The organism is Kitasatospora sp. NPDC053057, assembly GCF_044546945.1.
GTDB lineage: Bacteria > Actinomycetota > Actinomycetes > Streptomycetales > Streptomycetaceae > Kitasatospora.
Map to the genome: position 1 here is coordinate 1 of NZ_JBITZP010000002.1, position 227,426 is coordinate 227,426.

The following is a 227,426-nucleotide window of genomic DNA, read 5'->3' on the forward strand; positions in this document are numbered from 1 at the left end:
TCTCCACCCCCCCCCCCCCCCCCCCCCCCCCCCCCCACCCCCCCCCCCCCCCCCCCCCCCCCCCCCCCCCCCCCCCCCCCCCCCCCCCCCCCCCCCCCCCGGCCACCCACCCTCCCGAGAGCCCACCCCCCGAACAACACCCCCCGCTAGGGTTCCCCAGGTGGATCTGGATCTGGGACAGGTACGTGCATTCGTAGCCACCGCCGAGGCCCTGCACTTCGGCCGAGCCGCCGCCCGCCTGGGTATCAGCCAGCAGGGCCTGTCCAAGCGCGTGGCCCGCCTGGAGGCGGCACTGGGAGTGCGCCTGCTGGAGCGGGACGCCCGCGGGGTGGGCCTGACCGGGGCGGGGGTGCGGTTCCTGGAGCCGGCCCGGCGGGTGCTGGTGCAGGGGGAACTGGCGGTGGCGGCCGTGCAGGAGACCGGGCGGCCGTTGCGGATCGATGTGTGGGGCCACCTGTACGCGCCGATGCGCACGCTCGCGCAGGCGGTGGACGCCGCGCCCGGGCTGGAGGTGGAGCCGGTGCCGGGGCGGGACCTGCCGTCGGTGGCGGCGGCGCTGCTGCGCGGGGAGTCGGATGCCGGGTTCGGCCGGGTGCACGCCCTGCCGGACGGCGCCGACGCCGGCCTGACGCACCGGCTGGTCCGGCTGGAGCCGGTGGACGCACTGCTGAGCGTGGACCATCCGCTGGCCGGCCGGGACACCCTGAGCCCGGCCGAGCTGCGAAGCAGTGTGCTGCGCTATCCGGCGGCGGTGGACCGGCTGGACTTCCTGACCCGCTTCGCCGCCCGGTTCGACATCACCGGGCGGGTCGGCTCGACCAATCTGGGCCTGGAGCACTTCCTCGACCAGGTCGCCGCCGATCCGAGCTGCTTCTCCCTCGTCCCCGCCGACGGCCCGCTGCCGGACCGCCCGGGCGTGCGGACCGTTCCGCTGGCCGGTCCGACCCCGCTGTACGCCTGGTCGCTGCTCTGGCGGACCGACCGGGACTCCGACCTGAACGGCCAACTGGACTGCCTGCTGCGGGCGTTCACCGCCGAGGCGGCCCGCAGCCGGTGGCTGGAGTACGACCCGTCCCGGGACTGGCTCCCGGACGCCGACCAGGCCGCGCTCCAGCCGTGAACAGGCGGGCCCCCTGGTCACCCCGCCACAACCTGGTACGCCAGCACCTCTAAGTCCTGCACGACGGCCGGCGGCGTGCAACCAGCGACGGGAAACGGCGGCGCCGGATCACCACCAGGTGGTCTGGGCCCGCAGCACCGACCCGTCCGCGGCGTAGGAGGTGGCGGTGTTGTCGGTGGAACCCAGGCTGCGGACGACGGCGTACCAGTGGACCGGGGAGTCCCCGACCGCGACCGGCACCGCCTCGACGGAACCGCCGGTCTTCCAGCTGACCACGACCTTCGCGACCTCGGGTCCGACCGGGACGACCACCATGTCCGGGCGGCTCGCCTCCCCGGTCAAGCGGTTGAGCATCACGCCCTTGATGACGCCGTCCGAGTCGGCCTTCGCCGTCCCGCCCGGGGCGGTGGCCGCCTCCACGAAGTCCCCGGGCTGTCGCTTGCCGTCCGCGATCAGATAGACGTCGACCCGGTCCGTGTGCGGATCCCAGGCCGGGTTGCCGCCCTCCTCGGGGCTCGGCGGCAGGTGCGCGTCGGCGGCGCGCCGCTCGGCCCAGATCAGCCGGCTCTGCTTGAGGCCGTCCTCCGCGGTGGGGGCCGCCGGCCACAGGGCGACCCAGGCCTCCAGGGCGTGGCCGTTGACGGTGCCCTCGCGGACCTTGACCCGGATCGGCGTGAACGGGTCCCGCGCCGTCCCGGACGCAGCGGCCGAAGCCGTCGGGGTGAGCGTCGGCGTGGCGACCGCCGCCGGGGCGGCCACGGCCGTCGGCGAACCCGAGGCCGACGGCGTGCCAGACGCCGACGGCGGGCCCGGGGCCGACGATCTGCCCGAGGCGATCGCGGCCGCGGAGGAGACGGCTGCCACCGAGGCGCCGCCGGCCTCCCGCCCGTACCCACCGATCGCCGTCCCCGCCCCGGCCACGGCCACGACCAGCACCGCGGCCGCGCCACCGGTCAGCAGCCGGCGGCGCCGCAGCCGGCGCCGGCCCCCGGCCAGCAGCCGGTCGTACGGGACGGCGCCGACCTCAAGGCTCTCGGCCACGTCGCTCAGCCCGTACGACGCCGCGGCCTCGGCCCCGGCCATGTCCTCGTTGCTCATCTTCCACCTCCGATGGTCGTCAGCTCGCCGAGTGAGGAGATCTCCCGGAGCTTGGCCAGTGCCCTGGCCGCCTGGCTCTTCACCGTGCCGACCGAGCAGCCCATGGCCGCCGCGGTCTGGGACTCGCTGAGGTCCTCCCAGTACCGCAGCACCACGGCCTCGCGCTGGCGGGGCGGCAGGGCGGCGAGCGCGGCGAGCAGCACGGCCCGGTCGTCCGGGTCGGGCCCGGTCGGGGCGGGCCGGTCGGGGAAGACCTCGACCAGGTACTCGGCCGGTCTGCGCCGGAACCGCCGGGCGTGCTCGTTGATCAGGATCCGGCGCACGTAGGCGTTCGGGTCGTCCGCGGCGCGGACCTTGGTCCAGTGGACGTAGGCCCGTTCCAGTGCCTGCTGGACCAGGTCCTCGGCGCCGTGGCGGTCCCCCGCCAGCAGGTACGCCGTCCGCAGCAGCCGTGACCACGCGCTGCCTGCGAACGCCCGGAACTCCTCGTCCCGGGCGGCCTTCTGGGCTCCCATGAGCACCTCCTCGAACCCCCAGAGCCCGGAACCGCGGCGAACCGTTGCCCGGCGTTCGCGATTCGCCGCCGGCGGCTGTGACACTGGAGGGGCTCGAAAACCGAGGTGCGCTCCGCCGTGCCTCCTTGCGAACCTAGAGGGATGCCCGCAGTGAGTTCTCCCGCAGTCCAGTCCGCCCCCGTCCCCGCCGAGGGTCCCGGAATTGGTGAGCTGGCCGCCCGCCTGCCCGAGCTGACCCTGCGCGACGAGGTGCGGATCGGGCGCCGACTGGAGGGGGCCCGCAGGGTCCGCAAGCCCGAGGCCTGGCAGAAGGTCGCCGCCGAGATCGCGGCCGACATCGACCGCGCCGAGCTGCTGGTCGAGCGGCGCCGGGGTGCGGTGCCGAAGATCACGTACCCGGCCGAGCTTCCGGTCAGCCAGAAGAAGGACGACATCCTGGCGGCGATCCGGGACCACCAGGTGGTGATCGTCGCAGGTGAGACCGGCTCCGGCAAGACCACCCAGATCCCGAAGATCTGCCTGGAGCTGGGCCGCGGCGTGCGCGGTCTGGTCGGCCACACCCAGCCGCGCCGGATCGCCGCCCGTACGGTGGCCGAGCGCGTCGCGGAGGAGCTGGACACCCCGCTCGGCGAGGCGGTCGGCTGGAAGGTCCGGTTCACCGACCAGGTCGGCCAGGACACCCTGGTCAAGCTGATGACGGACGGCATCCTGCTCGCGGAGATCCAGACCGACCGCGATCTGCGCCAGTACGACACCCTGATCATCGACGAGGCGCACGAGCGCAGCCTCAACATCGACTTCCTGCTCGGCTACCTCAAGCAGCTGCTCCCCCGCCGCCCCGACCTCAAGGTCGTGATCACCTCCGCGACCATCGACCCGGAGCGCTTCTCCCGGCACTTCGGCGACGCCCCGATCATCGAGGTCTCCGGCCGGACGTATCCCGTCGAGGTCCGCTACCGCCCGGTGATCGACGACAGCGACGACGAGGCCGACGAGGCGGACCGCGACCGGGACCAGATCCAGGCGATCTGCGACGCCGCCCAGGAGCTGCAGGACGAGGGCCCGGGCGACATCCTGGTCTTCCTCTCCGGCGAGCGCGAGATCCGCGACACCGCCGACGCCCTCACCAGGCTGAAGCTCAGGAACACCGAGGTCCTCCCGCTCTACGCCCGGCTCAGCTCGGCCGAGCAGCACCGGGTGTTCCAGCGCTCCAACCTGCGCCGGATCGTGCTGGCCACCAATGTGGCCGAGACCTCGCTGACCGTCCCCGGCATCAAGTACGTGATCGACCCGGGCACCGCCCGGATCTCCCGCTACAGCCACCGCACCAAGGTGCAGCGGCTGCCGATCGAGGCGATCAGCCAGGCCAGCGCCAACCAGCGCAAGGGCCGCTGCGGCCGCACCTCGGACGGCATCTGCATCCGGCTGTACTCGGAGGAGGACTTCCTCTCCCGCCCCGAGTTCACCGACGCCGAGATCCTGCGCACCAATCTGGCCTCGGTGATCCTGCAGATGACCGCGGCCGGCCTGGGTGACATCTCCGCCTTCCCGTTCCTGGACCCGCCGGACTCGCGCAACATCAAGGACGGCGTCCACCTGCTGCACGAGCTGGGCGCGCTGGACCCGGACGAGAAGGACCCGCGCAAGCGCCTGACCGCGCTCGGCCGCAAGCTCGCCCAGCTCCCGGTGGACCCGCGGATGGCCCGCATGGTGCTGGAGGCGGACCGCAACGGCTGCGTGCGCGACGTCATGGTGATCGCCGCCGCGCTGTCCATCCAGGACCCGCGCGAGCGCCCCGCCGAGAAGCGCCAGGCCGCCGACGAGCGGCACCGCCGGTTCTCCTCGGAGACCTCCGACTTCCTCTCCTACCTGGCGATGTGGCGCTACGTCCGGGAGCAGCAGAAGGAGCTCTCCTCCTCGGCCTTCCGCCGGATGTGCAAGTCCGAGTTCCTCAACTACCTGCGGATACGGGAGTGGCAGGACGTCTACACCCAGCTGCGCACCGTCGCCAAGCAGTTGGGCGTGACCATCGAGGAACCGCACCCCGATGCCGAGCCGGACGCCGACCGGATCCACCAGTCGCTGCTGGCCGGGCTGCTCTCCCACATCGGCCTGTTCGACGTCGAGAAGCGCGAGTACGGCGGCGCCCGCGGCGCCCGCTTCGCGGTCTTCCCGGGCTCCGGCCTGTTCAAGAAGCCCCCGCGCTGGGTGATGTCGGCCGAGCTGGTGGAGACCTCCCGGCTGTGGGCCCGGATCAACGCCAGGATCGAGCCCGAGTGGGTCGAGCCGCTGGCCGGGCACCTGATCAAGCGCAGCTACAGCGAGCCGCACTGGGAGAAGAAGGCCGGCGCCGTGCTGGCGTACGAGAAGGTGACCCTCTACGGGATGCCGATCGTCGCCCAGCGCAAGGTCAACTACGGGAAGATCGACGCCGAGCTCTGCCGCGAGCTGTTCATCCGCAACGCGCTGGTCGAGGGCGACTGGGAGACCCACCACCGGTTCTTCGCCGAGAACCGCAAGCTGCTCGGCGAGGTCGAGGAGCTGGAGAACCGGGCCCGGCGCCGGGACATCCTGGTGGACGACCAGACCCTGTTCGACTTCTACGACGCCCGGCTGCCCGACGAGATCGTCTCCACCCGGCACTTCGACTCCTGGTGGAAGAAGGCCCGGCACGAGCAGCCGGACCTGCTGAACTTCGAGAAGTCGATGCTGATCAACGACGCCGCGGACGGCGTCACCGAGGCCGACTACCCGGACCACTGGCAGCAGGGCAAGCTGCGCTTCAAGCTGACCTACCAGTTCGAGCCGGGCAGCGACGCGGACGGCGTGACCGTCCACATCCCGCTGCCGGTGCTCAACCAGGTCACCGCGGACGGCTTCGACTGGCAGATCCCCGGTCTGCGGGAGGAGCTGGTCACCGCGTACATCAAGTCGCTGCCCAAGGCGATCCGGCGCAACTTCGTGCCGGCCCCGGACTTCGCCAAGGCGGCGCTGCGCCAGGTGAAGGACCGCCAGGAGCCGTTGCTGCCGTCCCTGGAGCACGCCCTGAAGCGCCTGACGGCCGTCACGGTACCGCCGGAGGCCTGGGACGACGAGCGGGTGCCCGAGCACCTCAAGGTGACCTTCCGGGTGGTGGACGGGCGGCGCAGGCTCGCCGAGTCCAAGGACCTGGAGGAGCTGCGGCTGAAGCTCAAGCCCAAGCTCAAGGAGACGCTCTCCTCGGCGGCCTCCGGCCAGGGCATCGAGCAGGGCGGGCTGACCGCCTGGCCGGCCGGGCTGCCGGTGCTCCAGCGCACCTTCGAGCAGCGCTCCCGCGGCCACTCGCTGCGCGCCTACCCGGCGCTGGTGGACGAGGGCGGGTCGGTCGGCGTGAAGCTGTTCGACACTCCGGAGGCGCAGGCCCAGGCGATGTGGGAGGGCACGCGCCGGCTGCTGATGCTGACCACCACCTCCCCGGCCAAGTCGATCCAGGGCCGGCTGGGCAACCAGGCGAAGCTGGCGCTCTCGCACAGCCCGCACGGCTCGATCAACGCCCTGTTCGAGGACGTCGTCTCGGCCGCGACGGACCGGCTGATGGCCCTGGCCGGCGGCCCGGCCTGGGACGAGGCGGCCTTCGGCAAGCTGCACGACAAGGTGCGCGCGGACCTGTACGACCTGTCCGCGGACACCACGCTGAAGACGGCCACCGCACTGATCGCCTTCCACAAGGCCTCGACCCGGCTGAAGTCGGTGAGCAGCCCGGTGCTGCTGAACGCGGTGAACGACGTCCGGCTGCACCTGGCCTCGCTGGTGCACCCCGGCTTCGTGACGGCCACCGGCTGGCGGCGGCTGCCCGACCTCAAGCGCTACCTGCTGGCGGTGGACCGCCGGCTGGAGGCGCTGCCCAACCACCCGCAGCGGGACGCCCAGCAGCTGCTGAAGGTCCAGCAGGTGCAGCAGGCGTACGGGGAGCTGCTGGCGGCGGTGCCGGCCGGGCGACAGCCCTCCGAGGAGGTGCGGGCGGTCCGCTGGATGATCGAGGAGCTGCGGGTCAGCTTCTTCGCCCAGTCGCTGGGCACGCCGAGCCCGGTCTCGGAGAAGCGGATCATGAAGGCGATGGAGGCGGCCCGGGCGTCCCTGTGAGGCCCGCCCCGGGCGCCCCGCGGACCCGCGCGGCGCCCTGAGCTGCGGGTGCGCGGTGGGCCTTCAGGAGCCAGTTCGACCTGGGGGCCCACCATGGGCTACAGTCTGTCTTGTTCGCAGCGCGGCAAGCGAGTGAACGAGATCAGAAAACTCTGGTCCCGTGGAGCAGTTGGTTAGCTCGCCACCCTGTCAAGGTGGAGGTCGCGGGTTCAAGTCCCGTCGGGATCGCCGCAGCGCGAGAGGCCCGGAACCGTCAGGTTCCGGGCCTCTCGCTTTTCGCCGTCCGGCTTGTAGCGCGACTAGGTCTAGACCACAAGCGACAGGCCGTGTGACCGTCGCCACTCACCCCCTCGGGGAACCACCCCCGGAACGGCCCGTTCTAGACCCCACTAATTTAATATGTAAAATTGCACTTCTATTCACTGTAAATCCCCCCCGCATCATGTGCACCAAATCGTTATCCGGAGTTCAGCATTCCGACCGCGGGAAGCGCGGTGCCGGGTACGACAAAGGGGCCGCTAACCGGACCCGGCGGAGTCCGGTTAGCGGCCCCTTTAAAGAGCCTTTGGCCTATCAGGCCTCAGTACGCTGAGCGGGAATCCCGGCCAGCAGGGCGCGCACCTCCGCCTCACGGTAACGACGGTGACCGCCGAGCGTGCGGATCGACGTCAGCTTGCCCGCCTTGGCCCAGCGGGTGACCGTCTTCGGGTCAACGCGGAACATGGTGGCAACTTCCGCCGGCGTCAGCAGCGGCTCAGCATCAGGGGTACGAGCGGTCATGAGCGGCCTCCTCGGGAGAACCGAACCAGGGCGGTTCTATCCTTCAAATTCTGCACCTTGGCCCGCGATGCCCGAAATGGCATAGACGGGCCGAGTCGGTTATAGGACGAACGGCTTGTCCTGGTGTCTACAACTACACCATCCGTCCAGCCCTATCGACCAAACCGCCAAAATTGACCCCTCACGGGTTCAAGGCCGACGGATGGCGATGGACCACCCCATAACGGACAGTCACATGATAGTGACGTCCGGTTACGAGGGGACCAGACCCTCCATTTCCCCGCAAAGGACGCATCGACTCCAGAACCACCCAAAAGTGGGCACGCTCACGTGAAGTTGGGCTGGTTGTCCCATTTTTGCACATAGGGGTAAGTTCGCGTCAACGGTGAGTAGTGTCACGTTCGGCAGCTATTGACCCGAACCAGGACCTTGGTCAGCGCCGTTGTGGACCAAAGACCCCTCACAGTCATACACGGGCGGTCGGACGTCAGTTCGCCTGCCGCAGCGCCAGCACCCGCCGCCAGCGCACCGTCAGCTCCCCGTACGCGCGCAGCGCCTCGACGGTGTCCCCCGCCCGCAGCGCCCGCAGCCCGTCCTCCAGCTCCCCCGCCGAACGGTCCGCCAACAGCCGCTCCGGACCCAGCAGATGCACCAGCCCCCCGTAGTCCAGCTCCACCAGCGAGCGCGGGTGGAACTCCTCCAGCCACCGCCCGACCTGCTCCGCCCCGCGCACCAGCTCCCCCTCCGGCACCGCCTCGCGCAGCGCCCGGTAGGCCCGCGCCACCCGGCGCCGCGCCTGGGCCATCGGCACCAGGTAGAACAGCGCCGCCGGCCTCCCCCGCTCCCCCTCCGCTCCTTCTCCGTCCGTGCCCCCCGGCACGAAGCACCGGTCCTCGTCCCCGAACGGGAGGAACCAGCGCACCGGCACCTCCCACCGGCTGGTGAGGATCCACGGCCGGGCGTCCGGGTGCCTGGCCGTCCAGCGCTCCCGGTCCGCCTCGGCGGCCGCCCGGGTCACCGGCGGCACCGCGGTGTCCAGCAGCGCCACCGGAACCCCCGCCCGCAGCTCCTCCAGCGCCTGCCAACTGCGCAGCCTGGTCGCCCACGGGCACACGTACAGTACGCCGTCGACGATCCGCAGGTACGCCCGCATGCTCTCCTTCTCCGGCAGCGCCCTGGGCGTGCGGGCGGCCAGCTCGGCGAGCGCCTCCCGCTGCTCCTCCAGCACCGCCGCCGCCACCGACTGCTCGGCCGCCGCCGCGTCCGGACCGTGCTCCGCCGCGTAGGCCTGCCAGCCGGCCCGCTCGGGCTCCGGATAGGCCGCCAGCGGCTCGTAGACCCGCAGGTGGGCGGCGTAGGGCGGCAGTACGGAAGTGCGTACGACGGTCACGTCCTGCATGGTCGCACGCGCCGCGCGGCCCGGGGAGGGCGCGCCCCCGAACCGTTCGCGCCCGCACCGCCGGACCTCTTCCGTCTCACCCTTCGGACAACCGGCACAAGCTCGGACAAGACGGCGGATCGGCGGCCCCTGCCCGACTAGTCTTCGCCATAGGCGCCCGCACCACAGCAGCGGGCCTTCGATACTGGAGTCACCACAGTGACCGACGTACAGACCCCGGCCACGCACCCCGCACCCGGCGTGCTCAGCAGGATCTTCCGTACCGAGCAGGACGGCGCCCCCGGCGACGGCCACGAGCAGGTCGTCCTCTGCCACGACCGCAGCTCCGGGCTCAAGGCGATCATCGCCATCCACTCCACCGCCCTCGGCCCGGCCCTCGGCGGCACCCGCTTCTTCCCGTACGCCTCCGAGGAGGCGGCCCTGGAGGACGCGCTGAACCTGTCCCGCGGGATGTCCTACAAGAACGCGCTCGCCGGCCTCGACCTCGGCGGCGGCAAGGCCGTCATCATCGGCGACCCGAACAAGGACAAGAACGAGGCGATGCTCCGGGCCTACGGCCGCTTCGTCGAGTCCCTGCGCGGCCGCTACATCACCGCCTGTGACGTGGGGACCTACGTCCAGGACATGGACGTCATCGCGCGCGAGACCGAGTTCGTGACCGGCCGCTCGCCCGAGCACGGCGGCGCCGGCGACTCGTCCATCCTGACCGCCTTCGGCGTCTTCCAGGGCATGCGCGCCACCGCCCAGGCCCGTTGGGGCCAGCCCACCCTGCGCGGCAAGCGGGTCGGCGTCGCGGGCGTCGGCAAGGTCGGCCACTACCTGGTCGGCCACCTGGTCGCGGACGGCGCCACCGTCGTCGTCACCGACCCCTTCGAGGCCGCCGTCAACCGCGTGCGCGCCGCTCACCCGGAGGTGGAGGTGGTCGCCGACACCGCCGCCCTGCTCCAGGCCAAGCTGGACGTCTACGCCCCCTGCGCCCTCGGCGGCGCGCTGACCGACTCCGTGGTCGCGGCGCTCGGCGAGTCCGGCACCTCGATCGTCTGCGGCGCGGCCAACAACCAGCTGGCCCACCCGGGCGTCGAGAAGGACCTGGCCGACCGCGGCATCCTCTACGCCCCCGACTACCTGGTGAACTCCGGCGGCGTGATCCAGGTCGCCGACGAGATCGACGGCTTCAACTTCGAGCGGGCCAAGAACAAGGCCACCAAGATCTTCGACACCACCCTGGAGATCTTCACCCGGGCCGCCGCCGACGGCGTCCCGCCGGCGGTCGCCGCCGACCGCCTGGCCGAGAAGCGGATGCGCGAGATCAGCGCGCTGCGCACGGTCCTGCTGCCGGCCGCCCGCCGCGGCTGACCGGAGTCACTCCGGTGACCCGATGCGCGGGGGGCCGTCACCATCGGCCCCCCGCGCATCACGATGTGGAACCGGATTCTCACTTCTCCGCCCGAACGGGTGATCCGAGGTCCCCCTAGGGGGGATAATCGGTCCTGGAACGACGGACCCCGAACACCTCCGGACAGCGTGCAAAACGCCGCAAAACCTCCCCTGACCTGGGAAGACCTGGTCGCGGGTGCAGTCGGTGCGCGCCACGTCACACCGACGACGTACCGTCCAGCGGCGGAAACAGGTACCGTTAATGCTCCAAGGGACGGTCCTCCCATTCGGGCAGGCCGGTCCTGATCATGAACACGTGTCAGACTCGGGGCCGTGAGCCCCATCGTTGAGGGGGTCGACCCATGGGGCGCGGCCGGGCCAAGGCCAAGCAGACGAAGGTCGCCCGCGAGCTGAAGTACAACAGCGGCGGGTTCGACGCTAACCGTCTGTCCAACGAGCTGGGCGTATCGCCGTCCACCGCTTCGATCGACCCGGAGCCGATCGAGGAGGAGGAGGACGACGACCCGTACGCGGAGTACGCCGCCCGCTACGCCGACCTCGACGACGAGGACGACAACGGGCCGGGCAACGGGCCGTCGCGGGCTTCCCGCCGCTCGTAACCCACAGCTTCGCCGGACCGGTCCGAGCGCCCCTGGGCGCCGGACCGGTCTTCGGCGTTCCCGTGGGCGGATCCGGTGCCGTTCCGGACAGCCGCCCTGGACACCCGCGCTCGGTCCCGACCCCGGGTGATCGCCGCGGACGCGCGAGAGGGCCCCTCCGGTGCACCGGAGGGGCCCTCTGCCGTCGACGGGCGGTCCAGGCCGGTCAGCCCGCCGTGAAGCCCTCGTAGGCGTTGTAGAGGGCCGCGCCCTCCGCGTGCTCGTCGATGCGCTCGACGATGTCACCGAGCAGCCAGGCCTCGACGCCGCGGTCCTCCAGGATCGACAGCACCACGTCCACCGAGTGCGGCGGGACGACCGCCACCATGCCGACGCCCATGTTGAGCGTCTTCTCCAGCTCCAGCGTGGCCACCTTGCCGACCTCGGCGACGGTCCGGAAGACCGGCAGCGGGGTCCAGGTGCCGCGGTCCAGGCGGGCGTGCAGGCCGTCCGGGATGACCCGGGCCAGGTTGGCCGCCAGGCCGCCGCCGGTCACGTGCGAGAAGGCGTGCACCTCGGTCGCGCGGGTGAGCGCCAGACAGTCCAGCGAGTAGATCCGGGTCGGCTCCAGCAGCTCCTCGCCCAGGGTGCGGCCGAACTCCTCGACCTTGCGGTCCAGCTTCCAGCCGGCCTGGTTCAGCAGCACGTGGCGGACCAGCGAGTAGCCGTTGGAGTGCAGGCCGGAGGCGGCCATCGCGATCACCACGTCGCCGGCCCGGACCCGCTCGGAGCCCAGCAGGGCGTCGGCCTCGACCACGCCGGTGCCGGCGCCCGCGACGTCGTACTCGTCCGGGCCGAGCAGGCCCGGGTGCTCGGCGGTCTCGCCGCCGACCAGGGCGCAGCCGGCCAGCGCGCAGCCCTCGGCGATGCCCTTGACGATCGAGGCGACCCGCTCCGGGACGACCTTGCCGACGCAGATGTAGTCGGTCATGAACAGCGGCTCGGCGCCGCACACCACGATGTCGTCCACGACCATGCCGACCAGGTCGTGGCCGATGGTGTCGTGCTTGTCCATGGCGGCCGCGATGGCCACCTTGGTCCCCACGCCGTCGGTGGCCGAGGCCAGCAGCGGCCGCTCGTAGTCCTTGAAGGCGGACACGTCGAAGAGGCCGGCGAAGCCGCCGAGACCGCCGACCACCTCGGGGCGGTTGGCCTTCTTCACCCACTGCTTCATGAGCTCGACGGCGCGGTCGCCCGCCTCGATGTCGACACCGGCGGCGGCGTAGGTGGCGCCGTTCTGGTTGCTGGTCACTGCGTGCGGCCCTTTCGGGTCAGGTGGGGGTGGTTCGGAAACAGCGGTGGGGCCCCGGTTCGCGGGACCCCACCGTGCACTTCGTTACGGGCGGCGCAGCGCGTCGGCCGCGCCCGCTCCGCCGAGCAGCGACTGGACGCCGTCCAGGTCGCTGCCGCTGGTCGGCTTGCCGCGGACGGCCGGCTGCTGCTGGCCGCCCTTGATCTCGGCCTCCAGCAGGAGCTTGCCGAGCAGTGCCGGGTCCGGCAGCTCCATCGGGTACTCGCCGTCGAAACAGGCCCGGCAGAGCTTGTCCTTGGGCTGCTTGGTGGCCTCGATCATGCCGTCGATCGAGATGTACGCGAGCGAGTCGGCGCCGAGCGTGCGGCCGATCTCCTCGATGGTCATGCCGTTGGCGATCAGCTCCGCGCGGGTGGCGAAGTCGATGCCGAAGAAGCAGGGCCACTTCACCGGCGGCGAGGAGATCCGGATGTGCACCTCGGCGGCGCCCGCCTCGCGCAGCATCTTCACCAGCGCGCGCTGGGTGTTGCCGCGCACGATCGAGTCGTCCACGACCACCAGGCGCTTGCCGGCGATGACCTCGCGCAGCGGGTTGAGCTTGAGCCGGATGCCGAGCTGGCGGATGGTCTGGCTGGGCTGGATGAAGGTGCGGCCCACGTAGGCGTTCTTCACCAGGCCGGAGCCGTACGGGATGCCGCTGGCCTCGGCGTAGCCGATCGCGGCGGGGGTGCCGGACTCGGGCGTGGCTATCACCAGGTCGGCCTCGACGGGCGCCTCCTTCGCCAGGCGGCGGCCCATCTCCACGCGGGAGAGGTGCACGTTGCGGCCGGCGATGGAGGTGTCGGGGCGGGCCAGGTAGACGTACTCGAACACGCAGCCCTTGGGCTTCGCCTCGGCGAACCGGGAGGTGCGCATGCCGTTCTCGTCGATGGCGATGAGCTCGCCCGGCTCGACCTCGCGGATGAAGGAGGCGCCGCAGATGTCCAGCGCCGCCGTCTCGGAGGCGACCACCCAGCCGCGCTCCAGCCGGCCGAGCACCAGCGGGCGGATGCCCTGCGGGTCGCGGGCGGCGTAGAGGGTGTGCTCGTCCATGAAGACGAGCGAGAAGGCGCCCTTGACCTTGGGCAGCACGACCTTGGCCGTCTCCTCGATGGAGAGGTCCGGGTGGCCGGCCAGCAGGGCGGTCACCAGGTCGGTGTCGTTGGTCGCGGCGGTCCGGCCGGAGCGCGAGACGTGCTCCTCGCCGGGCAGTTCGGCGACCATGGCCGCCAGTTCGGCGGTGTTCACCAGGTTTCCGTTGTGCCCGAGGGCCAGCGAACCGTGCACGGTCGCCCGGAAGGTCGGCTGGGCGTTCTCCCAGACCGAGGAACCGGTGGTCGAGTAGCGGGCGTGTCCGACGGCGATATGCCCGTGCAACGACCCCAGCGAGGCCTCGTCGAAGACCTGGGAGACGAGTCCCATGTCCTTGAAGACGAGAATCTGGGAGCCGTTGCTCACTGCGATGCCCGCGGATTCCTGACCGCGGTGCTGCAGGGCGTAAAGGCCGAAGAACGTGAGCTTGGCGACCTCCTCGCCGGGAGCCCAGACACCGAAGACGCCACACGCGTCCTGGGGGCCTTTCTCGCCGGGAAGAAGATCGTGGTTGAGTCTTCCGTCACCACGTGGCACGCCTTCGAGTCTAGGGCAGTTGACCAGGGCTTCCGGAACCCGGGACGTCCGGTTCGATCGGCGAGCGCGGAGTAACGCGCGTAGACAAAACCCCTTACGGGGCCGGGAATTCGGGTGGGGGAATTCCGGCGGACGACGGTTGGCCTTGCGGTTCGCGCCTGTTGGGGCTTTCCGTGTGCGGAACGGTGGTTGCCGGGCGGGCGCCAACGTGAGCCTGCTCACCCGGGGTTCAGCGGGCGTTCACGGGGCAGCGGTGATGCCGCGGGCATGCGGTCACGCCGCGGGCATGCGGTCACGCCGCGGGCAGCAGCAGGCCCCAGGCGCCCGGGTGGACCGTCCAGGTCCGGGCGCGGACCGGGCCGACCGGGTGGCCGTCCGCCTCGTAGCCGAAGCCGCGCCCGACCACCGAGACGCTTGCCGCCCGCGCCCGCACCAGCGCGCCGGGCGCGCTGACCACCACCTCCAGCACCCCGGCGCCGTCCGCGTCGGCCTCTCCGGCGCCCGTGAGGGTCAGCTGCACCAGCCGGACCGGGCGGTGCACGTCGGCGAGCAGCCGGCCGTCCGCCTCGACCCGGACCCGGGGGCTGTGGTCCGCCGCCTCCGGGGTGAGTGCGTTCGCCTGCTCGGCCGCAGCCAATTTCGCCCATAGCGAACGCCAGCCACCCGTACGGCCCACCAGTCGCCGCCCACCGCCGCCGGTGATCCGCACCCCGCCCAGCGCCACCCCGCCGCCGTCGTCCACCAGCAGGTCGAAGGTGCGCGGCGCACCCGACAGCACCGCCCGCGCCGCCCGTACCGGCTCCTCCGGCACACCGAGCGCGCGGGCCGTCGCCAACTCCTCCGCCCGGCCGACCGGAATCATGCCCACCGGATCGGCGCCCAGCTCACGCTGCCGGTGCAGCGCCTGCAGCACCCGCTGCAGGGCGAGATCGGAACCGATCACCACCGGTCGCCGCCGACCCCGGTGCGAAAGCATCCGGTCGAGTTCCGACGGGCTCTCCGGATAGGCCACCTTGACGTCCGCGCCCCCGCACAGCACGTCCTTCGCGATCCGCACGGACTCCCCGTCGGTCTGCCGGGCCACCGGGTCGAGCAGCAGTAGAAGGGGCTCGGGACCGCCGGTAGCAGGCGTGGACAGGGACGACACGACCGGTCCTTCCTCAGGTAATCTCTCGGTGCAAGAGCCCCTTGCGCCATTGCGCCAGGGGCTTCGTCTATCTCGGGGCAGACTGCGGCCTACGCAGGATGCCCCAACCGGAAGGGGTGTACGCCTGTGCCGGCACTCGTGCTCGTTGGCGCTCAGTGGGGGGACGAGGGCAAGGGGAAGGCCACCGACCTCCTCGGCGGCTCCGTCGACTACGTCGTCCGCTACCAGGGCGGCAACAACGCCGGTCACACGGTGGTCATCGGCGACCAGAAGTATGCCCTGCACCTGCTCCCCTCCGGCATCCTCAGCCCGAACGTGACGCCGGTGATCGGCAACGGCGTCGTCATCGACCCGGGCGTGCTGCTCTCTGAGCTCAGCGGCCTGAACGAGCGCGGCATCGACACCTCCAAGCTGCTGGTCTCGGGCAACGCCCACCTGATCACCCCGTACCACCGCACCATCGACAAGGTCGCCGAGCGCTTCCTCGGCAAGCGCCGGATCGGCACCACCGGCCGCGGCATCGGCCCGACCTACGCGGACAAGATCAACCGTGTGGGCATCCGGGTCCAGGACCTGTTCGACGAGTCGATCCTGCGCCAGAAGATCGAGGCGGCGCTGCACGACAAGAACCAGATCCTGGTCAAGCTCTACAACCGCCGCGCCATCCCGGCCGATCTGGTGGTCGAGGAGTACCTGGGCTACGCGGAGAAGATCAAGCCCTTCCTCGCCGACACCACCCTCGTCCTGGACGAGGCGCTCAAGGCGAACAAGGTCGTCCTCCTGGAGGGCGGCCAGGGCACCCTGCTCGACGTCGACCACGGCACGTACCCCTTCGTGACCTCGTCGAACCCGACCGCGGGCGGCGCCTGCACCGGCGCCGGCATCGGCCCCACCAAGATCGACCGGGTCATCGGCATCCTCAAGGCCTACACCACCCGCGTCGGCTCCGGCCCGTTCCCGACCGAGCTGCTCGACGAGGACGGCGAGGCGCTGCGCCGGATCGGCGGCGAGCGCGGTGTCACCACCGGCCGCGACCGCCGCTGCGGCTGGTTCGACGCCGTCATCGCGCGCTACGCGACCCGGGTCAACGGCCTCACCGACTTCTTCCTCACCAAGCTCGACGTGCTGACCGGCTGGGAGCAGATCCCGGTCTGCGTCGCCTACGAGATCGACGGCCGCCGGGTCGAGGAACTCCCCTACAACCAGTCGGACTTCCACCACGCCAAGCCGATCTACGAGACGCTGCCGGGCTGGACCGAGGACATCAGCAAGGCGAAGACCTTCGCCGAGCTGCCGAAGAACGCCCAGGCGTACGTGAAGGCGCTGGAGGAGATGTCCGGCGCGCCGATCTCCGCCATCGGCGTCGGCCCGGGCCGCGACGAGACGATCCAGATCAACTCGTTCATCTGAGCCAGAGCGCTTTCCAGGGCCCCGCGGACGGTTTCGTCCCCGCGGGGCCCTTCGCATTGGCTCCCGGATTTGCACTAGTTCATACATCCATTGCCTCTAGTGCAGAAGCGCGCTACGTTCGGATCATGACCGCGAAGCTGCCCACGCCCGTCACCCTCACCGGCCGCCACATCCGCCTGGAGCCGCTGGACCGCCGCCACCTCGCCGACCTCTGGGCCACCATCGGCTCCGAGCCCGAGGTCTGGCGCTGGACCATGAACCTCCCGCCCGCCACGGAGGAGGAGCTCGGCGCGATCCTCGACGCCCGCATCGCCGAGGCCGCCGCTGGCGAATCGGTGCAGTTCGCTGCCGTCGACCTGGCGAGCGGCACCGCCGTCGGCGTCACGGGCTACTACGACCTCAACACCAGGGACGAGTTCCTGGAGATCGGCGGCACCATGTACGCCCGCTCGGTCTGGCGCACCGCGGTCAACACCGAGGCCAAGCTGCTGCTGCTCACCCACGCCTTCGAGGACCTCGGCATGGGCCGCGTCCTCTGGAAGACCGACGCCCTCAACGAACGCTCCCGCAACGCCATCCAGCGCCTCGGCGCCCAGTACGAGGGCACCTTCCGCCGCCACCGCCTCCGCCCCACCGGCACCTGGCGCGACAGCGCCTACTTCTCGATGCTCGCCGACGAGTGGCCGGCCGCCAAGTCCCGCCTGGCGGAGCGCCTTTCGCGGGGGTGACGTCGGCTCAGACCGCGGGGAGGGCGGTGATCTTGTTCCGCAGCCAGCCGAAAACACAACTGCCGTCGGTGCTCAGGAAGAAGGCCTCCCTTTCGTTGCGCGCGTTGACCGTGTAGTCGGGATCCTTGTAGGTCCACTTGAGTCTTCCGGTCGTGGCGTCGATGGCATGGATGCCGTAATCGCCGTACCGGCCGGGAACGAAGAGCGTGCCCTTGGCGAGCACGGGGGCTGCGGCGGCGGCCGGGGCGCCGGGAAGCGGACAGGTCCAACGGGCCTTCCCGGTGACCGGGTCGAACGCGGAGACCGAGTCGGTACCGTCACCGGCGTACAGAACGTCCTTGGTGGCAAGGACGGCGCCATAGCTGGAGCCCTGGCGGGTGATGCGCCACTGGGGCTTCCCGTCGGCCAACCCGATCGCCTGGATGTCGCGGCCATTGACGGGGCAGTACGCCCGCTCCTCGTCGGCGGCAACTGTCCACGGGTCCGTGCTCCCGGTTTCCACCCGCCAGAGGCGGCTGCCGTCGGCAAGGCGCCGGGCGACGACCCGGTTCGCGTTGTCGAGGTACAGGAGGGTGCCACCGCCGATCACGCCGCGTTTCACTCCGAGACCGGCGAGATCCGGATCCTCCTGGAACCACAGCTGCTTGGCGAGCCCGTGCTGGAAAGCCATGATCCCGATGGGACCGGAGCGAGAGCCGGAGCCCAACGGAGGCTGGATCTGGACCGTGGCGAAGACGGCATCCGTGGTGGCGGCAAGCCCTTGATCCACGGCAACCGTCCTGCCGCCGCCGTAGTCGGTGAAGGACTGGATTCTCGGATTGACCTCGTTCAAGTCGTCCAGGTCGGGCTTCATGATGGTTCCGCCCATCCAGGCGTAGAACTCGTTCCCGGTCGTCAGGTAGCCATTGCTCTCGTAGTAGTGATCAGCCTGCGCCCGCACTGAACCGTCGATCCGGCTCAGTGCGGTCAGGACGTGGTTCTCGTTGACGAAGACGAACTCCCCGGCCACGTAGGGCGCGTGACCCCCCTGGGTGCCTTCGCTGACTTTGTAGGTCCAGACCGGGGCTGGTGCGGGCCCCGCACTGGAGGTGCCGGAAGGCTGTCCGCCCGGCTTGCCGGGGCGGGTGAGGGCCCAGGTGGTTCCGCCGACGGCGGCGGTGGCGGCGAGGGCGCCGCCGGCCAGGAGGAAGCCGCGGTGGGTGGGGCGGGGCGTGGTCGGCCTCGGGGTGCCGAGCTGGGTGGGGACGTACGGGGACGGGGGGCCGTAGGCGACGTGCGGGACGGGCTGGGGCACCGGAGTGCGGAGCGGGGCGTCGAGGTTCATCACGGCCGCGGCGTGGCGGGCCAGCGCGGCGGCGACCGGGGTGGGGAGCCACTCGGTGGTGGGGGTGCCGGTGGCGAGCCAGGCGCGCAGGTGGGCCGGGAGCGGGCGCAGGGCCGGATCCTTGCGCAGGCAGTGTTCGAGGATGGCGCGCAGGGCGGGCGGGACGTCGGTGAGGTCGGGCTCCTCGTGCACCACCTTGTACAGCTGGGCGGCGACGCCGGAGGCGCTGTCGAAGGGGCCGTGGCCGGTGGCGGCGAAGACCAGGACGGAGGCAAGCGAGAAGACGTCGCCGGGGGCGCCGGTCGGGCGGCCGGAGGCCTGTTCGGGGGACATGAAGCCGGGTGAGCCGACCACGGTGCCGGTCTGGGTCATGCTGTCGCCGTCCATCGCGCGGGCGATGCCGAAGTCGATCACCCGGGGGCCGTCGGCGGCGAGCAGCACGTTGGAGGGCTTGAGGTCACGGTGGACCAGCGCGGCGCCGTGGATCGCCTCCAGGGCCTCGGCCAGCCGGGCACCCAGCGCCCGTACCGAGGGCTCGGGCAGCGGCCCGTGCTCGTGCACGGCTTCAGTGAGGGAGGGGCCGAGCACGTACGCGGTGGCGAGCCAGGGGGTGGGCCCGTCCGGGTCGGCGTCGGTGACGGGTGCGGTGTAGGCCCCGTCCACGGCCCGGGCGGCGGCCACCTCGCGGCGGAAGCGGACCCGGAACTCCTGGTCCTGGGCCAGTTCGGGCCGGACCACCTTGACCGCCACGGTGCGCCCGCCGGTCGAGCGGGCCAGGTAGACCTGTCCCATGCCGCCCGCGCCGAGTCGGGCGATGAGGCGGTACGGGCCGACCGTCTCCGGGTCGGTGCTGTTCAGCGGCTCCATCTGATCCCCCCGGCGACGCGCCTTTCGGCATTGCGGGTGATCGTACGACAGCGGAGCGTCCGCCCGGACGGCCCGGGGCTTCGGCGGGGGCGGGGCGTCATGCGCACTCGCCCCGGGTGGAATGGCCAGCCGCCCACCCAACGAACAACGAGGCACCGCACAGGCCAACCGGCTCGATCACATACCTCTCAGCGCGGCGTCCAGCAGGGAGTACAGGACGGGCAGCAGCAGCATCTGCGGCGCGGGAAACAACTGTGCCGAGGTCGCGATCACAGCCGATTCGGTCCTCATCCGCAGCAGTCTCGCCCGCGATGTGCCGCCGGCCGCCTCACTCACCAGGAGTGGAGGGACCTCCTCGATGGCATAGCCAAGGGAGAGTTCACCGTCTGACCGCTACCGGAGGGGTGGGTTCGTTCCGGCGGCCCCTTGCGCCTCGCAAGGGGCCGCCGGCCGAAGCCGCACGCTTGAAGCCTGGGCCGGGACTGCGCGGGGAGCGCAGGCCCGGCCCTCCGGGTGGGAGGCGGGGGCAGGCTAGTCACGTTCGGCGGGGGTGGAGCGGTGGGGGGTGAACTCGCGTTTCAGCGGGCGGAGTTCCCGGGGTTGGACGTTGACCAGCCAGACCAGCCAGCCGACGAAAAGGACGGCGAGGAGGAGGGCGGACAATCCGGCGACGAGAAGGGCGTTCACCAGGATTGGAAAATGCGGGGAGGAGGACGGAGGGGCGACGGAAGGGGCACGGCTGTCTCCGGTCGGTGATGTCGAACGCCCTGGCCATGCATCTGGTGTGTGTTTACGGCTGATTGGCGACTTGGCGACTGTTTACGGGGCAACAAGTCAGCGAGTGACACGGACGACCATAGAGTCAGGGTGCCAGAGTTGCTACCGAGGGACTGGACGTTCACTCCATCGTGGGGTATCCCCCATTTCGCTAGCTAGTGCCCGGTGTCCACGGCACACTTCACCGGAAGCATCGACCGAAGCCGCGATCCGGAGAAGAGAGTCATGCCACCCCGCTTGTCGCCGACCGTGCGCCAGCAGCGCCTGGGGATCGAGCTGCGCAAGATGCGCGAGCGCGTGGGCGTGACGCCCAAAAGCCTGGCCGCCACGATCGGCACCGACCTGCCCAAGATCTCCCAGATGGAGAACGGGAAGTCGGGCATCAGCGCCGAGCGGCTCCGGATCTGGGCGCGCACCTGCGGCTGCCCCGAGGGCCCGTACCTCGACGCGCTGCTCGCTATGACGCAGGACCGCCGGAAGTACTGGTGGGACGGCTACCGCGGCCGGATGCCCAGCGGGATCATCGACATCGCGGAGATGGAGCACCACGCGGAGTCGCTGTCGATCCTCAACAGCACCTTCATCCCCGGGCTGCTGCAGATCCCCGCCTACGCCGCCGCGGTGTTCGAGCGGCTCCCCGCGCAGCACCGGCAGGAGGCCGAGGTCCGGATGGCATTCCGGATTCGGCGCCAGCGGATCTTCGTCGACCGCCCGAAGCCGTACAGCGCGATCCTGCACGAATCCGCGCTGCGGATGCAGTTCGGCGGCCCAGAAGTGCTGCGCGACCAGTTGCGGAGCCTGCTGGAGAATTCCGAGCGGCCGGGGGTGGAGATCCGGGTGATCCCGTTCAGCGTGCCCACCTACACCGGGTCCGGGGAGAGCCTGTATCTCGCCCGCGGGCCGGTCCCGGAGCTCGACACCGTCCAGATCGACCTCTCGCACGGGCCGAAGTTCGTGCACTCCGAGGCGGAATTGGCCTCCTACCGCCGGATCAAGGAGAAGACCGCGGCGATCGCGCTCGGGACGGCCGAGTCCCGGGACTTCATCCGGGCCTTACTGAAAGACTTCGCATGAGTACGTGGCGCAAGGCGTCAGCCAGCGGCGAGAGCACCGACTGCGTGGAGGTCAGAGCGGCGGGCGGCCTGGTGGAGATCCGGGAGTCGGACCTGCCCGAGGTGGTGGTGCGGACGACGCCGCGCAAGTGGGCGGCGTTCGTCCGCGGGGTGAAGGCCGGGGAGTTCGACCGGTACGCCGATTTCACCCGACTGTGAACCCGCCGCGCGCCCGGCCGTGAACCCGCCGGTGAACCCGGCGGCGGTAGGCTTGGCAGCCCACAGTGGACCCCTGCGCCTGGCACAGCACTCCGGGACGGGGTGCGCGTGCGGGAGAAATCGGAGCATCCGAGGATGGCTCGGCACCTGATCACCAGCGCCCTTCCGTACATCAACGGGATCAAGCACCTGGGCAACATGGTCGGGTCGATGCTCCCGGCGGACGTCTACTCCCGCTACCTGCGCCAGACCGGCCACGAGGTGCTGTACATCTGCGCCACCGACGAGCACGGCACTCCCGCCGAACTGGCCGCGCAGGAGGCCGGACTGCCGGTCGCGGAGTTCTGCGCGCAGGCGCACGACGCGCAGAAGGCGGTGTACGACGGCTTCGGGCTGTCCTTCGACCACTTCGGCCGCAGCTCCTCGCCGCAGAACCGGGAGATCACCCAGGAGATCGCCCGCGAGCTGCAGCGCAACGGCTTCATCGAGGAGCGCCCGGTCCGCCAGGTGTACTCCAACGCCGACGGCCGCTTCCTGCCGGACCGCTACATCGTCGGCACCTGCCCGCACTGCGGCTACGACAGGGCGCGCGGCGACCAGTGCGAGAACTGCACCCGGGTGCTGGACCCGACCGACCTGCTGGAGCCGCGCTCGGCGATCAGCGGCAGCGCCGACCTGGAGGTCCGGGAGACCCGGCACCTGTTCCTGCTCCAGTCGAAGCTGACCGAGGAGGTCGAGCGGTGGATCGCCGCCCACGGCGACGACTGGCCGGTGCTGGCCTCCTCGATCGCCCGCAAGTGGCTGACCGAGGGCCTGCAGGACCGTTCGATCACCCGTGACCTGGAGTGGGGCGTCCCGGTGCCGGCCGACGTGTGGCCCGAACTGGCCGCCGAGGGCAAGGTGTTCTACGTCTGGTTCGACGCCCCGATCGAGTACATCGGCGCCACCAAGGAGTGGGCGGACGCGGCCCCGGCGGAGCAGTCGCGGGACTGGAAGTCCTGGTGGTACGAGGCCGACGAGACCGTCCGCTACACCGAGTTCATGGCCAAGGACAACGTCCCGTTCCACACCGTGATGTTCCCGGCGACCATCCTCGGCTCGCGCCGCCCGTGGAAGAAGGTCGACTACGTCAAGGCCTTCAACTGGCTGACGTACTACGGCGGGAAGTTCTCCACCAGCCAGAAGCGCGGCATCTTCACCGACGTCGCGCTGGAGCTGCTGCCGGCCGACTACTGGCGCTACTTCCTGATGGCGCACGCCCCCGAGTCGGACGACTCCAGCTTCACCTGGGACCTCTTCGCCTCGGTGGTCAACAAGGACCTCGCCGACACCCTCGGCAACTTCGTCAACCGGGTGCTCTCCTTCAGCCGCAAGCGCTTCGGCGACGACGTCCCCGGCGGAGCCCCGGCCGGGGAGGCCGAGGCCCGGCTCGGCGAGCAGATCGCCGGCCTGCTGGCCGAGTACGAGGCCCAGCTGGACACACTCAACTTCCGCAAGGCGGCGCAGGCGCTGCGCGCGCTGTGGAGCGCGGGCAACGCGTACCTGGACGAGAAGGCGCCCTGGCTGCAGGTGAAGACCGACCCGGAGGCGGCGGCGCTGACGCTGCGGACGGCGATGAACCTGATCCACCTGTACGCGGTGGTGTCCGAGCCGTTCATCCCGACCGCGGCGGCGGCGATGCGCGGCGCCTTCGCGCTGCCCTCGGACGAGCGCACCTGGATCACCGGGGCGCAGGCGCGGGCGCTGAGCCTGGTCCCGGCCGGGACGCCGTTCACCGTGCCGCCGGTGCTGTTCGCGAAGATCACGGACGAGGATCTGACGGCCTGGACGGCCCGCTTCGGCGGCACCGAGGGCTGAGCCCGGCCGACGGACACCACGAGGGCTCCGACCGTGGCGAACGGTCGGGGCCCTCGTCGGTGGTGACGGGCCCGTGGGGGCGGGCCCTCAGATGGCCCGGTGGGGCGGGCCCGTGGTGGGGGACTACCAGCGGGTGGTCTCCGCGAAGAAGCCGGGGATCTCGGTCGCCTTGCCGGCGGCCACCGCCTCGTCGTGCACCAGCGCGCCGACCGCCAGGTCGAGCACGCCGAGGCCGAAGGGCGAGAAGACCACCGGGCGGTCGGTACCGACGGCGACCTCGCCCTCGATCACCTGGGCGAGCGTGCCGGTGACGAACTCCCGGTTGCCGTAGAGCTGTTCGGCCAGGTGCGGGGAGGTGTTCGCCTTCATGCAGTGCTCCACGTCGTCGAGCACGTTGTACGCGCCGCCGATGATCTCCGGGGCGAGGTCGCGCAGCGAGATGTTGAGCACCAGCTGGCCGGGGGCGAAGGTCTCCGGGTCGAGGATGTACGGCTCGCCCGCGGTGGTGGCCAGCACCACCACGTCGGCGGCCTTGAGCGCCTCGCCCAGGTCCTCCACCACCCGGGCCGGGTAGCCGAGCCGGGTGTCGGCGTGGTCGACCAGCGCCTGGGCGTACTTCGCCTCGCGGTCGTGCACCACCAGCTCGTCGATCTCCCACTCCTGGGCGCCGAAGAACTCCAGGATGTTGCGGGCGATGATGCCGGCGCCGACCACCACGAGCCGGCCCGCCGTACGGCCGCCGCTGAGCACCTCGGCGGCGAGCACCGCGGAGGCCGCGGTACGGGCCGCGCTGATCTGCGAGGCCTCCAGGACGGCGAACGGGTAGCCGGTCTCGTAGTCGTTCAGCAGCAGGGCGGCCGAGGCGCGCGGGAAGCCCCGCGCGATGTTGGCCGGGAAGCTGCTGATCCACTTGATGCCGGCCAGGCCGACGCCGCCGCCGAGGTAGGCCGGCAGGGCGATGATCCGGGCGTCCGGCTTGGCCGGGAACCGCAGGAAGTAGCTGTCGGGGTTGACCGACTCGCCCGCGCCGTGGGTCAGGTAGGTCTCCCGGACCTCCTGGACGATCCGCCGGCGGGCTCCCGCGATGACCTCGCGGGCGGTGGTGCCGTCGATGACTCTGAACTCGAACACGGTGGTGGCTCCAGTCGCGGCCGCCCTGTGCGGGCGGGGATGGGTTTTCCGGGCGGGGCGGGGTCAGCCGACGTAGGCGGTGCCGGCGGGCTCGTGGTGCCCGCCCGCCGCGTGCGCCCCACCGGCGTGGGCGCGGGCGGTGCGACCGCCGCCCAGCCAGCGCGGCAGGTACCAGTTGCGGTCGCCGAGCAGGGCCATCACCGCGGGCAGCAGCACCGCGCGGACCAGGGTGGCGTCCAGCAGGACCGCGACCGCCAGGCCGATGCCGAGCTGCTTGAAGTCCTGCATGCCCAGGGTGCCGAAGACCGCGAACACCGCGACCATGATCAGACCGGCGCTGGTGACCACCCCGGCGGTGTTGCGGATGCCGAGACCGACCGCCTCCCGGCTGGGCTTGCCCGACAGGTAGGCCTCGCGGATCCGGGAGACCACGAAGACGTGGTAGTCCATCGAGAGGCCGAAGAGCACCACGAAGACGAACAGCGGCATCCAGGACTCGATCGCGCCCGGCGCCTTGGTGCCGACGATCGAGGCGCCCCAGCCGTGCTGGAACACCGCGGTCATCACGCCGTACGCGGCCGCCACCGAGAGCAGGTTGAGCAGGATCGAGGTGATCGAGATGGTCAGCGAGCGGAAGGAGAACAGCATCAGCAGGAAGGTGACGCCCATGACGAAGGCGAACACCGGGACGATGCTGCGGTGCAGCTGGTCGTTGTAGTCGACCGAGAAGGCAAGGTCGCCGGCGACCAGCGCGGTGGTGCCCGGGACGGTCTTCAGCGTCTGCGGCACCAGCTGCCCGCGCAGCGCCGTCAGAGCCGCCTTGGAGGTGGAGTCGGTACCGTTGCCGGCCAGCGGAACGCTGATCTCGGCGATGTTCTTGTCCTTCCAGTACCGCACGTCGATCTGGCTGCCGGTCTTGCCGGACGCCACGGCGGCCTGCTTGAAGTCCTCGATGCTCTTGGCGATCTGCGGCGAGTCGATGTTGTCGGCCTTGACCACCACGGTGGCGGGCGAGGGCGAGCCGGGGAACTCGCGGTCGATCTGCTGCGAGACCGAGACCAGCGGGCTGTCCGAGGGCAGCAGCTTGTCCATGCCGAGCTTCTCGGTCTTCATGCCGAGCGCCGGCAGGGCCAGCGCCACGAGCACCGCGGCGGACAGCACGGCGAAGATGCCGGGGCGGGCGAGCACGCCGCGCAGCAGCGCGTTGGCGGGCTTGGTGTTGGCCGTGGCGGCCTGGCGGCGCTTGCTGATCCACGGGATCCGGCCGGACGCGACCTTGTCGCCGAGCATCGACATCAGGGCCGGCAGCACGGTCATCGAGCCGACCACCGCGACCGCGACGACCTCGATGGTGGCCATCGCGAAGCCCTCGAAGACGGTCAGCCCGGAGAGGAACATGCCGGCCATCGCGACCATCACGGTGAGGCCGGAGACCATCACCGAGTGGCCCGAGGTGTGGGCGGCGATCCGCAGCGCGGTCGCCTTGTCCCGGCCGGCCGCCCGCTCCTCGCGCTCACGGCGCAGGTAGAACAGGCAGTAGTCGACACCGACGGCCAGACCCATCAGGAACATCACCGAGTTGGTCATGCCGTCCACCGGCACCGCCTGGCTGCTCAGCGCGAGCAGCCCGAGCGCGCCGACGCAGGCGGTGACCGCCAGGGCGACCGGCAGCACGGCCGCCACGAAGGCGCCGAAGACCACCAGCAGGATGCCCAACGCGACCGGCAGGGCGGTCAGTTCGGCGCGGGTGAAGTCGTCGCCGAGGCTGTCGTTGATGCCCTTGAGGGCGGTCGCGCCGCCGAACTCGCCGAGGGTGACCTGCGGGTGGGCCTTGGCGGTGTCCTGCACCGCGGTGATCACCGGTTCGATCCGGTCGGCCGCGGTGTCCGGGTCGCCGGTGACGGCGAACATGATCAGCGCCGAGTGCTTGTCGGCCGAGAAGGCCTGGGTGGTGTACGGGTCGCGCAGGTTCTCCGCGAGACCGGTCTTGTCGACCGCGTCGGAGGTCGCCTGGACGGCGCTGCGGAACTCTGCGGAGTCCGCGGTCAGGCCGTCGCTGTGGACCAGGATCAGTTCGTTGACCGGGTCGTTGATCCCGGCGTCCTTGAGCACCTGGGCAGCGCGGCCGGAATCCCCGGTCCCGTAGTCGGCCTGGGTCAGGCTCTTCTGGCCGACCATGCCACCGAGCACGGTGACGAGGACGACCAGGACGACCCAGCCGATGACGGCGGTCTTGCGGTGGTGGGCACTCCACTCGCCCAGCCTGGCCGCGAAGTTGCTTTGACGTGCCATTACCTCTCCTGCGATAGGCGGCATGATCAAGCCGCAGTGGCGACAGTCGGGTTCGGATGTGTCCTCACCGGCATGAGGGGGACCGGAGGAATACCCATGACCGTAGGCCCTCGCGAACGGGTGCGGGGCTCCTGGGAGTTGCAGCATCCTGCGGTGGCAAGCTGCTGCCAGCCGAGCCCGGCCGAAGCCCCTTACCGGGCCCGTTTCCCCGGTGCTACGGTCGGTTCCCGTTGAGGGACAGCCATTCGAGCGGGCCACATCCGAGTGAAGCCGGGCCGAAGTCGCGGGAGCGCCGACCGGCCGCCGAACGATTCCCGTGAATTCCGTGATTCCGCGCCGGAATGCGCTCCGGCGTCTTTTTCCGAACGATCCACCGACCCCCGTGAAAGGGGGAATGCATGATGGACACCGCCATTCGGGCGACCGGTCTCGGCAAGAGATACGGCGAGCACCACGCGCTGAGAGGCGTGGACCTGGAGGTGGAGGCCGGCACCGTGCTCGGCCTGCTCGGGCCCAACGGGGCCGGCAAGACCACCACCGTCCGGCTGCTGGCGACTCTGCTGGAGCCGGACCAGGGGCAGGCCGAGGTGGCCGGTTTCGACGTGGTCCGCCAGCAGCGCCAGGTGCGCCGCCGGATCGGCCTGGCCGGCCAGTACGCCGCCGTGGACGGGCTGCTCACCGGCCGCGAGAACCTCGAACTCCTCGGCCGGCTCCTGCACCTGGGCCGCAAGGGCGCCCGCGAGCGGGCGGCCGAGCTGCTCGCCCGGTTCGAGCTGGAGGACGCCGCCGAGAAGCCGGCCCAGACCTACTCCGGCGGCATGCGCCGCCGGCTGGACCTGGCCGCCGCGCTGATCGGGCGGCCCGAGGTGCTGTTCCTGGACGAGCCGACCACCGGGCTGGACCCGGCGAGCCGGCTGGTGCTCTGGGAGATGGTCCGCGAGCAGGTCGCCCAGGGGGTGACCGTGCTGCTCACCACCCAGTACCTGGAGGAGGCCGACTTCCTGGCCGACCGGATCCTGGTGATCGACACCGGCCAGGTGATCGCCGAGGGCACCCCCGACGAGCTCAAGCGCAAGGTCGGCGAGGAGTGGCTGGAAGTGGGTGTCGCCACCGACACGGCCCTGCCGCAGGCCCTCGCCGTGCTCGCCCCGGTGGCCGCCGCCAAGCCCGAGGTGGACCGCACCGGGCGCCGGATCACCGTCCAACTGGCCGACGGCATCGGCACGATCGCGGCCGCCGCGGTCGCGCTGGAGACGGCCGGCGTGCCGGTCACCGACTTCGCGCTGCGCCGCCCGTCGCTGGACGACGTGTTCTTCCACCTGACCGGGCGCGGCACCCAGGTGGGCCGGGCACCCGAGGAGGGCGCCCAGCAGCTCGAACAGGGCTCGGAGGGTGACGAGAACGGCGCGCAGGCCGAGAAGGCCGAGAAGGCCGAGCGGGAGCCGGTGGCCGCCGCCACCGCACGGACGGGAGACGAGCAGTGAGTGACATCGGCGCCTCGGCCGGCCTCGGCACGGCACTCGGCGACACCGCCGCGCTGATCGGCCGCCACCTGCGGCACCTGCGGCGCACCCCCGAGAAGCTCATCGCGATCACCCTGACCCCGGTGACCATGGTGGTCGTGCTCGGCTACCTGTTCGCCAGCGTGGTGACCGTGGCCGGCTCCGGCGAGTACCACGACTACGTGATGGCCGGGGTGTTCGCCCAGGTCGGCCTGACCTGCGTCGGCGTGGCCGCGCTGGGCGTGGCCACCGACCTGCGCACCGGCCTGATCGACCGCTTCCGCTCGCTGCCGATGGGCCGCTCCGCCGTGCTGGTCAGCCACACCGCGGCCGACCTGCTGACCACCGCCGCCGCCACCTTCGCGGTCACCCTGGCCGGCCTCGGCGTCGGCTGGCGGATCCACAAGGACGCCGGCTCGGCGGTGCTGGGCTTCGTGCTGGTGCTGGCCTTCGCCTACTCGATGCTCTGGCTGGGCGCGCTGGTCGGCATGCTGATGCGCAACGCCGAGGCGATCAACGGCATTTCGGCGCTGTTCCTGGTCGTGCTGTCGTTCCTGTCCAACTCGTTCATGCCGCTGTCCGGGCTGCCGGCCTGGCTGCGCGCGGTGGCCGAGTGGAACCCGGTGAGCCTGGTGGCCGCAGCCTGCCGCGAGCTGTGGGGCAACGCCCCGACGGTGGTCGGCTCCAGCCTGCCGGACCGGCACCCGGTGCTGCTCGCCGCGATCGTGGTGGCGGCCCTGCTCGCGGTGCTGATCCCGGTGAACCTGCGGGTCTACCGCACCGCGGTGACGCGTTGATGGAGCACGGGGCAGGCCGGTCCGGGCGAGGCGGTAGTTGTCCCGCCCGGACCGGCCGTTCGCGTGGGCGCGTGGGCTCAGGGCAGGCCCTAGCCCTCGCGCACCGACGCGCCGCCCTGCAGCAGACCGCGCTCGCCGGCGATCACCCCGGCCTGGAAACGGCTCCGGCCGCCGAGCCAGGCCATCAGCTCCGCGGTGATCCGGCGCGAGGTGCGCACCGAGACGCCCAGCTTGCGGGCCACCACCTCGTCGGTGTGGCCCTGCGCGAGCAGGCTGAGCACCGCCATCGTCTGCGGGTTGAGGCCCTCGGCCCCCCTGGCCGGGGCCTTCCCGTACGGGACGGCGATCTCCCAGACGTACTCGAACAGCGCGCAGAGCGCGGAGACCAGTCCGGGACCGGACAGCACCAGAGCCCCCACGCTGGTGTCGTCCGGATCGGTCGGGACGACCGCCACCTTGCGGTCGAAGATCACCAGGCGCATCGGGAGCGCGGGCGCGACCCGAACCCGGGCTCCCTTCTCCGTGAGCCAGTCCAGGTGGGCGATGGTGCCGCCGTCGTTGGCCGCGCTCTCCAGGTAGATGCTGCGCATCTGCACGCCGCGGTCGAAGACCGCCTGGTCGGCGGCCTGGCTCGCCTTACGGGCGGCCTGGGACTGCCCGCCGCCGGTGGCGAAGCCCATGATCTCGCCGGCGCAGGAGTGCGAGAGCTCCTCCAGCCGCAGCCGGATCTGGTCGACGCCCTCCAACTGTTCGACACCCAGGCCCCGTTCACCCTTGCGGCTCTCGGCGTACTGGGCGACGAGCTTGGCGGCCTCCAGCCGGCTCTGCGCGATCTGGTGCTGCCGCTCGGCGAGTTCGGCCTCCTGCCGGCCGATCAGCATCGCCAGGCTGACCTCCGGGTTGACCAGGAGGAGGTGACCGGGCTCCAGTTCGGAGTGCCTGATCAGGGTGAGCCGGGCCAGCCCGTCCAGGGCGTCCCGGACCCGTTGTTCGGGCCAGTCGAGATCCTGCGCGACCCCCGCGATTCCGAGCTCCGGCCGGGCCAGCACCGTCCGGTACACGGCCTCGGCATCGGGATCCAGTCCTAACACTGACAGCACCGCCTGCCCCCCCGATATTTCGAACCTGATAAAAGCGTCCCATCATCACCGGATCTCGGGGGCATGCTACGACACCTGGCTCAGAGCCACCCGAGGTTTCGGGTCAGGCCCTTTCCTACCGGCTTCGAGCGGGTCTACCCACGAGAGGATTTGACATGTATATCACTGTCGGACGTCTGGTTCGGGGTATGGTCGGGCCGGAACAGGTCACGCCCGACAAACTCGTCGAACTGCTCCGGAAGGCCGCCCTCCCGGGCGAGGGACTTGAGCACGTGTACGTCGAGATCGACCCCCTCGGCGCCGATCTCGTCTTCTTTCTCGGGCCACCGAAATCCGGAGAGCCGGATTCCGCCGCACGCCGAATCACCAGCCGTTGCCTACGGGACACGCCTGAACTGCGCGGATGGCGACTGGCGGCCCAATTCAGCGACGACCGGCTGCCGTTGTTGGAGGAGTGACACCGGGGGGCGGGGGCCCTGCAGGGTGTTGCCATAGCAGGACCCTGACAGTGGCGAACCATGGCACGGAACGTGTGTGCGAGACAGACTTGGTCACGCCGAAGGGGGCCGGAACCCCCTTCTCGCAGGATTAGAGAACCGGGCTCGCCTAGCCATTCAGCGCAGGATTCGAACCCGGTAGCGCACTCATCCGTTTCGCTGTTTCGCCGCCGCCTATTCCACGGCCCGCGACGTCTTTGCCACCGGGGGTTCACCATGAGCAGCATCACCGTTTTCGCCGGCCGCGCCGCCGCCCTCCTCGGCCTGCTGGCCGCCGGCATCACCCTCACCGCGCCGGCTGCCTGCGCCGCCACCACCGCCACCGCCCCGGCCGACGCGGTCACCGCCACCGTGCACGGCGACGACATCATCTGGGACTGACGTCCCGTCACTCGACGCGAAGGGGGACGGGCCGATGCCCATCATCAGAACACCGCAGGAGTTCAACGAGGATGAGCTCTTCGTCGACCTGCGGGCGATGTTCGACTACCCGCTGTACCTCAAGTGCGAGGGCTTCAACTTCGCCGGATCCGTCAAGCTCAAAGCCGCCCTCAGCATGGTCGACGCCGCCGAACGCGACGGGCGGCTGAACCGCGACTCCATCCTGGTGGAGTCCTCCTCGGGCAACCTCGGGATGGCGCTCAGCATGATCGCCTCCGTCCGGGGCTACCAGTTCATCTGCGTTGTCGACCCACGTACCAATCTGTCCACCCGCCAGCTCATCGAAACGCTCGGCGGCCATGTTCACATGATCACCGAGCCGTCGCCGGAAACCGGGTTCCTGGGCGCCCGGCTGGATTACGTCCGTGAGCTGTGCGCCTCCTCGCCCCGGTACGTGTGGCTCAACCAGCACGCCAACCCGGACAACTGGCGGGCCCACCACCGCACCACCGCTCCGTCGATCCACCGCCAGTTCCCCGACCTGGACGTGCTGTTCATCGGCGCCGGGACCACCGGGACGCTGATGGGCTGCGCCCGCTACTTCAAGGAGCACCGGCCGGCCACCCGGATCGTCGCGGTGGACAGCGTCGGTTCCGTCACCTTCGGCGGCGAACCCGGACCGCGGATGATCCCCGGCCTCGGCGCCGGCGTCCGACCGGCCCTGCTGGACGAGGACTTCGTCGACGACGTGGTGCACGTGCCCGAACTCGACACCGTCCGCACCTGTCACCGGCTCGCCCGCGGCGGCTTCCTGTTCGGCGGCTCCACCGGCACGGTGGTCAGCGGTGCCGCGGCCTGGCTGGCGGAGCACCGCGGCGGCAAGGACGTCGTCGCCGTCGCCGTCTCGCCCGACCTGGGCGACCGCTACCTCGACACCATCTATCAGAGCGCCTGGGTGCGCGACATCTACGGAGCCGACGCACTGGATGCGGTCGAGCGCCTCACGCCGCCCAACGCCATTGTCACGGGGGTAAGATGACGATGCGTCATGTCGCGCGTCTTTTTGAAACAGTGCATTCCGAAGAGCTCCCGCTGTCCGCCGCCCAGCGCGAGATGTGGTTCGCCCAGCAGCTCGACCCGGGCAACCCGGTGTTCACCATGGCGGACTGCCTGGAGCTGACCGGCCCGCTGGACCACGAGCGGCTGCGGGCCGCCTGGCAGCGCGTGCAGAACCGCACCGAGGCCCTGCGGGTGCGCTTCGTCGAGCGCGACGGACAGCCGGTGCAGCTCGTCGAGCCGCCCCACGAGCGCCCCCTCCCGGTGCTCGACCTGACCGGCGCGCCGGACCCGCTCGCCGCCGCCGAGGCGTTCCTGGAGACCGGCCGGCAGCTTCCGTCCACGCTCGGCCCCGACGCCTTCGCCGCCACCCTGCTGCTGATCGGCCCCGAACTGGCCTGGCTGTACGTGAAGGCCAACCACATCCTGGTGGACGGCTTCAGCCGCGCCCTGGTCTACGCCCGGCTCGCCGCCGAGTACGACCTGCCCGACGCCGAGCCGGCCGCCGACCCGACCCTCGCCGAGCTGCTCGCCGAGGAGAGCGACTACCTCGCCTCCCCCGCCCACCAGCGCGACCGCGCCTACTGGGCCGAGCAGTTGGCCGACGGCATCGAGCCCACCGTGCTCTCCGGCCACCTCGGCGCGCCCGCCCGCACCACCCTGCGCAGCACCGGTCTGATCCCGGCCGACACCGTCACCAGGCTGCAGGACGCCGCCTGGGCCGAGCGGGTCACCTGGCAGACCCTGCTGATCGGCGCCACCGCCGGCTGCCTGGCCCAGCTCGCCGGCACCGACCGGGTCGTGCTGACCCTGCCGGTCGCCGCCCGGACCACGCCGCTGGCGCAGTCCGTCCCCGGCATGCGCGCCAACTTCCTGCCGCTGCCGATCGCCGCCCACCCCGCGCTCGGTCGCGACGGCCTGCTCACCCAGGTCGCGGCCACCCTGCGCGGTACGCTGCGCCACCAGCGCCACCGGCACGACGCCATCCGCCGCGACCTCGGTCTGACCGGCGACGCCGGCCGCACCTTCGGCCCGACCGTCAACGTGCTGCAGACCGGCGGCGAGTTCGCCCTCGGCGAGTGCCGCGCGCTGGTCCGCAACCTGTCCACCGGCCCCGTCCCGGATCTGCAGATCCTGTTCCTGGACAGCGGCGAGGAGGGCTGCGAGCTGCGGATCGACGGCGACGCCGACCGCTACCCGCAGGAGCGCCTGGACCTCTTCCGCGACGCCCTGCTCGGCTACCTGGCCGAGTTCGCCACCGTCTCCACCGAACTGCCGATCGGCCGGATCGCCGCCCTGCCGAAGGCCGAGCGCGAACGCGTCCTGGCCGAGGGGAACGGCTACCGGCAGCAGCCCGAGGTCTTCACCGACGTGCTGCCCCGGATCCGCGAACTCGCCCTGGCCCGGCCCGGCGCGACCGCCGTCCAGGACGACGCCGGCCGGCTCGACTACGCCGAGCTGGTCGCCCGGGCCAGCGCCCTGTCCCGCCGGCTGGTCGCCGCGGGCGCCGGGCCGGACCGGCTGGTGGCCGTCGCCGCCGCCCCCGGCACCGGCTTCGTGACCGCCGTCCTCGGCGTGCTCGGCGCCGGCGCCGCCTGGCTGCCGCTGGACGTCCAGGCCCCGGCCGCCCGCGGCGCGGCGCTGGTCGAGGCCGCGGGCGCCACCGTCCTGCTGCACGGCGAGGACCAGCAGCCGTACGTCGACACCCTGCTCGGCGCGCTGCCCGGGGACCGCCCGGCCGTCCTGGTCCTCGACGACACCCGCGACGAGGAACTGCTGCCGACCGCCGGGGGCCCCGCCGAGCTGGCGTACGTCATCTACACCTCGGGCTCCACCGGCCGCCCCAAGGGCGCCATGGTGCACCGCGACGGCATGGTCAACCACCTGCTCGCCAAGCACGCCGACCTGGAGCTGTCCGAGGCCGACACCGTGGTGCACAACGCCCCGGTCACCTTCGACATCTCGGTCTGGCAGATGCTGAGCCCGCTGGTCGCGGGCGGGCGGCTGCGGGTGGTCTCCCGCGAGCTCGCCGCCGACCCGGGCGCGCTGTTCGCGCTCGCCGACGCCGAGGGCGTCACCGTGCTGGAGGTCGTCCCCTCGCTGCTGCGCGCCGCCCTGGACTCCTGGGAGGCCGGCGCGCCGATGCCCCCGCTGTCCGTGCTGCGCAAGCTGGTGGTCACCGGCGAGGCGATGCCCGCCGACCTGGCCCGCCGCTGGTTCGCGCTGCGCCCCGGCATCCCGCTGGTCAACGCCTTCGGGCCGACCGAGTGCTCGGACGACGTCACCCACGCCCTGATCGGCTCCCCGGAGGAGCTGGACTCGGTGCGCGCCCCGATCGGCCGCCCGGTCCGCGACACCCGGCTCTACGTCCTCGGCGACTCGCTGCAGCCCGTCCCGGCCGGCCAGCCCGGCGAGCTGTACGTCGGCGGGCGCGGCGTCGGCCGCGGCTACCTGAACGACCCGCGGCGCACCGCCGGGGCCTTCGTCGCCGACCCGTACACGGACGAGCCCGGCGCCCGGATGTACCGCACCGGCGACCGGGTGGTGCACCGGGCGGACGGGCAGCTGGAGTTCCTGGAGCGGGTCGACCACCAGGTCAAGATCCGCGGCCACCGGATCGAGCCCGGCGAGGTCGAGGCCGCGCTGCGCGCCGTCCCCGGCGTGGCCGACGCGGTGGTCACCGTCGCCCGGGACCCGTCCGGCGGCACCCGGCTGGTCGCCCACCTCGCCGGTGACGCCGACCCGGCCGCCGTCCGCGCCGAACTGGCCCGGACACTGCCCGACTACATGGTCCCGGCCGTGCTGGTGCCGATGGCGGCGCTGCCGCTGACCCCCAACGGCAAGGTGGACCGCAAGGCCCTGCCGGTACCGGACTTCAGCGCGCTGCGCCGCGAGCGGCGGGCCCCGGCCACCGAGCGCGAGGCGCTGCTGTGCGCGCTGTTCGCCGAGGTGCTGGAGCTGGACGAGGTCGGCGCCGACGAGGACTTCTTCGCGCTCGGCGGGCACTCGCTGCTGGCCGGCCGGGTGGTCACCGGGCTGCGCGCCCGGCTCGGCATCGAGCTGCCGATCCGCACCCTGTTCGAGGCACCGACCCCGTTCGCCCTGGCGCTCGCCCTGGACGGCGCCGAGCCGGCCCGGGAGGAGCTGGTGGCCGGCCCCCGGCCGGAGCGGATCCCGCTCTCCCCCGGGCAGCAACGGCTCTGGTTCCTCTCCCAGTTGGACGCCGCGGGCGCCACCTACCACCTCTCGCACGCGGTCCGGCTGACCGGCGCCCTGGAGCGGGCGGCGCTCGCCGAGGCGCTGGCCGACGTGGTGGCCCGGCACGAGAGTCTGCGCACCGTCTTCCCCGCCGAGGACGGGCGCCCGCACCAGCGGGTGCTGCCGGTCGGCGAGGCCGGGCCCGAGCTGCCCGTCGTCCCGTTCACCGGCCGCTCGGCCGAGGAGCTGGACGCCGAGCTCGCCGCCCGGGCCGGCACGCCCTTCGACCTGGCCGCCGAGCCGCCGCTGCGCGCGGTGCTGTTCGAGACCGGCGTCGAGGAGCACGTGCTGCTGCTGGTGCAGCACCACATCGCGGCCGACGGCTGGTCGGTGCGTCCGCTGGTCGACGACCTGCAGGCCGCCTACCGCGCCCGGCTGGCCGGCGGTGCCCCGGAGTGGGACGAACTGCCCGTCCAGTACGCCGACTACACCCTCTGGCAGCGCCGACTGCTCGGCGAGCAGGACGATCCATCGTCTCTGATGTCCCGTCAGCTCGATTACTGGGAAGCACAGTTGGCCGAGCTGCCGGAGGAGCTGGCACTGCCCGTCGACTTCCCGCGCCCGGCGGTGCCCAGCTACCGGGGCGCCACCGTGCCGCTGCGGCTGGACGCGCAGACGCACCGCGCGCTGGCCGCACTGGCCCGGGAGTCCGGCGCCAGCCCGTTCATGGTCGTGCAGGCGGCGCTGGCCGTGCTGCTCGGCAAGCTCGGCGCCGGTACGGACATCCCGCTCGGCACCCCGGTGGCCGGGCGCACCGCCCAGGCCCTGGACAGCCTGGTCGGCTTCTTCGTCAACACCCTGGTGCTGCGCACCGACCTGGACGGCGACCCGACCTTCCGCACCCTGGTCGGCCGGGCCCGGGAGACCGTGCTGGCCGCCCTGGCCCACCAGGACGTGCCGTTCGAGAAGCTGGTCGACCGGCTCGGCGCCGGCCGCTCGCTGGCCCGCCAGCCGCTCTTCCAGGTGATGCTCGCCTTCCAGAACAACGCCGCGGCCCGCCCCGAGCTGCCCGGCCTGACCGCCGAGGTCAGCCCGGTCGGCACCGGGACGGCCAAGTTCGACCTGGCCTTCGAACTCGTCGAGCGGTACGACGGATCGGGCGAGCCGGACGGCCTCACCGGCACCCTGGAGTACAGCACCGACCTGTTCACCGAGCGGACCGCCCGCGGCCTGGCGGACCGGCTGGCCCACCTGATCGGCCTGCTGACCGGCGATCCCGACCGGCCGCTCAGCGGACTGGACGCCCTGCTGCCCGAGGAGCGCGAGCTGCTGCTCGGCTCCTGGAGCGGGGCCGCGACCCCGACCACCGTCGGTGCGGTCCAGCTGCCCGCGCTGTTCCAGGCGCAGGCGCACCGCGCGCCCGAGCGGCCCGCGCTGCGCTGGTTCGAGGGCGGCGTCGTGCGCGCCGAGGTCGGCTACGGCGAGCTGAACGAGCGCGCCAACCGGCTCGCCCACCACCTGATCGCCCTGGGCGCGGGCCCCGGACGGATCGTCGCCCTGGCGCTGCCGCGCACGGTCGACGCGGTCGTCGCGGTGCTCGCGGTCCTCAAGACGGGCGCGGCCTACCTGCCCGTCGACCCGGCGTACCCGCGCGAGCGGATCGCCTACCTGCTGGAGGACTCCGCTCCGCTGGCGGTGCTCAGCCACAGCTCGGTGGCCGGACGGCTGCCGGAGCAGGTGGCCTCACCGGTGCTGCTATTGGACGACCCGGCGACCGCCGCCGCGATCGCCGGTGCCCCCGCGCACGACCCGGAGGACGCCGAGCGGGTCGCCCCGCTGGGGCCGGACCACCCGGCGTACGTGATCTACACCTCCGGCTCCACCGGCCGCCCCAAGGGCGTGCTGGTGCCGCACCGGGCGGTGGCCGCGCTGGCGGCCGAGCACGACCGCTTCGGCGTCGGCGAGGGCACCCGGCTGCTGCAGTTCGCCTCGTTCAGCTTCGACGCCGCCGCCTGGGAGCTGCTCACCGCGCTGCTGGGCGGCGCCGTCCTGGTGCTGGCCGCGGAGGCCGACCGGGCGCCCGGCGAGCCGCTGGCCGAGCTGGTCGCGAAGGCCGGCATCGAGGTGGTCTGCCTGCCGCCGACGGTGCTCGCCGCCTGGCCGGTCGGGATGCCGATGCCCGAGGGCCTGACCCTCATCACGGCCGGCGAGGCCTGCCCGCCCGAGCTGGTGGAGCGCTGGTCCGCGGGCCGGCGGATGCTCAACGCGTACGGCCCGACCGAGACCACGGTCTGCGCCACCGTCAGCGAGCCACTGGCCGGAGCGGTCAAGCCGCCGATCGGCCGACCGCTGGCCGGCGCCCGGGTGTACGTGCTCGACGAGGCGCTGCGGCCCACCCCGCCCGGCGTGATCGGCGAACTGTACGTGTCCGGCGCCGGGGTGGCCCTCGGCTACCTGCACCGGCCGGAGCTCACCGCCCAGCGCTTCACCGCCGACCCGTACGGCGGCCGGGACGACCGGATGTACCGCACCGGTGACCTGGTGCGCTGGACGGCCGACGGCCAGCTGGACTACGTGGGCCGGGTCGACGAACAGGTCAAGCTGCGCGGCTTCCGGATCGAGCTCGGCGAGATCGAGACCGCGCTGCTCGCCCGGCCGGGCGTGGAGCAGGCCGCCGCGGTGGTCCGCGAGGACCGCCCCGGCGACAAGCGGCTGGTCGCCTACGTCACCCCGGCCGACCTGCCGGTCGGCGAGCTGCGGGCGGCGCTCGCGGCGGAGCTGCCCGACTACCTGGTGCCGTCCGCGTTCGTCCCGCTGGAGACCCTGCCGCTGACCGGCAACGGCAAGCTGGACCGCCGGGCGCTGCCCGCGCCCGACTACGCCGCCGCCTCCACCGGCCGGGCCCCGGCCGACGCCCGGGAGGCCGCGTTCTGCGCGGTCTTCGCCGAGGTGCTCGGACTGCCCGAGGTCGGCGCCGACGACGGGTTCTTCGACCTGGGCGGCGACAGCATCGTCTCCATCCAGCTGGTCAGCCGGGCCCGCGCGGCCGGGCTGGTGGTCACCGCGCAGGACGTCTTCACCCACCGGACCCCGGCGGCGCTGGCCGTGGTGGCCCGTGACGGCGAGGACGAGGGTGCGGTCGCCACGGTCGGCACCGAGGACGGCGTCGGCCCGCTGGGCCAGCTGCCGATCGGGCACTGGCTGCGCGAACTCGGCGGACCGGTGGACGGCTTCCACCAGGCCGTCCTGGTCCGCACCCCGGCCGACGCCACCCGGGAGTCGCTGACCGCGGCCCTGCAGGCGCTGCTGGACCACCACGACGGGCTGCGGATGCGGCTGCTGCCGGACTGGTCGCTGCTGATCACCGAGCCCGGCACGGTCGACGCCGGCGCGCTGCTGCGGATCCTCGACGGCCCGGCCGCCGACTGGCCCGCCGAGGCGGTCGCCGCCCGGCAGCGGCTGGCGCCCGGCGAGGGCGTGATGGTCCAGGCGCTGTGGCACCCCGTCGGCGGCGAGCTGCTGCTCACCCTGCACCACCTGGTGGTGGACGGGGTGTCCTGGCGGGTGCTGCTGCCCGATCTGGCCCGGGCGCACGCGGCCGTCCTGGCGGGCGAGCCGGTGCGACCGCAGCCGGTCGGCACCTCCCTGCGGCACTGGTCCGGACTGCTGGAGCGGACCGCGGGCACGCCCGAGCTGCGCGCCCAACTCGACTGGTGGCGCGCCGAGTCGGCCGGTGAGGAGGCCCCGCTGGGCCACCGGCCCGCCGACCCGGCGGTGGACACCGTCGCCACCGCCCGTACGCTGCACCGCACCCTGGACGGCGACACCACGGCGGCGCTGCTCACCGAGGTCACCGGGGCGTTCCACGCCGAGGTGAACGACGTGCTGCTGACCGCCCTGGCGCTCGCCGTCGCGGACTGGCGGCGGCGCACCGGGCGGCCGCAGGGGCCGGTGCCGGTCGAGCTGGAGGGCCACGGGCGCGAGGAGTTCGCCCCCGGCGTGGACCTGTCCCGCACGGTCGGCTGGTTCACCACCGCCTACCCGCTGCGGCTGCACCCGGGCCCGGTGGACCTGGCCGAGGCGCTCGCCGGCGGCCCGGCCGCCGGACACAGCCTCAAGCTGGTCAAGGAGCACCTGCGGATGGTGCCCGGGCACGGGCTCGGCTGGGGCCAACTGCGGTACCTGGACGAGGAGAGCTCGCAGGAGCTGTCCGGCGCCGCCCGGCCGCAGCTCGGCTTCAACTACCTGGGCCGGATGCCCGCGCCCACCGGCGAGGACTGGTCGCTGACCGAGCAGTCCGCCGCCCTGGCCGCCGGGGCCGACCCGGAGATGCCGCTGCCGCACGTCCTGGACGTCAACGCGGTGACCGAGGACGGCCCGGACGGACCGCGGCTCAGCGCCCGCTGGACCTGGGCCGGCCAGGCCCTGTCGCAGTCCGACGCCGAGGACCTGGCCGAGGGCTGGTTCCAGGCCCTGCGGGCCCTGGTGCGGCACACCCGGGAGCCCGGCGCCGGCGGCTGGACGCCGTCCGACCTCGACCTGGTGGCACTCAGCCAGGACGAGATCGACGAATTCGAGGACGACATGGACGACTGGGGGGACGAGCTGTGACCACGGCCTCGGCCGAGCCCCGCACCGGGCGACGAACCGGGCGGAGCTCCAATCTGAGCGACATCCTGCCGGTGGCACCGCTGCAGGAAGGGCTGATGTTCCACGCGCAGTACCACCGCGAGGAACTCGACGTCTACACCGTGCAGTTGGTGATGGACCTGGCGGGCGAGCTGGACCCGGCGCGGCTGCGCGCCGCGGTCACCGCCCTGCTGGAGCGCCACCCCAACCTGCGGGCGGCCTTCCGCTACCGCAAGAACGGCGACCCGGTGCAGGTCGTGCCGCGCGAGGTCGCGCTCGACTGGCGGGAGGTCGACCTTCAGACCGCCCCCGACGCGGCCCAGGAGAGTGAGGAGCTCGCCGAGCGCGACCGGCTGCGCCCCTTCGACCTGGCCCGCCCGCCGCTGCTGCGCTTCAGCCTGCTGCGGCTCGGCGAGCGGGAGCACCGCCTGGTGCTGACCGCCCACCAGATCCTGTTCGACGGCTGGTCGATGCCGATCGTGGTGCGCGAGCTGTTCGCCTGCTACGCCGACGGCGGCGTCTCGCTGCCGCGCCCCGCCCCGTACAGGTCCTACCTGGCCCACCTGGCCCGGCAGGACCGCACGGCGGCCGAGGCGGCCTGGACGGCCGCGCTGGACGGCTTCACCGAGCCCACCCGGCTGTCCGGCGCGGCCGCGGGCACCGAGCCCGCCCAGCGGGGCATGCCCGGCGAGCACGCGGTCGAGCTGGACGAGCGGGAGTTCGCCGCGCTCACCGGATGGGCCCGGGGCCGCGGCCTGACCGTCAACACCGTGGTGCAGGGCGCCTGGGCGACCGTGCTGGGCACCCTGACCGGGCTGCGCGACATCGTCTTCGGCGGCACCGTCTCGGGCCGCCCCCCGGAGCTGCCCGGGGTCGAGGGCATGGTCGGGCTGTTCATCAACACCCTGCCGGTGCGGGTCGACCTGGACCCGGCGCAGAGCTTCACCGAGCTGCTGTCCGCCCTGCAGGACCGCCAGTCCGTCCTGCTGCCGCACCAGCACCTCGGCCTCAACACCATCCAGCGCCTGGCCGGGGTCGGCGACCTCTTCGACAGCGTGCTGGTCTTCGAGAACTACCCGCTCGACCCCAAGGCGCTGGCCGGCGAGGTCGCCGGGCTGCGGCTGACCGGCCTGCGGGCCGGCGACGCCAACCACTACCCGCTCAGCCTGATGGCCCTGCCCGGCGAGCGGCTGCGGCTCCAGATCGGCTACGACACCGCCCGGTTCACCCCGGCCGAGGCCGCCGTCGTCGCCGAGCGGCTGCTGCACGTGCTGCGCACCGCCCAGACCGAGCCGGACCGCCCGCTCGGGCAGCTGGACCTGCTGCTGCCCGGCGAGCGCACCCGGCTGGCCGTCACCGCCCCGGAACCGGCCGAGACCGACCCGTGGACGGACGTGGTGGCGCGGGTCCAGGAGTTCGCCCGCACCACCCCGGCCGCCGTCGCCGTCTCCGACGGCGCCGAGCAGCTGACCTACCGCGAGCTGGCCGGCCGGGCCGGCGCCCTCTCCCGGGCGCTGCTCGACGCGGGCGCCGCGACCGGACCGGTCGGCGTGCTCGCCCAGCCCGGCTGCGGCTTCGTCACCGCCGTCCTGGGCGTGCTCGGCGCGGGCGCGGCCTGGCTGCCGCTGGACGTCGCCGCGCCGGTCAAGCGCGCCGCCGTGCTGGCCGCCGAGGCACACGTGAGCGCCCTGCTGGTCGGCCCGGGCGAGCGCGCCATGGCCGCCGAGCTGCTGGCCGAGGCCGGGCTGGACGTCCCGGTGCTGGAGCTGGGCAAGGCCGTCGCCAAGAAGCCGCAGGCCCCACGCGGCACCGGCGACGACCTGGCGTACGTCATCTTCACCTCGGGCTCCACCGGCCGCCCCAAGGGCGCCATGGTGCACCGGGCGGGCATGGTGAACCACCTGTTCGCCAAGATCGACGACCTGGAGCTGGACGGGCACACCGTGCTGGTCCACAACGCCCCGGTCACCTTCGACATCTCGGTCTGGCAGATGCTCGCCGCGCTGGTCGTCGGCGGGCGGCTGCGGGTCACCGGCCGCGAACTCGCCGCCGACCCGCAGGCGCTGTTCGGCCTGGTCGCCCCCGAAGGCGTCACCGTGCTGGAGGTCGTCCCCTCGCTGCTGCGGACCGCCCTGGACAGCTGGGACGACGGCGCCGAGCCGCCCGTCCTGGACGGCCTGCGCAAGCTGGTGGTCACCGGCGAGGCGCTGCCCGCCGACCTGGCCCACCGCTGGTTCGCCCGCTACCCGGCGGTCCCGCTGGTCAACGCGTACGGCCCGACCGAGTGCTCGGACGACGTGACGCACGCCGTGATCGGCTCCCCGGCAGAGCTGGACTCGGTGCGCGCCCCGATCGGCCGGGCGGTGCGCGGCACCGGACTGTACGTCCTGGACGACGCGCTGCGCCCGGTCCCGGACGGCGTCCCCGGCGAGCTGTACGTGGGCGGGCGCGGCGTCGGCCGCGGCTACCTGGACCAGCCCGGCCGCACCGCCTCGGTGTTCGTCGCCGACCCGTTCAGCCCGCTGCCGGGCGCGCGGATGTACCGCACCGGCGACCGGGTGATCCGCCGGCCGGACGGCCAGCTGGAGTTCCTGGAGCGGGTCGACCACCAGGTCAAGATCCGCGGCCACCGGATCGAGCCCGGCGAGGTCGAGGCCGCGCTGCGCTCGATCGAGCAGATCGGCGACGCCGTGGTGGTGGTCCGCCGCGGCGGGGCCGGCGACGCCCGGCTGGTCGGCTACGTGACCGGCCCGGTCGACCCGGCCTGGGGCCGGGCGGCGGCCGCCGCGATCCTGCCCGAGTACATGGTGCCCTCCGCCCTGGTGGTGCTGGACGCCCTGCCGCTGACCCCCAACGGAAAGGTGGACCGCAAGGCGCTGCCCGAGGTCGACCTCGCCTCGGCGACCGGCCGCGGCCCGCGCACCCCGCAGGAGGAGGTGCTGTGCGCCGCCTTCGCCGAGGTGCTGGACCTGCCCAGGGTCGGCATCGACGAGGACTTCTTCCAGCTCGGCGGCCACTCGCTGCTCGCCACCCGGCTGGTCAGCCGGGTGCGCACCCTGCTCGGCGCCGAACTGCCGATCCGCACCCTGTTCGACGCGCCCACGGTGGCCGCGCTGGCCGGGCGGCTCACCCAGGACGCCGTCCGCCCCGCGCTGACCGCCGGGAAGCGCCCGGCGCTGCTGCCGCTGTCCTACGCTCAGCAGCGGCTCTGGTTCCTGGACCGGCTGGAGGGTCCCTCCGCCACCTACAACCTGCCCTGGACGCTGCGGCTGCGCGGACCGCTGGACCGCGCGGCGCTGACCGCCGCGCTGACCGACGTGGTCGAGCGGCACGAGAGCCTGCGCACCGTCTTCCCGGACCGCGACGGGCTGCCGTACCAGCAGGTCCTGTCCGTCGGGCAGGCCGCCGTCGCACTGCCGGTCCGCGAGCTCGACGAGAGCGAACTCGCCTCGGCCGCCGAGGAGTTCGCCACCGCGAGCTTCGACCTGGCGAACCGGCCGCCGATCCGGGCCACGCTGCTCGCGGCCGGCCCCGAGGACCACCTGCTGGTCGTGGTGATCCACCACATCGCCGGTGACGGCTGGTCCAACGGCCCGCTCGCCCGCGACCTCTCCACCGCCTACGCCGCCCGGCTGGCCGGCCGCGCGCCCGCCTGGACGCCGCTGCCGGTGCACTACGCCGACTACGCGCTCTGGCAGCGCGAACTGCTCGGCGAGGAGGGCGACCAGGAGTCCGTCATCGCACGCCAGATCGCCTACTGGAAGGAGCAGTTGGCCGGCCTGCCGGAGGAGCTGCAGCTGCCGGTGGAGACCGCCCGACGGGCCACCGTCGGCTACCGCGGCGACAGCGTCCGCTTCGCCGTCCCGGCCGAGCTGCACCACCGGGCGGTCGCGCTGGCCCGGCAGAGCGGGGCCAGCCTGTTCATGGTGCTCCAGGCCGCGCTGGCCACCCTGCACGGCAAGCTCGGCGCGGGCGAGGACATCCCGCTCGGCACCCCGATCGCCGGTCGCACCGACGACGCGCTGGACGACCTGGTCGGCATGTTCGTCAACACCCTGGTGCTGCGCACCGACCTGTCCGGGGCGCCGACCTTCCGCGAGCTGCTGGAGCGGGTCAAGGCCACCGACCTGGCCGCCTACGCCCACCAGGACCTGCCGTTCGAGAAGCTGGTCGACGCCCTCGGCCCCGAGCGCGCCCCGGCCCGCAACCCGCTGTTCCAGACCCTGCTGGCCCTGCACAACAACGCCGCCGCCCGGCTGGAGCTGCCCGGCATCACCGCCGAGGCGGGCGCGGCCGAGCTCGGCGTGGCCCGGCTCGACCTCTGCTTCGAACTCGCCGAAGTCTCCGGCCAGGACGGCCCCGGCGGGCTGGCGGGCCGGCTGGAGTACAGCACCGACCTGTTCAGCGCGGCCGGCGCCCAGCGACTGGCCGACCGGCTGGTGCACCTGCTGGGCGTCCTGGTCGACCAGCCGGACCGGCCGATCAGCGCCGCCCCGGTGCTGCTGCCCGGCGAGCGGGAGGAGCTGCTGGCCCTCGGGGCCGGGGCCGACGCCCGGGGTGACGGGCAGCCGCTCGCCGCCCTGCTGGAGGCCACCGCGGACGCCCACCCGGACGCGATCGCGCTCGAGTACGCCGACCAGCGGGTCGACTTCGCCGAGCTGCACCGCCGGGCCAACCGGCTCGCCCGCACCCTGGTCGCCCAGGGCGCGGCGCCGGACCGGCTGGTGGCGATCGCGCTGCCGCGCTCCGTCGACCTGGTGGTGGCGGCGCTCGCGGCGGTCAAGACCGGAGCCGGCTACCTGCCGATCGACCCGTCCTACCCGGCCGACCGGATCGCCGGGATGGCCAAGGACGCCCGGCCGGTGCTGACCGTGACCGTGACCGAGGTGGCCGCGGCCGTCCCCGGCCTGGACAACGGCCGGCTCCTGCTGCTGGACGACCCGGCCACCCCCGCGCTGGTCGACGGCCAGGACGCGGACCACCTGCGCCCGGCCGAACTGGCCGGACCGGTACGGCCCGAGCACACCGGGTACGTCATCTACACCTCGGGCTCCACCGGCCGCCCCAAGGGCGTCCTGGTGCCGCGCGGGGCACTGGTCAACCACCTGCTGGACCTCACCGAGCGGGTCGGCCTGGCCCCCGGGCGCACCCTGCTGGCCGTCACCACCTTCGGTTTCGACATCGCCAACCTGGAGCTGTTCGGCCCGCTGCTCAGCGGCGCCCGGCTGGTGCTCGCCCCGCACGACACGGTCCGCGACCCGGAGCTGCTGGCCGAGCTGACCCTCGCCACCGGGGCGCACGTCATGCAGGCCACCCCGACGCTGTGGCACGCGCTGGTCACCGCGCGGCCCGACTCGCTGGCCGGGGTGCACGTGATGACCGGCGGCGAGGCCCTCAGCCCGGCCCTGGCGGCGGCGCTGACCGGCGCCGCGGCGAAGGTCAGCAACCTGTACGGCCCGACCGAGACCACCATCTACTCGGTCGGCGTCGACCTGGCGCCCGACCACACCGGCACCCCGCCGATCGGCCGCCCGCTGGCCGGCAACCAGGCTCGGCTGCTGGACGCCGCGCTGCGCCCGGTGCCGCCGGGCGTGGTCGGCGAGCTCTACCTGGCCGGCACCGGCCTCGCCCGGGGCTACCTGGACCGCCCGGGCCTGACCGCCGAGCGCTTCACCGCCGACCCGTACGGGCCGCCCGGCTCCCGGATGTACCGCACCGGGGACCTCGCCCGCTGGCGGCCGGACGGCTCGATCGACTACCTCGGCCGGATCGACCACCAGGTGAAGATCCGCGGCTTCCGGATCGAACTCGGCGAGATAGAGGCCGTGCTGACGGACCATCCGCTGGTCGAGCGGGCCTCGGTGACCGACCGGGAGGACTCCCCCGGCGAACGCCGGCTGGTCGCCTACCTGGTGCCCGCCGGCCCCGACCGGCCCGAACCCGCCGCGCTGCGCGCCCACTTGGCGGCCGTACTGCCGGAGTACATGCTCCCGGCCGCGTACGTCCCACTGGAGGCGCTGCCGCTCACCCCGAACGGCAAGGTGGACCGCAAGGCGCTGCCCGCGCCCGGGGCCGACGACCGGGCGGTAGCCCGCTCGGACGGCCGCGCGCCCAGCGGACCGGTGGAGCTCGCGCTCAGCCGGGTGTTCGCCGAGGTGCTCGGCCTGGACCGGGTCGGTGCCGAGGACGGATTCTTCGAGCTGGGCGGCGACAGCCTGAAGTCCATCCAGCTGGTCAGCCGGGCCCGCGCGGCCGGGCTGGAGCTCACCCCGGCCGACGTCTTCGCGCACCGCACCGTGGCCGGGCTGGCCCTGGTGGCCGGCGCCGTCGACGGCACCGGTGCGCCCGAGGACCCGTTCGCGCGCGTCCTGGCGATCCGGCCGACCGGCACCCGCCGTCCGGTGTTCTGCGTGCACGGCGCGGTCGGACTCGGCTGGCCTTTCCTGACCCTCGCCGCGGAAATTGACGCGGACATTCCCGTGTACGCTTTCCAGGCAGGTGGGGTGCGCTCCCCGGAAAAGTCCCCGGAGTCCGTCCGGGAAATCGCCGAAAAATATCTCGGCGAAATGCTGGAAATCCAGCCGCAGGGGCCTTATCGTATTCTCGGCTGGTCGTTCGGGGGGCTCGTCGCCCACGAGATCGCGGTCCAGCTGCAGGCCCGCGGCGAACAGGTCGAACTGCTCGCCGACCTGGACGGCTACCCCGGCAGCGGCTCGCCCGCCGAGGACGTGCCGGACGATCGGGCCGTCCTGGCCGAACTGCTCGAACGGGCCGGCCTCCCCGGCGAGAGCCCGGTCGACCCGGGCACCGCACGCAAGCGCCTCGCCGAGGCCGGCAACGCGCTCGCGGAGCTGGACGAGACCGAGCTGATCAGGCTGCTCGGGGTGATCCGCACCCACAGCCTGCTGGGCGACGCCCACCGCCCCGGCCGCTACCAGGGCGACCTGCTCCTGTTCGCGGCCACCCGCGGCGTCGCCCCCGGCGACCCGGACGCGGAGTCCTGGCGGGAGCACGTGACCGGCCGGATCCTGCGGCACCCGGTCGACAGCGACCACGACTCGATGCTCGAACCGACGCCGGCCGCATTCATCGGAAAGACCCTGTCGGCCTCCCTGCGAAAGTCGGACTGAAAACAGTCGGCGACCGCTCCGGACAATTCCGCCCCGGGGCCGCTGCGCCCGGAAAGCGGACGATTTCCGGGAATTCCGAAAGGATCAGAATCATGAGCAACCCGTTCGACGACGAGCAGGGCACATTCCTCGTGCTCGCGAACCACGAGAACCAGCACAGCCTGTGGCCCGCCTTCGCCGAGGTCCCGGCCGGCTGGCGGACCGTCAAGGGCGCCGGCACCCGGCAGGAGGCGCTCGACCACATCGAGCGCACCTGGACCGACCTGCGCCCGCAGAGCCTGATCGACGCAACTGCCTGATCGACGCAACTGCCTGAGCACCACCCACCCAACACCCCTGAGGAGCACACCATGAGCGCTGTCGCCATCGACGAGACGAAGGTCCGCGAGATCGTCGCCGACTGCCTCGACCTCGAGATCGAGGAGCTGACCCTGACCGACCACTTCATCGACCACTACGGCGCCGACTCGCTGAACGCCATCGAGGTCCTCGCCCGCCTGGAGAAGGAGTTCAACGTCACCATCCCGCAGGAGGAACTGGCCAACATGGTCAACCTGTCCGCCGTGCTGGAGGTCCTGTCCCGGGCGACCGCGCGATGAGTGAGCCCCAGCGCGTGGTGGTGACCGGCATCGGCGTCCTGTCGAGCATCGGCAACGGGGTCGCGGAGTTCACCTCGGCCCTGCGCGAGGGCCGCTGCGGCGCCGGTCCGATCACCAGCTTCGACACCACCGGCTTCCTCCGCACCTTCGGCCACGAGGTGGACGGCTTCGAACCGGAGCAGTGGATCCACCGCCTCCCGGTCGAACAGCTCGGCCGCGCCACCCAGTTCGCCGTCGCGGCGGCCCGGATGGCCGTCCAGGACGCCGGCCTCGACGAGCAGGAGCTCGCCGGGCTGCGCGCCCAGGTCACCGTCGGCACCACCGACGGCGAGGCCGCCGAACTCGACAAGATGATGGCCGAGTCGGTGGCCAAGGGCCCGGAGCACCCGTCGGACCAGCTGGTGGCCGGCCGGCTGCCGTCCCACCAGCTGGCCCTGGCCATCGCCCGGGAGCTGCGGCTCCCCCGGGCGGTCCCGACCGTCCTCGGCACCGCCTGCGCGGCCGGCAACTACGCGATCGGTGACGGCTTCGACGCCGTCCGCGGTGGCGAGGCGGACATCGCCGTCGTCGGCGGCGCGGACGCGATCTGCCGCCGCACCTTCGCCGGGTTCAGCCGACTCGGTCTGGTCTCCTCGGACTTCTGCCGTCCGTTCGACGCCGACCGGGAGGGGCTGCTCACGGCCGAGGGCGCGGGGGTCCTCGTCCTGGAGACGCTCGACTCGGCCAAGCGCCGCGGCGCCCGGATCTACGCCGAGCTGCTCGGCTACGGGCTCAACTGCGACGCCCACCACCCGACCGCACCCGACCAGTCGAGCGTCGCCCGCTGCATGGAGCTGGCGCTCGCCGATGCCGGGGTCAAGGCGACCGAGGTGGACCTGGTCTCCGCCCACGGCACCGGCACCCCCACCAACGACATCACCGAGACCCGCGCGATCCGCGAGGTCTTCGGCGACACCCCGCCGCGCACCGTCGCCCTCAAGGCGATGCTCGGCCACTCGATGGGCGCGGCGAGCGCGCTCGGCGCGGCCGCCTCGGCGCTCGCGCTGGCCCACGGGTTCGTCCCGCCCACCGTCAACCACCGCACCACCGACCCCCAGTGCCAGATCGACTGCGTGCCCAACCACTCCGTCCCCGCGGACCTCCGGGTGGTGGTCAACAACGGCCTGGCCTTCGGCGGCAACAACGCCTGCGTCGTCCTGGGGCGCCATGACGAGGAGCCCAGCCGATGAGCGAGCGCAGCGAGCGAACCATCAAGAGGAGCGCGTGGGCGAATGCCCCCGCCGAGCACAGCGAGGCGGGCGCATGAGCGAGCGAGCCATCAAGAGGAGCCCCAGCACCATCCACCGGGACCGGCCGCTGATCACCGCGTGGTCCGCCGTCTCCCCGTTCGGCCTCGGCCGCGACGCGTTCGCGGCCGGGGTCGGCCGGGGGGAACCGGCCCACGAGGTACCGGACTTCGACACCCGCAAGGTGCTCGGCAAGGCCGGCACCCGCACCTTCGACCGGGCCACCGGCCTGGCCGTCACCGCCGTCCGCGAACTGCTCGACGAGGCCGAGGCCGCGCAGAGCCCGATCGCCACCGGCGGCCGCACCGCCCTCGTCCTCGGCACCACCCTCGGCAGCGCCCACAGCGCCGCCGGGTTCAGCCGGGCCTCCTTCGAAGGCGAGAAGCCCTACGACGTGCCGGCCCAGCTGATGCCGAACGTGCTGATGAACGGACCGGCCGCGGCCACCGCCATCCGCTTCGACCTCAAGGGCCCCAACACCACCCTGGCCGGCGGCGCCGCGGGCGGCCTGCTCGCCCTCGGCTACGCCCGCCGCCTGCTGGCGGCCGACCGCGCCGAACGCGCCGTGGTCGGTGCCGTGGAGGAGCAGTCGGCCACCCGCGAGTGGCTGGCCGGCGACATCGACCAGCCCCTCGGCGAGGGCAGCGCCGTCCTGCTGATGGAGACCGCCAGGACGCTGCCGCCCGGCCGCCGGGTACTGGCCGAACTGCTCGCCCTGGACGTCCGGCTGGACGTCGACGACGACCCGGCACAGGCCCTCGCCGACACCGTCCGCGAGGCCCTCGACCAGGCCGGCGCGACCCCCGACGAGGTCTGGGCCGCGGCCGTCACCGGGCAGCCGGCCGGGGAGCAACTCGCCGCGCTGGTCGGCGCCGAGGCCGTCGACCGGGTTCCCGCCCTGCTCGGCGACACCGGCTCCGCCGGGACGGTCTTCGCCCTCACCACCGTGCTGTCCCTGGCCGAGAACGACCCCGCGGCCGCCGGCCGCCTCGCCGTGATCGCCTCGCTGGACCACCAGGGCCTGGCCGCCTGCGCCGTCCTGCGGCTCACCGGCGGTGACCGATGAGCGCCCCGGGCATCGCCCTGATCAGCGGCGGCTCCCGCGGCATCGGCAAGGCAGCCGCCCTGCGCCTGGCCGCTGAGGGCTACGCGATCAGCTTCTGCTACCAGTCCGACCAGCAGGCCGCCGACCTCCTCGGCAAGGAGCTCGACGCCCTCGGCGTGGGCGTCCTGGCCGAACGGGTGAACGTCACCGACGCCGCCGCCGTCCGCGCCTGGGTCACCCGCACCGAACAGGAACTCGGCCCGATCACCGTCGCCATCGCCAGCGCCGGGATCACCCGCGACAAGCCGCTCCTCCTGATGGCCGACGAGGACTGGCAGGCGGTCACCGACACCAACCTCACCGGCACCGCCAACCTCTGCCGGGCGGTGGCCTTCCCGATGGTCAAGCGCCGCGGCGGCTCGATCATCACGCTCTCCTCGGTCTCCGGCGTCTACGGGAACCCCGGCCAGAGCAACTACGCGGCCTCCAAGGCCGGCATCATCGCGCTCACCCGCGCCCTGGCCAAGGAGGTCGGCCGCTACGGCGTCCGGGTCAACGCGGTGGCCCCCGGCATGATCGAGACCGACATGACCTCGGTGCTCACCGACGCCCAGCGCACCGAGGCCCTCAAGCACATCCCGCTCGGCCGCTTCGGCACGGCGGACGAGGTGGCCGACTCGGTCGCCTTCCTGGCGGGCCCGCAGTCCGCCTACCTCACCGGCTCGGTCCTGCAGATCGACGGCGGAATCGTCCTGTGATCAGACGCACCAGACGCACCGTCAACTTAGACTAGGAGAAACGATCATGACCATTCCCGCCGTGCGCACCTTCGACAACCACACCCCGCTGGTCGACACCGAGCTGCTCCCCGGCCGCGGCAGCGGCGTCAACGCCGCCCACCGGATGTACGAGCACCTGATCGGCATCTGGGCCACCGGCGTCATCGAGGCCGCCCACGACCTCGGCGCCTTCACCGCCCTGATCAGCGGCCCGGCCACCGCCGGCGAGCTGTCCAGCAAGCTCGGCACCGACCTGCGCGCCACCCGCGTCCTGCTCGACGGCCTGGCCGCGTACGACGTGGTCGAGCGCAGCCGCGCGGCGGACGGCCAGGCCGTCTACACCCTGCCACCGGAGATGCACGACATCTTCGCCCCCGAGGGCCTGTACAGCCTGGTCGGCAAGATCCGGCACGACCGCAACGTCGCCTGGAACGCCTGGCGCAACCTCGCCACCAACGTCCGCACCGGCGCCCGCAACTCCGAGGGCTCCCAGCAGCTCAACCAGATCTCCGAGGAGGACTACACCTCCCTCGTCCGCGGCATCAACTTCTGGGCCCCGCCGATCGCCTCCACCCTCGCCACCGCGCTGCGCGAGCAGGGCTGGACCGACGGCACCGGCCGCACCCTGCTCGACGTCGGCTGCGGCACCGGCATCTACAGCCAGCTGCTCCTCCAGGAGTTCAGCGGCCTCAACGCCCGTGCCCTGGACGCCGAGCGGATCATCCCGATCGCCAACGCCCAGGCCCACCGCCTCGGCGTGGCCGAGCGCTTCAACCCCGAGGTCGTCGACTTCTGGGCCGACGACTGGGGCACCGGCGTGGACGTCGCCCTCTTCGTCAACATCTTCCACCTGCAGACCCCGGAGTCCGCCCGCGAGCTCCTGCTCCGCTCCGCCAAGGCCCTCACCGAGGACGGCGTGATCGCCATCGCCGACCACATCGTCGACGAGGACAGCACCGACGGCAACACCCAGAACCGCTTCTTCCGCCTCTTCGCCGCCTCCATGCTCGCCACCGGCGGCGGCGACGCCTTCACCGTCCACGACTACGACCAGTGGCTCGCCGACGCCGGCCTGCGCCGCGTCGCCCTGCTCGACACCCCCATGCACCGCCTCCTGCTGGTCAAGCACGCCTGATCCACCCCCTCCCCACCCCCCTCGACGGCCCCGACGCCCCGCGTCGGGGCCGTCGGGGTTCCCGCACCCGGAGGCCCGAAATGACCGAGCGAACCCCCCTCTTCCGCACCGACCGCACCGACCTCACTCCCGAGGAGATCGCCACCCTCACCGTCCTCCTCCTCCAACGCCACAGAGCCCAGGCGGCAACCAGAGCCCAACCCGCCCCCCGCAGAGTCCGCTGGCACGACGTCTCCCTGAGACCGCCGATCCCCACCACCTCCTGGCAAATCGTCGCCTGACCCAGACCCCTTCGACGGCCCCGACAGCCCCGACGGCCCCGACGCCTCCGCGCCGGGGCCGTCAGCGTGGGCGCGCGGGCCCCGCCCCACGCGCCCACCCCCGCACCCCCACCCCCGCACCCCCACCCCCACACCCCCGCACCCCCGGAAAACGCCAAAAGGCCCGGAGCCTCCCCGGCCCCGGGCCCCACCCACCCCCGTCATCCGATCAGATCCAACGACCCCGCCAAGTTCCCCGTCCCGATCAGGTCATAACCCCCGGCCAGCACCAGGAACAGCAGCGCCGCCACCGTCACCCCCGTGTAGTGCAGCCGCCCGAACACCCCCCACCAACCCCGCCGCCAGGCGACCACCGCGCAGATCACCATCAGCAGGGTCAGCACCGCCGCCCCCAGGAACATCGCCGGCACCACCTTCAGCAGCGGCGAGTCCCCCAGGAACAGCGTCTGGTTCAGCGCGTTGGAGTCCGAGGTCAGCAGCGCGAAGCCCGCCGTGGCCACCACCAGCACGGCCCCGGTCAGCCACCCCAGCAGCCGCGCCACCGGCTGCTCGGCCCGCCCCTTGCCCCGCGCCGCCCGCACCACCGCCGCCACGCCCCACCCGATCACGGTCAGCGCCAGCACCGCCAGGCTGCCGAGCGCGATCCGCTGGTGCAGCTCCGGCGCCTGGTACCACGCCAACGGCTCGTACGCGATGGTCGGGTCACTGTCCGTCAGCATCGACGTGACGTCCCCGTCCCCGTTCAGCTCGAAGGCGATCCGGGCGCTGCCGCCCACCTGCTGGAAGAGCCCCGGCTGCACCTGCTCCCACTGGGTCTCCCCCACCGAGGGATCCCGGCTGACCGGCCCGGTCACGACCAGTCGCCCGTCGCGGGCCGCGATGTGCACCGACCCCATCAGCGCCGCCGCCTTGGTCAGGTTCGACTGGCTGACCCGGGTCGACCGGTAGTCCCCGGTGAACTTCGCCAGGTCCCCGCCCGCCGCCGCCGGAGCACCGGCCGCGGCAGCCGGGTAGAAGTGATCGACGAAGGCGTTCAGCACCTGCTGGGTCATCCACCCGCCGGTAGAGCCCTCACCGTCCCCGTTGACGGTCACGTACAGCCCGACGCCCCGCGCCGGCAGCAGCGCCAGGTTGCTGTGGAACCCGGGCACGTCCCCGTCCTTGACCAGGAGCTGCTGCCCGTTCCGGTCGCGCTGTTCGAGCAGGTACGCCATGCCGGGCATCCGCTGGTCCGGCCCGAAGTGCCGGGCGAGCAGCAGGGCGTCGCCCTCCTGGTCCAGGATCGACCGGCCGTCGAAGGCTCCGCCGTGCAGCTGGGCGAGCATCAGCCGCCCCATGTCACTCACCGTGGTGACGGCGGCGGCCCCGGTCGGGGTCAGCGGCCCGTACAGCCCCTTGGTCTCGGTCTGGCCGCCGCCCTCCGGCCGGTAGCCGTGCGCGAGGTCGGCGTCGATGGGGGCGGGGTGCGGCTGGGTGAAGGTGGTGTGGTCCATGCCGAGCGGCTGCAGGACGTGCTGCGCGACGTACCGGTCGAACGGCTGGCCGGAAACCACCTCGACCAGGTAACCGGCGAGCGCGACACCGTAGTTGTCGTACGCGGCGGTCACCCCGGGCGCGCGGACCCGGTCCGGCTGGTGGGCGGCCAGCGCGGCTCCCAGCCCGCCGCTGTGCTGGGGCTCGGCCTCCGCCAGCCCCATGAAGGTGTCGTCGAAGCCGCCGGTGTGGGTCAGCAGGTTCTCCACGGTGACCGGGCGGCCCGGGTAGCTGTCCCTGATCTTGAAGGTGGTCAGGTAGGTGTTGACGTCCGCGTGCAGGTCCAACTTGCCCGCGCGGACCTGCTGGAGGACGGCGACGGCGGTGAACACCTTGGCGTCGGAGCCCATGAAGAAGGCCGTCCGGGCCGGGTCGACGGCCTTGCGGTTCGGCACGTCGGAGACCCCGTACCCGCCGGCGAAGACCTGTTGCCCGCCGGCCACCACGCTCACCGCCGCGCCGGGGATCTTGTGCTCGGCGAGCAGTTTCGGCACGATCTCGTCGAACAGCCGCTTCACCGACCCGGGGTCGGGTGGTGCCGTCGAGCCGCCCGCCGCCGAACTCCCGCTGCCCGCCTTCGTGGTGGCCGCGTGGGCACGGTCCGGCGTGAGCCCGTACAGGAACAGACCGATGGCCGCCAGCACCAGTACGAGTCGGACCCAACCCCGCCTGACCAGCGGCCGGTTCGCCTTTGCGCGTCGCTCGCTCATGGTGAACTCCCGTTCGATGCACGTGGATTGTGGAAGCTCCGGCGCGCTGTGGCGGGTCGCCTCCCGACACCGACAACACTAGGAGGGATGCCCTCCCCCGGGACATGGCCTCTGGGCGTCAATCGGGGGGTGTACCCAGGTACCACCAAGAGGGGTCCAGGGCCCAGTGATCGGAATCGCGGCGGACGGCAATCTGGATGTCGTCAGCAAGCAACGGGTAGGGATACCGGCCGCGAGGCCGTCACGGGAAGGGCCGAGCGGTCATGACCAGCAGCATCACCACGGGAGTTGTGAACAACGTGCAGAACACCGACACCACGACCGGCCGCTCCGGGCGGAACCCGCTCCGGGCGCTGGGCAACGCCATCCGGTCCTGCCTGCGCGGCCCGGTCCTGGCAGCCCTCGCGGTGCCGCAGCTGCTGCTGCTCACCGCGGCCACGGTCGCCGCCTCCCTCCTGGGCCTCGGCGTCGGCGCGCTGCTCGTGCCGCCCACGATCCTGGCGATCCGCGGCCTGGCCGGCCTGCGGCGCCGGCTCGCCGCCAACTGGTCCGGGGTCGAGATCCGTGACCCCTACCAGCCGCTGCCGGACGCCGAGGCGGGCTTCAAGGGGGCCTGGAAGCGCTGCCAGGCGATGCTGTCCGACCAGGCGACCTGGCGCGACCTGCTCTGGCTGCTGGTCGACCCGGTGATCGGCTTCACGGTGGCGATCTTCCCGCTCTCGGTGTTCGCCTACGGCGTCTTCGGCCTGCTGCTGCCGCAGCTCTGGCAGTCGATCGCCGACAGCGGCGGCAACACCTGGTACCTGTGGATCCACGTCACCGACTCGGGTGCGGCCGGGACCGCCGCCCTGTTCGGCGTCCCGGTGATGCTGGCCGGCCTGGCCATCGCCCCCGGCGCGATGCGGGCCCACACCGCGCTCGCCAAGTCGCTGCTCGGCCCGACCGCCCGTGCCGAGGCACTGGCCGCCGAGCGCAAGGTCGCGCACCTCACCGAGACCCGGCGCGACGCGCTGACCACCCAGGCCGCCGAACTGCGCCGCATCGAGCGGGACCTGCACGACGGGGCGCAGGCCCGGCTGGTGGCCATGGGCATGAACCTGGGCGTGGCCGAGCGCCTGGTCGAGCGGGACCCGGAGGCCGCGAAGCAGCTGCTCGCCGAGACCCGTCAGGCCTCCGCCTCCGCCCTCAACGAGCTGCGCGACCTGGTCCGCGGCATCCACCCGCCGGTGCTGGCCGACCGCGGACTCGCCGACGCCGTCCGGGCCCTGTGCATGGACAGCCCGCTGAACGTGACCGTCTCCGCCGAGCTGCCCGGCCGCCCCGAGGCCCCGGTCGAGTCCGCCCTCTACTTCGCCGTCTCCGAGGCCCTCACCAACGCCGCCAAGCACTCCGGCGCCGGCCACGTCGACGTCCAACTGTGGTACGAGAACGGCACGCTGAAGACCCAGATCACGGACGACGGCAACGGCGGCGCCGACCCCTCCCGCGGCACCGGCCTGCGCGGGCTGGAGCGCCGGCTTGCTACCTTCGACGGAGTCCTGGCCGTCCGCAGCCCGCTCGGCGGCCCCACGACCCTGACGATGGAGCTGCCGTGCGAGTTGTACTCGCGGAGGACCTCTTCCTCCTGAGGGACGGTCTGATCCGGATGCTGCAGGCCTACGACTTCGAGGTCGTGGCCGCGGTGGACACCGGACCGGATCTCCTGCAGGCCCTCCTCACCGAACGTCCGGACGTGGCAGTCGTCGACGTACGACTGCCACCGACGTTCACCGACGAGGGCCTGCAGGCGGCTCTGGAAGCGCGCCGGCAGATCCCGGGTCTGCCGGTGCTCGTGCTTTCCCAGTACGTGGAGCAGCTCTACGCCAAGGAGTTGCTCGCCGACGGCAGCGGCGCGATCGGCTACCTGCTGAAGGATCGGGTCTTCGACCCCGACCAGTTCGTGGAGACGGTCCACCGGGTGGCGGCGGGCGGCACCGCGCTGGACCCGCAGGTGATCGCGATGCTGGTCAACAACACCGGCCGCAGCAAGCCGCTGGAGCGTCTGACGCCCCGTGAGCGCGAGGTGCTGGAGCTGATGGCGGAGGGTCGCTCGAACGGGGCGATCGCCGAGCGGATGGTGATCACCGAACGGGCGGTGAAGAAGCACACCGCCAACATCTTCCTCAAGCTCGACCTGCCGCCCTCCGAGGAGGACCACCGCCGGGTGCTGGCGGTGCTGGCCTTCCTCCAGGTCGCGCCCTGATCCGTTACGGCGCGGTCTCCCCGGCCACCCAGCGCAGGTAGCCGGGGCTGCCGGCCACCACCGGCACGGCAATCACCTCGGGGGTCTCGTACGGGTGCCGCCCGGCGACGAACCCGGCCAGCCGATCGGCGAGTTCGGCCCGGGTCTTGAGGTCGATCCGCCACTCCTCGGCGTCCTGCACCTCGCCCTCCCACCAGTACACCGAGCGGACGGGGTACACCTGCGCACAGGCCGCCAGCCGCTCCCGCACCACGGCGGCCGCCAGGTCCCGGGCCTGCTCCTCGGTCTCGTGGGTGGTGGTCACCACGACGAAGCCCTGCTCGTTCGCTGTCACCCCTCGACCATAAGACCCCCGCCCGTCGTGGCCTCGGAAGCGACGGGCGGGGGCGGCGCTCAGCCCCTGCGGGCGGTGTGGACGGTCATCGCCGAGAGGTAGAAGGCGTCCGGGCGGTGCAGGACGCCGGTCGGGGCGTCCTCCTCGATCAGCGCCTCCAGGGTCGCCCGGTCCTCCGGGTCGAGCACCTCGGCGAGCTGGTCGTGGCGCCGGACGAGCTGGGTGCGCAGGTACTCGCGGACCGGCCGGGCCAGCGGGGCCGGGTGGTCGACCAGGAAGGTACGGGTGCCGCTGGGGACCAGTCCGGCCCGCCGCAGCATGGCTGGCCAGTCCTCGATCTCCTCGGTGGTGTCGGGCAGTTCGGCCCGCATCGCGGCGAAGCCGTCCTCGTGCACCGCGTCCAGCCGGGCCTGGAAGCCGGGCCGGCCCAGGCCGAAGTCACGGGGCAGGTAGCGCGCCGGCAGGCCGCTCTCGGCGACGGCGAGCAGACCGCCGGGCCGCAGCCGTCCGGCCAGGGCGGTGAGTGCGGCCTGCTGGTCGCCGAGGTGGTGGATCGCGTTGCCGGACCAGATCAGGTCGGCCTCGCCGAGCTTGTCGAACTCGGCGGGCAGGTCGGCCTGTTGAGTGCCGAGGCGGCCGCCCGAGCGGCCCCGGGCGCGTTCCAGCAGGGCGGCCGACTGGTCGACGGCGACCACCTCGGCCGCCGGGAAGACCTCGGCGAGCAGCCCGGCGATCACCCCGGGCCCGGCGCCGACGTCGAGCACCCGGCGCACCGCGCCGTCCCCGGCGAGGCCGGCCAGCCAGCGCCCGGCCCCGGTGACGGCCTCGGCGCGCAGGTCGGCCTCCAGCTCCAGGTGCGCCGCGAGGGCGTCCCAGTCGAGGTCGGCGGCGGGCACGTGTCCGTGTCCGTGTCCGTGGGGCTGGTGCCCGTGCTGGTGCTGGTGCTGGTGTGCGGACATGGTGTCCCCTCTCCGGTGGTGGGTTCGGTGGTGGGCTCGGTGGTGGGCGCGGTGGTAGCTTCGCCACTCAGGCGGCCACGGCCGGGCCGGACGCGCGGGTCGGCGACGTTGCCGACCGCCCAGAGGCGCTCACCTCCACCGCCAGGCTGCGACCGACCATCCCGTATCGGCAAGATTTGTTGCCACCTCAGCAAACCCCTCAGGAGACCCGGGCGCCCCCGCGCCGCCCCGCCCCGGCCTCCGCCCGCGTGCTGATCCAACTTCCCCACCAAGGGGGATCCGCGCCGCCCTTGCCTTGGAGCGCACTCCAAGTCCTAGCCTCTGAGCCACCACCGCAGCACCGACCCACCAACCTGGGGAGTACGACCATGCGTTACCGCGTTCTCGGCGGCACCGGCATCGAGGTGAGCGCCTACTGCCTCGGCACGATGATGTTCGGCGCCATCGGCAACCCCGACCACGACGACTGCGCCCGGATCATCAACACCGCACTCGACCGGGGCGTCAACTTCGTCGACACCGCCGACATCTACTCGGCCGGCGAGTCCGAGGAGATCGTCGGCAAGACGCTGGCCGCCCGCGGCGACCGGGACGAGATCGTGCTCGCCACCAAGGCGCACTTCCCGATGGGCGAGGGCCGGGCCCGCGGCGGCAACTCGCGGCGCTGGATCGTCCGCGAGGTGGAGGAGAGCCTGCGCCGGCTGCGCACCGACCGGATCGACCTCTACCAGATCCACCGGCCTGACCACACCACGGACATCGAGGAGACCCTCGCCGTCCTGGGCGACCTGGTCCGGGCCGGCAAGATCCTCGCCTTCGGCTGCTCGACCTTCCCCGCCGAGCAGATCGTGGACGCCCACCACGTCGCCGAGCGCCGCGCCCTGCCGCGCTTCCGCACCGAGCAGCCGCCGTACTCACTGCTCGCCCGCGGCATCGAGCGGGACGTGCTGCCGGTGGTGCAGCGGCTCGGCATGGGCGCGCTGACCTGGGGACCGCTGGCCGGCGGCTTCCTCACCGGCCGCTACCGCAAGGGCAAACCGATCGACCTCAGCCAGGGCCGCGCCGCCATCAACCCGGGCCGCTTCGACCCGACGCTGCCCACCACGGCCGCCAAGCTGGACGCGGTCGAGGCCTTCACCGAGCTCGCCGACGGCCTCGGCCGCACCCTGCCCGAGCTGGCCACCGCCTTCCCGCTGGCCCACCCCGCCGTCACCTCGGTGATCATCGGCCCGCGCACCATGGAGCAGCTCGAATCCGCCCTCAAGGCCGCCGACCTGGTCCTGGACGACGCCACCCTGGACCGGATCGACGCCATCGTCCCGCCCGGCACCGACCTCTACCAGGCCGACGGCGCCTGGCAGCCCCCGTCCCTCACCACCCCGGCCCTCCGCCGCCGCCCGACGGCCGACCGCTCGGCGGGCTGACCGAGGCGGCCTCGAAACGACGCTACACAGTGCATTACGGCGCGATACAATGGCCGCATGAAGACCATCACGCAGCGCGAACTCGCGGCGCGGTCCAAGGCCGTACTCGACGATGTCGAAGCCGGCGAGATCTACCACATCACCCGCAACGGCACCGAGATCGCCGAGGTCCGTCCGATCAGCAGTCGCCGTCGATTCGTCCCCGTCGAAGAGCTCCAGCGGAAGTGGCAGAACGCGCCCGCCGTCGACGCGGCGCAGCTGCGTGCCGAAGCCGACGCCTTCTACGGTGACGAGGACCGGGTCGGCGGCGACGACCCGTGGGAGCAGGCGTGACCGAGCGACGCCAACGCGGGCTGCTCGACACCTGCGTCGTCATCGACCTTCCACAGATCGACCCGCAGCTCCTGCCTGTCGACGCGGCGGTGTCGTCCATCGTGCTGGCCGAACTCGCCCAGGGTGTGGCCATGGCGAAGGAGCCGGTGCAGATGCTGGCCCGGGCCCAGCGTCTCGCCGACGTCGAGGCCGAGTTCGCCGCCCTGCCGTTCGACCGTGAGGCGGCACGGCGATTCGGCACACTGGTCGCCCTCACGGTCCAGGCCAAGCGGGACCCCCGCCCGCGTCGCATGGACCTGATGATCGCGGCCACGGCTGCCGCTCACGGCCTGCCGTTGTACACCCGGAACGGAGCTGACTTCGCCGGCCTCGAACAGGGCGTCGAAGTCATCCTGGTCTAGAGCGGCCGCCCGACGGTGCGGCCGGGCGGCCGCGGCACGTCCGACTCACCCCCTCGGCGCGGCGAAGCAGTGGACGAGGACCGTACGGCCGGAGGCCCAGCGCTGTTCGCCGCTGCCGAGCGGGGTCCAGCCGAGGCGGCGGTAGAGGGCCAGGGCGGCGGTGTCGGTGGCGAGCACATCGAGCACGGGGTGCAGCCCGAGCACCCGCGCGTGCGCCACGGCGCGCGCCAGCAGCAGCGCGCCGACGGCCCGCCCGCGCGCCGTCGGGGCGACGTACAATCGGCCGATCACGGCGGTGAGCTCCGGGCGTCCGCCGGTCCGCAGGCTCCACAGACCGGGGCCCATGTCCCCCGGGGCGCTGCGGACGAGACCGATGTGACCGGCGATCCGCCCGTCCGCCTCGGCCACCCAGGCCGCCAGCAGGCCATCCGGGGTGAGCCAGGCGGCGGGCCGCTCGGGCCACTCGGCGGGGTAGCCGTCGGTGGCGTGGACGTCGGCCAGGGCCCGGACGCAGTCGGCGAGGTCGGCGGCGCGGCGCCGGCGGACGCCCGCCCCCACCCCGGTCTGCCGTGGGCCGGACGCGACGACGTTGGCGCGTTCTTCAAGGTCAGCCATGCCGGTACGTTACCGGCCGGCCCTCACCGCCGCAGCAGGTCGACCACCCCGGTCAGGTCCTCGGCGCCGCCGCCGAGCGCCAGCCGGTGCTCCATCAACCGGAAGTACGGGGACAACAGTTCGACGCTCACCCCCTGCTCCTCGGCGGTGCGCAGCAGCGTCTCCTTGCCCGCCACCTGCATCGCCAGGTTGGAGACCACGCCCGTGGTGTAGTCGCCGCTCTCCAGCTGCGCCGCCGTCCGCTCGACCGACCCGGCCATCGCGGTGAGCCAACTCCCCAGCAGCGGTGCCAGATCGCCCGGCTTCACCTCCTCGCCCCGCACCAGCGCAAAGGCGTGCGCGACCCCGGCGAACATCCCGTACATCGCGCTGAGCAGCGCCACGTCGTGCAGCGCCGCGTGCCCGGCGTCCGCGCCGACGTACCGGACCCCGGCCGGGGCGGCCAGCGTCTCCCGGTGCTCCTCCAACAGCTGCGCCGAGCCGCTGTAGAACACGTACGCCCCGGCCGCCGGGACGCCGATCATCGGCGGGACGGCCATGATCCCGCCGTCCAGGTAGCGGGCGCCGCGGGCCTCGGCCCAGGCGGCCCGGTCGCGGGCCTGGCCGGGGGTGCTGGTGACCAGGTTGACCAGGTCCCGGCCGGCCAGGTCGGCCCCGGTCAGCGCCTGCTCGACCGAGGCGTCGTCCAGCAGGCAGACCACCACCAGCCGACCGGTCGCGACGGCCTCGGCGGCGGTGGCCGCCACCGCGGCGCCCTCGGCGGCGAGCGCCTCGGCGCGGGCGGCGGAGCGGTTCCAGACGGTCAGCGGGTGCCCGGCGGCGAGCCAGGCGCGGGCCAGCGCGGTGCCCATCGCACCGAGGCCGAGCAGGGTGACGGGGCTCTTCCCGACGTTCTCAACTGTGTTCTGTGCCATGCCGATCAGCCTCGGCGCAGCCCCGTCCCGTGATCAAGTACGCACTTCGGAGTGGGTGGTTACCCTGGGGTGAGCGACAAGGTCGGAAGGGGTGGGCCATGGCGACCGTGCCAAGGCCGGGGGCGTACGTCTGCGGGATCGACGCCGCGATGGACGTGATCGGCGGCAAGTGGAAGGTGCTGATCCTGTGGGCCCTCGGCGAGCGCCCGCACTGCCGCTTCGGCGAGCTGCGCCGCCTGGTGCCGGGGATCACCGAGAAGGTGCTGGCCGCCCACCTGCGCGAGCTGGAGGCGGACGGCATCGTGCACCGGGAGGCCTACCAGGAGGTGCCGCCCCGGGTCGAATACGCGCTGACCGAGGCGGGACGGCACCTGAACGCGGCGCTGGCCCCGCTGGGCGCCTGGGGCCGGGAGCACGTCCTCGGCACGGAGCCGCACCCTCGGTGACTCAGTGCTCCTCCGCCACCAGGTGGTCGACACAGGCCGCGATCGCGAGCAGCAGCCCGGTGTCCGCGCCGTCGGCGACCTCCACCCCGTAGGTGTCCCGGACCCGGAACCACTTGCGGGAGATCCGGGCGAGCTGGTCGCCGTGGTGGTTCTCGATCCGGTAGTCCTTGTCGATCAGGTCGCCGTGGATCCGGAGCTCGCCGTCGGAGGCCAGCTCCACCAGGTACTTGTCCCGGAACGGGGTGAACAGCTTCTCCCGGACGGTCGCGACCACCTCGCCGTCGGCGTCCTCGATCTTCATCGCGTCGCGGACGGTGAGCATCTTCTCCTTCACCACCGCGACCACCCGCCCGCGCGCGTCCTTCAGCTCGAAGGTGTGCCGCAGCCGCAGCACCTTGCCGTCCACCAGGTAGGCCTTGTGCCCCCGGTCGTCCTCGATCCAGTAGTCGTCGCCGACCGCGAACAGCTTCTCCCTGACCAGGTACCGCACCACAGCCTCCTCCGTCGTCGGACTCGAACCACCCATTCGACCCGCACCCGCACCCGCCGCGAAGCACCGCCGCGCCGCACCGCTTCAATATCGCCATGCCGATCACCCCCCTGCGCACCGAGCGCCTCGACCTCCTCCCCCTCGCTCCCGAGCACGCCGACGACCTGGCCGTCGCCCTCGCCGACCCCGCCCTGCACGCCTTCACCGGCGGCCGCCCGGCCACCCCCGAGGAGATGCGGGCCCGCTGCGCCCGGCTCGCCGCCGGCTCCCCGGACCCGGCCGAGGTCTGGGGCAACTGGGCCTTGCGGCTGCGCGCCGACGGTGCCCTGGCCGGCTACGTCCAGGCCACCGTCCGCCCGGAGGCCGCCGAAGCCGAACTCGCCTGGGTGGTCGGCACCCGCTGGCAGCGCCGCGGCCTGGCCACCGAGGCCGCCCGCGCCCTGCTCGCCCACCTCGCCGCCACCGGCGTCACCACCGTCCTCGCCCACATCCACCCCGACCACGAGGCCTCCGCGCGCATCGCCCGCGCCCTCGGCCTCCACCCGACCCCGCACACCCAGGACGGCGAAATCCGCTGGCAGGCCGATCTTTCGCACCCGTAACCACGACCATCGACAAAGCCCACCCCCCAACACCAACCCCCTCACCCCGGAATGCCCCCGACCCCTCATGGGGTTGGATACAGCCATGGCATCTCGTGCACGTGTACGCGCCCCCGAGCTGGTCGGGGCAGGCGGTTGGCTGAACACCGGCGGCAAGGAACTCACCCTCGCCGACTTCCGGGGCAAGATCACCATCCTGGACTTCTGGACCTTCTGCTGCATCAACTGTCTGCACGTCCTCGACGAGCTCCGCGAGCTGGAGGAGGAGCACCGCGACACCGTGGTGATCGTCGGCGTGCACTCGCCCAAGTTCGTGCACGAGGCCGACCACCAGGCCGTCGTGGACGCCGTCGCCCGGTACGAGGTGCACCACCCGGTGCTGGACGACCCGGCGCTCGCGACCTGGAAGCAGTACGCCGTCCGGGCCTGGCCGACGCTCGTGGTGATCGACCCCGAGGGCTACGTGGTGGCCCAGCACGCCGGTGAGGGCCACGCCCACGCGATCGCCCGGCTGGTGGGCGAGCTGGAGGCGGAGCACGAGGCCAAGGGCACCCTGCGGCGCGGCGACGGCCCGTACGTGGCGCCGGAGCCGGCCGCCGGGGACCTCAAGTTCCCCGGCAAGGCGGTCAGGCTGCCGAACGGGCACTTCCTGGTCGCCGACTCCGGCCACCACTCGCTGGTCGAGCTGGCCGAGGACGGCGAGACGGTGGTGCGCCGGATCGGCGACGGGCAGCGCGGCCTGGTGGACGGCACCAGCCCCCGGTTCAGCGAGCCGCAGGGCCTCGCGCTGCTGCCGGAGGGCCACGACTACGACGTGGTCGTGGCCGACACCGTGAACCACGCGCTGCGCGGCGTGCGCCTCGCCGACGGCAGCGTCACCACCCTGGCCGGCACCGGCCGCCAGTGGTGGCAGGGCTCGGCCACCGAGGGCCCGGCCCGCGAGGTGGACCTCTCCTCGCCCTGGGACGTCGCCTGGTTCGACGGCAGGGTGTGGATCGCGATGGCCGGCGTGCACCAGCTGTGGGCGTACGACCCGGCGGCCGGCACGGTCGGCGTCGCGGCCGGCACCACCAACGAGGGCCTGGTGGACGGCCCGGCCGCCGAGGCCTGGTTCGCCCAGCCGTCCGGCCTGGCCGTCTCCGCGGACGGCGGGAGGCTCTGGGTGGCCGACTCCGAGACCTCCGCGCTGCGCTTCGTTTCACGTGAAACCATGACGGTCGAAACCGCCGTCGGCACCGGCCTGTTCGACTTCGGCCACCGCGACGGCAGCGCCGACCAGGCCCTGTTCCAGCACCCGCTGGGCGTGACCGTGCTGCCGGACGGCTCGGTCGCCGTCAGCGACACCTACAACCACGCGCTGCGCCGCTTCGACCCGGCGAGCGGCGAGGTCACCACCCTGGCCACCGACCTGCGCGAGCCCTCCGGGGCGGTGCTGGTGGACGGCGACATCGTGGTGGTCGAGTCGGCCCGGCACCGGCTGACCCGGCTGCGGCTGCCGGAGGAGGCGGTACGGGTCGAGTCGGTGGCGCACCGCACCCAGCGCGCGGCCACCGAGGTCGCGCCCGGCGCGCTCCGGCTGGACGTGGTCTTCGAGGCGCCGAGCGGCCAGAAACTGGACGAGCGCTACGGCCCGTCCACCCGGCTGCTGGTCAGTGCGACCCCGCCCGAGCTGCTGGTCTCCGGCGCGGGCGCGGACACCGACCTCTCCCGCGAGCTGGTGCTGTCCGACCAGGTCACCGAGGGCGTGCTGCACGTCTCGGCGATGGCCGCCTCCTGCGACGACGACCCGGAGATCGAGTTCCCGGCCTGCCACGTGCACCAGCAGGACTGGGGCGTGCCGGTGAAGCTGGTCGCCGACGGCGCCCGCCGCCTCCCGCTGGTCCTGGCGGGCATGGAGTGACCGGGTGACGCGGAGGGGGCCCGCCGGTTCCGGCGGGCCCCCTCCGCGTCACCGCGCTCAGCCCTCCAGGAAGGCCTTGATCGCGCTCGCCAGCAGGTACGGGTCCTCCGCCCCGCACAGCTCGCGCGCCGAGTGCATGGACAGCGCCGCGATGCCGCAGTCCACCGTCTTGATGCCCAGCCGCGCCGCCGTGATCGGGCCGATCGTCGTCCCGCAGGGCATCGCGTTGTTGGACACGAAGGTCTGCCACGGCACGCCGGCCTTCTCACAGGCCGCCGCGAACACCGCCCGGCCGACGCCGTCGGTCGCGTAGCGGTTGTTGACGTTGACCTTGAGGATCGGCCCGTCGTTCGGCAGCGGGTGGTGGCCCGGCTCGTGCCGCTCGGAGTAGTTCGGGTGGACGGCGTGGCCCATGTCCGAGGACAGGCAGACGGTGCCGGCCAGCGCCCGGGCGCGGTCCTCCGGGGAGCCGCCGCGGGCGTGGATCGTCCGGTCGAGCACGTTGCCGAGCAGCGGGCTCTGCGCACCCGTGTCGGACTCGCTGCCGGTCTCCTCGTGGTCGAAGGCGGCCAGCACCGGGATGTACGGCAGCGCGACCTCGCCCCCGGCGACGGCCACCGCGACGGCGGCCAGCGCGGCGGTGGCCGCGTGCACCGAGAGCAGGTTGTCCAGGCGCGGGCCGGCCAGCAGCTCGCGGTCCCGGCCCAGGTAGGAGGCGGGCTGGACGTCGTGGGTCATGAGGTCCCAGCCGGCCACGTCCTCGGCGGCCAGCCCGGCCCGCTCGGCGACGTAGGCGATCAGCGAGCCCTCGTCGACCGGGCCGAGGCCCCAGATCGGGGTGAGGTGGCGCTGCCGGTCGAGCTTCATGCCGTCGTTGACCTGGCGGTCCAGGTGGATGGCGAGCTGGGGCACGCGCAGCAGCGGCTCGTCCAGCTGGACGAGCCGCTCACTGCCGTCCTTCAGCGCGAGTCTGCCGGACAGGCCGAGGTCACGGTCGAGCCAGGTGTTCAGCGGCACCCCGCCGTAGATCTCCACCGCGACCTGCCGCCACCCGGCCGAGCCGGTGTCCGGCACGGGCTTCACCCGCAGGTTGGGCGAGTCGGTGTGGGTGCCGACGATCCGGAACGGCGTCTCCGGCCCCGCTCCCTGCGGCAGGTACCAGGCGATCAGCGCGCCACCGCGGATCAGGTAGCGCCCGCCGGCCGCCCCGTCCCAGGCGTCCGTCTCCGCGACCTGACGGAACCCCGCCTTCTCCAGGCGCTCGGCGGCGCTCGCGACCGCGTGGTACGGGGACGGCGAGGTGCCGAGGAACGCGATCAGATCGTCGGTGTGCGTCCGGTCGAAGAATGCCCGGCGGGCGGCGGTCGACATACTGCTCCAGGGTCGAGGGAGGGCCGAAGCCGGATGGGGGATCGGCTTCGCACCTTGAGCATATGCCCGTACACGGACATGGCATTCGATACCCGGCAAGCGATGTGGAACACGGACACAACCGTGAACGCGCACCTCACCGGGCCCAGAAGAGGCAGCGAAGTCCCCGGGGAGATAACTCAGTTGACCACGAAGCGGAAACGCCGAAGGGCCCGGTGGCAGCCGGGCCCTTCGGCGTGAGGGTTTCGTCAGGCGGTCAGAAGGGGGGCAGGCCTTAGAAGGCCTCCTCCGCCAGCTCCATGATCTCGTTGTCGATGCCCTCGGCGATCGCCCGCTGCGGGGCGACGGTCGGGAGGACGTTCTTGGCGAAGAAGCGGGCCGCCGCGACCTTGCCCTGGTAGAACGGCACGTCCTTCTCCGAGGCGCCGGCCTCCAGCTTGGCCAGGGCCACCGCGGCCTGGCGCAGCAGCAGCCAGCCGACGACGACGTCGCCGGAGACCATCAGCAGGCGGGTGGTGTTGAGGCCCACCTTGTACATGTTCTTGACGTCCTGCTCGACCGAGGTCAGGTCGGCGATCAGCTTGCCGACGATGGCCTCCAGGTCGCCGGCGGCCTTGGCGAGCAGCTCGCGCTCGGCGGCCAGGGCGTCGCCGCCCTCGGCGGAGGCGAGGAACTTCTGGATCTGCTCGGACAGCGCGGCCAGCGCCTGGCCGCCGTCCTTGACGATCTTGCGGAAGAAGAAGTCCTGGCCCTGGATCGCCGTGGTGCCCTCGTACAGGGTGTCGATCTTGGCGTCACGGATGTACTGCTCGATCGGGTACTCCTGCAGGTAGCCGGAGCCACCGAAGGTCTGCAGGGACTGGGCGAGCTGCTCGTAGGACTTCTCCGAGCCGTAGCCCTTGACGATCGGCAGGAGCAGGTCGTTGAGGCGCTCGGCGGCCTCGTCGCGCTCGCCGCGGAGCTTGGCGGCCAGCATGTCGTCCTGGGTGGACGCGGTGAACAGGACCAGCGCGCGCATGCCCTCGGCGTAGGCCTTCTGGGTCAGCAGCGAGCGGCGCACGTCCGGGTGGTGGGTGATGGTGACGCGCGGGGCGGTCTTGTCCAGGAACTGCGAGATGTCCGCACCCTGCACGCGCTCCTTGGCGTACTCCAGGGCGTTCAGGTAGCCGGTGGAGAGGGTGGCGATGGCCTTCGTGCCGACCATCATGCGGGCGAACTCGATGATCTTGAACATCTGACGGATGCCGTCGACGGTCTCGCCGAGCAGCCAGCCCTTGGCCGGGTGCTTGGCGCCGAAGGTCATCTCGCAGGTGTTCGAGGCCTTGAGGCCCATCTTGTGCTCGACGTTGGTGGCGTAGACGCCGTTGCGCTCGCCGAGCTCGCCGGTCTCCCAGTCGAAGTCGAACTTCGGGACGATGAAGAGGCCGAGACCCTTGGTGCCCGGCTTACCGCCCTCGGGGCGGGCCAGCACCATGTGGACGATGTTCTCGGACATGTCGTGCTCGCCCGAGGTGATGAAGCGCTTCACACCCTCGATGTGCCAGGAGCCGTCCTCCTGCTTGATCGCCTTGGTGCGGCCGGCGCCCACGTCGGAGCCCGCGTCGGGCTCGGTGAGGACCATGGTGGAGCCCCACAGGCGGTCGGTCATCCGCTGGGCGACCTTCAGCTGCTCCTCGGTGCCCTCCTCGGCGATGACGCCGGCGAAGGCCGGGCCGGAGGAGTACATCCAGATGGCCGGGTTCGAGCCCAGGATCTGCTCGGCGAAGGCCCAGATCAGCGAGTTCGGGGTGACCTGGCCGCCGATCGACTCCGGGATGCCCAGGCGCCACCACTCGGCGTCCATGAAGGTCTGGTAGCTCTTCTTGAAGGCGGCCGGGATCGGCGCGGTGTTGGTCTCCGGGTCGAAGACCGGCGGGTTGCGGTCCGTGTCGGTGAAGGACGCGGCGAGGTCGTTCTCGGCGAGGCGGGTGATCTCGCTGAGGATGTTCTTCGCGGTCTCGACGTCCATGTCCGCGAACGGCCCGGTGCCGTACACCTGGTCGCGACCGAACACCTCGAAGAGGTTGAACTCCACGTCCCGCAGGTTGGACTTGTAGTGACCCATGGCCTGTTTTCTCCGGTTCGTCGCTTCCGGGTGACCGCCGCGTTTCGGGCGTCCCGTACCCACCAGTAGGCATCATGATGCTACCCAGCGGTAACTTGGGCAAGCCCCCGACGGTTAATCCGCTATGAACGTGGTCACGTCCCACAAGCCGGGACGACCACTCCTTGTCAGGATCGACGCCAGCGCGGGCGGGTGCCCTCCCGCTAGCCTGTCCGTGTGTACGGATATGACCAGAACGCATACCCGGGTGACCCCTACCAGCAGCAGGCGGGTCCGCAGCCGGGCATGAACGGCATGCCCGGACCGGACGCCTACGGCACGCAGGGGCAGGCGCCCCAGCAGTCCCTCTACCCGGAGCCCTCCCCGCCGTCCCTGGCGGACGCGGTCCGGGCGTTCACCACGGGCTCGATGGCGGTCGAGGACTTCCAGGCCATCTTCATCACCTCGAAGGTGCACTGCCCGCGCGGCGACCGCCCCGGTTTCCTGGCGCTGCACAACACCCCGACGCCGGTGATCCCGATGTTCAGCTCGCTCAAGGAACTGCGCCGGTACGCCGGCAAGGACTCCAAGCACTTCACCGTCACCGGGGCCGAGGTGCTGGACCTGCTGCCGACCGGCTACGGCTTCGCGCTGGACATGGAGGGCGAGCACCGGATGGTGTTCGACGCCAAGGCGGTCGAGCAGATGGTCGACTTCACCATGCGCCGGATGTACGGCTGACCCGTCCCGAGAGGAAGCCCCGCGCTTTCTCGTCGGCACATAGTTCAAGTTTCAACTTGCTTGTTGTTGAGAATTGAACTAACCTCGTGCACGTAGGCCAGAGCCCCTCAAAGGAGGCCGACATGCCCGCCGTGACCGTCGACAACCCGCTGACCCTCCCGCGCGTCACCACGCCGGACCCGGCCGTCGCGAACGCCCGGCCGGTACTGACCGTGGCCACCGCCCCCGAGGGCTACGAGGGCGAGGGCTTCCCCGTCCGCCGCGCCTTCGCCAAGATCAACACCAAGTACCTCGACCCGTTCATCATGATGGACCAGATGGGCGAGGTGGACTACGCGGCCGGCGAGCCCAAGGGCACCCCCTGGCACCCGCACCGCGGCTTCGAGACGGTCACCTACATCATTGACGGAACGTTCATCCACCAGGACTCGCACGGCGGCGGTGGCGTCATCACCGACGGCGACACCCAGTGGATGACGGCCGGCTCCGGTCTGCTGCACATCGAGACCCCGCCGGAGTCGCTGGTGATGTCCGGCGGCCTGTTCCACGGCCTCCAGCTGTGGGTCAACCTGCCCGCCTCGGACAAGATGATCGCCCCCAAGTACCAGGACATCCGCGGCAGCAGCGTCAAGCTCCTCGGCTCCGAGGACGGCGGCGCCCTGCTCCGCGTGATCGCCGGCGAGATCGACGGCCACCAGGGCCCCGGCGCCACCCACACCCCGATCACCATGATCCACGCCTCGATCAACCCCGGAGCCCAGATCACCCTGCCCTGGCGCGCCGACTTCAACGCCCTCGCCTACGGCCTGGCCGGCACCGGCTCGGCCGGCATGGAACGGCGCCCGTTCCACATGGGCCAGGCGGTGGTGTTCGGCGATGGTGACACCCTCACCATCCGGGCCGACGAGAAGCAGGACTCGCGCAACGCCAACTTCGAGGTGGTTCTCCTCGGCGGCCTGCCGATCCGCGAGCCCGTCGCCTGGTACGGCCCGTTCGTGATGAACAGCCACCGCGAACTCCAGCAGGCCATGGAGGACTTCCAGGCCGGCCGCCTCGGCACCATCCCCGCCGACACCAACCTGGGACGCTGACCACTGGCCGAGGGACCCAGACCATCACATGGTCTGGGCCCCTCGCGTCCAGTTCAGGCCGTCCGGAGCCACGCACCACCGTCTCGACCACGGCGAACTGCAGAGAAGCGGTAGTGAGGATCCACCCTGGGCGCGATCGGTCCTGGCCCGGCTGTTCGTCATCGTCCTTTCCACGATAATCAGCAAGGTGCACGGCCTGAGGTGGGGCCACAGTCCTTCTTTCGCCTACTTGAGCGCTGTACCGCCCGAGTTGTGGTACGCGATCGTCTTGTTGATCAGATTTCCGCCGTCGGTCTCGGCCGTGGTCTGTTCCTGCTGCCCCGCGCCGAAAAGCAGACCGGCGATGTGCGCGTTCGCCACCTGGTCCATGTGCGCGAAGAACCAGTCCACCTTGTCGTCCTTGTAGTGGTTGAGCGTGTTGTTCTGCGCCATGTTGCCCACGGGGATCTGCCACAGGACCACCGGCTTGCCCACGGACTCGGCCATCGTCTTGTAGAACGACAGCTGGGCGGCGGCCTTCTGGTCGGTCCAGAATTTGTCGAGGCCGCCATGGGCGGGCTGCGCGTACCAGCCCGCGTCGCGGTCCGACACGTCGGTGGCCAGGAAGTCGGCGTTCTGTGCGCCGAGGTGGGCGTAGTCCCTGACGCACTGCGGGGTGTTCTGCTGCCAGTCGAAGCAGGACAGGTGCATTCCGACGGCGGTGTTCGGAGCGTACTTGTGCGCCATCGAGATCAGGCACTGGGCGAGTCCGGCGGCGCTGTTCTCCTGCGATCCGCAGTCCGTCGGGTCCGCGGCCGTGACCTGCGCGGCGACCTGGTGCGGGTCGCCGAGCGACCGGACGTAGCCCCAGAAGTCGGGCTCGAGGTCGATCATGTCGTGCGAGGTGCCGATCTTCTGGAGGAAGAAGCGGTAGTCGTTCAGGTACCGGGTGAGCAGGTCGGCCCTGTTGATGGCCTTGACCTCGCCCGGACCGTCGCCCTGGCCCGCCGCGTCGCCGAGGTCGCGCAGCGAGTACCAGGTCCAGAGGAACTTCTGCGGGCGCGGCTTGCCCTGGTAGGTCTCCTGAGCCGCCTTGGCGTCCCGCCAGGTCACGTACGTGCCGGGCGCCGTGGTGCTGCCGTTCCAGCAACCCCACCAACCCGTCCACGCGTCCTGGCAGCGGGCCGCCGTGTAGTAGTCCGAGGAGGGCGCGGGCTGGCTGTGCACGTAGGCGTACTGCACGTCGAACGGCGCGGCGTTCGCCGAGGCGTCGGACATCGAGCCGCCGATGAGCACCGTGTTGCTGCCCATGAAACTCTTCGCCGAGTTGTTGCCGCCGCCGGCCGGAGCCGCCGGCGGCGCCGACGTCGGGTGGTTACCGGTCGGGGCCTGGCTCGTCGGAGCGCTGCCGCCTGGCGTGGCAGATTTGGTGGGCGTGGCGCTGCTGCCGGAGCCCCCCGTGTTCCCGGTGCCTCCGGCGCTGCCGGCCGGGACGAGCTGCCACTGCTGGTTGGCGCCGTTCCAGTCGTGGTACTGGGCGATCTGGCCCCCGTCGGTCCTGGAGCCGAGCGGGACCTCGACGGCCTTGCCGCTGAAGGTGTTGATCAGACGCACATAGCCGCCCGACGACTTTTCCAGGTGGAACTGCTGGTTGGCGCCGTTCAGGTCACTCCACTGCCTCACCTGGGAGCCTTCGGCCTTCGACCAGCCGTAGTCGTCCAGCACCTTTCCGGAGTACCGGTTCTGCAGCCGGTACTTCCCGTCACCCGCGTCGAGGAACTTCCACTGCTGGTTCGCCTCGCCGGTGCGGCTCCACTGCACCACCGAAGCGCCGTCGTACGCGCCGTAGCCGTAGTCGTCCAGCACCTGGCCGGTGCTGCGGTTGACCAGCAGGTACCAGGGGCTGGTGTCCACCGACACGGTGCCCGCCGAGGCCGTGTTGACCACGGCCACGGAGGCGCCCACGACCGCCAGGCCGACAGCCGCCCAGAAACCCCGGCGCTGGTACAGCCGACGGGCGCGATGCGACGGACGGGCTCCGCGCCCGTGGCCGCCCATCCGTGCGACGCCACTGACGACGTGGGGTGGGCGAGGGACATCTCTGTGCTCTCGTTCAAGGGACACGTCTGTGCTCTCTTTCAGCCGTCGCATCTGACCGAACCACTTGGCCGGACACCACTGAGTGGCCGCGGAGGCCGAAAAGGTTGCCGCGAAGAGCCTGACGAACTTTCGGCGCTCATCGAGCGGCGCGCTGTGCCACCACGAACGAACCCGGGCCGATGGGGTCGACCTCCGGGTCTTCGGGCGACCACTCGGCGATGGGGATCACTCCCGAGCCCCATCTCCCCCTTGCCGCACAGGTATTGACACCGGCTCCAAGCACGTCGGGATAATGCAATTGGTCTGAACCACTGGCCAGATTGGTCGAGACCACAACGGGAGGAACCCAGCCATGCGCCGTACCGTCCGGCGGCTCGCCGTACTCGTCGCAGCACCGCTGATCGCCCTGACCGGAGCCACCGCGGCCCAGGCCCAACCGGCCATCGACACCAGCTCGTACACCGTCTACGACACGACCGGCACCTGCTCGATCTACGTGCACTTCTACTACAACTCGCACTGGTACGTGGAGTACGACCTCACCAACTGGAGCAACGGCACCCAGGGGTGCGAGGCCGGCGCGTACACCAGCGACCAGGGCTGGGTCGGCCAGATCACCGGCGGCGGGTACTCGACCAGCGACGACCCCTCCCGCTACGTGCGGCCATGGGTCCAGAAGGCCGGCGACCCGTCCAGCTTCGCCTGGGGCCAGAACCGCTGACCTGCTGACCCGACGGCCTCCGGCCGACGGACGCCTTCGCCGCCTACAGCAACGCGTAGACGGCGGAGGCGTCGTCGTGGGTCTTGCCCCGCGGCCAGCGCTCGCAGGTGGCGTCCGCCCGCTCCACCTCGCGGACCTGGGCGATCAGCTCGCCCGGGCCGGACTCGGCGAGCAGCCGCAGCACGTCGCCCCAACTGCCCAGCCCGAAGCGCTCGGTGTAGCGCGAGGCGCCGTCGGTGAGGGCGGCCAGCGCGTGCAGCCGGTCCAGCGGTACGAAGCCGGTCTCGGCGTGCTCGGCCGCCCGCGGACTGGCGGCGGCGATCCACGGGCCGGTGCCCCGGTTGCGGGCGGCGCGCACCGCCAGCGCGTACTCCAGGTGCAGCGCGGCCCGCTCGGCCGAGCCGGGGACGGTCGCCCAGACCTGGCGGCGCAGCCCCTCCCCGCCGGGGAAGCGCTGGTTGTCGCCGATCACCTTGGGCGGGCCGTCCTTGAACTCCAGCACCAGCAGCGAGTCGCCGAGCACCAGGTACTCCAGCGACCCGCCGTGCCGCCGGGCCGCGACCACCATCGCCGCGGGCGTGTTGGCGTGGCCGAGGTCGCAGCGGCCGCCGTGCAGCGCGGCCGTCTCCACGATGGCGTCGGCCAGGCACTCGGCGATCGAACGGTCGGCCCGGTCGGTGAGCCGGGCGAGCAGGTGCACGCCCAAGCGCCGGACGTACCAGGCCGTTCCGTGCCGGCACCCGGACTCCAGGCCGGCCGGCGAGCTGGCGCCGTCCAGCAGGACCAGTGCCTCCGGCGAGGCCGCCACGAAGTCCTCGCTCTCGCGGTCCGGCCGCCGTGCTTCCCCTGCGAGCTTTAGCTGCATCCCGACAGTGTGGCCGCCGCCCCCGGCCCGCGCCCAGACCCGTGCGCCGCAGTGGCGCGGGCCGGGGCACGGGGTCCGGTGGCAGCGGGGGTGATTCGGCCATACCGTCGGATAGCGACTGGCCGATTCGGCCAATCAGGGCCGGCCAGGTTTGGGAGCACCTTCGGGTGTCCGCACGGCCCGGGACTGACGAGGAGCGGATGATGACGACGTTCTGGCAGTTCATCGTGGTACTGGCCGCCGGGCTCGGCTTCCCGACCGCCGCGCTGTTCTTCCTGATCGGCGGGCCGCGCTTCCCGGACGAGCGGCGCGACCGGTCGCTCGCGGCCGGTGACTCGCGGCCGGTGACTCGCGGCCGGTGACTCGCGACCGGTGACTCGCGACCGGTGACTCAGGCCTTCCAGGCCGGGTCGCGGCCGAGCAGCGCCAGGGCGCGGTCGAACCGGCCGGCACCGCCGCCGGGTTCGAGGCCGGGGCGGAAGGCCCGGCCGGGAGCCCGCGCCTCCGGCGTGTTCGGGACGGCCTCGCTGACCGCCAGCAGCGCGGTGACCAGGGCGTCGTCGCCGTCCACCGCCGCGACCAGCCGGTCCGCGCCGCCGAGCGCCGCGGCGACGTCCCAGCCGTGCACCAGTGTGTCCACCAGGTGGAAGCCCACAGCCTGGGCGAGCGGGAAGGGCCCGCCGTCGCGGATCTCGGGCAGCCAGAGCGCCCGGTCGACGTCGGCCGCCTCCCGGAAGGCGGCGACGAGTTCGGCGCCGGTGCGGCGGAAGTCCTCCGCCGGGTCCGCGCCGAGCGCGGCGTCCGCGAACAGCGCCAGGTCCGGCCCGGCGCCACGGGCGGCCGCGGCGAAGCCCTGGTGCTGGCCGACGCAGTGCTCCAGCAGCCGGCGCAGCGTCCACCCGGCGCACGGGGTGGGCTGGTCCAGCTGGTCCGGGCCGACCGCGTCCACCACCTCGACGGCCAATTCCATCGCCTGCGCGTGCAGTTCGACGAGTTTCATGCGGCAGTGACCCCCAGTCCTGCGGAAATGAATCCGATCACCTGATCAACGACGGTCGGTTCCCCGATGATCCTCCGGTGGCCGAGCCCCCGGGTGACCAGCAGGTCCAACTGCTCCCCGTACGCCCGCTTCAGCCGGTGCGCCTGCCCGAGCGGCACCACACCGTCGCCCTCGTCGTGCAGCACCAGGATCGGCAGCTCGATCGCCCCGGCCCGGCTCGCCGCATCGTAGCGCTCCCAGGCCCCGGCGTCCCCGGCGAACAGACCCTGCTCGATCCGGGCCCGCAGCTCCCGCTCGACGGTGGCGTTCAGGCCGAGTTCGGCGCAGAAGGCGGTCGGGAAGAACCCGACCTCGGACACCCCCGAGACGGCCGCCAGCCGGCCCGCCCGCAGCCCGTCGCCCAGTGCGCCGAAGGCCGCGCAGACACCCAGCGAGTGTGCGATCACGGCCTCGAACGGCCCGTACCGGTCCTGGAGTCGGAGCGCGAGTTCGCGGTACTCCAGCACGCTGGTGGTGCGGCCGCCGGAGTCGCCGTGGCCCGGCGCGTCGAAGGCCAGCGCGCTGAGGCCGAGGGCACGCAGCCCGGGGACGTAGGGCGCGAAGCGGGAGGCCCGGGAGCGCCAGCCGTGCAGCAGCAGGACCGGCCGCTCGCCGCTGCCCCAGCGGTAGCCGACGACGGACTTCCCGTCCACGGCCAGCGGTTCGCGGGCGGCCTGCCGGTGGACCTCCCGCTCGACGGGGCGGACCCGGCTGCGCCGCAGCGGGCGCCGGAACAGCTCGAAGGCCGCCCGCCCGGCCGGGCCGGGGGCGATCCGGGCGATGGGGTTGAGGGTGGTGCGGATCAGTGCCTGGGCCGGGTCCATCGGGTCTCCCTGCTCTCTGCGCTCCCTGGCCTGGCCTTGCCTGGCGTGCCTGGCTCGGCCTGCCTTGCTCGGGGCGAGATATTAGCACGACCGTTCGTGCAGTTTTCAGGGCTCTCCAGAGGTTCGGGCACTACCCTGGGCGACACCCACTGCGAGAAGGAACGAGGGCGCACGATGGCCGGACCGAGCACCGACGGACGGGTCCTGCGCGGCGAGGAGACCCGCCGGGCGGTGCTGCGCCGCGCCGTCGGGATCGCCTCCGTCGAAGGCCTGGACGCGCTGTCCATCGGCCGCCTCGCCACCGACCTCGGGCTCAGCAAGAGCGGCGTGTTCGCCGGCTTCGGCTCCAAGGAGGAGCTGCAGCTCGCCACCGTCCGCGCCGCCCGCCGGATCTTCGCCGACGCCGTCGTCGCACCGGTCGCCGACACCCCGCCCGGCCTCGCCAGGACCCGCGCGCTCTGCGAGAGCTGGCTCGCCTACTCACGGACCCGGGTCTTCCCCGGCGGCTGCTTCTTCTACGAGGTCACCGCCGAGTTCGACGCCCGCCCCGGCGCCGTCCGGGACGCCCTGGCCGGCTGCGCCCGGGAGTGGCACGGGACGGTCGTCGAAGCCCTCATCGACGCCCGCACGGCCGGCGCCCTGCGCCCCGACACCGACCTCGACGACCTCGCCTTCGCCCTGATCGCGGTGCTGGAGACGGCCAACTCGCAGGCCGTGCTGCACGAGGAGGACGTCCCCTACCAGCGGGCCGGCCGCCTCCTGCTCCGCCTGCTGCGCGCCGAGGCCACCGACCCGGCCGACCCGGCGCTCGCCTGACCGTGTCGGGCGCGCCCTAGCCCAACAGCCCTTCCAGCACGGCGGCTTGGGCCAGCAGCCGTTCGTCCCCACCCGCCACGCCGACCACCTGGAGACCGAGCGGCAGCCCCTCCGCGGTCCGCCCGGCCGGCAGGCTCAGCGCGGGCAGGCCGAGGTAGCTCCACGGCAGCGACATCACCGCGTCCCCGGTGCTGTGCAGCCCCTCCGGCGCACCGCCCGGCGCGGACGGGGCCAGCCACAGGTCCACCCCGGCCGCCGCGGCCGCTCCGGCCACCCGCTCGCGCAGCCGCTCCCGGAACTGCAGCGCGGCCAGGCGGTCCTCCGCCGCGACCCCCTGGCCGACCCGGATGCTCGCCACCGTCTCCGGCCGGTACAGACCGCCGAACCGGGCGAACCAGTCGGCGTGGCTGCGAGCCAGCTCGAACCGGTTCACGGTCTGCAACTGCCGGGTGACCTCGGCGAAGTCGGGGAGCAGCGGCACCCTGCGCACCACCAGCCCGGCCCGCGTCAGCCTCGCCACCTGCTCCTCGAAGGCGCGCAGCGCGGCCGGTTCCGCCCGCTCCAGGTACGGGCCGTCCGGCACCCCGAGCACCGGCGCCGACACCGCCCCCGCGGGCCGCCAGTCGTCGCACAGCAGCGGGGCCGCCAGCACCGCGCCCGCCAGGTCGGCGGTGAACACGCCCAGGGTGTCGAAGCTCGGCGCGTTCGGGATCACCCCCGCGATCGGGATCCGCCCGTACGTCGGCCGGAAGCCCACCACCCCGCAGTACGCGGCCGGGCGGATCACCGAACCGACCGTCTGGGTGCCGATCGCCAACGGCACCAGCCCGGCCGCGACCGCCGCCGCCGAGCCGCTGCTGGAACCGCCCGGGGTGTGCCCCGGGTGGTGCGGATTGCGGGTCGGACCAGGGGCGCTCGCGGCGAACTCGGCGGTCACCGTCTTGCCCGCGACCATCGCCCCCGCCGCCAGCAGCCGGTCCACCACCACGGCCTGCGGGCCCGCCAGCACGCCCGGCGGCAGGGCGGAGCCACCGTGCGTGGGCAGCCCGTCCACGCGCACGATGTCCTTGACCCCCACCGCCACGCCGTACAGCGGCGGCCGCCCGTCCGGCTCGGGGTACCGCGCGGCCAACTCCCGTGCCCGCGCCTGCAGTCGGTCGTGCCGCCCCGGCTCCGCCACGAAGGCGTGCAGCAGCGGGTCCACCCGCTCGACCAGCGCGCAGAAACGCTCGACATGCTCGGGCAGACCGGGCACACCGGCCCGCAGCGCGGCGGCCTCCCGGGTCAACGACCGTGACCGGACCAGAGGTTCGTCCATACCGAGCACGGTAGCGCCCGGCCGTTCACTGGTGCTCGGCCGACAGGTACGGCGTCTCGCGCAGGAAGTACGCCCCACAGGTGTGGCAGCACAGCTCCGGGGTCCTTCCCCAGTCCACCGCCTCCCGCACCGGCGCCCCCGGATCGAGCTCCCGGCCGCACATCGCCACGCTCTGCCCGCCCCGGACCATGTGCCACAGCCGCACCCCGCCGGCCTCCCCCTCGGGGCCGTACTCGGCTCGCATCCGATGCATCATGCCCTCCATCGTCCGACCGCCCCGCACCCCCGGCAACCGGGGCCGCCGGGCGCCGCGCCACGGTACGCACCGCACCACGCCGGGAACCCCCGTACACCAACGACACAAGGGCCGCCGGGCACCGTCCGAACCGCGCCACCCCCGCCGGAATCCGGCCTCGGCGGCTCGATAGTGTGCGCGATCGCGACCCGCCCCGGCGCCCCGCGCCCGGGGCTCCGCGCCCGGGGCTCCGCGTCGCCCACCACAGCCTTCCTTCCACAGCTGGAGCACCGATCGTGCGCTCTTCCCGCCTCCTGGCCACCGCGGCTCTGGTCGCCGTCACCTTCGGCGCCACCGTCGGCGCCGCCACCGCCGGCGCCGTCGGGGTCCCCACGACCCCCTCCGCCACCGCGGCCCCGAGCGCCACCGCGACCCCGAGCGCCCCCACCACCCCCGGCGGCGGCCCCACCGCCCGGCCGAGCAACGTCCCGACCCCGCCGATGCCCTCGCCCAACCTGCCCTGCCCCGGCGGGTACCACGTGGAGGACCTCAAGGTCACCGGCAGCGGCCTGTCCGGCGTCACCCTGGTCAAGGGCGGCGCCGCCCAGGAGGCGACGGTGACCTTCGAGAACAACTCCCCTGTCGATCTGAAGAAGTTGAGCACCTACTTCTTCGTCACCGACATCGGCGGCGAGGAGGGCTCGGCCAACCAGCCGACCTGGGGCAAGGACGCCTTCACCGTCCAGGCGAAGCTCCCCGGCGGCGACTGGAAGCCGGTCAGCCAGGACGCCATCAAGAACAACATGACCTACATCCGCGCCGAGCTCGGCACGTTCAAGCTCGCCAAGGGCGAGAAGCTCACCCTCCAGGTGCGCCTCGCGGCCACTGACAAGGCGCTCAGCACCCAGTACTTCGCCCAGCTCGGCGGCGACTCCGAGTCCTTCCCCAGCAAGGACGTCCCGGGCGTGCGCCAGGGACCGGAGGGCAGCTGCAGCGGCTTCACCGGCACGTACCGCATCCCCAACCTGTTCAAGGTCGTCGACGGCACCCCGGCCGCCAGCGGTTCGCCCTCGGCCCCGGCCGCCGCCCCCGCCACCCCCTCCGCCTCGATGTCGGCCTCGGCGTCGGCCTCGGCGGGCCCGGAGCTGGCGCACACCGGTGCCTCCTCCAACACCCTGCCGATCGCCCTCGGCGGCACGGCCGTGCTGGCCGCCGGCGCCGGCACCCTGTTCGTCCTGCGCCGCCGCAAGGCGGGCGCGCACGGCTGATCCTCCGACAGATGAACCGAGGGGCGCGGACAACCGTTCGGGCCCCTCGGTGGTCTTCCCCCGGAGAGTGAACCCCGACCCCACCGCTGGAGCCCACCGATGCGTCCCGCCCGCCTTCCCGCCGCCTGCACCCTGCTCGTGCTCACCGCCGGTCCGGTCGCCCTCGCCACGGTTCCCGCGCTCGCCGCCGACGCCCCGGCCACCGCCCCCGCCACGACGCCCGCCGCGACGCCGTCCGCCACCCCGACGGCCCCCGCCGGGACCCCCTCGGCCACCCCGACCGCCACCGGCTCCCCGGCGACCGACTGCCCGGAGGGCACGACCGCCGACCCGATCCCGGTCACCAGCAGCAGCGATGCCCCGGGCGAACTCGCCATCACCTTCACCAACCCCGGCACCACGACGGTCAAGCAGCTCGCCACCACCATCGCCCTCGCCGACGCCGGCGGCGGCAGCCTCCCCGTCGAACTGCGCGCGGGGGCCGGCGCCTGGAAGTCCCTCACCGTCACCGGCACCCCGGTCAACACCGGCACCTACCAGCTCCCCCAGGGCCAGAAGCTCACCCTCACCGTGCGGCTCGCCGCCGGAGTCCCGCACGGCGACCACCGCCTCACCTTCACCGCCAAGTCCGAGATCCTCCCGAGCGGCTCCGCCCCGGCGAAGAAGTACACCTGCCCCCAGCTCACCGCCGGCTACACCGCGCCGCTCACCCCCACCAACCTCACTCCGGCCCCCACCCACCTCGCCGACACCGGCGCCGGCACCGCCACCCGCCCCCTAGCAATCGCCGGCACCACCGCCCTCCTCCTCGGCACCACCCTCCTCCTCCTCACCCGCCGCCGCCCCACCACCGACTGACCGGACCGGGGCCCGCATCGAACGGCGCGGTCCCCGCCCGCAGCCCCCTGCCCCGCTGCTCCCCGCCCGACGGGACGAGGCCCTACGACGCCGCCCGGAGCAGCGCGTCGTCCTGCCACTTGAGGATCTTGTCGAAGCTCACGATGGCCCCGCGGAGGGGGTGGTTGCGGAGCTGGACGTGGTCGGTGAGGGCGTGGATGAGGAAGAGGCCGCGGCCGGATTCGGCGGTGAGGTCGGGAAAGGTGTCGAGGTCGACCGGGCGGAGGGTGGGGGCCGGGGGGCGACAGGGGAGGACGTGGGTGTCGTACGGGTGACCGTCGCGGCGGGGGCGGTGGGCGGTGAGGACGCGGGCCGGGACGGTGGCGCGGCCGCGACGGTGGCGGCGGGGCGCGTGGCCGGCCGGGGCGGGGGTGGCCGGGCGGCGGACGGCGGGCGGGGCGCTGGGGGCGGGCAGGCCGGGGCCGGAGTCGGTGACCTCGATCCGCAGGCGGTCGCCGTTGATCGAGGCGGTGACCTGGAAGCCGTCGTCGGGCCGGCCGGTGGCGCCGTGTTCGACGGCGTTGGCGCAGGCCTCGGTGAGGGCGACGCCGAGGTCGTCGGCGATCTGCGGGTCGACGCCCGCGGTCGCCATGGCACCGAGCAGGATGCGCCGGGCCAGCGGGACGCTGGCCGGGTCGCGCTTGAGGTGCAGAGTCCACCAGATGTCCACGGGAGGTCCCTCCTGGCTGCGGCTCCACATACAACTAGGTATCTCCGGGCGAATCGGCGGCGAACCGTGCCCGGGGGCGGCTACCGCCCGTTCGGCGGATGGACTGGGGACGGGGTCTGTGCCGAAGGGCGCACGGGGTGGGGTGCACGCCGCGGCCGAACGGGGCATTCGTAGGGATTTCCCACCCTGCCCGTGTCGGCGGTGTACGCGATGAGATGATGGCCCGGCCATGACTGCCCTCCCCGCCGCCCCGTTCCAGGGCATCCCTGTACCGGCTCGGCCGGTGGGGACCGCCGCCTGGGACCTGCGGCTTGCCCGGGCGGTTCCGTTCGCGCTGGTCTGCACGCTGATAGCGGCCGCCGGGCACGCCCTGGCCGGTGGCGGGAACGTGCCGCCGACCGCGCTGGCGACGGGTTTCGCCGCGGTGCTGGTGCTCGCGGTGGCGTGCGGCGGACGGGAGCGTTCGCTGGCGGCCATCGCCGGGGCGCTCGGCGCGGGGCAGCTCGGACTGCACTGTCTCTTCCACGGTCTCAACGGCCACGGCTCCGGCATGCACCACGGCTCGATGTCCGTGCCGCAGGCGGCCGGTCGGCTGATCTGCAACGAGGCCCGGCCGGGCACGCTGGTCGGCCTGCCCGGCGGCACCTCCCCGGAGCAGCTGGTCTCCTCGGCGGGCCTGGATCCGCACGCGTACGCCGCCGCGCCGTGGTGGCAGGGCGGCGTGCTGGGGATGACGCCGTCGATGCTGGCCGGGCACCTGGCCGCCGCGCTGGTGGCGGGCTGGTGGCTGCGGCGCGGCGAGGCGGCGCTGTGGCGGCTGGTGCGGGTGGCCGCGTCGGCGGCCCGCGAGCACTGGGCGGCGCCGCTGCGGTGGGCGCTGGTGCTGGTGACCGCGCTGCTGCGCGGTCTGTTCGGCGTGGCCGGTCCGGCCCGGCGGTTCGGTGCGGGCGGCGGCGAGGGTCGGCTGCCCGCGAGCGCGGTGCTGCGGCACAGCGTGGTGCGGCGCGGTCCTCCGTGCGGGGTCTTCGCGTACTGACCCGGTGTTCCGCCGTACCCGTTGAGCGGTGGCGGTCGACCCGGTGAGGTGCGCGGTGTCCGGGCCGTTTCCGTCCGCCCAGGGCGACGGCGGCCCCTGGCTCTGCCCTCACACGTCCGCACGTGCGGCGCCGTCGAGGCACGGTTCCCCCGTCGCCCGGTACGGCCGGCCGCCGAGCTCCGATCGGAGACCCCCATCATGCGTTCCCTTCCCACCCGCCGCATCGCCGCCGTCGCCCTGACCACCGCCGCCTCCGTGGTGGCGCTGGCCGGCCCGGCCTTCGCGCACGTCACCGTGAACCCGGGCTCGGCCGCCCAGGGCGGTTACGCGACCGTCAACTTCCAGGTGCCGGACGAGAGCGACACGGCGAGCACGGTGAAGCTGGAGGTCAACCTGCCGCTGGACCACCCGCTGGCCTCGGTCCGGACCCTGCCGATGCCGGGCTGGACCTCGACCGTCGAGAAGTCCAAGCTCGACAAGCCGATCAAGGTGCACGGGAGCGACGTCAACGAGGCCGTCTCCAAGATCACCTGGACGGCCGACGCCGGCACCAAGATCGCCCCCGGCCAGTTCCAGGAGTTCAGGCTGTCGCTCGGCCCGCTGCCGACCGACGCCGACAGCATGGTCTTCAAGGCCCTGCAGACCTACGACAACGGCGACGTCGTCCGCTGGATCGACGAGGCCCAGGCCGGCCAGCCCGAGCCGGCCCACCCGGCGCCGACCCTGAAGCTCACCAAGGCCGCCTCCGGTGACGGCCACGGCGTCACCGCCTCCGCCTCCCCCGCCGCCCACGGGGACAGCTCCGACCACGCCGCCGCCGGCGACACCAAGTCCAGCGACAACACCGCCCGCACCCTCGGCGTGGTCGGCATCGTGGTCGGCGTGATCGGCACCGCCGTCGGCGTGCTCGGCCTGCGCCGCAAGAACAGCGGCTCCGCCTCCTGACCCCCGCACCGGCGGGGCCGTACCCGTAGACCGGTACGGCCCCGCCGGTGGTCCCCCTGCGCCCGATCGGATCCACCATGCCCCGCACCACCCGCCTGGCCGGCGCGGCCGCCCTCGCCCTGGCCGCCGCGCTCACCCTCTCCGCCTGCGGCTCCTCCGGCGGCGACTCGACCGCCGCGAAGGTCACCCAGCAGAAGGACGACAGCCCGTACCAGGGCACCAAGCTGGCCAAGAACTTCGAGAAGCCCGACCTCCAGCTGACCGACACCTCCGGCCAGCCGTACGACCTGCGGCAGCAGACCAACGGCAAGGCCACCCTGCTGTTCTTCGGCTACACCAGCTGCCCGGACGTCTGCCCGACCACCATGGGCGACATCGGCGTCGCGATGAAGGCGCTGTCCGCGGAGGACCGGAAGAAGATCAACGTCGTCTTCGTCTCCACCGACCCGCAGCGCGACACCCCCAAGGTGCTGCGCACCTGGCTGGACTCGATGGGCACCGACTTCATAGGCCTCACCGGCGACCTGGCGAAGGTGAAGACCGCCGCCAGGTCGCTCGGCATCATGATCGAGGACCCGGTGGTCAACGCGGACGGCACCGTCACCTCGACCCACGGCGCGCAGGTCCTGGCCTTCCTCCCCTCGGACGACAAGGCGCACGTGCTCTACATGAGCGGCACCGAGGAGAAGACCTACGAGCACGACCTGCCGCTGCTCGCCAAGGGCGTGGCGGCGTGACGGCGGCGAACCGCCGCTTCCGCCGCTCGGCCCTGGCCGGCGCGGTGCTGGCGACGGTCCTCGGCGGCGGGGCGATACTCGCCGCCTGCGGGACCGGCGGTACGGACGGCGCCGCGGCCGCCGACGCCGGGCCGGCGAAGCTGAGCGTGACCGACCCCTACATCCCGCTGCCCCCGGCGGGCGGGATGGGCGCCGGCTACCTGACCGTCCGCAACGACGGCGGGCCGGACCAGCTGGTCAAGGTGTCCAGCCCGGCCGCCGGGTCGGTCACCATGCACCGCTCGACCGCGTCGACCATGGAACAGGTGGACAGCCTGGACGTGCCCGCGCACGGCGCGCTGCAGCTCGCCCGCGGCGGCACCCATCTGATGATCATGGGTTGGCAGAAGGCCCCCGCCCTGGGCGACGAGCTGGAGCTCGACCTGACGTTCGCCAAGTCCGGCACCATCTCCGTCAAGGTGCCGGTCAAGGAGCTCACCTACCGTCCAGGCCAGAGTTAGGGGACCCGCCAGCATGGAGAAGGCCGCCCACCCCCGGATCGCCCACCCCCGGATCACCCGGCGCCGCCGGGCTGTCCCCCGCCGCGTCGTCGCCGCGATCGGACTGCTCGGCGCGCTGCTCGCGCTGATGCTCGCCGGCGCCGGTCCGGCCTCCGCGCACGCCACCCTGGACTCCACCGACCCGGCGCAGAACTCGGTGGTCGCCACCGCCCCGCAGGCGGTCACCCTGACCTTCAGCGAGACGGTCTCACTGTCCAGCGACTCGGTCCGGGTGCTCGACCCGGCCGGCAAGCCCGTGGACACCGGCAACCCGGCGCACGCCGACGGCAAGGGCGACACCGCCCGGGTCGGCCTCAACAGCGGGCTCGCCAACGGCACGTACACCGTCGCCTGGCGGGCCGTCTCGGAGGACTCGCACCCCGTCGGCGGGGCGTTCACCTTCTCCATCGGCGCGCCCTCGGACACCTCGGTGTCCGCCACCGCGCTGCAGGGCGCCAAGGCGGACACCCTGGTGGCCGCCCTGTACGGGACCGGGCGCACCGTCGCGTACGCGGCCTTCGCGCTGCTCGCCGGGGTCGCCGCCTTCGTGCTGGTCTGCTGGCCGGCCGGCGCCACCCGGCGCCCGGTGCAGCGGCTGCTGATGACCGGCTGGACGGCGCTGCTGGCCTCGACCGTCGCGGTACTGATGCTGCGCGGCCCGTACGAGCGCGGCACCGGCGTCGGGCAGGCCCTCGACCTGTCGCTGGTGCGCGCCACCCTGGACGAGCGGATCGGCACCGCGCTGGCCGCCCGGCTGCTGCTGCTCGCCGCGGCCGGGATCTTCCTGTCGCTGCTGGTCGGCCAGCTGGGGCAGCCGCCGAAGCCGGCCCCCGCGGCGGCCGCGGCGGACGAGGACGCCGAAGCTGCCGACGCCGAGGCCGCCGAGCTGCGCGCGCTGGAGCAGCGGGCCGCCGAGCGGCCGCAGCGCGAGGCCCGGCTCGGGCTGGGCGTGGCCGGGCTGGTGCTGTCGGTGGCGCTCTCCGCGACCTGGGTCGGCGCCGACCACGCCTCGGTGGGCATCCAGGTCTGGCTGGCGCTGCCGTTCGGCATCCTGCACCTGATCGCGATGGCGCTCTGGCTGGGCGGCCTGGCCTCGCTGCTGGTCGCGCTGCGCGAGGGTGTCGGCGCCGAGGTGGTGGACCGCTTCTCCAAGGTCGCCTTCGGCTCGGTGGCCGTGCTGGCCGCCACCGGGATCTACCAGTCCTGGCGGGGGCTGGGCAGCTGGGGCGCGCTGACCGGCACCGAGTACGGGAAGCTGCTGCTGGTGAAGAGCGGCTGCGTGGTCGTGATGCTGGGCGTCGCCTGGATCTCCCGCAGCTGGCTGGCCCGGCTGCGGTCGGCCCCGGCCGAGGCGGCCGAGGTCGAGCGGGCCGAGGTGCCCGAGCCGGTCGGCGCCGCGGCGCGCAGCGAGGACCCGGTGCGTCAGGCGCAGCTGGACCGTCAGCGGGCCGCCGCGGCGAGCGCCGGGCGCGAGCGCGGGCTGACCCCGACCCGGGCCGGGCTGCGCCGCTCGGTGCTGGTCGAGGCGCTGGTCGCGGTGGCGGTGCTGGTGGTCACCACGATGCTCACCAACTCCCCGCCCGGGCGGGTGGCGGGCGAGATCAGGGCGGCCGGGACCACGGCCGGCGCCGGGAACGCGGCCCCCGCGGCCACCGCGGCCCCGCAGACCGAGCCGGGCCGCGCGGTGGAGCTCAAGCTGCCGTACGACACCAAGGGCCGGACGCCGAACGCCAAGGGCACCGCGACCGTCACCCTCAACCCGGCCAGGACCGGCCCGAACGAGGTCAAGCTCGCGCTGGACGGCGCGGACGGCAAGCCAGTGGACGTCCCCGAGGTGCAGCTCGCCTTCACCCTGCCGGACCGCGACCTCGGCCCGCTGCCGGTCGCGCTCACCCCTGAGGGCACCGGCCGCTGGAGCGGCACCGCGCAGCTGCCGCTGACCGGCACCTGGGTGGTCTCGGTGCAGATCCGCTCCTCCGACATCGACCAGACCACCCCGACCCAGCAGTTCAAGATCGGATGAGCGCGGTGGACGACGAGGAGAAGGGCCCGGCGGGCCTCACCCGCCGGGCGCTGCTCGGCACGGCCGGCGCCGGACTGCTGGTCGGCGCCGGGGCCGGGGTGGCCGGGGCGGTCGCCTATGACCGCCCGGACGCCAGCGCGACGACGGGCGGCGGCGCGCTCGGCACCGGCCGGGTGCCGTTCCGCGGCGAGCACCAGGCGGGGATCCTGGAACCCCAGCAGGCCGGCGTCCGGCTGGCCGCCTTCGACCTGGCCGACGGGACCGGCCGGGACGGGCTGCGCACCCTGCTGCAGCGCTGGACCAAGGCCGTCGACCGGCTGACCGCCGGGGAGCCGGCGGAGGAGTTCGACAACCAGGTCGCGCTGGACGCCGGGCCGTGCTCGCTCACCGTCACCCTCGGCTTCGGCGCCGCGCTGTTCGACAAGGCCGGGCTGGCCGACCGCCGCCCGGCGGCCCTCGAACCGCTGCCCGCCTTCCCCGGCGAGGCGCTCGACCCGGCCCGCGGCGAGGGCGACCTGTTCCTCCAGATCGGCGCCGACGACGCGCTGGTGGCGGCGCACGCCCTGCGGACGCTGCAGAAGCTGGCGGCCGGTACGGCGGCGCCGCGCTGGCAGTCGGCCGGCTTCGCCCGGACCCCGGGCGCGACCGCGCGACCGATGACCGGGCGCAACCTGATGGGCCAGATCGACGGCACCAACAACCCCAAGCCCGGCCAGGACGGCTTCGCCGCCAAGGTGTTCTGCACTCCCGGCGGGGACCAGCCGGCCTGGCTGGCCGGGGGCTCGTACCTGGTGTTCCGGCGGATCCGGATGCTGCTGGACCACTGGGAGGAGCTGCCGGTGGAGCGCCAGGAGCGGGTGATCGGGCGGCGCAAGTCGGACGGTTCGCCGCTGAGCGCACCGGCCGGGTCGGGCGAGGGCACCGCGGTGGACCTCTCCGCCCAGGGCCCGGACGGCGGACCGGCGATCCCCTCCGACGCCCACATCCGGGTCGCGGCCCCGGCGGGCAACGGCGGGGCGGCGATGCTGCGGCGCGGCTTCTCGTACCACGACGGGGCGCTGCCGGACGGCTCGCCGGACGCCGGGCTGCTCTTCCTCGCCTTCCAGGCCGACCCGCGCAAGGGCTTCACCCCTGTGCAGCGCAAGCTCTCCCGGGCGGACGGGCTGTCCCGCTTCCTGCGGCACGAGGCGAGCGGGCTGTACGCCGTCCCGCCGGGTGTGCCGGCCGGAGGCTACCTCGGTCAGCAGCTGCTGGAGGGGTAGTTGGACAACTGCGGTCCCGGCCACTGGAACGCTTTCCTGCCGGGAGCGCGGAATCGTTATGGTGACTGTTTCGGCACCACCCCGTCCATGCACCACACCATCCGCAACGGAGGCGTCATGTCGGCCACCCGCTACACCTATCTCGGCCCGGCCGGCACCTTCACCGAGGCGGCGCTGCACACGCTGCCCGAGGCGGCGACCCGGGAGCTGGTGCCGCTGTCCTCGGTGGCGCTGGCGCTGGACGCGGTGCGCGGCGGGGAGGCCGCCGGGGCGTTCGTGCCGATCGAGAACTCGGTCGAGGGCGCGGTGACCGCGACCAACGACGAACTGGCCGCTGGCACGCCGCTGATGATCTACCGCGAGGTGCTGCTGCCGATCACCTTCGCGCTGCTGGTGCGGCCGGGCACCGAGCTGTCCGGGGTGAAGACGGTGACCAGCCACCCGGTGGCCCAGCCGCAGGTGCGCAAGTGGCTGGCGGCCAACCTGCCGGACGCCACCTGGGAGTCGGCCGCCTCGAACGCGGACGGCGCCCGGCTGGTCGCCGAGGGCCGGTACGACGGGGCGTTCGCGGGTGAGTTCGCGGCGCCGATCTACGGGCTGGACCCGCTGGTCAAGGAGATCGCGGACGCGCACAGCGCGACCACCCGGTTCGTGCTGGTCGGCCGCCCGGGGCGGGTCTCCTCACCGACCGGGGCGGACAAGACCTCGATGGTGGTCTGGCTGCCGGACGACCACCCGGGTGCGCTGCTGGAGCTGCTGCAGGAGTTCGCGGTGCGCGGGGTGAACCTGATGCGGATCGAGTCCCGGCCGACCGGGGAGGGGCTGGGCAGTTACTGCTTCCTGATCGACTGCGAGGGGCACCTGTCCGAGCGGCGGGTGGCCGAGGCGATGATGGGGCTCAAGCGGATCTGCCCGCAGGTGCGGTTCCTCGGCTCCTATCCGCGCGCCGACCGGCAGGGGTCCAAGCACCGGCGGCCGGGGACCTCGGACGAGGATTTCACGGCGGCGGCGGACTGGCTCTCCCGGGCGCTCGACGGGCGCGGGGACATCTGAGCGCCTTCTCCCGTCTTTCCGGCCTTTTCCGACCGTTATCGACCGGCCTGATCAAGCGCGGCGGGTGACCGTACCGTCATCCACAGGAACGTCCGGCTCCGGGGGCCGCTGTCCACAGGCCTCTCCGCTGTCCACAGCCGAAAGTTATCCACAGGCCTGGGGATGAGTCGACAAACCGGTATAGCCATTGCGCAGAACAGGTCGGATCATCGGTTTGCGTCGCAGAGATGACTAATCGGACCAGAGTCACCCGCTTGCCTGCAAATCACCCGTGCGAGTGCATCAATTCCCTCACCCGAGAAGGTTGATTGAGGTTTGAAACCTCAATTCCCTGGTTTCGTCGAGCGGACGCCGATCCTCCCCCGCCATCCACAGCCCTGGCCCCAGGCCTGTGGATAACGCGCCCCCGACCCGGACCCGGTGGATTCCCCACAGGAGTTATCCACAGGATCCGGTGAGTTATCCCCAGGGGAAAACCGGTACCGGTGGAGGAACGCCCGCCCGGTACGCTTGGCCCTGTGATTGACCTTCGCCTGCTCCGTGAGGACCCTGACCGAGTGCGCGCCTCGCAGCGCGTCCGTGGCGAGGACGTCGACGTGGTCGACGCCCTCCTCTCCGCCGACGAGCGACGCCGGTCCTCGGGCAGCCGCTTCGACGAACTGCGCAACGAGCAGCGGATGCTCGGCAAGCAGGTCGCCCAGGCCAAGGGCGAGGAGAAGACCGCCCTGCTGCAGCGCACCAAGGAACTGGCCGCCGAGGTCAAGGCCGCGGACGCCGAACAGAGCGCGGCCAAGGAGGAGGCGGACCGCCTGCTCCGCTCCCTGGCGAACCTCATCGACCCGGCCGCCCCGGTCGGCGGCGAGGAGGACTTCGTCACCCTGGAGGAGATCGGCACCCCGCGCGACTTCGCCGCCGAGGGCTTCGAGCCCCGTGACCACGTCGAGCTCGGCCAGCTGCTGGGCGCGATCGACACCGAGCGCGGCGCCAAGGTCGCCGGTGCCCGCTCCTACTACCTGACCGGTCCCGGCGCGCTGCTGGAGCTCGCCCTGGTCAACATGGCGATCGCCCAGGCCACCGCCGCCGGCTTCATCCCGATGATCACCCCGGCCCTGGTCCGCCCGGCCGCCATGGACGGCACCGGCTTCCTCGGCCAGGCCGCCGAGAACGTGTACCACCTCCCCGAGGAGGACAAGTACCTCGTCGGCACCAGCGAGGTCCCGCTCGCGGCGTACCACATGGACGAGATCATCGAGGCCGACAAGCTGCCGCTGCGCTACGCCGGCTACTCGTCCTGCTTCCGCCGCGAGGCCGGCACCTACGGCAAGGACACCCGCGGCATCATCCGCGTCCACCAGTTCGAGAAGGTGGAGATGTTCGTCTTCACCACACCCGAGGACGCGGAGAACGAGCACCGCCGCCTGCTCCAGTGGGAGAAGGACTTCCTCAACGCGCTGGAGCTGCCGTACCGGGTGATCGACGTCGCCTCCGGCGACCTCGGCTCCTCGGCCGCGCGCAAGTTCGACATCGAGGCCTGGATCCCCACCCAGGGCAAGTACCGCGAGGTCACCTCGACCTCCAACACCACCGAGTACCAGGCCCGCCGCCTGTCGATCCGGATGCGCGAGGAGGGCAAGACCCGCCCGCTCGCCACCCTGAACGGCACCCTGGTCGCCGTGCCGCGCACCATCGTGGCGATCCTGGAGAACCACCAGCAGGCCGACGGCACGGTCGTCCTGCCCGAGGCGCTGCGGCCCTACCTCGGCGGGCGGACCGTCCTCGAGCCGGTCAAGTGACCTCGACCGCACACCGGATCGGTGGTGACCTGCCCTACCGGCTGGTCGCCACCGACCTCGACGGCACGCTGCTGACCAGCGCGGAGACCGTCTCCGAGCGCACCCGCGCCGCCCTGGCCGCGGCCACCGGCGCGGGCGCGCTGCACATCGTGGTGACCGGCCGCTCGGCCGTCTGGGCCCGCCCGGTCTTCGACGAGATCGGCTACACCGGGATAGCGGTCTGCGGCCAGGGCGCCCAGGTCTACGACGCCGGCGCGCACAAGCTGCTCACCTCGCTCACCCTGGACCGCCGGCTCGCCGCGCTCGCGATCGAGAAGATCGAGGCCGAGACCGGCCCGCTGGCCGTCGCCTCCAACCAGGACGGCCTGGACGGCCAGGTGCTGACCGGCCCCGGCTACGAGCTGCTGATCGGCTCCGACCTCCCGGTCGTCCGGGTCGAGCGCGGCGAACTGCTCGGCTCCCCGGTCGCCAAGCTCTACATCCAGCACCCCGGCCTGACCGATGACCTCCTCGCCGAGGCCGCCCGGCGCGCCGCCGGCGACCTGGTCGGCGTGGTGATGGCCGGGGCCGGCGTGGTCGAGCTGCTGCCGCTGGGCCTGTCCAAGGCCACCGGCCTGGCCGTCGCCGCCCGCCGCCTGGGCGTGCGCGCCGCCGACACCATCGCCTTCGGCGACATGCCCAACGACGTGCCGATGTTCGGCTGGGCGGCGCACGGCGTGGCCATGGCCAACGCCCACGAGGAGCTGCTCGCCGTCGCCGACGAGGTGACCACGGGCAACGACGAGGACGGCGTGGCCGTCGTCCTGGAGCGCCTCTTCCCAGCGGTGTAGGGGCCCTGCCGCAGATTCGAGATCGACGCGGCCGGGCCGCCGAACGCCAACGGCGCCCCCGATCTGCGGATCACCTTCGTCGCCTACGGAACGCCGTCCACCGACGACTGACCACCCACGGCCGAGCAGTTGTAGGATGACCGGGCAAGCGGTTGTAGGATGACCGATGACCGGTGAGTGGTGTGCGAAGGGAGGCCCGGCATGAGCGGCGACGGCAACGGCCTGCAGGCGGCCGGGCGGCGATCCCTGGTGGACACCGCCATCGACCAGCTGCGCGAGCAACTCGCCGGCGGGGCCTGGCCGGTGGGATCGCAGATCCCCACCGAGCACGAGCTCGCCGAGCGGCTGCAGGTCGGGCGGAACACCGTGCGGGAGGCGATCCGGGTGCTGGTGCACGCCGGAATGCTGGTCTCCCGGCAGGGCGAGGGCACCTTCGTACGGTCCACCAGCGACCCGGCGGCGGTGCTGCGCGGCGTCCAGCGCTCGGGCATCCGGGACGTCCTGGAGGTCCGCGCCGCGCTGGAGACCGAGGGCGCCCGACTGGCCGCCCTGCGGCACACCCCCGAGGACATCCGGCGGATGCGGGCCGCGCTGGCCCGTGAGGCCGAGGTCTTCGCGGCCCACCCCGAGCGGGCCAGCCGCGAGGCCACCGTCGAACACGACCTGGAGTTCCACACCGCCGTCGTCGAGGCCGCGCACAACCCGGCACTGGCCGAGGTTTACCGCTACTTCGGCGCCTCCGTGCGCGAGGCGATGACCTCCGCCTTCGGCGACCACGAGATGCCCGAGGCGGTCGTGGCCACCCACGAGGCGCTGGTCGACGCGATCGAGAGCGGCGACCCGGACCGCGCCGAGACGGCGTGTCGCGCGCTGCTCGCCGAGCCCACCGCCGCCGTCGAGCAGCTGCTCGCGGCCATCGCGGCCCGGAAGTAGGACGGCGCGAGCCCCCGCTTCCGTCCGTCCCGCGGCCGGCGGCCGTCCTCGCCGTGCCCGCGCCATCCCTGATTCACGAAAGAACAGCACACCCATGGCCGTCACCCGTGCCCAGCAGCCGGTTGTCACCACCCCTGCCCCGCTCCCCGTTCGCACCCGGCTGGCCCACCCCGCCCTGCTGCTGACCGGCATCGTGCTGGTCGCGCTGAACATGCGCGCCTGCCTGGCCGCGGTCTCCCCGATGGTCGCCGAGATCCAGCGGACCTTCGGCCTGTCCGCCACCGCAAGCGGGCTGATCACCACCGTTCCGGTGCTGTTCCAGGGTGTCGGCGCGCCGCTCACCCCCCGGCTGACCCGCCGGTTCGGCGCCGAGCGCGTCGTCCTGGGCGCGGTGCTGGTGCTGGGCGCGGGCGTGCTGCTGCGGGTGCTGCCCTCGGCGTTCGCGCTGTACGCGGGCTGCGTGGTGATCGGCGTGGCCATCGCGGTGCTGAACGTGTCGATGCCGGGCCTGGTCAAGCGGGAGTTCCCGGACCGCGCGGCGACCATGACTGGCGTCTACTCGACCACCATGCTGGTCGGCGCGACCCTCGCCGCCGGTACGTCCGTCCCGCTGGAGCACGCGCTCGGCGGCGGCTGGCGGGCCTCGCTCGGCACCTGGTCGCTGCTCGCGCTGGTCGCGGCGGTGGCCTGGCTGCCGCAGGTGCTGCGCTCCCGGCAGGAGAAGGCCGCGGCGGTGGCCGCGGCCGCCCAGCCCGGCAAGCCGATCGAGGGCCTCTGGAAGTCCCCGCTGGCCTGGCAGATCAGCCTGTTCATGGGCATCTCGTCGCTGCTGGTCTACACCCTGGTCGCCTGGATGCCGACCATCCTGGCCGACCACGGCATGGACCGCGGCCAGGCCGGCCTGGTCTTCGCCTTCTCCAACCTGGTACAGGTGGCCGGCGCCTTCCTGGTGCCGCTGATGGCGGGCCGGATGACCAGCCAGCGCGCGCTGGCGGTCACCATGGCCGCCCTGAACGGGCTCGGCATCGCCCTGCTGCTGGTCGCTCCGGTCTCCGGCGCCTGGGTGTCGGCGGCCATCCTCGGCGTGGCCCAGGGCGGTTCGCTGGGCCTCGGCCTGGCGTTCATCGTGCTGCGCACCGGCACCGCGGCCGGCGCCGCCCAGCTGGGCGGGATGTCCCAGGCGATCGGCTACCTGGTCGCCGCGGCCGGCCCGGTCGGCGCCGGTGCGCTGCACCAGCTGACCGGCGGCTGGGAGGCCACCCTGATGCTGATGCTGGTGCTGGTCGTGGTGGTCGGCGCGGCGGGCTTCGGCGCGGGGCGCAACAAGACCCTCTGACGGTTGCCGCTCGTCGGCGGCCACGCCTCAGCGGCTACTCGTCGGCGGCTGCTCCTCGTCGGCTACTCCTCCGCCGCGAGGGTCAGCCCGGCGAGCTTCACCGAGGCCAGCACGCTCGCCCCGACGGTGACCACCAGCAGCAGCGGGACGGCCGCCCCGAGCGAGACGTCGGCGCCGATCGCGGTGTCCCCGGCCACCGCCTCGGCGACCGCCCGGCCCCACTGCTGGACGCTCAGCGTCCGGGCGCCCTCGACGAAGTTGCCGATCAGCGACTCCCAGATCAGCGCGTACGCCAGCCCGGCCACCACCGCGTGCCGGGTGACCACCCCGAGCAGCAGGAACAGCGCGCTGTACGCGGCCCCGGCGACCAGCACGGCCACGGTGTAGCCGAGCGCCACACCGTCCCGGGTGCCGTACAGCAGCAGCCCGGCGAGCAGCGTCGGGACGGCGGCGAACACCCAGGTGGTGCCGATCGCGACGGTCAGCTTGGTGGTGATGATCTTCCAGCGCGGCAGCGGCTTGGCCAGCAGGTAGACGATCGAACCGTCGTCGATCTCGGTGGCGATCACCCCGGTGCCGATCACCAGCCCGAGGATCGGGACGAGGGTGCCGAGGTCCAGCTGACCGAGGATCTTGACGGTCAAACTGTGCGCGTCGCCGTTCGACCCGCCCGCGATCGCCGAGACGATCAGCAGCAGGGCGGGCGCCATCAGCAGCAGGGCGCCGCGGCGGCGGCCCAGCAGGCCGCGCAGGGTCAGCCTGGCGACGGTCGGGTTCATGGTCGGTCGGCCCCTTCCTGGGTCCGGATTTCGGTGAGGGTCAGGCCGGGTGTCACGCGGAGACCAGGTACGAGAAGACGCTCTCCAGCGACTCGTCCGCCGGGGACACGGTGTACAGCCGGATGCCGGCCTCCCGGGCGACCCGGGGCAGCAGGGTGGTGAAGCCCTGGAAGTTCACCGCCTCGATCCGCAGCGCCCGCTCCCGCTCGTCCACCTCGATGCCGGTGGTCGAGCCGTCGGCGATCAGCGCGGCGGCGAGCCGGCGGTCGTCGCTGGAGCGGACCAGGTAGCGGTGCGGGCGGTCGGTCATCAGCCGCCGGATCCGCCGGAAGTCGCCCGAGGCGGCGTGCCGTCCGGCGACCACCACCTCGATGTGCCGGGCCAGCTGCTCGACCTCCTCCAGGATGTGGGAGGAGAACAACACCGTCCGGCCGTCCGCGCCGAAGCCGCGCAGCAGCTCCATCAGCTGCAGCCGCTGGCGCGGGTCCATGCCGTTGAAGGGCTCGTCCAGCAGCAGCACGGCCGGGTCGTGGACGAGCGCCGAGGCCATCTTGACCCGCTGCTTCATGCCCTTGGAGTACGTCCCGGTGCGGCGGTCCTTGGCGTACGCCATCTCGACCAGGTCCAGGGCGCGCCGGGCGGCGGCGCCGGGCTGGGGCAGGCCGTGCAGTTCGGCGTTGGCGAGGACGAACTCCCAGCCGGTCAGGTAGTCGTACATCGACTCCCGCTCCGGGACCAGGCCGATCTGCCGGTACACCTGCTGGTTGCGCCAGATCGGCGCGCCGTCCAGGGTGACCGCACCGCTGGAGGGGGCGAGGAAGCCGCTCATCATGTGGATGAGGGTGGACTTGCCCGCGCCGTTGGGGCCGAGCAGGCCGGTGATGCCGGGGCCGATCGACATCGTGATGTCGTTGACCGCGACCACGTTCCCGAACCAGCGGGAGACCTTGTCGATGGTGATGGTGGCCATGCCGCCCTCTCAGACCTCTCGCTAGACACTGCGGTTCATCAGATGCGGCTGTAGCGGCGCAGCAGGAGCCGGTACGAACCCGCCACCATCGCCACCGCGACCAGGGCGAACACCAGGGTGCCGAGCCCGCCCGGGGCGTGCCGGCGGTCGATGCCGGAACCGAGGTCGAACACCTCGTTGACCAGCGCCTCCACCAGGCCGCTGGGCGAGATCAGCGCCGTCCACTGGGCCGCGTCCGAGCCTCCCGGGCTGGGGCTGCTCATGCCCACCACGACCGTCGCGACCGTCGAACTCACCGCCAGGTAGCCCATGATGGCGGCCACCCCGAAGCCCCGGCGCGGGGTGCTCGCGGCGATCACCAGCGCGACCGAGGTCGGCACCAGGGCGTACAGCACGGCCGCCGCCAGGCCGGACAGGAACTGGCCGGTGTTGTGCCCGAAGTCCATCCCGGTGAGCAGCGCACCGGCGTACAGCACCACCAACGGGGCTGCCATCAGCAGGAGTTGGGCGCAGGCCATGGCGGCGAACTTGGCCCGGACGTAGTCGGCGCGGGTGATCGGTCGGGAGAAGTAGAGCGGGACGGTGTGGTAGCGGAGGTCCCGGGAGAGCAGCACCGGCGCCTGGGAGGCGAGGAAGATCGAGACGACCAGGCCGAGGTCGGAGAGGTAGCCGGCGTACTCGACCGGGAGCTCGTCCCGGTGCATGGCGACCGCGGCCGCGACGAAGATCATCGCCGGGACGGTGACCACGCCCAGCAGCAGCATCGGCAGCACCTTGGACTTGCCGGAGCGGCCGAGGCCGTAGGCGGCGCGCAGGCTCTGGGTGAAGAGCGAGCGGGTGGCGTAGGCGCGGCCGAGGCGGGGGCCGGTGTAGCCGCGGTAGCCGATGTCGTGGATGACACCGGTGTCGGCGGGCCTGGTGTCAAGAGGCTGCGGCATCGTCCGTACCTCCCCTGGCGTTCTCGTGGTCCTCGTCGGTGTCGCCGTAGTACGCGTCGTGCTCGTCGTCGGTGTCGGTGTCGTCGTCGTTGTCGTTGTCGTTGTCGTTGTCGGCGAAGAGTTCGGCGACCCGGTGTCGGCGCTGTTCCAACCGGACCAGACCGAGGCCGAGTTCGGCGACCGTGTCGCGGATGGTGTCGTAGGTGTCCTCGCCGGCCAGCCGGATCAGCAGCAGGTGCGAGCCCTCCGGCTGGACGTCCAGCCCGGCGGCGGCGAGCCGCTCCCGTACCTCGGCGCCCGGCTCGGCGATGGCGTCCTCCGGGTGGTCGGTGACCTCGACCGCGAGGACGGCCGTCGCCTCGGTGAAGGAGGCGGTGGAGGAGGAGCGCAGCAGCTTGCCGCCGTCGATGACCACCAGGTGGTCGCAGGTCCGCTCCAGTTCGCCGAGCAGGTGGGTGGTGACCAGCACCGAGATCCCGAAGTCGGAGTGGACCCGGCGGATCAGCCCCAGCATCTCGTCCCGGCCGGCCGGGTCCAGGCCGTTGGTCGGCTCGTCCAGCAGCACCAGTTTCGGGTCGTGCACCAGCGCCTGGGCGAGCTTGACCCGCTGCTTCATGCCGGTCGAGTAGCCGCCCATCGGGCGGTACCGCTCCTCGTACAGGCCGACGTGCCGCAGGGTGTCCGCGGTGCGCTCACGGGCGGCGGTGGCGGGCAGCCCCGCCATCCGGGCCATGTGCACCACGAACTCGGTCGCCGAGACGTCCGGCGGCAGGCAGTCGTGCTCGGGCATGTAGCCGACCCGCTCGCGGATCTCCGAGCCCCGGGTGGCGATGTCCAGGCCGAGCACCTCGCCGCGGCCTGAGGTCGCCGGGGCGAGCCCGAGCAGGATCTTGATCAGGGTGGACTTGCCCGCCCCGTTGGCCCCGACCAGCCCGACAACCCCGGGCCGCACCTCGACGGTCAGCTGGTCGAGGGCGGTGACCCGGGGGAACCTCTTGGTGAGGCCCTCGGTCTTGATGACAGCAGTGGACACGCCCTCAACGTAACGGCCTTGCGCCGCAAGGGCCATGAGCTGGAATGACGAGGTCCTCTACTGCCCCGGTATGACGTCGGGCCCGCTCCCCCTTAGGGGCCGGCCGGCCCGACGTCACGTCCGGCGCCGGATCAGGAGCTCGGACGCTCCCACATCTCGGTGACCTTGCCGGAGGCGTCGAGCGCGACCGTGTAGACGCCGCTCGAACAGGGGTAGAAGCCCTTCTGGTTCCCCGGCGTGGCGATGCACTCGTTGATGTGCTTCGCCAGGTCGGCCGCGTTGACGTCCTTCGGCGCGGCGACGACCGACCGGAGGTGGCCCTTGACGGTGGGGGCGAACTGCGCGGTCTTGTCGGGGCCCACCGCCTCGTGGGCGACGTCGTCGACGCCGCAGGCGTCCTTGGTCTCCTTGTAGACCAGGGCCGTCGCGCTGGTGCCCTTCTCCACGTTGATCCACTTCTGCCCGGCGGGCAGCGGGTCGCTGGTGCAGAAGCCCTGCGGGCCGCCGTCGGCGCCGCCGGACGGCTTGCCGCTCGGCGCGGGCTTGGCGGTGCCGGTGGCCGGGGCGCCGGTGGCCGACGCGGTGGCCGGGGCGGCCGTGGTGGTGGCGGTGCCGGCGCCCTGGTCCGACGAGTTGTCCGGACCGCAGGCGGCGAGGCCGAACGCGGCGGTGGCGACCAGAGCGGTGGCGAACAGCTTCCTGGAAACAGACATGACGAAAGAACCCCCGTTTAACGCATGATCAGCTATAGGTGCGGCGCACAGATTAGCGCCTCCCACCCACACCCACCCACCGCCGTCCACCGCGGCCGCCAGCGCCGCGCCCAACCGTCGTACACCTACGACCACCTGTCGTGGCGCAGCTTCCGGGACGAGCCGTGGTTCGGGTCCGTGCCGACGTCGACGGCGGCGGCGTGCGCCACCGAGCGGATCGGGCCGGGGACGCTGGTGGCCTCGGTCAAGCCTTTTTCACCTATCACAGCCTGACCTCGCACGACTGCACTCACGCCTGTTCGACGCGGAGCTTGTCCAGAGCAGCCCTGCTCCTCAGGCGCTCCCGGATGTGGGCCAGTGCTTCGGAGGAACCGTGGAGGGATTCACGATCCGCAGGCGACTCTGATGTGACGGGTCGATCGAGGTGAGGGATATCAGAAGTTGGCCCGTTGCGCGTTCGAGTTCGGTCAACGCATGCGGCAGGCCAGCGCAGACGGTGGCGACAGCCGCGCCCAGACCCACGAGACCACCGTGCTTGTGATTGTGGCGGTACTCAATCCTGTGCAGCCCCGATTCGGCAATCGCCGCGACCTCCAGTGGGCGAGCCATCTGCTTGGCGTCGTTGGTGATCACGACCTGGAAGCCGGCCGAGGCGGCCCGTGCATAGAGGTCGATGTCCTTGGTACCTGCCCAACCGACGATCTCTGCCACGTGCTGAAGCTCGTGTTGCTTCAGTAGCAATCGAGCCATATGAGCCAACGGCAAGGGGACGTTCTCGTCGAGCAGGATCCTCAAGAGGTGGCCTGCCGGGGGACCTCGTCCGAGTAGCTGTCGACGTAGTCGGTGAAGTCGGCCGCATCAAGAGCTGCTTCGGGGGTGACGCCGGGGTAGAAGTCCCTGATTGACTCCGGTCGGACGCCGTCCCTCAGAAGAGCCGCGACCTCCGAAGCGGGAATCCGCGTTCCTTCGATCACCGGCTCACCACCCCGAACCAGGGGATCGACGGACAGATGATTCCTGGGACGCAGCAGGTTCGGGATCTGTCGGCCGTTTCGATAGAACGGCCGGAGGACATCGACCATCTCGTGGATGACGACGTTGCCTCGCCTGCGCACAAGATCGACGGCGTGGTCTGGGTCTGCCAGATAGATTGTGCCGTCGCCGGCCACGAGCCGGTAGCTGGACAGATGCTCGCGTTCGTCGAGATCGTCGCGCAAGGTGCCCAGAGCACGGCGGATCTTCTGGAGCGACGCTTCCTCCCGCAGTCTCACGCAGATGCGAAGCGCGACGACATCCCGGAATGAGTAGAGGATCGGCCGGGAGGCGGAGATTTCCGGTACCAGGACGGCGCCACGCGGGCCTGTGGCCCTGCGCCAGTGAGACAGCTGGCGCAGGGTGGCGCCGGACAGCGCGGCTGCGAGCTTCGGCTCGTAAGACACTGCGGCACCTCCCATAGCGCACACGACGGCGTACGGAACCGTACTTCATGGTCTCTTACAGCCGGCACGGCCGCCAGGATTTCACCCGAACGAGGACTCACCAGAGACCGAAGCTCCGCCGATCACCCCCGAGGAGGTCATGGAGGTCTGCCGAAAGCACAGGCGATCACCGAGCTCGCGGAGAAGGCCATGCCGCACATGGGTCGCTACTGATCACCGAAAGCCAGCGTTCACGGTTACGGGTGGCGAGGTCAACGCGAAACACGCCGTGCCCTGGTGAACTTCTGCCGCTGGGCGCCACGAGCGAGTTCGCTGAGGCGATCGCCGATTACGGAGACGCCGGGGCGGGGCTGCTGCGCGTAGTACCAGGACTTGCGCTTGCGCAGCAGCTCCTCGCCGTGCTCGGCCCAGGTGAATCCGGGCTTCCGCAGCAGCTTCCGGAAGACGGTGTCGACGGTCGCCGGGTGGGCGGCGGCCAGGCGGCGGATCGGCAGCGGGGCGATCGACTCCTCGCGCAGGTACACCCGCAGCAGGTCCTGGTGCTGCTTGCGGCCCGCGATGGCCGGGTCGGTGAAGAGGTCCCGCAGCATCCCGTAGTCCGGGTAGAAGTTGAGCCCGTCGACCTCGTCGTAGATGACGCCGACCGTGTCCGATTCCGCGAGTCCTCGCGGTAGTTCGAAGGCCGGGAAGGCCAGACCGGGGAGCCGCCGGCCCCGGATTCGGTCGGGGTGCTCGACAACGGCGGCCTCCTGCCGGTGCCGGTAGTAGGCGTTGAGCCGGTCCTCGACTTCGGCAGGGGGAAGGACCAGTTCGTCGCTGCCGCAGAACTCGATGAACGCGACCCGGTCCTTCCGCATCGCGTGCCATCCCTGCTCGATCTTCTCCGGATTGTGGAAGACCAACGAGGGGTGGCTGGTGGCCAGTTCGAGCGCGGCCCGGGCGATCTCGGTGGCGCTGGACTTCGGGTAGGACGACATCATTCCGGAGATCAGCCATGCCCCGTCGGCCGAGTGGACGGGCACCAGGCTGGTGTGCAGGAATCCCCCCTTGGACACTCCACGGAAGGCCGCCAGCCCGACGTTCGAGTACGTGCGGTACTCCAGGTCGTCGATCAGGTTCAGCAGGACGACGGCGTCCCCGTCCTTGCGCCGGATCTCGAAGATGCCCTCGACCGGGTCACGCCAGCCGAGCAGCATCTCCCGATCGGCCTCGGTCAAGTCCCGTCGTCCGGCGACGAACCGGTCCACCACGGTCGAACCGTCCGGCAGGCGGTACCGCAGGATGAAGTTGTCGATGATCCGGATCGCGGCGCTTTCCTCCAACTGCCGCTCAGGGCCCGCGGCCTCCAGCAGGAGGGGGGTCAACCACCGGTCGAACCGCGCACCCTGGCCGAACTCGACCAGTTCGCCCTTCAGTTCGGCACAGCGCTCGATCAGGCCCCGCAACGACGCCTCGTCCGCGCTCCGTACAACGACACCCATGCGGGCCCTCTCGATCGTTAAGGTTCCGACGCTCACTGCGCCCAGTAGTAGCGGTACGCCTCGACCCACTCCGCTCCGTCCGGCGCCGGGTCCGGCAGCGGAAGGTCCAGCAGCCCGATCGCCTGCCGGAACTCACCGCGGGTGCACAGGGCGACGATCCTTCCGTCCGGTGAGAGGTCGATGCCGCGCACGGTCACCTCGACACCCAGCACCGAGGTGTTGAACGGCACCGCCAGGTTCTCCTCTACGGCGGCGAACAGAGCCGACACCTGCTCGTGCTCGTCGTAGGTGTCGACCGTCGCCTGATCGACCAACGCGGCCAGTTCTCGCCTGCTCAACGTCCCCATGGCACCACGCTAGCTGACCTGCTCGTGCCGACTTGCGGGCGGTCCGAAGCCCCGCTGATTCGCGCGCGTATCGTCGTTGCATGCGCTTGAGTACCGTTATCCTCCCCATCCACCGTTGGGCCGAGGGACAGAAGATCTGGCAGCGGGCCGAGGAACTCGGTTTCCACGCCGCGTACACGTACGACCACCTCTCCTGGCGGTCGTTCCGGGACGAGCCGTGGTTCGGCTCCGTGCCGACCCTGACGGCGGCAGCCACCGCCACCGAGCGCCTGCGGCTCGGAACGCTCGTAACGTCGCCGAACTTCCGGCATCCGGTGACGCTGGCGAAGGAGCTGATCACGCTGGACGACGTGTCCGGCGGGCGGGTCACGCTGGGGATCGGGGCCGGCGGGGTCGGCTTCGACGCGACGGCGATGGGCCAGGAGGCGTGGTCCCCGAAGGAGCGCGCCGACCGCTTCGGCGAGTTCCTGCCCCTGCTGGACGAGCTGCTGCGCAGTGACGCGACGACGCGCGAGGGGACGTACTACTCGGCGGTCGAGGCGCGGAACATCCCCGGCTGCGTGCAGACCCCGCGGGTGCCGTTCTACGTGGCCGCGACCGGCCCGCGCGGGCTGAGGCTCGCGGCCGAGTACGGGCAGGGCTGGGTGACGTACGGGGACCCGCGCGGCCCGGCGGACGTGCCGGTGGAGCAGGCTCCCGCGGTGATCGCCCAGCAGATCGGGAAGCTGACGGCGGCCTGCGAGGCGACCGGGCGGGACGTGGCGACGCTGGAGAAGGTGCTGCTGCAGGGCTCGACGGCGGAGAAGCCGCTGCGGTCGGTGGACGCCTTCGTGGACTGGGCCGGGAAGTACCGGGAGTTGGGGATCACCGAGCTGGTGATCCACTGGCCGGTGCCGGACTCGATCTTCGAGAACGACCTCGCGGTGTTCGAGAGGATCGCCACCGAGGGCCTGGCCCAGCTGGGCTGAGCCCGGCCGGGCCCGCCGTCACGGGTGCGGACGGGTGCGCTGGGCCGGGAGGACCGGGGCCGGGGCCGGGGTGCGGCGGGCGAGCTCGGCGAGGGTGTGGAAGAGGACCTCGCCGAGCAGGACGGGCTCTCGGGAAGCGGTCTGCACGGCCTGGGTGTGCGAGGCCTGGGCGTCCGGGGAGGGGAGGGTCGGGGGCGGCTCGTCACGGAGCTGGCGAGTGGGCATGGCTCTTCCTGCCGACGGGGTGACCGGGAGGAGTCCTGCCCGCCGGGCCGGTACCGACACCCCGGGCGAAGACGGATCGGCCGGAAACGGCGTGCGAAGGGCCGGAACCCGTCCCTACGGTCATCGCGTCGGCGCTGACCGCGCCGGTGACCGGGCGGCGGCGATGGGCGAAGATGGACCGGTGACCGAAGCCCGTACCGCCCCCCGCCTCATCGCCACCGACCTGGACGGCACCCTGCTGTGCTCCGGCGGTACCGTCAGCGATCGCACCGCCGCGGCCCTGGCGGCGGCCGAGGCGGCCGGGGTGCAGGTGGTGTTCGTGACCGGGCGGCCGCCGCGCTGGATGCAGCAGCTGAGCCCGCACATCGGCGGCCACGGGGTGGCGATCTGCTCCAACGGCGGCGCGATCGTGGACGTGCGGCGCGGCGGCGAGCTGATCGAGTACTTCCCGATGCCGACGGCGACCTCGCTGGCCGTGGTGGAGGCGCTGCGGGCCAAGCTGCCCGGCACCGCGTTCGCCTTCGAGTACGCGGACGGCTGGGCCCGCGAGCCCGAGTACGAGGTGCTGATGTGGGGCGACGCCGAGGTCCGCGCGATCGGCCCGGCCGAGCAGCTGCTGGCGGACGGCGGCCCGGTGCGGGGCCTGTTCAAACTGCTGGCCAAGCATCCCGACCTCGACCCGGACACCTTCCTCGCCGAGGCCCGGACGGCGGCCGGGCACCTGGCCGAGATCACCCGCTCCTCGCCGATCCCGCTGCTGGAGATCAGCGCGCCCGGCGTCACCAAGGCCAGCACGCTGGCCCGTTGGTGCGCCGAGCACGGGATCGACCGCAGCGAGGTGGTGGCCTTCGGTGACATGCCGAACGACCTGGAGATGCTGGCCTGGGCGGGCACCGCGTACGCCGTCGCCAACGCGCACCCCCGGGTGCTGGCAGCGGTGGCGCAGCACACGGTGAGCAACGAGGAGGACGGCGTCGCGGCGGTGCTGGAGCAGCTGCTCCGACTGCTCTAGCCGAAGCGGCCGTTGACGTAGTCGGAGGTCCGCTGGTCGCGCGGGCTGCCGAAGATCCGCTCGGTCGGCCCGGCCTCGACGATCCGGCCCGGGGTGTCGTGGGTGGCCAGGAAGAACGCGCAGGTCTGCGAGACGCGCTGGGCCTGCTGCATGTTGTGGGTGACGATCACGATGGTGAGCCGTCCGCGCAGTTCGGCGATGGTCTCCTCGACCCGCCGGGTGGAGGTCGGGTCGAGCGCGAGTTCCTCCTCGCTACGGTACGTCCGCACGCCGACGCCGAGCGGCCGACCGTTGGCGGCGCGCAGCGTCCAGGCCAGACAGCGGTCGGCCGCGGGCACGATCAGCAGCCGCGGTCCGCGCCGCTCAGCGGCCATCGGTGTGTCTCAACGACACTGCTTTCCCGGGCAGTTCACGGGCGGGTACGTCGCGGGCGGGTACGTCGCGGGCGGGTACGTCACGCGGCGGCTGCTTGGCCAGCAGCACCACGAAGCGGCGGAAGGCGTTCTGGCACGTCGCGTACCGCTCGTACGCGCGGCTGGACCGCACTTCCGGCAGGGTGCGCGATCCGGGGATGACCCAGATCCATCCGATCCCGTCACGGACATGGGTGATCCGCGCGGTCAGTTCGGCGGCGCCGAGGCGCAGACCGTCGAAGCCCCGCTCGGCCTCACCTGGCGTCTCGAACAGCGCGGAGGTGATCGCCACCACCCGGCCGTTGGGAGCCTTCAGCTGCCAGCGGTAGCGCCCGTCCGGTGCGCGCTCGGTCCGGAACCCCCCTCGACTTGCCCCTGCTGCGGTGTGACCGCGGCCGGAAGCGTCCACTGCCCCCTCCGTCCAGTGGTTCTGATCAGCACCGTCCCCTCCGAGACGGGAGCCAAGCTATGTGTGCACACCGAACGGCCGAAAGCCCAGAACGTTCACAACTTGCGCCGTTGGTCGGGAAGTTCTCCCTCGTTCAGCTTTCGCCTATCGGTGTAAGAGCTCTTATAGCCGCGCCGTCCAGCGCACCACGGTCCCCTTCCGGTACGGACCGCGCTCGTGCCAGGCGGCCCCGCCGAGCGCCTCCGCCCGCCGGGTCAGGTTGAGCAGCCCGCTGCGCCGCCCGCCCTGCGGGATGCCGACCCCGTCGTCGGTGACGCTGAGCAGCACGCCGGGCCGCCCGCCCCGGTCCAGCGACTCCGGGTCACCACCGACGGGCCGGCCCTCGTCGCCCAGGTGGACGGTGGCGTCGATCTCCACGCCGACCCGGGAGGCCCGCGCGTGCCGGGCCGTGTTGGAGAGCATCTCCCGTAGTGCGGCGAGGAGTTGGCGCCCGGCGTTCTCACCGACCAGGCTCTCGACCGGCCCGACGAAGCTCACCGAGGGCTTGAAGCCGAGCGCCGCCGCGGCCTGGCTGGCCTCGCGCAGGACGCGGGTGCGCAGGGTGTCGGGGGCGTCGCCGTGGTTGTCGTGCTGGAGCGCGTAGATGGTGGTGCGGACCTCCTGGATGGTGGCGTCCAGTTCGTCCACCGCGTTGCCGATGCCGGCCTTCACCTCGGGGACGACGGCCCGGCGGGCCGCGCTCTCCAGCATCATCCCGGTGGCGAACAGCCGTTGGATCACCAGGTCGTGGAGGTCGCGGGCGATCCGGTCGCGGTCCTGGAAGACGGCCAGGCGCTGCTGGTCGCGCTGGCCCTCGGCGAGCCGCAGGGCGAGGGCGGCCTGCGAGGCGAAGGTCTCGGCGAGCTGCTTCTCGGAGTCGGTGAACGGCAGCGCGCCGCGCGGGCGCCAGACGCAGAGCCCGCCGAGCACCCGCCCGCGGGCGACCATCGGCACGGCCATGGACGGGCCGAAGCTGCGGGCGAGCCGCATCACCACGGTGGGGTCGCCGGACATGTCGTCCAGGTAGACGCTGTCCCCCTCCAGCAGCCGGGCGGCGAAGCTGTCCTTGGGCAGCAGCTCGCCGCGGACGAACTCGGCGGCCTCGCCGGAGGCGTGGGCGACCCGCATCTGGCAGTCCCCCTCGCCGACCGGGGCGGTGGGCAGCAGGATCATCCCGAGCGCCGCGTCCGCCAACTCCCGTACCTGCTCGGCCGCGACGGTCAGCGCGCCCTCGGCCTGCTCGGTGGAGAGCAGGGCGGTGGTGACGGCGGCGGCGCCGGCGATCCAGCGCTCGCGGCGGCGCCCCTCCTCGTACAGCCGGGAGTTCTCGATGGCCACGCCGGCGGCCGCGGCGAGCGCGTGCACCACCTGTTCGTCCTCGGGGGTGAAGGCGCCGCCGCCCTTCTTCTCGGTGAGGTAGAGGTTGCCGAAGACCTCGTCGCGGACCCGGATCGGCACGCCCAGGAAGGTCCTCATCTGCGGGTGGTGCGACGGGAAGCCGGAGGAGCGCGGGTCGGCGCCGAGGTCGGTCAGCCGCAGCGGTTCGGGGCGGTCGATGAGCGCGCCGAGGATGCCGCGGCCGGCGGGCAGTTCGCCGATCTCGGCGGCGGTCTCGTCGTCGATGCCGACGTGGATGAAGTCGGCCAGGCCGTGCCCGCCGGGGGCGATCACGCCGAGGGCCGCGTACCGGGCGTCGACGAGTTCGGCGGCGCCGGTGGCGATCCGGTGCAGGGTGGCGTGCAGGTCGAGCCCGGCCCCGATGGAGACCACCGCCTCCAGCAGCCGCTGCATCCGGTCGGTGACCGCGGCGGCGGACTGCAGGCGTTCCGCGACCTCGGTGACCAGGGTGTCCAGCCCGAGCGAGGCGATCTCGGGCACCCGATGGGGTGTCGGCTCGGGGACGGCCTCGGGAAGGTCTGGCGTGGGGTCCATGGAGAAAGCCTAGTTTGTACGGTTTTCAGCCGAAGGTCGGCGCAATGATCACGCGCCCACCGGTTCCAGCAGGCCGTCCGCCTCCCGCTCCCGCCGCCACATCGCGTGCAACCGGCCGTCCGGATCGGCCGCCAGCTCCGACCAGCGGCCGCGCTCGGCGACCCGCCCGCCGTCCAGCACCAGCACCTCGTCCACGGTGCCGTCGTCCAGCCCGGCCAGCCGGTGGGTGATCAGCACGGTGGTGCGGCCCGCGGTGGCGACCAGCAGGTCGGCGGTCAGCGCGTCGGCGGTGGGCAGGTCCAGGTGCTCGGCGGGCTCGTCCAGGACCAGGACGGGGAAGTCGGCGAGCAGCGCCCGGGCGAGCGCGAGGCGCTGGCGCTGGCCGCCGGAGAGGCGGGCGCCGTGCTCGCCGACCATGGTGTCCAGGCCCTCGGGCAGGGTGTCGGTCCAGTCCAGCAGCCGGGCGGCGGCGAGCGCGGCGCGCAGGTCGTCCTCGTCGGCGTCCGGTCGGGCCAGCCGCAGGTTCTCGCGCAGCGAGCTGTCGAAGACGTGGGCGTCCTGGGCGCAGAGGCCGATCACCCGGCGGACGTCCTCGCCCGCGAGCGCGCGGCTGTCCACAGCCTGTGGACGACCGGCGGCGAAGGTGACCGTTCCGGCGGCCGGCTCCAGGAAGCGCAGCAGCGCCTGGGCGAGCGTGGTCTTGCCGGAGCCGGAGGGGCCGACCACGGCGATCCGGCGGCCGGGCGCGAGGTCGAGGTCGACCCCGGCCAGCGCGTCCACGGTCTGCCCGGGGTGCCGTACGGTCAGCCCGCGCACCGCGACGGGCAGCGGCTGCTCGGGCAGCGCAAGGGGCTCGGCGGGCTCGTTCACCGTGGGCTCGGCGGCCAGCACCTCGTCCAGCCGGGCCCGGGCGGCGCGGCTGCGCTGGCGGGCCTGGACGGCGAGCGGCATCCCGGTGACGGCCTCGAAGGCGGCCAGCGGGGTCAGCACCACGACGGCCAGGCAGACCGGCGCGAGCGAGCCGCCGTGCACCCCCTGGATGCCGACGGCCGCCGCGCCCACCACCGTCAGCCCGGTGAGCAGCGCGATCAGCCCGGTGCCGAGCGCGGTGGTGGCGGCCGAGCGGGCGGCGAGCCCGGTCAGCGCGGCGTCGGCGGTGCGGACGGCGGCCAGTCGGCGGGGCAGCGCGCCGGCCACGGTGAGCTCGGCGGTGCCGGTGAAGGCGTCCACCACGGAGGTGGCCAGGTGCCCGCGGGCGGGAGCCTGGCGGCGCTCGGCGCCGGCCGACCAGCCGGCGGCGAGCGCGGGCACCAGCACCCCGGCGAGCAGCAGCCCGAGGCCGAGTACGAGTCCGGCGGCGGGCAGGAAGGCGCCCATCGCGACCGCCGAGGCCAGCGCGACCACGGCCGCGACGGCGGCGGGCAGCCGCCAGCGCAGGTGGTGGTCCTGGATCGCGTCGACGTCGGCGACCAGCCGGGAGAGCAGGTCGCCGCGCCGGAAGGCGGGCAGTCCGGCCGGGGCGAGCGCGGTCAGCCGGCGGTGGACGGCGGCCCGCAGGGTGCCGAGGGTGCGCAGCACGGCGTCGTGGGAGACCAGCCGCTCGGCGTAGCGGAAGACGCTGCGGCCGATGCCGAAGGCCCGGACAGAGGTGACGGCCATCATCAGGTAGAGCACCGGGGGCATCTGGGAGGCCCGGGAGATGAGGTAGCCGGAGGTGGCCATCAGGGCGACGGCGCTGCCGAGGGCGAGCGCGCCGAGCAGGACGGACAGGGCCAGCCGGGGGGCGGCGGGCTCGGTCTCGGGCTCCTCGGGCGCGGCGGGGGCGGGGGTCGGCCGTCCGCTGTGGGCCAGCGGGGTGACCGGCTCAGTGACTCGCCCGCTCGCCTCCGGGCGCTCGGACCCGGCGCCGACGCTCCTCGCTCCGGCACTCCCTCCTTCGTCGGTCGCTTGTCGCTCGTCGCTTTCGGCACCGGCGCGCCCTTCGGCTCGGGGCGGGGCCAGGCGGACCCGCTGGTCCGCGACGGCCAGCAGGGCCGGCCGGTGGGCGACCACCAGCACGGTGCGCGCCGGGTCCTCGGCGAGGGTGCGGACGGCTTCCACGACGGCCGCCTCGGAGGCGCCGTCCAGGTTGGCGGTGGGTTCGTCCAGCAGCACCAGCGGCCGGTCGTCGGCGAGCAGCACCCGGGCGAGCGCGAGGCGCTGGCGCTGCCCGGCGGAGAGTCCGGCGCCGTCCTCCCCCAGTTCGGCGTCCAGGTCGGTGACGAAGTCGAGCGCGTGCGCGGCCCGCAGCGCCGTCCACAGCTGCTCGTCCGGGGCCTCGGGCCGGTAGAGCCGCAGGTTGTCGGCGACCGTCCCGGCGAACAGGTGCGGGTGCTGGGGCACCCAGGCGATCTGGCGCCGCCAGCTGCCGGGCTCCAGCTCGGCGAGGTCGTGGGTGCACCCGTCGGCGGCGGTGATCCGGACGGTGCCGGACTCGGGGGTGGTGAGGCCGAGCAGGACGGCCAGCAGAGTGGACTTGCCGGCCCCGCTGGGGCCGGTCAGGGCGGTGCGGGAGCCCGGGTTCAGGGTCAGCGCGGCGCCGTCCAGCGCGGGCAGGGCGCGCCCCGGGTGCCGTACGGTCAGGCCCTCGGCGGTGATCACGGCGCCGGTGAGGTCGGGCGCCCGGACGGTCCCGGCGGCGGGCAGCGGGGTCTCCAGCACCCGGAAGATCTCGTCGGCGGCGGTGAGCCCCTCGACGCTGGAGTGGTAGAGCGCGCCGACCTGGCGGATCGGGAAGTACACCTCGGGGGCGAGGATCAGGATCAGCAGCCCGGTCTCCAGGTCGAGGGAGCCGTCCACCAGCCGGAAGCCGATGGTGACCGCGACCAGCGCGACCGACAGGGTGGAGAGCAGCTCCAGCGCGAAGGAGGAGATGAACGCGATCCGCAGGGTGCGCAGGGTGGCCCGGCGGTAGTCGGCGGTGATCCGGGCGATGGTGGCGGCCTGGCTGCGGGCCCGGTTGAAGACCTTGAGGGTGGGCAGGCCGGCGACCACGTCGAGGAAGTGGTGGGAGAGCCGGGCCAGGGTGTTCCACTGCCGGTCCATCCGGGACTGGGTGGCCATCCCGATCAGCGCCATGAACAGCGGGATCAGCGGCAGCGTCCCGGCGATGACCGCGGCCGAGGTGACGTCGGCGCCGACGATCCGCAGCAGCACGATCACCGGGACGACCACCGCCAGGGCGAGCTGCGGCAGGTAGCGGGCGAAGTAGTCGTCGAGGGCGTCGATGCCCCGGGTGGCGAGGGTGGTGAGTTCGCCGGTGCGCCGGCCCGCCAGGTAGGACGGGCCGAGCGCGGTGGCGTGGTCGAGCAGCCGGCGCCGCAGGGTGGACTTCACCCGGGCGACGGACCGGTGCGCGGTGAGTTCGGTGAGCCAGCCGACCAGCCCGCGCCCGACGGCGGTGAGCGCCAGCAGCACCAGCGGGGTGGTCAGTTCGCCGAGGGTGGCGCCGCGCTGGAAGGCGCGGACCACGATCTCGGCGATCAGGCTCGCCTGGGCGACCACCAGGGCCGCGCCCGCCCCGCCGAGGAGCACGGATCCGGCGAGGAAGGCACGGGTGGTGCGGGCGTACCCGAGGAGTCGGGGGTCGACGGGCTTCACGGCGTCAGGCCTGGTCGATCGGGGCGGCCGGCTGGTGGCCGGAGGGGATGTGCTGCACCCCGATCCGCTTGCGGAACACCCAGTACGTCCAGCCCTGGTAGAGCAGCACCAGCGGGGTGAACACGGCGGCCACGATGGTCATCAGCTTGAGCGTGTACGGCGAGGAGGCCGCGTTGCCGACGGTCAGGCTCCAGGCCGGGTTGAGCGTGGACGGCATGACGTTCGGGAACAGCGCCAGGAAGAGCATCGCGACCGCGGCCACGATGGTCGCGCCGGAGAGGACGAACGCCCAGCCCTCGCGGCCGAGTTGGTTGGCCACCAGGGCCCCGGCCAGGGCCAGCACGGCGATCACCAGGGCGGCCAGACTGCGGCCGTTGCCGCTGTCCGCCTGGGTCCAGACCAGGAAGGCGACGGCGAGGACGGCGGCCGCCAGGCCCGCCTGGAGGGCGGCCTTGCGGGCACGTTCGCGGATCTCGCCGACGGTCTTGAGGGCCGCGAACACCGCGCCGTGGAAGGTGAACAGGGTGAGCGTCACCAGTCCGCCGAGCAGCGCGTACGGGTTGAGCAGGTCGGCGAGGCCGCCGACGTAGTTCTTCTGCGCGTCGATGTCCACGCCGCGGACGATGTCGGCGAAGGCCACGCCCCACAGGAAGGCCGGCAGGAGGGAGGTCCAGAAGATGGCCTCCTCCCAGTTGCGCTGCCAGCGGGCGCCGTCCCGCTTGGCCCGGTACTCGAAGGCCACGCCGCGGACGATCAGGCAGACCAGGATGGCCAGCAGCGGGATGTAGAAGCCGCTGAAGAGGGTCGCGTACCAGTCCGGGAAGGCGGCGAAGGTGGCGCCGCCGGCGGTCAGCAGCCAGACCTCGTTGCCGTCCCAGACCGGGCCGATGGTGTTGATCAGCACCCGGCGCTCGGCGGTGTTCCTGGCGAGCGGCTTGGTGAGGATGCCGATCCCGAAGTCGAAGCCCTCCAGGAAGAAGTAGCCGATCCACAGGACCGCGATCAGCACGAACCAGACGTCGTGGAGTTGCATGACCCTGGGTCTCCTATCTGTGGGTCAGTTCCGTGGATCAGTAGGCGAAGGCGAGCGGCTTGTCGGCGTCCTCGTCCGCGGACGGGCCGCGCAGCGACGGGTCCTCGGCCGGGGGCCGCTCGGTCACCACCGGGCCGGCCTTGGCGTACTTGACCAGCAGCCGGACCTCGACGACGGCGAGGATCGCGTACAGCGTGGTGAAGGTGACCAGGGCGCCGATCTGGGTGCCGACGCCGACGTTGGGGGACACGGCACTGGCGGTGGTCATCAGGCCGAACACGGCCCAGGGCTGGCGGCCCATCTCGGTGAAGATCCAGCCGAAACTGTTGGCGATCAGCGGGAAACCCATGGTCAGGATGCCGATCCGCCAGCTCCACTTGGTGAGCAGCGGGCTCAACTCCCGCTTCGGGGTGAGCATCAGCCGGGGCACCTCGGTGTCGCCGGTGCGGAACTCGGGGCGCAGCAGGAACTTCCTGCGGGTGGTCCAGAGGCCGATCAGGCCGGCGACGAAGGAGGTCATCCCGAATCCGATCATGAACCGGAAGCCCCAGTAGGTCACGAAGACGCTCGGGATGTAGTCCTTGGGGTTGCCGCCGTGGGCGGCGGCCTCGGCGGCGGCGGTGTCGTTGATGCCGGGGACGGACGAGCTGAAGTCGCTGTGGGCGAGGAAGGACAGTACCCCGGGGACCTCCAGCTCGACCGAGTTGTGGCCCTTGCCGACGTCGCCGACCGCGAAGATCGAGAACGGCGCGGGCGCCTGGGTGTCCCACAGCGCTTCGGCGGCGGCCATCTTCATCGGCTGCTGCTCGAACATGACCTTGCCGAGGGTGTCGCCGCTGAGCGCGGTGCCGGCGCCGAAGACGACCGCGAGCACCAGGCCGAGCCGCAGTGAGGTGCGCATCACGGCGGTCTTCTTGGGGTCGGCGCCTTCGGGCCTGCGCTTGGCCTTCCAGAGGTGGAAGGAGGCGATGCCGACCATGAAGGCGGCGCCGGTGAGGAAGGCGGCGGTCAGGGTGTGGAAGACGACGGTGAGCGTGGTGTCCTGGAACAGCACCTTGGTGATGTCGGTGAGCCGCGCCTTGCCGGTGGCCTTGTCGATCGCGTAGCCGGTGGGGTGCTGCATCCAGGAGTTGGCGGCCAGGATGAAGTAGGAGGAGAGCACGGTGCCCAGCGAGACCATCCAGATGCAGGCGCAGTGCATCTTCTTCGGCAGCTTGTCCCAGCCGAAGATCCACAGGCCGATGAAGGTGGACTCGAAGAAGAAGGCGATCAGCGCCTCCATCGCGAGCGGGGCGCCGAAGACGTCACCGACGAAGCGGGAGTAGTCGGACCAGTTCATGCCGAACTGGAATTCCTGCACGATTCCGGTGACGACGCCCATCGCGATGTTGATGAGGAAGAGCTTTCCCCAGAACTTGGTCGCGTGGAAGTACTTCTCCTTGTTCGTACGCACCCAGGCGGTCTCCAGCCCGGCCACGATCGCGGCCAGGCTGATGGTGAGCGGTACGAAGAGGAAGTGGTAAACGGTGGTGATGCCGAATTGCCATCGCGCGATCGTCTCGTGAGCGATTGCCAGTTCCACGTCGCCCTCTCTCCGCCGGCCCTGGTTCCAGGGCTGTTTCGGACAAACTCCGTCTCTTGCCGTAGACCGTTGCCGGACCACGCAGGCTTGTCCGCTTGTGAACGTGAACACGTTCACAAGCACAGTATCCACCATCCTTACGGGGGAACCACAGGTGGGGTGGTGTTGACATGGCGTGGCGGGGCGTGACGGTGCGCACAGTCTGCGGACCGGCCGGGGCCGGTGGCAACGAACGACCGGGCGCACGGCGCCCCGCTCTTGGCCGAACCGGCGCTTGACAGCGTCACGCCCCGCTCGCTTCGGCGAGCGGGGCGTGCTGGCGCCCGTGGTTACGGGCGGCCGAGGAGTTGCGCCCCCGAGGTGGAGTCGGCGCGGGCGGTGAAGAACTCGGTGAAGCCGCTCAGGAACTCCTCCACCGTGATCCGCCCGTCCCCGTCCGTGTCCAACTGGCGGAAACCGTGCGACAGCTCGGCCGGGTGGACGCGCGGACCGCCGAACACCGCGCGGTACTCGTCGAACTCCAGGAAGCCGCTGCCGTCGGTGTCGGCCGCGACGAAGACCGCCCGCAGCGCGGGCAGCAGCCCCTGCTCCAGGTACGCCTCGTCCCGGTCGAGACCCGCCAGGGTGGCCGCCGTGAACTCCTCCCGGCTGACCTTCCCGTCCCCGTTCGCGTCCATCGCCGCGCGCAGCTGCTCCCACCAACCGTCGAACGCCGCGTACACCCGCGCCTCGGCGGCCTCGTCCAACTCCAGCTGCCAGCACACGTTGTGGGCCATCGCCCGCAGGTCGTGCACGGTGATGAAACCGTCCCCGGTCTGGTCCAGCACCTCCCGGAAGAACCGGTCCACCCGGGAGCCGCGGGCATCCTTGCGCTGCGGACGCAGCCGGCGCGGCGGCCGCTGCTGCTCGTCCGGGGAGCGGTAGCGCATCCGGTCCGGGAGGAGCCGGACGACGGCTCCGGCACCCCGGTGCAGCACCGCGGACAGCAGCGCCCCGCGGCGGGTCCGGACCAGCCCGAGCCGCTCCCGCACCACCGGCGGCAGGTCCGCCACCGTCAGCTCCCGGATCACCCGGGCGACCAGCACCCGGGTGACCCGCCAGCCGGCGTCCCCGAGGAACCAGAGCCTTCGGGGACGGGGCGCCTCGCGCAGGATGTCGTCGAGCAGGTAGCGGGCCGACTCGGTGAACTCCAGCTTCTCGCGGGTGTATCGGGCGAAGTAGGCAGGCAAGTCGGCAGCGTTCTTGGGGAGTTCCGTCTCGGGCAGGTCGAAGGCGGCGATCGCCTCCCTGAACTCCCGGTACGCCAGCTCCAGTTGCCCGCCGTCGTACGGCTCCCCGCCGAGTCGCCGCATGGCTGTCACACACTCGAACAGCGTCAGCAGCACCCACACCCTGGTCGCCGCGTCCCGCGCGTCGTACGGCCGCCCGTCCGGCGTCGTCCCGCGGATCCGCTTGTGCGCCCGGTTCAGCCGCGCGACCTCCCGCCGCAACGCCTCGGCATCCTGGTAGAACAGCCGCCGCCCGCTCCCCAACGTGTGCTCGATCCGCCGCCACGGATGCGCCCGGTACGTGGAGTGCTCCTGCATCCCCGCCCCCACCACCGGGTCAGCGGCCTGCAGTACGAGCAGGCGCCAGGCGACGAGGGCGACCCGCCACTCGGACAGGTCGCGCTTGAAGGAGACGGTCCGGTCAGGCACGGGACTCCCCGGTGATCTCGGGGCCGATCACGAAGCCCTTGGCCGGGCCCTCCGGGATCACGGCCTCCTTGCCGTACGGGATCCGCGCCGAGTACTCGTAGGCGCGGCGCTCGCGGTCCGGTCCGGTGAGGACGGTGACGGTGCCACCGTCGTCGTAGTCGTCGATGATCACGTACACCGGGATACCGGCGCGGGCGTAGGCGCGGTGCTTGAGGACGTGGTCGCGCTTGCGGTTGTCGGCACCGGGCGAGACGGTCTCGACAACCAGCATGACGCTGGAAGCCAGCACGCCCTTGCCGTCGGGGTGCTCGACCTCGGCGATCTCCTTCGGTGCGACGAACACGTCGGGGATCAACACCTTGAGCCCGTCGATGACGTTGCAGTCGTTCCCCGGCCTCCATCCGCTGCCACGCAGATGGAAGAACAGATCCTCCAGGACCCGGTTGTTCACATCGAAATGGCGGCTGTTGCCCGTGGGTGACACCGCGAGGGTCTCCTCGATGATCTCCAGGCGATAGCCCTCAGGCAGATCTGAGGACTTCCACACTTCCCAAAGCACCTGGTCCAGGTTCACGACGGTCACCTCAGTAGCAAGCGCGCTCATGGGGACACCCCTTTTCCCGTCCAGTGTGGTCAGCCTGCGCGATCCCGCACAAGCAACGGCAGCACGGTCACACACGACCGGGGGGCCGAGCGGGTGAACGGCTTCCGGTTCACCCGATCGAGGGGATGGGGGCGGGAGCCGTCAGCGCTGGCGGGGCAGTTCGACCCGGAAGGTGGCTCCGGCGCCCGGTGCGGTGTCCAGGGTGAGGGTGCCGCCGTGGGCGCGGGTGAGGGCGGTGGCGATGGCGAGGCCGAGTCCGCCGCCGCCGCCGTTGTCGCGGCTGCGGGAGGCGTCGACCCGGTAGAAGCGGTCGAAGACCCGCTGGGCCTGCTCCTCGGTGAGGCCGGGCCCGGAGTCGGCGACCTCCAGCAGGCAGACCCCGTCGGCTCCGCCGCCGACGCCGATCCGGACCGGGGTGCCGGGCGGGGTGTGCTTGACGGCGTTGCCGACCAGGTTGGTGACCACCTGTCGCAGCCGGGCCTCGTCGCCGAGGACGGGCGCCGCGCCGGGCGCGCCGGTGCCCGCGGGGCCGGTGAGCGCGACCGGGCGGCTCGGGTCGAGCGCGGTGAGGTCGTGCAGGGCGTCGGCGGCGAGGGTGCGCAGGTCCATCGGGGCGAGGTCGAGCGGGCGTTCCTCGTCGAGCCGGGCGAGCACCAGCAGGTCCTCGACCAGGGCGCCCATCCGGACCGCCTCGCTCTCGATCCGGCTCATGGTCCGGGTGACGTCCGCCTCGGTGGGCAGGGCGCCCATCCGGTACAGCTCGGCGAAGCCGCGGATGCCGGCCAGCGGGGTGCGCAGCTCGTGCGAGGCGTCGGCGACGAAGCGCCGCATCCGGGCCTCGGACTCGGCGCGGGCCGCGAAGGCCGCCTCGATCTGGGTGAGCATGCCGTTGAGCGCGATCGACAGCCGGCCGACCTCGGTGCCCGGGGAGAGCTCCGGCATGCGGTGGGACAGTTCGCCGGCGGCGATCCGTGCGGCGCCGGCCTCGATCCGCCGCAGCGGCCGCAGCCCGGCCCGGACGGCGAAGAAGCCGAGCGCGGTGATCAGCACCAGGACGCCCCCGCCGATGGCCAGGAAGGAGGTGCTCAGCCGGCCGGTGGTGGCGTCGACGTCCTCGCGGGAGACGGCGACCATGACGTAGGTCGGGGTGATGGCCGGCGAGACGTACGCGCCGGTCCCGGGGGGCGGTGTGCGGGGTGGCTGGAGAGGCAGCACCAGCACCCGCCAGCTGTGGTGGCCGCGCTGGTCGGGCAGGTCGAAGGGGGTGTCCGGGGCGGTCTGGGTCGGGTCCAGCCCGGCCAGTTGCGGCGCCGGGTCGCTGTCCGAGAGGGGCTGGCGCAGGGAGCCCTGGACCTTGCCGTCCGAGGACAGCCACTGCACCAGGTACTGGCTGGGCAGGCTGATCCGCCGCCCGGTGACGACCGGCTTCCCGGCGCCCGGCGTGGTCAGCTGGACCGGGGCCTTGCGCGACAGCGGCTGCCCGTAGCGCTGGAGCTGCTCGTCCAGTTGCTCCACCAGCTGGGCCCGTACGGTGCCGAGCACGAAGGTGTCGCTGACCGCGAGCCCGGTGGTGACCAGCGCGAGCGCGAGGACCAGCAGCCGGGCCCGCAGCGACAGCCGGGCGGTGAAGCGGTTGAACACGAGTCGGTCCGGTCAGCCCTGCGGGGGGCGGCGCAGCGCGTAGCCGATGCCGCGCACGGTGTGGATCAGCTTGGGGCCGTGGGCCGGGCCGGAGTCGAGCTTGCGGCGCAGGTAGGAGATGTAGGACTCGACGATGGAGAGGTCGCCGCCGAAGTCGTAGGCCCAGACGTGGTCGAGGATCTGCGCCTTGGACACCACCCGGCCGACGTTGGCCATCAGGTAGTGCAGCAGCTTGAACTCGGTCGGGGAGAGCGCGACGGGGGTGCCGGCGCGGGTGACCTCGTGGGCGATCGGGTCGAGGCTGAGGTCGGCGACCACCAGTCGGCCGTCCTCGGCGGGGCCGCCGGCCCGGCGCAGGATGGCGCGGATCCGGGCGATCAGCTCCTCCAGGCTGAACGGCTTGGTGACGTAGTCGTCCGCGCCCGCGGCCAGGCCCTGCACCTTGTCGCCGACGCCGTCCTTGGCGGTGAGGAACAGCACCGGCAGGTGGTCGCCGGGGTGTCCGTGCGCGGGCCCGGCGATCTGGCCCCGGCTGGTGCGCTCGCGCAGCTTCTCGACGACGGTGAAGCCGTCGAGGTCGGGCAGCATCACGTCGAGGACCACGAGGTCCGGCCGCTCGGCGGCGATCAGCTCCAGCGCTTCGGTCCCGCTCGCGGCGGAGGCCACCCGGAACCCGGAGAACCGCAGCGAGGCGGCGAGCAGCTCGCGGATGTTCGGCTCGTCGTCCACGACGAGGAGGAAGGCCTCGCCCTGGCCCCCGGCCACGGTGGAGCCGCCCGGTGTGGTGACAGTGCCTTGCACGGGGGTTTCGCCTCCCGGTCGGACGATGACGTTCAGCATGAGGCTAGCCCCCGGAGGCTATGCGGCATGGATGAATGTTGGATTAACACCTTAACGGTCGGTTTTTGGGCGACAAGCCCCCAGGGGTGGGGCTCGGTGGTGTGCGCACGGGTGTGCGGGAACGTCGAACGGCCGGGGAGCGCGCTCCCCGGCCGCGTCGTCCCGCCGCTCCGACGGTCAGTGCTGGGCGAACTGGCCCGGCCGGTAGTCGCCGGCGGGCTGGCGGATCATGACGTTGCCGCGGTTGAAGGCGTTGATCAGCGCGATGACGCAGACCAGCGCCGCGAGCTGCTCCTCGTCATAGTGCATCGCCGCGTTCGCCCACGCCTCGTCCGTCACCCCGCCGCCGTCGGCCAGCCGGCTGCCCTGCTCGGCCAGCTCCAGGGCGGCCCGCTCGGCGTCGGTGAAGACGGTGGCCTCGCGCCAGGCCGCCACGAGGTTCAGCCGGGTCGCCTCCTCCCCCGCGTGCACGGCGTCCTTGAAGTGCATGTCGACGCAGTACCCGCAGCCGTTGATCTGGCTGGCCCGCAGCCGCACCAGCTCCTGGGTCGCGTACGGCAGCGTCGAGTCCGCGATCGGCTGGTGCGCGGCGATGAGGTGCTTGAAGACCTTGCCCATGACGGGGCTGGCGAAGGCGTTCAGACGGGCTTCCATGGTGTGCTCCCTCGGGTCGCTGCTCGGTTGTGCTCTCTGAGACAAGGTGGCCGGGCGGGCTGTGACAGCCGCGGACGTGACCCGCGTCACTCGTTCCATGGTCCGGGCTTCTCCGGGTCGCGCACCGCCGGATGTGGGTGATCCGGCCCCGGCGATGGTCCCCGCTCCGGGGACGTACGGAGAATCCGCATCTCCGGGCGTTCCCCTCCGGACCAGCCCGTGGGACTTTCCCCGGGCCGTCCCCACCCTCGTCCCAGCCCTGTGGGACCGCCCCGGACGGCGGCAGAGTTGCCGTCGTCCGGGGCGCTCGTCTCCGGACGCCGACCGCCGCACGCCACGCCGTCAGGAGGGCGTGCGGCACATCAGGGAGGGAAGCGTCATGCGCAAGAACCGCATCGTGCTCAGCCTCGCGGGAGCCGGCCTCGTGCTGGCCTCGGCCATCGGGACGGCCGGCAGCGCCGCCGCCACGACCGCGACGCCGGACCAGGCCAGCTCCTCGTGCAACTACACCAACTCCGAGCCGACCCTCAGCCGGGGCTCCAGCGGTACCGCGGTGAAACAGCTGCAGTGCGAGCTGAACCTGTCGCTCAGCCCCAGCAGCCACACCCCGCTGAACATCGACGGCAGCTTCGGGCCGGCCACCCAGACCGCCGTCTACCAGTTCCAGGGCTGTGCGGGCCTCTCGACGGACGGCATCGTCGGGCCGAACACCTGGGGCTCGCTGGACTACTGGTACCAGTCCCCGAACTACGTGTGCTGACGCGTAGCTGAGTGATGCCCGGGTGGGGCGGCGGCGCGACAGACGGGGGCCGCCCCCTGCCCGGGCTCGGGGCTCAGCGCTCCGGGCCCGCCGGTGTGGCGGTGGCCGGGCCGGTGGGCGGTGGGCTGAGCAGACTCGGCGCCACCGGCGCGCTCGCGGGGTCGGTGATCACCTGGGTGCACCCCCGGCCCGCCGGCTGCTCCCCGCACACCTGCAGACCACTGTCGGAGGCGGAGGCGTCGACCATCGGCGAGTACGCGTCGTAACCCCAGTGCACCAGGGCGGTCTGATGGCCGCCCCGGGCCGTGGTGATCGAGGCCGAGTCGCCGGGAGTGGCGTCGGTGAGCTTGGCCCAGGCGGCCCGGCAGTGGGCGCTGTAGCGGATCTGGATGGTCACCCGCTGGATGTTGGCGGTGGTCAGCGTGACGGCGTCGGCGCCGCAGCCGCTGGCCTGCGGGTCCAGCCCGGTACAGGAGATCCCCAGACAGCCGCCTGCCGTCGTACCGGTGGCGGTCGCGGTCGTCGGAGCGGCGGAGGCCTCGGCGCGCTTCGACGGCCGGCCGGACCACAACACGGCCACCACCACCGCGGCCAGCACCACGATGACCGTCAACCCTACGGCTGCGTAGCGGAGTTGCCGCCGCCGGGGCGAACCCCCCACCGCCGCGCCACCGAGGTCGCCCCCGCCCTCGGCCTCGCCCTCGATCTCGCCCCCGCCGGCCTCGGCGTTCCCCGGCACCACCGCGCGGAAGACCGGCAGCACCGACTCCACGTCCGTACCCGAAACCTCGGCCAGTCGACGCAACGCCTGCTCGGTCACGACGCGTTCGCCGTTGAACCACCGTTGCCACGACGACTTGCTGTGGTGCGTCCGCTCCGCGAGCTCGACCAGACTGAGCCCACTGCGGTCCTTCATCCCCCTGAGCGCCTCGACGAGCTCCCGCTCCGCCGCGGACAACCCCTCAGGTAGGCGTCTCCAACGACCGGCCATGCGCCCCCCAATGCGCCACGAGCCTTGCCTATCACATCAGTTGATCGTCCTCGCCGCTTCAGCGTACATGTCCCGGACAACCCCGTCCCGGCTTTCGTCCGGCCCGCCCCGCCCTGCCTCACGCCTGCCACGGGCGGAGCTTCTCCGGGTTGCGCACCGCCCAGATGTGGGTGATCCGTTCCCCGGCGATCCGGAAGGCGATCACGGTGTCGGTGACGCCGTCCTGCTGGACGACCAGACCGGGCAGGCCGCTGACGGTGCACTCCCGCAGCTCCCGGCCGCCGACGAGCCGGGCGGAGTCGGCGTACGCGCGGGCGATCCACTCGCTGCCGGTGAGCGGTTCCAGCAGGGCGCCGACCAGTCCGCCGCCGTCGGCGATCACGGTGGCCTCGGGGTCGAGGAGGTCCATCAGCGATCTGACGTCCTTCGCCTCCCAGGCCCGCTTGAACTCCCGGACGATACCGGCCTGCACGCCCGTCGGCGTCGCCGGGGCCTGCGCCGCCCGGATCCGGCGGCGGGCGGAGGAGGCCAGCTGGCGGCAGGCCGCCGCCGAGCGGCCGACGACCGCGGCCACCTCGCCGAACGGGTACTGGAAGACGTCGTGGAGGATGAACGCCACGCGTTCGGCCGGGGTCATCGATTCGAGGACGACGAGGAAGGCCATGTTGACCGACTCGTCGAGGGTGATCCGGTCCGCCGGGTCCGCGGCCGCGCCGTCGGTCCCCTCCCGGTGTTCGGGCAGCGGCTCGGGGAGCCACTCGCCCACGTAGCGCTCCCGCCGAGCCCGGGCGGAACCCAGCTGGTTGAGGCAGATCCGGCTGGCGACCGTGGTCAGCCAGCCGCCGGGCGAGACGACGGCGTCCCGCTGCCGCGGGGGCATCGCGTACCAGCGGGCGTAGGTCTCCTGCACGACGTCCTCGGCGTCGGCGAGGGAGCCGAGCAGCCGGTACGCCACGTTGATCAGCCTGCGCCGCTCGCTCATGACCACGCTCAGGTCGTCGTCCATCTGCCCGCCTCCGGTTCGTCTTCTCCTCCTTACGACAGGACAGCGGGCCGGATTGTGACGTCCGGGCGCGACGCCTCACATTCCGGCGCCTTGTTCTGTCGTAACGGGCAGACGGAACAGAACGATGGGGAGGAACCACCGTGAACGACTTCCAGGCGATCGCCGACCGGGTCGAGATCCAGGCCCTGCAGGCCGAGTTCACCGATGCGGTGATGATGCGCGACGGAGCCCGCCTCGCCGCCCTGTTCACCCCGGACGGCGTGCTGCGGATGCCCAACGTCCCGATCGAGCTGGTCGGGCCGGAGCAGATCCACGCCGGACGGGCGAAGCTCCAGGAGCAGTGGGACTTCTTCGTGCAGAACACCCACCCCGGCATGATCCGGATCGACGGCGACACCGCGACCGGCCGCGCCCACATGCACGAGATCGTCCGGCTGCTGGACGGCCGGGAGGGGCTCAACTACGCGATCTACCACGACCGTTACCGGCGGACGGCGGAGGGCTGGCGGTTCGCCGAGCGGGTCTACGAGGTCCGGTACGTCGACACCAGCCCGCTGGGCGGCTCGGCACCGCGGGATGCGGAGGACCGCACCGCCTTCACCGCCCCGGCGGACGCGGAGCGGCTGGAGCGGACGGCCGCCGCACTGGCGGCGCGGGGCTTCACCGTCGAACTCCTCGACGACGCCGCCGCCGCGCGCGCCCGCGTCCGGGAGCTGATCCCGGCGGACGCCACCGTGTTCACCGCGGCCAGCGAGACGCTCCGGCTGTCCGGCATCGACGAGGACCTCAACTCCGACAGCCGATACCGGTCCGTCAAGTCCGTTGTCATGGCGATGGACCGGACCACCGAGGCCGACCGGATCCGGCGCCTGCTCGCCACCCCGGACGTCGCCGTGGGCAGCGTCGCCGCCCTCACCGAGACCGGCTCCCTGGTGATCGCCTCGGGCAGCGGCAGCCAGCTGCCCGGCAACGCCGGTGGCGCCGGCGAGGCGATCTGGGTCGTCGGCGCCCAGAAGGTGGTCCCCGATCTGCCCACGGCCCTGCGGCGGTTGGAGGAGTACGTCCTCCCCCTGGAGGACACCCGCTCCCGGGCCGCCTACGGCCAGCCGAGCGCCGTCAACCAGCTCCTGGTGCTCAACGCGCCGACCCGCTTCGCCCGGGGCACCGTGCTGTTGCTGCGCGAGGCCATCGGGTACTGACGCGTCTCAGGCGTCGGCGTCCGATGGCCCCTCGGGCTTCGTGTGGAGCACCTCGCGGCCCTGCTCGGCGGCACGCGCGATGGCCTCGGAGATGAAGTCGAGGAAGCGGGCGATGTTCTCCAGCCGGGCACCGGCCGGGGTGCCGGCCCCGAGGACGCCGACGCCCTGGCGGGTGGTGCCGACGAGCTGGGCGGTGGTCTGGGCGCTGACCACCATCGACCGGTACCAGATGTCGTCGTCCACGAAGTAGCGCTCGCGGCGGCGTTCGTCGCGCTCCCGGGTCACCATGCCCTGGCTCTCCAGGAACGCGATCGACTTGGAGATGGTCGCCGGGCTGACCTGGAGGCGCTCGACGAGTTCGGCGGCGGTGAGGCTGCCCGCGTCGGTGATGTAGAGGCAGGCCAGCACCCGCGCCATCATCTTGGGCATGCCCGACTGCATCATGACGGTGGTGAACAGCTCCTCGAACGCGCGCACCGCCTCGGCGTCGCGGCCGTGCGGCTGCGGGGTGGCGTTCGGGCTCTGGGGCGCGGACTGTCGGCGACGTTGGGCCCGGTGTCCGGTGGCGCGTTGGGCGAGGTCGGCGCGGTAGCCGGTGGGGCCGCCGTTGCGCATCACCTCGCGGGTGACGGTCGAGGTCGGCCGGTCGAGGCGCCTGGCGATCTCCGCGTAGGCGAGGCCGTCGGCCAGCCCCAGCGCGATCTGCTGGCGTTCCTGCTGGGTGAGTCTGCCGCCCGGCATCGCGGCCTCCTTCGTGCTCCGTGGTCGGTCCCTCTTCCTACAAGATAACGTTCACCCCCAATCCATTGCAACGCCTCGGGTCGCCATCGTTGCATTCTTCGCGAGGTCGTTGCAATCATTTCTAGCCATCTACCTGCATAACTGAGCTTTTATCGCAAAACATTCATTGCCAGATTATTGAACGCAACGTAGCTTTTCCGCCACGAGAAAGCGGCGGGCCGCAGCGGCCCGCCGCCGGAGAACCGACCTCCGGAAACGACACCGGGATCGGGGTTGACCTTGACCCAAGGTCAACGCTCACGCTGAAGGCATGAAGACGAACGCGAACGGACGACAGAACAGCACCCGCCCCGCCTGGACCGGCATGCTGCCGGTGGAGGACACCGCCCTGGCGGTCACCGACACCGGGGGCGACGGCCGCCCGGTGCTCTACCTCAACGGCTCCTACTGCACCCAGAAGGACTGGCGCCGCGTCATCGCCCAACTCGGCGACGGCTACCGCCACATCACCTTCGACGAGCGCGCCCGCGGCAAGTCCGCGAAGTCCGCCGACTACACCTTCGAGGCCTGCCTGCGCGACATCGACGCCGTCCTCGCCGCCACCGGCGCCCGCAACCCGATCATCGTCGGCTGGTCCTACGGCGCGGCCCTCGCCCTGCACTGGTCCACCCGCAACCCCGACCGCCTGGCCGGCGCCGTCATGGTCGACGGCGGCTACCCCTGGGACTACCTCGCCACCGTCGAAGGCGGCCGCGAGGCCGGCAAGGAGCAGATCCGCAAGCTGTTCAAGCGGTTCGGCCCGCTGATGCCGCTGGTCCGCCCGCTCGGCATGGCCGCCCGGATGTCCGCCGCCGAGCACGCCGAGATCAACATCGAGCTCAACGAGATCGTCGCCGACAGCGACCCCGCCTTCGACCTCGTCACCTTCCCGATGCGCTTCCTCGTCGCCACCGGCGCCAGCCTCGGCGGCACCGACGAAGGCCTCACCGCGATGCGCGCCACCCTCGACCCGATCCTCGCCCGCAACCCCTCCGTCCAGGTCAGCGCCACCGTCCCCAGCAAGCACACCACCATCGTCCGCAAGGACTTCCGCGCCATCGCCACCGCCGTCCGGGAGGTTGCCGCCCTCCGGCACGGGCTGGTCAACTGACGCCATGACAGACGGAGTAACGATCAGCCAGGCCGCGGCCTTCGCCGGCGTCACCGTGAAGACCATCCGGCACTACCACAAGAACGGCCTGGTCGAGGAGCCCGCGCGCGACCACTCCGGCTACCGCCGCTACGGCAGTCCCGAACTGCTGCGGCTGGTCCAGGTGCGGACCCTGGCCGGGGCGGGCGTGCCGCTCGCCGAGATCGTCCCCATCCTCGACGCCGGCCCCGAAGACTTCGCCACCGCCCTCGTCGACGTCGAGGAGAACCTCACCGCCAAGATCGACGAGCTGATCGCCCGGCGCGAGACCCTGCGCCAACTCGCCACCGGGGACCGGGTCCTGCTGCCCGCCCGGGCCTGCGCCCTGCTCGACCGGATGCCCGGACTCGGCTTCGACGCGGACGACGTGAAGACCGCCAACGAGGGCCTGGTCCTGGTCCGGGCCCTGATGCCGGAGGGCTTCGACGAGTACCTCGCCCAGATCGAGCACGGCCTGGAGGACCCCCGGCACGTCGCCGTCATCAAGCTCACCTGGAGCGCCGGGAAGTGGGCCCCGGACGACCCCAGGATCGAGGAACTCGCCGAGGAGGTCGCCAACCACTTCATCGCCGACCCCTCCCTGCTGCCCACCCTGGGCGGCCTCCAGACCCGCCAGGACGGCGACACCCGCCACGAACTCCTCACCCACCACGGCGAGGACGAGCGGCCCGGCTGGGCCCGACTGACCGCGTTGATCGAGCAGAAGCTGCGCGCCGCGGGCGTCGACGTCCCGTAGTGCCCGGATCCGCTACCCGCCGGCGGTGAGCAGCTTGCGGAGGTGCTCCGCCGCCCGCCACCGGACCCGGTGGTGTACGTACGGGCGGGGACGCGCCGGCCTCCCCGCAGCCGCCGTCCCGCGACTGAGCTGCGTGCAGAACGTGCCCGGCAGGACCAGCCCGATGGGACATTCCCCGGCGGGTGGGGTGGGTCCAGGCCCACTCCCTCTGCTGGCCTTGACCCACTCCGCCGCCGCTGGATACTTCCCGCACCGGATCCGGGGTCGCTGAGTCCCGGTCCGCCGACTCGGCGGACCGGCACCGTCACAGCACCGGGGCGGGCGCCGGGCCGCCGGGGCGGTGCGTCAGACGACGGCGAGCCGGTCCACCAGCAGCTCCACCCTGCGCTCGGCGTACTCCGACGGGAGCCGTCCCGCCCGGGTCAGGGTGGCCAGTCCGTGCAGGGCCGCCCAGAACGTCTCGGTGAACACCCCCGGGTGGATGCCGTCGCCGGCGACCTCGCCGAGGCTCTCCATCAGGGCGGCGAAGGCGTCCTTCAGGGGTTCCGGGGTGTCCTCGTGCGCGAACGCCAGGCCGCCGTCGAGCTGGAACAGGGCGTCGTAGACCGCCGGGTTGCGGGCGGCGAAGTCGAGGTAGGTGCGGGCGAGGGCGGTGACCCGGGCGCGGGGGCCGTCCGCGGCGGAGGTCGCGGCCCGCAGCGCCGCGGCCATCTCGGTGGCGCCTTCGAGGGCGACGGCGCCGATGATCTCGCGCTTGCCGCTGAAGTGGCTGTAGAGGACGGGCTGGCTGTATTCGATGCGCTCGGCGAGGCGGCGGGTGGTGACCGCGTCCCAGCCCTGCTGCTCGGCGAGTTCGCGGGCCGTCGCCACGATGAGGCGTTCGCGCTCCGCCCGTTCACGCTGCTTGCGTTCTTGTACCGACATGATTCGATCCTAGCACCGCTAGACAACAGAGCGGTAGCAGTACTAGTGTTGCCTCATCAGCTAGCAACGCTAGATGCCAGGAGGGTCACCATGCTCAACGCACTAGAGGTCTTCACCACCGTGGTCGTCGGCGTGATGGTGGGGGTGGAGTTCTCCGTCGCCTTCGTCATGAATCGGATCTTCAACGCACTCCCCGAGGACAGCGGCCAACTCGCCCGCGCCCACGGGGGCCGGATGCTCGGCGCCCTGATGCCGTTCTGGTACATCGGCTCGCTCGTCCTGAGCGCGATCTGGGCCGTCACCGGATGGCACCACCACGGCGCCGGCCTGGTCGTCATCGCCGGCGCACTGCTGATCGTCAGTGTGCTCATGTCGGTCCTGCTGCTCGTCCCGATCAACAACCGGAGCAAGACGTGGACCCCCGAGAACCGGCCCGCCGACTGGAAGGAGCAGTCGAACCGCTGGGACCGCTACCACTACGCCCGCGTCGCCGTCATCATCGCCGCCTTCGCCTTCCTGGTCGCCGCCCTCGCCTGAGCCCGCGAACCGACACCACTCCGGTGGCGCACGATCCCCGCTCCCCGAGCGGCCGCGCAAGGGGCTGGTGGTCACTGCTTGGGGAAGGCGGCGGTGAGGGCCTTGGTGCGGGTGAGGGCGGCGATGGGGAGCAGGGCGAGGGCGGAGAGGCCCTGGAGGACGGCGTACCAGGCCGGGCAGATGCCGGGGATCAGGTCGACGGCGATGACGGCGATCGGCATCACGGTGGAGAGGGTCCGGATGCGGTCGAAGGCCTGGTGGGAGCCCTCGGCGGCACGGGTGGTCAGGCGGAGGAGCACCGGTGCGAGGGCGGGGAAGATGACGCCGCGGATCCACATGAACGGGGTGGTCTCGTGGCCGGCCGAGGCCATCACGGCGACGGTCGCGAGAGTGGTCACACCGATGACGGCGAAGAGCGCGATGCACTTCTTCGCCGTGGCAAAGGCCTCGTGGATGCGGGAGTCGTCCAGGTTCGCCGTCGCGGTGATCGCCATGATTCCGTCCTCCGTGTTCGTGGTGAGAACGAATCTACGGAGGCGCTGATCGGCTCGACACCGGTCTGGCCCCACACCTGGGGTGGGGCCAGACCCACCCCCTAACGCCCGTTGCCCGCCCCGTGGCGGGTGTCCAGGCAGAGCGCCCACACATCGGTGTAGGTGGCCGGCGAGGGCGAGCCGCCGACGTGGACCGAGGCCGTCCAGGAGGCCGGCTCGGTGGATCCGTCGGCGGCCGGGGTGCCGTCGGCGTCGCCGGGGTAGCTGCCGGTGAGGTGGGTGCCCCCGGAGCCGGCCTTGCTGAAGTCGGTGGTGGTCACGTTGCCGCCGCTGGCTGCCGCGCCCCCGCTGACCAGGTGCCATTCGTTGGGCCGGCGCCAATCGCCGGGGGTGTCGCAGCCGACGGTCGCCGTCTGATGGGTGCCGGCCACCGTCGGGCCGCTGAGTTCGCTGAACCGCACCTTGGTGGTGATGCCCTTGACGTGGTCTCCCGCGCCGCTGCAGATCGCGTAGGCGTAGGTCGTGTTGCCGGCGTCGCGGCCGCCGCCGATGCCGCCGACGGCCGTCCAGGAGTCGGGGTCGGTCTCCCCGTCGGCGGCGGCCTTCTTGCCGAAGTCGTGGGCGGCATCGGCGAAGGTGGGGAAGCTGGCGATGGGCTTGAGGCTGCCGACGCTCGCCGGGGTGGTGCGGGCGCCGCCGCCGATCAGCAGGGTGCCGGTCGGGCAGGTGGCGGTGACGAGCTTCGCGGTCTGCGACACCGTCGGGCCGGCGATCTTGTTCATGACGACCTGGGTGTGCCGGACCCGGTTGCTGGACAGGCACAGCGCGTACGGCGTGGTGGAGAAGTCGGGGCTGTAGTTGCTGCCGCTGCCGCCGAAGGCGAGCCAGTGGGTGACGTCCTGGCCGACGACCCCGGGCGTGCCGGTGAACTCGCTCAGGTCGTCCGCGCCGGGGGCCACGCCCATCACGTGGTTGCCGTTGCCGGCCCGGTCGTCCCCGGTGGTCTGGGTGATCCCGCCGCCGGAGACCAGCCCGTCCGCGCAGTCGGCGTGCGAGGAGACGCCGGTGAACGGGGTCCCGGGGCCGATGGTGGCGCCGGGGGAGGTGACGGTCACGCTCGCGGTGTCCGCGTACGCGAGGTGCGGTACGGCCAGGGCCAGCAGCGCGCCCGGGATCGCGGCCTTCGCCAGCGTGGCCGCCCGCAGGGGCCTCTTCGTGGTCATCGATTTCATGCCTTTCTGGGGACGTGCTCCGGGCAGCGGCTCAGACACCGTCGTTGGCGCACAGCGCCCAGGCGTCGGAGTGGGTGCCGGTCGAGGCCATGCCGCCGGTGTGGGTGTAGGCGGTCCAGGAGGCCGCGCTGGTGGTGCCGTTGCCCACCGGGTTGCCGGAGGAGTCGCTGGGGTAGCTGCCGTTGAGGTGGTCGCCGGCCGAGCCCGGGCCGGTGAAGTCGGTGCTGGTGACGCCGCCCCCGCTGATCGCGGCGCCGCCGCTGACCAGCGTCCCGTCGCCGCTGCCGCAACTGGCGGTGGTGGTCTGGCCGGTGCCGCCGGTGGTCGGGCCGCTCGCCTCGGTGAAGCGGACCTTCACGGTGACGCCGCTGACGTTGATGCCGCTGCCGCTGCAGATCGCGTACGCGTAGGTCTCGTTGGAGGCGTTGGTGCTGTTGTCCCAGCCGACCGCGCTCCAGGAGTCGGGGTTGGTGTCGCCGTCGGCGGCGGCCTTCTTCCCGAAGTCGTGCGCGGAGTCGTTGAAGGTGGGGAAGCTCGCGATCGCCTTCAGGTTGCCGGTGTTGGCCGGGGCGACGAGCGCGCCGCCGCCGAGCAGGACGCTGCCGGACGGACAGCTCGCGGTGACCAGGCCGACGGTCGCCGCGGTGGTGGGCGTGTTGGCCTTGTTCATGACGACCTGGGTGTGGTTGATCAGGTTGCTGGTCAGGCACATCGCGTAAGGGGTGGTGGAGAACGCGGAGTTGAGCTGGCCGCCGCTGCCGCCCTTGGCGATCCAGTAGGTGAGGTCGGTGCCGACGACGCCGGTGGTGCCGGTGTACTCGGTGGTCCCGTCCGAACTGGGCTCGGTGCCCAGCACGTGGTTGCCGTTCGAGCCGGTGCCCGTACCGGTGGCCTGGTTGATGCCGCCCGCCGAGACCAGGCCGCTGCCGCACTGGGCGCTGGTGGAGATCGAGGAGTCGATGGCGGTGGGGCCGAGGGTGGCACCGGGGGTTCGTACGGTGACGGCTGCGGTGTTGGCGTACGCCGTGCCCGGCGCCGCCAGGGTGAGCAGGGCGCCGATGAGCAGGGCTTTCCCTGCAAGGGTGGTTGTGCGCTGTTCCATGCCGGTTCCTCCGTGTCGGGTTGCGCGAGGCGGTCCGAATTGAAGCAACGGGCAGAGCGTAGGGACTACTGGAATGGAGTGCAGGGCGAACCGCGCAGAACTGGTGAATCAACCAGCGGCGCGGCCCGGGCCGGAGTGCTATTGATCGTTGTGGACAGAGGTCAAGCCCGCGCGCGGGCGGGTACCTCCCGGACGAGGGCGATCGCGGCGGTACCAAGAAGGCTCCCGGTAACTCGGCGTTGCCACTTGGCCCAGGCCGGGCGGCGCTTGAGCAGGCCGGCGATCGATCCGGCCGCGAGCACGATCAGCCCGTTCACGGTGAGGCCCACGGCGATCTGCACGGTCCCGAGCGCGAACCCCTGGGCCGTGGTGTGGCCGCGAGTGGGATCGATGAACTGCGGGATGAGCGCGAGGTAGAGGATGGCGACCTTCGGGTTGAGCAGGTTGGTGATCAGCCCCATCCGCAGCAGCTTCCAGTGCGAGTCGCGCTGGAGGTTGCGGGGCTCGAACAACCCGCGGCCTCCCGGCCGCAGTGTCTGCCAGGCCAGAAAGGCGAGGTAGGCCGCGCCGACAGCTTTGAGGCCGATGTACAGCCACGGGACGGCGACGAAGACCACCGCCAACCCCAGGTTGGCCAGAGTCATGTAGACGAGGAAGCCCACGGCGGTCCCGACCAGCGAGACGAGCCCGGCGGCGCGGCCCTGGCTGATGCTCCGGGACACCAGGTACACCATGTTCGGGCCTGGCGTCAGTGCCATTCCCAGTTCGACCAGGGCCATTCCGCCGGCTGCCGCCGCTGAGATCATCACACTCCCCACCCTGTCAGACGCGGCACGCGAGGCATCACGCGGTATCCAGTCGGCGGCGCACGCTCACGGCGGCAGGGCATGCTCACGGCGGCCGGCGGCCTCTTGCGGGGAGCAAGAGGCCGCCGGAACGCAGAGAAGTGCTCGATACAGGAAGTCGGACGGGCCGACTTCCTGCTCAAGGGGCTGAGGTGCATCGGCGACCGGGCCGGCCTGGGTCAGGACAGGACGTTTTCGGGCACGTCCAGCCATGGATGGTGTTCGCTGGACGCGGTCACGGTCATGCCGAGCCGGGTGAGGTCGGGCTTGCCGCTGCGGACCCACCAGCCGTGCGCCGCCGTCACTTCGTCCCACAGGCCTCGTGGGCCCGACTGCGACACGGCGTGCTGCCCCTCCCAGTCGGCGAGGCGGCAATGGGCGTAGGACACGCCGTCCCAGACCTCGATGCGGCCGGTGCCGAACCGGTCGTAGCCGGCCCACACGTCCTGGCGGAACAGGTCCGGGATCCGCAGCCCAATCGCGAAGGCCGCGTGGGTCTGCTCGGCCACGTCGGCCGGGTCGATCCGCGACGCGCTGCGCCGGACGTCCTCGATGTCGAAGTCACCGCTGTCGGGGTGCTGGTCACGCACCCACATGAACGACACGTCCTCGACGAACGGGCCACTCGCCGACTGCCCGTCCTCGGCCACCGTGAGGCGCAGCAACGCGCCGTTGCAGAACGGCGTGCCGTAGGGCACCAGGATGACCCCGCCAGGGACCGTCTGTTCGATGATCGACGACGGCAGCCGCTGGACGGCCGCCGTGAAGTGCACCCGGTCGAACGGGGCGCCCTCAGGATGCCCGAGCGTGCCGTCACCAGCAAGGACCGTGGGCCGGAGCCCTGCAGCATTCAGTCGGCACCGCGCCTGGCTCGCGAGGTCGGGGTCCAGCTCGATGCTGGTCACGTTCTCGGCGCCGATCTGGCGGGAGAGCAGGCCCGCCGTCCATCCGGTGCCGGTGCCCACTTCCAGGACGCGCATGCCCTCGGCCACGTCCAGGCGCCGAAGCATCTGCGCGACCACGGTGGGCATGGAGCTGGACGACGACGGGGTTTCGGTCCTGTCGTAGACCTGCGTCACAAGGGCCTGGTCGGCGGTGACCAACTCGGCCCAGCGGTCGGGCTGTTCGGTGCGGTCGATCCACTCGCCCTCGTACCGGATCCGGTCCGGGGTGAACAGGTCGCGCGGGGTGCTCCGGAACGTCTTCTCCCAATCGGCCGACAGCGCTCCGGACTTCCGGAGCGCGTCGGTCAGCTTGCCCCACGTCATGACTTCCCTTACGACTTGGACGGCTTGGGCAGGTTGGTGGGCGGTGCGTCCCGCTGGCCGTCGTGCGGCGCGGTGTCCGGCTTGCCCGAGTGGCCGCCTCCCTTGCCACCACCGGCCTTGCCGGGCCCGTCGTTACCCGGTCCTCCACCGTGCTTTCCCATGTGCGTTACCTCCTGCGGACGAACTCCGGTGATGGGCTCAAGCGCACTGCACCACAAGCGAGTTGTGTGAACCGGGAGCAGATTACGAGGATTCCGGGCAGCTGCTCAACGATATTCCCGATATTGACTAAAGATCTCAGGACCTCCCTCGATAGCGGGCCGCCCACTCGCGCAGCTTGATCCTGGCGCCATCGCCGAACAGGGCGCGATCTTCGAACACTGCGAAAATCTCATGATAGTGCATAACGTCCCGTGGATCCCGAAATACCATGCGCCCCGTGAACGACTCCATGGTGACAAGGCGATCGTCGTACATCGTAAACGTGTTCATCGGGCCACGGGCGAGAGGCGTTCCGTACGGGATCACGCCGATTCGAACTGCCGGGAGATGGGAAAGTGAGGCGAGATGATCTATTTGGATAGCCATTGCCGAGGGAGGAATCAGTGCCCAGTTCACCGCCTGCTCGGTGAGCAGGAATGTGAATGACTTCGATTCGTCGTAGAGCACTGCCTGGCGCTCCAACTTGCGGATGGTGACGGACGCCTTATCGCCTGGAGAATGATTCAGGCTCGCCCGGATATACTCAGGCGTCGCCAGCAGGCCGGTGATCATTGCCGGCAAGAAATACCGCAGTTCTGTCGCGTCCGCTTCCAGCGACACCAACTCGGCCTGACGTCTCTCGATGCCCCGCCGCCAGGAAGCGCGTTTGTCCTGCCATTCGGTATTTGCGATCCGCGCCAGCGCGGAAACTTCCTGGAGGACGGCGGCCGGCACGCCAAGCGCCCGGAGAATGCGCTCCACGTCAACCAGGCCAGGTATGATCCGACCGGTTTCGATCTTGCTGATCTTGCTTTGGGATATGCCGCAACGCGCCGAAAGCCGGTCTCCCGTGAGACCGGCTTCCAGGCGAAGCCTTCTGAGCATTTCCGCCAGATCCGATTTCGATCGGTCCAGCTGATCAGGATCGAGCGTCACCGTGTTCTTTCAGGAATTCAACGAACGGAACGGAGTGGGCGAGTGCAATCCTCTTCCACGCCTCATACTGACCCATTTCTCCCGTGACCAGCTCGCGGTTGATCTGAGTGCCGTCGGGGCGGAAGTTCAACTGGACCGCCGACGAGCCGTCGAACAACCACCAGTCCTGGTTCGGAAGTCCGAAATCCTGCTCGGTAGCGTCCAGGATTCGAATGTCCTCACCTGCCGCAATGTTCCCGGGAATTCCCCACGCGAACTGGTACCTCTGGTAGTCCGTCAGGGGCCTGCGCACCACCCGGACCCGCCCGATCGAGCGTCCCGCAGCGAGGAAGCCTCGCACCCGCTGGTGCCAGGCCGCGTTGTGATCGACCGGCTTCGGCTCCCCGCGCAGGAAGCGAGAGAGGCTCTCGGTCTCCTTGGGCATCGTGTAGGTGGGCTGGACTTCAAGCCGGAAGGCTTCACGCTGGTAGCCGTCGAAATGGGCCCGCCACTGCTCACCATCCAAGAGCACGGAAGGCCTCCTCCAGGATGTGCCGGGGGATCTCAACGGCGGACTCGCCCGCGGGCACCTTCAGGGCCGCGAAGTGCTCGCCCTGGACCACGAAGGTCTCGCGATCGGTGGCGTACACGTTGGGGCAGTCGTCGTCGTCACAGGTCGGTCCGTTGAACTTTCCGGTGAGCCGTGTCAATTGCGGTCGCGCAGCCACGCGGACCCCTCTCAGATCGGTTACTTCCCAGCCGTCGCCGACGACGCTAGGGCGGACGACGATCCCTGTCCACGGCACACCACGCGTATTCCCGACCTGGAATTAAGGATCTTGCCCAGTGATCGAACTCCTGAGTGGCGGACGGATGTCGAATCGAGGCTCCGACCCGCACAAGAGCCAAGGCCAGCGGCGGCCCTTGCGAGCCGCCAGGGGCCGCCGGCGTGGAAGCGGGTTGGCGCGGGGTGGTTTGCTGCTTGGGGAAGGCAGTGGCCAGGGCGGAGGTGCGGGTGGGGATGACGATGGAGAGGGGGTCAGAGCCGTCGGCGGCCTCTTGCGGGGAGCAAGAGGCCGCCGGAACGATTCGCTAGGAGTTGGGGATCAGGCGGTCGAACTCGCCTGCCTTGGCGCCTTGGAGGAACTTGGCGAACTTGAGGGTCGTGGTGCGGACGATGACGTCGCCCTCGTCGGACTCGCGGAGTTCGATCAGCCCATCGACGGTACGGACTTCGACACAGTCAGAGTTGGATCCTGAGTAACTGGACTTCTGCCAAGCAGAGTTAGACATACTTGCTTTCCATGTCTTTCTTGATGGATTGAATGAAATCGCGCGACTCGTCTACCGAGAGGGCAGCCGAATCGATCTGGGCAAGCAGCGACCGGAATCGAGCAGTGTGGGCTGGCGCATCGAAGAGAAAGTTTCCGACGCCCGAGTCTGCCTGGACTGTGTCGAGCTCCTGAACCGGCCCTTCAACGTATGTGAAGTTCTCGTTGTTGAGCGGGATCATGTCGACGTCGAACAGGACAACTCGAACAGAGATGTTGGGCTGCTCAGAGGCCGCGATGAGGGCGCCAAGTTGTTCGGCCTGAACCTTGGCTCCGCTGAACTGCATGCGCAACGCCGCCTCATGGATGTACGCAGAGTACGGCAAGTCACCGGACCGAAGGATGTGCTGCCGCCGCAAGCGGAAGGCCGTCCTCAGGTCGATCGCATGCGGCGGCAGCGGCGGATAAGACCGACCGAACACGGCCGAGGTGTAGGCGTCGGTCTGGAGCAGCCCAGGGATGAATGCCATCGTGTAGAGCGAGATTCCTCGGGCGCGACTTTCAATTTCAGCAACCTCAAGGAAGTCTTCTGAGAGAATCCCACGATATTCTTCCCACCAACCCCCTTTGTCGTTGTCCGTGACAGTGTCCGCCAGGGCGTCGATCAAGGGCTCATTGGCGCACATGCAAGCTGCCGCGATCTCGCGCAGGCGTTCCACGCTGACGGCCGACTTCCCGTTCTCCATCTGAGTCACCAGGGCGGGCGTCACCCCGAGCAGACGAGCGAGGTGGCTGCCGCCGAAGCCGGCCTGTTCGCGCATCCTTCGCAGCTCGGCACCGAGCCGACGCTGACGAAGGGTCGGGATCCGGTTAGCCATGGCGTCCTCTCTGCGGGTACAGGCGCCAGTGTGCCGCGTCGTGCGCGGGGGGCGCCACCGGGCCCCCATACACGATCGAGGGAACATTCTCGCATCCATCTTAACTTTAAGGATAGATGCGCTATCGTCGTTCACAGCTCGATCAGACGGATCGTCAGCAATGCCTTCATTCCTGGCAGTAGGCGCCTGCTGCCTGCACGCGTACGCCGAAGAGCAACCATCACCTGGCCTGGCTCACGGCATCCCCTCTCCCCACACCACAGCCTCCCGGAGGTTCCCGTGTGCATCCGCAACACCCCCTCGCTCGCTCTCTCCCGCCAGGCCCTGCGGGACGCCATGACCCGCAGCGGCGGCTGGGACGCCGACGCCATCTTCAACGCCGAACTCGCCCTCTGCGAGCTGATCTCCAACGCCTGGCGGCACGGCCGCACCCCCGCGCCCGTCGTCTGGTTCTCCATCCTCGACCAGACCCTCCGGGTCACCGTCTCCGACGAGAGCGACGCCCTCCCGCAGCCCCGAACGTCCTCCGGCCTCGCCGAAACCGGCCGGGGCCTCCAGCTGGTCGAGGGCCTCACCCACCGCTGGGGCGTCGACCCGCAGAAGCGCGGCAAGAGCACCTGGTACGAGCTGGACTCCGACTCGTGACCCGCGACCTCATCGCGCCCGACGACCCTCGGATGCGGGACTACACCGAGCCCCAAATCACCACCCTCCTCGGCGAGTTGCACCGGCGCGGCCTGCCGCACGGTCTCCTCTGGGGCTCCGCCGCTCCCGGCGAGACGACCCTCGACGGCCGCATCCTGATCGACTTCGGCAACGCGCCGGTCAGCACTCTGCTCAACCTCCTCCACCTGCTCCGCGACCTGGAGCGCGACGAGGCGTGGCACCGGTGAAGTTCTTCGTCGGCGTCATCCTCGTCGCCCTCCTCGCTCTTGCGATCGCCACCGTCGCCCTCGGCGTCCTCGGCGTCCTCGCCACCCTCAAAATGCCGCGCCCCGACGACGGCGACTGAACACGCGGAGGCCCTCGCCTGGGAAGGCGAGGGCCTCGCGGGTGTCCGATGACTGCAGGGAGTCAGCCTCCGGACGGGTTCCGGTTTCCACCTCCGAAGCCACCGCCGCCGAAGCCGCCGGTTGCGGCGCCCTCGACGAGTTGGCTGGCGTTGTACCCGCCACTGGAATCCGGCGTTCCGACCACGGTCACGGTCTGCCCGGGCTGGAGGTCGGAGACCTTGCCCTCCTTGTTCAGCTGCACCTTGGTGGAGTCAGCCGTCGTGATCTTCACCGTGTTGCCGTTGGCGTCGGTCAGGTACACCGTGTTCCCGTCGACGGCCTTGACCGTGCCACGCGTAAAGCCGCCCTGGCCCTGACCCTGCCCCTGCCCGCCCCGCCGTCCGGCGCCCTGGCCGTACCCACCCGCCGGAGCGGCAGCAGCCGCCCGGGGCGAGGAGGACTTGCCGCTCGAAGTGCCGTTCCCCTGCTGGTACCAGACCCCGCCCGCGAACGCCCCCGTGGCGATCACGCCGCCCGCGAGGACCAGCGACAGCCACGGCAGCTTCCGCCTCGGCGGAGCCGCCAGCTCCGCGCTCACGTCCCGCGCGTCCGGCGGCGTGGCGAGCAGCGCCACCTGTTCGTCGTGCTCCATCGAAGAAGTGCTCCTACTCGTGCCGGAGGGCGTCGATCGGCCGCAGGGAGGCGGCCCGGTTGGCGGGGTAGCTGCCGAAGAACAGTCCGATGGCGACGGCGATGCCGAACGCTCCGAGCACCGATTCGGGGATCACCACCGGTTTGATGCCGACGATGCTGAAGTGCGAGCCGATGATCCCGGCCGCCACTCCCAAGCCCGCGCCGATGACCGACAGCAACGTGGACTCGGTCAGGAACTGCCCCAGGATCACTGCGCGTGGGGCACCGAGCGCCTTGCGGATACCGATCTCCCGCGTCCGCTCCGTGACCGTCACCAGCATGATGTTGGTGATCCCGATCCCGCCGACCAGCAGCGAGATCGCCGCGACCGCGCCGAGCAGCACGGTGAAGGTCTTCGTCGTGCTCTCCCTCGCCGTGAGCAGGGAAGCCTGGTTGGTGATCCGGAAGTCGGCCTTCGTCGGGTCGGCGATCGCGTGGGCGCCGAGCAGCACCCGGGTGATCTCCGACTGCGCCGCCGTGGTCGTGTCCGCGGAGGACGCCTGCACCAGGATCTGGTTGACCGCCCCGAAGCCCGTGAAGGCGTTCTGCACGGTCGGCAGCGGTGCGATCACCACGTCGTCGGGATCGGTGAACCCGCTGCCGCCCTTGGCCTGCAGCACGCCCACCACCGTGAACGGCGTCCCGCCGAGCACGATCTTCTTCCCGACCGGATCCTCGGTGTCGAACAGCTGCTTGGCCGTCGTGGCGCCGAGCACCGCGACCTTGCGCGAACCGAGCACGTCGTCGTCGGTGAAGTACTCGCCGTGCGCGACCTTCTGGTTGGCGGTCTCGAAGTACGCCGGGTACGTCCCCACGACCGAGCCCGGGCTGTACGAGACGTTCCCGTACAGCGCCGTCGCGCTGGTGGTCACCACCGGCGCCACGGACTTGATCGCCGACGAGCCAGAGGGGTCCGCGTCGCTCGCCAGCGCCTTGGCGTCCGCCACCGTCAGCTTCTTCACCGAGGAGACGGACCGCGAGCCGCCGGCCGCCGAACCGGAGCTGACCGTCAGCGAGTTGGTGCCCAGCGAGGTGATCGAGTCCTTCACCGCCACCGACGACCCGTTGCCCACCGCGAGCAGCAGGATCACCGAGGCCACACCGATCAGCACCCCCAGCATGGTGAGGGCCGAACGCACCTTGTTGGCCGCGAGCCCACCCACCGCGAAGCGGAGCGTCTGCCAGAGGATCATGCCGGGACCCCCAGGAGCGCGGGCGGCAGCCCGTCGGCGGCCGCCTGCCGGACGTCGCTGACGATCTGCCCGTCGACCAGCCGCAGCACCCGCTTGGCGTGCCGGGCGACTTCGTCCTCGTGGGTGATCAGCACGACGGTGCGGCCGGTGGCGTTGAGCCCGTCGATCAGGCCCAGCACCTCCTCCGTGGAGCGGCTGTCCAGGTTCCCCGTGGGTTCGTCCGCGAGCAGCATGGCGGGCGCCGTGACCAGCGCCCGGGCCACCGCGACGCGCTGCTGCTGGCCGCCGGAGAGCTGGTTGGGCTTGTGACCGGCCCGCTCACCGAGGCCCACCAGCGACAGCGCGGCCATCGCCCGCCGCCGGCGCTCGGCGGACCGGACGCCCGCGTAGGCGAGCGGCAGCTCGACCTGGGCGAGGGCGGTGGTGCGCGGGACCAGGTTGAAGGACTGGAAGACGAAGCCGATCTTGCGGTTGCGGACGAGGGCGAGCTGCTGCTCGTCCAGGTGGCCGACGTCGGTGCCGTCCAGCAGGTAGCGGCCGGAGGTGGGGACGTCGAGGCAGCCGAGGATGTTCATCAGAGTGGACTTGCCGGAGCCCGAACTGCCCATCACGGCAACGTAGTCGCCCTGCTCGATGTCCAGGTCGACGCCGGCCGGCTCGTCCGTCCCGGGCAAGGATGGGCCGCGCAGGGCGTGCACGGTGGCGTCGCCGTGCCCGTACGACTTGGTGAGCCGGCGGATCCGGATCACCGGTGCGGGGTGCGCGGGGACGCGGTTGTCGATGACGTGCTGCATGCTCAGCCCTTACCGCCCCGGCCACCGCCGCCACCGCCACCGCCGGCACCACCCGGGATGCCGACCGCGCCGCCGTTGCCGCCCCGGCCGCCGGCCCCGCCGCCGAAGCCGGGGAAGGAGCCGTTCGGGAAGCCGTTGTTGCCGCTGGTGGTGGGCAGTTCGACCTTGTCGCCCTCCTTGAGCCCGGAGACCACCTGCACGGTGCTGTCGCCCTCGACGCCCACGCCGACGTCGACCCGCTCGGTGCTCCCGTCCGGGTGCACCGCGGTCGCGGTCCGCGAGGACCCGGTGCCGGACAGCGCCGAGGTCGGCAGCGAGAGCGCGTTGTCCGCCTCGCCGGTGACCACCTGGACGGTCGCGCTGAGGCCGGTGCGCAGCGTGCTGGTGTCCCCGCTGAGCTGCAGGGTGGCCGCGTACTGGACGGCGGACGAACCGGCCGCGCCGCCGGACGAACCGCTGCTGGGCAGCGAACTGACCGACAGCACGGTCGCGTTGAGCTTGGTGTCGGACTGGGCGTTCAGCGTGACGGTGGCCGCCTCGCCCTTCTTCAGCTTGAGCGAGTCCAGCTCGGAGAAGTTGGCGGTGACCTGCATCCCGGTGGGGTTGGTCAGCACGATGAAGCCGCTCGGCGCGCTCGAACTCGCGCCCGTACCCGTGGACTTCGAAGAGGTGGACGAACCCGAGGACGGAGCCCCCACGGTGTCCCCGACCTTCGCCGAGACCGAGGCGACCGTGCCGTCCACCGAGGCGGTGAGCGTCGTCCCGGCCAGCGCGGCCTGGGCGTTGGAGAGGGTGGTCTGCGCGGTGGCGACCTGCTGCTGGGCCTGGGCGACGGCCGCGTCGTCGACCTTGGTGGTGGTGATGGTGGTGGTCTGCGGGGCGGGCGTACTGCTCCCGCCCGCCCCGCGACCGCCGCCGCTGCCGCCCTGCGGGGCTGTGGTGGCCCCGGGCAGCGGCTCGGTGGTGGTCGTGGTGACCCCGGCCTGCGCCTTGGTGAGGTTGGCGTTCGCCGTGGTGAGGGCCGCCTGGGCGGCGTCCACCTGCTGCTGGGCCGCCGTGGTGTCGACGGTCGCCAGGACCTGCCCCTTCTTGACGGCGTCCCCGACCGCGACCTTGACGGCGGTGAGCCGCCCGCCGGTGGTGAAGTCCTGGGCGGCGTCGGTCGGCGAGACCAGGGTGCCGGTTCCGGACACGGTGGCCAGGACCGTCCCCTTGGCGACGGTCGCGGTACGGGCGACGGGCTTGGCGGCCGCCGTGCCGCCGCTGCCGTTGACGGTGGCGTACACCAGGGCGGCACCGCCCAGGAGGGCCACGCCGAGCGCGGAGTTGACGAGGACGGCACCTCGCCGCCGTGGGAGCACCTTCATGGCGGACAGCTTCGCCGGGCGCTCTTGCGCTGCCCTGGGCGGCGGCTGGGAGAAGACTGACCGGCCGGATCCGGGCATTCCGCCCCAATCGCCCACCCCGGACGGGCACCTTGGCCGGGCCGTGGGCGGTCGTTGGCCGAACTCCCAGCGCCCTCCCAGCGATCCCCAGCCATCCGGCAGGCCATCCTCAGAGAGCCCACATCCTGGGACGCCGCAGGGGCGCACCCCCACGGAGTGCGCCCCTGCGAACCGGAGACCGGGAACCAGAAACCGGCGACGGCGACGGCGACGGCGACCGATCAGCCGTCGATCTCCTTGCGGAAGGCCTCCGCCACCGACAGGAAGATCGTGTTGCCCTCGGCCTCGCCGATCGACACCCGCACGCCCTCCGGGAACGGCCGGACGATCACCCCGGCCGCGGCGCAGGCCGCGGCGAAGTCCGCCGAGCGCTCGCCGAGCCCGAGCCAGACGAAGTTGGCCTGCGAGTCCGGGATGTCCCAGCCCTGGGCGCGCAGCCCGGCGACGACCCGGTCGCGCTCCGCGACCAGTGCCTCGACCCGGACCAGCAGGGCCTCCTCCGAGCGCAGCGAGGCGACGGCGGCGTCCTGGGCGAGCTGGCTGACGCCGAACGGGACGGCGGTCTTGCGCAGCGCGTTCGCCACCGGCTCGTGGGCGATCGCGAAGCCGACCCGCAGGCCGGCCAGGCCGTACGCCTTGGAGAAGGTGCGCAGCACGCAGACGTTCGGGCGTTCCCGGTAGAGGTCGATGCCGTTGGGCACCTCCAGGTCGCGGATGAACTCGATGTAGGCCTCGTCGACGACCACCAGGACGTCGCCGGGGACGGCGTCGAGGAAGCGCTCCAGCTCTGCGCGGTGGACCACGTTGCCGGTGGGGTTGTTGGGGTTGCAGACGAAGATCAGCCGGGTGTTCGGGGTGACCGCGGCGAGCATCGCGTCCAGGTCGTGGTCGCCGTTGTCCTTGAGCGGGACCGGGACGGGCGTGGCGCCGGCGATCCGGGTGATGATCGGGTAGGCCTCGAAGGAGCGCCAGGCGAAGATCACCTCCTCGCCGGGGCCGGCCGTGGCGAGCACCAGCGACTGGGCGACGCCGACGGAGCCGGTGCCGAGGGCGATGTGCTCGGTGGGCACGCCGAAGCGCTCGGCCAGGACGGCGGTCAGCTCGCTGGCGCCCATGTCGGGGTAGCGGTTGAACGAGCCGGCCGCCGCGACCGCCGCCTCCAGGACGCCGGGCAGCGGGTTGTTCGGGTTCTCGTTCGAGGACAGCTTGTAGGCGTCGGCGCCGGCCGGCTTGCCGGGCTTGTAGGTGGGGATGCCGTCCAGGCTCGGGCGCAGGCGCGGGCCCTGTGCTGAGGTACCACTGCTCACGGTCGTACTCCTTCGTGTTCTCTGCCGGTCCGCCCGCCCTCGCACGGTCGGGATCGCCGCCGTACCCCGGGCCCGGCTTCACCCGGGAATCTCGGGACGCGCCCGGACCACCCCGGTCGGGTGCCTTGCACGATACCGACCACCCTCACCCGTAGGAGTGAGATGCCCGGACGGGTTACAGGCGCAGATCAGCCATTCTGCCCGGTCCCTTTGGCACATGTCAGAGGTAAGAGGCCTGGTTTCAGAAGGGGATCGAAGGGGCGCACCCCGGCTCACTCTTGGAGAAACGTATCTCCGAAGGCTCCCGATGCGCCGGTCACAGACCCTTGTCAGGAGCCATACGATCGGTCCGCCATGACAGCAGCAGCCAACCAGAGCGGTCGGCGACCCACCACCTCACGGCGTCTGGAGCGGGCCGGCATCCGGGATGTGGCAGCAGCCGCCGGAGTGTCGATCACCACCGTCTCCGATGCGCTGAACGGAAAGGGCCGCCTGCCCGACGAGACCCGCAGCCGGGTGCGAGAGGTCGCCGAGCGCCTCGGCTACCGCCCCTCCGCGGCGGCCCGCACCCTGCGCACCGGACGGTCCGGCCTGATCGGGCTGACCGTCACGACCTACGGCGAAGAGCCCTTCACCTTCACCGAGTTCGCGTACTTCGCCGAGATGGCCCGGGCCGCCACCAGCGCCGCCCTGGGCCGCGGCTACGCGCTGGTGGTGCTGCCCGCCTCCTCCCGCCACGACGTCTGGGGCAACATCGCCCTGGACGGCACCGTGGTGATCGACCCGCCCGACCAGGACCCGCTGGTCAGCGAGCTGTACCGGTCCGGCGTGCCGGTGGTCAGTGACGGCAAGCCCGGCAACTGCCCGGTCACCGCCTGGGTCGACAACGACCACGAGGCCGCCGTGCTCGGCATCCTCGACCACCTCTCCGAGGCCGGCGCCCGCCGGATCGGCCTGCTCACCGGCACCAGCACCGACACCTACACCCGGCTCTCCACCGAGGCCTACCTCGGCTGGTGCGCCAAGGTCGGCCAGGAGCCGGTGTACGAGGCCTACCCGGCGCACGACCCGGCGGCCGGCGCGGTGGCCGCCGACCGGCTGCTCGCCCGCCCCGACCGACCGGACGCCGTGTACGGCCTGTTCGACCCCAACGGCACCGACCTGCTGGCCGCCGCCCGCCGCTACGGCCTGCGGGTGCCGGACGACCTGCTGCTGGTCTGCTGCAGCGAGAGCGACGTCTACGCGGCCACCGAACCGCCGATCACCACGCTCTCGCTCAAGCCGCGCAAGATCGGCACCACCGTGGTCAACCTGCTCATCGACGCCATCGAGGGCGTCGACTCCGGCACGGGCGTGGACATCGCCCGGCTCTTCCCGCCCCGCTTCCGCACCGCCGGCACCGGCCCGCCGCCGGGCACCCTGATGCCGACCGAGCTGATCGTCCGCGCCTCCTCCCAGCGGCGGAGTCCGCGCACCACCGTCAGCCCGCCCCGCCCGCCGGGCGAGGTGTAGACCTCACGCGCACCGGCCGACGGCCGCCGGGACGCCGACGAGACCCTACCGAGCCGGGACAAAACGGACCTTGCGGCACCGCCCGGCTGACGCTCCGGAGGATTGGATACCCACCAGGTGACGACGCCGGGAGAGTGGTCTTCCTATGATGGGCGAATGACACCCGAGGACCGCTTCCCCGGACCTGAGCACCCCCACTCAGGCCCCCGCCACCAGCCGGACCTCGACGTGCTGCCGTACGGCACCTACTACGAACCCGAGCCCGCCACGGGCTACCAGGGCGCACCGTACGACGCGGAGACCTACAGCGGCTACGGCGGCGCACGCTACCTGGAGCAGCACTGGCCCGTCGACGGCCAGGGCCACGGGCACACCGTGCACGCCCAGGCGATCGGCGCCGACCACGGGGCGGTCGACCAGTCGGCGGTCTTCTCGCACCAGGGCCAGGGCGATTACGAGGGCGACTACGAGGCCGCCGGCTACGAAGGCGGCTACGAAGGCGGCTACGAAGGCGGCTACGACGCCCAGGACCACTCCGGCCACAACGCCCAGGACCACCCCGGCTACGAGCCCACCCTGCCCGACCAGCCCTCCCCGGCCCTCCAGCTCCCCGACCGCGACGACCCGCCGACCATCGAGCTCGGCCCGCCGCTGCCCGACCCCGCCGCCCCGACCTACCCGTACCCCGCCCCCGGCCCCGGCGAGCCGCCCGGCCCGGTGTACGTGGTCGGCGACGTGCACGGCTACCTGGAGGAGCTGCGCGCCGAGCTGCACCACCAGGGCCTGATCGACGCCGACGGCCACTGGTCGGCCGGCCGCGCCCGGATCTGGTTCCTCGGCGACTTCACCGACCGCGGCCCGGACGGCATCGGCGTCATCGACCTGGTCATGCAGCTCGCCGCCGAGGCGGCCGCGGCCGGCGGCTACTGCCGCGCCCTGATGGGCAATCACGAACTGCTCTTCCTCGGCGCCCACAAGTACGGCGACGAGCCCGTCCAGTCCACCGCCGGCACCGCCTCCTTCCTCGCCGCCTGGCGGCTCAACGGCGGCCAGCAGAACGACCTGGACCGGCTGGAGGCCCACCACATCAGCTGGCTGTCCCGGCTGCCCGCCATCGGGCTGGAGGACGAGCACCTGCTGCTGCACTCCGACACCACCGCGTACCTGGAGTACGGCGAGTCCATCCCCGACGTCAACGACGCGGTGCACAGCGTGCTCGCCGACGGCAGCGTGGACGAGTGGTGGGACTGCTTCCGCCGCTTCACCAAGCGCTTCGCCTTCCGCGGCGACGCCGGCCCGATGGCCGTCCACGAGCTGCTCGACACCTACGGCGGCTCCCGGATCGTGCACGGGCACAGCCCGATCCCGTACCTCACCGGCGCGGTGCACGCGGACGACGGGCAGCCGCTGAACATCCCGGGGCCGTACGTGTACGCGGACGACCTGGCGGTGGCGATGGACGGCGGGGTCACCATGGAGGGCCGACTGCTGGTTGCCCGACTGCCGATCTGATACTCGGTCAACAACGGTCCGCCACTAGAACAGTTGTTCCCGGCGCTCGGGCCCCCGCACGCGCGCCGCCCGGGGCGCGAAATTCCGGAAACCGACTGTCAGCACGGCCACACCCGCCCCTACCATGAGGCACACCACACCCGGCCGCCCGTCCGGCGGCCCGCCTCCGCGCCCGTCCCGGCGTCCCGAGGGTGTCCCGCGTCCCCCGATGCGGCCCCGCGTCCTCGATGCCGGCCGGGGTCCGCATGAACGGGGTCCCCATGTCCAACCCCCCGCCGCTGCACGCCGAGGACCGCCCGGAGTACGAGCGCCTCCTCGGCGAAGCCCTGCGCGACCGCACCGTCCTCACCGCCCTGCGCGCCCCCGGCGCGCTCACCGCCGACCAGCTCCGCGTCCTCGCCCTGCGCGACGCCGACGCCGTCAACACCGCGGCCGGCACCGAGTACGCCCACTACACCGCGCTGCGCGAGAGCCTGCGCGCCACACCCCCGCCGCCGGCCGACGTCGAACCGTACGCCCCCGGGCTGCTCAGCCAGCTGCGCTCCACCAACGGCGGCGCCGGGTTGTTCCCCGTCCTCACCGTGCTCACCCCGATCCTCGCCTGGTCCGCCGGACTGGTCCTGCTGCTGGTCGGCTACCTGCTGCGCGCCGCCGACTCCGGCCTCCTCCTCGCCCGCTCGATGGTCACCGCCGGCTGGGTCGCGCTCGCCATCGGAGTCGCCGCGATGGTCGTCGGCATCATCGGGCTGCTGCTCACCGCCATGCGCGACGGTACCGCCGCCCCGGCCGGCACCGACCCGGAGCTCGCCGCCGAACTCGCCGCCGCCCGGGCCGAATGGCGCACCGCCCTGCGCGAGCGCGGCCTGCTGCCGTACCTCCACACCCAGCTGCCAGCCGTCCCCGGCCGGCCGGCCCCCGGCTTCACCAGCCCCGGCTACAGCCCGCCCGCCTTCACCGGCCCCGGCCCCGACGGCCTCACCGAACCCGAGGGCCGCGCCTCCCGCCCGGCCGCCTTCACCCCACCCGACTTCACCGGGCCCGGCTACACCTCGCCCGACTTCACCGGGCCGGACGACGTCGGCTGACCACACCGCCGGCCCGGCCGCCCAGCGGTGCCCGGCAGCGCTCAGAAACCGGTCGGCAGCCGGGGCGTGTACGGCGCCTCCAGCGCCGCGCGCTCCTCCCCGGTCAGCCGGACGTCGAGCGCGGCCGCCGCGTCGTCCAGGTGCCCCGGGCGGGTGGCGCCGACGACCGGCGCGGTGACCACCGGGTTGCCCAGCACCCAGGCCAGCGCGACCCGTGCCATCGGCACCCCCCGGGCCCCGGCGACCGCCCCCACCGCGTCCACGATCGGCCGGTCGACGTCCGCGAAGAACCGCCCGGCCACCCGGTCCCCCGCCGAGCGCGCCGTCGACTCCCCGTACGGGCGGGCCAACCGCCCCGAGGCGAGCGGGCACCACACCAAGCTCCCCACCCCCTGGTCGGCGAGCAGCGGGAACATCTCCCGCTCCTCCTCCCGCTGCACCAGGCTGTACTGGTGCTGCATCGACACGAAGGCCGGGCCGCCGTGCCGGGCCGCCGCGTGCTGCAGCTTCGCGAACCGCCAGGCCCACATCGAGGAGGCGCCGACGTACCGGACCTTCCCCGCCGCGACCACCTCGGCCAGCGCCGCCACGGTCTCCTCGACCGGGGTCGCCGGATCGAAGCGGTGCAGCTGGAACAGGTCGATGTGGTCGGTGCCGAGGCGGGCCAGCGAGCCGTCGACCTGCTCCAGGATCGCCCGCCGGGACAGCCCCGAGCCGCCCGGGCCGTCGTGCATCGGCAGGCCCGCCTTGGTCGCCAGCACCACGTCCTCGCGCCGGGTATAGCGCCGCACCGCGCGGCCGACCAGCTCCTCCGAGGCGCCGCCGCCGTACACGTTGGCGGTGTCCCAGAGGGTGATGCCGAGCTCCACGGCCCGCCGGAACACCGGCGCGGCCGCCTCCTCGTCCAGCGCCCAGGGGTTGTGGCCGCGGCCGCTTCCGCCGAAGCCCATGCAACCGAGCGCGATCCGGCTGACCACCAGGTCGGTGCCGCCGAGCTTCCCGTACTCCATCACGTCCCCCTCTCAGGCCGGGTACGGCGCGGCGGCCCGGGCGTTCTTCAACGCGCCCGCCCACCACACCAGTTGGTCGAACATGGCCTTGGCGTAGCCGGCCGCCTGCGGGTCGTCCGGGCGGCCGTCCGTCCAGGCGGTGAAGTAGTTCGGGAAGGACAGGCCGTCCCGGATGGTCACCGCGTGCAGCTCGGTCAGCACGTTCTCCAGGTGCAGCACGGCGTGCCGGCCGCCGGCCGCGCCGCCGTAGCTCACGAAGGCGACCGGCTTGGCCGTCCACTGGGTGAAGTGCCAGTCGATCGCGGCCTTCAGCGAGGCCGGGTAGCTGTGGTTGTACTCCGGGGTGACGATCAGCACGGCGTCCGCGCCCTCCAGGGCCCCGGTCAGCGCCGCCATCCCGGCCGGGCGGGGGTAGTCGGCGCCGGCGAACTTCGGCGGGGCGGCGGGCAGCGCCAACGGCAGCTCGACCTCGGCCAGATCGACGACCTCGACCTCGAACCCGCCGTGGGCGGCGGCCTGTTCGGCCACCCACGAGGACACCACCGGGCCGAACCGACCCTCCCGGACACTGCCGACCAGGACCACCAGCTTGTACGTGTTCTTCTCCATGCCCACCACGATCCGCCCGCCCGCCGGAGCCAGCCAGACCGTGCCCAGGCTGGCCCCCGCAGGGCCACCCTCCGCGCGCGCCCCACTCGTACGATCGTCACATGGGCACACCACTGGGGGACTTCATCCGCGCCAAGCGCGACAGCATCCAGCCCGAGACCTTCGGCCTGCCGGACCACGGCCGCCGTCGCTCACCCGGACTGCGCCGCGCCGACCTCGCCATCCGCGCGGGCATCAGTGTCGAGTACCTCACCCGGATGGAACAGGGCCGCGACCGCAACCCCTCCACCGCCGTGGTCAACGCCCTCGCCGACGCCCTCAGCCTCGACCCCGCCGAACGCACCCACCTGCGCTACCTCGCCAAGATCACCGGCGGCGCCTGCCCCCACCACGTCCGCCCGGCCCCGCCCTCCCGCGAGGTCCGCCCCACCGTCCGCGAGACCCTCCGCCTCCTCGAACCCGGCATGGCCGCCGTCACCAACCGCCTCGGCGACGTCCTCGCCCACACCCCCGGCTATGCCACCGTCCTCGGCGCCGCCGGCCTGCTCGACCACCCCGCCCCCAACCTCACCCGCTACGTCTTCACCGACCCCCGCGCCCGCGCCCTCTTCCCCGACTGGGACGACATCGCCGACGAGCAGGCCTTCGACCTCTGGCTGGGCCCCTCCGCCGAGAACTCCGAATGGCTCAGCACCGAACTCGCCCCCGTCGCCGGCCCCGAGTTCACCCGCCGCCTCGCCAACCAACTCGTCCCCCGCCGCGGCCCCCTCCGCCTCCACCACCCGGCCGGCCCCGAACTCCGGCTCCACCGCGAAACCCTGGAGTTCCCCGCCGACGCCCAACAACTCCTCGTCCTCCTCCCCGCCGACCCCGAAACCGCCGCCCACCTCGCCCGACTCACCCAAGCCGCACCGCCCCGCCTCCGGGCGATCTCCTGACGGTCAACCGTTCCTTCGCCCGGCACCGCCGGCGGCCACTTCCGCCGCCGCCCGGACGAACTCGCGGACCCGCTCGGTGGTGTTGGCGGGGAGCCAGACCGGGCCGCGTTCGATCGGTGGGGCGTCATGGATGGGGACGTAGGCGAGGTCGGGGCGGGGGTAGTACTGGCGGCAGTGTTCGCCCACGGGGAGGACGCCCCGGCCCATGGCGACCAGGCTGAGCATCTCGGAGAAGGTGGCGCCGGACGGGCCCTTGGGGGCGGGGCGGCCGGACGGGGTGCGGTCGGGGGTGCGGTCGCGCTTGAAGCCGACCGAGGTCACCGCCGGGTACTGCACGACCGGGTGGTCGGCGAGCACCTCCAGCGACACCGAGGCCTCGGCGGCCAGCGGGTGCCCGGCCGGGACGGCCAGGGCGCGCCGCTCGGTGAGCAGGACGGGGCCGAGGGACATGCCGTCGAAGGGGTAGGAGGCGACCAGGATGTCGATCGAGCCGTCCTCCAGGCTGGAGCGGGAGTTGGAGAGCTGCACCTCCCGCACGTCCACCCGGCAGTCCGGGTGCCGCTCGCCGAACAGCGCGACCGCCCTGAGCAGCACCGGGGCCGTCCACTCGCCGAGGAACGCGACCCGCAGCTCACCCGTCACCCCCCGGGCCGCGTCCACCGCCCGGCGTAGCGCCTCCTCCATCGCGGCCACCACCGGGGCGAGGTCCCCGGCCAGCTGCCGGCCGACCGGGGTGAGCCGGACGGACCGGCTGGTGCGGTCGAACAGCGGTGCGCCGACCCGGCGTTCCAGCTTCCTGACGACCTGGCTGACCCGGCCGGTGGTGAGGCCCAGCCGCTCGCCGGTCCGGCCGAAGTGCAGTTCCTCGGCGAGGGCGAGGAAGACCTCTGTCTCCAGCCGCTCCAGCATGCCGCCCCGCCCCTTCGCGCACAGCATCGTTTAATCTGACTCAACAATCGTACGGTGATCCGCCATTGATGATCAGCCCGGGTCGGAGGATCGTTGAACCCGTCACCGCCCGAACCCACACCACCGGAGCCGATCACCATGCGCGTCGTCGCCCTCGACCACCTGGTCCTCAACGTCGCCGACATCGAGCGGTCCCTCGCCTTCTACACCGGCCTCCTCGGCCTGGAGCCGGTCCGGGTCGACGAGTGGCGGGCCGGCAAGGTCTCCTTCCCCTCCGTCCGGGTCAGCGGCGAGACGATCATCGACCTCTTCCACCGCCCCCGCCACGAGTCCAACGTCGACCACATCTGCCTCACCGTGGAGCCCCTCGACTGGCAGGAGGTCGTCGACTCCGGCGTCTTCACCGTCCTCGACGGCCCCGGCCCCCGCTACGGCGCCCGCGGCACCGCCACCTCCCTCTACGTCCAGGACCCGGACGGCAACACCGTCGAACTCCGCTGGTACCCCCAGGACGCCACCGACGCGACCGACTGAGGACACAGGGTGCCGCCCCGGCCCCACGGGGAGGACCGGGGCGGCACCCGCGGAACAGCCGTCAAGGGCAGATCAACTGAACCGTCGGGAAGTAGGTGCGGTAGCGCGTGGCATCCCGAGTGAGCAGGCGGTAACCCCGGACGGCCGCATGCGCGCCCAGGTGGGGTCATCCGTCATGAGGTCCAGCAACACGCTGGAGTCGACCAGGGTCACCGGCTGGGTCCGCTCCTGTTCCACGAGCCCCAATCGGCTAGTCGCCACGCAACAGCTCCGTGATCTCGTCAGTCGACATGCCGCCCTCAGCGGTTCCTCGCATCCGCCGCGCCAGTCGCTCGCCCCGAGTGCCCGTCCCGCTCCGGCGCACTATCCGCAGAACGCCGTCCTCCTCGACCACATCCACCTCGTCCCCGGGGTGAAGGCCGCACTTCTGCCGGAGTTCCGCAGGAATGGTGACCTGACCTTTGCTGTTGAGTCGCATCTCGTAGCTCCTGGCATCCCGTATTACCCCTGCTACGTAATACTGCCGCGCACAGCGAAGCGCCGCCCCGAGAACCGAAAGCCCTCGGGGCGGCGCTCAGGTGTCAGGTGTCGGGTGTCGGGCGTCGGTCCGCCAGCGGGAGGTAGACCCGGTAGCCCTGGGCCGCGAACTCGGCCGCCTCATTCCGACGTCGGCTCGGTGAGCTGGAGCTCACGCACGAACTCCGCGACGATCTCCTCCGCGCTCGACTGGTACAGCGCCCGGTACTGGAGCCCGCTGAAGGGCTCCGGCAGCACGGTTCGTTCCAGACGGACCGGAAGCAGTCGGACGCGGTCCTCGACGTGTGCCCGGTAGAGCCGGTCCGCCTCCATCTGGCACCACTTGCTCTGCCAGTAGCTGGACGAGAACAGAAGCACCCCGACCGCGCTGGTGGAGAGCCCGTCAGAGAGTTCGGCCATCCAGTTCGTGCCGGCGCGGATCGTGCCCTTCACTCGATAGTCGAACACCTTCTGGAACGAGCCGCGCAGCAAAGTGCTGAACTTCGCCGCCACCTCGCCGTCCTCGCGTGCGTAACTGAGGAAGACCTGCTCCTTGCGTCTACTGGCCGACGCGAAGTACTCGGTTGCCTGGCCGACGTCCCGGATGTAGCCCGGTTGCTGACCGATCACCTTCAGGTGGGTGCGGAATGCCGACACCAGATCGGCCTCGGACTCCCAACGGAGCATCGCCTTGCGATGCCCCACCTCCGACTCCCCGAACAGCACCTGTTCGGCGGTCTCGGCCTGAGGGCCGTTCTCCTCACGGAGCAGCGGCAGCAGCGGGACACCCTGCCCGAGGATGAACCCCGCGGCCATCTGCGCCGCCGGATCGTCCAGGGCCAGGATCGCCCAGTCGAGCCTACGCAGCCGGGCCATCAGTTCCGGGTTGAGCCTTGGCGGCCAGGGTAACGGCGCGGGGTCCCATGCCGTATCGTTCAGCACCTGCTCCAGGGCTTCACGAACCTCCGGCTGGTAGTCACGCGAGAGCAGCAGACCCACCCTTCCGGCCTGGTGGGCTCGCGTCTTCCTCCTGATGTCCATCGCGAGGCTCAGCCGTTCGACGAAGGCCCGATAGGCCCTGCTGACCCTGGCGACCAGCGCCGAGTCCGGGGCATCCGAGATCTCCTGCGGGTCGTACTCGATCACCATGACACTCGGCGGGGACTGCATCAGACGCCGGTAGCGATGGTCGCAGAAGACGATCGCCGGCCGCCCGGCGCGGATGGCGATGCCGAGTTCCAGCAGGAAGTAACGGGCCTCCTGGCGCAAGGCCGCCAGGTCCCAGGACTCCTGGGGATCTCCGGGAAGCGGATAGACGCCGACGAAGCCATCAGCATCGCGGATCAGCCGCTCCAGTCGGGTGACGCTGGTGAACAGCACGCCCTCGTCGACCCGGAACGCCACTTCCTGGACCTCGCTGATGATGCGCCAGAAGAAGAGGTTGATGTCGCCGGAGCGGTAACGATGGCTGAGGAAGACGGTCGGCCGCTCGGCGAGCGCACGCTCAGTGCTCACCCGGTTCCTCCTCCGTCGTCGCCGTGGCGGTCACGGCCGCGCTCAGTGCGGACATGTCCAGGACGTCCTGCTGCCGCAGCTTGGCGTAGACCGCGTCGGAGGTGAATCCCGCGATGAAACCGACGGAGACCACGAAGAACAGGAGCCGCCTCGCGCCGGATCCGACCAGGATGTCCGGCGAGGTCGCCAACTGCGCCGTCACGAAGAGCAGGAAGGCCACCGCGCCGGCGGCCAGGCCTAGGGCGGAGGCCCGGTACCAGTCTCCGCCCCGGTCGACCGAAGTCCTGGTGATCGCGCCGGAGGTGGCCGCCAGCAAGGAGCCCAGGATGAGCGCGGTCAGGTTCAGCGAGGCGCTCGCGGTGGTGGCATAGGTGAGGGGGATCGTCGCCAGGGCGGCCAGCAGCATCACCGTGCCGACCAGCAGACCCAGAGTCGCGTGCCGCGCCTTCGACCGACGGCCTTGCTCCCGCTGCCGCTGTTGCGCCAGCCGACGACGGTGCTGTTCCAGCAGGACTCCCACCACCCGCTGCCCGGAGCCGGGCCGCCAACCGGCCCCGAGATCGGAGATCTCCTCCTCCGTAGCCTGGTTGCGGACTCTGCCAAGCGTCTCCCATGCCTTCCGCGCGCCACCGCCGAAGGCCGCGACCGGTGCCAGCGGTATCTCGAAGGCCAGGCCGACCATCGCGGTGACCAGGGTGGTCCGGCCACCACCTATCAGGACGATCCCCTGCACCTCGCTGAGCGATCGGTAGAAGGCGACCTCCCAGTCCGCCCCGGCCTCATGGCGGACCTCGAAGGCCTTCTCGTGCTGCTCCATTTCAGCGAAGTCGATACGTGGATGGTCGAACGGCGGCCGCACCCGGATCGACCGGGCAGCGACCGGCGCCCCCGCGAGATATCCCGTGACAACATGATGTTCCAGGAACGCGGGCGAGCTCGAATAGACCATCAGGTCGCACCCCTGCGCGGCGAGGGCGGCCCCGATCTCCTCGGCGGCCCGCGCGGCCGAAACACCGCCATCAGCCGTCTGGGCACTCCCCGCGGGGGAGCTCCCCACGACCGCCACAACCGGTCTTCTCAACTGCGCGACAGGTCCTGATAAACCATCACCACGCGTATTCCCGCGCGCCAAGGAATCGACCTCCTCCCCCGATGCCTGGCGCATGGTCGGTGCGCCAGGCATGGTCCAACGGCTCTTCACGCTCGGTCCACAGCATGGCAGAGACCGACGGCCCGGAACGGCGCGCCGCCGAAATATCGGCGGCCGGACGCTCGGCCGGCTCGCACCCCGGTGCGCACCCGACCACTTCGGGACGTCGCGGACGCCGCGCTGAAGCACATCCGGCGGGGTGGCGGCCGCAGTGCGGATCTTCCGGGCTGGGGCTATGACGAAGCGACGAAGCGCTGTTCCCGAGAAGCAGGTGCCTCCTGGGAACAGCGCTCGTCGGGGCGTCAGTCGGCCAGCGGGAGGTAGACCCGGTTGCCCTGGGCCGCGAACTCCTCGGACTTGGCCTGCATGCCGGCCAGGGCCTCGGCGTCGAAGTCGCTCTGCACTGCGCTGGAGCCGTCGCCGTGCTCGTCGCGGATCTTCTGGGAGATCTTCATCGAGCAGAACTTCGGGCCGCACATGGAGCAGAAGTGGGCCGTCTTGGCGGGTTCGGCGGGGAGGGTCTCGTCGTGGAACTCGCGGGCGGTCTCCGGGTCGAGGGCCAGGTTGAACTGGTCCTCCCAGCGGAACTCGAAGCGGGCGTCGGAGAGGGCGTCGTCCCAGGCCTGGGCACCGGGGTGGCCCTTGGCGAGGTCGGCGGCGTGGGCGGCGATCTTGTAGGTGATCACGCCGGTCTTGACGTCGTCCCGGTTGGGCAGGCCCAGGTGCTCCTTGGGCGTGACGTAGCAGAGCATCGCGGTGCCCCACCAGGCGATCATCGCGGCGCCGATGCCCGAGGTGATGTGGTCGTAGCCGGGGGCGACGTCGGTGGTGAGGGGGCCGAGGGTGTAGAACGGCGCCTCGTCGCAGATCTCCTTCTGGAGATCCATGTTCTCCTTGATCTTGTTCATCGGGACGTGGCCCGGGCCCTCGATCATCACCTGGACGTCGCGTTCGCGGGCGATCCGGCCGAGCTCGCCGAGGGTCTGCAGTTCGGCGAACTGCGCCTCGTCGTTGGCGTCCGCGATCGAGCCGGGGCGCAGGCCGTCACCGAGCGAGAAGGTGACGTCGTAGGAGGCCAGGATGTCGCAGAGTTCCTCGAAGTTGGTGTAGAGGAAGTTCTCCTTGTGGTGCGCCAGGCACCACGCGGCCATGATGGAGCCGCCGCGCGAGACGATGCCGGTCTTGCGGCGCGCGGTGAGCGGGACGTACCGCAGCAGCACGCCGGCGTGGACGGTCATGTAGTCGACGCCCTGCTCGCACTGCTCGATGATGGTGTCCCGGTAGACCTCCCAGCTCAGCTCCTCGGCCTTGCCGTCGACCTTCTCCAGGGCCTGGTAGAGCGGCACGGTGCCGATCGGCACGGGGGAGTTGCGCAGGATCCACTCGCGGGTGGTGTGGATGTTACGCCCGGTGGAGAGGTCCATGACGGTGTCGGCGCCCCAGCGGGTGGCCCAGGTCATCTTCTCCACCTCCTCCTCGATCGAGGAGGTGACGGCGGAGTTGCCGATGTTGGCGTTGATCTTCACCAGGAAGTTGGTGCCGATGATGGCCGGCTCCACCTCGGGGTGGTTCACGTTGACCGGGATGACGGCCCGGCCGCGGGCCACCTCGTCCCGCACGAACTCCGGCTCCAGGCCCTCGCGCAGCGCCACGAACTCCATCTCCGGCGTCACCACGCCCCGCTTGGCGTAGGCGAGTTGGGTGACGGCGGCGCCACCGCGGCCGCGCAGCGGGCGGCGCGGGCGGCCGGGGAAGACGGCGTCCAGGTTGCGCAGGTTGCCGCCGCGCGGCGAGGTGTGCTTGATCCCGTCGTCCTCGGGGCGCGCCTCGCGGCCGTCGTACTCCTCGACGTCGCCGCGCTGGCGGATCCAGGCGTCGCGCAGGGCGGGCAGGCCGCGGCGCACGTCGGGCTCGTAGGCGGGGTCGGTGTACGGGCCGGAGGTGTCGTACAGCGGGACGGTCCGGCCGTTGGTGAGCTGCACCTCGCGGTACGGGACCCGCAGGTCGGGGCGGGATCCGTCGCGGTAGGCCTTGCGCCAGGCCGGGGTGGGGTAGCCGGTGCGCTCGCTGCTGGGGGCGCTCTGGGCAGACTGCGGCTGTGCTTCGAACGTGGTCATCTGACCTCTACTCCCTACGCCGGCATTACCCGGTCCAGGTTCCTGCGGTCGACGCAGCCGTCGGTCCGTCCGTCGACGTCCCGGTCAGCGCCCTCTCAGCCCGGTGCTCCGAGCTCCCGCGTCGCAGGCGGTGTTGCCTGCACATGACGCCCAACACCGTAGCGAGCCGATCGCCGCAGGTCCAGACGGTCCCCGAACGGAACCGGCCACGGGAAGACCGCGGAAAGGCCGAGGCCCGGCCCCCGCGGACGGGGTGCCGGGCCTCCGGAGGTGCTCCGCGCGGCGCGCGGAGCGGGGTCAGCTCTTGGCGGCCTTCTTCACCAGGATCACCACGGCGGCCGCGATGCCGACGACGACCAGCAGCTTGATCACGATGCTCAGCAGTGCGCCGACCACGCCGAACACGAAGGCGATGACGTTCCAGGCCAGCACCAGGACCAGCACCGGGATGACGATGTTGCGCACCCAGGAGGGCAGTGACTTCCAGAGCTCAGCCATGTCGGTTCCTCTTCTCCCCTCGGGCCGGCTGCCGTCCGGTGCCGCTACCCGCTTGCTTTCGATGCTTCGATCGTACGGGGGCGCAAGCGGCGGAACGAGGGCCAACGGCCCGGAGAGAACCCCGAGATCACCCCGATCCGACCCCCCGGGACGACCCCCGAGAAACGGCGGGGACCCCGGTCAGACCGGCCAGCGCTCGCCCCGCCAGGCGGCGTCCCAGAACATCCACTCGTAGCGCGAGGTGGTCCTGAAGTGCTCGACCACCCGGCGCCGTTCGGCCGCCGAGAGCTCCTCGCCGAGCCGGTCGGCGAGCGCCAGCACCCGGCGCACCACGGACTGGAAGGCCTCGTCGCCGTAGGTGGCGATCCACTTGGCGTACAGCGGGTCGGGGGAGCCCTGGGCGAGCAGCGTCTCGCCGACCCGGGCGTAGATCCAGTAGCAGGGCAGCACCGCGCCGAGCGCCTCGGCGAAGGACCCGCCGTAGACGGTGGCCAGCAGGTAGCTGGTGTAGGCCCGGGTGGTCGGCAGCACCGGCTCGGCGGCGGCCTCCTCGGCAGTGCCGCCGAAGGCGGTGAGGAACTCGGCGTGCATGCCCTGCTCGGCGGCCAGCGCGCCGACCGCGTCGTCGGCGAAGGCCCGGACGTCCTCCTCGCCGGGCGCCCTGGCGGCGCAGACGGCGAGTGCCCGGGCGTAGTCGCGCAGGTAGTGGGAGTCCTGGACGACGAAGTGGCGGAAGGCCTCGCGCGGCAGGGTGCCGTCGGTGAGGCCGCCGATGAAGGGGTGGGCGAGGATCTCGGCGTAGATCGGCTCGATCGACGCCCAGAGCTCGTCGGTGAGGCTACGGGTCATACGAACGACCCTAGACCCACGCCTCAGCCGTCGGTCCTCAGCCGTCAGTCCTCAGGCGGCGAGAACACCACCAGCACCCGCAGTTCCTCGGTGATGTGGTGGAACCGGTGCGGGGTGCCGGCCGGGACGTACACCACGCTGCCGCGCCCGACGGTCGCGGTCTCGGCGCCGACGGTCAGCTCGGCGCGGCCGCTGATCACCTGGTAGATCTCGTCCTGGTCGTGCGCGGTCTGGGTGTCGGTGTCGCCGGGGGAGAGCGCGTACAGCCCGGCGGACATCCGCGGTTCGCGCAGGAAGCGCAGGTACGCACCGTCGTTGGCCGCCCGCTCCGCGTCCAGTTCGTCCAGCCGGAACACCTTCACCGCTGCCGTCCTCCTCCGACCGTCCCGTCCGTCACGTCCGTCCCGTCCGCCTCGCGGACCAGGGGCATTCAACACCAAGTCGTCCGATGGGAGCTTCCCCCGGGGCGGGGCGCCTGCCAGGCTTGGGCGGCATGAAGGGTTTCGTCATCAAAACACTGATCAACGCGGCGGCCATCTGGGTCGCCGCCTGGATCGTCAGCGGCATCCGACTTGCCGAGGGCAAGGCCGACTGGCAGCACAAGGCCCTGACGGTGCTCGGCGTGGCCGTGGTCTTCGGCCTCATCAACTGGCTGATCAAGCCGGTGGTGAAGCTGTTCTCGTTCCCGCTGTTCATCCTCACGCTGGGCCTGATCACCTTTGTGATCAACGCCCTGATGCTGTTGCTCACCTCCTGGGCGTCCACCAGGCTGGACCTGGACTTCCACGTGGTCAACTTCGGCTCCGCGCTGGTGGGTTCACTGATCATCAGCCTCGTCGCCTGGGGCCTGCACCTGGCCCTGGACGACGACTGACCCCGTCGTGCGGGGCGTCGCACCCGGCGACGCGGAAGGGGCCCGTGCCCGGGTGGTCCACCGGGCACCGGCCCCTTCGCCGTTCCCGGCCGTTCACCCCGCGTCGCACCCCCTGAGGATGTCCGCGAGCTGGGCGTCGAGCTCCCGCCCGGTGAGTTCCTGCCCCATCGGCACCAGCCGGTCGGTGCGCGCCAGGAAGGCGACCAGCGGCGCGGCCGGGGCGTGCAGCAGGGCGTCCCCGTTGGGGGAGTGCAGCGCGATGCGGACCTCCGAGAGCTCCCCGCCGAGCGGGTGGATGTGCACGTCGCCCTCGCCGGACGGGCCGCTGAGGCCGTCCAGCAGCAGCTCGCGCGCGAACACCCAGGTGACGGGGGCGTCGCCGGGCAGGTGGAAGGTGAACCGGACGGCGTACGGATCGCGGGGCTCGTACGCCAGGTCCGCCACGATGCCGAGGGACAGCTCGGGCGAGGCCACGAGGTTCATCACCAGGTGCCCCTGGACTGTGCTGTGCTGCATTGCGCCAGTACCTCTCTTCTGCCCGGCCTCGGCGTGTGGACGAGGGTTCCGCCGGCGGCCGGACACGTTTTCGACGGTTTTATGCAAGCAATCCACGTTCGACCTCATCGTCCATGTTTGGGAAGGTGGTGGACAAGGCGTGCTTTTTCAAATGGTGAACGAGGAAGATCGCCAAGCCTCGCAAGGAAAGTCGGGGACGAACGGAGGGTGGGATCCTCGTCCGGGGGCGGAACCCCGAACGGATGCACCCGACCGGGTCAGCGTTTCGACCTCCGCCCGGTGCGGGAGACTCCCGCACAACGCTCCAGCCCCGGAGGTCGCCATGGGCCCCGACAACCGAACCCCGCCACCGCGCCCGGTGGTCAAACGGACCGCGCGGGCGATCCTGCTGGAGCTGGACCCGGACGACCCGCACGGCCCGGCCTCGATCGTGCTGATCCGGCGGGTCCGGCCCGGGGCGCCGCACCCGTACTGGATCACTCCCGGCGGCGGGGTCGAGCGGGAGGACCGCACGGTGGTCGAGGCGCTGCACCGCGAGGTGGACGAGGAGCTCGGCGGCAAGATCGTGGACGTGGTGCCCGCCTTCGTCGACACCATCAGCCACACCCACCACGACGACGGCACCCTGCTGCACCCGCACGGGGTCAAGGTGCAGCACTTCTTCGTCTGCCGGCTGGCTTCCATGGACCTCAGCCGGCGGCACGGGCCCGAGGTGACGGACCCGAACGGCGAGTACCAGGTGGTCCGGCTGCCGTTCACCCGCGAGGGCGTGACCTCGGTGAACGTCGTCCCGCCCCGGCTGCGGGCGTACCTGGCGGCCAACATCGAGGGCATCCGCGCGCTCCTCGCACCCGATCTCAGCTGATCACCCGGAGGCCTGCTCGCCCACCAGGTCGTGCCGGATCCGCTCGGCCGGCAGGCCCGCCCGCAGCAGCACCCCGACCCCGCGCCGGACCATCGCGGGCGGCCCGCTGAGCACCGCCTCCCGGCCCTCCCACGGGCCGAACCGGCCCACCACCTCCGGCAGTTCACCGGTCAGCGCGCCCCCGGCCGGGCCGGTGCCGGACAGCACCGGCCGTACGGTCAGCCAAGGCAGGCGGCCCGCCAGCCCGCACAACGCGTCCAGCTCGTACAAGTCGGCGGCGTGGCGGGCCCCGTAGAACACCTCGACGCTGCGGCCGGGCCCGCCGTGCTCGGCCGCCTCCTCGACCAGGGCGCGGACCGGCGCGATGCCGGTGCCGCCGCCGAGGCAGAGCAGGTCGGCGCCGGCGGCGTGGTCGACGGTCATCGCACCGGCCGCCGGGCCCAGCCGCAGCACGTCCCCGGGGGCGGCCCGGTGCACCAGCGCGTTGCTCACCCAGCCCGCCTGGACGGCCTTGACGTGGAAGGTCAGCAGCCCGTCCGGGCGGGGCGCGGAGGCGAAGGAGTAGTGCCGCCAGATCCGCGGCCACCAGGGCGTCTCCAGACTGCAGTACTGGCCGGCCCGGAACGGGTAGGCCTGGTCCGGGCGGACGGTGAGCACCGCGACGTCCGGGGTGCGGCGCTCGTGCCGGACCACCTCGCCCTGCCACCAGGGCGGCGAGGTGCGGGCGGCCTCCTCGGCGGCCTCGATCATGATGGTGGAGATCAGCCGGTAGGCGCGGCGCCAGGCCAGTTCGGTGTCGGCGTCCCAGCGGCTGCCCGCGTACCGGGCCAGCGCCTGCATCAGGCACTCCCCCACCGGGGCGTAGTGGCCGGTCAGGGTGCCGTAGCGGCGGTGGCCACGGCCGAGCGCGCTCATCCGGGTGCGCAGCGCCGCCGGGTCCTCGGCGCCGCGGGCGGCGGCGAGCAGGCTACGGAACAGCCGGTCGCGCTGGACGTCCATGGCGGCGGGGAAGAGCGAGCGGACCTCGGGGTGCTGGAGGAAGAGCAGCGCGTAGAAGTGCGCGGTGGCCCGGTCGGCGACCGGCTCGACGACGGCGAGGCTGGCCCGGATCAGTTCGATGTCCCGTGCGGTGAGCGGGAGTTCGGTTCCGTCGGGGCTCGAAACGGCGACGGGCAGCGCGGCCGGGAGCGCGGCCGGAAGCTGCGGGACGGACGGCTGCTGCGCCACCCATGCGTCGCTCCGACTGTCGCCGGGGCCGGCCCAGTTGAGGCCGGGCGCGTCGGCGAACAGGGGCTGGAAGGCCGGCGCGGTGCCGGTGGTCGAGGGCGGCTCGGGGTAGCTGGGCGCGGGGACGACCGGCGGTTCGGCGGGCGGCCGCGGGACCATCGGCACCACCGGCCGCTCCGCCTCTGCCGCCTCCGGTTCGGGCTGTGCCCCCGGGTCGGGCCGCGCCCCCGGTTCGGGCTGTGCCACCGGCAGGCCCGGAACGGAGGCGGCCCCCGCCGAGCCGAGCCCGGTACGGATGAGGAGCGTTCTGCGGGACTTCACCGCTGCGTTTCGAGTACCCAAGAGAATCGTTTCGCCTCCGGCCGGCCTGCGCCACCACCTGGCTTGTCTCTGCTGACGCCTAGGCAGCGTGGCACGCCCGAAAAGCTCATCCGACAAATCACGCGAAGCCCGGACACCCGGCCCGGGAACGCGCTACTCTCGCTCGATCGGCGGTCGCCCTGAGTGCCGAGCAGCACACCCAGGGCGACCCCGCCCTGCTCAGCGCGGTGGGGTCACAGCTGCCGCAGCAGCATCCCCGGCTGCTCGACGCAGTCCGCCACGAACCGCAGGAACCCACCCGCCGTCCCGCCGTCGCAGACCCGGTGGTCGAAGGTGAACGACAGCTGCGTCACCTCGCGCACCGCCAACTCCCCGCCGTGCACCCAGGGTTTGGCCACGATCCGGCCGACCCCGAGCATCGCCGCCTCGGGGTGGTTGAGGATCGGGGTGGAACCGTCCACGCCGAACACCCCGTAGTTGTTCAACGTGAAGGTGCCGCCGGTCAGTTCGGCCGGGGTGAGCGAACCGCTGCGCGCCGACTCGGTCAACCGGCCGAGCTCCTCGCCGAGTTGCTCGGTGCTGCGGGCGTGCGCGTCCCGGACCACCGGGACGACCAGTCCGCGTTCGCCCTGCGCGGCGAAGCCCAGGTGCACCGCCGAGTGCCGGACGATGCCCGAACCGTCCTCGGTCACACTGGAGTTGAGCTCGGGGAAGCGCGCCAGCGCGACCGTGCAGATCCTGGCCAGCAGCGCCAGCACGCTCACCTTCGGCCCCGGCGTGGTGTTCAACTGCCGCCGTAGAGCCATCAGTTCGGTGGCGTCCGCGTCCACCCAGCAGGTCGCGGCGGGGATCTCCCGGTGGCTGCGGCTGAGCTTCTCGGCCACCGCCTTGCGCAGCCCGCGCAACGGGACGACGCCCTCCGGCGCGGCCGCCACGGGCGCGGCGACCGCCGGAGCGGCGACCTTGGCCGCGACCGCCCGCTCGACGTCCGCCCGCATGATCAGCCCGTCCGGCCCGCTGCCGGTGAGCGCGGTCAGATCGACCCCCTGTTCCCGGGCCAACCGCCGCACCAACGGCGAGATCACCGGCACCACGACCGGAGCGACCGGCTCAGCCGGAGCCACGACCGCAACAGGGGCAGGAGCAGAAGCAGCCACACCCACCCGGCACCGCCGCACCCCCCTGCTCTCGGCGACCCCGTACCCCACCAACGGCCGCTCGACCTCAGCGGACGAAGCAGACGAAGCACCCGAAGCAGAAGAAGCAGCCGGAGCAACAGCCACGTCCTCCGCCCCACCCCCCGCCGAAGCCACCGCGACCGTCACCAACGGCGCGCCCACGGCGATCTCCTCGCCCTCCGCGCCGTACCGGGCGGTGACCACCCCGCCGTACGGGCAGGGCACCTCCACCACGGCCTTGGCCGTCTCCACCTCCACCACCGGCTGGTCGACCGCGATCACCTCGCCGACCTCGACCATCCAGCGCACCACCTCCGCCCCGGTGAGTCCCTCACCGAGGTCGGGCAGCCGGAACTCCCGTACGACGGGCATCATCCTCAGTCCTCCCACTGCAGCCGGGCGACCGCGTCCAGGATCCGGTCCACCCCGGGCAGGTGGTGGTGCTCGAGCATCGGCGGCGGGTACGGGATGTCGAAGCCGGTGACCCGCAGCACGGGCGCGGCCAGGTGGTGGAAGCAGCGCTCGGTGACCCGGGCGGCGATCTCCGCGCCGGTGCCACCGAAGCCGCTCGCCTCGTGCACCACCACGGCCCGGCCGATCGAGCGCACCACCCGGGTGACCGTCTCGTCGTCGAAGGGCACCAGGGTGCGCAGGTCCAGCACGGCGAGGTCCCAGCCCTCGGCCCGCGCCGCCTCGGCCGTCTCCAGGCAGACGGGCAGCGAGGGGCCGTAGGTGATCAGGACCGCCGACGTGCCGTTGCGCCGCAGCACGGCCCGGCCGATCGGCTCGACCGGCGCCGCCGGATCGAACTCGGCCTTGCCCCAGTAGAGCCGCTTGGGCTCCAGGAAGACCACCGGGTCGTCGGAGGCGATCGAGGCACGCAGCAGCCCGTACGCGTCGGCGACCGTCCCCGGGGTGACCACGTGCAGGCCGGGGGTGCTGGTGTAGTACGCCTCGGAGGCGTCGCTGTGGTGCTCGACGCCGCCGATGCCGCCGCCGTACGGGATGCGCACGGTGATCGGCAGCGGGAGCTTGCCCGCCGTGCGGTTGCGCATCTTGGCGACGTGCGAGAACAACTGCTCCAGCGCCGGGTAGGCGAAGGCGTCGAACTGCATCTCGACCACCGGGCGCAGCCCGTACATCGCCATGCCGATCGCGGTGCCGAGGATGCCGGCCTCGGCGAGCGGCGTGTCCAGGCAGCGGTCGGGGCCGAACTCGGCGGTGAGCCCGTCGGTGATCCGGAAGACGCCGCCGAGCGCGCCGACGTCCTCGCCGAGCACGTGGACCGTCGGGTCCTCGCGCAGGGAGTCCCGCAGTGCGGAGTTGAGCGCCTGCGCCATGCTGGCGGTGCGGGAGGAGACTGCGGTGGACATCAGTGCTGCACCTCGGCCTCGGCGGCCAACTCGGCGGACAACTGGGCGGCCTGCTCGCGCAGTTGAGGGGTGGGCTCGGCGTAGACGTGGGCGAACAGCGCCATCGGGTCGAGCTCCGGGTCGGCGTGGAACTCGGCCCGCATCCGGGCCGCCAGCGCCTCCGCCTCGTCCGCCGCGTCCTGCACCAACCCGTCGTCCAGCAGGTTCAGTTCGCGCAGCGCGCGGTCCATCAGCAGGATCGGGTCGTGCTCCCGCCAGGCGTCCACCTCGGGTTCGGTGCGGTAGCGGGTGGCGTCGTCGGCGTTGGTGTGGGCCTCGATCCGGTAGGTCAGCGCCTCGACCAGGGTCGGACCCTCGCCGGCCCGGGCGCGCTCGACGGCCTCGGTGAGGACGGAGTGCACGGCGGGCGCGTCGTTGCCGTCCACCAGCCGGCCCGGCATGCCGTAGCCGACGGCCTTGTGGGCCAGGCTGGGCGCGGCGGACTGGGCGCTGAGCGGGACGGAGATCGCGTAGCCGTTGTTCTGCACCAGGAAGACCACCGGAGCCCGGAGCACGGCGGCGAAGTTCAGCGCCTCGTGGAAGTCGCCCTCGCTGGTGCCGCCGTCGCCGAGCATGGCCAGGGCGACCACCGGCTCGTCGCGCAGCCGGGCGGCGTGGGCCAGTCCGACGGCGTGCGGGGCCTGGGTGCCGAGCGGGGTGCAGAGCGGGGCGGTGCGGCTGGCGCGCGGGTCGTAGCCGGTGTGGGCGTTGCCGCGCAGCAGCGTCAGCGCCTCCAGCGGGTCGACGCCGCGGGAGACCACGGCGAGGGTGTCCCGGTAGCTGGGGAACAGCCAGTCGCGCTCGCCGAGCACCAGCGCGGCGGCGACCTGGCAGGCCTCCTGCCCGGTGGAGGCCGGGTAGACGGCGAGGCGGCCCTGCTTGGTCAGGGTGGTGGCCTGCTGGTTGTAGCGCCGGCCGACGACGAGTCGCCGGTAGAGCTCGCGCAGCAGCGCCGGGTCGTGCTTCTCCAGCGCGGGGGTGCCGAGCACCCGGACGGGGGAGACGTCCGGGAGGAGGGGGGCCGGATCGGTGCGCGGGGCGGTCGCTCCGGGCATCCAGCCGGGCACGCCCGTGTGGTGTCTGTGGTCGAGAACGGTCATCTCGGGGCACCTCCATGGGTAGCGGGGGCTCCCTACCGATTGTTCGGTCGTCTGTTCATCTTGACCAGAAGCGTGACAAGGTGGTGGACATTCGGCCTGAGCGGCGGTCGACTGGTGGCAGTGCGTCCAATCGGTGAGGGTGGGGGGTCATGTCGGCTGAACAGATGTCCAGACTCGACCGGGTCGACCGGTCGATCCTGCGGCTGCTGCAGCAGGACGGTCGCGCCTCCATCCGCTCGGTGGCCGAGCGGGTGCACGTGTCCCGGGCCAACGCGTACGCCCGGATCTCCAGGATGGTCGAGGACGGCATCATCCGCGGCTTCACCGCCAGGGTGGACCACGAACGGGCAGGTCAGGGCGCGTCCGCGTACATCACCCTGAAGATCGTCCAGAACTCCTGGCGCATTGTGCGCGAGCAGCTGCTGGAGCTGCCCGGGGTCGCCCACATCGCACTGGTCGGCGGGGACTTCGACGTCCTGCTGCTGGTGCACACCGCCGACAACCACGCCCTGCGGGAGCTGGTGCTCAACCGCATCCAGTCCATCCCACAGGTGCTCGGCACACGAACCATGCTGGTGTTCGAGGAGACCGACCAAGTCCCCCCGGACTAGAGCGCTACGGCGTCAGCGGGCCCGCAGCCCGTCGAAGGCCAGGTGCACCACGGCGTCCGCGACGCCGTCCGCCCCCTTCAGGCCCGGCCGGTACCACTCCACGATCGAGTTGATCATCCCGAACAGCAGCCGGGTGGCCAGCCGCGGCTCCACGTCCCCGCGCAGCGCGCCGTCCGCGACGGCCGCCCGCACCAGCTCCGCCACCTGGTGGTCGAAGTCCCGCCGCCGCTCCAGCGCCCACAGCTCGGTGGCCGTGTTGCCGCGCACCCGCAGCAGCAGCGTCACGTACGGCAGCTCCGCCAGCAGCACCTCCGCGGTGCGCCGCACCACGTGCTCCAGCCGCTCCACCGCCGGGCCCCGCACCGCGGCCGGCTCGGCCAGGATCGCGAACAGCCCGTCCAGCGCCCGTCCGACGGCCAGCCGCAGCAGCTCCTCCTTGCCGCGGACGTGGTGGTAGATGGAGGACTTGGAGATCCCGGCCGCCCGGGAGAGGTCCTCCATCGAGGTGCCGTCGTAACCGCGCTCGTTGAACACGTCGACGGTCACGGCGAGCAGTGACTCGACGGTGTAGGCGGTGCGCGTGGTGTGATCGGCCATCCTCCGAGTATCCCCGGACGCCCCACGGGCCACTCGATCGGGTCCGTTGGTCCACACCTCCCGAAAGGGGCAGGGCCTAGGGCCCGTCTTCAAACTCCCGTCGTCCGCCCGGAGGGCGGGCGGGGCGGCGTTGGGGTGCGTGCATCGCAAGGCGGAGGAGGGAGGCGATGCGGAGCATCGGGCGACCGACGACAACGCGGCGAGGTGCGTGCCCCGGCGTCGCGCCGCAGGCGGGAGTTTGAAGACGGGCCCTACAATCTGCGGACGATCGTCCACGTCCAGCAGGCTGGGGTCCACAGCTGATGAACGCAATACCGGCAGTCTCCTCCGACGTGCCCGAGCAGCGCAGCGAGGAGCCGGCGGACGTCCCGCACCCGTGGCAGGAGCGTGCGCGGGCCCTGGTGGTCCGCTTCGGCCCGGCCGTGTGGTGCTACGCGGTGCTCAAGCTGATCGGCTTCACCGTGTTCATGAAGCTGCTCTCCTTCGCCGGCGACTACGCCAAGAAGCCGGCCCGCTTCGGCGGCGGCGCCCACCCCTGGGACGTGCTGGCCAGCTGGGACGGCTGGTGGTACCAGCAGGTCGCGCAGTTCGGCTACCACCCGGCGCTGATCCCGATCCCGGGCGGCCAGCCCGGCTTCACCATCGAGCAGAACTCGGCCGCCTTCTTCCCGCTCTACCCGGGCCTGATGCGGCTGACCTCGGACGTCACCGGCCTCGGCCTGTACGGCGCCGGGATGCTGGTCTCGGTGCTGGCCTCGCTGTTCGCCGCCGCCGGGGTCTACGCCGTGGTGGAGAAGCTGTCCGACCCCCGGGCGGGCGTGATCGCCGCCGGGATCTGGGCGATCGCCCCGGGTTCGGGCGCCGAGTGGGCGGTCTACTCGGACTCGCTGTTCGTCGCGCTGGCCGCCTGGGCCTGCTACTTCACGATGACCAGGCAGTGGGTCGCGGCCGGAGCGGTCGCCCTGGTCGCCGGGCTCAACCGGCCGACCGCGGCGGCGCTGATCGGCGCCGTCGGCCTGGCCGCGCTGGTCGAGCTGTACCGGCGGGAGAGCGGCGTGCTGCGCCCGCTGGCCGCGATGCTGCTGGCCCCGCTGGGCCTGGTCGGCTACGTGGCCTGGGTGGGCTGGAAGACCGGCGAGTGGGGCGGCTACTTCCGCATCCAGCACGACGCCTGGCTGCACTACTTCGACTGGGGCCAGGGCACCTGGCAGGCGATCCGTGGCGTGCTGCTGGGTCGCAACGACTACCCCTTCGCCTTCCCGGTGCCGGACCTGCTGGCCACCCTGATCGTGTTCAGCCTGCCGGTGCTGATCGTGCTGCTGGTCCGGCTGCGTCCGCCGCTGGTGCTGACCGCCTACACGCTGGCCACGATCGTCTCGGTGCTCGGCAGCCTGGGCATCTTCGGCAACGTCTCGCGCTACCTGCTGCCGGCGTTCCCGCTGTTCATCGCGCTGGCGGTGGGGATGCGCAAGCTCAGCTGGCCGGTGCTGGCGGCCGTGCTGGGCAGCGGCGCGATCGCCTCGGGCTGGTACGCCGGGTACGTGATCTTCGAGCTCGGCGTTCCGTAGACCGGTCCACCCGACTCAGACGAGGGGCGCGTCCGAACCGGACGCGCCCCTCGCGTTCCCGCCGGACTCCGCCCCCACCGGACTCACCCCCCTCCCCGCCGCTGGCTCCGCCCCCTCCCCGCCGGAATCCGTCCCCTGCACCCTCTTGAGCCGACCGATCGTTCGGTTACTCTGTGACGTGTCCCGTCCTCCCCCCTGAGGAGCGCACAGATGTCCGCAGCGGTCACCCACCCCCTCGTCAGCGAGCTGGTCGAGCGCCACCAGGCCACCCTGGACGCCGCGCTCTCCGCCGCCGCGAAGCGCGACTACTGGTCCGCTTACCCCGAGTCCCCGAAGGCCTACGGCGAGAGCGGCCCCGCCGACGGCAAGGCCGCCTTCGACGAGCTGCTCGGCAAGCCCTTCGTCCTCGACGGCCACCCCACCGACGGCGACCAGGTCGGCGGCGAGGCCTCCCCGTACGGCATCGAGCTGGGCATCACCTACCCGCACGCCGACCCGGACGGGCTGATCGCCGCGATGCGCGCCGCCCAGCCCGGGTGGGCCGCCGCCTCCCCGCTGGAGCGCGCCGCCGTCTGCCTGGAGATCCTGCACCGGATCAACGCCCGCTCCCACGAGTTCGCCCAGGCCGTCATGCACACCACCGGCCAGGCCTACGGCATGGCCTTCCAGGCCGGCGGCCCGCACGCCCAGGACCGCGGACTGGAGGCGGTCGCCTACGCGTACGCCGAGCAGACCCGGCTGCCCAGGCAGGCCGGCTGGACCAAGCCCCAGGGCAAGCGCGAGCCACTGGTGATGACCAAGGAGTTCACCGTCGTCCCGCGCGGCCTCGCGCTGCTGATCGGCTGCAACACCTTCCCCACCTGGAACGGCTACCCCGGCCTGTTCGCCTCGCTGGCCACCGGCAACCCGGTGCTGGTCAAGCCGCACCCGCGGGCCGTCCTGCCGCTCGCGCTGACCGTGTCCATCGCCCGCTCGGTGCTCACCGAGGCCGGCTTCGACGCCAACCTGGTCTGCCTGGCCGCCGAGCACGAGGGCGGCACCGTCGCCGCGACCCTCGCGGTCCGCCCCGAGATCAAGATGATCGACTACACCGGCTCCACCGCCTTCGGCGACTGGCTGGAGGAGCACGCTAAGCAGGCCCAGGTCTACACCGAGAAGGCCGGCGTCAACGCGGTCGTCATCGACTCCACCGACGACTACAAGGGCATGCTCGGCAACCTCGCCTTCGCCCTCTCGCTCTACAGCGGCCAGATGTGCACCACCCCGCAGAACGTCCTGATCCCGCGCGGCGGCATCGGCACCGACCAGGGCGACAAGTCCTTCGACGAGGTCGTCACCGACCTCGCCGCCGCGATCGAGGGCCTGCTCTCCGACGACGCCCGCGCCGCCGCCATCCTCGGCGCGGTGGTCAACCCGGGCGTGCTGCAGCGCTCGGCCGCCGCGGCCGGCGGCGAGTACGGCGAACTCGCCCTCGCCCCGCGCGCGGTGGTCTCGCCCGACTTCCCCGGCGCGACCGTCCGCACCCCGGCGCTGGTCAAGCTCAACGCCGACAAGCCGGACGACCGCGCGGTCTTCCGCACCGAGTGCTTCGGCCCGGTCTCCTTCGCCGTCGCCGTGGAATCCACCCCCGCCGCCGTGGAGTTGCTGCGCACCACGGTCCGCGAGAAGGGCGCCATGACGGCCTCCGGCTACACCACCTCGCCCGAGGTGGAGGCCCTGCTGGTCGAGGCCGCGCTGGACTCCGGCGTCTCGCTCTCGCTCAACCTCACCGGCGGCGTCTACCCCAACCAGACCGCCGCCTTCTCCGACCTGCACGGCACCGGCGCCAACCCGGCCGCCAACTCGGCCTACTGCGACGGTGCCTTCGTCGCCAATCGGTTCCGCACGGTGGAGATCCGCCGGCACAGCTGAGCCGCCGTACGCGTGCACCCGGTCCCCCGGTGGTCATCGACCACCGGGGGACCGGCGGTTCACGGCTCCGCGGGCGCCAGCGATGATGGAGGCTGGGAGAACGCCGGAAACGGCGTCCAACCGCCCTCCGAACAACGGGAGCTGATACATGGCCGTGAAGCCGACCACCGAAACCGACGTCATCGTCGTCGGCGCCGGACCGACCGGACTGCTGCTGGCCGGCGACCTCGCCGCCGCCGGGGTCGGCGTCACCGTCCTGGAGAAGCGCGCCACCGAGTCCAACCTCACCCGGGCCTTCGCCGTGCACGCCCGCAGCCTGGAACTGCTGGACGCCCGCGGCCTCGCGGACGACCTCATCGCCGCCGGCCGCCCGCTCGGCGGACTGAAGATGATGAACCGGCTCGGGATCGACCTCAGCTCGCTGCCCAGCCGCTTCCCGTTCGTCCTGATCACCCCGCAGTACAACGTCGAACGGCTGCTCCAGGAGCGCGCCGAGCGGGCCGGCGCCGTGATCCTGCGCGGCGCCGAGGTCACCGGCCTGCGCCAGGACGCCGAGGGCGTCACCCTGGAGACCCACGACGGGCGGAGCCACCGCGCCCGCTACGCGGTCGGCACCGACGGCGTCCGCTCCGCCGTCCGCGAGCTGCTCGGCATCCCCTTCCCCGGCGAGTCCGTGGTCGACTCCGTGATGCTCGCCGACGTCCGGCTGGAGCGCGAGCCCGCCGACGCGATCGCCATCGGCGCCAACAAGGCCGGCTTCTCCTTCGTCGTCCCGTTCGGCGACGGCTGGTACCGGGTCATCGCCTGGGACCGCACCGAGCAGCACCCGGACGGCGCCACCCCCACCCCCGAGCAGCTCACCGCGATCGTCCAGGCCACCCAGGGCGAGGACTACGGCCTGCACGACGTGCGGTGGAGCTCCACCTTCCACAGCGACGAGCGCCAGGCCCCCAACTACCGCTCCGGCCGGGTCTTCCTGGCCGGCGACGCCGCCCACTGCCACTCCCCGGCCGGCGGCCAGGGCATGAACACCGGCCTCCAGGACGCCGCCAACCTCTCCTGGAAGCTCGCCGCCGCCCTCCGGGGCCGGGCCACCGATGCCCTGCTCGACACCTACCAGGCCGAGCGGCACCCGGTCGCCAAGACGGTGCTGCGCACCTCCGGCGCGCTGATCCGGATCGCCCTCGCCGAGTCCGCCCCCACCCGCGCCCTGCGCGGGGCGCTCACCGCGATCGGCGGCCACCTCGACCTGCTCACCGAGCGCGGCGCCCGGATGGTCTCCGGCATCGAGATCTCCTACCCCGCCCCCAAGGGCGCCCACCCGCAGGTCGGCAAGCGCGTCCCGGACCTGCGGCTGACCGCCCTCAGCAAGCCCGCCGAGGACGCCCCGGGCGGTCCCGAGCGGCTCTACGAGGCGCTGCGCGCCGGAAAGTTCGTGCTGGTCAGCAATGACGAGCTGACCGCCGTCGACCCCTGGACCGACCGCCTGGTCACCGTCGCCCCCGCCGACCCGCACGGCAAGCTGGCCGACACCGTCCTGCTGATCCGCCCGGACGGCTACGTCGCCTGGGCCGCCGTCGATCCCGGCCAGGGCGAACTGCGCGAGGCCCTCACCAGCTGGCTGGGCACCCCCTCCGAAGACTGACCGCCTGACTGACCGACCACCCGGGCGCGGCCGGCGGATCCACCCCCGGCCGCGCCCGTCCCGCCGACCCTTCGTTCGGTCGTCGGTTAACCCCGCGCCTTCACGTAGTGCCGCGCAGCCTTCGCCCGATTCCCGCAGACCGCCATCCGGCACCACCGCCGGCGACCGTTCTGCGAGGCGTCGAAGAAATGCAGAATGCACGCCTCGTGTGCGCACTGCTTCACTCGGTGAGCACCCTGTCCGAGCAGCGTGAGGAAGTCGTCCGCCGCCAGCCAGGGCGCCAGCCACTCCGGCCGGTCGGCCTCGACCCGGTCCTCGGCGCCGCCCGGTCCGGCCGTCCGCCGGATCCGTCCGTGCGCCAGCACCGCGTCCAGCCCGTCCCGCGCCCGTGCGCTCAACTCGCCCTGCTCGCGGGCGTCCTGGGCGGCCAGCTCGATCGCCTCACGGGCCTGCCGGATCGCCGTCAGCCCCGCCTCGTCGGCCGCGCAGCGCCCGCTCAGGCCGTTGGTGGAGAGCCAGATCCCGTACTGCTCGACGCCGGTGAGCGCGTCGTTGACGGGCGTCCCGGCCCAGCGCGTGTTGAGCAGGTCGAGCGCCAGCGGCTCGCCGATCAGCGGTCGGTGGTCCCTCGGGTCCGGCATCACGTCAGTCATCGCTCTCCCTCGGCTCGGTCCGATTCTACGGCCGCGCCCCGCGCCGTGAATTGGTATGGACCGACGCCGGAATTCCGCCCATTCACTGTATGGAATCCCCGGCTTTCCGCGCCTCCACAGTTGACTGTTTTTTAGCAACGAATTGCCCGACCATGATCCAAAGCGTCGATCCGCTCTGACATGTTCTAGCCAGCGTTCCCGAACCCCTCGGAACGCCTTGCCCCTTGCCGGCTCCCCACAGCCGGCCGGAGGAGGATCCGTTGCGCCACCGTTCCCTCGCCGTCGCCGCCGCGATAGCCGTCCTGCCGCTGACCGCCGTCTCGCTCGGCGTCTCCACCGCGCAGGCCGCCACCCCCCACGCCGCCCCGCGCGTCGCCCTGCCGAACACCGTGAACCCCGCGGTCGCCCACTCCGAGAAGAAGGGTGACGTCCCGGCCGAGCAGCAGATCTCGGTGGCCGTCAACCTGAAGCTGCGCAACGCCGCCGAGCTGGACCGCTTCCTCACCGCGGTCACCACCCCCGGCGCCCCCGAGTACGGCCGGTACCTGACGCCGGAGCAGTTCGCCGCGCAGTTCGGCCCGACCGAGCAGGACGTCCAGCAGGTCAAGGCGTACCTGGCCGCACAGGGCCTGACGGTCAGCGGCGTGAGCGCCAACCGCCAGGTGGTCAACGCCCACGGCACCACCGCGCAGGTCTCGCAGGCCTTCGGCACCCACGAGAGCGCCTACGTGGACCCGCAGCAGCAGCGCACGTTCTTCGCCAACGACGACGCCGCCTCGATCCCCTCCGACCTGGCCTCCGTGATCCAGGGCGTGAGCGGCCTGGACAACCACGCGGTGCGCAAGAACCACCTGTCCAAGCCGAACTCGGTCACCCCGAACGCCGCCACCTCGACCCCGAGCGGCATGACCCCGGCCCAGTACCAGGGCGCCTACAACCTGGACAAGACCGGCGCCGACGGCACCGGCACGACCGTCGCCCTCTGGGAGTTCGACGGCTACAAGTCCTCCGACCTGACGAGCTACGACGCCCAGTACGGCCTGACCGGCCCGGCCGTCAGCACCGTCTCGGTGGACGGTGCCTCCTACGACTCCGCGCCCGGCCAGGGCGAGGGCGAGGTCGAGCTGGACAGCGAGATCGTCCGCGGCGCGGCCCCCAAGGCCACCCAGCTGGTCTACGAGGCCCCGAACAACGACCAGGGCGAGATCGACATGGCCAACAAGATCGTGGCCGACAACAAGGCCACGGTCATCTCGATCTCCTGGGGCTCCTGCGAGCCGGACACCACCGCCGCCTCGATGACGGCCGTCGACAACGCCTTCAAGCAGGCCGCCGCCCAGGGCATCTCGATCTTCTCCGCCTCCGGCGACGACGGCTCGCGCGACTGCACCCGCTCCACCAGCGGCGCGACCGTCAAGTCGGTCGACTTCCCGGCCTCCAGCCCGCACAACACCGGCGTCGGCGGCACCAACCTCCAGGTCAGCGGCGCCAACGGCTACTCCTCGGAGAGCGCCTGGAGCACCGCCGGCGGCGGCGTCTCCACCGTCTTCGGCAAGCCGAGCTGGCAGACCGGCACCGGCATCAACGGCACCATGCGCACCGTCCCGGACGTCTCCTCCAACGCCGACCCGCAGAGCGGCTTCGCGGTCTACACCGGCGGCGCCTGGCAGGTCATCGGCGGCACCAGCGCGGCCGCGCCGCTGTGGTCCGGCTACGCGGCCCAGTTCAACCAGAAGGCCAAGGCCGCCGGACAGCCCGCCCTCGGCGAGGCCAGTCCGAAGCTGTACTCGGTCGCGAACGGCGCCGGCTACGGCAGCGCCTTCCACGACGTGACCACCGGCGCCAACCAGGACTACTCGGCCGGCCAGGGCTACGACCAGGTCACCGGCTGGGGCAGCCCGGTCGCCGACGCCCTGACCACCGCCCTGCTCGGCGGCACCACCGGCGGCACCACCCCGCCGACCACCGCCGGCTGCACCCCCGCCCAGCTGATCGGCAACGGCGGCTTCGAGACCGGCACCCCCGCCCCGTGGACGGCCTCCGGCAGCGTGCTCGACAACGGCACCTCCGAGCCGGCCCACTCGGGCGGCTGGAAGGCCTGGCTGGACGGCTACGGCTCCGCCCACACCGACACCCTCACCCAGACCGTCACCGTCCCGGCCGGCTGCAAGTCCGCGACGCTGACCTTCTGGCTGCACGTGGACACGGCGAAGACCGACCCCACCCCGACCGACACGCTGACCCTCCAGGCCGGCTCGACCACCGTGGGCACCTGGTCCAACGCGGACGCGGCCTCCGGCTACGTCCAGCGCACCGTGGACCTGTCCGCCTACGCCGGCCAGACGGTGGACCTCACCTTCACCGGCACCGAGGACGGCAACGGCCAGACCAGCTTCGTGATCGACGACGTCGCCCTGAACGTCAACTGATCACCGGCCGGTAGCACCACCCAGACCCCCGCCGGGGCGGCGCCGACAGAGCCCGCCCCGGCGGTGTCCGTTTCCGCCCGGTTCCCCGCCTCCCCGGGCCCGCGTTCCGTCCGTGTTTCCGGACTGTTTCAAGATCGATAACCCTCCGGCCCACCTGCCGTGACCACTGTCATACGCGCGACTGATGACGTAGCCTCTCGACCGTGCATAGGGTTCCCCAAAGCTCGGTGAAGCCGCTGACGGCGCACCCCGGCATCGGCCCGGTGCCACCGAACTCACCTGGTGGGGAGGGTCACCGCATGGCCGCACAGCAGCCTCAGGACGCCGCGCGGCTGCGGCTGGTCGGATCGCGTACGGAGCGACCCGATCCACCCGTGCCCGCGCCGTCCCCGAACCCGGCCCCCGCGCCGTCCGCCGGTCGGCCCGCCCCGGCCGGCGGCTTCGCGGACGCCCTGCACCTGGCCATCGAGGCCAGCGGCCTCAGCCTGGACCGGATCCGCGCCGCCCTCGCCCAACGGGGCGTCAGGGTCAGCGTCACGACGCTCAGTTACTGGCGCCGCGGCCGCAGCCAGCCCGAACGGGCCAGCTCGCTGCGCGCCGTCCACCTGCTGGAGGAACTGCTCGGCCTGCCGCACAGCGCGCTCTCCTCGCTGCTCGGCCCGCCGCGCCCGCGCGGCCGCTGGGCCGCCACCGCCAACACCCTCCACCTCGGGCTGGAGGACGTCTGGCCGGGCGAGCAGGAGATCGCCGCCATCTTCACCGAGCTGGACGCCCCGCCGGCCGGCGAGCTGGAGCGGCTCAGCATCCACGACTCGTACTACGTGGACGCCGAGCGGCGCGCCAACCTGCTGCGGATGCGCCAGGTGGTGCGCGCCACGGTCGGCGGCGTCGGCCGCTGCCTGGTCGTGCACAAGGCCGACGAGGAGGCCACCGGCTGCCCGGAGATCACCTCGGTCCGGCACGGCCGGCTGGGCAGGGTCCGCCGCCGCCCGGAGGTCGGGCTGACCGTCGCCGAACTGATGCTGGACCGCCCGCTCGCGCTCGGCGACAGCACGGTCTTCGAGTACGAGGTGGAGATCCCGCCGGGCGGCCCGACCATGGAGTACAGCCGCCGCTTCGCCACCCAGGTGCGCGAGTACGTGCTCCAGGTGCACTTCGATCCGGCGGCCGTCCCCGTGCACTGCGAGCGCTACGACCGCGAGCCGGGCGCCGACGTCGACCACCGCCGCGAGCAGCTGTGGATCGGCGCCTCGGCGAGCGCCCACGTCCTGGCCCCGGACCAGCAGCCGGGCCACATCGGCATCCGCTGGGAGTGGGCCTAACCGCCCCTGCCCCGCCGCCGGCCCCGTCAGACCGTCAGGTCCGACGGGGCTTTCGCGTTCCCGCCCCGAAAACCTAACCACTTCAACGTCCAGTACAGGTTGACGCCTCATCACCTAACCCATAGTCTCATTAATACCGGTTAGGCAGGAGCCTCGCCGGAAGCCCCAGCCCCGGGAGTGACCAGGCATGTCCAGCACCACCCTGCTCCGCACCCTGAAGACCGGCCACGTGGGCCTGAACGTCACCGACCTGAACCGCTCGATCGACTTCTACCGCGCCGTCCTCGGCCTCCAGCTCGCCCACGAGGGCACCGACCCCGAGCGCCGCTACGCCATGCTCGGCCGGGACGGCCGCCTGGTGGTCACCCTCTGGCAGCAGAGCACCGGCACCTTCTCCACCGGGACCCCCGGCCTGCACCACCTCTCCTTCGAGGTGGAGAGCCTCGACGAGGTCCGCGCCACCGAGGACCTGCTGCGCGAGCTGGGCGCCGAGTTCGCCTACGACGGCGTCGTCCCGCACGGCGAGGGCTCCGCCTCCGGCGGCATCTTCTTCAGCGACCCGGACGGCATCCGGCTGGAGATCTACACCCGCACCGGCGTGGACGAGACCACCGGCGAAGCCCCCACCACCGGCGCCCCGACCTGCGGCTTCTTCTAAACGGAGCACACCATGACGACCATCGGCACGCCCTATCACTCCGGTGAGCGGACCGCCCAGGCCCGCGCCGGGGTGACCGACCGGGCCGACCACGCAGGCCGGTCGATCCGCGGCACCGTCCCGGCGGTGGCCGCCCGCTTCCTGACCGAGCGGCGGATGCTGGTGGTCGGCGCCGCCGACCGGGACGGCCGGGTCTGGGCCACCCAGCTGTCCGGCCCGGCCGGCTTCCTGCAGGCCGCGGACGAACGCACCATGACGGTCGCCGCCCGCCCGGCCGAGGCCGACCCGCTGGCCGAGGCCCTGGCCCGCCCGGCGCAGGTCGGCACCATCGCCCTGGACCCGGCCGGCCGCCGCCGGATGCGGCTCAACGGCCGCTCGGCCCCGGACGGCCGGGGCGGGCTGACGGTCCACGCCGAGGAAGTGGTGTCCAACTGCCCGAAGTACATCCAGCGCCGCACCCCGCTGGACCGCCCGGCCGCGGGCTCGCCCCGCACGGTCGCCGAGGGCCCGGCCCTGTCCACGGCGCAGCGGCTCGCCGTGAACACCTCGGACACCTTCTTCATCGCGACCGCCGGCCCGGACGGCCGGGTGGACGCCTCGCACCGCGGCGGCTTCCCCGGCTTCCTGGAGGCGGTGGCGCCCGACACGGTGCGCTGGCCCGAGTACCGCGGCAACGCGATGTTCATGACGCTCGGGAACCTCGAACTGAACCCGCAGGCCGGCCTGCTGCTGCCCGACTGGGAGACCGGCGGGGCACTGCTGATCACCGGCGAGGCCCGCACCGACTGGTCCGAGGAGGCCCGGCAGTGCGCTCCGGGCGCCGAGCGGATGGTCGAACTGACCGTCACCGGTGTCCGCGAACTCGCCGACGCCACCCCGCTGACCTGGACCGATCCCGAGTACTCACCCGCCAACCCGCACTGATCGCGCCTCAGGTCCGTGCCGGCGTTTTTCGCTTCCCGGACATCCAGTGGAAGAGCCCCATCGCCACACTGGTCGCCAGATTGAAACTGGACACCCCCGGCTGCATCGGCACCGCGACCAGCCGATCGGCCCGCGCCTTCAGCTCCGCCGACACCCCGTGCCGCTCCGTCCCGAAAGCGAGCAGCGCATCATCCGGGAACGGCAGGTCCCGGATGTCCGTCCCCTCCGGATCCAGCACGTACAGCGGCCCGGCAGGCAGCTCCGGCAGCGCCACCCGCTCCACGGCCGTGGCGAAGTGCAGCCCCGCACTCCCCCGCAGCACCGTCGGATGCCACGGATCCAGATCCCCCGTGGTCACCACCCCGGTCGCCCCGAACCCGGCCGCCAACCGGATCACCGCCCCGACGTTCCCCAGGTTCCGCGGATTCTCCAACACCACCACCGGAGCCCGCCGCGGCCGCCGCCCCAACACCGCCCGGTTCGCCTCCACCGACGGCCGCACCGCCAACGCGATCACCCCCGTCGGATGCAGCCGCGGCGCCAAGCCCCGCAGCCGCTCCTCCGACACCTCCACCGCCAGCCCGTCCAACAGCCCCACGACATCCGGCGCCAGCTCCTCCGCCAACGCCAACAACGCTCCCCGGTCCCCCGTCAGGACCTGCCGAACCTCACCCCCGAACCGCAGCGCGTGCTTCAGCGGATGAAACCCGTCCAGCAGCACCACCCCCGGCTCCTGCTCGACAACCTGCCACGCCCGCACCACCTCGTCGTCCATCCCCCCACTCTCCCACCCGGGCCCCCGCCCTCCCGAGAGCCCCTACCGTCCCTCCGAACTCCCCCGCAAAGCCCTCTCCAGATCCCGAAGGGCCACCCCCACCAACCGCGTCCCCGCCCGCACCACATCCCCCTGCACCCCCGCCGCCGCCGTCGCCAACCCAGCCTCCAACCGCTCCTGCGCCCCCCGCACCGCCGCGAACTCCACCGGCCGCCCGGTCAGCAACGCCCCCGCCGCGAGCGCCGTGGCCAGCTGCAGCTCCTCCGCGTACTCCGCCGCCCCCGGCACGGGCTCGGCGTCCGCGGCCGGCAGGTGGGCCTCCAGCAGCACGGCCGCCCGTCCGAGGTGTCCGACCGCCGCCCGGGCCCGGTCGATCTGCCGCCGGGTGACCCCGGCCAGTCCGGACTCGTGCCGCCCCGGCTCGGCGTCGGCCCGTTCCATGGCCTGGATGAGCTCGGACCGCGCCTCCCGCGAGTCCAGCAGCGCCGACCGCACGACCCGCCCCCGCGGCATCGCCGGCTGCTCGTAGCAGGCGACGACCGCCGCCGCGTACCGCCCGGCCGCGGCCAGCCACTCGGCGAGCCGTTCCCCGAGCCGGGCGGTCTGCCAGGTGGGGAACAGCGCGTACGTCAGCAGCGCCAGCGACCCGCCGAGCAGGGTCATCCCCACCCGTTCGAAGGCCGTCTCCAGCGGGTTCCCCGCCTGCAGCCCGAGCAGGAACACCACGTACGTCGAGATCCCGACGGTCGTCAGCGCGTACCCGGTCCGGAACGCGAGGTACGCCCCGCCGATGCACAGCACCGCCAGCGCGGCCAGCACCCACTCGCCGGGGTGGGCCAGCTGCACCACCAGCGTCGAGACGGCGACCCCGACGACCGTCCCGACCAGCCGGGCGACCCCCCGGCTGTAGGTCTGGGCGAAGTCCGGCCGCATCACCATCGCGGCGGTCATCGGCGCCCAGTACCCGTGGTGGAACCCGAACGGCCGGGCCAGCAGATAGGCGACCGTGACCACCCCGGCGAGCCGGACGGCGTGCTGGAAGATCGCCGAGCGCGGCCGCAGCTGCCGCCGTACGGTTCGCAGCGCGACCGGCAGCATCCGGGAGATCGACGGCCTGTGCAGCGCCCCGCCGGCCCCGACCACGGGCGTGGTGATGGTGTCCGCGTCACCCCGTTCCAGTGCGTCCGTCGCCTTGCGCAGCAGCCCGCCGAGCCGCCGCACGGAGCGCCGCGCGGCTCCCTGCAGCCGCGGCCCCTCGTCCGTACCGGCGACGGTGAGCAGGGGAGCGGAACGGGGGAGCCGTACCGGGTCGCCGGCGCGGATCGCCCGGGCGAGGGCGTCCATGACCTCGGCGGCGGCCGCCAGCACTTCGCGGGCCCGGTCGCGTTCCGGCCCTTCCTCGGGGGCACCCACCTTGGGGTCGGCGAGCGCGGCGAGGGTGGGGCGGATGCGTTCGGCGATGCCGCGCAGGCCGCGCAGTTCGGGTGGCCGGTGGCGGTCCTGCCAGGGGGTGACGGCGGAGGCGTGCCGGGCGGTCATGAACGGTTCCGGGTCCACGTGCGCGGTCGGGTCCTGCCGCAACCGGCGTGCGTAGTCGGCGAGTTCGGCGTAGGTGTCGGCGAGGGCGTCCCGCTGGGCGGTCCAACTGCCGATCGGCCACAGGGTGATGACGGCGGCCTGGACGATTCCGCCGAACGCGGCGACCAGCCCGTGGCCGAGCGCGGTGGCCGTGCTGACCGGCAGCTGCACGACGATCAGCATCACCGAAACGGTGTTGGTGGCGACGACCCCGGCGGTCGGTCCGATCGCCCAGGCGAGTCCGGCGCCGAAGGCCCAGACCGCGAGCAGCACCGGGAACAGCCCGTACACCCCGGCCGCCAGGTAGCCGAGGAAGGAGCTGATGCCGAGCCCGATCCCGGCTGCGACGGCGAGGCTGGCGCGGGGCCGGAAGCTGCGCTGGAAGGTGGCCGCACCGGCGATGAACGCCCCCATCGCGGCGGAGGTGGCCAGCCGGACCCCGCTGACCGCCAGGATCGGGAACAGCACCAGCGCCACGGCGACCGCCCCGCGCAGTGCCCGCTTGGGATCGGTGAGCGCCCGGTCGAGGGTGAGTCCGGTCCGCGCGGTGTCACGAAGGGCAGCGAACCAGGACATACCGACATCCTAGGGCGCTCTCACCAGCCGCCGCCGGAGTCGCCCGAGCCGCCCGAGCCGCGCCGCCGCCCAGAGCAGTGCGCCGGTCGGCAGGAACACCGCGTCCGCCGCGACCATCGCGAGCGAGAACACCGGCAGCCCGAGCACCACCGCGATCCCCAGGTGCTCGGCCATCATCACCACCAGCAGCACGTTCTTGACCCGCCGGTTGACCAGCGTGAACGGGAAGGCGACCTGCAGGATCACCGTGGCGTACGAGATCAGGAAGACCGGCAGCAGCGCCGAGCCGACCAGCCCGGACAGCCCCGGCCAGGGCGTGAAGTAGTGCAGGTGCAGCGGGTAGTACAACGCCGTGCCGTCCTGCCAGCGCGAGCCCTGCACCTTGTACCAGCCGGCCGTGGCGTAGATCAGCACCACCTCGGCGGCGATCACCAGCATCGCGCAGTTGTGCACCATGTTCGCCAGCGCGTCGAGCACCGCCCGCGGCTCGCCCTCCGGCCGCAGCCGGCCGAGCAGCCACCAGAGCCCGGCCACCGCCCAGAGCCCCCAGAACAGCGGCGCCCAGCCGAGGTACGGGAAGGTCGGGGCGGTCCAGGTCAGGCTGTCGCCGGAGAAGTCACCGGCCTGACACGCCGCCAGCGCCGCGCCGAGCAGCGCCCAGAGCACCACCCCGCTCCGCCCCGGCCCGGGCCGCCGGGCGTCCAGTGACCACACCTCGGCGCAGCGGGTGAAGACCAGGTACACCGCCATCAGGTGGACGACGTTGTCCCCGCCGTCGCCGAGGAGGACGTCGCGGTTCTGCAGCGACAGCACGGTGACCAGGAACAGCACCGTGCTCGCCCTGGTCCGCCAGCCCAGCAGCACGGCCAGGGCGGCCAGCACCGCCAGGTGGTAGACCAGCTCGAACCAGAGCCGCCCGCCGAACCAGGGCAGCACGGTGAACGCCCCGTCGTCGGCCAGCAGCCGCCGGGCGAGCTCCATCGACCACGGCGAGCGGTCGCCGTACAGCACCCGCCGGTTGGGCCACTCGCGCAGCAGGTAGGCGAGCCAGACCAGCCCGAAGCCGATCCGCACCACCGCGGCCTGGTGCCGTCCGAGCGCCCGTCCGGTGAACGCCTCCATCGCCCGCCCGAAGGCCGCCACCGGCCCGCGCGGCGGCACCGGAGCAGACGGCACCTGAGCAGCCGGCACTGGAGCAGCCGGCACGACCGGACCGGACAGCTGCCGCGGAACGCCGTCCACCGGCTCCACGAGCCCGACCGGCTCCACCCCCGATGCCTCGTTCACCCCAACCCCCGGTAGTCCTCGTCCCCGACCGGCCACCACGGCAGCTCCCGCACCTTGGGCGCGGGCGGCCCGGTCTCACCGCTCCACGACGGCGGCGGCACGGTGGCCGTGGTCACCCGGAACTCGATCTCCAGGACGCGCTCGCCGTCCACCTCCCGGCCGATCCGCTGCAGCGCGATCCGCTTGAGGTACTGCTCGGCGAGCTTGCCGCGCGGATTGGTCGGCTTGTCGTCCTGCGGGTCGTGCGAGCCGTCGTAGAAGTCCCAGGCGCGGCGCAGCAGGTTCTGGTCGACGTGGCTGGGCGCCGGGTTGCCCCGGATCGCGGCGATGTCCCGGGCGGTCAGCCCGATCCAGTCCCGGGTCCGGGTGGTGCCGCCGTCCGCGGCGGTGCGCACCCGGGCGTCCAGGCTGACGTTCTGCTGCAGCGGGTTGGGCGCGAACAGCTTCCAGTTCTGCTCGAACTCCGGGTACACCACCCCGTCGACCTCGTCCCGGTACTGCCGGGACAGCACGTTGTCGGGCGCGACGTGCAGGAACACCGCGGCGAGGAACAGCCCGGTGCCGCTCACCAGCAGCGCGGCGGCCAGGCCGAGGACGAGCTGCGCGGGCCCGGACCACACCCTCCCGGGGGCAGGCCGGTCCGTGGTCTCCGTCATGGCCTCCCCCGCCCGATCGGCGCGCCGCCGGCCCGCACCGGCGCGTCGCGCGCCCATCCTGCCCTACCCGTCACCGGGCGGGCACGGCGAGGCGCTACAGCACGAAGGCGGTCTGACCGCTGCTGCTGACCATCGGACGGCCCGCGCCCTCCCAGGCGTACATCCCGCCGTCCACGTTCACCGCCTCCCGGCCCTGCTGAACCAGGTACTGGACGACCTGCGCGGAGCGGCCGCCGACCCGGCAGAGCACGTACAGCTTCTCGTCCGGCAGCTCGCCGATCCGGGCGATCACCTCGCCGATCGGGATGTGCAGCGCACCGTCCACGTGGCCGGCGTCCCACTCGTCCTGCTCGCGCACGTCCAGCAGGGCGGCGTCGGCCGGCACGGAGGCGGCGTCGGTGGTGGGGATCTGCGCGAACATCGTGGGGCTCTCCTGGGGTCGGGTCGGATCAGTGCCATTGTGACCCACCGGCGCCCGGCCCGGAGTTCCGAGCAGCCGCTCCAGTTCGGCCTGTTGCGCGGCGGCCTTGGCGAGCAGCTCCTCGGCGAGCTGTTCCAGCAGCCGGTCCGGATCCTGCGGGGCGAGGGCGAGCAGCTGCCCCATCGGGGTCTGCTCCAGCCGGACCTGCTCGGTGGCGGTCTCGGTGATCTTGGCGGTCAGCCAGTCCAGCCGGCGGCGCAGCCAGCCCAGCCGGTCGGGGGAGTCGACGGCGGGCGCGGCCTCCGGCGCGGTGGACCACTCGGCGGCCAGGCTCTCCAGCGCGGCGGTGTCCCCGTACGCGTAGGCCTCGTTGACCCGCACCAGGAAGTCCGCCCGGCGCTGCTGCTCGGCCCCGTCGGTGGTCAGGTCCGGGTGTGCGCGGCGGACCAGCTCGCGGTAGATCCGCTGGGCCTCCTTCCCGGGGCGCACCCGGGCCGGCGCGGCGGGCGGCGGCGGGGCCTCGTCCGCGCCCTCGCCGGACTTCTCCCGCACCGAGTCGAACAGCGCGTCCAGGTCGGGCAGCTCCTCGACCTGCTGCCGCGCCTCGGCGGCCCGGCGCAGGTCCTCGGGGTCGCCGGTCCGGGCCGCGACGGCCTCGGCGACCAGCGCGTCCAGCTCGTCCAGCCGGGCGTAGAGCGGGCCGAGCAGCTGGTGGTGGATCAGCGCGAAGTTGTCGATCTCGACCCGCAGCGTCTGCACGTCCACGTCCATGCTGAGCCAGGCGAGCTCGGCCGCGGCGACCCGCTCCTCCAGCTCCTGCTGCTCCGGGTCCGTCCAGCGGACGGGGCTCTGCGCGCTCACGGTCTCGCCTCTGTCTCGTCCGGCTGCTGGGTCCTGCGGAGCCGCCGCGCGGGCGGCCCGGCCTGCCACCCTACCGTCGCGTTCCAAGGCCCCGTCCGGGTGAAGCAGGGGTACGAACCGGCGCGCGGCGCGCGACACGCAACCGATCCTGATGAATCTCCCCGTTTCGGTGTCGAGCCCGGCCCGGTCCGTGCTTCGCTGGTATCCGCACAGCGTGCCTTCCTCCGGAGCGACGGCCGCCTCCAGGCGCGGCGGCCAGGCGGGAGCAGAGCGAATCCATGGTGGCCGAGTCCAACTCCACACCGCTTCCGGCGGGCGCCGAGACCGCGCCGGGCGACCATCCGACCGGAGTGGCCGCCCTGGTCCGGCTCGCCCTCGTGCTGGTCGACCGGACCGGTCGGATCGCCCAGTGGAGCCGGGCCGCCGAGGAGCTGTTCGGGCACCGCGCCGAGGCCGCCACCGACCGTCCGGCCTCGGGCCTGCTGCCCGCCCTGGAGTCGCGGGTGCTCGGCCGCTGCGCCGTGCGCCGCCGCTGCGACGCCCTCGACACCCTGGCGGAGCTGGCCGCCGCCGGCCGCCCCTGGGCCGGCCGGCTGACCGTGACCGACCGCGAGGAGCACCAGCGCGACGTGCTCTGGTGGGCCTACTCGCTGCCCGGCCCGTCCGGCGGGCTGCTCGCCCTCGCCGCCGACGCCCGCCCGCTGCGCACCGGCGGGCCGCGGCTCGCGCTCGGCGAGCGCCTGCTGCCGTTCGCCGCCGCACCCGCCGCCCGGGGCGGCTTCCACGGGCTGACCGCCGCGCTCACCCCGCCCGCCGCCGAGCTGCCCGAGCCGCTGGCCCGGCTGCTGCCCGCCTCCCACCGGGCCCCGCTGCGGGAGGCGGCGGCCCTGGGCGGGCTGCCCGCGCTGCGGCTGGACGCGGCCACCGTGCTGCCGGTGCTGCCCTCCGACCCGCAGACCGGCACCGCGCACGCGGCCGCCGGCCTGGGCCGCCGCTACCCGACGCCCCAGCAGCGCGCCACCCGGCTCGGTCCGCCTCCGCAGCCCGATCAGTCCGCGCCCGGCCGCCGTCCCCCCGGCCCGCTGCCCTCCCCACGCGAACAGCACGAGGCCACCCAGACCACCCCCGCCGTCCGCCCCACCGCCGTCGTCGGCGGGCCGGCCGGCACCCCGCCCGTCCCGTCCCCCGACGGAGGAGGAGCCATCATCGAGCAGCAGGCCGCCGCCGTCGAGTCGTCCGCCCACGGCCTCCCGCCGCGCCGCGCCGACCAGATCCCGCCCGGCGCCGTCCCCGCCCCCGCCGGTGCCCAGGGGCCGCCGAGCGGCCGGCTGAGCCCGTTCCTCACCAACGGGCAGGCCGGCGAGCAACTGGCCCTGCTGAACGAGGTCGGCGGCAAGGTCGGCACCACCCTGGACCTCGGCTTCACCGCCCGCGAGCTGTGCCAGGTGCTGGTCCCCCGGGTCGCCGACTTCGCCTGCGTGGACCTCGTGGACGGCCTGATCTCGGACTCCGAACTGCCGGTCGCCCGCCCCGACGACGACACGATGCTGCGCCGGGTCGCCCTGGTCTTCAACCAGACCGGCGGCGCCTGGGACCACGTGCTCGCCGAGGGCTCGCTGGTCAGCATGCCGCGCCGGACCCCGCCCGGGATGGCCCTGCAGCTCAACCAGCCGGTGCTGGTCCCGGTGATCAGCGCGGACGTCGCGGTCGACTACGCGATCGCCCTCGGCGGCGCCCGGCTGGCCCCGGTGGTCTCCGGCCGCTCGATGCTGGTGGTCCCGCTGTCCGCCCGGGGCACCGTGCTGGGCATCCTCAAGCTGCTCCGGCTACCGGACCGCGCCCCCTTCGACGAGAGCGACGCCGCCACCCTCAAGGAACTGGCGGTACGGGCCGCGCTGTCGCTGGACAACGCCCGGCTGCACCGCGCCGAGGCACGGGTCGCCACCACCCTGCAGCGTTCGATGATCCCGACCCGCCCGCCACAGATCCCCGGCGTGCAGATCGCCCACCGCTACCTGCCCGGCGATCCGAAGGCCGAGGTCGGCGGCGACTGGTTCGACGCCATCCAGCTGCCCGGCAGCCGGGTCGCCCTGGTGGTCGGCGACGTGATGGGCCACGGCATCCACTCGGCCGCCGCGATGGGCCGCTTCCGCACCGCGATGCAGACCCTCGCCGCCCTCGACCTACCGCCCGGCCAGCTGCTGCGGCACCTGGACAACCTGGCCCAGAAGCTCGGCGACGACCACCTGGCCACCTGCCTGTACGCGGTCTACGACCCGATCAACCGGACCTGCGAGCTGGCCAGCGCCGGCCACGTCCCGCCCGTCCTGGTGCACCCGGACGGCACCGGCGAGCTGCTGGAGATCCCGGCCGGCGCGCCGATCGGCGTCGGCGGGGTGCCGTTCGTCGCCAAGACCATCGACGTCTCGGACGGCTCGATGCTGGTGCTGTGCACGGACGGACTGGTCGAGGTCCGGGGCGGGGACATAGGAGCCGGCCTGGCGGCGCTGTGCGGCAACCTGATCGACCCGCAGCAGAGCCCCGAGCAGGCCTGCGACGAGGTGCTGCGCCGGCTGCACTCGGACGACCGCAAGGACGACGTCGCCCTGCTGGTGGCCCGATTCGACGGGGTCGCCCCGTCCGAGGTGGCCACCTGGGACCTCACCGTGGACCACCGCGAGGTCCGCCGGGCCCGTTCGCTGGTCCGCGAGCAGCTGGCGGCCTGGCACCTGGAGGCGCTCAGCGACACCACCGAGCTGCTGGTCAGCGAGCTGGTCACGAACGCCGTTCGGGTCGCCCGGGACCGGGTGCGGCTCCAGCTGATCCGGGTGGACAAACTGCTGGTCGAGGTCAGCGACGACAACCACAACCTGCCCTCGCTGGAGCCGGCCGAGCAGCTCGGCGAGACCGGCCGCGGCCTCACCCTGGTCACCAAGCTCGCCGAACACTGGGGCACCGCCCGCAAGGCGGTGGGCAAGGTCGTCTGGTTCGAGCTGCCCCTCCCGCACGCATGACGGCCGCGTACGGGCAACGCCCCGTACGCGGCCGACACGCCGGATGAGGCGTCTCTCAGGGGATCACGGCCCCCGCCGAACGGCGCCGGGCCTCCCGGGAGGCGGTCGTGGCCACCGAAGTGGCGGCGCCGACCCCGGCCAGTACGCGCGGCCAGAAGTCCCCGAAGACCTCGACCGAGACGGCGATCAGCAGCGCGGTGATCACCGCGACCACGTGCTCCAGGCCGGCCAGGTTCGGCAGCACGACGGCCTCGCCGACCATCAGCACCACCACCAGGGTGGCGGTGAACCAGGCCCGGGTGCGGAACGCGATGCAGATCGCCAGCGCCACCACCGCGGCCGACGGCCCGGTGTCCCGCACGTAGGCGACCCACTTCGGGAAGCCGAGCAGGTGGCCCGGCCCGATCGCCACCCCGATCCGGGCGAACAGCGTGCCCGCCAGGGTGCACGCGTAGGCGACCACCAGGGTCATCCGCCGGCCGAGCACGACCTCGGCGATCGCGAAGACCACGAACACCTGGGCCAGCGCCCCCCAGACCGGCAGGTCCAGGGCCGGCACGTACAGCGACAGCGGAGTCCGCAGCAGCGAGAGGTCGAGCGGCAGTGAGGCCCGCACCACCCCGATGTGGTTGACGAAGCGCTCGCCGCCCGGCAGGTGCTGGACGACGCTGAACAGCAGGATCAGAAACGTCGCCCCCGTGGCCAGCGGGAACGCGGCGAGCTTCTTCCGCACCACCGCGCCCCGGACCACCAGGTACAACGTTCCCCACTCGGCGACAGCGGCCTTTCCGGCTAGCGCCAGCGGCCCCTTTCGCACGCCCCCCGCGTGGGTTCTGTGAATCACAACCGTTTCTCCCGAATCCCCGGACTTGTCAGCTACTCCAACATTAGAAGCCCGTTAACAAATCCACATCGGCATGGATGGGGATCGAGGTCATCCTCAGGAGGGAGACGAATCCCCCCTCCGGACCCCCCTTACGACCGATGGCCCTATGTCCCTTACGACTGGTGGCCCTAGGTACACCCCCGGCCGTCGGCCCCCCTCCGCCCCCCGACGGAGGGCTACCCCTTCCCGTCCCGCGCCGCCACCGGTACCCGGGGCGCCACCACGGCGGCCCCCGCGTGCCGGCGCCGGAACAGGGCGGGCAGACTCGGCGCGACGATGAAACCCTCGGCGCGCGCGCTGGCGATGCCGATCCGCGGAATCTCGCTGCTCTTCTCGAACAGCAGGTAGCGCGGTTCCCAGATCGGCCGGTACTTGGCGTTGGCGCGGTACAGCGACTCGATCTGCCACCAGCGCGAGAAGAACCCGAGGACGGAACGCCACAGCCGCAGCACCGGGCCGGCGCCGAGCCGCGAACCGCGCTCGAAGACCGAGCGGAACATCGCGAAGTTCAGCGAGACCCGCTTGAGCCCCACCTCCTCGGCGCGCTGCAGCAGCTCGATCACCATGAACTCCATCAGGCCGTTCTCGGTGTCCCGGGCCCGGCGCATCAGGTCCAGCGAGAGCCCGTCCGGGCCCCACGGGACGAAGCTCAGCAGTGCCTTGAGCTCGCCCTCGCCATCGCTGCACTCCAGCATCACGCAGCGGCCGTCGCCCGGGTCGCCGAGCCGCCCCAGCGCCATCGAGAAGCCGCGCTCGGTCGCCCCGTCGCGCCACTCGTCGGCCTTGGCCACCAGCTCGGCCATCTCCGCCTCGGAGATGTCCTCGTGGCGGCGGATCCGCACCGTGTAACCGGCCCGCTTGACCCGGTTGTAGGCCTGCCGGACCACCCGCATCGCGCGGCCGTCCAGCGAGAACTCGTCCAGCTCGACGATCGCCTCGTCGCCCAGCTCCAGCGCGTCCAGCCCGTGCCGGGCGTAGATCACCCCGGCCTCCTCGGAGGCGCCCATCACGGCCGGCGCCCAGGCGTGCTCGCGGGCCTCGGACAGCCAGGCCTCGATCGCGCCCGGCCAGGCCTCCGGGTCGCCGATCGGGTCGCCCGAGGCCAGCGAGACCCCGCCGATCACCCGGTAGGTCACCGCCGCCTTGCCGCTGGGGGAGAAGATCACCGCCTTGTCCCGGCGCAGCGCGAAGTAGCCCAGCGAGTCCCGCTCGCCCTGCTTGTCCAGCAGGCCGCGCAGCTTCGCCTCGTCCTCGGGGTTCAGCAGCTCCTTGCCGCGCGGGCTGCGGAAGGCCACGTACAGCACCAGCAGGAACAGCACCGCACCCATCGCGTTGATCGCGGCGTTCACCCAGGTCGGGGCGGCGATCACCGAGCGCAGGTGCTCGGACGGGGTGACGGTGACCATCCGGCCGACCGAGTAGCGGAAGAGGTCCCACCAGTCGGCGCCGTTCAGCTCGTTGGTCAGCCAGACCAGCAGCGCGCCGACGGCGCCGCCGAACAGCAGCCCGCCGACGAAGGTGGCCGCCGCGGTCTTCGGGTTGGAGCGGTCGCCCTTGGAGGTGAACTCCTTGCGCCCGATCAGCAGCGCCAGCACGAACAGGCAGGTCAGGATGGTGGAGATGTAGTTGAGCGGGTGCTTGTTGAAGCGCTCGCCGGGCAGCAGCATGGCCGCCAGGTACAGCAGGGCGAACACCCCGCTGAGCGCCGCGTTGAAGATCCACGCGGCCCGCTTGCGCCGCCGCATCGCGACGGCGAGGAAGACCGACAGCACCGCGGCCGCCAGGCCGGAGGTCATCAGGTACGGGGTGAAGTACTCACCCTCGTTGTGCTCGCTGACCTGGTTCCCCCACGGCACCAGCAGCACCGTCGCCACGTTCAGCAGCGCCAGCAGCCTGAGGTACCAGACGGAGGCGGCGGCGGCCCTCGGGCGCCAGCGGTCGAGCGGGCCGGCGGGCCGGGGCCCGGCGGACATGGCGGACGGCTCCGACTTCACAATGGACGACACAGCTCAATTCCAAACGATCAGATGGTGGGGCGCATCCGCACACGGCCCGGCGCCGGGCGCCCGCACGGGCCCGGCGGACTGACCGACCGCCCACGCCCACCGACCGCCCGCATCGAGCGGCAGGTCGGAAAAGGCAGCCAACTCCATGGTTCCGCACCATTCCTGAGAATTACGTGAACCGGGTAGCGGATTCCCACCCCCGCCGAACGGCGGGGGTCCGTACCCGCCATGCGTTCGGCGACCCGCCCTGCCTACCCCTACCCTCAAAGCGATCCCCGCGGACCGACCGAACCCGGCCGCCCGAACCGAGGAGGCACCATCACCACCACCCGCGTGCTGATCGTCGACGACGAGATCCTGGTCCGCTCGGGCCTCGGCCTGATCGTCGGCTCCGCCCCCGACCTGGAGGTGGTCGGCGACTGCTCCGGCGGGCAGGCCGAGGAGCACGTCCGGCGCCTGCGCCCGCACGTGGTGCTGCTCGACATCCGGATGCCCGACCTGGACGGCATCTCGGTGCTGCGCCGCCTGCGCGCCCTGCCCGACCCGCCCGCCGTGGCGATGCTCACCACCTTCGACACCGACGACTACATCGGCACCGCGCTGCGGGCCGGCGCGGCCGGCTTCCTGCTCAAGGACACCGCCCCCGAGCAGCTGGTGCACGCGGTCCGGGTGCTCGCCGCGGGCGGCAACATCCTCTCCCCGACCGTCACCCGCACCGTGATCGGCGGCTACGTGGACGGCGGCGGCCCGGACGCCGAGGCCACCGCACTGGCCCGCACCCTGACCGGCCGGGAACTCGACGTGCTCGCCCTGCTCGGCGAGGGCCTGTCCAACGCCGAGATCGCCGACCGGCTCTTCCTCGGCACCGGCACGGTCAAGGACCACATCAGCGCGATCCTCGGCAAGCTCGGCGCCGCCAACCGGGTGCAGGCCGCCGTGGTCGCCCACCGGGCCGGCCTGGTGCGGCCCAAGCCCGGCGACGAGGCATGACGACCGCCGACCAGCTGCCGTCCCGACGGCTTCCGGCCTGGTGCACCGCCCGCTGGCTGATGCTGCTGCTGCCCGTCCTGTACTCCCTGCTGGACGCCGCGCTGGTGGCCCGGGACGCCACCTGGTGGCAGATGACGCTCTCCACGCTGGCCGCCGTCGCACTGTTCTGGCGCCGCCGCTTCCCGGCGACGGTGCTGCTGCTCACCATGCCCGGCACCTGGGTGGAGGCGATCTGGCTGGCCCCGATCACCGCCGTCTACACGGTGGCCACCGAGCGCCCCGGCGCCAGGGTGCTGTTCCCGTGCGCCACCCTGTTCACCCTGGTCTCCTTCTTCCACTGGCCGCTGCCCACCCCGGTCATCGACCTCAGCCGGAACACCGCCCTGGACGCCATCCAGGCCGTGATGCTGGCCGCCGGCCCGGCCGCCACCGGCCTGCTCTCCCGCACCCGGCGGGAGCTGGCCGCCCGCCTGGACGAGCTGACCCGCGGCCAGGAGCGGGAGAGCCGACTGCTCGCCGAGCGGGTGCTGATCAGCGAGCGCGGCCGACTGGCCCGGGAGATGCACGACGTGGTCTCGCACCAGGTCAGCCTGATCAGCATCCAGGCCGGCGCGCTCCAGGTGAGCACCGCGGACCCGGCCGCCGCGGGCGTCGCCCGCACCATCCGCGAGCTGTCCGTACGGACCCTGGACGAGCTGCGCCAGATGGTCGGGGTGCTGCGCGGCACCACCGGCGGCCCGCTCCCGGACGCCCCGCTCGCCCCGCAGCCCAGGCTGGCCGACCTGCCCCGGCTGATCGAGCAGAGCGGCCTGGCCGCCGACACCGAGCTGAACCCCGGCGACCGTCCGTGGCCGGAGGCGGTCGAGCGGGCCGCCTACCGCACCGTCCAGGAGGCGCTCACCAACATCACCAAGTACGCGCCGGAGGCGGTGGTGCACGTGAAGGTCCGGGCGAAGGGCCGCCGGCTGCGGGTCGAGGTCCGCAACGAGGCGCCGCCGGTCCACCCGGTCGAGACCCTTCCGGGCGGCGGCCACGGCCTGGTCGGCCTGCGCGAGCGGGCCCAGCTGCTGGGCGGCACCCTCACTGCCGGCCCCACCCAGGACGGCGGCTTCGAGGTCCGCGCCGAGCTCCCCGCGGCCCGCTCCTGACCGCCCGGGCCCGGCGCCCGGGCGCTCGCCGTCCTGCCGCCCGGGACGACAGAAAAGCGACGACAAAAAAGCCCCGCAGATCCGTAGATCTGCGGGGCTTCGCTGTGCGCGAGGGGGGAGTTGAACCCCCACGCCCTTTCGGGCACTGGAACCTGAATCCAGCGCGTCTGCCTATTCCGCCACCCGCGCATGGGTGTTGTCTTCTTTGCCATCCGATCCTCGGAACCGCCGGTACCATGTGGCCCTTCGCGCTTCCTCGGTCCGGCTTCCCTTCCGGGCGGCCCTTCCGACGTGGAAAACATTAGCACGACCTGGAGGGCAGCTCCGAATCCGTTCCCCGGGGAGACCAACCGCATCCGAACGGGTGCACGACGAACGGGTGAGCGGACGGCATGGGCGGCTCCGACAGGCACACCTGGCGTGCCGCACCCGAAATGCGTCACCCTGTGTGTCCGAGCCCACCCCCGGGCACCACGCGGTCCGGGAACCGTACGGAAGGGCCCGGCGTGGATACGATCAGTACGGAAGTACCGCAAGTAGGCACGACCGACTCCCCGGAGGACCACTCCCCGAGGGGATCCGGACGGCAGGCAGGCGAACGAACCCTGGAAGGGGGTGCCCCATGGGGATGCTGAAGAAGTTCGAGCAGCGGCTGGAGGGTCTCGTCAACGGCACCTTCGCCAAGGTGTTCAAGTCCGAGGTCCAACCCGTGGAGATCGCCGGCGCACTGCAGCGCGAGTGCGACAACAACGCGAGCATCTGGAACCGCGACCGCACCGTCGTGCCGAACGACTTCATCGTCGAGCTCAGCCCGCACGACCACGAGCGGCTCAGCCCCTACTCGGGACAGCTCGGCACCGAGCTCGCCGGCATGGTCCGCGAGTACGCCGAGGCCCAGCGGTACAGCTTCATGGGCCCGCTCCAGGTGAACCTGGAGAAGGCCGACGACCTGGACACCGGCCTGTACCGGGTGCGCAGCCGCACGCTGGCCTCCGAGGAGCCCCAGCAGTACTCCCCGCCGCAGCAGCCGCAACCGCAGCAGCCCGGCTACGACCGCCAGCCGGCCGCACCGGCCCCCGGCGCACCGTGGCAGCAGGGCGGCGCCGCCCAGTACAACGCGCCCCCGCCGCCGCCCGCGCCCCCCGCGATGCCCCCGGGCCCACCGGCCGGCGGCAACGTCCGCAACTTCCCGGGTGCCGGCCACGGCGCCTCGGTCCGCCGCTGGATCGAGGTGAACGGCGCCCGCCACCAGATCACCGGCGCGGCCTGCGTGCTCGGGCGCTCGACCGAGGCGGACGTCCGGATCGACGACCCCGGGGTCTCCCGCAAGCACGCCGAGATCCGCCCCGGCACCCCTTCGATGGTCCTCGACCTGGGGTCCACCAACGGCATCGTGGTGGACGGACAGCACACCCAGCGCGCTACGCTCCGCGACGGCTCCCGAATCGTCGTGGGCTCCACCACCATCGTCTACCGGCAGGTCGAAGGGTAGTGTCCGAGTTGTTCGCGCGCCTCGCTCACCGACTGGCGGGACGGTCATGTCAGAACTGACCCTCACGGTCATGCGGCTGGGCTTCCTGGCCGTGCTGTGGCTGTTCGTCATCGTCGCGATCCAGGTGATCCGCAGCGACCTGTTCGGGACCAAGGTGAACCTCCGTTCCTCCCGTCGCGGCGCCACCACCGCGTCCGGCGGCGGCACGGCCACCACGGCACCCGGACGTCCCGCGGCTCCCGCCCCCGCAAGCACCGGCGCGGGCCAGCCCCAGGGCGGCGGCCGCCGCCGCGGCGCCCCGACCCAGCTCGTCGTGGTGCAGGGCTCGCTGGCCGGGACCACGGTCGCGCTGCAGGGCCAGACCATCACCCTGGGCCGCGCCCACGACTCCACCATCGTGCTGGACGACGACTACGCGTCCTCCCGGCATGCCAGGATCTATCCGGATCAGACTGGGCAGTGGACGGTCGAGGATCTAGGCTCCACCAACGGCACCTATCTGGACCGGCAGCGCCTGACCGCGCCCACCCCGCTCCAGCCGGGCACGCCGATCCGTATCGGCAGGACCGTCATCGAACTGCGGAAGTAGTAGCGCATGAGGGACAGCATCCCGTCCATGACCCAGAGGGGGGCACAGGTCGCATGACCCTGGTGCTGCGCTTCGCCGCCGGCTCCCACAAGGGACTGATCCGGGAGGGGAACGAGGACTCCGGCTACGCCGGGCCGCGGCTGCTGGCCGTGGCCGACGGCATGGGCGGCGCCGCGGCCGGCGAGGTCGCGTCCTCCGAGGTGCTCGGCTCGATCGTCCGACTGGACGAGGACGTGCCGGGCGCCGACCTGCTGACCCTGCTGGGCGACGCCGTCCAGGGCGCCAACGACCGGCTCCGGCAGATGGTCGAGGAGGATCCGCAGCTGGAGGGCATGGGGTGCACCCTGACCGCCATGCTGTGGACCGGCCAGCGGATGGGCCTGGTGCACGTCGGCGACTCCCGCGCCTACCTGCTGCGCGACGGCTCGCTGGTGCAGATCACCCAGGACCACACCTGGGTGCAGCGCCTGGTCGACGAGGGCCGGATCACGCCCGAGGAGGCCGAGACCCACCCCCAGCGCTCGCTGCTGATGCGGGCCCTGGACGGCCGCGGCCAGGTCGAGCCCGACCTGTCGATCCGCGAGGTCCGGGCCGGCGACCGCTACCTGATCTGCTCCGACGGCCTCTCCGGCCCGGTCAGCCACCAGACCCTCCAGGACACCCTCGGCAGCTACTACTCGCCCGAGCAGACCGTGCAGGAGCTGATCCAGCTCGCCCTGCGCGGCGGCGGTCCGGACAACATCACCTGCATCGTGGCGGACGTCATCGACGTCGGTGCCACGGACACCATGAGCGGCCAGTTCAACGACGTCCCGGTGGTCGTCGGCGCGGTCGCCGACACCCCGCCGTCCTCGACGGCCGCCGACCACTCGATCGCGGACACCCCGGCCGGCCGCGCCGCCGGCCTGGGCCGCGGCCCGCAGGGCGCCTTCGGCCCGGCCGAGGGCTACGACGGCGGCTACGACGCCGGCCAGGGCGGCTTCGGCCCCGCCGAGGGCTACGAGGGCGAGGAGGGCGGCTACGGCTACCCCGCCGAGCCGTCGGTGTACGGCACCGAGGACTTCGACGAGGAGCAGCCCCCCAAGCGCAAGCGCCGGGGCCTGACCGTCCCGCTGGTCGTCCTGGTCACGCTCGGCCTGCTCGGCGGCGCCGGGTACTTCGGCTACCAGTGGACCCAGGACCAGTACTACATCGGCGAGGACGGCGACCACGTCGCCATCTACCAGGGCGTCAACCAGAACCTGGCCGGGCTGAGCCTCTCGTCGGTGCACGAGTCGCACAGCGACGCCCCGCTGAAGTGGCTGCCGCAGGACCAGCGCGCCCAGGTGAACCGGACCATCTCGGTCGGCAGCCTGAACGACGCCGAGAAGACGATGAAGGACCTCGTGGGCTGGGCCCAGCTGTGCCAGCGGGCCGCCACGGCGGCGGCTCCGCAGGGCACCCAGCCGACCCAGGCCACCAAGACCGCCTTCACGGCCGCCACGCCGGTCGCCCCGGGCGAGCGGGAGAAGCGCAACCCGCCCGCGGCCGCGCCGAGCACCTCGCCGACCCCGAGCGCCCCGGCTACGCCCGCTCCGACGCAGAACGCCACCCCTCCGGCGACGGGCGCCCCGAGCGAGCAGGCCCAGCAGCCCCAGCAGCCCCAGCAGCCCCCGCTGAGCGACGACGACCGCACCCGGGCCGAATCCTGCCCGAAGCCGTGACGCCCGTGATCCGACATAGGTCCGCCCGGGGCAGGCTCGCCGACCGGCAGGGAGCGGTCACGACGTGAGCAGCTACAACCTGAGCGGCGACACCGGCCGCGCCGGCGCCCGGCGCCGGGCGGCGGCCGGGCGTGTCGTGCCGCGGCGCCGGGGCAACACCACCATCTCGCCCCAGGGCACTCCGAACCGGCGCAACACCGAGCTGGCCCTGCTGGTCTTCGCGGTCCTGCTGCCGATCCTGGCGTACGCCAACGTGGGCCTGGCGATGGACTCCCGGGTGCCGGCCGGCATGCTCGGCTACGGCCTCGGCATGGGCTCGCTGGCGCTGGTCGCGCACCTGCTGGTGCGCCGCTTCGCGCCGTACGCGGACCCGCTGATGCTGCCGATCGCCACCCTGCTGAACGGGCTGGGCGTGGTGATGATCTGGCGGCTGGACAAGGCCGGCCACCTGCTCAGCGGCAACTTCCCGGCGGCCCGCAACCAGCTGATGTGGTCGGCCCTCGGGATCACGCTGTTCATCGGCGTCATGGTCTTCCTGAAGGACCACCGGGTGCTCCAGCGCTACACCTACATCTCGATGGTGGTGGCGCTGGTGCTGCTCGCCGCGCCGGCCTTCTTCCCGGCCCGGGCGGAGGACTTCGGCGCGAAGATCTGGATCCGGATGGGCGGCTTCTCCATCCAGCCCGGCGAGTTCGCCAAGATCGTCCTGACCGTGTTCTTCGCCGGGTACCTGATGGTCAAGCGGGACGCCCTGGCGCTGGCCAGCCGCCGCTTCATGGGCCTGTACCTGCCGCGCGGCCGCGACCTCGGCCCGATCATCGTGATCTGGCTGCTCAGCCTGCTGATCCTGGTCTTCGAGAACGACCTCGGCACGTCCTTCCTGTTCTTCGGCCTGTTCGTGGTGATGCTCTACGTCGCCACCGAGCGGACCAGCTGGATCCTGTTCGGCCTGCTGATGTCGGTCGGCGGCGCGGTCGCGGTCGCCACGACCACCAGCCACGTCAAGGTCCGCATCGACGCCTGGCTCGACCCGATGGCCGCCTTCTCCGCGAACCCGCCCAAGGGCGCCACCGAGCAGATCGGCCAGTCGCTGATGGCACTCGGCTCCGGCGGGGTGACCGGTTCCGGCCTCGGCCAGGGCCGCTCCTGGCTGATCAACTTCGCCGCCAAGAGCGACTTCATCCTGGGCTCCTTCGGCGAGGAGCTCGGGCTCACCGGCCTGATGGCGATCTTCCTGCTGTACGCCCTGCTGGTGCAGCGCGGCCTGCGCACCGCCGTCGCCGCCCGCGACCCCTTCGGCAAGCTGTTCGCCGTCGGGCTCGCCTCGGCGATGGCGCTGCAGGTGTTCGTCGTGGCCGGCGGGGTCACCGGACTGATCCCGCTGACCGGTATGACCATGCCGTTCCTCGCGCAGGGCGGTTCGTCCGTGGTCGCCAACTGGGCGCTGGTCGCGATCCTGCTGAAGATCAGCGACAGCGCGCGCCGACCCGGGGTCGAACCGGCCCCGGCCACCGAGGGCCAGGGAGGACCCGCCCGATGAACAAGCCGATCCGACGGGTTTCGATCTTCTGCCTCGTGCTGATCCTGGCCCTGATGGTGCGCACCAACTGGGTGCAGGGCGTCCAGGCCGACGCCTGGGCCTCCAACAAGAACAACAAGCGCCAGCTGTACGACCGCTACGCCCACCCGCGCGGCAACATCATCGTCAGCGGCCAGCCGGTGACGAACTCCGACTTCGTGAACGGGCTGCGCTACAAGTACAAGCGCTCCTGGGTCAACGGCCCGATGTACGCCCCGGTCACCGGCTACTCCTCGCAGGCCTACGGCTCCAACGGGCTGGAGAACCTGGAGGACGGCATCCTGTCCGGCACCGACGACCGGCTGTTCTTCCGCAACACCCTGGACATGCTGACCGGCGAGCAGCAGCGCGGCGGCGACGTCGTCACGACCATCAACGCCAAGGTCCAGAAGGCCGCCTTCGACGCCATGGGCGACAAGAAGGGCGCGGTGGTCGCGCTCGACCCGAAGACCGGCGCGATCCTGGCCCTGGTCTCCACCCCGTCCTACGACCCGGGCACCATCGCGGGCAACGACGACGGTGACGCCTGGAAGGCCCTCAACGCCGACCCGAACAAGCCGATGGACAACCGGGCGCTGAAGTACACCTATCCGCCCGGCTCGACGTTCAAGCTGGTCACCGCGACCGCCGCGTTCGAGAACGGCATGTTCCAGAACATCGACGACACCACCTCGACCCCGGACCCGTACATCCTGCCCGGCACCCAGACCGCGCTGAAGAACGAGAGCCCGAACGAGCGCTGCGAGAACGCCACCGTGAAGTCCGGGCTGGACCAGTCCTGCAACACGGTCTTCGCCAAGATCGGTGCGGACCTGGGCAAGGACAAGATGCGGGCGCAGGCCGAGAAGTTCGGCTTCAACAGCACCATCGACACCCCGGTCCGGGCCGAGAAGAGCGTCTTCCCGAACAGCGCCAGCCTGGACGGCACCGCCCAGGACTCGATCGGCCAGCACGACACCCGCGCCACCCCGCTGCAGGTCGCCATGGTCTCCGCCGCGATCGCCAACAACGGCAGCCTGATGCAGCCGTACCTGGTCGACCAGGAGCGTTCCGCCTCGCTGACCACCATCTCCAAGCACACCGAGAAGCAGTTCTCCCAGGCGATGAGCCCGGCCACCGCGCAGAAGATGCAGGACCTGATGGTCTCGGTGGTCCAGGACGGCACCGGCAAGAACGCCCAGATCCCGGGCCTCCAGGTCGGCGGCAAGACCGGCACCGCGCAGCACGGCGAGAACAACTCCGGACTGCCCTACGCCTGGTTCACCTCCTGGGCCAAGACCCCGGACGGCCAGTCGGTCGCGGTCGCGGTGGTGGTCGAGGACGGCTCCGACAACCGCGACGGCATCAGCGGCGGCCGGCTCGCGGCCCCGATCGCCAAGGCGGTGATGCAGGCCGCGCTCGGCAAGTAGGGCCGGGGGTGAGGCGAATGTCACGATCGGCACCCCCGCCCGGATACCGGTCTGATATCGGCCGACGGCTGACTCCGGTCCGGTGCGGCGCGACCGGTAGCGTATCCGCCAGCAGCGGGTGTGCCCGTTGCCGCCCGCGAGGCGGCGCACGGCCCGGCCGGAGAACCGGTCGCGGCGCGCGCGGCGTCACCCAGAGCGTGCGGGGACACCTACGTCACAACCTCACCGGCGGGTGAGGGAGAGGGTCGGAACTATGGATGAGCCTCGTCGCCTCGGCGGCAGGTACGAGCTCGGCGGCGTCCTCGGACGCGGCGGCATGGCCGAGGTGTACCTCGGCCATGACACCCGGCTCGGCCGTTCCGTCGCAGTGAAGACGCTCCGGGCCGACATGGCACGGGATCCGTCGTTCCAGGCCCGCTTCCGCCGCGAGGCACAGTCCGCGGCGTCCCTGAACCACCCCGCGATCGTCGCCGTGTACGACACCGGCGAGGACTACATCGACGGGATCTCCATCCCGTACATCGTGATGGAGTACGTCGAGGGTTCGACGCTGCGCGAGCTGTTGCACTCCGGCCGCCGGCTGCTGCCCGAGCGGGCGCTGGAGATGACCATCGGCATCCTCCAGGCCCTGGAGTACTCGCACCGGGCCGGCATCGTGCACCGCGACATCAAGCCGGCCAACGTGATGCTGACCCGGCAGGGCAACGTCAAGGTGATGGACTTCGGCATCGCCCGTGCGATGGGTGACGCCGGGATGACCATGACCCAGACCTCGGCCGTGATCGGCACCGCCCAGTACCTCTCCCCCGAGCAGGCCAAGGGCGAGCAGGTCGACGCCCGCTCCGACCTCTACTCCACCGGCTGCCTGCTCTACGAGCTGCTGACCGTGCGCCCGCCCTTCGTCGGCGACTCCCCGGTCGCGGTGGCCTACCAGCACGTCCGGGAGGAGCCGCAGCCGCCGTCGGTCTTCGACCCCGAGGTGCGCCCCGAGATCGACGCGATCGTGCTGAAGGCCCTCGCCAAGGAGCGCGACTACCGCTACCAGAGCGCCGACGAGATGCGCGACGACATCGAGCGCTTCCTCGACGGCCTCCCGGTCGCCGCCGCCCAGCAGGCCGCCGCCTACGGCATGGGCGCGGCCGGGTACGGCTACGACCAGAACGGCTACCCGCAGCAGCACGACCCGTACGGCCAGACCAACGTGCTGCCGCAGCAGCCCGGCGGCGGCCCGACCACCCTGCTGCCGCAGGCCGGGGCCCAGGGCCACGACGGCTACCAGGACGACGGCTACGGCCAGACCTACGCCGGCGCCCAGGGCGGCGGCCACGACGGCTACGACGACGGCTACGGCCAGGGCGGCGGCCGGCGCGGCGAAAACCGGCCGAAGAAGAGCAACACCTCCTGGATCGTGCTGGCGGTCGCCGCCGTGCTGGTCCTGGTCGGCACCTTCTTCGTGGCCCAGGCGATGTTCAGCGACAAGGGCGGCACGGACACCGCGAAGGTGACCGCGCCCAACCTGGTCGGCAAGAGCCTGGCGGACGCCAAGACCGCGGCGACCGCGGCCGGCTCCAAGCTCTCGGTCACCGAGGGCGACAAGATCGCCTGCCCGGACGCCAACGTCAAGAAGGACCAGGTCTGCACCCAGACCCCGACGGCCGGCACCCAGGTCGCCGAGGACGCCCGCATCACCGTGCAGCTGTCCTCCGGTCCGGCCAAGCAGCAGATGCCGGCCCTGACCGGCAAGACCAAGGACCAGGCGATGCAGGCGCTGGCCTCGGCCGGGTTCACCAACGTCGCCGCCCCCGACTACAAGGACGACGACACCGCCCCGCAGGACACCGTCGTCGCCCAGGACCCGCCGGCCGGCTCCACCGCCGACCCGAGCGCCCCGGTCAAGCTGACGATCTCGCAGGGCAAGACCAAGCAGACCGTCCCGAACGTGGTGGGCGCGCAGAAGGACGACGCGCAGAACCAGCTGCAGGCCCTCGGCTTCCAGGTCGACACGTCGAAGACCACGCCGACCAACGACCCGACCAAGGTCAACACCGTCGCGTTGCAGTCGGTCGCCCCCAACACCAAGGTCCCGGCCAACACGAAGATCGCCCTGACGGTCTACAAGGCGCCGGACAAGTCCACCGTCCCGCCGCTGCAGAACTCCAAGCTGTCGGACGCGATCGCCGCGCTGTCCAAGGCCGGCCTGGGCTACACCGTGCTCAGCGGCCCGCAGGACCTGAACGCGGTCGTCGTCCAGAGCAACCCGGGCGCCGGCACCCAGCTGGACCCGAACACCCAGGTGCAGCTGTTCACCCGGCCCGCCGACCCGGCCAAAGGGGGCGACCCCGTCACCACACCCCCCGGCAAAGGGGGGACCGACCACTAAGCCCTTCTTCCCCTGGTTCTGAGGGCCGGTCCACCCGAGCAGTGAACGCCCGAGGGCCCGTCGCGGTAATCGCGACGGGCCCTCGGCGTGTTCCCCCCGGACCGGGCCTGAGAGGGCCTCAGGAGTGCCGCAGCTCCGGCGGCGGGGTGCGCTTGGCGTCCATGGCGTCCACCCGCACCAGGCTCCCCCAGACGGCCATCCGGTACCGCGAGGTGTACACCGGCGTACAGGTGGTCAGGGTGATGTACCGGCCGGGGGCGGTGTACCCGGAGCTCGCCGGGACGGGCGCGACGATGCCGGTGTCGTACTTGGACGTCTCCGGCAGGGTGTTGTCGACCTTGTAGACGTACCACTTGTCCTTGGTCTCGACCACGACCGCGTCGCCCTTGTGGACGGCGTCCAGGTCGTGGAACTTGGCGCCGTGGCCGTCCCGGTGGGCGGCCAGCGCGAAGTTGCCCGCCTGGTCCCAGGGCATCGCGGACTTGTAGGGCTGCTCGTACACGCCCGCCACGCCCTCGTCCAGGACGGCGGTGGAGGTGCCCATCCGGATCAGCACCTGGAAGTCCCGGCCCATCGCCGGGACGTGCAGGAAGCCCACATCGTCCCCGATCGCGGTCGGCGCCGCGGCCGCCCCGCCCGGCCCGGGGGCGGCACCGGACCCGCCCGGGGCCGGGCCGGCCGCCCAGGAGTCGCGCAGCTTGTCCGAGGCGGCCGCCGCGGAGCGGTCCGCCTGCACGTTGGTCCACCAGAGCGAGTAGGCCACGAACAGGCCGAGCACCAGGCCCAGGGTGATCAGCAGCTCGCCGAAGACGCCCAGTGCGGCCAGCGCCCGACTCCGCCCGCCGCGGCCCTTCCCGGCGGCCCGTTCGGGCGGGGGGAAGGCCTCCTGGGCCGGCTCGGCCGACCGCGTGGTCCCGTCGTCCTGCATCTGTGGTGCTCCCCCTCCGAAACCGGGCCCCCGGGCGGCTATCCGCCCGTGATCGCGGCCGGCTTGCCTTGGCTGCGCGGCCGATCCTCGATCAGTTTGCCAAACAGGATGAGACGGAACTTCGAAGTGAACTCCGGGGTACAGGTCGTCAGCGTGATGTACCGGCCCGGGCCGGTGTACCCGGAGCCGTTCGGCACCGGCTTGATCACGCTCACGTTGTTGGGGGAGGTCTGCGGGATGCCGCCGGTGATCTCGTAGGTGTAGTAGCCGGCGGCGGTCTCCACCACGACCTTGTCGCCCTTGCCGAGCTCGTTGATGTACCGGAACGGCTCGCCGTGGGTGTTGCGGTGGGCGGCCAGCGCGAAGTTGCCCGCCTGGTCGCCCGGCATCGCGGTGCCGGTGTAGTGGCCGACCAGGCCCTTGTCGAGCACCGCCGACTTGGAGGTGCCCTCGGCGATCGGGAACTTCAGCCCCAGCTTGGGCAGGTAGATGATGGCGAAGCCCTTGCCGGGCTCGAACACCTCGGGCTTGTTCGGGTCCGGGGCCGGCTGCCCCGCCCCGGGCGGCTGGGCGTCCCACTGCTGCTCCAGCTGGTCGCGGGCCCCGGCGGCGGCCTCGTCGGCCTGCACGTTGGTCCACCAGAGCTGGTAGGCGACGAACAGCAGCATCACCACGCCGAGGGTGATGCACATTTCGCCGACGAAACGGGCGCCCACCACGACCGCGGACTCCTTGGGGCGCGGCCCCTCGCCTCCCCGGCCCTTCGCCCGGCGCCGGCCGCCGCCCGTACGGACCGAGGTCCGGCCCTGGGCGGCCCGGCGGCGCTCGGCCCGGCCCCCGGTGGGCGGGGCGGGCTCGGCGGCCGGCTCGGCGCCGTCGGCGGGCAGGCGCAGCTGGAGGGTCTGGTCGGGCAGCCACGGGTACTCGGGACCGCCCTCGGCGGGCTGCTCGGCCTGCTCGTACACGCCCCAGCCGTCCTCGGGCGCGCCCTGGGCCGGGTGCTCCTGCGGGTACAGGCCGCCCTGGACCCCGACGCCGTACTGCGGGGCCTCGTACGGCCGCGCGCCGTACTGCGCGCCCTCGTGCTGCCGCGCGCCGTCGTACTGCTGCGCGCCCTCGTACGGGCCGGCCTCCGGCTGGTAACGCCCCTCCGGACGCACCGCGGTCACGCCGCTCAGCCCCGGCCGATCACCGGGGCGAGCCCGGCCGACCGGTCCACGGCCTGCGGGAAGCCGCACTCCGCCAGCCAGTTGGCGAGCATCCGGTGCCCGCCCTCGGTCAGCACCGACTCGGGGTGGAACTGCACGCCCTCGACCGGCAGTTCACGGTGCCGCAGGCCCATGATCACGCCGCTCCCGGTCCGGGCGGTGACCACCAGCTCGTCCGGCACGGTGGCCGGGTCGACGGCCAGCGAGTGGTAGCGGGTCGCGGTCAGCGGCGAGGGCAGGCCCTCGAACACCCCGCCGTCCTCGTGCTCGACCGGCGAGGTCTTGCCGTGCAGCAGCTCCGGGGCCCGGCCGACCACCGCGCCGTAGGCGACCGCGATCGACTGCAGACCCAGGCAGACGCCGAACACCGGCAGCCCGATCCCCGCGCAGTGGTGCACCATCGCGATGCAGACCCCGGCCTCCTCGGGCGACCCGGGCCCGGGGGAGAGCAGCACCCCGTCGAAGCCCTCCTCCCCCGCCCGGCGGACGGCGTGCTCGACGGTCACCTCGTCGTTGCGCACCACCTCGCAGGTGGCACCGAGCTGGTACAGGTACTGGACCAGGTTGAAGACGAAGCTGTCGTAGTTGTCCACGACCAGGATGCGGGGCGGGGTCGACTGGGTGGTCATGCGCGCGTGGTCTCCGTGGGATGCGGTGCTGGGGGGAAGTTCCGGGCCCGCCGGGTCAGCCGGCCGAGGCGCCGTCGCCGCCGTCCACTGTGACGTCACCGAAGGGGAGCAGCGGTTCCGCCCACGGGAAGACGTAGGTGAAGAGGAGGTAGACGATCCCCAGGATCAGGAGCAGCGAAATGACGGCCCGGACCAGGGTGTTCCCCGGCAGATGACGCCAGATCCAGCCGTACATGGTGCTCCCTCGAGGTAGCGGACTGGGGTCAAGAGTAGACCCGGGATCAACGGCCGCGAGGCCGGTCCGCCACCGGCGCCGCCGTGGTCAACCCGCCGACCGGAGTTCGGTGGTGCCGGAGTAACCGGGCAGCGTCAGGTCGCCGCTCTCCTGGACCTTCCAGCCCAGGCCGTACGCCTGGACGTACTGCAGGTAGTTGCGGATCGTCGGGTCCGCCTCGACGGCCGAGCGCAGGGCATCCGTCTTCCCCACCGCCTTGACCACGTACGGCGGGGAGTAGACCCGGCCCTGGAGCAGCAGGGTGTTGCCCACGCAGCGGACGGCGCTGGTGGAGATCAGCCGCTGGTCCATCACCTGCACGCCCGCGGCGCCGCCCCGCCACAGCGCGTTGACCACCGCCTGGATGTCCTGCTGGTGGATGACCAGGTCGTTGACGCCCGGCTCGGGGACCCCGGGAATGCGCGCGGTGGCGTTCGGCGGGGCGTCGTTGAGGGTGACGGTCAGTCCGCCGCCCTGCACCGGCTCCAGGGCCGCGCCGAGCCGCAGGCCGCCCAGCTGCGCCGCGTCGGCGGGGTCGTGGCCCTGCTGCTCGGTGAGCTCCTGCGCCCGGGCCTGGAGGTCGGCCAGCTGGGCCTGCGCCTGCTGGTTCTGCGAGCTGCGCTGGCGGACCACGTCGCCGAGGCTCAGCAGTGAGTTGTCGGTCCGAAGGTCGGTGCCGCGGGCGGTCTGCGCGCTGACGTAGAAGAGCAGACCGGCGAGCGCGAACACGGCGCAGGTCAGGGCACGGCCGACAATTCGGATGCCGGAACGGCGGGTGACGGCCTTCCCGGGGGGAATCGACAAATTAGTCACCGTACCCTTATCTCCTTGAGACCCGCCGAGCCACTACGCTAACGGACGCCGGTGGCAGGTGGGGGAGCGGTCCCAGAGCGCTCCCCGCGACCGACCGTCGGCGTCTCACCCGCTGCACCTCTGCGCGGTCTCACAGCGCATCGACAGGAGAGCTCCTCGTGCCGAAGTCTCGACTCCGCAAGAAGTCCGACTACACCCCGCCGACCACGGCCGCGGTGAAGATCAGTTCGGGCCGTAGTTGGGTCGCACCGCTGATGCTGGCACTGTTCCTGATCGGCCTGGTGTGGATCGTCACCTACTACGTGACTAGCGGCAGCTACCCGGTCGAGAGCTGGCGGAACTGGAACATCCTCGTCGGCTTTGGCTTCATCGCGGCCGGGTTCGGCGTCTCCACCCAGTGGAAGTGACGCCCCGCGCGTCCTGAGGCCCGAATCCGGGCCTTTTCCGCCGCTTCGGATCCGCTGGCCCCGAAGCGGCGGTTCGGCGTGCCCGGAACCGGTCGGGGCGCGGTCGGCCGACCGCCATCGGACAGTCCCACGATCACACGGTCAGGCTTATCCACATGGTTATCCACACTGGGGAAAAGTCCTCACAGCCTGTGGATAACTTTTCCGGCCCGCGCCGCCCACAGCTGTGCACAACTCCCCGGAAGTACGGAATTCGCACAGGAGGACGCGCGTAGAACAGCAATCCGCAGTCGGGTCGCCGCACAGCCTGTGCACAACCCCGCACCCGCTGTGGACAAACGTCCGAGGCGTCACACGCCGTAGAGGGCCATCCCGGTCAGCAGCATCGCCGCCTCCACCGCCACCGCCCCGGCCACCGTCAGCCCCTGGACCAGGCCGCGGCGCTCGCGCGGGGCGTACATCAGGCCGAGGGCGGCCAGCCCGCCGATCACCAGCCCGCCGATGTGCGCCCGCCAGTCGATGCCCGGACGGGAGAACGTCACCACCAGGTTGAAGACCAGGAAGGCCAGCGCCGGGGCGAGCGGCCCCCGGTTCCGCAGCTGCATCACGATCGTGGCGCCGATCAGGCCGAAGATCGCCCCGGAGGCCCCCACCGAGTTCATCCAGTCGCCGGCCACCAGGAAGGCGAAGGTGCTGCCGCCCAGGCCGGCGAGCAGGTAGAGGGCCAGGAAGCGGAGCCGGCCGAGTGCCTCCTCCAGCGGCGGGCCGAGCCAGAGCAGCACCAGCATGTTCAGCCCGATGTGCCACCACTGGAGGTGCAGGAAGGTGGCGGTCAGCAGCCGGTACCACTGGGCCGGGCCGTCGGCGACGCCGTACGGACCGCCGAGGTGCGCCCGCCCGGCGCTGGCCAGCGACCAGACCTCGCCCAGCCGCGGGTTGAGGACGTAGGCGGCCAGCACCCAGACCACGATGTTGGTCCCGACCAGCACCCGGGTCACCAGCCCGCCGTCCACGGTCGGCGCCCCGCCGAACCGGGTGGTCGCCCGCCGCGCCCCGGCGTGCCCCTTGCCGACGCACTCGGGGCACTGGAAGCCCACCGCGGCGGCCACCATGCACTGCGGGCAGATCGGCCGCTCGCAGCGGGTGCAGGAGATCCCGGTGGCCGTCCGCGGGTGCCGGTAGCAGCCGGGCTGCCCGCCCTCGGAGGACCCGTCCGTGGACTGTCGCGGTTCGTCCGGGAGCATCAGCGGTTTCCCCTTCCCGTACCGACCACCGAAGCCGCCAGCCTACTGCGGCGCCCCGCCCCGACACCCCGGGCAGGACCGGCGCCCGCCCCTCCCCCGGCCCATCCCGGAGTGCCGTCGGACAAATCAGGATGCATGATCAGCATTCAGGTGGATATGTGCACAAGGGACGCCCACCCAGGAGGAGAGACTCGTGAGCTTTTCGGACTCGGCCCGTGAGACCGCCACCCGGACCCGGGACACCGCCACACAGTTCGCGGGCGGCGCCAAGCAGCGCCTCGGTCCCGCCCTGGACGCCCTCGGGCCAAAGGCCAACCAGGCCGCCCACAACCTCCGTGTCCAGTACGAGCGGCACCTAGCCCCGCAGTTCGGCCACGCCTTCGGCAGCCTGTCCCCCGAGGCCCAGCAGAACGCCCTGAGGGCCCTGCACCGGGCCCAGGAGGCCGCCCTGGCGGCCCGCCTGTCCGCCGCCCGCGCCGCCGACCAGGCCCGCACCACGGTCGGCCCCAGGGTCGCCCAGGCCGTCGAGGCGGTCACCCCGGTCGCACAGGAGGCCCAGTCCCGCGGCGCCGCCGCGCTGACCGCCCTCCAGGGCCACGTCAGCTCGGCCGAGATCAGCGAGCTCGCCGCCCGGAACGCCAGGCGGGAGCAGCGGTGCGGCAACTGGACCACCGGCCTCGCCCTGGCCGGGGTGCTGGCGATCGCCGGTGGCATCGTCGCCTGGCAGTGGTGGCGACGGCACAGCAACCCGGAGTGGCTGGTCGAACCGCCCGCGGCGCACGCCGCCACCGCCCCGGTGAACGGCGTCCCCCCGGAGGAGCCCACCGAGGACGACCGCCCGCAGGCCTAGAACGGAAAAACCGAAGGGCGGCTGACCTGTCTTCCAGGTCAGCCGCCCTTCGGGCGCTGTGGAGCATAGGAGACTCGAACTCCTGACATCTGCCTTGCAAAGGCAGCGCTCTACCAACTGAGCTAATGCCCCTCGACGGCACGGCGCGTGCCAACGGGCACTAGCGTACCGGGTTCCGGCGTGATTCCGAGAGCCGTCCCCCTGGGGGAACCGGCCGGTCCGTTCGGGTGAACGGGCCGGCCGGTCCGGGAGGCGCGGATCAGCGCCTCCGAAGATCGTCGATCGTCAGATCGCCAGGGATTCAGCGACCGGCCGGAACCGGGTCGGTGGCCTCGGTCCACAGGTCCTGCTCGGCGCGGTCCGCCTGGACCTGACGGTAGACAAAGAAGCCGCCGAGGGCGACCAGGGCGACCAGGAGGAGCTTCTTCACCGCGGGACCTCGTCCTTCTTGCGTTGGTGGACTCAAGAGCCGGTGCTCCGGCCGGGACGACCGGGCCGACGAGTCCAGATGTGTTTCGAGCGCGAACGGGCTGCCGGGTGCCAGACTGCCCTTGCGGCCGATGATACACACCGGTGTCCCAATCGTGACCAGCCACCGGTGCGGTCAACGCGGCGGTCCGGTCCGATGATTGACGCCGCACCTCCTGTCGTACGGATCGTCCGCACGCGGCGGACCCCCGAATTCGCCCGGGAACGCCGAAGGGCCCGGAGTGGATCACTCCGGGCCCTTCGGGGCGGTGGGCCTAACAGGACTTGAACCTGTGGCCTCTTCCTTATCAGGGAAGCGCTCTAACCGTCTGAGCTATAGGCCCTCGCTGTACAGCAGAGCGTACCGGAAGCCGCCCGATCTGCGAAAACGACGCCGAAGGGCCCGGAGTGGATCACTCCGGGCCCTTCGCGGTGGTGGGCCTAACAGGACTTGAACCTGTGGCCTCTTCCTTATCAGGGAAGCGCTCTAACCGTCTGAGCTATAGGCCCTTGCCGCACTGAAAGATTAGCGGACCGACCGCCGATCTCCCAAATCCGTTCCGGCCGGGGTCGCGGCAGTGACCTCGGCGGCCGGGCGCACCAGCCACTCCTCGCGGGTCGGCGGCAGGCCCGCCCGGCCCGCCTCGGTGCTGCGCACGGCGAGGATCTGGTTGACGCCGATCCGGTTCTGCTCGAAGGCGAGCGCGGAGGCGGCCATGTAGAGCCGCCAGACCCGGGCACGGCCGAGACCGACCAGCCGGACCGCCTCCGTCCAGTGCGCCTCCAGGTTGGCCACCCACTCGCGCAGGGTCAGCCCGTAGTGCTCGCGCAGCGCCTCGACGTCCCGGACCTCGAAGCCCGCCTCCTCCAGCCGGGCCACGGTGGAACCGACCGGGGAGAGCTCGCCGTCGGGGAAGACGTAGCGGTCGATGAAGGGGCTGGTGCGGTGCGGTTCACCCGGGTAGTCGGGGCGGCGGGCGATCTGGTGGTTGAGCAGCCGGCCGCCGGGCGCCAGCAGCCGGTACAGGCCGTCGGCGTAGACCCGGTACTGCTCCGAGCCGACGTGCTCGGCCATGCCGACGCTGGAGATCGCGTCGAAGGGGCCGTCGGCGATCTCCCGGTAGTCCTGCAGCCGGACCTCGACGCTGTCGGACAGGCCGGCCTCCTCGACCCGTGCCCGGGCCAGCGCGACCTGCTCCTTGGAGATCGAGACCCCGACCGCGGTGACGCCGTAGTGCTTGGCCGCGTGCAGCAGCAGCGATCCCCAGCCGCAGCCGACGTCCAGCAGCCGCATCCCGGGCCGCAGACCGAGCTTGCGGCAGATCAGGTCGAGCTTGGCCTCCTGGGCGGCCTCCAGGCTCTTCGCCTCGGGCGTCCAGTAGGCGCACGAGTAGACCATGGACGGGCCCAGCACGAGGCCGTAGAAGTCGTTCCCGACGTCGTAGTGGTGACTGATGGCCGCGCGGTCCCGGCCGCGGCTGTGCAGCCGCCCCCCGGCCCTGCGGACCTCCTCCGGGGGCGGGGTGGGCTCCGGGCCGAGCGCGCCGGCCCGCAGGGCGGCGGAGAGCACCCGGCGGCCCTTGGCGCCGAGGACGTCGCGCGGCCCGAGGGCCATGGTGCGGATCTCCGGGAGCTCGGCGAAGCGGGCGACCGCGGAGAGCGTCTCGTACAGGTCGGTGCCGGGGGCGAGCTCCAAGTCCCCCGCGACGTAGGCCCGAGCCAGGCCCAGTTCGTCCGGCTGCCAGAGCAGGCGGCGCAGCCCCCTGCGGTTGCGCAGGACCACCGTGGGCGCTCCGGGCGGCCCGGCGACGCTGCCGTCCCAGGCCTGCACCCGCAAGGGGACCGGGATACCCAACAGCCCGTCCAGGGCCTCCACCAGTTGACCTGCGAGCTTCGCCACCGCGCGCCTCCGTCCAGCCGTCCTGCGGAACCTCTCCTGACCCGGTCGACCGACCGGGGCGGCCTGCGGCACTCCCAGGGGTGGGAACGGGCGGCGTCCAGCTAATCCCACGGCGGGTGGCCCGTTTCCGGGCGGCACGCCGCGGGGACCGGCTGTCACCCGAAATGCCGACGGGCCCCGCAGGCTGCAACAGCCTGCGGGGCCCGTACATTCCGTCCGTGGACGGTGAACTGACTTTCGGTCAGGATCCGGCCGGAATCAGTCCTCCTCGGCCAGGGTCAGCTCGATGCCGCCGGTGAAGCCGGCCGCCGCGTTGTAGATGAACGCGGAGAGCGTGGACAGCGCGGTCAGCAGGACGACGTCGACCACGGCGATCAGCGTGGTGAACATCATGACCTTGCCGAAGCCGATGTAGTCCATCAGGTTGAGCTGGCTGCTGGCGTTGTCCGCACCGCCGCCGGTGACGTCCTTGAGCGTCTTGGTCAGCGAGTCGAAGACACCGAGCGAGTCCAGCGTCATCCACAGCACGGCCGAGGCCACGATGATGATGATGCCGACGGCCAGCGACAGCAGGAAGCTGACCTTCATCACCGACCACGGGTCGACCTTGGTCACCCGCAGCCGGGCCTTGCGGGTGCGGCCGAGGCCGCCCCCGAGGGTCGCGGGCCCGCCGGAGGGGCGGCGCGCCGCTCCGGGGACGGGGGTGCCGCCGGGCGGGGTGTTTCCGCTGGTCCGGGTGCCCCGGGCCGGGGTCGGCTGCCCCTTGGCGTACGTGGTCGGCTGCGAGAAGCCGCTCTGGCCGGCGGCCTGGTTGCCGGACGGGGTCTGGCCCCCGTAGGTCGCGCCGCTCTGGCCGGCTCCGCCGACCGGCGGCATCAGCGAGGTGGACGCGGCCGAGTGCTCGGTCGGCGGCTGTCCCGGCACGCCGTACGACCCCCCGCCCTGCGCGCCCGGACGGCCGCCGGAGGGTCCTCCCGCAGCACCCGTGGCTCCACTCACCTGGTCCTCCCGCACTTCCCACCAGGGCGGCGCCGCCCTGGTCCGTCACTCGTCATCCAGCGCCCGGCGGGATTGCCCGGTACTGGTCGGCGTCCGGTGCCGCCGCGTCCACTCCTCTGGACGCGGCGGCACCGGTCTGCGGTTCGGTTCAGACCTCGGCGTCGCCGCCGACCGCCGTCCCCGCACCTTCGGCCGTCTCGGTGGACTCGGTGACCTCGTCCTCCGCCGTCTCCTCGTCCTCGGCCTCCGCGTTGCGGGCCATGCCCACGACCGCGTCGCGCTTACCGAGGTTGATCAGTTGGACGCCCATGGTGTCACGTCCGGTTTCACGAACCTCGGAAACCCTCGTGCGGATCACCCCACCCGAGAGGGTGATCGCCATGATCTCGTCGGTGTCGTCGACCACGAGCGCGCCGACCAGCGAGCCCCGGCCCTCGACGATCTTCGCCGCCTTGGTGCCGTAGCCGCCGCGCCCCTGGACACGGTACTCGTCCACGGCGGTCCGCTTGGCGTACCCGCCGTCCGTGGCGGTGAAGACGTAGGTGCCCGGACGGACGACGTTCATCGAGAGCAGTTCGTCGTCCTCGCGGAAGGCCATGCCCTTGACGCCGGAGGTGGCGCGGCCGGTGGACCGCAGCGTGTCGTCGGTCGCGGTGAAGCGGATCGACTGGGCCTTCTTCGAGACCAGCAGCAGGTCGTCCTCGGGGGAGACCAGCTCGGCGCCGATCAGCTCGTCGTCCCGGCCCTCGTCGTCCTGGCGCAGGTTGATCGCGATCAGGCCGCCGGAGCGCGGGGAGTCGTAGTCCTTCAGCGGGGACTTCTTCACCAGGCCGGCCCGGGTGGCGAGGACCAGGTACGGCTTGTCCTCGTAGGTGCGGACGGCCATCACCTGGGCGATGTGCTCCTCCGGCTGGAAGGCCAGCAGGTTGGCCACGTGCTGGCCGCGGGCGTCGCGGCCGGCGTCCGGCAGCTCGTAGCCCTTGGCGCGGTAGACCCGGCCCTTGTTGGTGAAGAACAGGATCCAGTTGTGGGTCGTCGTCACGAAGAAGTGGTCGACGATGTCGTCCTGCTTGAGCTGGGCGCCGCGCACGCCCTTGCCGCCGCGCTTCTGCGAGCGGTAGAGGTCGGAGCGGGTCCGCTTGACGTAGCCGCCACGGGTGATCGTGACGACGATGTCCTCCTCGGCGATGAGGTCCTCGATGGAGAGGTCGCCGTCCGAGGGGATGAGGGTCGACCGCCGGTCGTCGCCGTACTTCTCGACGATCGCGGCGAGCTCCTCGGAGATGATCTCCCGCTGACGGGTCGGCGAGGCGAGGATCGCGTTGTACTCGTCGATCTTGCGCTGCAGCTCGTCGTGCTCGTCCATGATCCGCTGGCGCTCCAGGGCGGCCAGGCGGCGCAGCTGCATCTCCAGGATCGCGTTGGCCTGGAGCTCGTCGATCTCCAGCAGGCCCATCAGGCCGGTGCGGGCGGCGTCGGCGCTGGCCGAGGCCCGGATCAGCGCGATGACCTCGTCGATCAGGTCCAGGGCCTTGAGCAGCGCGCGCAGGATGTGGGCGCGCTCCTCGGCCTTGCGCAGCCGGAAGGTGGTGCGCCGGACGATGACCTCGACCTGGTGGTTGACCCAGTGCCGGATGAAGGAGTCCAGCGACAGGGTGCGCGGCACGCCGTCGACCAGGGCCAGCATGTTGGCGCCGAAGTTGGTCTGCAGCTCGGTGTGCTTGTACAGGTTGTTGAGCACGACCTTGGCGACCGCGTCGCGCTTGAGCACGACCACCAGGCGGGTGCCGGTGCGGGACGAGGACTCGTCGCGGACGTCGGCGATGCCGGCGATCTTGCCGTCCTTCACCAGGTCGGCGATCTTCAGCGCGAGGTTGTCCGGGTTGACCTGGTACGGCAGCTCGGTGATCACCAGGCACTGGCGGCCCTGGATCTCCTCGACCTCGACCACGGCGCGCATGGTGACCGAGCCGCGGCCGGTGCGGTAGTAGTCGTCGATCCCGCGACGGCCGACGATCAGCGCGCCGGTGGGGAAGTCGGGGCCCTTGATCCGCTCGATCAGGGCCTCCAGCAGCTCCTCGGCGGAGGCCTCCGGGTTCTCCAGGTACCAGAGCGCGCCGGAGGCGACCTCGCGGAGGTTGTGCGGCGGGATGTTGGTGGCCATGCCGACCGCGATGCCGGTGGCACCGTTGACCAGCAGGTTGGGGAAGCGCGCAGGCAGGACGGTCGGCTCCTGCGAGCGGCCGTCGTAGTTGGGCGCGAAGTCGACGGTCTCCTCGTCGATGTCGCGCATCATCTCCATGGCCAGCGGCATCATCTTGCACTCGGTGTAGCGCATGGCCGCAGCCGGGTCGTTGCCCGGGGAGCCGAAGTTGCCGTTGCCGTCCACCAGCGGCATCCGCATCGACCACGGCTGGGCCAGGCGGACCACGGTGTCGTAGATCGAGGTGTCACCGTGCGGGTGGTAGTTGCCCATCACGTCGCCGACGACGCGGGCGCACTTGTAGTAGCCCTTCTCGGGCCGGTACCCGCCGTCGTACATCGCGTAGAGCACGCGGCGGTGCACCGGCTTGAGGCCGTCGCGGACCTCGGGGAGCGCCCGGCTGACGATCACGCTCATGGCGTAGTCGAGGTACGAGCGCTGCATCTCGGTCTCGAGCTCGACCGGCTCGATCCGCATGGTCGCCTGGGCGGTGGCCTCGGCGGCCTCGGGGGTCTCGGGCTGGTCGCCTTCGGGACGGTTGTCGTCGACCACTGGTGGTCAGTTTCCTTTCACGCGGACTGGTACGTGCGGGGCCTGGGGTGCAGGCGTCACACGTCCAGGAAGCGGACGTCCTTGGCGTTGCGCTGGATGAAGGAGCGGCGGGCCTCGACGTCCTCGCCCATCAGCACGGAGAACAGCTCGTCGGCGCGGGCGGCGTCCTCCAGGGTGACCTGGAGCAGCAGCCGGTGCTCGGCGTCCATGGTGGTGACCCGGAGCTCCTCGGCGTTCATCTCGCCGAGACCCTTGAAGCGCTGGATCGCGTCGTCCTTGGGCAGTCGGCGCCCGGCCTCCACCCCGGCGGCGATCAGCGCGTCGCGCTCGCGGTCGGAGTAGGCGTACTCGAAGTCGTCCTTGCCCCACTTGATCTTGTACAGCGGCGGCATGGCGAGGTAGACGTACCCGGACTCGACCAGCGGCCGCATGAAGCGGAACAGGAGGGTGAGCAGCAGGGTGCGGATGTGCTGACCGTCGACGTCGGCGTCGGCCATCAGGACGATCTTGTGGTAGCGCAGCTTGGACTCGTCGTAGTCCTCCTGGATGCCGCAGCCGAAGGCCGAGATCAGCGCCTGGACCTCGGTGTTCTGCAGCACCTTGTCGATCCGGGCCTTCTCGACGTTCAGGATCTTGCCGCGGATCGGCAGGATGGCCTGGGTGCGCGGGTCGCGGCCCTGCTTGGCCGAGCCGCCGGCGGAGTCACCCTCGACGATGAAGATCTCGCACTCGGACGGGTCCTTGGACTGGCAGTCCGAGAGCTTGCCCGGCAGCGAGGCGGACTCCAGCAGGCCCTTGCGGCGGGTGAGGTCGCGGGCCTTGCGGGCGGCGACGCGCGCGGTGGCGGCCTGGATGGACTTGCGGATGATGTCCGCGGCCTCGTTGGGGTTGCGGTCCAGCCAGTCGTTGAGCTGCTCGTGGACGACCTTCTGGACGAAGGTCTTCGCCTCGGTGTTGCCGAGCTTGTCCTTGGTCTGGCCCTCGAACTGCGGCTCGCCGAGCTTGACCGAGATGATCGCGGTCAGACCCTCGCGGATGTCCTCGCCGGAGAGGTTGTCGTCCTTCTCGCGGAGCAGCTTCTTGTCCCGCGCGTAGCGGTTGACCAGGCCGGTCAGCGCGGCACGGAAGCCCTCCTCGTGGGTACCGCCGCCGTGGGTGTGGATGGTGTTGGCGAAGCTGTAGACCCCCTCGGTGTAGGAGGAGTTCCACTGCATCGCGACCTCCACCGAGATCGCCTTGTCCTTGTCCTCCGCCTCGAAGTCGATCACCGAGGGGTGGATGACCTCGCCCTTGCGGGAGTTGAGGTGGGCGACGAAGTCGGCGATGCCGCCGTCGTACTTGTACGTGACGGAGAGCGGCTTGCCCTCCTCGTCCACGTGCTCGGGGCGCTCGTCGGTCAGCGAGATCGACAGGCCCTTGTTGAGGAAGGCCATCTCCTGGAAGCGCCGGGAGAGCGTCTCGAAGGAGTAGACGGTGGTCTCGAAGATGTCGGCGTCGGCCCAGAAGGTCACCGTGGTGCCGGTACGGTCGGTCTCCGCGCCCTTGACCAGGGCGGCGGTCGGCGCGCCCATCTTGTAGTCCTGGGTCCAGATGTTGCCGTCCTTGTGGATCTCCACCGAGAGCCGGGTGGACAGCGCGTTCACGACCGAGACACCGACGCCGTGCAGACCGCCGGAGACGGCGTAGCCGCCGCCGCCGAACTTGCCGCCCGCGTGCAGGACGGTGAGCACGACCTCGACGGCGGGCTTGTCCTGGCCGGGGACGATGTCCACCGGGATGCCGCGGCCGTTGTCGACGACGCGGATCGCGCCGTCGGCCATGATCGTGACGTCGATGGTGTCGGCGTACCCGGCCATCGCCTCGTCGACGGAGTTGTCCACGACCTCCTGCACCAGGTGGTGCAGGCCGCGCTCACCGGTGGAACCGATGTACATGCCGGGGCGCTTGCGGACGGCGTCGAGGCCTTCCAGCACCTGGATGTTGCTACCGGTGTAGGAAGCCTGGTCGGTGGTCTGGTCTGGGGTCTGGCTGGGGTTGCCGGAATCGGCCACGAAGCGCCCTCTCTGGCACAGCACGGGCCGCAATCCCGCCCCGTGCGGGCGAGCGTGCGACCACGGCGTTTCGACTCGGTTGCCACTAGCAACAGTGTTTGGCTTTCAGTCTACCGGTACGACTGACAGAGATGGGCGTTTGGCAGCCCTTGAAGGCAGATACGCCGCCCTGAATCCCCTCTGCACGTGTCCCGATACTCGACCCGGGGGCCTGAGGCGCCTGGAAGGGCCGTCAGGGGTTCCGGAAGATCGTGGTCCGATCCCGGCCTGGGGCCGACCGCCGGCGGCGGGGGTCAGCCCCAGGTGTCGCCCGGGCCCTTGCTCCCCGGCGCGCGCAGCCGGCCGTAGCCGCGGACCGGCGCGGCCGGGCCGAGCACCTTGATGGTCCGGACCGTGCCGTGGCCCAGCTCGTGGTTCAGACGGGCCACCAACTGCCGGGCAAGCCAGCGGAGTTGGGTGGCCCAAGCGGTGGAGTCGCACTGCACGGTGAGCACCGCGGCGGCCTCGTCGTAGGAGGAGGGGTGGCAGTGCGCGGAGATGTCCGGGCCGACGATCTGCGGCCAGCGGCCCATCACCCCGCCGACCGCGGCGGAGGACTCCCAGCCGCGCTCGGTCAGCAGCCGGTTCAGCGCCGCGCCCAGCGGCACCGGGTCGCGGCCGTCCGAGCGGGCGCCGCTGCGCAGACCGTGCCGCTTCGCCTCGCGCTTCTGCTGGACCTGCTCACCGCGCTGACGGGCCTGGGCGCGGGCCGCCCGCAGGGCGGACCGGGCGAGGTCGGCCCCGGTGGGCTCGGCGGCGCCGGGGCCGGGGGAGCTCTCCGCCGACTCGCTCACGGCGATCTCCTTTCCCCAGCCTGTGGACAACCCGATGAGCCGTCCAGCCTACGGGAGCACGCGGACGCCGGGCGTCGGCGCGTGCCGTGCTGCGGGTACGGATGTGGGTGCGGTGCGGTGCGGGTGCGGGTCGGTGGGCGGGGATCAGGCGTCGATCCGGCGGACGGCGCCGTCGGAGACCGCGAACCGGGCGCCCGCCAGCGCCTTCGGCACGTCCTCGGCCACCGCCGCGGTCACCAGCACCTGCTCGCCGTCGGCCACCAGCTCGGCCAGCCGGTCCCGGCGGGCGGCGTCCAGCTCGGCGAACACGTCGTCCAGGATCAGCACCGGCTCGCCGCCGTCCGCGCGCAGCAGCTCGTACGAGGCCAGCCGCAGCGCGAGCGCGAACGACCAGGACTCGCCGTGGCTGGCATAGCCCTTGGCGGGCAGCGGGCCGAGCTTGAGCACCAGCTCGTCGCGGTGCGGGCCGACCAGGGTGATCCCGCGCTCGACCTCCTGCTTGCGGACCGCCTGCAGGGCCTGCAGCAGCTGTTCCTCGGCCTGCTCACGGCTGGCCGGCAGCTCGCCCTCGAAGGAGCTGCGGTACTCCAGCGTCGTCTCACCGCCGCCCGGGGCCAGTTGGCCGTACGCGGCCGTCACCAACGGCCGCAGGGCGGCCACCAGCTGGATCCGGAAGGCCGTCAACTCGGCTCCGGCCCGGGCCAGATGGCCGTCCCAGACCTCCAGGGTGGACAGGTCGGCGCCCTTGCCGCCGCCGGCCCGACGGGCCATCGCGGCGGTCTTCAGCAGGGCGTTGCGCTGCTTGAGCACCCGCTCGTAGTCCTGCCGGACCCCGGCCAGCCGGGGCGCGCGGGCGGTCAGCAGCTCGTCCAGGAAGCGCCGGCGCTCGCCCGGGTCGCCCTTGACCAGGCTGAGGTCCTCGGGTGCGAACAGCACGGTGCGCAGCAGGCCCAGCACGTCGCGCGGGCGGACGTTGTCAGAGCGGTTGATCCGGGCCCGGTTGGCCTTGCCCGGCGTGAGCTCCAGCTCGACCAGGGTGGAGCGGCCGCGGTCCACCACCGAGGTGCGGATCACCGCGCGTTCGGCGCCCAGCCGGATCAGCGGGGCGTCGGTGGCCACCCGGTGGCTGCCCAGGGTGGCGACGTAGCCGATCGCCTCGACCAGGTTGGTCTTGCCCTGGCCGTTGGGCCCGACGAAGGCCGTCACGCCCGGGTCGAGGGGAACCTCGGCCCGGGCGTACGACCGGAAGTCGGCGAGCGACAGATGCGCGACGTGCATGGCTGTGGACTGCGCTCGCCTTCTTTGAACAGACCTGTGGATGACCGGGGGAAGCCCGGTGGACTACTTCGACTCGACCGCGTGGCCGCCGAACTGGTTGCGCAGTGCGGCGATCATCTTCATCTGCGGCGAGTCGTCCTGGCGGGAGGCGAAGCGGGCGAACAGCGAGGCGGTGATCGCCGGCAGCGGCACGGCGTGGTCGATCGCGGCCTCGACCGTCCAGCGGCCCTCGCCGGAGTCGGCGGCCCAGCCGCGCAGCTTGTTCAGGTGCTCGTCCTCGTCCAGGGCGCGGACGGCCAGGTCCAGCAGCCAGGAGCGGATGACGGTGCCCTCCTGCCAGCTGCGGAAGACCTCGCGCACGTCGGTGACCTCGGGGGCGGCCTCAAGCAGCTCCCAGCCCTCGGCGAAGGCCTGCATCATCGCGTACTCGATGCCGTTGTGGACCATCTTGGCGAAGTGGCCGGCGCCCACCGCGCCCGCGTGCACCGAGCCGAAGTCGCCCTCGGGCTTGAGCGCGTCGAAGACCGGCTGGACGCGGGCGACGTGCTCGGCGTCGCCGCCGTACATCAGCGCGTAGCCGTTCTCCAGGCCCCAGACGCCGCCCGAGACGCCGCAGTCGACGAAGCCGATGCCCTTGGCCGCCAGCGCCTCGGCGTGCTTGATGTCGTCGGTCCAACGGGAGTTGCCGCCGTCGACCACCACGTCACCGGGGGAGAGCAGCTCGGCGAGCTCGTCGACGGTCGCCTGGGTCGCGGCGCCGGCCGGGACCATCACCCAGACCACGCGCGGGCCTTCGAGCTTGGTGACGAGCTCCTGCAGGCTCTCGACGTCGGAGATCTCCGGGTTGCGGTCGTATCCGATGACGGTGTGGCCGGCGCGGCGGATCCGCTCGCGCATGTTGCCGCCCATCTTGCCGAGACCGATGAGGCCGAGCTCCATGACCAAATCCTTACTGTGGGGACGTGCCTGGCGGCGGCGCCGTTGCCGCACTCCCCGAGCCTACGCTTCCGACCGCTACCGGCTCCGCGCAGTCGGGCCGACCGGGGGAGACGTCCACAGGCTGTGCACAGCGGGTGTGCACAGCCTGTGGGTGACCGACCTGGTCGGCGCTCGGTCCGAGTGGACGGGTCAGCCGGAGAGGCGGACCGGCATGATCAGGTACTGGTAGGCCTTGTCCTCCTCGGCGTCCACCGAGACCTTGCCGCTGAGCAGGGCCGGCTTGGTCGGGGTGGTGAAGCTCAGCTGGGCGAACGGGGAGTCGATGGCCTTGAGGCCCTCCTCCAGGTAGCCCGGGTTGAAGGCGATCGAGATGTCGTCGCCCTCGAGGTCGGCCTCGATCCGCTCGGTGGCCTGGGCGTCGTCGCCCGAACCGGCCTCCAGGGTCAGCACGCCCTGCTCGAAGTTGAGCCGGACCGGGGTGTTGCGCTCGGCGACCAGCGAGACGCGCTTGAGCGCCTCCAGGAAGGGCTGGGTCTGGATCGCGGCGACCGCGCTGAACTCGGTCGGGAAGAGGCTGCGGAACTTGGGGAACTCGCCCTCCAGCAGCCGGGTGGTGGTGCGGCGGCCGGCGCCCTCGAAGCCGATCAGGCCCTCGCCCGCGCCGCCCGAGGAGAGCGCGATGGAGACGGTGTCACCGCTGCCCAGGGACTTGGCGATGTCCTGCAGGGTCTTGGCGGGCACCAGGGCGACCGCGGAGATGTCCGACTGCTCGGGCTTCCACAGCAGGTCGCGGACGGCGAAGCGGTAGCGGTCGGTGGCGGCCAGGGTGATCCGGTCGCCCTCGATCTCGACCCGGACACCGGTGAGCACCGGCAGGGTGTCGTCCCGGCCGGCGGCGACCGCGGCCTGGCTGACGGCCGAGGCGAAGACGTCACCGGCGACGGTGCCGGTGGCGGTCGGCATCTGGGGCAGCGCCGGGTACTCGTCCACGGGCAGGGTCGGCAGGGTGAAGCGGGAGCTGCCGCAGACCACGCTGACCCGCTGGCCGTCGGTGGAGATCTCCACCGGCCTGTTGGGGAGGTTGCGCGAGATGTCGTTGAGCAGGCGACCGGAGACCAGGACGGTGCCGGCCTCCTCGACGTCCGCCTCCAGCTCGACCCGGGCCGAGACCTCGTAGTCGAAGCCGGACAGCGCCAGGCTGCCCTCCTGCGCGGTCAGCAGCAGGCCGGCCAGCACCGGCACCGGCGGCCGTGCCGGGAGGCTGCGGGCAGCCCAGGCCACCGCCTCCGCGAGGACGTCACGCTCCACCCGGAACTTCACCGGTAACCGCCTCCTGGTTCGAGCGCTCCCGCTCGCACTCTGGTTCGTCTGATCTTGATCGTCGGTCCGCCTGTCCGCCGAGCTCTACCACTCCGCTTCCAGTCGCAAAGGACAGTCTGACGTACTCCGCCGACAGACGGGGCAGACGGGCGGGAGCAAACCGAACAGATGTCTGGGAGCGGTTGTCCACAGATTTCGGGCCCACCCACTTTGAAAGCAGGTTCACGGTCTATCTGTGTAGCGGTAGTAGTAGGGCCTGTGGAAACCGTGGATAACCCCGTTTCCGCAGGTCAGCGCCCGAATTTTGTCCACAGTGGGTGTGGACGGCGGCTGTGGACGGGCAGGCCGCGCTGTGGACAGCCGAGCGTTACCCACAGGGCACGCTGGGTATCCACAGGTTATCCCCAGGACTGTCCCCAGATCCGGGCCCGGTTATCCACGGGCGCCGGTCAACTTTTCGTGACGCCTTTCACACCAGGGTATGAACGGCAGCTCACGGTTGTCGAACTGTGGACCCCGCTGTGGACAACCTGGGGATAACCGCCCCGGCCCTGGGGACAACCGGTGGATAACCCGGACGGCCCAGTGGCGGCCCGTCAATTGTCCACACCCTGTGGATAACCGTTGTGCACAAGTCCACAGGCACCTGACCTGCGCGGAAGAGCGTAGCGGCGGCGCGCCTGTGGACGAATTCTGGATAACTCCGGAGCCCCCGGCCTGTGGACTGTGCAGAAGGGGCCCGTCCTGTGGACAACTGCCTTGCGCGCCCTCGGTTTTCGAATCACCGGTCAGTTGTTCGGCACGGGCTGTGGACTGGTGGGCCGTCCGTCGCCCGGATCCCTGCCCAGTCGGAGCCCGACACACACCTGTGGACATGCGGAAAGGGCGTCAGGATCGCTCCTGACGCCCTTTTCCGGCCGACTGGCCCGAGGCCCCGACTCGGCGGTGCGGCCTAGCTCTTGATGCGGTTGGTGAGCTCGGTGACCTGGTTGTAGATGGAGCGCCGCTCGGCCATCAGCGAGCGGATCTTGCGGTCCGCGTGCATCACCGTGGTGTGGTCGCGGCCGCCGAACTGCGCGCCGATCTTCGGCAGCGACAGGTCGGTGAGCTCCCGGCACAGGTACATGGCGATCTGGCGGGCGGTCACCAGCACCCGGCTGCGCGAGGAGCCGCAGAGGTCGTCCACGCCCAGGCCGAAGTACGCGGCGGTCTGCTGCATGATGACCTGCGCGGTGATCTCCGGGCCGGCGTCCTCGTCCCCGCCCGGGATCAGGTCCTTGAGGACGATCCCGGCCAACTCCAGGTCCACCGGCGCCCGGTTGAGGTTGGCGAAGGCGGTGACCCGGATCAGCGCGCCCTCCAACTCCCGGATGTTGCGGGTGATCCGGGACGCGATGAACTCCAACACGTCGGCGGGAGCGTTCAGTTGCTCCTGGATCGCCTTCTTGCGCAGGATCGCGATCCGGGTCTCCAGCTCCGGCGGGGTGACGTCGGTGATCAGGCCCCACTCGAAGCGGTTGCGCAGCCGGTCCTCCAGCGTGGTCAGCAGCTTGGGCGGCCGGTCCGACGAGAGGACGATCTGCTTGTTCGCGTTGTGGAGGGTGTTGAAGGTGTGGAAGAACTCCTCCTGGGTGGACTCCTTGCTCGCCAGGAACTGGACGTCGTCCACGAGCAGGATGTCCATGTCCCGGTAGCGGCGGCGGAAGGTGTCCGCCTTGCCGTCCCGGATCGAGTTGATGAACTCGTTGGTGAACTCCTCCGAGGACACGTAGCGCACCCGGGTGCCCGGGAAGAGGCTGCGCGAGTAGTGCCCGATGGCGTGCAGCAGGTGGGTCTTGCCCAGCCCGGACTCGCCGTAGATGAAGAGCGGGTTGTACGCCTTGGCCGGGGCCTCGGCGACCGCCACCGCCGCCGCGTGCGCGAAGCGGTTGCTGGCGCCGATGACGAAGGTGTCGAACAGGTACTTGGGGTTCAGCCGGGCGGCCGGTTCGTCCTTGCGCGAGCCGCCGGCCGGGGGAGCGCCGGGCGGGGCGGGCACCCCGGGGACGGCGGGGCGCTCGGCGGACCGCTCCGGGGCGGCCTTCTCGGCCGGGCGGCCGCCGGCGGGCCGGGCGCCGTGTCCGCGGCGGCCCGCGCCGGTGCGCGGCTGCTCGCCGGGGCCGGGGCCGTAGGCGCCGCCGAAGAGGTCCCCCTGGGTGGTGGACGGCGGGCTGGGCAGGGGCCGCGACGCCGGGCGGGGCGCGGGCTCCTCGGGCTCGTGGTACGGCGCCTGGGGCTCCTGGTAGCCGGACCAGGGCTGGGCCGACTGGCCGCCGTAGGGCGCGGGGCGGTGCTCGTAGCCGCCGGTGTCGTAGCGCGGGCGCTCGTAGTCCTGCTCGTACGGCTGCTGCTGGTAGCCCTGGTCGCCGTAGCCGGGGTCCTCCTCGGCCGGGCCCGGGTACGGCTCGGCGGGGGCCTGGGCGACGGGCGCGGTCGGCACGGCGTTGGCGTCGACCATCACGGCGATCCGGACCGGCCGGCTGAGCTCACGGCTGAGCGCGTCGGTCAGCTGGGGCAGCAGCCGACCCTCCAGCACCTGCTTGGCCCGCTCGTTCGGGGTCGCCAGCAGGGCGGTGTCGTGCATCATCCACATCGGCTGGGTGCGCTGCACCCACTGTTTGTCCATCTCCCCGACATCGGGGTCGCTGACCAGCCGCTCGACGACCCTCGCCCAGACCGGGACGAGGTCGCTGTTGACATCAGCCACTGGTGCACGCTTTCCAAGAACAAAACCAGACAAGTCCTGCAACGGTAGTCAGCGAACAGGGACGGATCAAGTCGTTGTCCACAGGCTGTGGGTAAACCGCCTGTGGACGGCTGGTTTGACCCTCGTGCCCCGTCCCGCGTACCGTAACCAGGTCGAGTTGTCGATGGCCGCTGCCGCATGTCCGCGGGTCCACCCGCTCCATAAGGCGCGCAGCACGGGCGCCGTGGATTGCCTCAGACCCCAGCCGAACTGGGGCGATGGGCCGGATTTCCGAATCAGGGGAGATCACGCGGACGCACGGTGACGGCCAAGCGACCCCCCGTCATCCTACGATTCACCTCAGGAGCCCCCGAGTGAGCAAGCGCACCTTCCAGCCGAACAACCGTCGTCGCGCGAAGACCCACGGTTTCCGTCTGCGTATGCGTACCCGCGCCGGCCGCGCCATTCTGGCTGCCCGCCGTGGCAAGGGCCGCGCCAGCCTGTCCGCCTGATCCACGCCAGAGTCTGTTGTGCTGCCCTCCGAGAATCGGCTGCGGCGGCGCCAGGACTTCGCGACCGCGGTGAAACGCGGTCGCCGGGCCGGCCGGCCCCTTCTGGTCGTCCATCTCAGCAGAGACGGTGACCCGCAGGGGCAGACCGACCGGACCAGCGACTCCCGCCCGCACGTCGCCGAGGGGACTCCTTCGGCGCGTGCGGGTTTCGTCGTGAGCAAGGCCGTTGGCCCGGCGGTCGTTCGCAACCTGGTCAAGCGCCGGTTGCGCCATCTCCTCCGTGATCGTCTGTCCAGGCTGCCCGCCGGTAGCCTGATAGTGGTGCGTGCGCTGCCCCAGGCCGCGACCGCCTCGTACCAGGATCTCGAACGTGATCTGGATGCGGCGCTGAAGCGGTTGCTGAGGGTCGAGCCCGCCGCAACGGCGCCGACGGGAGCAGGGCGATGAAGTACCTGCTGATGGGTCTGATCAGGGTCTACCAGTGGACCATCAGCCCACTGCTCGGTCCGGTCTGCCGTTACTACCCCTCCTGCTCGCACTACGGCTACGAGGCCGTGAAGGTGCACGGGGCGGTCAAGGGCGGCGGGCTGACCGTCTGGCGCATCCTGCGTTGCAACCCCTGGTCGCCCGGCGGGGTGGACCACGTTCCGCCCCGCAAGCACCCGGTGTGGCACCGCCGGCTGCGCGATCTGCTGAGCCCCAAGAGCGGGACCGCCGAGCCGGAGCCGGTGGCGAAGCCCGATGTCCAAGGAGTCTGACCGGTGACCTTCGGTTTTCTGAGTCCCCTCTACACGGCGGTGTCCTGGATCATCGTCCAGTTCCACTCGCTGTACAGCCACGTCTTCAACCCGGATGGTGGCTGGGCCTGGGGTCTGGCCATCGCCTCGATGGTGGTCGTCATCCGGATCTGCCTGATCCCGCTCTTCGTGAAGCAGATCAAGGCGACCCGGGCCATGCAGGCGATCCAGCCGAAGATGAAGGCCATCCAGGAGCGCTACAAGAACGACCGGCAGCGCCAGTCCGAAGAGATGATGAAGCTGTACAAGGAGGCGGGTACCAACCCGTTCTCCAGCTGCCTTCCCATCATCGTGCAGGCGCCGTTCTTCACCGCCCTCTACGGCGTGCTGTCCAACGTCGCCAAGGGCCACGACATCGGCGTGATCCACGGCTCCCTGCTGGTGAGCGCCGGCAAGGCGCACATCTTCGGCGCCCCGCTCTCCGCGACCTTCGTCAGCAGCCCCGAGACCAGCGTCAAGATCGTCACCGCGGTGATGATCATCATGATGTCGCTGTCGCAGTTCGTCACCCAGCGCCAGCTGATGACCAAGAACGTCGACCTCACGGTGAAGACGCCGTTCATGCAGCAGCAGAAGATGCTGATGTACGTCTTCCCCGTCATGTTCGCCGTGATGGGCATCAACTTCCCGGTCGGTGTCCTGGTCTACTGGCTGACCACCAACGTCTGGTCGATGGGCCAGCAGCTGGTCGTCATCCACAACAACCCGACCCCGGGCAGCAAGGCCTTCCAGGAGCGCCAGGCGCGCCTGAAGAAGGCCGGCCGACTGCGCGCGGACGGTACGGAGATCAAGGGCGCGCTCTGGGGCATGCTGCCCCCGTCCAAGACGGCCATCGCCGAGGCGGCCTCCGCCTCCGCCGTGGTCGAGGAGTCGGTCCGGGCGAGCCGCCAGCAGCCCCGTCGCCAGACCAAGGCCCAGCGCCAGCACGGCGGTGCCACGCAGGCGACCGAGCCGAGCGAGGACAACCAGGCCGAGCAGGCCGCCGAGGAGGCCGTCGCGGCCGACTCCGGCGCCAAGGCGGCGGCCGACAAGCAGACCGCGGCCAAGCCCGGCGGCACCAAGCAGGGCACCCGGCAGCAGCCCAAGCGCGGCGGCCAGCGGCCGAAGAAGAAGTCCTGACCGGACTTCTGCGAAGAGCTTCGTTCCCCGCCCGCCAGCCGGGCCCATCTCCGAAGGAGTCCATCAGTGACGGAAGGCACCACCTCCGCCGTCGAGACCGAGGCTGCCGCCAGCGCCGACGAGAGCCTCGTCACCCGCCTGGAGCAGGAGGGTGACATCGCGGCCGACTACCTGGAGGGTCTGCTCGACATCGCGGACCTCGACGGTGACATCGACATGGACGTCGAGGGCGACCGCGCCCTGGTCTCCATCGTCAGCGACGGCAACGACCGTTCGCTGCAGCGACTGGTCGGCCAGGACGGCGAGGTGCTGGAGGCCCTGCAGGAGCTGACCCGGTTGGCTGTCCACCGGGAGACCGGCGAGCGCAGCCGCCTCATGCTGGACATTGCCGGCTTCCGGGCCCGCAAGCGCGAGGAGCTGGCCGCGCTGGGCGCCAAGGCCGCCGAGCAGGCCAAGAGCACCGGCGAGCAGGTCAAGCTGCGGCCGATGACGCCGTTCGAGCGCAAGGTCGTCCACGACGCGGTCGCGGCCGCCGGTCTGCGCAGCGAGTCGGAGGGCGAAGAGCCCGAGCGGTGCGTGGTCGTGCTGCCGGTCTGAGGCCGGCGGATCGATGACCGGTCGCCGCGGCGACCGGTGAGCCTTACCGGACACGACCCCGTCCGCCTCGTGCGGGCGGGGTCGTTGTTCCTTCTGGGATGTTTCACGTGAAACAGTGCGTTGAGCGGGTCGGTGGATCCGGAGATCGGAGAGGTCGAGATGGACACGGAGAGCACGGCCAGCGGCCGTCCGGGGGCGGACGTGAACCCTGACGCCGAGGGGCGGGCGGCCGAGACGTCCGAGGCGCCCGAGCTGGACGTGCTGGCCGAGGCGCCGGCCGCCGCCCGGGAGGTCTTCGGCGACCGCTTCGACGCCGCCGTCCGCTACACCGAGCTGCTGGCGACGGCGGGTGTCCGCCGAGGGCTGATCGGGCCCCGTGAGGTGCCCCGGCTGTGGGACCGCCACGTGCTCAACTGTGCGGTGCTGGCCGAGCTGCTACCCTCCGGCTCCACCCTGTGCGACGTCGGCTCCGGCGCCGGCCTGCCCGGAATCCCGGTGGCCCTGGCCCGTCCGGACGTCTCGGTGACCCTGCTGGAGCCGTTGCTGCGGCGGACCACCTTCCTGGAGGAGGTCGTCCGGGAGCTGGCGCTGGAGAACGTCACGGTGCTGCGCGGCCGCGCCGAGGAGATGGTCGGCAAGCTCGCGGTGGACGTGGTGACCGCCCGGGCGGTGGCGCCGCTGGACCGGCTGGCCGGCTGGGGCATGCCGCTGCTGCGCCCGCACGGGCAGATGCTGGCGCTCAAGGGCGACAGCGCCGAGCAGGAGCTGGCCGACTCGCGGGCCGGTCTGGCCAAGCTGGGCGCCGTCGAGTGGAGCGTGATCTCGGTCGGCGAGGGCACCCTGGAGACCTCGACCCGGGTGGTCCAGGTCAAGGCGGGCGAGAGCCCCGGCGGCGTGAAGGCCGCGACCCGGCGGGCCAAGGTGGCCCGGGCCGGTCGCAACGCGGGCGCCAAGAACGGCGTCACCGGTCGGGGCGCCCGCCGCCGCGGCCGCTAGCCGGCCGCCGAACAGTCGCGACAGCGGGCGGACGGTCCTCCACGGTGGGGGAACCGTCCGCCCGTCGTCGTTCGGGTGACGGGCGGGCCGACGGTCGGACATCGGAGTGTCGCAACGTCAGATTTCCGACATAGCGGGCATGGTGTTTCACGTGAAACGTCGCTCCTTGCTCTCCGGAATCCTTGCTCGCGGCCGGGCGGCGACTGTTGCCGCTCCGGTTTCACGTGAAACACTGAGCCCCATGCAGGACTCGGAGACCATCGACCAGATCGATGACACGCCCATCGCACGGGCTGCCCAGGCTGCGGTTCAGGCGATCGGCCGAGCTGGGGAGGGGCTGCCCCGGCCCGCCGCCACCCGGGTGATGGTGGTCGCCAACCAGAAGGGCGGGGTGGGCAAGACCACCACCACCGTGAACATGGCCGCCTCGCTGGCCATGCACGGGCTGCGCGTCCTGGTGGTCGACCTCGACCCGCAGGGCAACGCCTCCACCGCCCTCGGCATCGACCACCACGCCGAGGTGCCGTCCATCTACGACGTCCTGGTCGAGGGCAAGCCCATGGCCGACGTGGTCCAGCCGGTCGTGGACGTCGAGGGACTCTTCTGCGTCCCCGCCACCATCGACCTGGCCGGCGCCGAGATCGAGCTGGTCTCCCTGGTGGCCCGGGAGAGCCGGCTGCAGCGCGCCATCGCCGCCTACGAGCAACCGCTGGACTACATCCTGATCGACTGTCCGCCCTCGTTGGGCCTGCTGACGGTCAACGCCCTGGTGGCCGGCCAGGAAGTGCTGATCCCGATCCAGTGCGAGTACTACGCGCTGGAGGGCCTCGGCCAGCTGCTGCGCAACGTCGAGCTGGTGCGCGCGCACCTCAACTCCGCGCTGCACGTCTCGACCATCCTGCTCACCATGTACGACGCCCGGACCAGGCTGGCCGCCCAGGTCGCCGAGGAGGTCCGGACCCACTTCCAGAACGAGGTGCTGAGCACGGCGATCCCGCGCTCGGTCCGCATCTCGGAGGCGCCCAGCTACGGGCAGACGGTGCTGACCTACGACCCGGGCTCGACCGGGGCACTCTCGTACCTGGAGGCCGCCCGCGAGCTCGCGCTGCGCGCGGTCGGCCAGGGCGGCTCGTTCGTGGGTCAGCAGCGGGGCGGCAGCGGTACGGGGCACGGCGCCCCGGTGGCACAGCACGGTACGACGGAGGGTCATCAGTGAGTGGTCGCAGGGGTCTGGGACGAGGGCTTGGGGCGCTGATCGGCCCGGCCGCGCCGGCGGACGACGGGGCGGCGCAGCCCGTCGCGGCCACGCCCGCGCCGGCCCCGGCGGTGACGACCGGCGCGACGTCGCCGGCCTCGGTGCCGGTGCTGCCGGGCGGTCGCGCCACGGTGGCGGCCCGGGCGGCCGTCGGGCGGCGGCCGGAGCAGCCGACGCCGGTCCCCGGTGCCTCCTTCGCCGAGCTGCCGCTGGACGCGATCACCCCCAACCCGCGCCAGCCGCGCGAGGTGTTCGATGCGGACAAGCTGGCCGAGCTGGTCACCTCCATCAAGGAGGTCGGCCTGCTCCAGCCGATCGTGGTGCGCCAGATCGAGGCCGGGCGCTACGAGCTGATCATGGGCGAGCGCCGCTGGCGTGCCTCCCGTGAGGCGGGTCTGGAACGGATCCCGGCGATCGTCCGGGCCACCGAGGACGACAAGCTGCTGCTGGACGCCCTCCTGGAGAACCTCCACCGGGCCGAGCTGAACCCGCTGGAGGAGGCGGCCGCCTACGACCAGCTGCTGCGGGACTTCTCCTGCACCCACGAGGAGCTGGCCGACCGGATCGGCCGCTCGCGCGCGCACGTCTCCAACACCCTGCGGCTGATGAAGCTCCCGGCTTCCGTCCAGCGGAGGCTGGCGGCCGGCACCCTGACGGCCGGGCACGCGCGGGCGCTGCTTCCGCTGACGGATCCCGAGGCGCAGGAGAAGCTGGCCGCGCGGATCATCGCCGAGCTGCTCACGGTGCGCAACGTCGAGGAGATCGTCGTACTGATGCGCTCGGAGGAGCCGGAGAAGCCCACGCGCCAGACGCCGAAGGCGGGCAAGATCATCTCCCCGGCGTTCAACGACCTGGCGAGCCGGCTGTCGGACCGCTTCGACACCCGGGTCAAGGTCGAGGTGTCGCAGCGCGGCGGCAAGCTGGGCAAGGGCAAGGTGGTGCTGGAGTTCGGTTCGGTGGAGGACCTCAACCGGATCCTGGACAGCATGGCCCCCGGCGAGGACGGTCTGCGGCTGTCGCAGGGCTGAGCCCGTCCGGACCGAGGGCAACGACCCGATGGGTGCATGTGCCACGTGAGTTCTGTTTCACGTGAAACATGCACCCATCGGCGTTCGTGGGGGAATGCTCGACCGTGAAAGGGAGGAGGTACGGGCCATGGGACGCCGGATCGCTCCGCTGACGCTGGACAACCTCGCGGACCTGCCGACGGGCTGCCGCTCCTGCGTGTTCTGGGAGCTGGACCCGGTCAGCGCCAAGGAGGCGGTGGAGTCGGGGAAGCCGGAGCTGGAGAAGGAGGGGTGGATCTCCGCGGTGCTGCTGGAGTGGGGGTCCTGCGGCCGGATCGTCTACGTGGACGACCAGCCCGCCGGCTTCGTGCTCTACGCGCCGCCCGCGTACGTGCCCCGCTCCCAGTCCTTCCCGACCAGCCCGGTCTCGCCGGACGCCGTTCAGCTGATGGTCAGCCGGGTGCTGCCGGGCTACCAGCGGCAGGGGCTGGGCCGGGTGCTGGTGCAGACCGTCGCCAAGGACCTGCTGGGGCGCGGGGTGCGGGCGATCGAGGCCTTCGGCTCGGCGGGCCGGGTGCCGACCAGCTGCGTGCTGCCCGCCGACCACCTGCTCGCGGTCGGCTTCAAGACCGTACGGCCGCACCCGCGCTACCCGAGGCTGCGGCTGGAGGCCCGGGCCACGCTCTCCTGGCGGGGCGACGTGGAGGGGGCGCTGGAGCGGCTGCTCGGCGGCGGGCGGAAGGAGCCGGCGCTGCGGCCGTTCTGAGCGGTGCTGCGAAGACGGCGGCGGGGGGGGGGGGGGGGGGGGGCCCCCCCGCGGGGGGGGGGGGGCCGGGGGGCCCCGAAGCCGCCGGGCGGCGAGCGGCCCCCCCCGCGCGGACGGCGCGCG

Annotated in this window: 201 protein-coding genes, 5 tRNA genes, 2 pseudogenes and 1 riboswitch; of the genes and pseudogenes, 96 read left to right on the forward strand and 112 right to left on the reverse strand. The window is 72.2% G+C overall.

What is annotated here, in order from left to right; all coding sequences use genetic code 11:
• Window positions 1–160: 160 nt before the first annotated feature.
• Window positions 161–1,120, forward strand: coding sequence for a LysR family transcriptional regulator (locus tag ACIG5E_RS02620; RefSeq protein WP_396531029.1), 960 nt, complete (start codon window positions 161–163; stop codon window positions 1,118–1,120).
• 108 nt (window positions 1,121–1,228) lie between these two features.
• Here the strand turns inward: ACIG5E_RS02620 and ACIG5E_RS02625 are convergent, their stop codons facing one another.
• The gene (locus ACIG5E_RS02625) at window positions 1,229–2,218 is read right to left on the reverse strand and encodes a hypothetical protein (protein WP_396531030.1); all 990 of its coding nucleotides are present in this window, start codon (window positions 2,216–2,218) and stop codon (window positions 1,229–1,231) included.
• Complete coding sequence (locus tag ACIG5E_RS02630) at window positions 2,215–2,733, reverse strand: SigE family RNA polymerase sigma factor (RefSeq protein ID WP_396531031.1); 519 nt, start codon at window positions 2,731–2,733, stop codon at window positions 2,215–2,217. The genes ACIG5E_RS02625 and ACIG5E_RS02630 overlap by 4 nt, the downstream gene beginning before the upstream one ends.
• Before the next feature lie 141 nt (window positions 2,734–2,874).
• On the opposite strand from ACIG5E_RS02630, the gene hrpA reads away from it, so the two are divergent.
• Window positions 2,875–6,855: an ATP-dependent RNA helicase HrpA gene (gene hrpA, locus ACIG5E_RS02635; RefSeq protein ID WP_396531032.1), complete on the forward strand. Its 3,981-nt coding sequence runs from the start codon at window positions 2,875–2,877 to the stop codon at window positions 6,853–6,855.
• 154 nt (window positions 6,856–7,009) lie between these two features.
• Window positions 7,010–7,083, forward strand: a tRNA-Asp gene (locus ACIG5E_RS02640).
• Between the two features lie 345 nt (window positions 7,084–7,428).
• Here the strand turns inward: ACIG5E_RS02640 and bldC are convergent.
• Window positions 7,429–7,635: a developmental transcriptional regulator BldC gene (bldC, locus tag ACIG5E_RS02645; protein WP_014137253.1), complete on the reverse strand. Its 207-nt coding sequence runs from the start codon at window positions 7,633–7,635 to the stop codon at window positions 7,429–7,431.
• 487 nt (window positions 7,636–8,122) lie between these two features.
• Window positions 8,123–9,034, reverse strand: coding sequence for a hypothetical protein (locus ACIG5E_RS02650; RefSeq protein ID WP_396531034.1), 912 nt, complete (start codon window positions 9,032–9,034; stop codon window positions 8,123–8,125).
• A gap of 198 nt (window positions 9,035–9,232) precedes the next feature.
• On the opposite strand from ACIG5E_RS02650, the gene ACIG5E_RS02655 reads away from it, so the two are divergent.
• Both ACIG5E_RS02655 and ACIG5E_RS02660 read left to right on the forward strand, forming a co-directional pair.
• A complete protein-coding gene (locus tag ACIG5E_RS02655) occupies window positions 9,233–10,390 on the forward strand; it encodes a Glu/Leu/Phe/Val dehydrogenase dimerization domain-containing protein (RefSeq protein ID WP_396531035.1) in 1,158 nt (385 codons plus the stop codon).
• Window positions 10,391–10,773: 383 nt separating this feature from the next.
• Entirely contained in the window at window positions 10,774–11,031 is a 258-nt protein-coding gene (locus ACIG5E_RS02660; protein WP_396531036.1) for a DUF3073 domain-containing protein, read from the forward strand.
• Window positions 11,032–11,236: 205 nt separating this feature from the next.
• Here ACIG5E_RS02660 and purM read toward each other — a convergent pair whose 3' ends face one another.
• The 3 genes from purM to ACIG5E_RS02675 form a co-directional block, all read right to left on the reverse strand.
• Window positions 11,237–12,322: a phosphoribosylformylglycinamidine cyclo-ligase gene (gene purM / locus ACIG5E_RS02665; protein WP_396531037.1), complete on the reverse strand. Its 1,086-nt coding sequence runs from the start codon at window positions 12,320–12,322 to the stop codon at window positions 11,237–11,239.
• 84 nt (window positions 12,323–12,406) lie between these two features.
• On the reverse strand, window positions 12,407–13,990 hold the full coding sequence (gene purF, locus ACIG5E_RS02670; RefSeq protein ID WP_396531038.1) for an amidophosphoribosyltransferase: 1,584 nt from the start codon (window positions 13,988–13,990) through the stop codon (window positions 12,407–12,409).
• Window positions 13,991–14,282: 292 nt separating this feature from the next.
• A complete protein-coding gene (locus ACIG5E_RS02675; protein ID WP_396531039.1) occupies window positions 14,283–15,137 on the reverse strand; it encodes a diacylglycerol kinase in 855 nt (284 codons plus the stop codon).
• Between the two features lie 126 nt (window positions 15,138–15,263).
• Here ACIG5E_RS02675 and ACIG5E_RS02680 point away from each other — a divergent pair, with 126 nt between their 5' ends.
• Window positions 15,264–16,547 carry an adenylosuccinate synthase gene (locus ACIG5E_RS02680; RefSeq protein ID WP_396531040.1) on the forward strand — a complete coding sequence of 428 codons (1,284 nt, stop codon included), beginning with the start codon at window positions 15,264–15,266 and terminating at the stop codon, window positions 16,545–16,547.
• Window positions 16,548–16,672: 125 nt separating this feature from the next.
• Complete coding sequence (locus tag ACIG5E_RS02685) at window positions 16,673–17,275, forward strand: GNAT family N-acetyltransferase (protein WP_396531041.1); 603 nt, start codon at window positions 16,673–16,675, stop codon at window positions 17,273–17,275.
• Window positions 17,276–17,282: 7 nt separating this feature from the next.
• Here ACIG5E_RS02685 and ACIG5E_RS02690 read toward each other — a convergent pair whose 3' ends face one another.
• Window positions 17,283–19,466, reverse strand: coding sequence for a PQQ-binding-like beta-propeller repeat protein (locus ACIG5E_RS02690; protein WP_396531042.1), 2,184 nt, complete (start codon window positions 19,464–19,466; stop codon window positions 17,283–17,285).
• Window positions 19,467–19,997: 531 nt separating this feature from the next.
• Window positions 19,998–20,153, reverse strand: coding sequence for a hypothetical protein (locus tag ACIG5E_RS02695; protein WP_396531043.1), 156 nt, complete (start codon window positions 20,151–20,153; stop codon window positions 19,998–20,000).
• A gap of 315 nt (window positions 20,154–20,468) precedes the next feature.
• Here ACIG5E_RS02695 and ACIG5E_RS02700 point away from each other — a divergent pair, with 315 nt between their 5' ends.
• From ACIG5E_RS02700 to metG, 3 genes are all read left to right on the forward strand, one after another.
• Window positions 20,469–21,317 carry a helix-turn-helix domain-containing protein gene (locus ACIG5E_RS02700; RefSeq protein ID WP_396531044.1) on the forward strand — a complete coding sequence of 283 codons (849 nt, stop codon included), beginning with the start codon at window positions 20,469–20,471 and terminating at the stop codon, window positions 21,315–21,317.
• Window positions 21,314–21,514, forward strand: coding sequence for a DUF397 domain-containing protein (locus ACIG5E_RS02705; protein ID WP_396531045.1), 201 nt, complete (start codon window positions 21,314–21,316; stop codon window positions 21,512–21,514). Before ACIG5E_RS02700 ends, ACIG5E_RS02705 begins: the two co-directional genes overlap by 4 nt.
• Before the next feature lie 135 nt (window positions 21,515–21,649).
• Window positions 21,650–23,371 (forward strand): methionine--tRNA ligase, encoded by a 1,722-nt coding sequence (metG, locus tag ACIG5E_RS02710; protein WP_396531046.1) that lies wholly within the window; start codon window positions 21,650–21,652, stop codon window positions 23,369–23,371.
• A gap of 123 nt (window positions 23,372–23,494) precedes the next feature.
• On the opposite strand, the gene sbnB is transcribed toward metG, so the two are convergent.
• Both sbnB and ACIG5E_RS02720 read right to left on the reverse strand, forming a co-directional pair.
• The gene (gene sbnB / locus ACIG5E_RS02715) at window positions 23,495–24,502 is read right to left on the reverse strand and encodes a 2,3-diaminopropionate biosynthesis protein SbnB (RefSeq protein ID WP_396531047.1); all 1,008 of its coding nucleotides are present in this window, start codon (window positions 24,500–24,502) and stop codon (window positions 23,495–23,497) included.
• A gap of 63 nt (window positions 24,503–24,565) precedes the next feature.
• Window positions 24,566–26,794 (reverse strand): MMPL family transporter, encoded by a 2,229-nt coding sequence (locus ACIG5E_RS02720; protein ID WP_396531048.1) that lies wholly within the window; start codon window positions 26,792–26,794, stop codon window positions 24,566–24,568.
• A 401-nt stretch (window positions 26,795–27,195) separates the two neighbouring features.
• Here ACIG5E_RS02720 and ACIG5E_RS02725 point away from each other — a divergent pair, with 401 nt between their 5' ends.
• A complete protein-coding gene (locus ACIG5E_RS02725; RefSeq protein WP_396531049.1) occupies window positions 27,196–28,278 on the forward strand; it encodes an ATP-binding cassette domain-containing protein in 1,083 nt (360 codons plus the stop codon).
• Window positions 28,275–29,093 (forward strand): ABC transporter permease, encoded by an 819-nt coding sequence (locus ACIG5E_RS02730; protein WP_396531050.1) that lies wholly within the window; start codon window positions 28,275–28,277, stop codon window positions 29,091–29,093. Before ACIG5E_RS02725 ends, ACIG5E_RS02730 begins: the two co-directional genes overlap by 4 nt.
• A gap of 89 nt (window positions 29,094–29,182) precedes the next feature.
• Here the strand turns inward: ACIG5E_RS02730 and ACIG5E_RS02735 are convergent, their stop codons facing one another.
• A complete protein-coding gene (locus tag ACIG5E_RS02735; protein ID WP_396531051.1) occupies window positions 29,183–30,184 on the reverse strand; it encodes a LuxR family transcriptional regulator in 1,002 nt (333 codons plus the stop codon).
• A 164-nt stretch (window positions 30,185–30,348) separates the two neighbouring features.
• Between ACIG5E_RS02735 and ACIG5E_RS02740 the strand changes: the two genes are divergently transcribed.
• The 12 genes from ACIG5E_RS02740 (at window position 30,349) to ACIG5E_RS02795 (ending at window position 52,209) form a co-directional block, all read left to right on the forward strand.
• Entirely contained in the window at window positions 30,349–30,651 is a 303-nt protein-coding gene (locus tag ACIG5E_RS02740; protein ID WP_396531052.1) for a hypothetical protein, read from the forward strand.
• Window positions 30,652–30,906: 255 nt separating this feature from the next.
• Entirely contained in the window at window positions 30,907–31,071 is a 165-nt protein-coding gene (locus ACIG5E_RS02745) for a hypothetical protein (protein ID WP_396531053.1), read from the forward strand.
• Between the two features lie 34 nt (window positions 31,072–31,105).
• Complete coding sequence (gene sbnA, locus ACIG5E_RS02750; protein ID WP_396531054.1) at window positions 31,106–32,110, forward strand: 2,3-diaminopropionate biosynthesis protein SbnA; 1,005 nt, start codon at window positions 31,106–31,108, stop codon at window positions 32,108–32,110.
• A gap of 32 nt (window positions 32,111–32,142) precedes the next feature.
• Complete coding sequence (locus ACIG5E_RS02755) at window positions 32,143–39,936, forward strand: amino acid adenylation domain-containing protein (protein ID WP_396531055.1); 7,794 nt, start codon at window positions 32,143–32,145, stop codon at window positions 39,934–39,936.
• Between the two features lie 71 nt (window positions 39,937–40,007).
• A complete protein-coding gene (locus ACIG5E_RS02760; protein ID WP_396531442.1) occupies window positions 40,008–47,084 on the forward strand; it encodes an amino acid adenylation domain-containing protein in 7,077 nt (2,358 codons plus the stop codon).
• A gap of 92 nt (window positions 47,085–47,176) precedes the next feature.
• On the forward strand, window positions 47,177–47,383 hold the full coding sequence (locus ACIG5E_RS02765; RefSeq protein ID WP_396531056.1) for an MbtH family protein: 207 nt from the start codon (window positions 47,177–47,179) through the stop codon (window positions 47,381–47,383).
• Window positions 47,384–47,434: 51 nt separating this feature from the next.
• Window positions 47,435–47,683, forward strand: a complete 249-nt coding sequence (locus tag ACIG5E_RS02770) for an acyl carrier protein (RefSeq protein ID WP_396531057.1) — start codon at window positions 47,435–47,437, stop codon at window positions 47,681–47,683.
• Window positions 47,680–48,912, forward strand: a complete 1,233-nt coding sequence (locus tag ACIG5E_RS02775) for a beta-ketoacyl-[acyl-carrier-protein] synthase family protein (protein WP_396531058.1) — start codon at window positions 47,680–47,682, stop codon at window positions 48,910–48,912. The genes ACIG5E_RS02770 and ACIG5E_RS02775 overlap by 4 nt, the downstream gene beginning before the upstream one ends.
• Window positions 48,913–48,985: 73 nt before the next feature.
• A complete protein-coding gene (locus tag ACIG5E_RS02780; protein WP_396531059.1) occupies window positions 48,986–50,035 on the forward strand; it encodes a beta-ketoacyl synthase N-terminal-like domain-containing protein in 1,050 nt (349 codons plus the stop codon).
• Window positions 50,032–50,772: a 3-oxoacyl-ACP reductase FabG gene (gene fabG / locus ACIG5E_RS02785; protein WP_396531060.1), complete on the forward strand. Its 741-nt coding sequence runs from the start codon at window positions 50,032–50,034 to the stop codon at window positions 50,770–50,772. Before ACIG5E_RS02780 ends, fabG begins: the two co-directional genes overlap by 4 nt.
• 46 nt (window positions 50,773–50,818) lie before the next feature.
• The gene (locus ACIG5E_RS02790) at window positions 50,819–51,928 is read left to right on the forward strand and encodes a methyltransferase (RefSeq protein ID WP_396531061.1); all 1,110 of its coding nucleotides are present in this window, start codon (window positions 50,819–50,821) and stop codon (window positions 51,926–51,928) included.
• Window positions 51,929–52,008: 80 nt separating this feature from the next.
• Window positions 52,009–52,209: an acyl-CoA carboxylase subunit epsilon gene (locus ACIG5E_RS02795; protein ID WP_396531062.1), complete on the forward strand. Its 201-nt coding sequence runs from the start codon at window positions 52,009–52,011 to the stop codon at window positions 52,207–52,209.
• 200 nt (window positions 52,210–52,409) lie between these two features.
• On the opposite strand, the gene ACIG5E_RS02800 is transcribed toward ACIG5E_RS02795, so the two are convergent.
• On the reverse strand, window positions 52,410–54,452 hold the full coding sequence (locus ACIG5E_RS02800; protein ID WP_396531063.1) for a serine hydrolase domain-containing protein: 2,043 nt from the start codon (window positions 54,450–54,452) through the stop codon (window positions 52,410–52,412).
• Between the two features lie 263 nt (window positions 54,453–54,715).
• On the opposite strand from ACIG5E_RS02800, the gene ACIG5E_RS02805 reads away from it, so the two are divergent.
• Together ACIG5E_RS02805 and ACIG5E_RS02810 are read left to right on the forward strand one after the other, a co-directional pair.
• Window positions 54,716–56,080 carry a sensor histidine kinase gene (locus ACIG5E_RS02805; protein ID WP_396531064.1) on the forward strand — a complete coding sequence of 455 codons (1,365 nt, stop codon included), beginning with the start codon at window positions 54,716–54,718 and terminating at the stop codon, window positions 56,078–56,080.
• Window positions 56,044–56,694, forward strand: coding sequence for a LuxR C-terminal-related transcriptional regulator (locus tag ACIG5E_RS02810; RefSeq protein ID WP_396531065.1), 651 nt, complete (start codon window positions 56,044–56,046; stop codon window positions 56,692–56,694). Before ACIG5E_RS02805 ends, ACIG5E_RS02810 begins: the two co-directional genes overlap by 37 nt.
• 4 nt (window positions 56,695–56,698) lie before the next feature.
• On the opposite strand, the gene cutA is transcribed toward ACIG5E_RS02810, so the two are convergent.
• On the reverse strand, window positions 56,699–57,028 hold the full coding sequence (cutA, locus tag ACIG5E_RS02815; protein ID WP_396531066.1) for a divalent-cation tolerance protein CutA: 330 nt from the start codon (window positions 57,026–57,028) through the stop codon (window positions 56,699–56,701).
• 59 nt (window positions 57,029–57,087) lie between these two features.
• On the reverse strand, window positions 57,088–57,987 hold the full coding sequence (locus ACIG5E_RS02820; RefSeq protein WP_396531067.1) for a class I SAM-dependent methyltransferase: 900 nt from the start codon (window positions 57,985–57,987) through the stop codon (window positions 57,088–57,090).
• A 368-nt stretch (window positions 57,988–58,355) separates the two neighbouring features.
• On the opposite strand from ACIG5E_RS02820, the gene ACIG5E_RS02825 reads away from it, so the two are divergent.
• From ACIG5E_RS02825 to ACIG5E_RS02835, 3 genes are read left to right on the forward strand one after another with little or no spacing between them, the layout of a single operon-like run.
• Window positions 58,356–59,411, forward strand: a complete 1,056-nt coding sequence (locus tag ACIG5E_RS02825) for an aldo/keto reductase (RefSeq protein WP_396531068.1) — start codon at window positions 58,356–58,358, stop codon at window positions 59,409–59,411.
• 57 nt (window positions 59,412–59,468) lie between these two features.
• On the forward strand, window positions 59,469–59,744 hold the full coding sequence (locus tag ACIG5E_RS02830) for a type II toxin-antitoxin system Phd/YefM family antitoxin (RefSeq protein ID WP_396531069.1): 276 nt from the start codon (window positions 59,469–59,471) through the stop codon (window positions 59,742–59,744).
• A complete protein-coding gene (locus tag ACIG5E_RS02835; RefSeq protein ID WP_396531070.1) occupies window positions 59,741–60,145 on the forward strand; it encodes a type II toxin-antitoxin system VapC family toxin in 405 nt (134 codons plus the stop codon). The genes ACIG5E_RS02830 and ACIG5E_RS02835 overlap by 4 nt, the downstream gene beginning before the upstream one ends.
• A 45-nt stretch (window positions 60,146–60,190) precedes the next feature.
• Here ACIG5E_RS02835 and ACIG5E_RS02840 read toward each other — a convergent pair whose 3' ends face one another.
• Together ACIG5E_RS02840 and ACIG5E_RS02845 are read right to left on the reverse strand one after the other, a co-directional pair.
• The gene (locus ACIG5E_RS02840) at window positions 60,191–60,760 is read right to left on the reverse strand and encodes a GNAT family N-acetyltransferase (RefSeq protein WP_396531071.1); all 570 of its coding nucleotides are present in this window, start codon (window positions 60,758–60,760) and stop codon (window positions 60,191–60,193) included.
• Window positions 60,761–60,783: 23 nt separating this feature from the next.
• Complete coding sequence (locus tag ACIG5E_RS02845; protein ID WP_396531072.1) at window positions 60,784–61,674, reverse strand: NAD(P)-dependent oxidoreductase; 891 nt, start codon at window positions 61,672–61,674, stop codon at window positions 60,784–60,786.
• Window positions 61,675–61,772: 98 nt separating this feature from the next.
• Between ACIG5E_RS02845 and ACIG5E_RS02850 the strand changes: the two genes are divergently transcribed.
• Window positions 61,773–62,120: a winged helix-turn-helix transcriptional regulator gene (locus ACIG5E_RS02850; protein ID WP_396531073.1), complete on the forward strand. Its 348-nt coding sequence runs from the start codon at window positions 61,773–61,775 to the stop codon at window positions 62,118–62,120.
• A 1-nt stretch (window position 62,121) separates the two neighbouring features.
• Here ACIG5E_RS02850 and ACIG5E_RS02855 read toward each other — a convergent pair whose 3' ends face one another.
• Window positions 62,122–62,610, reverse strand: a complete 489-nt coding sequence (locus ACIG5E_RS02855; RefSeq protein ID WP_396531074.1) for an LURP-one-related/scramblase family protein — start codon at window positions 62,608–62,610, stop codon at window positions 62,122–62,124.
• Window positions 62,611–62,705: 95 nt separating this feature from the next.
• Between ACIG5E_RS02855 and ACIG5E_RS02860 the strand changes: the two genes are divergently transcribed.
• Window positions 62,706–63,212 carry a GNAT family N-acetyltransferase gene (locus ACIG5E_RS02860; RefSeq protein ID WP_396531075.1) on the forward strand — a complete coding sequence of 169 codons (507 nt, stop codon included), beginning with the start codon at window positions 62,706–62,708 and terminating at the stop codon, window positions 63,210–63,212.
• Between the two features lie 85 nt (window positions 63,213–63,297).
• Window positions 63,298–65,112, forward strand: a complete 1,815-nt coding sequence (locus ACIG5E_RS02865; protein WP_396531077.1) for an NHL domain-containing thioredoxin family protein — start codon at window positions 63,298–63,300, stop codon at window positions 65,110–65,112.
• Window positions 65,113–65,169: 57 nt separating this feature from the next.
• On the opposite strand, the gene ACIG5E_RS02870 is transcribed toward ACIG5E_RS02865, so the two are convergent.
• Together ACIG5E_RS02870 and ACIG5E_RS02875 are read right to left on the reverse strand one after the other, a co-directional pair.
• Complete coding sequence (locus ACIG5E_RS02870; protein WP_396531078.1) at window positions 65,170–66,483, reverse strand: M18 family aminopeptidase; 1,314 nt, start codon at window positions 66,481–66,483, stop codon at window positions 65,170–65,172.
• 274 nt (window positions 66,484–66,757) lie between these two features.
• A complete protein-coding gene (locus ACIG5E_RS02875; protein ID WP_396531079.1) occupies window positions 66,758–68,587 on the reverse strand; it encodes an acyl-CoA dehydrogenase in 1,830 nt (609 codons plus the stop codon).
• Between the two features lie 216 nt (window positions 68,588–68,803).
• On the opposite strand from ACIG5E_RS02875, the gene ACIG5E_RS02880 reads away from it, so the two are divergent.
• Window positions 68,804–69,307 (forward strand): SseB family protein, encoded by a 504-nt coding sequence (locus ACIG5E_RS02880; RefSeq protein ID WP_396238167.1) that lies wholly within the window; start codon window positions 68,804–68,806, stop codon window positions 69,305–69,307.
• A gap of 122 nt (window positions 69,308–69,429) precedes the next feature.
• Window positions 69,430–70,398: a pirin family protein gene (locus ACIG5E_RS02885; protein ID WP_396531080.1), complete on the forward strand. Its 969-nt coding sequence runs from the start codon at window positions 69,430–69,432 to the stop codon at window positions 70,396–70,398.
• Window positions 70,399–70,623: 225 nt separating this feature from the next.
• Here the strand turns inward: ACIG5E_RS02885 and ACIG5E_RS02890 are convergent, their stop codons facing one another.
• Window positions 70,624–72,342: an RICIN domain-containing protein gene (locus ACIG5E_RS02890; RefSeq protein WP_396531081.1), complete on the reverse strand. Its 1,719-nt coding sequence runs from the start codon at window positions 72,340–72,342 to the stop codon at window positions 70,624–70,626.
• Window positions 72,343–72,829: 487 nt separating this feature from the next.
• On the opposite strand from ACIG5E_RS02890, the gene ACIG5E_RS02895 reads away from it, so the two are divergent.
• The gene (locus ACIG5E_RS02895) at window positions 72,830–73,198 is read left to right on the forward strand and encodes a hypothetical protein (protein WP_396531082.1); all 369 of its coding nucleotides are present in this window, start codon (window positions 72,830–72,832) and stop codon (window positions 73,196–73,198) included.
• Window positions 73,199–73,241: 43 nt separating this feature from the next.
• Here ACIG5E_RS02895 and ACIG5E_RS02900 read toward each other — a convergent pair whose 3' ends face one another.
• Window positions 73,242–74,063, reverse strand: a complete 822-nt coding sequence (locus ACIG5E_RS02900) for an integrase (RefSeq protein WP_396531083.1) — start codon at window positions 74,061–74,063, stop codon at window positions 73,242–73,244.
• A 203-nt stretch (window positions 74,064–74,266) separates the two neighbouring features.
• On the opposite strand from ACIG5E_RS02900, the gene ACIG5E_RS02905 reads away from it, so the two are divergent.
• Window positions 74,267–74,425, forward strand: coding sequence for a hypothetical protein (locus tag ACIG5E_RS02905; protein ID WP_396531084.1), 159 nt, complete (start codon window positions 74,267–74,269; stop codon window positions 74,423–74,425).
• A 29-nt stretch (window positions 74,426–74,454) separates the two neighbouring features.
• Here ACIG5E_RS02905 and ACIG5E_RS02910 read toward each other — a convergent pair whose 3' ends face one another.
• Window positions 74,455–75,063, reverse strand: a complete 609-nt coding sequence (locus ACIG5E_RS02910) for a TIGR03086 family metal-binding protein (RefSeq protein WP_396531085.1) — start codon at window positions 75,061–75,063, stop codon at window positions 74,455–74,457.
• Window positions 75,060–75,926 (reverse strand): alpha/beta hydrolase, encoded by an 867-nt coding sequence (locus tag ACIG5E_RS02915; protein ID WP_396531086.1) that lies wholly within the window; start codon window positions 75,924–75,926, stop codon window positions 75,060–75,062. Before ACIG5E_RS02915 ends, ACIG5E_RS02910 begins: the two co-directional genes overlap by 4 nt.
• 174 nt (window positions 75,927–76,100) lie before the next feature.
• Here ACIG5E_RS02915 and ACIG5E_RS02920 point away from each other — a divergent pair, with 174 nt between their 5' ends.
• Window positions 76,101–76,742, forward strand: a complete 642-nt coding sequence (locus tag ACIG5E_RS02920) for a TetR/AcrR family transcriptional regulator (RefSeq protein ID WP_396531087.1) — start codon at window positions 76,101–76,103, stop codon at window positions 76,740–76,742.
• A gap of 16 nt (window positions 76,743–76,758) precedes the next feature.
• Here ACIG5E_RS02920 and ACIG5E_RS02925 read toward each other — a convergent pair whose 3' ends face one another.
• Both ACIG5E_RS02925 and ACIG5E_RS02930 read right to left on the reverse strand, forming a co-directional pair.
• Window positions 76,759–78,060 carry an amidase gene (locus ACIG5E_RS02925; RefSeq protein WP_396531089.1) on the reverse strand — a complete coding sequence of 434 codons (1,302 nt, stop codon included), beginning with the start codon at window positions 78,058–78,060 and terminating at the stop codon, window positions 76,759–76,761.
• A gap of 25 nt (window positions 78,061–78,085) precedes the next feature.
• Window positions 78,086–78,304, reverse strand: a complete 219-nt coding sequence (locus ACIG5E_RS02930; RefSeq protein WP_396531090.1) for a hypothetical protein — start codon at window positions 78,302–78,304, stop codon at window positions 78,086–78,088.
• 287 nt (window positions 78,305–78,591) lie between these two features.
• Between ACIG5E_RS02930 and ACIG5E_RS02935 the strand changes: the two genes are divergently transcribed.
• Window positions 78,592–79,563 (forward strand): LPXTG cell wall anchor domain-containing protein, encoded by a 972-nt coding sequence (locus tag ACIG5E_RS02935; RefSeq protein ID WP_396531091.1) that lies wholly within the window; start codon window positions 78,592–78,594, stop codon window positions 79,561–79,563.
• Window positions 79,564–79,662: 99 nt separating this feature from the next.
• Entirely contained in the window at window positions 79,663–80,421 is a 759-nt protein-coding gene (locus tag ACIG5E_RS02940) for a hypothetical protein (RefSeq protein WP_396531092.1), read from the forward strand.
• An 82-nt stretch (window positions 80,422–80,503) separates the two neighbouring features.
• On the opposite strand, the gene ACIG5E_RS02945 is transcribed toward ACIG5E_RS02940, so the two are convergent.
• On the reverse strand, window positions 80,504–81,130 hold the full coding sequence (locus ACIG5E_RS02945; protein WP_396531094.1) for an ATP-binding protein: 627 nt from the start codon (window positions 81,128–81,130) through the stop codon (window positions 80,504–80,506).
• Window positions 81,131–81,359: 229 nt separating this feature from the next.
• On the opposite strand from ACIG5E_RS02945, the gene ACIG5E_RS02950 reads away from it, so the two are divergent.
• The 11 genes from ACIG5E_RS02950 (at window position 81,360) to ACIG5E_RS03000 (ending at window position 93,617) form a co-directional block, all read left to right on the forward strand.
• A complete protein-coding gene (locus ACIG5E_RS02950) occupies window positions 81,360–82,166 on the forward strand; it encodes a hypothetical protein (protein ID WP_396531095.1) in 807 nt (268 codons plus the stop codon).
• Window positions 82,167–82,364: 198 nt separating this feature from the next.
• Window positions 82,365–83,111, forward strand: a complete 747-nt coding sequence (locus tag ACIG5E_RS02955) for a YcnI family protein (RefSeq protein ID WP_396531096.1) — start codon at window positions 82,365–82,367, stop codon at window positions 83,109–83,111.
• 77 nt (window positions 83,112–83,188) lie between these two features.
• Complete coding sequence (locus ACIG5E_RS02960) at window positions 83,189–83,848, forward strand: SCO family protein (RefSeq protein WP_396531097.1); 660 nt, start codon at window positions 83,189–83,191, stop codon at window positions 83,846–83,848.
• Window positions 83,845–84,348: a copper chaperone PCu(A)C gene (locus ACIG5E_RS02965; protein WP_396531099.1), complete on the forward strand. Its 504-nt coding sequence runs from the start codon at window positions 83,845–83,847 to the stop codon at window positions 84,346–84,348. Before ACIG5E_RS02960 ends, ACIG5E_RS02965 begins: the two co-directional genes overlap by 4 nt.
• A 13-nt stretch (window positions 84,349–84,361) precedes the next feature.
• A complete protein-coding gene (locus ACIG5E_RS02970; RefSeq protein WP_396531101.1) occupies window positions 84,362–86,410 on the forward strand; it encodes a FixH family protein in 2,049 nt (682 codons plus the stop codon).
• Window positions 86,407–87,672, forward strand: a complete 1,266-nt coding sequence (efeB, locus tag ACIG5E_RS02975) for an iron uptake transporter deferrochelatase/peroxidase subunit (RefSeq protein WP_396531102.1) — start codon at window positions 86,407–86,409, stop codon at window positions 87,670–87,672. The genes ACIG5E_RS02970 and efeB overlap by 4 nt, the downstream gene beginning before the upstream one ends.
• A gap of 117 nt (window positions 87,673–87,789) precedes the next feature.
• Window positions 87,790–88,725 (forward strand): prephenate dehydratase, encoded by a 936-nt coding sequence (pheA, locus tag ACIG5E_RS02980; RefSeq protein WP_396531443.1) that lies wholly within the window; start codon window positions 87,790–87,792, stop codon window positions 88,723–88,725.
• 518 nt (window positions 88,726–89,243) lie between these two features.
• Entirely contained in the window at window positions 89,244–90,518 is a 1,275-nt protein-coding gene (gene serS / locus ACIG5E_RS02985) for a serine--tRNA ligase (RefSeq protein WP_396531103.1), read from the forward strand.
• Complete coding sequence (locus tag ACIG5E_RS02990) at window positions 90,515–91,348, forward strand: HAD family hydrolase (RefSeq protein ID WP_396531104.1); 834 nt, start codon at window positions 90,515–90,517, stop codon at window positions 91,346–91,348. Before serS ends, ACIG5E_RS02990 begins: the two co-directional genes overlap by 4 nt.
• Window positions 91,349–91,549: 201 nt before the next feature.
• On the forward strand, window positions 91,550–92,281 hold the full coding sequence (locus ACIG5E_RS02995; RefSeq protein ID WP_396531105.1) for a FadR/GntR family transcriptional regulator: 732 nt from the start codon (window positions 91,550–91,552) through the stop codon (window positions 92,279–92,281).
• A 94-nt stretch (window positions 92,282–92,375) separates the two neighbouring features.
• Window positions 92,376–93,617 carry a CynX/NimT family MFS transporter gene (locus tag ACIG5E_RS03000; protein ID WP_396531106.1) on the forward strand — a complete coding sequence of 414 codons (1,242 nt, stop codon included), beginning with the start codon at window positions 92,376–92,378 and terminating at the stop codon, window positions 93,615–93,617.
• 62 nt (window positions 93,618–93,679) lie between these two features.
• On the opposite strand, the gene ACIG5E_RS03005 is transcribed toward ACIG5E_RS03000, so the two are convergent.
• The 5 genes from ACIG5E_RS03005 to ACIG5E_RS03025 all read right to left on the reverse strand — a co-directional run bounded on the left by ACIG5E_RS03005 (window position 93,680) and on the right by ACIG5E_RS03025 (window position 98,050).
• Window positions 93,680–94,396, reverse strand: a complete 717-nt coding sequence (locus ACIG5E_RS03005; protein WP_396531107.1) for an ABC transporter permease — start codon at window positions 94,394–94,396, stop codon at window positions 93,680–93,682.
• 52 nt (window positions 94,397–94,448) lie between these two features.
• The gene (locus ACIG5E_RS03010; RefSeq protein WP_396531108.1) at window positions 94,449–95,366 is read right to left on the reverse strand and encodes an ABC transporter ATP-binding protein; all 918 of its coding nucleotides are present in this window, start codon (window positions 95,364–95,366) and stop codon (window positions 94,449–94,451) included.
• Window positions 95,367–95,404: 38 nt separating this feature from the next.
• Window positions 95,405–96,304 carry an ABC transporter permease gene (locus tag ACIG5E_RS03015; protein WP_396531109.1) on the reverse strand — a complete coding sequence of 300 codons (900 nt, stop codon included), beginning with the start codon at window positions 96,302–96,304 and terminating at the stop codon, window positions 95,405–95,407.
• Window positions 96,288–97,373 carry an ABC transporter ATP-binding protein gene (locus tag ACIG5E_RS03020; RefSeq protein WP_396531110.1) on the reverse strand — a complete coding sequence of 362 codons (1,086 nt, stop codon included), beginning with the start codon at window positions 97,371–97,373 and terminating at the stop codon, window positions 96,288–96,290. Before ACIG5E_RS03020 ends, ACIG5E_RS03015 begins: the two co-directional genes overlap by 17 nt.
• 95 nt (window positions 97,374–97,468) lie before the next feature.
• Window positions 97,469–98,050, reverse strand: coding sequence for a hypothetical protein (locus tag ACIG5E_RS03025; protein ID WP_396531111.1), 582 nt, complete (start codon window positions 98,048–98,050; stop codon window positions 97,469–97,471).
• 51 nt (window positions 98,051–98,101) lie between these two features.
• On the opposite strand from ACIG5E_RS03025, the pseudogene ACIG5E_RS03030 reads away from it, so the two are divergent.
• Window positions 98,102–98,317: pseudogene (locus ACIG5E_RS03030) on the forward strand (LLM class flavin-dependent oxidoreductase); the annotation flags it as partial.
• A gap of 66 nt (window positions 98,318–98,383) precedes the next feature.
• Here the strand turns inward: ACIG5E_RS03030 and ACIG5E_RS03035 are convergent.
• From ACIG5E_RS03035 to ACIG5E_RS03050, 4 genes are all read right to left on the reverse strand, one after another.
• Entirely contained in the window at window positions 98,384–98,845 is a 462-nt protein-coding gene (locus ACIG5E_RS03035; protein WP_396531112.1) for a DUF5615 family PIN-like protein, read from the reverse strand.
• Entirely contained in the window at window positions 98,842–99,489 is a 648-nt protein-coding gene (locus ACIG5E_RS03040; RefSeq protein ID WP_396531113.1) for a DUF433 domain-containing protein, read from the reverse strand. The genes ACIG5E_RS03035 and ACIG5E_RS03040 overlap by 4 nt, the downstream gene beginning before the upstream one ends.
• Before the next feature lie 251 nt (window positions 99,490–99,740).
• Complete coding sequence (locus tag ACIG5E_RS03045; protein WP_396531114.1) at window positions 99,741–100,970, reverse strand: hypothetical protein; 1,230 nt, start codon at window positions 100,968–100,970, stop codon at window positions 99,741–99,743.
• 32 nt (window positions 100,971–101,002) lie between these two features.
• Window positions 101,003–101,317 (reverse strand): hypothetical protein, encoded by a 315-nt coding sequence (locus ACIG5E_RS03050; RefSeq protein WP_396531115.1) that lies wholly within the window; start codon window positions 101,315–101,317, stop codon window positions 101,003–101,005.
• A gap of 80 nt (window positions 101,318–101,397) precedes the next feature.
• On the opposite strand from ACIG5E_RS03050, the gene ACIG5E_RS03055 reads away from it, so the two are divergent.
• Window positions 101,398–102,285: an LLM class flavin-dependent oxidoreductase gene (locus ACIG5E_RS03055; protein ID WP_396531117.1), complete on the forward strand. Its 888-nt coding sequence runs from the start codon at window positions 101,398–101,400 to the stop codon at window positions 102,283–102,285.
• Between the two features lie 18 nt (window positions 102,286–102,303).
• Here ACIG5E_RS03055 and ACIG5E_RS03060 read toward each other — a convergent pair whose 3' ends face one another.
• Complete coding sequence (locus ACIG5E_RS03060) at window positions 102,304–102,510, reverse strand: hypothetical protein (RefSeq protein ID WP_396531118.1); 207 nt, start codon at window positions 102,508–102,510, stop codon at window positions 102,304–102,306.
• A 163-nt stretch (window positions 102,511–102,673) separates the two neighbouring features.
• Here ACIG5E_RS03060 and ACIG5E_RS03065 point away from each other — a divergent pair, with 163 nt between their 5' ends.
• Window positions 102,674–103,522, forward strand: coding sequence for an HAD family hydrolase (locus ACIG5E_RS03065; RefSeq protein WP_396531119.1), 849 nt, complete (start codon window positions 102,674–102,676; stop codon window positions 103,520–103,522).
• On the opposite strand, the pseudogene ACIG5E_RS03070 reads toward ACIG5E_RS03065, so the two are convergent.
• The 11 genes and pseudogenes from ACIG5E_RS03070 to ACIG5E_RS03120 form a co-directional block, all read right to left on the reverse strand.
• Window positions 103,519–103,761, reverse strand: a pseudogene (locus ACIG5E_RS03070) (phosphate ABC transporter ATP-binding protein); the annotation flags it as partial. The gene ACIG5E_RS03065 and the pseudogene ACIG5E_RS03070 overlap by 4 nt on opposite strands.
• Before the next feature lie 124 nt (window positions 103,762–103,885).
• Window positions 103,886–104,344 carry a hypothetical protein gene (locus tag ACIG5E_RS03075; protein WP_396531120.1) on the reverse strand — a complete coding sequence of 153 codons (459 nt, stop codon included), beginning with the start codon at window positions 104,342–104,344 and terminating at the stop codon, window positions 103,886–103,888.
• 162 nt (window positions 104,345–104,506) lie between these two features.
• Window positions 104,507–106,315, reverse strand: coding sequence for a GAF domain-containing protein (locus ACIG5E_RS03080; RefSeq protein ID WP_396531121.1), 1,809 nt, complete (start codon window positions 106,313–106,315; stop codon window positions 104,507–104,509).
• A 48-nt stretch (window positions 106,316–106,363) separates the two neighbouring features.
• The gene (gene cydD, locus ACIG5E_RS03085) at window positions 106,364–109,954 is read right to left on the reverse strand and encodes a thiol reductant ABC exporter subunit CydD (RefSeq protein ID WP_396531122.1); all 3,591 of its coding nucleotides are present in this window, start codon (window positions 109,952–109,954) and stop codon (window positions 106,364–106,366) included.
• Window positions 109,955–109,958: 4 nt separating this feature from the next.
• Window positions 109,959–110,987 carry a cytochrome d ubiquinol oxidase subunit II gene (gene cydB, locus ACIG5E_RS03090; RefSeq protein WP_396531123.1) on the reverse strand — a complete coding sequence of 343 codons (1,029 nt, stop codon included), beginning with the start codon at window positions 110,985–110,987 and terminating at the stop codon, window positions 109,959–109,961.
• Window positions 110,988–111,024: 37 nt separating this feature from the next.
• Window positions 111,025–112,569 carry a cytochrome ubiquinol oxidase subunit I gene (locus ACIG5E_RS03095; RefSeq protein ID WP_396531124.1) on the reverse strand — a complete coding sequence of 515 codons (1,545 nt, stop codon included), beginning with the start codon at window positions 112,567–112,569 and terminating at the stop codon, window positions 111,025–111,027.
• A 329-nt stretch (window positions 112,570–112,898) separates the two neighbouring features.
• Window positions 112,899–114,266, reverse strand: a complete 1,368-nt coding sequence (locus ACIG5E_RS03100) for an oxygenase MpaB family protein (protein WP_396531126.1) — start codon at window positions 114,264–114,266, stop codon at window positions 112,899–112,901.
• Window positions 114,259–114,870, reverse strand: a complete 612-nt coding sequence (locus ACIG5E_RS03105; RefSeq protein WP_396531128.1) for a Uma2 family endonuclease — start codon at window positions 114,868–114,870, stop codon at window positions 114,259–114,261. The genes ACIG5E_RS03100 and ACIG5E_RS03105 overlap by 8 nt, the downstream gene beginning before the upstream one ends.
• A gap of 141 nt (window positions 114,871–115,011) precedes the next feature.
• Entirely contained in the window at window positions 115,012–116,511 is a 1,500-nt protein-coding gene (locus ACIG5E_RS03110; protein WP_396531130.1) for a sensor histidine kinase, read from the reverse strand.
• A gap of 12 nt (window positions 116,512–116,523) precedes the next feature.
• Entirely contained in the window at window positions 116,524–117,351 is an 828-nt protein-coding gene (locus tag ACIG5E_RS03115; protein ID WP_396531131.1) for a response regulator transcription factor, read from the reverse strand.
• 177 nt (window positions 117,352–117,528) lie between these two features.
• Complete coding sequence (locus ACIG5E_RS03120; RefSeq protein WP_396531132.1) at window positions 117,529–118,005, reverse strand: carboxymuconolactone decarboxylase family protein; 477 nt, start codon at window positions 118,003–118,005, stop codon at window positions 117,529–117,531.
• A 379-nt stretch (window positions 118,006–118,384) separates the two neighbouring features.
• Between ACIG5E_RS03120 and ACIG5E_RS03125 the strand changes: the two genes are divergently transcribed.
• A complete protein-coding gene (locus tag ACIG5E_RS03125; RefSeq protein ID WP_396531133.1) occupies window positions 118,385–118,765 on the forward strand; it encodes a peptidoglycan-binding protein in 381 nt (126 codons plus the stop codon).
• Between the two features lie 73 nt (window positions 118,766–118,838).
• On the opposite strand, the gene ACIG5E_RS03130 is transcribed toward ACIG5E_RS03125, so the two are convergent.
• On the reverse strand, window positions 118,839–119,756 hold the full coding sequence (locus tag ACIG5E_RS03130; RefSeq protein ID WP_396531134.1) for a DUF2690 domain-containing protein: 918 nt from the start codon (window positions 119,754–119,756) through the stop codon (window positions 118,839–118,841).
• Between the two features lie 118 nt (window positions 119,757–119,874).
• The gene (gene sigJ, locus ACIG5E_RS03135; RefSeq protein WP_396531135.1) at window positions 119,875–120,762 is read right to left on the reverse strand and encodes an RNA polymerase sigma factor SigJ; all 888 of its coding nucleotides are present in this window, start codon (window positions 120,760–120,762) and stop codon (window positions 119,875–119,877) included.
• Between the two features lie 140 nt (window positions 120,763–120,902).
• Here sigJ and ACIG5E_RS03140 point away from each other — a divergent pair, with 140 nt between their 5' ends.
• Window positions 120,903–121,961, forward strand: coding sequence for a nuclear transport factor 2 family protein (locus tag ACIG5E_RS03140; RefSeq protein WP_396531136.1), 1,059 nt, complete (start codon window positions 120,903–120,905; stop codon window positions 121,959–121,961).
• A gap of 6 nt (window positions 121,962–121,967) precedes the next feature.
• Here ACIG5E_RS03140 and ACIG5E_RS03145 read toward each other — a convergent pair whose 3' ends face one another.
• Window positions 121,968–122,702, reverse strand: a complete 735-nt coding sequence (locus ACIG5E_RS03145) for a helix-turn-helix domain-containing protein (protein WP_396531137.1) — start codon at window positions 122,700–122,702, stop codon at window positions 121,968–121,970.
• Between the two features lie 310 nt (window positions 122,703–123,012).
• On the opposite strand from ACIG5E_RS03145, the gene ACIG5E_RS03150 reads away from it, so the two are divergent.
• The gene (locus ACIG5E_RS03150) at window positions 123,013–123,852 is read left to right on the forward strand and encodes an alpha/beta fold hydrolase (RefSeq protein WP_396531138.1); all 840 of its coding nucleotides are present in this window, start codon (window positions 123,013–123,015) and stop codon (window positions 123,850–123,852) included.
• Between the two features lie 4 nt (window positions 123,853–123,856).
• Window positions 123,857–124,627: a MerR family transcriptional regulator gene (locus tag ACIG5E_RS03155; RefSeq protein WP_396531139.1), complete on the forward strand. Its 771-nt coding sequence runs from the start codon at window positions 123,857–123,859 to the stop codon at window positions 124,625–124,627.
• Window positions 124,628–124,972: 345 nt separating this feature from the next.
• Here ACIG5E_RS03155 and ACIG5E_RS03160 read toward each other — a convergent pair whose 3' ends face one another.
• Window positions 124,973–125,551 carry a TetR/AcrR family transcriptional regulator gene (locus ACIG5E_RS03160; protein WP_396531140.1) on the reverse strand — a complete coding sequence of 193 codons (579 nt, stop codon included), beginning with the start codon at window positions 125,549–125,551 and terminating at the stop codon, window positions 124,973–124,975.
• 90 nt (window positions 125,552–125,641) lie between these two features.
• Between ACIG5E_RS03160 and ACIG5E_RS03165 the strand changes: the two genes are divergently transcribed.
• Window positions 125,642–126,088, forward strand: coding sequence for an anthrone oxygenase family protein (locus tag ACIG5E_RS03165; protein ID WP_396531142.1), 447 nt, complete (start codon window positions 125,642–125,644; stop codon window positions 126,086–126,088).
• Window positions 126,089–126,159: 71 nt separating this feature from the next.
• Here the strand turns inward: ACIG5E_RS03165 and ACIG5E_RS03170 are convergent, their stop codons facing one another.
• The 11 genes from ACIG5E_RS03170 to ACIG5E_RS03220 form a co-directional block, all read right to left on the reverse strand.
• On the reverse strand, window positions 126,160–126,582 hold the full coding sequence (locus ACIG5E_RS03170) for a hypothetical protein (protein ID WP_396531143.1): 423 nt from the start codon (window positions 126,580–126,582) through the stop codon (window positions 126,160–126,162).
• 101 nt (window positions 126,583–126,683) lie between these two features.
• Window positions 126,684–127,805: a hypothetical protein gene (locus ACIG5E_RS03175; protein WP_396531144.1), complete on the reverse strand. Its 1,122-nt coding sequence runs from the start codon at window positions 127,803–127,805 to the stop codon at window positions 126,684–126,686.
• 40 nt (window positions 127,806–127,845) lie between these two features.
• Entirely contained in the window at window positions 127,846–128,916 is a 1,071-nt protein-coding gene (locus ACIG5E_RS03180) for a hypothetical protein (RefSeq protein ID WP_396531145.1), read from the reverse strand.
• A 161-nt stretch (window positions 128,917–129,077) separates the two neighbouring features.
• Window positions 129,078–129,722, reverse strand: a complete 645-nt coding sequence (locus tag ACIG5E_RS03185; protein WP_396531445.1) for a LysE family translocator — start codon at window positions 129,720–129,722, stop codon at window positions 129,078–129,080.
• Window positions 129,723–129,940: 218 nt separating this feature from the next.
• Window positions 129,941–131,029 carry a protein-L-isoaspartate O-methyltransferase gene (locus ACIG5E_RS03190; RefSeq protein WP_396531146.1) on the reverse strand — a complete coding sequence of 363 codons (1,089 nt, stop codon included), beginning with the start codon at window positions 131,027–131,029 and terminating at the stop codon, window positions 129,941–129,943.
• Window positions 131,030–131,037: 8 nt separating this feature from the next.
• The gene (locus ACIG5E_RS03195) at window positions 131,038–131,190 is read right to left on the reverse strand and encodes a hypothetical protein (RefSeq protein WP_396531148.1); all 153 of its coding nucleotides are present in this window, start codon (window positions 131,188–131,190) and stop codon (window positions 131,038–131,040) included.
• Window positions 131,191–131,326: 136 nt separating this feature from the next.
• On the reverse strand, window positions 131,327–132,166 hold the full coding sequence (locus tag ACIG5E_RS03200; RefSeq protein WP_396531149.1) for a helix-turn-helix domain-containing protein: 840 nt from the start codon (window positions 132,164–132,166) through the stop codon (window positions 131,327–131,329).
• On the reverse strand, window positions 132,150–132,677 hold the full coding sequence (locus ACIG5E_RS03205; RefSeq protein ID WP_396531150.1) for a DUF6879 family protein: 528 nt from the start codon (window positions 132,675–132,677) through the stop codon (window positions 132,150–132,152). Before ACIG5E_RS03205 ends, ACIG5E_RS03200 begins: the two co-directional genes overlap by 17 nt.
• Window positions 132,661–132,873, reverse strand: coding sequence for a hypothetical protein (locus ACIG5E_RS03210; protein ID WP_396531151.1), 213 nt, complete (start codon window positions 132,871–132,873; stop codon window positions 132,661–132,663). Before ACIG5E_RS03210 ends, ACIG5E_RS03205 begins: the two co-directional genes overlap by 17 nt.
• Before the next feature lie 364 nt (window positions 132,874–133,237).
• Complete coding sequence (locus tag ACIG5E_RS03215) at window positions 133,238–133,438, reverse strand: DUF397 domain-containing protein (RefSeq protein ID WP_396531152.1); 201 nt, start codon at window positions 133,436–133,438, stop codon at window positions 133,238–133,240.
• Window positions 133,431–134,294: a helix-turn-helix domain-containing protein gene (locus ACIG5E_RS03220; protein WP_396531153.1), complete on the reverse strand. Its 864-nt coding sequence runs from the start codon at window positions 134,292–134,294 to the stop codon at window positions 133,431–133,433. The genes ACIG5E_RS03215 and ACIG5E_RS03220 overlap by 8 nt, the downstream gene beginning before the upstream one ends.
• A 279-nt stretch (window positions 134,295–134,573) precedes the next feature.
• Here ACIG5E_RS03220 and ACIG5E_RS03225 point away from each other — a divergent pair, with 279 nt between their 5' ends.
• From ACIG5E_RS03225 to ACIG5E_RS03235, 3 genes are read left to right on the forward strand one after another with little or no spacing between them, the layout of a single operon-like run.
• A complete protein-coding gene (locus ACIG5E_RS03225) occupies window positions 134,574–134,939 on the forward strand; it encodes an ATP-binding protein (RefSeq protein ID WP_396531154.1) in 366 nt (121 codons plus the stop codon).
• Window positions 134,936–135,187 carry a hypothetical protein gene (locus ACIG5E_RS03230; RefSeq protein WP_396531156.1) on the forward strand — a complete coding sequence of 84 codons (252 nt, stop codon included), beginning with the start codon at window positions 134,936–134,938 and terminating at the stop codon, window positions 135,185–135,187. The genes ACIG5E_RS03225 and ACIG5E_RS03230 overlap by 4 nt, the downstream gene beginning before the upstream one ends.
• Window positions 135,175–135,306, forward strand: a complete 132-nt coding sequence (locus ACIG5E_RS03235) for a hypothetical protein (protein WP_396531157.1) — start codon at window positions 135,175–135,177, stop codon at window positions 135,304–135,306. Before ACIG5E_RS03230 ends, ACIG5E_RS03235 begins: the two co-directional genes overlap by 13 nt.
• Window positions 135,307–135,368: 62 nt before the next feature.
• On the opposite strand, the gene ACIG5E_RS03240 is transcribed toward ACIG5E_RS03235, so the two are convergent.
• The 5 genes from ACIG5E_RS03240 to hisC form a co-directional block, all read right to left on the reverse strand.
• A complete protein-coding gene (locus ACIG5E_RS03240) occupies window positions 135,369–135,938 on the reverse strand; it encodes a hypothetical protein (protein WP_396531158.1) in 570 nt (189 codons plus the stop codon).
• A 13-nt stretch (window positions 135,939–135,951) separates the two neighbouring features.
• The gene (locus tag ACIG5E_RS03245; RefSeq protein ID WP_396531160.1) at window positions 135,952–137,172 is read right to left on the reverse strand and encodes an ABC transporter permease; all 1,221 of its coding nucleotides are present in this window, start codon (window positions 137,170–137,172) and stop codon (window positions 135,952–135,954) included.
• The gene (locus ACIG5E_RS03250; RefSeq protein WP_396531161.1) at window positions 137,169–137,966 is read right to left on the reverse strand and encodes an ABC transporter ATP-binding protein; all 798 of its coding nucleotides are present in this window, start codon (window positions 137,964–137,966) and stop codon (window positions 137,169–137,171) included. Before ACIG5E_RS03250 ends, ACIG5E_RS03245 begins: the two co-directional genes overlap by 4 nt.
• Before the next feature lie 2 nt (window positions 137,967–137,968).
• Window positions 137,969–139,333, reverse strand: coding sequence for an efflux RND transporter periplasmic adaptor subunit (locus ACIG5E_RS03255; RefSeq protein ID WP_396531162.1), 1,365 nt, complete (start codon window positions 139,331–139,333; stop codon window positions 137,969–137,971).
• Window positions 139,334–139,632: 299 nt separating this feature from the next.
• The gene (gene hisC / locus ACIG5E_RS03260) at window positions 139,633–140,718 is read right to left on the reverse strand and encodes a histidinol-phosphate transaminase (protein ID WP_396531163.1); all 1,086 of its coding nucleotides are present in this window, start codon (window positions 140,716–140,718) and stop codon (window positions 139,633–139,635) included.
• A gap of 354 nt (window positions 140,719–141,072) precedes the next feature.
• On the opposite strand from hisC, the gene ACIG5E_RS03265 reads away from it, so the two are divergent.
• From ACIG5E_RS03265 to ACIG5E_RS03275, 3 genes are all read left to right on the forward strand, one after another.
• Window positions 141,073–142,230, forward strand: coding sequence for a LacI family DNA-binding transcriptional regulator (locus tag ACIG5E_RS03265; RefSeq protein ID WP_355668971.1), 1,158 nt, complete (start codon window positions 141,073–141,075; stop codon window positions 142,228–142,230).
• A gap of 156 nt (window positions 142,231–142,386) precedes the next feature.
• On the forward strand, window positions 142,387–143,742 hold the full coding sequence (locus ACIG5E_RS03270) for a metallophosphoesterase (protein ID WP_396531165.1): 1,356 nt from the start codon (window positions 142,387–142,389) through the stop codon (window positions 143,740–143,742).
• A 260-nt stretch (window positions 143,743–144,002) separates the two neighbouring features.
• Window positions 144,003–144,827 (forward strand): hypothetical protein, encoded by an 825-nt coding sequence (locus ACIG5E_RS03275; RefSeq protein ID WP_396531166.1) that lies wholly within the window; start codon window positions 144,003–144,005, stop codon window positions 144,825–144,827.
• A 41-nt stretch (window positions 144,828–144,868) separates the two neighbouring features.
• On the opposite strand, the gene ACIG5E_RS03280 is transcribed toward ACIG5E_RS03275, so the two are convergent.
• Window positions 144,869–145,837 carry an aldo/keto reductase gene (locus ACIG5E_RS03280; RefSeq protein WP_396531168.1) on the reverse strand — a complete coding sequence of 323 codons (969 nt, stop codon included), beginning with the start codon at window positions 145,835–145,837 and terminating at the stop codon, window positions 144,869–144,871.
• Window positions 145,838–145,849: 12 nt separating this feature from the next.
• Complete coding sequence (locus ACIG5E_RS03285) at window positions 145,850–146,446, reverse strand: NADPH-dependent FMN reductase (RefSeq protein WP_396531170.1); 597 nt, start codon at window positions 146,444–146,446, stop codon at window positions 145,850–145,852.
• A gap of 101 nt (window positions 146,447–146,547) precedes the next feature.
• On the opposite strand from ACIG5E_RS03285, the gene ACIG5E_RS03290 reads away from it, so the two are divergent.
• Window positions 146,548–147,384, forward strand: a complete 837-nt coding sequence (locus ACIG5E_RS03290; RefSeq protein ID WP_396531171.1) for a helix-turn-helix domain-containing protein — start codon at window positions 146,548–146,550, stop codon at window positions 147,382–147,384.
• A gap of 3 nt (window positions 147,385–147,387) precedes the next feature.
• On the opposite strand, the gene ACIG5E_RS03295 is transcribed toward ACIG5E_RS03290, so the two are convergent.
• The gene (locus tag ACIG5E_RS03295; protein WP_396531172.1) at window positions 147,388–148,320 is read right to left on the reverse strand and encodes a LysR family transcriptional regulator; all 933 of its coding nucleotides are present in this window, start codon (window positions 148,318–148,320) and stop codon (window positions 147,388–147,390) included.
• A gap of 111 nt (window positions 148,321–148,431) precedes the next feature.
• Here ACIG5E_RS03295 and ACIG5E_RS03300 point away from each other — a divergent pair, with 111 nt between their 5' ends.
• Window positions 148,432–148,827 (forward strand): VOC family protein, encoded by a 396-nt coding sequence (locus tag ACIG5E_RS03300; protein ID WP_396531174.1) that lies wholly within the window; start codon window positions 148,432–148,434, stop codon window positions 148,825–148,827.
• A gap of 250 nt (window positions 148,828–149,077) precedes the next feature.
• Here ACIG5E_RS03300 and ACIG5E_RS03305 read toward each other — a convergent pair whose 3' ends face one another.
• The 7 genes from ACIG5E_RS03305 to ACIG5E_RS03335 form a co-directional block, all read right to left on the reverse strand.
• Window positions 149,078–149,305 (reverse strand): AbrB/MazE/SpoVT family DNA-binding domain-containing protein, encoded by a 228-nt coding sequence (locus tag ACIG5E_RS03305; RefSeq protein ID WP_396531175.1) that lies wholly within the window; start codon window positions 149,303–149,305, stop codon window positions 149,078–149,080.
• 179 nt (window positions 149,306–149,484) lie between these two features.
• Entirely contained in the window at window positions 149,485–150,858 is a 1,374-nt protein-coding gene (locus tag ACIG5E_RS03310; protein WP_396531176.1) for a toll/interleukin-1 receptor domain-containing protein, read from the reverse strand.
• The gene (locus ACIG5E_RS03315) at window positions 150,848–152,041 is read right to left on the reverse strand and encodes a hypothetical protein (protein WP_396531177.1); all 1,194 of its coding nucleotides are present in this window, start codon (window positions 152,039–152,041) and stop codon (window positions 150,848–150,850) included. The genes ACIG5E_RS03310 and ACIG5E_RS03315 overlap by 11 nt, the downstream gene beginning before the upstream one ends.
• A gap of 269 nt (window positions 152,042–152,310) precedes the next feature.
• Entirely contained in the window at window positions 152,311–154,125 is a 1,815-nt protein-coding gene (thiC, locus tag ACIG5E_RS03320) for a phosphomethylpyrimidine synthase ThiC (RefSeq protein ID WP_396531178.1), read from the reverse strand.
• Window positions 154,120–154,255, reverse strand: a riboswitch (TPP riboswitch). Its footprint overlaps the gene before it by 6 nt.
• A gap of 167 nt (window positions 154,256–154,422) precedes the next feature.
• Window positions 154,423–154,623 carry a DUF5326 family protein gene (locus tag ACIG5E_RS03325; RefSeq protein WP_030278197.1) on the reverse strand — a complete coding sequence of 67 codons (201 nt, stop codon included), beginning with the start codon at window positions 154,621–154,623 and terminating at the stop codon, window positions 154,423–154,425.
• A 180-nt stretch (window positions 154,624–154,803) separates the two neighbouring features.
• A complete protein-coding gene (tenA, locus tag ACIG5E_RS03330) occupies window positions 154,804–155,472 on the reverse strand; it encodes a thiaminase II (RefSeq protein WP_396531179.1) in 669 nt (222 codons plus the stop codon).
• A 44-nt stretch (window positions 155,473–155,516) separates the two neighbouring features.
• Window positions 155,517–155,834, reverse strand: coding sequence for a cupin domain-containing protein (locus tag ACIG5E_RS03335; RefSeq protein ID WP_270145602.1), 318 nt, complete (start codon window positions 155,832–155,834; stop codon window positions 155,517–155,519).
• A 131-nt stretch (window positions 155,835–155,965) separates the two neighbouring features.
• Between ACIG5E_RS03335 and ACIG5E_RS03340 the strand changes: the two genes are divergently transcribed.
• Window positions 155,966–156,346: a phage holin family protein gene (locus ACIG5E_RS03340; protein ID WP_396531180.1), complete on the forward strand. Its 381-nt coding sequence runs from the start codon at window positions 155,966–155,968 to the stop codon at window positions 156,344–156,346.
• Window positions 156,347–156,439: 93 nt separating this feature from the next.
• On the opposite strand, the gene ACIG5E_RS03345 is transcribed toward ACIG5E_RS03340, so the two are convergent.
• Window positions 156,440–156,829, reverse strand: coding sequence for an SsgA family sporulation/cell division regulator (locus ACIG5E_RS03345; RefSeq protein WP_396531446.1), 390 nt, complete (start codon window positions 156,827–156,829; stop codon window positions 156,440–156,442).
• Window positions 156,830–157,184: 355 nt separating this feature from the next.
• On the opposite strand from ACIG5E_RS03345, the gene ACIG5E_RS03350 reads away from it, so the two are divergent.
• Window positions 157,185–157,727, forward strand: a complete 543-nt coding sequence (locus tag ACIG5E_RS03350) for an NUDIX domain-containing protein (protein ID WP_396531181.1) — start codon at window positions 157,185–157,187, stop codon at window positions 157,725–157,727.
• On the opposite strand, the gene ACIG5E_RS03355 is transcribed toward ACIG5E_RS03350, so the two are convergent.
• From ACIG5E_RS03355 to pdhA, 4 genes are all read right to left on the reverse strand, one after another.
• Window positions 157,728–159,275 carry a globin domain-containing protein gene (locus ACIG5E_RS03355; RefSeq protein WP_396531182.1) on the reverse strand — a complete coding sequence of 516 codons (1,548 nt, stop codon included), beginning with the start codon at window positions 159,273–159,275 and terminating at the stop codon, window positions 157,728–157,730. It lies immediately after the preceding gene.
• 233 nt (window positions 159,276–159,508) lie between these two features.
• Window positions 159,509–160,825, reverse strand: coding sequence for a dihydrolipoamide acetyltransferase family protein (locus ACIG5E_RS03360; RefSeq protein ID WP_396531448.1), 1,317 nt, complete (start codon window positions 160,823–160,825; stop codon window positions 159,509–159,511).
• A gap of 5 nt (window positions 160,826–160,830) precedes the next feature.
• Window positions 160,831–161,826: an alpha-ketoacid dehydrogenase subunit beta gene (locus tag ACIG5E_RS03365; RefSeq protein ID WP_396531183.1), complete on the reverse strand. Its 996-nt coding sequence runs from the start codon at window positions 161,824–161,826 to the stop codon at window positions 160,831–160,833.
• A complete protein-coding gene (gene pdhA, locus ACIG5E_RS03370; RefSeq protein ID WP_396531185.1) occupies window positions 161,826–162,965 on the reverse strand; it encodes a pyruvate dehydrogenase (acetyl-transferring) E1 component subunit alpha in 1,140 nt (379 codons plus the stop codon). The genes ACIG5E_RS03365 and pdhA overlap by 1 nt, the downstream gene beginning before the upstream one ends.
• A gap of 149 nt (window positions 162,966–163,114) precedes the next feature.
• Between pdhA and ACIG5E_RS03375 the strand changes: the two genes are divergently transcribed.
• The gene (locus ACIG5E_RS03375) at window positions 163,115–163,576 is read left to right on the forward strand and encodes an Lrp/AsnC family transcriptional regulator (RefSeq protein ID WP_396531186.1); all 462 of its coding nucleotides are present in this window, start codon (window positions 163,115–163,117) and stop codon (window positions 163,574–163,576) included.
• A gap of 12 nt (window positions 163,577–163,588) precedes the next feature.
• Here ACIG5E_RS03375 and ACIG5E_RS03380 read toward each other — a convergent pair whose 3' ends face one another.
• Window positions 163,589–164,173: a TetR/AcrR family transcriptional regulator gene (locus ACIG5E_RS03380; protein WP_396531188.1), complete on the reverse strand. Its 585-nt coding sequence runs from the start codon at window positions 164,171–164,173 to the stop codon at window positions 163,589–163,591.
• Between the two features lie 302 nt (window positions 164,174–164,475).
• On the opposite strand from ACIG5E_RS03380, the gene ACIG5E_RS03385 reads away from it, so the two are divergent.
• From ACIG5E_RS03385 to ACIG5E_RS03395, 3 genes are all read left to right on the forward strand, one after another.
• Window positions 164,476–165,741 carry a glycosyltransferase family 39 protein gene (locus ACIG5E_RS03385; protein ID WP_396531189.1) on the forward strand — a complete coding sequence of 422 codons (1,266 nt, stop codon included), beginning with the start codon at window positions 164,476–164,478 and terminating at the stop codon, window positions 165,739–165,741.
• A gap of 210 nt (window positions 165,742–165,951) precedes the next feature.
• On the forward strand, window positions 165,952–167,652 hold the full coding sequence (gene paaN, locus ACIG5E_RS03390; protein ID WP_396531190.1) for a phenylacetic acid degradation protein PaaN: 1,701 nt from the start codon (window positions 165,952–165,954) through the stop codon (window positions 167,650–167,652).
• Between the two features lie 148 nt (window positions 167,653–167,800).
• The gene (locus ACIG5E_RS03395; protein WP_396531191.1) at window positions 167,801–169,297 is read left to right on the forward strand and encodes an FAD-dependent monooxygenase; all 1,497 of its coding nucleotides are present in this window, start codon (window positions 167,801–167,803) and stop codon (window positions 169,295–169,297) included.
• Between the two features lie 86 nt (window positions 169,298–169,383).
• On the opposite strand, the gene ACIG5E_RS03400 is transcribed toward ACIG5E_RS03395, so the two are convergent.
• Entirely contained in the window at window positions 169,384–169,950 is a 567-nt protein-coding gene (locus tag ACIG5E_RS03400) for a CGNR zinc finger domain-containing protein (RefSeq protein ID WP_396531192.1), read from the reverse strand.
• Window positions 169,951–170,210: 260 nt separating this feature from the next.
• On the opposite strand from ACIG5E_RS03400, the gene ACIG5E_RS03405 reads away from it, so the two are divergent.
• The 4 genes from ACIG5E_RS03405 (at window position 170,211) to ACIG5E_RS03420 (ending at window position 175,283) form a co-directional block, all read left to right on the forward strand.
• Window positions 170,211–172,379: a protease pro-enzyme activation domain-containing protein gene (locus ACIG5E_RS03405; RefSeq protein ID WP_396531193.1), complete on the forward strand. Its 2,169-nt coding sequence runs from the start codon at window positions 170,211–170,213 to the stop codon at window positions 172,377–172,379.
• 299 nt (window positions 172,380–172,678) lie between these two features.
• On the forward strand, window positions 172,679–173,701 hold the full coding sequence (locus ACIG5E_RS03410) for an XRE family transcriptional regulator (protein WP_396531194.1): 1,023 nt from the start codon (window positions 172,679–172,681) through the stop codon (window positions 173,699–173,701).
• Between the two features lie 187 nt (window positions 173,702–173,888).
• Window positions 173,889–174,359, forward strand: a complete 471-nt coding sequence (locus ACIG5E_RS03415) for a VOC family protein (protein WP_396531195.1) — start codon at window positions 173,889–173,891, stop codon at window positions 174,357–174,359.
• A 12-nt stretch (window positions 174,360–174,371) separates the two neighbouring features.
• Complete coding sequence (locus tag ACIG5E_RS03420; protein ID WP_396531197.1) at window positions 174,372–175,283, forward strand: pyridoxamine 5'-phosphate oxidase family protein; 912 nt, start codon at window positions 174,372–174,374, stop codon at window positions 175,281–175,283.
• A 7-nt stretch (window positions 175,284–175,290) separates the two neighbouring features.
• On the opposite strand, the gene ACIG5E_RS03425 is transcribed toward ACIG5E_RS03420, so the two are convergent.
• The 5 genes from ACIG5E_RS03425 to ACIG5E_RS03445 form a co-directional block, all read right to left on the reverse strand.
• Window positions 175,291–176,058, reverse strand: coding sequence for a TrmH family RNA methyltransferase (locus ACIG5E_RS03425; protein WP_396531198.1), 768 nt, complete (start codon window positions 176,056–176,058; stop codon window positions 175,291–175,293).
• Between the two features lie 42 nt (window positions 176,059–176,100).
• On the reverse strand, window positions 176,101–178,212 hold the full coding sequence (locus ACIG5E_RS03430; protein WP_396531199.1) for an FUSC family protein: 2,112 nt from the start codon (window positions 178,210–178,212) through the stop codon (window positions 176,101–176,103).
• A gap of 9 nt (window positions 178,213–178,221) precedes the next feature.
• Window positions 178,222–179,499 (reverse strand): HTTM domain-containing protein, encoded by a 1,278-nt coding sequence (locus ACIG5E_RS03435; protein WP_396531201.1) that lies wholly within the window; start codon window positions 179,497–179,499, stop codon window positions 178,222–178,224.
• Window positions 179,496–180,155 (reverse strand): DUF5819 family protein, encoded by a 660-nt coding sequence (locus ACIG5E_RS03440; RefSeq protein WP_396531202.1) that lies wholly within the window; start codon window positions 180,153–180,155, stop codon window positions 179,496–179,498. Before ACIG5E_RS03440 ends, ACIG5E_RS03435 begins: the two co-directional genes overlap by 4 nt.
• 94 nt (window positions 180,156–180,249) lie before the next feature.
• Entirely contained in the window at window positions 180,250–181,437 is a 1,188-nt protein-coding gene (locus tag ACIG5E_RS03445; protein WP_396531203.1) for a rhodanese-like domain-containing protein, read from the reverse strand.
• A gap of 278 nt (window positions 181,438–181,715) precedes the next feature.
• Here ACIG5E_RS03445 and ACIG5E_RS03450 point away from each other — a divergent pair, with 278 nt between their 5' ends.
• The gene (locus tag ACIG5E_RS03450; protein WP_396531204.1) at window positions 181,716–184,451 is read left to right on the forward strand and encodes a SpoIIE family protein phosphatase; all 2,736 of its coding nucleotides are present in this window, start codon (window positions 181,716–181,718) and stop codon (window positions 184,449–184,451) included.
• Window positions 184,452–184,506: 55 nt separating this feature from the next.
• Here ACIG5E_RS03450 and ACIG5E_RS03455 read toward each other — a convergent pair whose 3' ends face one another.
• The gene (locus ACIG5E_RS03455; RefSeq protein WP_396531205.1) at window positions 184,507–185,268 is read right to left on the reverse strand and encodes a hypothetical protein; all 762 of its coding nucleotides are present in this window, start codon (window positions 185,266–185,268) and stop codon (window positions 184,507–184,509) included.
• Window positions 185,269–185,513: 245 nt separating this feature from the next.
• The gene (locus tag ACIG5E_RS03460) at window positions 185,514–187,310 is read right to left on the reverse strand and encodes a phosphatidylglycerol lysyltransferase domain-containing protein (RefSeq protein WP_396531206.1); all 1,797 of its coding nucleotides are present in this window, start codon (window positions 187,308–187,310) and stop codon (window positions 185,514–185,516) included.
• A 372-nt stretch (window positions 187,311–187,682) separates the two neighbouring features.
• On the opposite strand from ACIG5E_RS03460, the gene ACIG5E_RS03465 reads away from it, so the two are divergent.
• Both ACIG5E_RS03465 and ACIG5E_RS03470 read left to right on the forward strand, forming a co-directional pair.
• Window positions 187,683–188,333: a response regulator gene (locus ACIG5E_RS03465; RefSeq protein WP_396531449.1), complete on the forward strand. Its 651-nt coding sequence runs from the start codon at window positions 187,683–187,685 to the stop codon at window positions 188,331–188,333.
• Window positions 188,330–189,481, forward strand: a complete 1,152-nt coding sequence (locus tag ACIG5E_RS03470; protein WP_396531207.1) for a sensor histidine kinase — start codon at window positions 188,330–188,332, stop codon at window positions 189,479–189,481. Before ACIG5E_RS03465 ends, ACIG5E_RS03470 begins: the two co-directional genes overlap by 4 nt.
• A 105-nt stretch (window positions 189,482–189,586) precedes the next feature.
• Here the strand turns inward: ACIG5E_RS03470 and ACIG5E_RS03475 are convergent.
• Window positions 189,587–189,670 (reverse strand) — tRNA-Leu (locus ACIG5E_RS03475).
• A 433-nt stretch (window positions 189,671–190,103) separates the two neighbouring features.
• Between ACIG5E_RS03475 and ACIG5E_RS03480 the strand changes: the two genes are divergently transcribed.
• From ACIG5E_RS03480 to pknB, 6 genes are all read left to right on the forward strand, one after another.
• Entirely contained in the window at window positions 190,104–190,973 is an 870-nt protein-coding gene (locus ACIG5E_RS03480) for an FhaA domain-containing protein (protein ID WP_396531208.1), read from the forward strand.
• A gap of 46 nt (window positions 190,974–191,019) precedes the next feature.
• Window positions 191,020–191,562 (forward strand): FHA domain-containing protein, encoded by a 543-nt coding sequence (locus ACIG5E_RS03485; protein WP_396531209.1) that lies wholly within the window; start codon window positions 191,020–191,022, stop codon window positions 191,560–191,562.
• Between the two features lie 53 nt (window positions 191,563–191,615).
• Window positions 191,616–193,265 (forward strand): protein phosphatase 2C domain-containing protein, encoded by a 1,650-nt coding sequence (locus ACIG5E_RS03490; RefSeq protein ID WP_396531211.1) that lies wholly within the window; start codon window positions 191,616–191,618, stop codon window positions 193,263–193,265.
• 136 nt (window positions 193,266–193,401) lie between these two features.
• Window positions 193,402–194,805 (forward strand): FtsW/RodA/SpoVE family cell cycle protein, encoded by a 1,404-nt coding sequence (locus tag ACIG5E_RS03495; RefSeq protein ID WP_396531450.1) that lies wholly within the window; start codon window positions 193,402–193,404, stop codon window positions 194,803–194,805.
• The gene (locus ACIG5E_RS03500; RefSeq protein WP_396531212.1) at window positions 194,802–196,253 is read left to right on the forward strand and encodes a peptidoglycan D,D-transpeptidase FtsI family protein; all 1,452 of its coding nucleotides are present in this window, start codon (window positions 194,802–194,804) and stop codon (window positions 196,251–196,253) included. The genes ACIG5E_RS03495 and ACIG5E_RS03500 overlap by 4 nt, the downstream gene beginning before the upstream one ends.
• A gap of 253 nt (window positions 196,254–196,506) precedes the next feature.
• Window positions 196,507–198,633, forward strand: a complete 2,127-nt coding sequence (gene pknB / locus ACIG5E_RS03505) for a Stk1 family PASTA domain-containing Ser/Thr kinase (protein ID WP_396531213.1) — start codon at window positions 196,507–196,509, stop codon at window positions 198,631–198,633.
• 118 nt (window positions 198,634–198,751) lie between these two features.
• Here the strand turns inward: pknB and ACIG5E_RS03510 are convergent, their stop codons facing one another.
• From ACIG5E_RS03510 to ACIG5E_RS03530, 5 genes are all read right to left on the reverse strand, one after another.
• Complete coding sequence (locus ACIG5E_RS03510) at window positions 198,752–199,561, reverse strand: class E sortase (protein WP_396531214.1); 810 nt, start codon at window positions 199,559–199,561, stop codon at window positions 198,752–198,754.
• A 38-nt stretch (window positions 199,562–199,599) separates the two neighbouring features.
• A complete protein-coding gene (locus ACIG5E_RS03515; protein WP_396531215.1) occupies window positions 199,600–200,730 on the reverse strand; it encodes a class E sortase in 1,131 nt (376 codons plus the stop codon).
• 5 nt (window positions 200,731–200,735) lie between these two features.
• A complete protein-coding gene (locus ACIG5E_RS03520; protein ID WP_396531216.1) occupies window positions 200,736–201,398 on the reverse strand; it encodes an aminodeoxychorismate/anthranilate synthase component II in 663 nt (220 codons plus the stop codon).
• Window positions 201,399–201,453: 55 nt separating this feature from the next.
• A complete protein-coding gene (locus ACIG5E_RS03525; protein ID WP_030278236.1) occupies window positions 201,454–201,633 on the reverse strand; it encodes a hypothetical protein in 180 nt (59 codons plus the stop codon).
• A gap of 87 nt (window positions 201,634–201,720) precedes the next feature.
• On the reverse strand, window positions 201,721–202,476 hold the full coding sequence (locus ACIG5E_RS03530) for a DUF881 domain-containing protein (RefSeq protein WP_396531217.1): 756 nt from the start codon (window positions 202,474–202,476) through the stop codon (window positions 201,721–201,723).
• A gap of 167 nt (window positions 202,477–202,643) precedes the next feature.
• Between ACIG5E_RS03530 and crgA the strand changes: the two genes are divergently transcribed.
• Entirely contained in the window at window positions 202,644–202,892 is a 249-nt protein-coding gene (gene crgA, locus ACIG5E_RS03535) for a cell division protein CrgA (protein ID WP_350876761.1), read from the forward strand.
• 350 nt (window positions 202,893–203,242) lie between these two features.
• On the opposite strand, the gene ACIG5E_RS03540 is transcribed toward crgA, so the two are convergent.
• Window positions 203,243–204,136, reverse strand: a complete 894-nt coding sequence (locus ACIG5E_RS03540) for a rhomboid family intramembrane serine protease (protein WP_396531218.1) — start codon at window positions 204,134–204,136, stop codon at window positions 203,243–203,245.
• Between the two features lie 193 nt (window positions 204,137–204,329).
• Here ACIG5E_RS03540 and ACIG5E_RS03545 point away from each other — a divergent pair, with 193 nt between their 5' ends.
• On the forward strand, window positions 204,330–204,986 hold the full coding sequence (locus tag ACIG5E_RS03545) for a DUF5324 family protein (RefSeq protein ID WP_396531219.1): 657 nt from the start codon (window positions 204,330–204,332) through the stop codon (window positions 204,984–204,986).
• A gap of 59 nt (window positions 204,987–205,045) precedes the next feature.
• Here the strand turns inward: ACIG5E_RS03545 and ACIG5E_RS03550 are convergent.
• The 13 genes from ACIG5E_RS03550 to dnaA all read right to left on the reverse strand — a co-directional run bounded on the left by ACIG5E_RS03550 (window position 205,046) and on the right by dnaA (window position 220,275).
• A tRNA-Ala gene (locus ACIG5E_RS03550) sits at window positions 205,046–205,118 on the reverse strand.
• Between the two features lie 169 nt (window positions 205,119–205,287).
• Window positions 205,288–205,416, reverse strand: coding sequence for a DLW-39 family protein (locus ACIG5E_RS03555; protein ID WP_014137031.1), 129 nt, complete (start codon window positions 205,414–205,416; stop codon window positions 205,288–205,290).
• Window positions 205,417–205,724: 308 nt separating this feature from the next.
• Window positions 205,725–205,798, reverse strand: a tRNA-Ile gene (locus ACIG5E_RS03560).
• Window positions 205,799–205,887: 89 nt separating this feature from the next.
• Window positions 205,888–205,964, reverse strand: a tRNA-Ile gene (locus tag ACIG5E_RS03565).
• Between the two features lie 16 nt (window positions 205,965–205,980).
• Window positions 205,981–207,354 carry a class I SAM-dependent methyltransferase gene (locus ACIG5E_RS03570; protein ID WP_396531220.1) on the reverse strand — a complete coding sequence of 458 codons (1,374 nt, stop codon included), beginning with the start codon at window positions 207,352–207,354 and terminating at the stop codon, window positions 205,981–205,983.
• Window positions 207,355–207,612: 258 nt separating this feature from the next.
• The gene (locus tag ACIG5E_RS03575) at window positions 207,613–208,278 is read right to left on the reverse strand and encodes a DUF3566 domain-containing protein (protein ID WP_396531221.1); all 666 of its coding nucleotides are present in this window, start codon (window positions 208,276–208,278) and stop codon (window positions 207,613–207,615) included.
• Between the two features lie 223 nt (window positions 208,279–208,501).
• Window positions 208,502–211,033 carry a DNA gyrase subunit A gene (gene gyrA / locus ACIG5E_RS03580; RefSeq protein WP_396531451.1) on the reverse strand — a complete coding sequence of 844 codons (2,532 nt, stop codon included), beginning with the start codon at window positions 211,031–211,033 and terminating at the stop codon, window positions 208,502–208,504.
• Window positions 211,034–211,164: 131 nt separating this feature from the next.
• Window positions 211,165–213,183 carry a DNA topoisomerase (ATP-hydrolyzing) subunit B gene (gene gyrB, locus ACIG5E_RS03585; protein ID WP_396531222.1) on the reverse strand — a complete coding sequence of 673 codons (2,019 nt, stop codon included), beginning with the start codon at window positions 213,181–213,183 and terminating at the stop codon, window positions 211,165–211,167.
• Between the two features lie 269 nt (window positions 213,184–213,452).
• Window positions 213,453–213,992, reverse strand: a complete 540-nt coding sequence (locus ACIG5E_RS03590) for a DUF721 domain-containing protein (RefSeq protein WP_396531223.1) — start codon at window positions 213,990–213,992, stop codon at window positions 213,453–213,455.
• A gap of 144 nt (window positions 213,993–214,136) precedes the next feature.
• The gene (gene recF, locus ACIG5E_RS03595; protein ID WP_396531224.1) at window positions 214,137–215,270 is read right to left on the reverse strand and encodes a DNA replication/repair protein RecF; all 1,134 of its coding nucleotides are present in this window, start codon (window positions 215,268–215,270) and stop codon (window positions 214,137–214,139) included.
• A gap of 63 nt (window positions 215,271–215,333) precedes the next feature.
• Window positions 215,334–216,209, reverse strand: a complete 876-nt coding sequence (gene gnd / locus ACIG5E_RS03600; RefSeq protein WP_396531225.1) for a phosphogluconate dehydrogenase (NAD(+)-dependent, decarboxylating) — start codon at window positions 216,207–216,209, stop codon at window positions 215,334–215,336.
• Window positions 216,210–216,398: 189 nt separating this feature from the next.
• Window positions 216,399–217,529, reverse strand: coding sequence for a DNA polymerase III subunit beta (dnaN, locus tag ACIG5E_RS03605; protein WP_350515684.1), 1,131 nt, complete (start codon window positions 217,527–217,529; stop codon window positions 216,399–216,401).
• Window positions 217,530–218,481: 952 nt separating this feature from the next.
• Entirely contained in the window at window positions 218,482–220,275 is a 1,794-nt protein-coding gene (gene dnaA, locus ACIG5E_RS03610) for a chromosomal replication initiator protein DnaA (protein ID WP_396531226.1), read from the reverse strand.
• 353 nt (window positions 220,276–220,628) lie between these two features.
• Here dnaA and rpmH point away from each other — a divergent pair, with 353 nt between their 5' ends.
• From rpmH to ACIG5E_RS03655, 9 genes are all read left to right on the forward strand, one after another.
• Window positions 220,629–220,766, forward strand: coding sequence for a 50S ribosomal protein L34 (rpmH, locus tag ACIG5E_RS03615; protein WP_030059672.1), 138 nt, complete (start codon window positions 220,629–220,631; stop codon window positions 220,764–220,766).
• Between the two features lie 18 nt (window positions 220,767–220,784).
• Window positions 220,785–221,213 (forward strand): ribonuclease P protein component, encoded by a 429-nt coding sequence (gene rnpA / locus ACIG5E_RS03620; RefSeq protein WP_396531227.1) that lies wholly within the window; start codon window positions 220,785–220,787, stop codon window positions 221,211–221,213.
• Entirely contained in the window at window positions 221,210–221,524 is a 315-nt protein-coding gene (gene yidD / locus ACIG5E_RS03625) for a membrane protein insertion efficiency factor YidD (RefSeq protein ID WP_188307180.1), read from the forward strand. Before rnpA ends, yidD begins: the two co-directional genes overlap by 4 nt.
• A 3-nt stretch (window positions 221,525–221,527) precedes the next feature.
• Entirely contained in the window at window positions 221,528–222,682 is a 1,155-nt protein-coding gene (gene yidC / locus ACIG5E_RS03630) for a membrane protein insertase YidC (RefSeq protein WP_396531228.1), read from the forward strand.
• Between the two features lie 66 nt (window positions 222,683–222,748).
• Complete coding sequence (locus tag ACIG5E_RS03635) at window positions 222,749–223,279, forward strand: protein jag (protein ID WP_396531229.1); 531 nt, start codon at window positions 222,749–222,751, stop codon at window positions 223,277–223,279.
• Window positions 223,280–223,438: 159 nt separating this feature from the next.
• Window positions 223,439–224,275 (forward strand): 16S rRNA (guanine(527)-N(7))-methyltransferase RsmG, encoded by an 837-nt coding sequence (rsmG, locus tag ACIG5E_RS03640; RefSeq protein WP_396531231.1) that lies wholly within the window; start codon window positions 223,439–223,441, stop codon window positions 224,273–224,275.
• 268 nt (window positions 224,276–224,543) lie between these two features.
• A complete protein-coding gene (locus tag ACIG5E_RS03645; protein ID WP_396531452.1) occupies window positions 224,544–225,491 on the forward strand; it encodes a ParA family protein in 948 nt (315 codons plus the stop codon).
• Window positions 225,488–226,558, forward strand: a complete 1,071-nt coding sequence (locus ACIG5E_RS03650) for a ParB/RepB/Spo0J family partition protein (RefSeq protein WP_396531233.1) — start codon at window positions 225,488–225,490, stop codon at window positions 226,556–226,558. The genes ACIG5E_RS03645 and ACIG5E_RS03650 overlap by 4 nt, the downstream gene beginning before the upstream one ends.
• A gap of 127 nt (window positions 226,559–226,685) precedes the next feature.
• Complete coding sequence (locus ACIG5E_RS03655; protein ID WP_396531234.1) at window positions 226,686–227,303, forward strand: GNAT family N-acetyltransferase; 618 nt, start codon at window positions 226,686–226,688, stop codon at window positions 227,301–227,303.
• Window positions 227,304–227,426: the final 123 nt, after the last annotated feature.

Bases quoted from the DNA above. Each gene is read 5' to 3' on its own strand.
- ACIG5E_RS03375 (WP_396531186.1), top strand. From the start codon at position 163,115: ATGTCGGCTGAACAGATGTCCAGACTCGACCGGGTCGACCGGTCGATC.
- ACIG5E_RS03130 (WP_396531134.1), bottom strand. From the start codon at position 119,756: ATGGCCGGTCGTTGGAGACGCCTACCTGAGGGGTTGTCCGCGGCGGAG.
- ACIG5E_RS03080 (WP_396531121.1), bottom strand. From the start codon at position 106,315: ATGGACCCCACGCCAGACCTTCCCGAGGCCGTCCCCGAGCCGACACCC.
- ACIG5E_RS03000 (WP_396531106.1), top strand. From the start codon at position 92,376: ATGGCCGTCACCCGTGCCCAGCAGCCGGTTGTCACCACCCCTGCCCCG.
- ACIG5E_RS03295 (WP_396531172.1), bottom strand. From the start codon at position 148,320: ATGCTGTGCGCGAAGGGGCGGGGCGGCATGCTGGAGCGGCTGGAGACA.
- ACIG5E_RS03155 (WP_396531139.1), top strand. From the start codon at position 123,857: ATGACAGACGGAGTAACGATCAGCCAGGCCGCGGCCTTCGCCGGCGTC.
- ACIG5E_RS03105 (WP_396531128.1), bottom strand. From the start codon at position 114,870: ATGAGCGCGCTTGCTACTGAGGTGACCGTCGTGAACCTGGACCAGGTG.
- ACIG5E_RS03340 (WP_396531180.1), top strand. From the start codon at position 155,966: ATGAAGGGTTTCGTCATCAAAACACTGATCAACGCGGCGGCCATCTGG.
- ACIG5E_RS02850 (WP_396531073.1), top strand. From the start codon at position 61,773: ATGGCGACCGTGCCAAGGCCGGGGGCGTACGTCTGCGGGATCGACGCC.
- ACIG5E_RS02720 (WP_396531048.1), bottom strand. From the start codon at position 26,794: ATGGCACGTCAAAGCAACTTCGCGGCCAGGCTGGGCGAGTGGAGTGCC.
- ACIG5E_RS02700 (WP_396531044.1), top strand. From the start codon at position 20,469: ATGCCACCCCGCTTGTCGCCGACCGTGCGCCAGCAGCGCCTGGGGATC.
- ACIG5E_RS02885 (WP_396531080.1), top strand. From the start codon at position 69,430: ATGCCCGCCGTGACCGTCGACAACCCGCTGACCCTCCCGCGCGTCACC.
- rsmG (WP_396531231.1), top strand. From the start codon at position 223,439: ATGGACACGGAGAGCACGGCCAGCGGCCGTCCGGGGGCGGACGTGAAC.
- bldC (WP_014137253.1), bottom strand. From the start codon at position 7,635: ATGACCGCTCGTACCCCTGATGCTGAGCCGCTGCTGACGCCGGCGGAA.
- ACIG5E_RS03025 (WP_396531111.1), bottom strand. From the start codon at position 98,050: ATGTCTGTTTCCAGGAAGCTGTTCGCCACCGCTCTGGTCGCCACCGCC.
- ACIG5E_RS02690 (WP_396531042.1), bottom strand. From the start codon at position 19,466: ATGGAGCCGCTGAACAGCACCGACCCGGAGACGGTCGGCCCGTACCGC.
- ACIG5E_RS02950 (WP_396531095.1), top strand. From the start codon at position 81,360: ATGACTGCCCTCCCCGCCGCCCCGTTCCAGGGCATCCCTGTACCGGCT.
- ACIG5E_RS03015 (WP_396531109.1), bottom strand. From the start codon at position 96,304: ATGCCGCAGCCTCTTGACACCAGGCCCGCCGACACCGGTGTCATCCAC.
- ACIG5E_RS03520 (WP_396531216.1), bottom strand. From the start codon at position 201,398: ATGACCACCCAGTCGACCCCGCCCCGCATCCTGGTCGTGGACAACTAC.
- ACIG5E_RS02745 (WP_396531053.1), top strand. From the start codon at position 30,907: ATGAGCAGCATCACCGTTTTCGCCGGCCGCGCCGCCGCCCTCCTCGGC.
- ACIG5E_RS02955 (WP_396531096.1), top strand. From the start codon at position 82,365: ATGCGTTCCCTTCCCACCCGCCGCATCGCCGCCGTCGCCCTGACCACC.
- ACIG5E_RS03500 (WP_396531212.1), top strand. From the start codon at position 194,802: ATGAACAAGCCGATCCGACGGGTTTCGATCTTCTGCCTCGTGCTGATC.
- ACIG5E_RS03245 (WP_396531160.1), bottom strand. From the start codon at position 137,172: ATGATCCTCTGGCAGACGCTCCGCTTCGCGGTGGGTGGGCTCGCGGCC.
- ACIG5E_RS03180 (WP_396531145.1), bottom strand. From the start codon at position 128,916: ATGGAACAGCGCACAACCACCCTTGCAGGGAAAGCCCTGCTCATCGGC.
- ACIG5E_RS03165 (WP_396531142.1), top strand. From the start codon at position 125,642: ATGCTCAACGCACTAGAGGTCTTCACCACCGTGGTCGTCGGCGTGATG.
- ACIG5E_RS03020 (WP_396531110.1), bottom strand. From the start codon at position 97,373: ATGGCCCTTGCGGCGCAAGGCCGTTACGTTGAGGGCGTGTCCACTGCT.
- ACIG5E_RS03220 (WP_396531153.1), bottom strand. From the start codon at position 134,294: ATGGCTAACCGGATCCCGACCCTTCGTCAGCGTCGGCTCGGTGCCGAG.
- ACIG5E_RS03120 (WP_396531132.1), bottom strand. From the start codon at position 118,005: ATGGAAGCCCGTCTGAACGCCTTCGCCAGCCCCGTCATGGGCAAGGTC.
- ACIG5E_RS03345 (WP_396531446.1), bottom strand. From the start codon at position 156,829: ATGAACCTCGTGGCCTCGCCCGAGCTGTCCCTCGGCATCGTGGCGGAC.
- efeB (WP_396531102.1), top strand. From the start codon at position 86,407: ATGAGCGCGGTGGACGACGAGGAGAAGGGCCCGGCGGGCCTCACCCGC.
- ACIG5E_RS03280 (WP_396531168.1), bottom strand. From the start codon at position 145,837: ATGGAGTACGGGAAGCTCGGCGGCACCGACCTGGTGGTCAGCCGGATC.
- thiC (WP_396531178.1), bottom strand. From the start codon at position 154,125: ATGACCACGTTCGAAGCACAGCCGCAGTCTGCCCAGAGCGCCCCCAGC.
- ACIG5E_RS03415 (WP_396531195.1), top strand. From the start codon at position 173,889: ATGTCCAGCACCACCCTGCTCCGCACCCTGAAGACCGGCCACGTGGGC.
- ACIG5E_RS03385 (WP_396531189.1), top strand. From the start codon at position 164,476: ATGAACGCAATACCGGCAGTCTCCTCCGACGTGCCCGAGCAGCGCAGC.
- ACIG5E_RS02740 (WP_396531052.1), top strand. From the start codon at position 30,349: ATGTATATCACTGTCGGACGTCTGGTTCGGGGTATGGTCGGGCCGGAA.
- ACIG5E_RS03395 (WP_396531191.1), top strand. From the start codon at position 167,801: ATGGCCGTGAAGCCGACCACCGAAACCGACGTCATCGTCGTCGGCGCC.
- ACIG5E_RS02650 (WP_396531034.1), bottom strand. From the start codon at position 9,034: ATGCAGGACGTGACCGTCGTACGCACTTCCGTACTGCCGCCCTACGCC.
- ACIG5E_RS03460 (WP_396531206.1), bottom strand. From the start codon at position 187,310: ATGTCCGCCGGGCCCCGGCCCGCCGGCCCGCTCGACCGCTGGCGCCCG.
- ACIG5E_RS02805 (WP_396531064.1), top strand. From the start codon at position 54,716: ATGACCAGCAGCATCACCACGGGAGTTGTGAACAACGTGCAGAACACC.
- ACIG5E_RS03160 (WP_396531140.1), bottom strand. From the start codon at position 125,551: ATGTCGGTACAAGAACGCAAGCAGCGTGAACGGGCGGAGCGCGAACGC.
- ACIG5E_RS03005 (WP_396531107.1), bottom strand. From the start codon at position 94,396: ATGAACCCGACCGTCGCCAGGCTGACCCTGCGCGGCCTGCTGGGCCGC.
- pdhA (WP_396531185.1), bottom strand. From the start codon at position 162,965: ATGACCGTTCTCGACCACAGACACCACACGGGCGTGCCCGGCTGGATG.
- ACIG5E_RS03290 (WP_396531171.1), top strand. From the start codon at position 146,548: ATGGGCACACCACTGGGGGACTTCATCCGCGCCAAGCGCGACAGCATC.
- ACIG5E_RS03380 (WP_396531188.1), bottom strand. From the start codon at position 164,173: ATGGCCGATCACACCACGCGCACCGCCTACACCGTCGAGTCACTGCTC.
- tenA (WP_396531179.1), bottom strand. From the start codon at position 155,472: ATGACCCGTAGCCTCACCGACGAGCTCTGGGCGTCGATCGAGCCGATC.
- ACIG5E_RS02780 (WP_396531059.1), top strand. From the start codon at position 48,986: ATGAGCGAGCGAGCCATCAAGAGGAGCCCCAGCACCATCCACCGGGAC.
- ACIG5E_RS03185 (WP_396531445.1), bottom strand. From the start codon at position 129,722: ATGATCTCAGCGGCGGCAGCCGGCGGAATGGCCCTGGTCGAACTGGGA.
- ACIG5E_RS02925 (WP_396531089.1), bottom strand. From the start codon at position 78,060: ATGGACGAACCTCTGGTCCGGTCACGGTCGTTGACCCGGGAGGCCGCC.
- ACIG5E_RS03420 (WP_396531197.1), top strand. From the start codon at position 174,372: ATGACGACCATCGGCACGCCCTATCACTCCGGTGAGCGGACCGCCCAG.
- ACIG5E_RS03150 (WP_396531138.1), top strand. From the start codon at position 123,013: ATGAAGACGAACGCGAACGGACGACAGAACAGCACCCGCCCCGCCTGG.
- ACIG5E_RS02970 (WP_396531101.1), top strand. From the start codon at position 84,362: ATGGAGAAGGCCGCCCACCCCCGGATCGCCCACCCCCGGATCACCCGG.
- ACIG5E_RS03325 (WP_030278197.1), bottom strand. From the start codon at position 154,623: ATGGCTGAGCTCTGGAAGTCACTGCCCTCCTGGGTGCGCAACATCGTC.
- ACIG5E_RS03305 (WP_396531175.1), bottom strand. From the start codon at position 149,305: ATGCGACTCAACAGCAAAGGTCAGGTCACCATTCCTGCGGAACTCCGG.
- ACIG5E_RS03525 (WP_030278236.1), bottom strand. From the start codon at position 201,633: ATGTACGGCTGGATCTGGCGTCATCTGCCGGGGAACACCCTGGTCCGG.
- ACIG5E_RS03485 (WP_396531209.1), top strand. From the start codon at position 191,020: ATGTCAGAACTGACCCTCACGGTCATGCGGCTGGGCTTCCTGGCCGTG.
- ACIG5E_RS02900 (WP_396531083.1), bottom strand. From the start codon at position 74,063: ATGCAGCTAAAGCTCGCAGGGGAAGCACGGCGGCCGGACCGCGAGAGC.
- ACIG5E_RS02845 (WP_396531072.1), bottom strand. From the start codon at position 61,674: ATGGCACAGAACACAGTTGAGAACGTCGGGAAGAGCCCCGTCACCCTG.
- ACIG5E_RS03240 (WP_396531158.1), bottom strand. From the start codon at position 135,938: ATGGAGCACGACGAACAGGTGGCGCTGCTCGCCACGCCGCCGGACGCG.
- ACIG5E_RS03195 (WP_396531148.1), bottom strand. From the start codon at position 131,190: ATGGGAAAGCACGGTGGAGGACCGGGTAACGACGGGCCCGGCAAGGCC.
- ACIG5E_RS02630 (WP_396531031.1), bottom strand. From the start codon at position 2,733: ATGGGAGCCCAGAAGGCCGCCCGGGACGAGGAGTTCCGGGCGTTCGCA.
- recF (WP_396531224.1), bottom strand. From the start codon at position 215,270: ATGCACGTCGCGCATCTGTCGCTCGCCGACTTCCGGTCGTACGCCCGG.
- ACIG5E_RS03170 (WP_396531143.1), bottom strand. From the start codon at position 126,582: ATGGCGATCACCGCGACGGCGAACCTGGACGACTCCCGCATCCACGAG.
- ACIG5E_RS03350 (WP_396531181.1), top strand. From the start codon at position 157,185: ATGGGCCCCGACAACCGAACCCCGCCACCGCGCCCGGTGGTCAAACGG.
- ACIG5E_RS03275 (WP_396531166.1), top strand. From the start codon at position 144,003: ATGTCCAACCCCCCGCCGCTGCACGCCGAGGACCGCCCGGAGTACGAG.
- ACIG5E_RS03175 (WP_396531144.1), bottom strand. From the start codon at position 127,805: ATGACCACGAAGAGGCCCCTGCGGGCGGCCACGCTGGCGAAGGCCGCG.
- ACIG5E_RS03450 (WP_396531204.1), top strand. From the start codon at position 181,716: ATGGTGGCCGAGTCCAACTCCACACCGCTTCCGGCGGGCGCCGAGACC.
- ACIG5E_RS03400 (WP_396531192.1), bottom strand. From the start codon at position 169,950: ATGACTGACGTGATGCCGGACCCGAGGGACCACCGACCGCTGATCGGC.
- ACIG5E_RS03300 (WP_396531174.1), top strand. From the start codon at position 148,432: ATGCGCGTCGTCGCCCTCGACCACCTGGTCCTCAACGTCGCCGACATC.
- cydB (WP_396531123.1), bottom strand. From the start codon at position 110,987: ATGCAACTCCACGACGTCTGGTTCGTGCTGATCGCGGTCCTGTGGATC.
- ACIG5E_RS02860 (WP_396531075.1), top strand. From the start codon at position 62,706: ATGCCGATCACCCCCCTGCGCACCGAGCGCCTCGACCTCCTCCCCCTC.
- ACIG5E_RS03480 (WP_396531208.1), top strand. From the start codon at position 190,104: ATGGGGATGCTGAAGAAGTTCGAGCAGCGGCTGGAGGGTCTCGTCAAC.
- gyrA (WP_396531451.1), bottom strand. From the start codon at position 211,033: ATGCGGATCGAGCCGGTCGAGCTCGAGACCGAGATGCAGCGCTCGTAC.
- ACIG5E_RS02790 (WP_396531061.1), top strand. From the start codon at position 50,819: ATGACCATTCCCGCCGTGCGCACCTTCGACAACCACACCCCGCTGGTC.
- ACIG5E_RS03440 (WP_396531202.1), bottom strand. From the start codon at position 180,155: ATGACGGAGACCACGGACCGGCCTGCCCCCGGGAGGGTGTGGTCCGGG.
- ACIG5E_RS03255 (WP_396531162.1), bottom strand. From the start codon at position 139,333: ATGAAGGTGCTCCCACGGCGGCGAGGTGCCGTCCTCGTCAACTCCGCG.
- fabG (WP_396531060.1), top strand. From the start codon at position 50,032: ATGAGCGCCCCGGGCATCGCCCTGATCAGCGGCGGCTCCCGCGGCATC.
- hrpA (WP_396531032.1), top strand. From the start codon at position 2,875: ATGCCCGCAGTGAGTTCTCCCGCAGTCCAGTCCGCCCCCGTCCCCGCC.
- ACIG5E_RS02870 (WP_396531078.1), bottom strand. From the start codon at position 66,483: ATGTCGACCGCCGCCCGCCGGGCATTCTTCGACCGGACGCACACCGAC.
- pheA (WP_396531443.1), top strand. From the start codon at position 87,790: ATGTCGGCCACCCGCTACACCTATCTCGGCCCGGCCGGCACCTTCACC.
- ACIG5E_RS03145 (WP_396531137.1), bottom strand. From the start codon at position 122,702: ATGCCGGGCGGCAGACTCACCCAGCAGGAACGCCAGCAGATCGCGCTG.
- metG (WP_396531046.1), top strand. From the start codon at position 21,650: ATGGCTCGGCACCTGATCACCAGCGCCCTTCCGTACATCAACGGGATC.
- ACIG5E_RS03365 (WP_396531183.1), bottom strand. From the start codon at position 161,826: ATGTCCACCGCAGTCTCCTCCCGCACCGCCAGCATGGCGCAGGCGCTC.
- ACIG5E_RS03250 (WP_396531161.1), bottom strand. From the start codon at position 137,966: ATGCAGCACGTCATCGACAACCGCGTCCCCGCGCACCCCGCACCGGTG.
- ACIG5E_RS02775 (WP_396531058.1), top strand. From the start codon at position 47,680: ATGAGTGAGCCCCAGCGCGTGGTGGTGACCGGCATCGGCGTCCTGTCG.
- ACIG5E_RS03115 (WP_396531131.1), bottom strand. From the start codon at position 117,351: ATGCTGAACGTCATCGTCCGACCGGGAGGCGAAACCCCCGTGCAAGGC.
- ACIG5E_RS02865 (WP_396531077.1), top strand. From the start codon at position 63,298: ATGGCATCTCGTGCACGTGTACGCGCCCCCGAGCTGGTCGGGGCAGGC.
- ACIG5E_RS03360 (WP_396531448.1), bottom strand. From the start codon at position 160,825: ATGCCCGTCGTACGGGAGTTCCGGCTGCCCGACCTCGGTGAGGGACTC.
- ACIG5E_RS02825 (WP_396531068.1), top strand. From the start codon at position 58,356: ATGCGTTACCGCGTTCTCGGCGGCACCGGCATCGAGGTGAGCGCCTAC.
- ACIG5E_RS02930 (WP_396531090.1), bottom strand. From the start codon at position 78,304: ATGCGAGCCGAGTACGGCCCCGAGGGGGAGGCCGGCGGGGTGCGGCTG.
- ACIG5E_RS02625 (WP_396531030.1), bottom strand. From the start codon at position 2,218: ATGAGCAACGAGGACATGGCCGGGGCCGAGGCCGCGGCGTCGTACGGG.
- ACIG5E_RS02800 (WP_396531063.1), bottom strand. From the start codon at position 54,452: ATGAGCGAGCGACGCGCAAAGGCGAACCGGCCGCTGGTCAGGCGGGGT.
- ACIG5E_RS03125 (WP_396531133.1), top strand. From the start codon at position 118,385: ATGCGCAAGAACCGCATCGTGCTCAGCCTCGCGGGAGCCGGCCTCGTG.
- ACIG5E_RS02875 (WP_396531079.1), bottom strand. From the start codon at position 68,587: ATGGGTCACTACAAGTCCAACCTGCGGGACGTGGAGTTCAACCTCTTC.
- ACIG5E_RS02995 (WP_396531105.1), top strand. From the start codon at position 91,550: ATGAGCGGCGACGGCAACGGCCTGCAGGCGGCCGGGCGGCGATCCCTG.
- ACIG5E_RS03215 (WP_396531152.1), bottom strand. From the start codon at position 133,438: ATGTCTAACTCTGCTTGGCAGAAGTCCAGTTACTCAGGATCCAACTCT.
- ACIG5E_RS02940 (WP_396531092.1), top strand. From the start codon at position 79,663: ATGCGTCCCGCCCGCCTTCCCGCCGCCTGCACCCTGCTCGTGCTCACC.
- ACIG5E_RS03285 (WP_396531170.1), bottom strand. From the start codon at position 146,446: ATGGAGAAGAACACGTACAAGCTGGTGGTCCTGGTCGGCAGTGTCCGG.
- ACIG5E_RS02685 (WP_396531041.1), top strand. From the start codon at position 16,673: ATGACCGCGAAGCTGCCCACGCCCGTCACCCTCACCGGCCGCCACATC.
- ACIG5E_RS03430 (WP_396531199.1), bottom strand. From the start codon at position 178,212: ATGTCCTGGTTCGCTGCCCTTCGTGACACCGCGCGGACCGGACTCACC.
- ACIG5E_RS03060 (WP_396531118.1), bottom strand. From the start codon at position 102,510: ATGCCCACTCGCCAGCTCCGTGACGAGCCGCCCCCGACCCTCCCCTCC.
- ACIG5E_RS03010 (WP_396531108.1), bottom strand. From the start codon at position 95,366: ATGGCCACCATCACCATCGACAAGGTCTCCCGCTGGTTCGGGAACGTG.
- ACIG5E_RS03050 (WP_396531115.1), bottom strand. From the start codon at position 101,317: ATGGGGACGTTGAGCAGGCGAGAACTGGCCGCGTTGGTCGATCAGGCG.
- ACIG5E_RS02660 (WP_396531036.1), top strand. From the start codon at position 10,774: ATGGGGCGCGGCCGGGCCAAGGCCAAGCAGACGAAGGTCGCCCGCGAG.
- ACIG5E_RS03190 (WP_396531146.1), bottom strand. From the start codon at position 131,029: ATGACGTGGGGCAAGCTGACCGACGCGCTCCGGAAGTCCGGAGCGCTG.
- paaN (WP_396531190.1), top strand. From the start codon at position 165,952: ATGTCCGCAGCGGTCACCCACCCCCTCGTCAGCGAGCTGGTCGAGCGC.
- ACIG5E_RS02920 (WP_396531087.1), top strand. From the start codon at position 76,101: ATGGCCGGACCGAGCACCGACGGACGGGTCCTGCGCGGCGAGGAGACC.
- pknB (WP_396531213.1), top strand. From the start codon at position 196,507: ATGGATGAGCCTCGTCGCCTCGGCGGCAGGTACGAGCTCGGCGGCGTC.
- sigJ (WP_396531135.1), bottom strand. From the start codon at position 120,762: ATGGACGACGACCTGAGCGTGGTCATGAGCGAGCGGCGCAGGCTGATC.
- ACIG5E_RS02770 (WP_396531057.1), top strand. From the start codon at position 47,435: ATGAGCGCTGTCGCCATCGACGAGACGAAGGTCCGCGAGATCGTCGCC.
- ACIG5E_RS02915 (WP_396531086.1), bottom strand. From the start codon at position 75,926: ATGGACCCGGCCCAGGCACTGATCCGCACCACCCTCAACCCCATCGCC.
- ACIG5E_RS02765 (WP_396531056.1), top strand. From the start codon at position 47,177: ATGAGCAACCCGTTCGACGACGAGCAGGGCACATTCCTCGTGCTCGCG.
- ACIG5E_RS02795 (WP_396531062.1), top strand. From the start codon at position 52,009: ATGACCGAGCGAACCCCCCTCTTCCGCACCGACCGCACCGACCTCACT.
- ACIG5E_RS03055 (WP_396531117.1), top strand. From the start codon at position 101,398: ATGCGCTTGAGTACCGTTATCCTCCCCATCCACCGTTGGGCCGAGGGA.
- ACIG5E_RS02895 (WP_396531082.1), top strand. From the start codon at position 72,830: ATGCGCCGTACCGTCCGGCGGCTCGCCGTACTCGTCGCAGCACCGCTG.
- ACIG5E_RS03425 (WP_396531198.1), bottom strand. From the start codon at position 176,058: ATGGACGACGAGGTGGTGCGGGCGTGGCAGGTTGTCGAGCAGGAGCCG.
- ACIG5E_RS03540 (WP_396531218.1), bottom strand. From the start codon at position 204,136: ATGCTCCCGGACGAACCGCGACAGTCCACGGACGGGTCCTCCGAGGGC.
- ACIG5E_RS03410 (WP_396531194.1), top strand. From the start codon at position 172,679: ATGGCCGCACAGCAGCCTCAGGACGCCGCGCGGCTGCGGCTGGTCGGA.
- ACIG5E_RS02830 (WP_396531069.1), top strand. From the start codon at position 59,469: ATGAAGACCATCACGCAGCGCGAACTCGCGGCGCGGTCCAAGGCCGTA.
- ACIG5E_RS03470 (WP_396531207.1), top strand. From the start codon at position 188,330: ATGACGACCGCCGACCAGCTGCCGTCCCGACGGCTTCCGGCCTGGTGC.
- ACIG5E_RS02705 (WP_396531045.1), top strand. From the start codon at position 21,314: ATGAGTACGTGGCGCAAGGCGTCAGCCAGCGGCGAGAGCACCGACTGC.
- ACIG5E_RS02910 (WP_396531085.1), bottom strand. From the start codon at position 75,063: ATGAAACTCGTCGAACTGCACGCGCAGGCGATGGAATTGGCCGTCGAG.
- ACIG5E_RS02960 (WP_396531097.1), top strand. From the start codon at position 83,189: ATGCCCCGCACCACCCGCCTGGCCGGCGCGGCCGCCCTCGCCCTGGCC.
- ACIG5E_RS02820 (WP_396531067.1), bottom strand. From the start codon at position 57,987: ATGTCCGCACACCAGCACCAGCACCAGCACGGGCACCAGCCCCACGGA.
- ACIG5E_RS03045 (WP_396531114.1), bottom strand. From the start codon at position 100,970: ATGGGTGTCGTTGTACGGAGCGCGGACGAGGCGTCGTTGCGGGGCCTG.
- ACIG5E_RS03065 (WP_396531119.1), top strand. From the start codon at position 102,674: ATGGGCGAAGATGGACCGGTGACCGAAGCCCGTACCGCCCCCCGCCTC.
- ACIG5E_RS02725 (WP_396531049.1), top strand. From the start codon at position 27,196: ATGGACACCGCCATTCGGGCGACCGGTCTCGGCAAGAGATACGGCGAG.
- ACIG5E_RS03315 (WP_396531177.1), bottom strand. From the start codon at position 152,041: ATGCCTGGCGCACCGACCATGCGCCAGGCATCGGGGGAGGAGGTCGAT.
- ACIG5E_RS03265 (WP_355668971.1), top strand. From the start codon at position 141,073: ATGACAGCAGCAGCCAACCAGAGCGGTCGGCGACCCACCACCTCACGG.
- ACIG5E_RS02905 (WP_396531084.1), top strand. From the start codon at position 74,267: ATGACGACGTTCTGGCAGTTCATCGTGGTACTGGCCGCCGGGCTCGGC.
- yidD (WP_188307180.1), top strand. From the start codon at position 221,210: ATGAAGTACCTGCTGATGGGTCTGATCAGGGTCTACCAGTGGACCATC.
- ACIG5E_RS03490 (WP_396531211.1), top strand. From the start codon at position 191,616: ATGACCCTGGTGCTGCGCTTCGCCGCCGGCTCCCACAAGGGACTGATC.
- gnd (WP_396531225.1), bottom strand. From the start codon at position 216,209: ATGGAGCTCGGCCTCATCGGTCTCGGCAAGATGGGCGGCAACATGCGC.
- ACIG5E_RS02840 (WP_396531071.1), bottom strand. From the start codon at position 60,760: ATGGCTGACCTTGAAGAACGCGCCAACGTCGTCGCGTCCGGCCCACGG.
- sbnA (WP_396531054.1), top strand. From the start codon at position 31,106: ATGCCCATCATCAGAACACCGCAGGAGTTCAACGAGGATGAGCTCTTC.
- ACIG5E_RS03270 (WP_396531165.1), top strand. From the start codon at position 142,387: ATGACACCCGAGGACCGCTTCCCCGGACCTGAGCACCCCCACTCAGGC.
- ACIG5E_RS03510 (WP_396531214.1), bottom strand. From the start codon at position 199,561: ATGCAGGACGACGGGACCACGCGGTCGGCCGAGCCGGCCCAGGAGGCC.
- ACIG5E_RS03655 (WP_396531234.1), top strand. From the start codon at position 226,686: ATGGGACGCCGGATCGCTCCGCTGACGCTGGACAACCTCGCGGACCTG.